196 protein-coding genes, 13 tRNA genes and 5 pseudogenes are annotated in these 230,686 nt (G+C 57.4%); 51 read left to right on the top strand and 163 right to left on the bottom strand.

Annotated elements, in window-relative coordinates:
* Nucleotides 1–38 precede the first annotated feature (38 nt).
* Together menA and lysS are read right to left on the bottom strand one after the other, a co-directional pair.
* Entirely contained in the window at nt 39–1,139 is a 1,101-nt protein-coding gene (gene menA, locus NBH13_RS03825) for a 1,4-dihydroxy-2-naphthoate octaprenyltransferase (RefSeq protein ID WP_250779030.1), read from the bottom strand.
* A 344-nt stretch (nt 1,140–1,483) separates the two neighbouring features.
* A complete protein-coding gene (lysS, locus tag NBH13_RS03820) occupies nt 1,484–3,160 on the bottom strand; it encodes a lysine--tRNA ligase (RefSeq protein ID WP_126015980.1) in 1,677 nt (558 codons plus the stop codon).
* Between the two features lie 95 nt (nt 3,161–3,255).
* Here lysS and NBH13_RS03815 point away from each other — a divergent pair.
* From NBH13_RS03815 to NBH13_RS03800, 4 genes are all read left to right on the top strand, one after another.
* A tRNA-Pro gene (locus tag NBH13_RS03815) sits at nt 3,256–3,329 on the top strand.
* 165 nt (nt 3,330–3,494) lie between these two features.
* On the top strand, nt 3,495–4,682 hold the full coding sequence (locus NBH13_RS03810; RefSeq protein WP_250779028.1) for an MFS transporter: 1,188 nt from the start codon (nt 3,495–3,497) through the stop codon (nt 4,680–4,682).
* 181 nt (nt 4,683–4,863) lie between these two features.
* Nucleotides 4,864–6,981 (top strand): DUF4037 domain-containing protein, encoded by a 2,118-nt coding sequence (locus NBH13_RS03805; protein WP_250779024.1) that lies wholly within the window; start codon nt 4,864–4,866, stop codon nt 6,979–6,981.
* Between the two features lie 70 nt (nt 6,982–7,051).
* Nucleotides 7,052–7,699: a DUF4125 family protein gene (locus tag NBH13_RS03800; protein ID WP_250779019.1), complete on the top strand. Its 648-nt coding sequence runs from the start codon at nt 7,052–7,054 to the stop codon at nt 7,697–7,699.
* 213 nt (nt 7,700–7,912) lie between these two features.
* On the opposite strand, the gene NBH13_RS03795 is transcribed toward NBH13_RS03800, so the two are convergent.
* Both NBH13_RS03795 and NBH13_RS03790 read right to left on the bottom strand, forming a co-directional pair.
* On the bottom strand, nt 7,913–8,488 hold the full coding sequence (locus NBH13_RS03795; protein ID WP_250779016.1) for a hypothetical protein: 576 nt from the start codon (nt 8,486–8,488) through the stop codon (nt 7,913–7,915).
* 2 nt (nt 8,489–8,490) lie between these two features.
* Complete coding sequence (locus tag NBH13_RS03790; RefSeq protein WP_250779014.1) at nt 8,491–10,413, bottom strand: PspC domain-containing protein; 1,923 nt, start codon at nt 10,411–10,413, stop codon at nt 8,491–8,493.
* Between the two features lie 113 nt (nt 10,414–10,526).
* On the opposite strand from NBH13_RS03790, the gene NBH13_RS03785 reads away from it, so the two are divergent.
* Both NBH13_RS03785 and NBH13_RS03780 read left to right on the top strand, forming a co-directional pair.
* A complete protein-coding gene (locus NBH13_RS03785) occupies nt 10,527–12,092 on the top strand; it encodes an ATP-binding protein (protein WP_250779012.1) in 1,566 nt (521 codons plus the stop codon).
* Nucleotides 12,089–12,775, top strand: coding sequence for a LuxR C-terminal-related transcriptional regulator (locus NBH13_RS03780; RefSeq protein ID WP_250779009.1), 687 nt, complete (start codon nt 12,089–12,091; stop codon nt 12,773–12,775). Before NBH13_RS03785 ends, NBH13_RS03780 begins: the two co-directional genes overlap by 4 nt.
* A gap of 214 nt (nt 12,776–12,989) precedes the next feature.
* On the opposite strand, the gene NBH13_RS03775 is transcribed toward NBH13_RS03780, so the two are convergent.
* The 6 genes from NBH13_RS03775 to serS form a co-directional block, all read right to left on the bottom strand.
* The gene (locus NBH13_RS03775) at nt 12,990–13,550 is read right to left on the bottom strand and encodes a cysteine hydrolase family protein (protein WP_099570936.1); all 561 of its coding nucleotides are present in this window, start codon (nt 13,548–13,550) and stop codon (nt 12,990–12,992) included.
* A gap of 36 nt (nt 13,551–13,586) precedes the next feature.
* Nucleotides 13,587–15,038: a purine-cytosine permease family protein gene (locus NBH13_RS03770; protein WP_099570937.1), complete on the bottom strand. Its 1,452-nt coding sequence runs from the start codon at nt 15,036–15,038 to the stop codon at nt 13,587–13,589.
* Nucleotides 15,039–15,153: 115 nt separating this feature from the next.
* On the bottom strand, nt 15,154–16,155 hold the full coding sequence (locus NBH13_RS03765; protein WP_250779006.1) for a PfkB family carbohydrate kinase: 1,002 nt from the start codon (nt 16,153–16,155) through the stop codon (nt 15,154–15,156).
* Between the two features lie 53 nt (nt 16,156–16,208).
* Nucleotides 16,209–17,261, bottom strand: a complete 1,053-nt coding sequence (locus NBH13_RS03760) for an ADP-ribosylglycohydrolase family protein (RefSeq protein WP_250779004.1) — start codon at nt 17,259–17,261, stop codon at nt 16,209–16,211.
* Between the two features lie 247 nt (nt 17,262–17,508).
* Nucleotides 17,509–17,593 (bottom strand) — tRNA-Ser (locus tag NBH13_RS03755).
* A gap of 67 nt (nt 17,594–17,660) precedes the next feature.
* Complete coding sequence (gene serS / locus NBH13_RS03750) at nt 17,661–18,947, bottom strand: serine--tRNA ligase (protein WP_099570940.1); 1,287 nt, start codon at nt 18,945–18,947, stop codon at nt 17,661–17,663.
* 129 nt (nt 18,948–19,076) lie between these two features.
* On the opposite strand from serS, the gene NBH13_RS03745 reads away from it, so the two are divergent.
* Entirely contained in the window at nt 19,077–20,189 is a 1,113-nt protein-coding gene (locus tag NBH13_RS03745; protein ID WP_180753350.1) for a diacylglycerol/lipid kinase family protein, read from the top strand.
* Nucleotides 20,190–20,246: 57 nt separating this feature from the next.
* Here NBH13_RS03745 and NBH13_RS03740 read toward each other — a convergent pair whose 3' ends face one another.
* Both NBH13_RS03740 and NBH13_RS03735 read right to left on the bottom strand, forming a co-directional pair.
* Nucleotides 20,247–21,113: a PRD domain-containing protein gene (locus NBH13_RS03740; protein ID WP_250779001.1), complete on the bottom strand. Its 867-nt coding sequence runs from the start codon at nt 21,111–21,113 to the stop codon at nt 20,247–20,249.
* A gap of 27 nt (nt 21,114–21,140) precedes the next feature.
* Nucleotides 21,141–23,231: a glucose PTS transporter subunit IIA gene (locus tag NBH13_RS03735; protein ID WP_099570943.1), complete on the bottom strand. Its 2,091-nt coding sequence runs from the start codon at nt 23,229–23,231 to the stop codon at nt 21,141–21,143.
* Nucleotides 23,232–23,552: 321 nt separating this feature from the next.
* Between NBH13_RS03735 and pgm the strand changes: the two genes are divergently transcribed.
* Complete coding sequence (pgm, locus tag NBH13_RS03730) at nt 23,553–25,229, top strand: phosphoglucomutase (alpha-D-glucose-1,6-bisphosphate-dependent) (protein ID WP_003835538.1); 1,677 nt, start codon at nt 23,553–23,555, stop codon at nt 25,227–25,229.
* A 307-nt stretch (nt 25,230–25,536) separates the two neighbouring features.
* Here pgm and NBH13_RS03725 read toward each other — a convergent pair whose 3' ends face one another.
* Nucleotides 25,537–25,749, bottom strand: coding sequence for a hypothetical protein (locus NBH13_RS03725; protein ID WP_250778999.1), 213 nt, complete (start codon nt 25,747–25,749; stop codon nt 25,537–25,539).
* Between NBH13_RS03725 and NBH13_RS03720 the strand changes: the two genes are divergently transcribed.
* Both NBH13_RS03720 and rpiA read left to right on the top strand, forming a co-directional pair.
* Complete coding sequence (locus tag NBH13_RS03720; RefSeq protein ID WP_250778997.1) at nt 25,748–27,028, top strand: ribonuclease H family protein; 1,281 nt, start codon at nt 25,748–25,750, stop codon at nt 27,026–27,028. The genes NBH13_RS03725 and NBH13_RS03720 overlap by 2 nt on opposite strands.
* A 174-nt stretch (nt 27,029–27,202) precedes the next feature.
* Nucleotides 27,203–27,901 (top strand): ribose-5-phosphate isomerase RpiA, encoded by a 699-nt coding sequence (gene rpiA / locus NBH13_RS03715; RefSeq protein WP_099570946.1) that lies wholly within the window; start codon nt 27,203–27,205, stop codon nt 27,899–27,901.
* A 217-nt stretch (nt 27,902–28,118) separates the two neighbouring features.
* On the opposite strand, the gene NBH13_RS03710 is transcribed toward rpiA, so the two are convergent.
* Together NBH13_RS03710 and NBH13_RS03705 are read right to left on the bottom strand one after the other, a co-directional pair.
* Nucleotides 28,119–28,208: a 30S ribosomal protein bS22 gene (locus tag NBH13_RS03710; protein ID WP_004268639.1), complete on the bottom strand. Its 90-nt coding sequence runs from the start codon at nt 28,206–28,208 to the stop codon at nt 28,119–28,121.
* Between the two features lie 202 nt (nt 28,209–28,410).
* Nucleotides 28,411–29,040, bottom strand: a complete 630-nt coding sequence (locus NBH13_RS03705; protein WP_250778995.1) for a hypothetical protein — start codon at nt 29,038–29,040, stop codon at nt 28,411–28,413.
* 128 nt (nt 29,041–29,168) lie between these two features.
* Between NBH13_RS03705 and radA the strand changes: the two genes are divergently transcribed.
* Nucleotides 29,169–30,587 (top strand): DNA repair protein RadA, encoded by a 1,419-nt coding sequence (radA, locus tag NBH13_RS03700; protein ID WP_250778993.1) that lies wholly within the window; start codon nt 29,169–29,171, stop codon nt 30,585–30,587.
* Nucleotides 30,588–30,785: 198 nt separating this feature from the next.
* Here the strand turns inward: radA and ribF are convergent, their stop codons facing one another.
* From ribF to nusA, 5 genes are all read right to left on the bottom strand, one after another.
* Nucleotides 30,786–32,012: a bifunctional riboflavin kinase/FMN adenylyltransferase gene (gene ribF / locus NBH13_RS03695; protein WP_099570948.1), complete on the bottom strand. Its 1,227-nt coding sequence runs from the start codon at nt 32,010–32,012 to the stop codon at nt 30,786–30,788.
* A gap of 48 nt (nt 32,013–32,060) precedes the next feature.
* Nucleotides 32,061–33,125 (bottom strand): tRNA pseudouridine(55) synthase TruB, encoded by a 1,065-nt coding sequence (truB, locus tag NBH13_RS03690; protein ID WP_099570949.1) that lies wholly within the window; start codon nt 33,123–33,125, stop codon nt 32,061–32,063.
* On the bottom strand, nt 33,109–33,612 hold the full coding sequence (rbfA, locus tag NBH13_RS03685) for a 30S ribosome-binding factor RbfA (protein WP_039197164.1): 504 nt from the start codon (nt 33,610–33,612) through the stop codon (nt 33,109–33,111). Before rbfA ends, truB begins: the two co-directional genes overlap by 17 nt.
* Nucleotides 33,613–33,747: 135 nt before the next feature.
* Complete coding sequence (gene infB / locus NBH13_RS03680; RefSeq protein ID WP_250778991.1) at nt 33,748–36,588, bottom strand: translation initiation factor IF-2; 2,841 nt, start codon at nt 36,586–36,588, stop codon at nt 33,748–33,750.
* A gap of 213 nt (nt 36,589–36,801) precedes the next feature.
* Nucleotides 36,802–37,854, bottom strand: coding sequence for a transcription termination factor NusA (gene nusA, locus NBH13_RS03675; protein WP_099570951.1), 1,053 nt, complete (start codon nt 37,852–37,854; stop codon nt 36,802–36,804).
* 152 nt (nt 37,855–38,006) lie between these two features.
* Here nusA and NBH13_RS03670 point away from each other — a divergent pair, with 152 nt between their 5' ends.
* Nucleotides 38,007–38,816 (top strand): hypothetical protein, encoded by an 810-nt coding sequence (locus NBH13_RS03670; protein ID WP_180753660.1) that lies wholly within the window; start codon nt 38,007–38,009, stop codon nt 38,814–38,816.
* 209 nt (nt 38,817–39,025) lie between these two features.
* Nucleotides 39,026–39,111 (top strand) — tRNA-Ser (locus NBH13_RS03665).
* 425 nt (nt 39,112–39,536) lie between these two features.
* Here the strand turns inward: NBH13_RS03665 and truA are convergent.
* The 34 genes from truA to NBH13_RS03495 form a co-directional block, all read right to left on the bottom strand.
* The gene (truA, locus tag NBH13_RS03660) at nt 39,537–40,457 is read right to left on the bottom strand and encodes a tRNA pseudouridine(38-40) synthase TruA (RefSeq protein WP_250778989.1); all 921 of its coding nucleotides are present in this window, start codon (nt 40,455–40,457) and stop codon (nt 39,537–39,539) included.
* A gap of 113 nt (nt 40,458–40,570) precedes the next feature.
* On the bottom strand, nt 40,571–41,053 hold the full coding sequence (gene rplQ / locus NBH13_RS03655) for a 50S ribosomal protein L17 (protein ID WP_250778987.1): 483 nt from the start codon (nt 41,051–41,053) through the stop codon (nt 40,571–40,573).
* A gap of 88 nt (nt 41,054–41,141) precedes the next feature.
* On the bottom strand, nt 41,142–42,140 hold the full coding sequence (locus NBH13_RS03650; protein ID WP_003835980.1) for a DNA-directed RNA polymerase subunit alpha: 999 nt from the start codon (nt 42,138–42,140) through the stop codon (nt 41,142–41,144).
* Between the two features lie 80 nt (nt 42,141–42,220).
* Nucleotides 42,221–42,619 carry a 30S ribosomal protein S11 gene (gene rpsK / locus NBH13_RS03645; protein ID WP_003808141.1) on the bottom strand — a complete coding sequence of 133 codons (399 nt, stop codon included), beginning with the start codon at nt 42,617–42,619 and terminating at the stop codon, nt 42,221–42,223.
* Between the two features lie 84 nt (nt 42,620–42,703).
* The gene (gene rpsM, locus NBH13_RS03640; protein ID WP_003808138.1) at nt 42,704–43,081 is read right to left on the bottom strand and encodes a 30S ribosomal protein S13; all 378 of its coding nucleotides are present in this window, start codon (nt 43,079–43,081) and stop codon (nt 42,704–42,706) included.
* Nucleotides 43,082–43,217: 136 nt separating this feature from the next.
* Nucleotides 43,218–43,331, bottom strand: a complete 114-nt coding sequence (gene rpmJ, locus NBH13_RS03635) for a 50S ribosomal protein L36 (protein WP_003808136.1) — start codon at nt 43,329–43,331, stop codon at nt 43,218–43,220.
* A gap of 22 nt (nt 43,332–43,353) precedes the next feature.
* Nucleotides 43,354–43,572, bottom strand: coding sequence for a translation initiation factor IF-1 (gene infA / locus NBH13_RS03630; RefSeq protein ID WP_003808114.1), 219 nt, complete (start codon nt 43,570–43,572; stop codon nt 43,354–43,356).
* Between the two features lie 196 nt (nt 43,573–43,768).
* A complete protein-coding gene (locus tag NBH13_RS03625) occupies nt 43,769–44,329 on the bottom strand; it encodes an adenylate kinase (RefSeq protein WP_099570956.1) in 561 nt (186 codons plus the stop codon).
* Between the two features lie 109 nt (nt 44,330–44,438).
* Nucleotides 44,439–45,776 (bottom strand): preprotein translocase subunit SecY, encoded by a 1,338-nt coding sequence (secY, locus tag NBH13_RS03620; protein ID WP_099570957.1) that lies wholly within the window; start codon nt 45,774–45,776, stop codon nt 44,439–44,441.
* A gap of 241 nt (nt 45,777–46,017) precedes the next feature.
* Entirely contained in the window at nt 46,018–46,464 is a 447-nt protein-coding gene (gene rplO / locus NBH13_RS03615; protein ID WP_003835984.1) for a 50S ribosomal protein L15, read from the bottom strand.
* Between the two features lie 2 nt (nt 46,465–46,466).
* Nucleotides 46,467–46,652: a 50S ribosomal protein L30 gene (gene rpmD, locus NBH13_RS03610; protein WP_180753352.1), complete on the bottom strand. Its 186-nt coding sequence runs from the start codon at nt 46,650–46,652 to the stop codon at nt 46,467–46,469.
* Nucleotides 46,649–47,374: a 30S ribosomal protein S5 gene (rpsE, locus tag NBH13_RS03605; protein WP_099570959.1), complete on the bottom strand. Its 726-nt coding sequence runs from the start codon at nt 47,372–47,374 to the stop codon at nt 46,649–46,651. Before rpsE ends, rpmD begins: the two co-directional genes overlap by 4 nt.
* The gene (rplR, locus tag NBH13_RS03600; protein ID WP_003835989.1) at nt 47,371–47,742 is read right to left on the bottom strand and encodes a 50S ribosomal protein L18; all 372 of its coding nucleotides are present in this window, start codon (nt 47,740–47,742) and stop codon (nt 47,371–47,373) included. The genes rpsE and rplR overlap by 4 nt, the downstream gene beginning before the upstream one ends.
* Nucleotides 47,742–48,281, bottom strand: coding sequence for a 50S ribosomal protein L6 (gene rplF, locus NBH13_RS03595; RefSeq protein WP_099570960.1), 540 nt, complete (start codon nt 48,279–48,281; stop codon nt 47,742–47,744). Before rplF ends, rplR begins: the two co-directional genes overlap by 1 nt.
* 17 nt (nt 48,282–48,298) lie before the next feature.
* Nucleotides 48,299–48,697 carry a 30S ribosomal protein S8 gene (rpsH, locus tag NBH13_RS03590; protein WP_003808048.1) on the bottom strand — a complete coding sequence of 133 codons (399 nt, stop codon included), beginning with the start codon at nt 48,695–48,697 and terminating at the stop codon, nt 48,299–48,301.
* Nucleotides 48,698–48,781: 84 nt separating this feature from the next.
* Nucleotides 48,782–48,967: a type Z 30S ribosomal protein S14 gene (locus NBH13_RS03585; protein WP_003808046.1), complete on the bottom strand. Its 186-nt coding sequence runs from the start codon at nt 48,965–48,967 to the stop codon at nt 48,782–48,784.
* A 1-nt stretch (nt 48,968) separates the two neighbouring features.
* Nucleotides 48,969–49,541 (bottom strand): 50S ribosomal protein L5, encoded by a 573-nt coding sequence (rplE, locus tag NBH13_RS03580; RefSeq protein ID WP_003808042.1) that lies wholly within the window; start codon nt 49,539–49,541, stop codon nt 48,969–48,971.
* On the bottom strand, nt 49,538–49,873 hold the full coding sequence (gene rplX / locus NBH13_RS03575; RefSeq protein ID WP_003808040.1) for a 50S ribosomal protein L24: 336 nt from the start codon (nt 49,871–49,873) through the stop codon (nt 49,538–49,540). The genes rplE and rplX overlap by 4 nt, the downstream gene beginning before the upstream one ends.
* A 1-nt stretch (nt 49,874) precedes the next feature.
* On the bottom strand, nt 49,875–50,243 hold the full coding sequence (rplN, locus tag NBH13_RS03570) for a 50S ribosomal protein L14 (protein ID WP_003808038.1): 369 nt from the start codon (nt 50,241–50,243) through the stop codon (nt 49,875–49,877).
* A 91-nt stretch (nt 50,244–50,334) separates the two neighbouring features.
* Complete coding sequence (gene rpsQ, locus NBH13_RS03565; RefSeq protein WP_003808036.1) at nt 50,335–50,595, bottom strand: 30S ribosomal protein S17; 261 nt, start codon at nt 50,593–50,595, stop codon at nt 50,335–50,337.
* The gene (gene rpmC, locus NBH13_RS03560; protein WP_003835994.1) at nt 50,595–50,852 is read right to left on the bottom strand and encodes a 50S ribosomal protein L29; all 258 of its coding nucleotides are present in this window, start codon (nt 50,850–50,852) and stop codon (nt 50,595–50,597) included. Before rpmC ends, rpsQ begins: the two co-directional genes overlap by 1 nt.
* On the bottom strand, nt 50,852–51,271 hold the full coding sequence (gene rplP, locus NBH13_RS03555; RefSeq protein ID WP_003835996.1) for a 50S ribosomal protein L16: 420 nt from the start codon (nt 51,269–51,271) through the stop codon (nt 50,852–50,854). Before rplP ends, rpmC begins: the two co-directional genes overlap by 1 nt.
* Nucleotides 51,272–51,279: 8 nt before the next feature.
* Nucleotides 51,280–52,083 carry a 30S ribosomal protein S3 gene (gene rpsC, locus NBH13_RS03550; protein WP_099570961.1) on the bottom strand — a complete coding sequence of 268 codons (804 nt, stop codon included), beginning with the start codon at nt 52,081–52,083 and terminating at the stop codon, nt 51,280–51,282.
* 2 nt (nt 52,084–52,085) lie between these two features.
* Nucleotides 52,086–52,445, bottom strand: a complete 360-nt coding sequence (rplV, locus tag NBH13_RS03545) for a 50S ribosomal protein L22 (RefSeq protein WP_003808026.1) — start codon at nt 52,443–52,445, stop codon at nt 52,086–52,088.
* Nucleotides 52,446–52,461: 16 nt separating this feature from the next.
* Nucleotides 52,462–52,740, bottom strand: coding sequence for a 30S ribosomal protein S19 (rpsS, locus tag NBH13_RS03540; protein WP_003808025.1), 279 nt, complete (start codon nt 52,738–52,740; stop codon nt 52,462–52,464).
* Between the two features lie 15 nt (nt 52,741–52,755).
* Nucleotides 52,756–53,586, bottom strand: coding sequence for a 50S ribosomal protein L2 (gene rplB, locus NBH13_RS03535; RefSeq protein ID WP_099570962.1), 831 nt, complete (start codon nt 53,584–53,586; stop codon nt 52,756–52,758).
* Between the two features lie 36 nt (nt 53,587–53,622).
* The gene (gene rplW, locus NBH13_RS03530; protein WP_003808021.1) at nt 53,623–53,919 is read right to left on the bottom strand and encodes a 50S ribosomal protein L23; all 297 of its coding nucleotides are present in this window, start codon (nt 53,917–53,919) and stop codon (nt 53,623–53,625) included.
* Nucleotides 53,920–53,924: 5 nt separating this feature from the next.
* On the bottom strand, nt 53,925–54,590 hold the full coding sequence (gene rplD / locus NBH13_RS03525; protein ID WP_099594829.1) for a 50S ribosomal protein L4: 666 nt from the start codon (nt 54,588–54,590) through the stop codon (nt 53,925–53,927).
* A 6-nt stretch (nt 54,591–54,596) separates the two neighbouring features.
* On the bottom strand, nt 54,597–55,238 hold the full coding sequence (rplC, locus tag NBH13_RS03520) for a 50S ribosomal protein L3 (RefSeq protein ID WP_003836003.1): 642 nt from the start codon (nt 55,236–55,238) through the stop codon (nt 54,597–54,599).
* 17 nt (nt 55,239–55,255) lie between these two features.
* Nucleotides 55,256–55,564: a 30S ribosomal protein S10 gene (gene rpsJ / locus NBH13_RS03515; RefSeq protein WP_003808013.1), complete on the bottom strand. Its 309-nt coding sequence runs from the start codon at nt 55,562–55,564 to the stop codon at nt 55,256–55,258.
* Nucleotides 55,565–56,029: 465 nt separating this feature from the next.
* Entirely contained in the window at nt 56,030–58,759 is a 2,730-nt protein-coding gene (gene adhE / locus NBH13_RS03510; protein ID WP_099570964.1) for a bifunctional acetaldehyde-CoA/alcohol dehydrogenase, read from the bottom strand.
* Between the two features lie 352 nt (nt 58,760–59,111).
* Nucleotides 59,112–60,083 carry a helix-turn-helix domain-containing protein gene (locus tag NBH13_RS03505; protein WP_250778985.1) on the bottom strand — a complete coding sequence of 324 codons (972 nt, stop codon included), beginning with the start codon at nt 60,081–60,083 and terminating at the stop codon, nt 59,112–59,114.
* A gap of 39 nt (nt 60,084–60,122) precedes the next feature.
* Nucleotides 60,123–61,163, bottom strand: coding sequence for an NAD(P)-dependent alcohol dehydrogenase (locus NBH13_RS03500; protein ID WP_250778983.1), 1,041 nt, complete (start codon nt 61,161–61,163; stop codon nt 60,123–60,125).
* Nucleotides 61,164–61,237: 74 nt separating this feature from the next.
* Nucleotides 61,238–62,506, bottom strand: a complete 1,269-nt coding sequence (locus NBH13_RS03495) for an MFS transporter (RefSeq protein ID WP_250778981.1) — start codon at nt 62,504–62,506, stop codon at nt 61,238–61,240.
* 217 nt (nt 62,507–62,723) lie between these two features.
* On the opposite strand from NBH13_RS03495, the gene NBH13_RS03490 reads away from it, so the two are divergent.
* Nucleotides 62,724–63,854, top strand: coding sequence for an ROK family transcriptional regulator (locus NBH13_RS03490; RefSeq protein WP_236824288.1), 1,131 nt, complete (start codon nt 62,724–62,726; stop codon nt 63,852–63,854).
* Between the two features lie 170 nt (nt 63,855–64,024).
* Here NBH13_RS03490 and NBH13_RS03485 read toward each other — a convergent pair whose 3' ends face one another.
* The gene (locus NBH13_RS03485) at nt 64,025–64,426 is read right to left on the bottom strand and encodes a VOC family protein (RefSeq protein WP_065435493.1); all 402 of its coding nucleotides are present in this window, start codon (nt 64,424–64,426) and stop codon (nt 64,025–64,027) included.
* A 314-nt stretch (nt 64,427–64,740) separates the two neighbouring features.
* Here NBH13_RS03485 and glgX point away from each other — a divergent pair, with 314 nt between their 5' ends.
* Nucleotides 64,741–67,188 (top strand): glycogen debranching protein GlgX, encoded by a 2,448-nt coding sequence (gene glgX / locus NBH13_RS03480; protein ID WP_099570969.1) that lies wholly within the window; start codon nt 64,741–64,743, stop codon nt 67,186–67,188.
* Between the two features lie 88 nt (nt 67,189–67,276).
* Here glgX and rpsI read toward each other — a convergent pair whose 3' ends face one another.
* From rpsI to dinB, 8 genes are all read right to left on the bottom strand, one after another.
* A complete protein-coding gene (rpsI, locus tag NBH13_RS03475; protein WP_099570970.1) occupies nt 67,277–67,768 on the bottom strand; it encodes a 30S ribosomal protein S9 in 492 nt (163 codons plus the stop codon).
* A gap of 20 nt (nt 67,769–67,788) precedes the next feature.
* Nucleotides 67,789–68,238: a 50S ribosomal protein L13 gene (gene rplM, locus NBH13_RS03470; protein WP_003836021.1), complete on the bottom strand. Its 450-nt coding sequence runs from the start codon at nt 68,236–68,238 to the stop codon at nt 67,789–67,791.
* A 329-nt stretch (nt 68,239–68,567) separates the two neighbouring features.
* Nucleotides 68,568–70,730: a 4-alpha-glucanotransferase gene (malQ, locus tag NBH13_RS03465; protein WP_250778979.1), complete on the bottom strand. Its 2,163-nt coding sequence runs from the start codon at nt 70,728–70,730 to the stop codon at nt 68,568–68,570.
* Between the two features lie 68 nt (nt 70,731–70,798).
* On the bottom strand, nt 70,799–71,470 hold the full coding sequence (locus tag NBH13_RS03460) for an AbrB family transcriptional regulator (RefSeq protein WP_144165118.1): 672 nt from the start codon (nt 71,468–71,470) through the stop codon (nt 70,799–70,801).
* A 32-nt stretch (nt 71,471–71,502) separates the two neighbouring features.
* Complete coding sequence (locus NBH13_RS03455; protein WP_099571169.1) at nt 71,503–72,141, bottom strand: YigZ family protein; 639 nt, start codon at nt 72,139–72,141, stop codon at nt 71,503–71,505.
* Nucleotides 72,142–72,207: 66 nt separating this feature from the next.
* Nucleotides 72,208–73,197, bottom strand: coding sequence for a D-2-hydroxyacid dehydrogenase family protein (locus NBH13_RS03450; protein ID WP_144170913.1), 990 nt, complete (start codon nt 73,195–73,197; stop codon nt 72,208–72,210).
* 81 nt (nt 73,198–73,278) lie between these two features.
* The gene (locus NBH13_RS03445) at nt 73,279–74,643 is read right to left on the bottom strand and encodes a CapA family protein (protein WP_250778977.1); all 1,365 of its coding nucleotides are present in this window, start codon (nt 74,641–74,643) and stop codon (nt 73,279–73,281) included.
* Nucleotides 74,644–74,710: 67 nt separating this feature from the next.
* Nucleotides 74,711–76,015 carry a DNA polymerase IV gene (gene dinB, locus NBH13_RS03440; protein ID WP_144165124.1) on the bottom strand — a complete coding sequence of 435 codons (1,305 nt, stop codon included), beginning with the start codon at nt 76,013–76,015 and terminating at the stop codon, nt 74,711–74,713.
* A gap of 232 nt (nt 76,016–76,247) precedes the next feature.
* Between dinB and NBH13_RS03435 the strand changes: the two genes are divergently transcribed.
* Nucleotides 76,248–76,335, top strand: a tRNA-Ser gene (locus NBH13_RS03435).
* Nucleotides 76,336–76,383: 48 nt separating this feature from the next.
* On the opposite strand, the gene dapC is transcribed toward NBH13_RS03435, so the two are convergent.
* The 11 genes from dapC to NBH13_RS03380 form a co-directional block, all read right to left on the bottom strand.
* Entirely contained in the window at nt 76,384–77,538 is a 1,155-nt protein-coding gene (dapC, locus tag NBH13_RS03430) for a succinyldiaminopimelate transaminase (RefSeq protein WP_250778975.1), read from the bottom strand.
* 79 nt (nt 77,539–77,617) lie between these two features.
* Nucleotides 77,618–77,938 carry a ferredoxin gene (gene fdxA / locus NBH13_RS03425; RefSeq protein WP_003836048.1) on the bottom strand — a complete coding sequence of 107 codons (321 nt, stop codon included), beginning with the start codon at nt 77,936–77,938 and terminating at the stop codon, nt 77,618–77,620.
* Between the two features lie 30 nt (nt 77,939–77,968).
* Nucleotides 77,969–79,465: an APC family permease gene (locus tag NBH13_RS03420; RefSeq protein WP_250779138.1), complete on the bottom strand. Its 1,497-nt coding sequence runs from the start codon at nt 79,463–79,465 to the stop codon at nt 77,969–77,971.
* A gap of 30 nt (nt 79,466–79,495) precedes the next feature.
* Nucleotides 79,496–80,695 (bottom strand): FAD-binding protein, encoded by a 1,200-nt coding sequence (locus NBH13_RS03415; RefSeq protein WP_144165128.1) that lies wholly within the window; start codon nt 80,693–80,695, stop codon nt 79,496–79,498.
* Between the two features lie 105 nt (nt 80,696–80,800).
* Nucleotides 80,801–80,971: a 50S ribosomal protein L33 gene (rpmG, locus tag NBH13_RS03410; RefSeq protein ID WP_003807891.1), complete on the bottom strand. Its 171-nt coding sequence runs from the start codon at nt 80,969–80,971 to the stop codon at nt 80,801–80,803.
* Nucleotides 80,972–81,023: 52 nt separating this feature from the next.
* A tRNA-Met gene (locus tag NBH13_RS03405) sits at nt 81,024–81,097 on the bottom strand.
* Nucleotides 81,098–81,102: 5 nt separating this feature from the next.
* Nucleotides 81,103–81,174, bottom strand: a tRNA-Thr gene (locus NBH13_RS03400).
* 1 nt (nt 81,175) lies between these two features.
* Nucleotides 81,176–81,257, bottom strand: a tRNA-Tyr gene (locus NBH13_RS03395).
* Nucleotides 81,258–81,736: 479 nt separating this feature from the next.
* Nucleotides 81,737–82,030 (bottom strand): co-chaperone GroES, encoded by a 294-nt coding sequence (gene groES / locus NBH13_RS03390; protein ID WP_099570978.1) that lies wholly within the window; start codon nt 82,028–82,030, stop codon nt 81,737–81,739.
* Nucleotides 82,031–82,283: 253 nt separating this feature from the next.
* On the bottom strand, nt 82,284–83,483 hold the full coding sequence (locus NBH13_RS03385; RefSeq protein WP_099570979.1) for a hypothetical protein: 1,200 nt from the start codon (nt 83,481–83,483) through the stop codon (nt 82,284–82,286).
* Between the two features lie 101 nt (nt 83,484–83,584).
* Nucleotides 83,585–84,208: a GNAT family N-acetyltransferase gene (locus NBH13_RS03380; RefSeq protein ID WP_099571171.1), complete on the bottom strand. Its 624-nt coding sequence runs from the start codon at nt 84,206–84,208 to the stop codon at nt 83,585–83,587.
* A 94-nt stretch (nt 84,209–84,302) separates the two neighbouring features.
* Here NBH13_RS03380 and NBH13_RS03375 point away from each other — a divergent pair, with 94 nt between their 5' ends.
* The 3 genes from NBH13_RS03375 (at nt 84,303) to NBH13_RS03365 (ending at nt 86,074) form a co-directional block, all read left to right on the top strand.
* Entirely contained in the window at nt 84,303–84,965 is a 663-nt protein-coding gene (locus NBH13_RS03375; RefSeq protein WP_180753662.1) for a 5-formyltetrahydrofolate cyclo-ligase, read from the top strand.
* A 97-nt stretch (nt 84,966–85,062) separates the two neighbouring features.
* Complete coding sequence (locus NBH13_RS03370) at nt 85,063–85,245, top strand: FmdB family zinc ribbon protein (RefSeq protein WP_099570980.1); 183 nt, start codon at nt 85,063–85,065, stop codon at nt 85,243–85,245.
* A 139-nt stretch (nt 85,246–85,384) separates the two neighbouring features.
* Nucleotides 85,385–86,074: an SAF domain-containing protein gene (locus NBH13_RS03365; RefSeq protein ID WP_099570981.1), complete on the top strand. Its 690-nt coding sequence runs from the start codon at nt 85,385–85,387 to the stop codon at nt 86,072–86,074.
* A 28-nt stretch (nt 86,075–86,102) separates the two neighbouring features.
* Here the strand turns inward: NBH13_RS03365 and NBH13_RS03360 are convergent, their stop codons facing one another.
* The 5 genes from NBH13_RS03360 to rplJ all read right to left on the bottom strand — a co-directional run bounded on the left by NBH13_RS03360 (nt 86,103) and on the right by rplJ (nt 92,710).
* A complete protein-coding gene (locus NBH13_RS03360; protein ID WP_180753364.1) occupies nt 86,103–86,306 on the bottom strand; it encodes a hypothetical protein in 204 nt (67 codons plus the stop codon).
* A 74-nt stretch (nt 86,307–86,380) separates the two neighbouring features.
* The gene (locus tag NBH13_RS03355) at nt 86,381–90,001 is read right to left on the bottom strand and encodes a helicase (RefSeq protein ID WP_099570982.1); all 3,621 of its coding nucleotides are present in this window, start codon (nt 89,999–90,001) and stop codon (nt 86,381–86,383) included.
* A gap of 8 nt (nt 90,002–90,009) precedes the next feature.
* Nucleotides 90,010–91,431, bottom strand: coding sequence for an FHA domain-containing protein (locus NBH13_RS03350; RefSeq protein ID WP_442861939.1), 1,422 nt, complete (start codon nt 91,429–91,431; stop codon nt 90,010–90,012).
* Nucleotides 91,432–91,694: 263 nt separating this feature from the next.
* Nucleotides 91,695–92,075 carry a 50S ribosomal protein L7/L12 gene (gene rplL, locus NBH13_RS03345; RefSeq protein WP_003836061.1) on the bottom strand — a complete coding sequence of 127 codons (381 nt, stop codon included), beginning with the start codon at nt 92,073–92,075 and terminating at the stop codon, nt 91,695–91,697.
* Nucleotides 92,076–92,188: 113 nt separating this feature from the next.
* Nucleotides 92,189–92,710: a 50S ribosomal protein L10 gene (gene rplJ, locus NBH13_RS03340; RefSeq protein ID WP_099570983.1), complete on the bottom strand. Its 522-nt coding sequence runs from the start codon at nt 92,708–92,710 to the stop codon at nt 92,189–92,191.
* A gap of 402 nt (nt 92,711–93,112) precedes the next feature.
* Here rplJ and NBH13_RS03335 point away from each other — a divergent pair, with 402 nt between their 5' ends.
* Nucleotides 93,113–94,501, top strand: coding sequence for an NCS2 family permease (locus NBH13_RS03335; RefSeq protein WP_099570984.1), 1,389 nt, complete (start codon nt 93,113–93,115; stop codon nt 94,499–94,501).
* A 131-nt stretch (nt 94,502–94,632) separates the two neighbouring features.
* Here the strand turns inward: NBH13_RS03335 and NBH13_RS03330 are convergent, their stop codons facing one another.
* The 29 genes and pseudogenes from NBH13_RS03330 to NBH13_RS03195 all read right to left on the bottom strand — a co-directional run bounded on the left by NBH13_RS03330 (nt 94,633) and on the right by NBH13_RS03195 (nt 137,533).
* Entirely contained in the window at nt 94,633–95,526 is an 894-nt protein-coding gene (locus NBH13_RS03330; RefSeq protein WP_250778973.1) for a metal ABC transporter solute-binding protein, Zn/Mn family, read from the bottom strand.
* Between the two features lie 330 nt (nt 95,527–95,856).
* A complete protein-coding gene (gene pstB, locus NBH13_RS03325) occupies nt 95,857–96,636 on the bottom strand; it encodes a phosphate ABC transporter ATP-binding protein PstB (RefSeq protein ID WP_003836065.1) in 780 nt (259 codons plus the stop codon).
* A 41-nt stretch (nt 96,637–96,677) separates the two neighbouring features.
* The gene (pstA, locus tag NBH13_RS03320) at nt 96,678–97,673 is read right to left on the bottom strand and encodes a phosphate ABC transporter permease PstA (RefSeq protein ID WP_186290995.1); all 996 of its coding nucleotides are present in this window, start codon (nt 97,671–97,673) and stop codon (nt 96,678–96,680) included.
* Nucleotides 97,673–98,626 (bottom strand): phosphate ABC transporter permease subunit PstC, encoded by a 954-nt coding sequence (pstC, locus tag NBH13_RS03315; RefSeq protein ID WP_144165138.1) that lies wholly within the window; start codon nt 98,624–98,626, stop codon nt 97,673–97,675. Before pstC ends, pstA begins: the two co-directional genes overlap by 1 nt.
* 200 nt (nt 98,627–98,826) lie before the next feature.
* A complete protein-coding gene (gene pstS, locus NBH13_RS03310) occupies nt 98,827–99,957 on the bottom strand; it encodes a phosphate ABC transporter substrate-binding protein PstS (protein WP_099570987.1) in 1,131 nt (376 codons plus the stop codon).
* Nucleotides 99,958–100,279: 322 nt separating this feature from the next.
* Complete coding sequence (locus tag NBH13_RS03305) at nt 100,280–100,984, bottom strand: response regulator transcription factor (RefSeq protein WP_099570988.1); 705 nt, start codon at nt 100,982–100,984, stop codon at nt 100,280–100,282.
* Between the two features lie 82 nt (nt 100,985–101,066).
* The gene (locus NBH13_RS03300) at nt 101,067–102,413 is read right to left on the bottom strand and encodes a sensor histidine kinase (RefSeq protein WP_099570989.1); all 1,347 of its coding nucleotides are present in this window, start codon (nt 102,411–102,413) and stop codon (nt 101,067–101,069) included.
* 182 nt (nt 102,414–102,595) lie between these two features.
* Nucleotides 102,596–103,303, bottom strand: a complete 708-nt coding sequence (gene mtnN / locus NBH13_RS03295; RefSeq protein WP_099570990.1) for a 5'-methylthioadenosine/S-adenosylhomocysteine nucleosidase — start codon at nt 103,301–103,303, stop codon at nt 102,596–102,598.
* A gap of 60 nt (nt 103,304–103,363) precedes the next feature.
* Nucleotides 103,364–104,548: a 3-deoxy-7-phosphoheptulonate synthase gene (locus NBH13_RS03290; protein WP_144170917.1), complete on the bottom strand. Its 1,185-nt coding sequence runs from the start codon at nt 104,546–104,548 to the stop codon at nt 103,364–103,366.
* Between the two features lie 145 nt (nt 104,549–104,693).
* Nucleotides 104,694–105,827, bottom strand: a complete 1,134-nt coding sequence (locus NBH13_RS03285; RefSeq protein WP_250778971.1) for a 3-deoxy-7-phosphoheptulonate synthase — start codon at nt 105,825–105,827, stop codon at nt 104,694–104,696.
* A 176-nt stretch (nt 105,828–106,003) separates the two neighbouring features.
* Nucleotides 106,004–107,344 (bottom strand): C1 family peptidase, encoded by a 1,341-nt coding sequence (locus tag NBH13_RS03280; RefSeq protein ID WP_144165144.1) that lies wholly within the window; start codon nt 107,342–107,344, stop codon nt 106,004–106,006.
* Complete coding sequence (locus NBH13_RS03275) at nt 107,337–108,812, bottom strand: cell division protein (protein WP_144165146.1); 1,476 nt, start codon at nt 108,810–108,812, stop codon at nt 107,337–107,339. The genes NBH13_RS03280 and NBH13_RS03275 overlap by 8 nt, the downstream gene beginning before the upstream one ends.
* Before the next feature lie 148 nt (nt 108,813–108,960).
* Nucleotides 108,961–109,650, bottom strand: coding sequence for a pyroglutamyl-peptidase I (locus NBH13_RS03270; protein WP_144165148.1), 690 nt, complete (start codon nt 109,648–109,650; stop codon nt 108,961–108,963).
* Between the two features lie 41 nt (nt 109,651–109,691).
* Nucleotides 109,692–110,519 (bottom strand): IspD/TarI family cytidylyltransferase, encoded by an 828-nt coding sequence (locus NBH13_RS03265; RefSeq protein WP_099570996.1) that lies wholly within the window; start codon nt 110,517–110,519, stop codon nt 109,692–109,694.
* A gap of 87 nt (nt 110,520–110,606) precedes the next feature.
* Entirely contained in the window at nt 110,607–111,623 is a 1,017-nt protein-coding gene (locus NBH13_RS03260; protein ID WP_144170919.1) for a purine nucleoside phosphorylase YfiH/LACC1 family protein, read from the bottom strand.
* Nucleotides 111,624–111,704: 81 nt separating this feature from the next.
* Entirely contained in the window at nt 111,705–113,243 is a 1,539-nt protein-coding gene (locus tag NBH13_RS03255; protein ID WP_250778962.1) for a peptidase U32 family protein, read from the bottom strand.
* Nucleotides 113,244–113,404: 161 nt separating this feature from the next.
* On the bottom strand, nt 113,405–114,268 hold the full coding sequence (locus NBH13_RS03250; protein ID WP_099570999.1) for an aldo/keto reductase: 864 nt from the start codon (nt 114,266–114,268) through the stop codon (nt 113,405–113,407).
* A gap of 107 nt (nt 114,269–114,375) precedes the next feature.
* The gene (locus tag NBH13_RS03245) at nt 114,376–116,589 is read right to left on the bottom strand and encodes a DUF2207 domain-containing protein (protein WP_250778961.1); all 2,214 of its coding nucleotides are present in this window, start codon (nt 116,587–116,589) and stop codon (nt 114,376–114,378) included.
* A 111-nt stretch (nt 116,590–116,700) separates the two neighbouring features.
* Nucleotides 116,701–117,261: a LemA family protein gene (locus NBH13_RS03240; protein ID WP_099571001.1), complete on the bottom strand. Its 561-nt coding sequence runs from the start codon at nt 117,259–117,261 to the stop codon at nt 116,701–116,703.
* A gap of 190 nt (nt 117,262–117,451) precedes the next feature.
* Nucleotides 117,452–120,139, bottom strand: a complete 2,688-nt coding sequence (locus NBH13_RS03235) for a polyribonucleotide nucleotidyltransferase (RefSeq protein ID WP_099571002.1) — start codon at nt 120,137–120,139, stop codon at nt 117,452–117,454.
* A 229-nt stretch (nt 120,140–120,368) separates the two neighbouring features.
* Nucleotides 120,369–120,638: a 30S ribosomal protein S15 gene (gene rpsO, locus NBH13_RS03230; protein WP_003807806.1), complete on the bottom strand. Its 270-nt coding sequence runs from the start codon at nt 120,636–120,638 to the stop codon at nt 120,369–120,371.
* Between the two features lie 132 nt (nt 120,639–120,770).
* Nucleotides 120,771–121,445: a hypothetical protein gene (locus NBH13_RS03225; protein ID WP_099571003.1), complete on the bottom strand. Its 675-nt coding sequence runs from the start codon at nt 121,443–121,445 to the stop codon at nt 120,771–120,773.
* A gap of 151 nt (nt 121,446–121,596) precedes the next feature.
* Nucleotides 121,597–121,670 (bottom strand) — tRNA-Gly (locus NBH13_RS03220).
* A gap of 88 nt (nt 121,671–121,758) precedes the next feature.
* A complete protein-coding gene (locus NBH13_RS03215; protein WP_250778959.1) occupies nt 121,759–123,576 on the bottom strand; it encodes an alpha-amylase family protein in 1,818 nt (605 codons plus the stop codon).
* Nucleotides 123,577–123,773: 197 nt separating this feature from the next.
* Entirely contained in the window at nt 123,774–124,232 is a 459-nt protein-coding gene (locus tag NBH13_RS03210; protein WP_250778957.1) for a holo-ACP synthase, read from the bottom strand.
* Between the two features lie 284 nt (nt 124,233–124,516).
* Nucleotides 124,517–126,529 (bottom strand): annotated as a pseudogene (locus NBH13_RS08760) (beta-ketoacyl synthase N-terminal-like domain-containing protein); the annotation flags it as partial.
* Nucleotides 126,530–126,601: 72 nt separating this feature from the next.
* Nucleotides 126,602–133,849, bottom strand: a pseudogene (locus NBH13_RS03205) (fatty acid synthase subunit beta domain-containing protein); the annotation flags it as partial.
* A gap of 97 nt (nt 133,850–133,946) precedes the next feature.
* Nucleotides 133,947–135,629: an acyl-CoA carboxylase subunit beta gene (locus NBH13_RS03200; protein WP_250778953.1), complete on the bottom strand. Its 1,683-nt coding sequence runs from the start codon at nt 135,627–135,629 to the stop codon at nt 133,947–133,949.
* A complete protein-coding gene (locus NBH13_RS03195) occupies nt 135,629–137,533 on the bottom strand; it encodes an ATP-binding protein (protein WP_250778951.1) in 1,905 nt (634 codons plus the stop codon). Before NBH13_RS03195 ends, NBH13_RS03200 begins: the two co-directional genes overlap by 1 nt.
* Before the next feature lie 241 nt (nt 137,534–137,774).
* Between NBH13_RS03195 and NBH13_RS03190 the strand changes: the two genes are divergently transcribed.
* Nucleotides 137,775–138,356: a biotin transporter BioY gene (locus NBH13_RS03190; protein WP_164519384.1), complete on the top strand. Its 582-nt coding sequence runs from the start codon at nt 137,775–137,777 to the stop codon at nt 138,354–138,356.
* Between the two features lie 24 nt (nt 138,357–138,380).
* On the opposite strand, the gene NBH13_RS03185 is transcribed toward NBH13_RS03190, so the two are convergent.
* Nucleotides 138,381–139,310 (bottom strand): biotin--[acetyl-CoA-carboxylase] ligase, encoded by a 930-nt coding sequence (locus NBH13_RS03185; protein WP_250778949.1) that lies wholly within the window; start codon nt 139,308–139,310, stop codon nt 138,381–138,383.
* Nucleotides 139,311–139,374: 64 nt separating this feature from the next.
* Nucleotides 139,375–141,474: a DUF6020 family protein gene (locus NBH13_RS03180; RefSeq protein WP_250778947.1), complete on the bottom strand. Its 2,100-nt coding sequence runs from the start codon at nt 141,472–141,474 to the stop codon at nt 139,375–139,377.
* Between the two features lie 85 nt (nt 141,475–141,559).
* On the opposite strand from NBH13_RS03180, the gene NBH13_RS03175 reads away from it, so the two are divergent.
* Nucleotides 141,560–142,339 carry a PucR family transcriptional regulator gene (locus NBH13_RS03175; protein ID WP_144164487.1) on the top strand — a complete coding sequence of 260 codons (780 nt, stop codon included), beginning with the start codon at nt 141,560–141,562 and terminating at the stop codon, nt 142,337–142,339.
* 196 nt (nt 142,340–142,535) lie between these two features.
* Here the strand turns inward: NBH13_RS03175 and rplA are convergent, their stop codons facing one another.
* From rplA to dapE, 12 genes are all read right to left on the bottom strand, one after another.
* Entirely contained in the window at nt 142,536–143,228 is a 693-nt protein-coding gene (gene rplA, locus NBH13_RS03170) for a 50S ribosomal protein L1 (protein WP_004220116.1), read from the bottom strand.
* A gap of 14 nt (nt 143,229–143,242) precedes the next feature.
* Nucleotides 143,243–143,674, bottom strand: coding sequence for a 50S ribosomal protein L11 (gene rplK, locus NBH13_RS03165; protein ID WP_022245020.1), 432 nt, complete (start codon nt 143,672–143,674; stop codon nt 143,243–143,245).
* Nucleotides 143,675–144,009: 335 nt separating this feature from the next.
* The gene (nusG, locus tag NBH13_RS03160) at nt 144,010–144,819 is read right to left on the bottom strand and encodes a transcription termination/antitermination protein NusG (protein WP_099594873.1); all 810 of its coding nucleotides are present in this window, start codon (nt 144,817–144,819) and stop codon (nt 144,010–144,012) included.
* A 24-nt stretch (nt 144,820–144,843) separates the two neighbouring features.
* Nucleotides 144,844–145,071, bottom strand: a complete 228-nt coding sequence (gene secE / locus NBH13_RS03155) for a preprotein translocase subunit SecE (RefSeq protein WP_144164485.1) — start codon at nt 145,069–145,071, stop codon at nt 144,844–144,846.
* Between the two features lie 33 nt (nt 145,072–145,104).
* A tRNA-Trp gene (locus NBH13_RS03150) sits at nt 145,105–145,180 on the bottom strand.
* Nucleotides 145,181–145,406: 226 nt separating this feature from the next.
* Complete coding sequence (locus NBH13_RS03145) at nt 145,407–146,630, bottom strand: pyridoxal phosphate-dependent aminotransferase (RefSeq protein WP_144164483.1); 1,224 nt, start codon at nt 146,628–146,630, stop codon at nt 145,407–145,409.
* Nucleotides 146,631–146,741: 111 nt separating this feature from the next.
* Nucleotides 146,742–147,875, bottom strand: coding sequence for a glutamate 5-kinase (gene proB, locus NBH13_RS03140; protein WP_250778945.1), 1,134 nt, complete (start codon nt 147,873–147,875; stop codon nt 146,742–146,744).
* 80 nt (nt 147,876–147,955) lie between these two features.
* On the bottom strand, nt 147,956–149,647 hold the full coding sequence (obgE, locus tag NBH13_RS03135; RefSeq protein ID WP_250778943.1) for a GTPase ObgE: 1,692 nt from the start codon (nt 149,645–149,647) through the stop codon (nt 147,956–147,958).
* Between the two features lie 196 nt (nt 149,648–149,843).
* A complete protein-coding gene (rpmA, locus tag NBH13_RS03130) occupies nt 149,844–150,095 on the bottom strand; it encodes a 50S ribosomal protein L27 (protein ID WP_099571017.1) in 252 nt (83 codons plus the stop codon).
* A gap of 39 nt (nt 150,096–150,134) precedes the next feature.
* Nucleotides 150,135–150,443 (bottom strand): 50S ribosomal protein L21, encoded by a 309-nt coding sequence (rplU, locus tag NBH13_RS03125; RefSeq protein ID WP_003836136.1) that lies wholly within the window; start codon nt 150,441–150,443, stop codon nt 150,135–150,137.
* 152 nt (nt 150,444–150,595) lie between these two features.
* Nucleotides 150,596–153,463: an Rne/Rng family ribonuclease gene (locus NBH13_RS03120; RefSeq protein WP_284702961.1), complete on the bottom strand. Its 2,868-nt coding sequence runs from the start codon at nt 153,461–153,463 to the stop codon at nt 150,596–150,598.
* 444 nt (nt 153,464–153,907) lie between these two features.
* Nucleotides 153,908–155,104 (bottom strand): succinyl-diaminopimelate desuccinylase, encoded by a 1,197-nt coding sequence (dapE, locus tag NBH13_RS03115; protein ID WP_502801757.1) that lies wholly within the window; start codon nt 155,102–155,104, stop codon nt 153,908–153,910.
* Between the two features lie 138 nt (nt 155,105–155,242).
* On the opposite strand from dapE, the gene NBH13_RS03110 reads away from it, so the two are divergent.
* Nucleotides 155,243–156,187, top strand: coding sequence for an AEC family transporter (locus tag NBH13_RS03110; RefSeq protein WP_065437693.1), 945 nt, complete (start codon nt 155,243–155,245; stop codon nt 156,185–156,187).
* Nucleotides 156,188–156,234: 47 nt separating this feature from the next.
* Here NBH13_RS03110 and NBH13_RS03105 read toward each other — a convergent pair whose 3' ends face one another.
* From NBH13_RS03105 to NBH13_RS03050, 12 genes are all read right to left on the bottom strand, one after another.
* Entirely contained in the window at nt 156,235–157,740 is a 1,506-nt protein-coding gene (locus tag NBH13_RS03105) for an ABC transporter permease family protein (RefSeq protein ID WP_250778939.1), read from the bottom strand.
* Nucleotides 157,737–158,429: an ABC transporter ATP-binding protein gene (locus NBH13_RS03100; protein WP_236824302.1), complete on the bottom strand. Its 693-nt coding sequence runs from the start codon at nt 158,427–158,429 to the stop codon at nt 157,737–157,739. The genes NBH13_RS03105 and NBH13_RS03100 overlap by 4 nt, the downstream gene beginning before the upstream one ends.
* 161 nt (nt 158,430–158,590) lie before the next feature.
* Complete coding sequence (gene rnhB / locus NBH13_RS03095; RefSeq protein WP_099571020.1) at nt 158,591–159,370, bottom strand: ribonuclease HII; 780 nt, start codon at nt 159,368–159,370, stop codon at nt 158,591–158,593.
* Nucleotides 159,370–160,020, bottom strand: coding sequence for a signal peptidase I (lepB, locus tag NBH13_RS03090; RefSeq protein ID WP_250778937.1), 651 nt, complete (start codon nt 160,018–160,020; stop codon nt 159,370–159,372). Before lepB ends, rnhB begins: the two co-directional genes overlap by 1 nt.
* 119 nt (nt 160,021–160,139) lie before the next feature.
* Complete coding sequence (gene rplS / locus NBH13_RS03085) at nt 160,140–160,505, bottom strand: 50S ribosomal protein L19 (protein ID WP_099571022.1); 366 nt, start codon at nt 160,503–160,505, stop codon at nt 160,140–160,142.
* 540 nt (nt 160,506–161,045) lie between these two features.
* Nucleotides 161,046–162,743: a glucose-6-phosphate isomerase gene (gene pgi, locus NBH13_RS03080; protein WP_003836153.1), complete on the bottom strand. Its 1,698-nt coding sequence runs from the start codon at nt 162,741–162,743 to the stop codon at nt 161,046–161,048.
* Nucleotides 162,744–163,104: 361 nt separating this feature from the next.
* Nucleotides 163,105–164,112, bottom strand: coding sequence for an AEC family transporter (locus NBH13_RS03075; RefSeq protein WP_250778935.1), 1,008 nt, complete (start codon nt 164,110–164,112; stop codon nt 163,105–163,107).
* Nucleotides 164,113–164,544: 432 nt separating this feature from the next.
* Nucleotides 164,545–164,625 (bottom strand) — tRNA-Leu (locus NBH13_RS03070).
* A gap of 67 nt (nt 164,626–164,692) precedes the next feature.
* Nucleotides 164,693–164,768 (bottom strand) — tRNA-Thr (locus NBH13_RS03065).
* Between the two features lie 105 nt (nt 164,769–164,873).
* Nucleotides 164,874–166,178, bottom strand: a complete 1,305-nt coding sequence (locus tag NBH13_RS03060) for an aminoacyltransferase (protein ID WP_250778933.1) — start codon at nt 166,176–166,178, stop codon at nt 164,874–164,876.
* A 152-nt stretch (nt 166,179–166,330) separates the two neighbouring features.
* Nucleotides 166,331–167,599 carry an aminoacyltransferase gene (locus NBH13_RS03055; RefSeq protein ID WP_250778931.1) on the bottom strand — a complete coding sequence of 423 codons (1,269 nt, stop codon included), beginning with the start codon at nt 167,597–167,599 and terminating at the stop codon, nt 166,331–166,333.
* 73 nt (nt 167,600–167,672) lie between these two features.
* Nucleotides 167,673–168,995, bottom strand: a complete 1,323-nt coding sequence (locus tag NBH13_RS03050; RefSeq protein WP_099571025.1) for a nicotinate phosphoribosyltransferase — start codon at nt 168,993–168,995, stop codon at nt 167,673–167,675.
* 260 nt (nt 168,996–169,255) lie between these two features.
* Between NBH13_RS03050 and rph the strand changes: the two genes are divergently transcribed.
* Nucleotides 169,256–170,020, top strand: coding sequence for a ribonuclease PH (gene rph / locus NBH13_RS03045; protein ID WP_099594884.1), 765 nt, complete (start codon nt 169,256–169,258; stop codon nt 170,018–170,020).
* A 133-nt stretch (nt 170,021–170,153) separates the two neighbouring features.
* Nucleotides 170,154–170,828 carry a non-canonical purine NTP pyrophosphatase gene (locus tag NBH13_RS03040; RefSeq protein WP_250778930.1) on the top strand — a complete coding sequence of 225 codons (675 nt, stop codon included), beginning with the start codon at nt 170,154–170,156 and terminating at the stop codon, nt 170,826–170,828.
* Nucleotides 170,829–171,027: 199 nt separating this feature from the next.
* Here NBH13_RS03040 and NBH13_RS03035 read toward each other — a convergent pair whose 3' ends face one another.
* On the bottom strand, nt 171,028–171,462 hold the full coding sequence (locus tag NBH13_RS03035; protein WP_099571028.1) for a MerR family transcriptional regulator: 435 nt from the start codon (nt 171,460–171,462) through the stop codon (nt 171,028–171,030).
* A 232-nt stretch (nt 171,463–171,694) separates the two neighbouring features.
* Here NBH13_RS03035 and NBH13_RS03030 point away from each other — a divergent pair, with 232 nt between their 5' ends.
* Entirely contained in the window at nt 171,695–172,705 is a 1,011-nt protein-coding gene (locus NBH13_RS03030) for an aldo/keto reductase (RefSeq protein ID WP_099571029.1), read from the top strand.
* A 215-nt stretch (nt 172,706–172,920) separates the two neighbouring features.
* Here NBH13_RS03030 and NBH13_RS03025 read toward each other — a convergent pair whose 3' ends face one another.
* Complete coding sequence (locus tag NBH13_RS03025) at nt 172,921–173,247, bottom strand: DUF3039 domain-containing protein (protein WP_180753358.1); 327 nt, start codon at nt 173,245–173,247, stop codon at nt 172,921–172,923.
* 117 nt (nt 173,248–173,364) lie between these two features.
* Between NBH13_RS03025 and coaD the strand changes: the two genes are divergently transcribed.
* From coaD to ilvN, 7 genes are all read left to right on the top strand, one after another.
* A complete protein-coding gene (gene coaD, locus NBH13_RS03020) occupies nt 173,365–173,859 on the top strand; it encodes a pantetheine-phosphate adenylyltransferase (protein ID WP_039196906.1) in 495 nt (164 codons plus the stop codon).
* On the top strand, nt 173,856–174,560 hold the full coding sequence (locus tag NBH13_RS03015) for an ATP synthase subunit B family protein (RefSeq protein ID WP_099571030.1): 705 nt from the start codon (nt 173,856–173,858) through the stop codon (nt 174,558–174,560). Before coaD ends, NBH13_RS03015 begins: the two co-directional genes overlap by 4 nt.
* A gap of 14 nt (nt 174,561–174,574) precedes the next feature.
* Nucleotides 174,575–175,201, top strand: coding sequence for a YceD family protein (locus NBH13_RS03010; RefSeq protein ID WP_099571031.1), 627 nt, complete (start codon nt 174,575–174,577; stop codon nt 175,199–175,201).
* A 173-nt stretch (nt 175,202–175,374) separates the two neighbouring features.
* Complete coding sequence (rpmF, locus tag NBH13_RS03005) at nt 175,375–175,569, top strand: 50S ribosomal protein L32 (RefSeq protein WP_004220165.1); 195 nt, start codon at nt 175,375–175,377, stop codon at nt 175,567–175,569.
* A 332-nt stretch (nt 175,570–175,901) separates the two neighbouring features.
* Nucleotides 175,902–176,717, top strand: a complete 816-nt coding sequence (rnc, locus tag NBH13_RS03000) for a ribonuclease III (RefSeq protein WP_099571032.1) — start codon at nt 175,902–175,904, stop codon at nt 176,715–176,717.
* A 256-nt stretch (nt 176,718–176,973) separates the two neighbouring features.
* On the top strand, nt 176,974–178,845 hold the full coding sequence (locus tag NBH13_RS02995) for an acetolactate synthase large subunit (protein ID WP_099571034.1): 1,872 nt from the start codon (nt 176,974–176,976) through the stop codon (nt 178,843–178,845).
* Between the two features lie 36 nt (nt 178,846–178,881).
* Entirely contained in the window at nt 178,882–179,430 is a 549-nt protein-coding gene (gene ilvN / locus NBH13_RS02990) for an acetolactate synthase small subunit (RefSeq protein ID WP_144090212.1), read from the top strand.
* 399 nt (nt 179,431–179,829) lie between these two features.
* Here the strand turns inward: ilvN and NBH13_RS02985 are convergent, their stop codons facing one another.
* The 4 genes and pseudogenes from NBH13_RS02985 to NBH13_RS02975 form a co-directional block, all read right to left on the bottom strand.
* Nucleotides 179,830–180,369, bottom strand: coding sequence for a hypothetical protein (locus tag NBH13_RS02985; RefSeq protein ID WP_099571036.1), 540 nt, complete (start codon nt 180,367–180,369; stop codon nt 179,830–179,832).
* Between the two features lie 193 nt (nt 180,370–180,562).
* Nucleotides 180,563–181,603 (bottom strand): annotated as a pseudogene (locus tag NBH13_RS08755) (ATP-binding cassette domain-containing protein); the annotation flags it as partial.
* An 81-nt stretch (nt 181,604–181,684) separates the two neighbouring features.
* A pseudogene (locus NBH13_RS08750) lies at nt 181,685–182,743 on the bottom strand (ABC-F family ATP-binding cassette domain-containing protein); the annotation flags it as partial.
* 121 nt (nt 182,744–182,864) lie between these two features.
* A complete protein-coding gene (locus tag NBH13_RS02975; RefSeq protein WP_250778926.1) occupies nt 182,865–183,590 on the bottom strand; it encodes a type 1 glutamine amidotransferase in 726 nt (241 codons plus the stop codon).
* A gap of 114 nt (nt 183,591–183,704) precedes the next feature.
* Here NBH13_RS02975 and cysS point away from each other — a divergent pair, with 114 nt between their 5' ends.
* Both cysS and ffh read left to right on the top strand, forming a co-directional pair.
* The gene (gene cysS / locus NBH13_RS02970; protein ID WP_250778924.1) at nt 183,705–185,348 is read left to right on the top strand and encodes a cysteine--tRNA ligase; all 1,644 of its coding nucleotides are present in this window, start codon (nt 183,705–183,707) and stop codon (nt 185,346–185,348) included.
* 171 nt (nt 185,349–185,519) lie between these two features.
* On the top strand, nt 185,520–187,166 hold the full coding sequence (ffh, locus tag NBH13_RS02965; RefSeq protein WP_250778922.1) for a signal recognition particle protein: 1,647 nt from the start codon (nt 185,520–185,522) through the stop codon (nt 187,164–187,166).
* A gap of 78 nt (nt 187,167–187,244) precedes the next feature.
* On the opposite strand, the gene NBH13_RS02960 is transcribed toward ffh, so the two are convergent.
* Entirely contained in the window at nt 187,245–188,324 is a 1,080-nt protein-coding gene (locus tag NBH13_RS02960) for an endonuclease/exonuclease/phosphatase family protein (protein WP_144090206.1), read from the bottom strand.
* Between the two features lie 428 nt (nt 188,325–188,752).
* Between NBH13_RS02960 and rpsP the strand changes: the two genes are divergently transcribed.
* From rpsP to trmD, 4 genes are all read left to right on the top strand, one after another.
* A complete protein-coding gene (rpsP, locus tag NBH13_RS02955) occupies nt 188,753–189,202 on the top strand; it encodes a 30S ribosomal protein S16 (protein ID WP_099594900.1) in 450 nt (149 codons plus the stop codon).
* A gap of 2 nt (nt 189,203–189,204) precedes the next feature.
* A complete protein-coding gene (locus NBH13_RS02950; protein WP_003811858.1) occupies nt 189,205–189,438 on the top strand; it encodes an RNA-binding protein in 234 nt (77 codons plus the stop codon).
* A gap of 21 nt (nt 189,439–189,459) precedes the next feature.
* On the top strand, nt 189,460–190,047 hold the full coding sequence (gene rimM / locus NBH13_RS02945) for a ribosome maturation factor RimM (protein WP_250779137.1): 588 nt from the start codon (nt 189,460–189,462) through the stop codon (nt 190,045–190,047).
* A gap of 90 nt (nt 190,048–190,137) precedes the next feature.
* Nucleotides 190,138–191,067: a tRNA (guanosine(37)-N1)-methyltransferase TrmD gene (trmD, locus tag NBH13_RS02940; RefSeq protein ID WP_144090205.1), complete on the top strand. Its 930-nt coding sequence runs from the start codon at nt 190,138–190,140 to the stop codon at nt 191,065–191,067.
* Between the two features lie 48 nt (nt 191,068–191,115).
* On the opposite strand, the gene rsmD is transcribed toward trmD, so the two are convergent.
* The 3 genes from rsmD to rpmB all read right to left on the bottom strand — a co-directional run bounded on the left by rsmD (nt 191,116) and on the right by rpmB (nt 194,974).
* Nucleotides 191,116–191,724: a 16S rRNA (guanine(966)-N(2))-methyltransferase RsmD gene (gene rsmD, locus NBH13_RS02935; RefSeq protein WP_294446473.1), complete on the bottom strand. Its 609-nt coding sequence runs from the start codon at nt 191,722–191,724 to the stop codon at nt 191,116–191,118.
* A 56-nt stretch (nt 191,725–191,780) separates the two neighbouring features.
* Entirely contained in the window at nt 191,781–194,519 is a 2,739-nt protein-coding gene (locus tag NBH13_RS02930; RefSeq protein WP_250778921.1) for an ATP-dependent DNA helicase RecG, read from the bottom strand.
* A gap of 260 nt (nt 194,520–194,779) precedes the next feature.
* Nucleotides 194,780–194,974 carry a 50S ribosomal protein L28 gene (rpmB, locus tag NBH13_RS02925; protein WP_003807649.1) on the bottom strand — a complete coding sequence of 65 codons (195 nt, stop codon included), beginning with the start codon at nt 194,972–194,974 and terminating at the stop codon, nt 194,780–194,782.
* A 326-nt stretch (nt 194,975–195,300) separates the two neighbouring features.
* Between rpmB and NBH13_RS02920 the strand changes: the two genes are divergently transcribed.
* The 5 genes from NBH13_RS02920 to NBH13_RS02900 all read left to right on the top strand — a co-directional run bounded on the left by NBH13_RS02920 (nt 195,301) and on the right by NBH13_RS02900 (nt 199,767).
* Nucleotides 195,301–196,647: an MFS transporter gene (locus tag NBH13_RS02920; RefSeq protein WP_250778919.1), complete on the top strand. Its 1,347-nt coding sequence runs from the start codon at nt 195,301–195,303 to the stop codon at nt 196,645–196,647.
* A 309-nt stretch (nt 196,648–196,956) separates the two neighbouring features.
* Entirely contained in the window at nt 196,957–197,301 is a 345-nt protein-coding gene (locus tag NBH13_RS02915) for a hypothetical protein (protein ID WP_234147033.1), read from the top strand.
* A gap of 131 nt (nt 197,302–197,432) precedes the next feature.
* Nucleotides 197,433–197,735 carry a hypothetical protein gene (locus NBH13_RS02910; RefSeq protein ID WP_250778917.1) on the top strand — a complete coding sequence of 101 codons (303 nt, stop codon included), beginning with the start codon at nt 197,433–197,435 and terminating at the stop codon, nt 197,733–197,735.
* A 346-nt stretch (nt 197,736–198,081) separates the two neighbouring features.
* On the top strand, nt 198,082–198,261 hold the full coding sequence (locus NBH13_RS02905; protein ID WP_250778916.1) for a helix-turn-helix domain-containing protein: 180 nt from the start codon (nt 198,082–198,084) through the stop codon (nt 198,259–198,261).
* A 429-nt stretch (nt 198,262–198,690) separates the two neighbouring features.
* The gene (locus NBH13_RS02900; protein WP_250778914.1) at nt 198,691–199,767 is read left to right on the top strand and encodes a hypothetical protein; all 1,077 of its coding nucleotides are present in this window, start codon (nt 198,691–198,693) and stop codon (nt 199,765–199,767) included.
* Nucleotides 199,768–199,987: 220 nt separating this feature from the next.
* Here NBH13_RS02900 and NBH13_RS02895 read toward each other — a convergent pair whose 3' ends face one another.
* Complete coding sequence (locus NBH13_RS02895) at nt 199,988–201,586, bottom strand: hypothetical protein (protein WP_250778912.1); 1,599 nt, start codon at nt 201,584–201,586, stop codon at nt 199,988–199,990.
* 111 nt (nt 201,587–201,697) lie between these two features.
* Entirely contained in the window at nt 201,698–203,419 is a 1,722-nt protein-coding gene (locus tag NBH13_RS02890; protein WP_250778910.1) for a tyrosine-type recombinase/integrase, read from the bottom strand.
* 87 nt (nt 203,420–203,506) lie between these two features.
* Between NBH13_RS02890 and NBH13_RS02885 the strand changes: the two are divergent.
* A pseudogene (locus tag NBH13_RS02885) lies at nt 203,507–203,668 on the top strand (MFS transporter); the annotation flags it as partial.
* Nucleotides 203,669–203,836: 168 nt separating this feature from the next.
* On the opposite strand, the gene NBH13_RS02880 reads toward NBH13_RS02885, so the two are convergent.
* Nucleotides 203,837–204,571: a FadR/GntR family transcriptional regulator gene (locus tag NBH13_RS02880; RefSeq protein ID WP_099571045.1), complete on the bottom strand. Its 735-nt coding sequence runs from the start codon at nt 204,569–204,571 to the stop codon at nt 203,837–203,839.
* 276 nt (nt 204,572–204,847) lie between these two features.
* Between NBH13_RS02880 and NBH13_RS02875 the strand changes: the two genes are divergently transcribed.
* The 3 genes from NBH13_RS02875 to gnd all read left to right on the top strand — a co-directional run bounded on the left by NBH13_RS02875 (nt 204,848) and on the right by gnd (nt 208,028).
* A complete protein-coding gene (locus tag NBH13_RS02875) occupies nt 204,848–205,399 on the top strand; it encodes a gluconokinase (RefSeq protein WP_099571046.1) in 552 nt (183 codons plus the stop codon).
* Between the two features lie 186 nt (nt 205,400–205,585).
* Nucleotides 205,586–206,914 (top strand): GntP family permease, encoded by a 1,329-nt coding sequence (locus NBH13_RS02870; protein WP_250778908.1) that lies wholly within the window; start codon nt 205,586–205,588, stop codon nt 206,912–206,914.
* A 220-nt stretch (nt 206,915–207,134) separates the two neighbouring features.
* On the top strand, nt 207,135–208,028 hold the full coding sequence (gnd, locus tag NBH13_RS02865; protein WP_250778906.1) for a phosphogluconate dehydrogenase (NAD(+)-dependent, decarboxylating): 894 nt from the start codon (nt 207,135–207,137) through the stop codon (nt 208,026–208,028).
* Nucleotides 208,029–208,388: 360 nt separating this feature from the next.
* Here the strand turns inward: gnd and NBH13_RS02860 are convergent, their stop codons facing one another.
* The 4 genes from NBH13_RS02860 to NBH13_RS02845 form a co-directional block, all read right to left on the bottom strand.
* A complete protein-coding gene (locus NBH13_RS02860) occupies nt 208,389–209,579 on the bottom strand; it encodes a pyridoxal phosphate-dependent aminotransferase (protein WP_250778904.1) in 1,191 nt (396 codons plus the stop codon).
* Between the two features lie 171 nt (nt 209,580–209,750).
* Nucleotides 209,751–210,458 (bottom strand): TetR/AcrR family transcriptional regulator, encoded by a 708-nt coding sequence (locus tag NBH13_RS02855; protein WP_144164450.1) that lies wholly within the window; start codon nt 210,456–210,458, stop codon nt 209,751–209,753.
* A gap of 185 nt (nt 210,459–210,643) precedes the next feature.
* Nucleotides 210,644–211,849 carry a DUF2974 domain-containing protein gene (locus NBH13_RS02850; RefSeq protein ID WP_250778903.1) on the bottom strand — a complete coding sequence of 402 codons (1,206 nt, stop codon included), beginning with the start codon at nt 211,847–211,849 and terminating at the stop codon, nt 210,644–210,646.
* Nucleotides 211,849–213,093 (bottom strand): Mbeg1-like protein, encoded by a 1,245-nt coding sequence (locus NBH13_RS02845; protein ID WP_250778901.1) that lies wholly within the window; start codon nt 213,091–213,093, stop codon nt 211,849–211,851. Before NBH13_RS02845 ends, NBH13_RS02850 begins: the two co-directional genes overlap by 1 nt.
* Before the next feature lie 224 nt (nt 213,094–213,317).
* On the opposite strand from NBH13_RS02845, the gene NBH13_RS02840 reads away from it, so the two are divergent.
* A complete protein-coding gene (locus tag NBH13_RS02840) occupies nt 213,318–214,103 on the top strand; it encodes a mechanosensitive ion channel family protein (RefSeq protein WP_099571053.1) in 786 nt (261 codons plus the stop codon).
* Between the two features lie 93 nt (nt 214,104–214,196).
* On the opposite strand, the gene NBH13_RS02835 is transcribed toward NBH13_RS02840, so the two are convergent.
* The 8 genes from NBH13_RS02835 to leuC form a co-directional block, all read right to left on the bottom strand.
* Nucleotides 214,197–215,318, bottom strand: a complete 1,122-nt coding sequence (locus tag NBH13_RS02835) for a CPBP family intramembrane glutamic endopeptidase (protein WP_250778899.1) — start codon at nt 215,316–215,318, stop codon at nt 214,197–214,199.
* Nucleotides 215,319–215,498: 180 nt separating this feature from the next.
* Entirely contained in the window at nt 215,499–216,635 is a 1,137-nt protein-coding gene (locus tag NBH13_RS02830) for a D-alanine--D-alanine ligase family protein (protein ID WP_099571055.1), read from the bottom strand.
* 476 nt (nt 216,636–217,111) lie between these two features.
* On the bottom strand, nt 217,112–218,110 hold the full coding sequence (locus tag NBH13_RS02825; RefSeq protein WP_099571056.1) for an NAD(P)H-dependent glycerol-3-phosphate dehydrogenase: 999 nt from the start codon (nt 218,108–218,110) through the stop codon (nt 217,112–217,114).
* Nucleotides 218,111–218,301: 191 nt separating this feature from the next.
* Nucleotides 218,302–219,183, bottom strand: a complete 882-nt coding sequence (locus NBH13_RS02820) for a lysophospholipid acyltransferase family protein (protein ID WP_250778898.1) — start codon at nt 219,181–219,183, stop codon at nt 218,302–218,304.
* A 726-nt stretch (nt 219,184–219,909) separates the two neighbouring features.
* Nucleotides 219,910–221,235: a UDP-N-acetylglucosamine 1-carboxyvinyltransferase gene (gene murA / locus NBH13_RS02815; protein ID WP_099571058.1), complete on the bottom strand. Its 1,326-nt coding sequence runs from the start codon at nt 221,233–221,235 to the stop codon at nt 219,910–219,912.
* Between the two features lie 314 nt (nt 221,236–221,549).
* Complete coding sequence (locus NBH13_RS02810) at nt 221,550–222,722, bottom strand: beta/alpha barrel domain-containing protein (protein ID WP_250778896.1); 1,173 nt, start codon at nt 222,720–222,722, stop codon at nt 221,550–221,552.
* A 285-nt stretch (nt 222,723–223,007) separates the two neighbouring features.
* Nucleotides 223,008–223,697, bottom strand: a complete 690-nt coding sequence (leuD, locus tag NBH13_RS02805; protein WP_144090179.1) for a 3-isopropylmalate dehydratase small subunit — start codon at nt 223,695–223,697, stop codon at nt 223,008–223,010.
* A 163-nt stretch (nt 223,698–223,860) separates the two neighbouring features.
* Complete coding sequence (leuC, locus tag NBH13_RS02800) at nt 223,861–225,264, bottom strand: 3-isopropylmalate dehydratase large subunit (protein WP_250778894.1); 1,404 nt, start codon at nt 225,262–225,264, stop codon at nt 223,861–223,863.
* 439 nt (nt 225,265–225,703) lie between these two features.
* On the opposite strand from leuC, the gene NBH13_RS02795 reads away from it, so the two are divergent.
* Nucleotides 225,704–226,444, top strand: a complete 741-nt coding sequence (locus NBH13_RS02795) for an IclR family transcriptional regulator (RefSeq protein WP_143253530.1) — start codon at nt 225,704–225,706, stop codon at nt 226,442–226,444.
* A 111-nt stretch (nt 226,445–226,555) separates the two neighbouring features.
* Here NBH13_RS02795 and NBH13_RS02790 read toward each other — a convergent pair whose 3' ends face one another.
* The 4 genes from NBH13_RS02790 to gltX form a co-directional block, all read right to left on the bottom strand.
* Nucleotides 226,556–228,064, bottom strand: coding sequence for a metallophosphoesterase family protein (locus tag NBH13_RS02790; RefSeq protein WP_250778892.1), 1,509 nt, complete (start codon nt 228,062–228,064; stop codon nt 226,556–226,558).
* A 91-nt stretch (nt 228,065–228,155) separates the two neighbouring features.
* Nucleotides 228,156–228,230 (bottom strand) — tRNA-Gln (locus NBH13_RS02785).
* Nucleotides 228,231–228,268: 38 nt separating this feature from the next.
* A tRNA-Glu gene (locus NBH13_RS02780) sits at nt 228,269–228,341 on the bottom strand.
* A 206-nt stretch (nt 228,342–228,547) separates the two neighbouring features.
* Nucleotides 228,548–230,068, bottom strand: a complete 1,521-nt coding sequence (gene gltX, locus NBH13_RS02775; RefSeq protein ID WP_099571065.1) for a glutamate--tRNA ligase — start codon at nt 230,066–230,068, stop codon at nt 228,548–228,550.
* 293 nt (nt 230,069–230,361) lie between these two features.
* On the opposite strand from gltX, the gene NBH13_RS02770 reads away from it, so the two are divergent.
* On the top strand, nt 230,362–230,526 hold the full coding sequence (locus NBH13_RS02770; RefSeq protein ID WP_250778890.1) for a hypothetical protein: 165 nt from the start codon (nt 230,362–230,364) through the stop codon (nt 230,524–230,526).
* Nucleotides 230,527–230,686: the final 160 nt, after the last annotated feature.

Here is a 230,686-nt window from a genome sequence, read left to right as displayed (position 1 = left end):
CCGGTGCTCAATGACGAAATCGTAAATGCAGGATGCAGCTACGCCATGAAACCGGCCTGACAGGCATTGAGCACGAACGCGCCGGCTGCGACCAACGAGGTCATCGAGCACAATGGCAACGCCCGATGCCACTGGTCATGCCGGACGGCCGCGACGGCACGAGTAGCAATCGCCACACACCCTGCGATGGATACGAACGCCGCAAGGCTCATCCAATCGGCGTTTCCCCACGACCAGTCACCGCATATGCCATATTCCGTGCATGAACGGTCGCGATCCACCTCCGCAGGCAGCTTTATGAGCAGATCCAGAAGTTTGGCATACACCGATAATGGCATGGCGAAAACCACCGTCAGACCAGCAGCCCATCCCAGCGCACGCATGCACCAGCATTTGCCCTTCCCACTGCCGATGCGCACCATCAGCGTGCGCTTGCCGTGCGCGGCGTCATCTTCGAGATCGCGCAGGTTATTCACCATCATGACGCTGACGGACAGCAGGCCGCAAATCACCGAACCGGCCACCCCCGTCACGGTGATCGACCCGCTTAGCGCATACTGCGTGCCGAGGGCTGGAACCAACCCGAAGAATACGAATGCCGCAAGTTCGCCCAGACCCCGATATCCGTAAGGATGCCGACCGTTGGTATATCCCCAGGCCGCCACCAGACAGGTTACGCCAAGCGCTATCAGCCACCAGCGACCAGTTATGACGACAGCGACCAGTCCGGCGGCACAGGCGGCTAAAGCAGCGACCGCGGCAGCCAGCAACACGTGACTGGAATCCACTCCGGAAGCGACCAACCGCCGAGGTCCCGCGGCGTCACTGCCTCGTCGGGCGTCCGTGCCGCGTACACCATCGGCATAATCGTTGAGATAATTCACAGCAATCTGCAGACCGACCGCCACCACGGCGCACAACATCGCAACGACCGCAAACCACGGCCGAGAAAACGCACAATACCCCAGTACATCACCAGCATCATGCTCTTCCAGCAATCTTCCCGGAAAAGCTGGGCACGACCGCAGGCCACCCAAAGCCTCCCACCGCCAACTGGCGGCAACGCCGACCAGAACCGGGGCAAGACCCAGCGGCAGCGTTTGAGGGCGAGCGCCACGAATCCAAGTCGATATTTGCATGGACACCATTCTATGTGCGGTCCAGTTTTCCTGACGTCCCCATTGTTGAGTGAGCCATATGGATTCGAATTTACCATCGTCATTCTTAATCGGCGGCTACTCGGACGGCGGAGGCCGCTCATCATGTTTTTGATTCGCACGCGGACCCGCCGCCAGCCAAAAACAGAAGGGGCTGACGGCCGAGTAGGTCGTCAGCCCTTTCAGTCCGTATCAAGTTTATTGCGAACTGTGCTTCGCCTTAATTCAGCGGCAATTTTATAAGGATGGCTCCGGCTGGAGAACAGTCCACTGGACTGTTCTCTTTTCAGCCCCGCGCGAAGCCGATTTTGAATTAAGGCTTCGCCTTAATTCAGCGGCTTCACCAGCGGGAAGGTGATGGTCTCGCGGATGGTGGCGCCGGTCAGGGCGATGAGCAGTCGATCGATGCCCATGCCCATGCCACCTGCCGGAGGCATGCCCACGCCGAGCGCCTCGAGGAAGTCCTCATCGATATCGCAGGCCTCTTCGTCGCCGGCGAGCGCATCCTTGGCCTGAGCCACGAAACGTTCACGCTGCACGACCGGATCGTTCAATTCGGAGTAGCCGGTGGCCAGTTCGAAGCCGCGTACGTACAGATCCCACTTTTCGACCACGCCTGGCTTGGAACGGTGGCCCTTGACCAGCGGGGAGGTTTCGACCGGGAAGTCGCGCACGAAGGTCGGCTCGAACAGCTTGTCTTCGTAGAAGTGCTCCCACAGGTGTTCGACGAGCTTGCCGTGGTTCTCCACATCGTCGCGTTCCACACCGAGCTTGTCGGCAATGGCACCGAGATGTTCCACGGAAGTGCCTGGATTGTCCGGGCCGCCATTCGGCACGATTTCCTCGCCAAGTGCTTCGGAGAGGGAATCATACATGCTGATGGTCTTCCATTCGCCGCCGAAATCGTATTCGGAACCGTCCAGCAGGGTCACCTTGTGGGTGCCGAACACGTCCATGGCAGTGTCTTGCACGAGCTGCTTGACGAGCGCACCGATAGTGTCGTAGTTGCCGTAAGCCTGATAGGCCTCGACCATGGTGAATTCCGGAGCATGAGTGGCGTCGACGCCTTCGTTACGGAAGTCGCGGTTGATTTCGAACACGCGGTCGATGCCGCCGACGAGGCAACGCTTGAGGAACAGTTCCGGCGCGATACGCAGGTACAGGTCAAGGTCGAACGCGTTCATGTGCGTGGTGAACGGACGTGCGGCGGCACCACCATGCACGGTCTGCAGCATCGGGGTCTCAACCTCGAGGAAGTCATGATCGGCGAAAGTCTTGCGCAGGGAAGCGACGGCCTTGGAGCGGTTGCGCACCATGTTGCGGATCTTCTCGTCGGCGATCATGCCGATGTACGGCTTGCGGGTACGAGTGTCTTCGTTCAGGTCCTTGTGCAGGGCCGGCAGCGGCTGCAGCGCCTTGGCGGCAATAGCCCATTCGGTGGCGAACACGGACAGTTCGCCGGTCTTGGAGGCAATCACACGACCCTTGATGAACAGGTGATCACCCAAGTCAACCAGCTGCTTGAACTGCTTGAGGGAATCAGCGCCAATCTCCTTCTTGGAAATCATGCCCTGGATCTTGGTGCCATCGCCAGCGGAAAGCTGCACGAAGCACAAGCCACCGGCGTTACGCAGGAAGAGCACGCGACCGGCGATGCCGACCACGTCTTCGGTTTCGTCTCCGGCTTCAAGCTTGCCGTCATACTTGGCGCGAACCTCTTCGATGGTTGCGGTGACGTCGAGGGTCACCGGGTACGGCTGAATGCCGTCCTTAAGCATCATGGCACGCTTGGCCACGCGCATCTGCACCTGTTCCGGGTGTGCCAGCGGGCCGAATTCCTTATTACCCGGATCAACGGCCTCATCCAGGGTAGCGCCGTCATTGATCTTGGCGTAGATAGCCGCATCCTGCTGCAGCAGCATTTCGGCACGTTCCACTGTGGTCATAGCGGGAACGGCAGCCTCTTCATTCTGATTTTCTTGCGATTCGATGGTCTCACTCATAAGCCCACAGTGTACCGAGAAGCCACTACACCACACGCGACACGCCGTATTTGCATTACCTAAGCAATCGTGTAATATTTCCAACTGTTGCAAAACGGGCTGTAGCGCAGCTTGGTAGCGCGCTTCGTTCGGGACGAAGAGGCCGCGGGTTCAAATCCCGCCAGCCCGACAACTTAAGGCGGAACTTCGGTTCCGCCTTTTTTATTTCCAGCGCATCAGCAGTGCAAAACAGCATATGCAAGACGCAACCACCTGAAAAATCAAAAAAGCACGTAATACACAAGCGCGTAAACAATCGCACACCAACACGCTTCACATTCATGGAGGAGAGACTGTGAAAAGAAGCATTCTGGCTTTGGCTTCCGGCGCCTTTATTCTTGGTGCCGCAGAATTCGTGATGATGGGCATTCTGCCCCAGACAGCCGCCGCCATGCAGGTCAGCATTCCTGCGGCAGGCCATTATATTTCCGCATATGCGATCGGCGTGTGCGTAGGCACGCTGATTCTGGTGTTCGGCCGTAAGATACCGCCGAAGAATCTCATTATTCTGTTCATGATCATCGCGCTGGTCGGCAATACGTTGAGCGCGGTTTCGTTCAATTCCCCCATGTTGTTGGCTGCTCGTTTCATTTCGGGCTTGCCGCATGGCGCGTTTTTCGGTACGGCCACGCTGATTGCCAAGACTTTGGCCGATAAGGGCAAGGAAGCGCAGTCCGTGTCGATGATGGTGACGGGTCAGACGGTTGCCAATATGTTGGGTGTGCCTGCGGGCACACTGCTTTCGGAAATGCTGTCGTGGCGTTTGGCGTTTGCGATTCTTGCCGCTTGGGCATTGATGACGATGGTGTTGGTGATTGCATGGGTGCCGTTCGTCGCGCCAATCAAGGACGCTGGCATTAAAGGGCAGTTCCGTTTCCTCACTCATGCTGGTCCGTGGTTTATTCTCATGGCGGTGTTCTGCGGCAATTCCGGTATTTTCTGCTGGTGGAGCTACATTTCGCCGTGGCTGCAGAAGGTTGGTGGATGGGATTCCTCGATGGTTCCCCTGTTAATGGTGCTTGCTGGTTTCGGCATGGTGCTTGGCGGTATTGCCGGCGGCCGTTTGACTGATTTGTGGAAGCCGGGTGCCACTGCCGGACTTTCGCAGGCCATCGCCACGGTTGGTTTGCTGTTGGTGTTTTTCGTTCCCGGCAATCTCGTTACGACTGCGGTGTTGACGTTCATGATTGGTTTCGCACTGTTCTTCAACTCGTCTCCACAGCAGCTGCTAATGGTGCAGGCCGGTGAGGGCGGCGGCGAGCTGATTGCAGGCGCGGCCGTGCAGATCGCGTTCAATTTTGGCAATGCGATCGGTTCGATCGTTGGTGGCGCCGCATTGACGGCAACCGCCATGAACTACCATTACACCGGTTTGGCCGGTGCTCCGATTGCTTTGATCGCGGTGATTATGCTAGTCACCTATTCACGTCGTTACGAAACGCATACGGGTGCTACGGAGCGCATGCGCGAAGTGCATGTCTAACATTCGACAGTCAGTTATTTCGATTATTTCTGTTATTTAACGGGATGTCTCATCAAAATAATTATGATGAGACACCCCGTTGTTCTTTTTACGTCGTATCGCATGTTCCCTATCTGTTTCGCCGTCTGCGATGCCGTCTGCAGTTCGGGAGATGATGAAGGTCACCGATGAAGGGATTGCGATGGCAGACAGTGATGTCAATCTGAATATGAATAATTGCGATGACGGTTGCGCAACATTTGATGTACAGCGATTTTTGCGTGGTCTTGATGCGATTTTCGATGCGCATAAGGCTCCTGAACAGGCTGAACCGTATCTGCAGAAGGCGCGAACCGAAGCCGAACACAGTCATGATGACGCCGGTTTGCTGACGGTGTTGAATGAAACGATGGGGTTTTACCGTTCGCAAGGTCGGCATACCGACAATCTGCCGATTATCCGCGAATCGTTAAGTATTGCAGATCATTTGCATCTTCAGGAAATCGACCCGCAGGCATGGGCTACGACGCTGATCAACGCGGCCACGGGCATGCGAGCCGCAGGCCGGTACGAGGAGGCCGAACAGCTGTACCGTCAGGCGCTTGACGCGGCCACGTCCACCTTCTCCCCCACCGACCGACGCCTGGCCGCGCTGCACAACAATATGTCCATGTTGTACAGCGAAACCGGTCGTCTCAATCAGGCGAAGCGCGAGCTGGAACAGGCGCTGGACCTGTTGGAACAATCTTCCCCCGATGCGAGCGCTGACATAGACGTCGCCTCCACGCACACCAATCTTGCGTTGCTGCTCCTGCAGATGGGCCGGTATTGGGCGAGCGACGCCATACAGCACGCCCAGAAAGCGTTGACAATCTACCGTACCGGGCATTTGGAACATAGTGCGCATTATGCTTCGGCGCTGGCCGGCTATGCGCAGGCCTGCTATATGGCCGGCCGCCTGCAGGATGCGGTTTCCGGTTATGAGCATGCGTTGAGCGTGATTGAAGAATGCTACGGACGCAACACCGACTACTATCACACGACTGCAGCCAATCTTGAAGCGGCAAAACAGGCGTTGCATAAGCACATGCCATCATCTCATAAAACGCAGGAATCGCAAGAATATCAAGAATCGCAAGAATCCTTGAAATCTCAGCATTCACCGAAATCAAGCGAATCTCAGCAATCAAGTGAACCGCACTATATGGCAGAATCCGGCGCATCTTCGATTCCTGCGATTTCTCACCATATTTCAGGACTTGCTTTGTCTCGCGCATTCTGGAATGATCTCGGCAAACCGTTGCTTGCCGGCGCATATTCGGCATATCAGGGGCGGATTGCCGCAGGTTTGGTCGGTTATGGTTCGGAATGTTTCGGTTTCGACGATGAGTTTTCTCGCGATCATGATTTTGCACCGCGTTTCTGCCTGTGGCTTACCGATGAGGATTATGATGCGATTGGCGAGCAATTGCAGGCTGATTACGATGCGTTGAGTCGCGATTTCACTGTTGACGAGCAAGACAAGCCGCATTTTGCAGGGCATGGTTCGGCTGATTCCAACGCTCTTGCCGCATCTCAATCGCCACTTACGCCGCGTGCGCAAGGCGAGTTCCGCCGCGATGGCGTGTTTCGTATCGGTGATTTCTTCGAGCGGATCACGCTGTTTCGCGAGGCTCCGGCACAGAACGACTATGCGTCTTGGCTGAGTTTGGACGATGCGACACTTGCCACTGCCACAAACGGTCAGGTGTTCGCTGATCCGTTGGGGGTGTTTTCCAAGACTCGGCAGGGGTTTAAGTTCATGCCGGAAGATGTTCGACTTTCCTTGATTTCTCGCCGTTTAGGCATGATGGCTCAGGCGGGGCAATACAATCTGCCGCGCATGCTGCAACGTGGCGATGGCGCTGCTGCGATGTTAAGCATTCATGAGTTCGTGAACGCCACGGCTTCGTTGGTGTTTCTGATCAATGAGCCGGTGAGCGTTGGGTATCTACCGTATTACAAATGGCAGTTTGCCGCCATGCGTAAGCTGAGCCGCCGTATGGCAACAAGGCTTGCCGGCGTGTGCGAGCAGTTGGAAGACATATTGCGATTGAGTTCCGCCGCATGTTTCGGCGGTGCCGGTTTCGGTGAGGGCGGCAAGGGTGCGAAGCCTGCGGCAGAGCATATTATCGCCACCGTTGAGCGCATCTGCAGTGATGTTGTGGATGAATTGCTGCGGGAGGGATTGACCGAATCTCACGAAACTTTTGTGGAATGGCAACGTCCGTATGTTGAGGACCATATCAAGTCCGATGCAAGTTGTCTGCACAGCTTGTGATTGCAATAACTTCATTGCAGGCATCGCACATCCAGATCAGCAATAAGACGAAATCAAGAATCGAAATCATATGAATAGCAACGTAATTTCAGATGTAATAGACGGTCACGATACAGCAAATCTTGTTGAACCCATTATCAAACTGGAGTGGAATCAGTTTCAGCAAACCAATAATGAGGGCGGCCGCGCGTCCTGCCAAGGCAATTGGCCGATGTTTCATCAGATGCGTGCCAGTCAGTTCATGACGTGGCCGGAGGAATTGCTGCGCAGCTACCGGTCGGACTTGCAGGAAGCTGACCGTGTTGGACGTAATTTGGTGACGGAAAAGTATGGCCGCATGATGCAATCCACATATCCACAGGAGTATTGTGCAAACATTGCGCCGTATATTCCCCGGATTTCCGCGGGTCGCAACGCCTTGCAGGAAGGCATCATAACAGTTCAGGTGGCATGGGCGCGTGATTTTCGTGAACGTTTTCCCCATCTTGGCGAGGCGATGCGTGTGCTGACCACTGTCGAAGATACGCCAGAGACCACGTCGTTCGAAACGTATCTGCGCGGCGAATTGGGAACCTATTCCGACCGCACTGTGGCATTGTACCGCGATTTTGTGGAGCGTTTGCGGCATGAACAGCGCAATCTCACCGAAGAGACGATTCGCAATACGGTTCGTTTGGCTGGATTTGAGGACTTGGCACAGGCTGAGGCCGCACAGTAAAACACAGTGAAAACACACCGTGAAAATTACCGAAAACTGCAGCAAACCCCATAAATCATAATAAAAATGACCACCATGGTACGACCAAAATCCAACGTCAAGATGGAAAAGCAAGTGTTGGATTTGGTCATGCCATGGTGGCCACGCATTTGTTTGCGATGTCAGCCTTGATTTCGTTGGTGCGGCTGACATCAGGAGTTATTCAGCTGATTCTCACGATCGTTCCGAAAGCGGCGACTTATCCGAATCAGTCGAAAAGGCCGTGGTATCCGAGCTATGGGGAGCGTCGAATGGATCGTCGCTGTCCACATCGTTTCCATTCTTGGATCGGTTTGAACGCACCGCGCTAACTATCGCCCAAATCACGGCGACGGCGATAAGCAGCACGCCGATGCCTCCGAGCAGGAACACGAAGGACTGTTTCGGATCGCTAGCCCACCACCAGAGATTCATTGGCACATGCATGCCGCAAAGCAACGTCACCACCCCCATGAAGCACGTGAACACGCCGAGCGCGATGGTCGAACCGCTTCTTCCGGAAGGTCTGATGATGTCGTCTCCAATCTGCCGATTCTTATGCCCGCCATTCGCACCGGCTGCCGAAGCGGTATAAGTCGGAACGCTTTGCGCTGGAACGGATTCCACGCGCGGCTTATCATCCCGCGTTGCACGCCCACTGTGCTGCGACTGGTCATACGTGGACCGCGCATCCACGGTATGCAACGTTTCGGTAGGCATATCTCCGGCATCCGTCATAACCGGCATTTCCTGGGTTTTGTCGTCACTCATGGTCACTCCTTTCCCGCTTTGCCCAATGTGTTGTCGGACGCATACTGCACCGCGACGCTGCCGCCGACCGTTGCCACGTCATTGATCTGCAGTCCGGCTGGCATGACCGGAGCCTTGTCATCACCGGTGAAGCACGGCCAATATTGATGATTGTCGTAGATTTCGCGGTAGGCCTTGTCTACATCCCCGTCTTTGAAAGGGGAATCGGTCCTAGTGGAATCGGTGCCGGTATCCGTGCCATCTTCCGTATCGGCCTCATCATCGAAATCCTCGATGCCGGATTCGTCTCCGTACGAGCCGCAACTCCAATCGTAAGTTCCCAGCGCACGCTTTTTCACTACCGATTTCGTGGAATCGTTGCTCAGAATCGAGAACTCGACCCCGCCGGAATCCAACGTGAGCCCGTCCGGACTGCCGACGAAATCGGTGATGGTATAGAAATTGCTGTCAGACCCGAACGTCCACCAGCAACCGTTCGGCAAGGTCACCACGACCTGCGCGCTTGAGGCCACCACATTCAACGTTCCGGTAGGGCAGGAAGTTGTGCCCTGTGTGCCATCCTGAAGATCCACTTTGTGCGGACCGTTGTTTTTCGCGTAATCGCTTAAGTCGATATGCAGCACGTCGGTGGCGTAATCATTGCCTTGCGCGACGATGCCCTGCTCGTATTTGCTCATTTCACTGGCGGTGGAGCCCATGGTGGTTATTCCCGACACATTGACCCTCTTGTAGGATAAGGGAATGCCCGTGTTAATCCGATAGCTGAGCAGCGAATAACCCGCCAAAGCCATCACCATGACCAACGACATGAATATGGATATCCATGTCAGAGGATGCAATCCTCCCGTTCTTCTGCCCGCGAATCCGAGCGCGATAATAACGATTCCCGTCACCAGACAGATGCCACCGACGAATGCCGCGCATGCCTGCAACGTGTATTCGGTGCCCCGCTGCCCGCCTTGAACGCCGTACGTCATAATGCACCATACGCATAGTGCGCATGCGATCATCGCAAGACCGGACATCACCAACACCAGCAGCGGACCGGCTGGCTTGCGACGTCCATATCTTGGCGACGTAGGCGCCTGCGCTACCGGGGCCGCCGGAGCGGTGAATGTTGGAGGAACATTGGCCGTGGCAAAAGCGGCCGGACCATTGACCTGCTGTTGGTAGGCATGATATGGAGGCTGTTGAGGCTGAAGGCGTTGGGGCTGATGCGATTGCGATTCCGGTGACGAAGCCGTGTTGGCCACCCCGTTATATGCGCCGCTCGTCTGCATCGGCTGAGTATAAGGATTCGATTGCGCTGGAGACGGCGATGCAGGAGGCACCGGCTGTCCGTACGAAGGACTTCCATATTGAGGCTGACCATATTGCGGTTGACCGTACGGAGCCTGACCATACGGGGGCTGCTGCCACTGATTTGGAGGAACATTCGGCGCATAAATCTGCCTATTGAGCAGAAGCCACAGCACCAACGCGGCCAATGCGAAAGCAAACCATCCTGCCCCCGGCAAACAGATGGCAACAAGGCAGCACAACAGCGCGCCAATGCAATTCCAATCCCACTTGCCGTTAATCAAATCCTCAGCAAGAATCTGATTGTCGCGCTCATCCGGCAGCACAAACCACGCCAGGCCATAGAACGCGGCACCCGCGCCGAAAAACAGTGTGGCAACCACCATAAGCGCACGAACCAACGTGGTATTCCAACCAAGACGACGTGCTATGCCATCGCACACGCCGCCAATCCAACGGTCATGTCCACGCTTGACCTGGCTGGAACGAATCCACGCGAAGAAACGGCCGCCGCGGGAAGGTTGCGGCGAACCGTACGCAGGCTGCCGATGATACGGTTGTCCAGCAGAAGGCTGCGGCCCTGCGTTGCCGCGATCGCCCAGCGGACCATTGTTTGCATTGCTCATGGTTCCATTACAGCAACTCGCGCATGCCACATGTATCGGGGAACACCCTGAATCTGCCCTGAACACTATATGAATGCCCTGAAACAGCGTCCCCCACAGGGCACAATAGAAGTATGAAATCCTTAGGAAAACCGTGGTACACGCAAAGCCAGTACGACCAGGCGAGCGCCGTATATATGCGCTACCGCTGCGACCAGGCCCTGCATGAGGGACGTCCCATGCCGACGCAACCGGCCAAACTGCCGTTGATGCGCCCTTCATACGGACGCATGGGAGCTGGCGTGTGCAAGGCGATCAGCATGCATTTGGGCATTGCCGTGCTATGGGTGCGCCTGTTTTTCCTCGCCACCACATGTCTGTTCGGTGCGGGACTGATCGCCTATATTTTCCTGTGGATGGCGCTGCCCGTGGGTGATCCAGTCCAGCAGGCGTACATTATCGCAGGCAAGCGTTCGCCATGGCAGGCACCACTTTCCAGAGGCAACATGCCGTACGGAACATATCCCGTTTCCCCGGAATATCAATCTTTTACAGCTACGCAAGATGGTCCGCACCCGCAACCACCATCTTTTGAAGATACGACTGATCGCAACGACGGAACGTATGACGATACGCAGTCTTCCAGCGAAAACCTTTCACAGACACTGAAGAAAGCACCGAAACCCGCTTTGCTTGCATTAGCTGGTCTGATACTGCTTTCCATCTGTTTCGTCATGTTCGCAGGCGGTGTTGAACGCACTCTGATTGTGCCCCTGCTGCTTGGTCTGGTCGGTATCGGCGTCTCTTGGTTGCGTTTCAACGCTGAAGAAGGTCAGTTATGGACGATGCTTGGCGGTATTGCGATTATTTTCGCCGCATACGCTTTGTATGTCAGTTCCTGCATGCATTTTGACGCGTTTTCCATGATTCGCATACTGTGCGCCGGTTTGGCACTGCTGATTGGCGCATTGCTTGCGATTGTGCCATGGATTATGGCACTGATTCGCGATTTGGGTACGGAACGCGCGTTGAAGGAACGCGAAGAGGAACGTGCCGACATGACCGCACATCTGCATGATGGAGTACTGCAAACGTTGGCGCTGATTCAGTTGCATGCCGATGATCAGCAGACGGTGTTTTCGCTCGCACGCTCGCAGGAACGCGAATTGCGTGAATGGCTGTATCAGGAACGCACCACGTCTGACCGTTCCGTGAACGCCGGTTTGAAAGAGATCGCCGCACATGTGGAAGACACGCATGGCAAGCCGATCGAAGTGGTGACGGTGGGCGACGCACGTCCAAGCGCGCAAACCGATGCGCTGCTTGATGCCACGCAACAGGCGCTTATCAATGCGGTGACGCATGGAGGCGAGCCGATTTCCGTCTACTGCGAGGCAAGCAGCAAATTGGTGGAAGTATTCGTACGCGACCATGGCAACGGATTTGACGTGAATGCGATTCCTGCAAATCGCCTTGGCATTCGTGAATCGATTATCGGACGAATCAAACGTCGTGGCGGTACAGTGGAGATCGTATCAAGACCGCAATGGGGCACGGAGGTGCGCATGCATATGCCAATCGCAGCCGCTCCCACAGGCACGACACCAAACGCGAGCGCAGATGCGAATGCAACCGCGCATGCAAACGTGAGCACGAATATGTCAACGAACGTGAATATGCCAACGGAGGAACAGCAATGAACGAGCAGGAACAGCAGATCCGAATCGCCATCGTCGACGATCATGAAATGTTCCGGGCGGGCGTGATCGCAACGCTGCAGCCACATTTCAACATCGTCGGGCAGGCCGCGGACGTTGAGGGTTCGGTGGCGATGATCGCCCAAACGAAACCGGACGTGGTGCTTCTTGATGTGCATGTTCCCGGCGGAGAGGGTGGCGGTGGTGCCGAAATCCTCATGAAATCGCGCGTCTACTCCCCCAATACCGTATTTCTGGCATTGTCGGTGTCCGATTCGCCTCAGGATGTTGGATCGGTGATTCGTGCCGGAGCGCAAGGCTATGTAACGAAGACGATTTCCGGCGATGATTTGATTTCTTCCATCAAGCAAGTACATGAGGGGTATGCCGTGTTTTCGCCGAAATTGGCGGGATTCGTGCTCTCCGCCTTCCAAAATGGCTCACCGGCAGGCATGGGCGGCTCGGCGAGCGGACCGATCCACGATGACGAGCTGGACCGCCTGTCGAACCGTGAGCAGGAAGTCATGCGTCTGATCGCACGCGGCTACACGTATAAGGAAGTGGCTGCAGAACTGTTCATTTCCATCAAAACCGTGGAAACGCACGTCAGTTCCGTACTACGCAAACTGCAGCTGTCCAATCGAACCGAACTCACCCGCTGGGCCGCCGACCGCCGCATCGTATAATAATCCGCCTTCCCTTTCATCCCATCTCACCCTATTCGACCCAACAAAAGCGCCAAAAAGCACCAACGGAAGTTCCAACGGAGCATTCCCCCGCTCACTGGAGAATCAGGACTTTCGAACGCTTTGAAAGTCCGTTTTGCTGCAATATGCATAAACGGGACTTACTGAAAAACTTCAGTAGGCCCCGTGGAAAATGGCTTGCTTGTAGTGTTTTTTACTTCAGAATAGTGTCAGTGTCGGTAACGGTGACCAGCGGCGTGAACAATGCCATGGTGCTCAATGCCATCTGATGGTTTTCTGGCGAACTGCCTGCACAAGCGTCAGCAGCAACGCGTACCGCTACACCATTGTCAGCCGCGGCGAGCACGGTGGTGAGCACGCAGCAATCGGTGGCGACACCACATACGGTAATCTTCTTAGCGCCTTTGATGGCTTCGCTCAGCACGCTTCCCCACTTGCCGAAGGTGTCGCAACTGACCACTGCATGGCCTTGCGCCAATTCCGCGGTATCCGCGGTGAGGTCGTACATCGGGTCGTCCGGAGCGACCAAAAACTGCGGCCAGTCCTTGAAATAGTCGATCCAAGCGTTTTGCGGCGGCTGCGGGGCGACATATCGCGTGTAGACCACGCGATCGCCAAACGCTTTGGCAAGTCGTGCGAACGCTTCATCAGTAGTGTGATAGGAGCTGTCCGGGCAAGCCCATGTAGACCATTCGCTTTCCGCGAAGACCCGCTGCCTATCGATGACCACCAGCCATTCATCTTCTGCGATCATGGCTTTTCCTTTCCTTGTATTATCGCAATAAGCAACTCAAACTTCCGAAACCGGCAAATCGGCTTCCTGCTTGGCGATATCACCGCGCTGGAAAATCAATGAGCCCGCAAGGCCAACGACCAATGCGACGATGACGCCGAGGTTGGCGGCGGCCCAACTACCGTCCTTGCCTCCGATGAGGAACAGCAGATAACCCTGCCAGTTCAGCCAGCTGGCAGCAGTGTTGACCACCAACCCCCAGCCGAGCACGGTACCAACGATGAGAATGGCAAAAGACTTGCCGTTCCACGCGCCGTAGCGACCCTTCGAATCGTACAGATCCGCAGTGCTGTAGTCCTTCTTGCGAATGATCACGTCAGCCACGAACATGCCGGCCCATACGGCCATCGGCACACCGAGGGTGGTCAGGAAGCCTTGGAACGGGCCGATGAACGTATCGGAGAAGAAGGTTACATAGACCACGCCAAGCACGGTCAGCGCCGCGGTGAACGCGGCCGCCACGGTACGCGGCAGCTTCACACCGAACGACAGCAGCGCAAGCCCGTTGGAATAATTGTCCATAATGGAGCCGGACATCAAACCGAGCACGGCCACAATGGTGTACGGAATCAAGTACCAGGTCGGCAGAATGGAAGCAATGGCGCCAATCGGATCATTTCCAACGTTTTCAGCCATATCGGCATTGGAAACAGCCAGCAGCAGACCGTAGAAAATCAGGAACACATTGGCGATGGACGCACCGAACGTGGTCCAGAACACAATGCCGCCATTAGAGGATTTGCGTGGCAGATAGCGCGAGTAATCGGCAGCGATGTTCACCCAGCCCAAGCCAAAGCCGGTCATCACGAAGAAGCAGCAGCCGAGCATGGCCGGCAATGATCCCGCAGGAACCGAGTTAATGGCGGAAAAGTCGATATGTCCCCAGCCGAGAATGAAGAAGCCGACGGTGATCACACCGGTCACGATGGTGATGACCTGCTGGCAGCGCATAATCAGGTCGTATCCGAAAATACCTGCGACCACCACAAGGCCTACCACCACAATGGTGGAGATGATCTTGGGCGCGGCGCCAGAGCCCCAACCGAGTTTTTCGATGGTGCTTGATAGCGCCAGCACAGCGGTGGTGGTCAGTGAAATCTCCCAGCCCAATGTTGCGATCCAGCTCAACGCCGCCGGCACTTTGGCACCTTCCACGCCGAACGTGGCGCGGGTGAGCACCATGGTGGGCGCGTTGCCGCGTTTGCCTGCGATGGAAATGATGCCGACCAGCAGGAACGAGACGACCACACCGATGATGGTCATGGCGGTGGCCTGCCAGAATGAAATGCCGAAGCCAAGCGCCCACGCACCGTACGACATGGCGAACATGGAGATGTTGGCGGCGAACCAAGGCCAGAACAGGCTGGCCGGCGTGCCCTTACGCTCCTCTTCGGATATGGTGTCGATGCCCTGCTCCTCGATGGAGAGGGTTCCTTTCTCATTGCTCATGTGAAACTAATCTCCTTGAATCTGCCGTGCGACACTGCGGGCAGGCTATATGCACGCCACATCAGCGCAATTGTGCACATGATATAACCACTTATAGTCATTTGTACTATAAGTCTTAGAACGATCCTCCCAGAAGCCGCTCAACCTCCTTTCGATCAGGGCAGGTAGCTGGCCCTCGCCGCGTCACAGCCAACGCCGAAGCGGCATTGGCGCAACGTACAGCATCCTTCAACGGCACGCCTTCGCACAGCAGGGCGCACAGCACACCTGTGTGACAATCACCGGCGCCATTGGTATCCACCGCCTTCATTGGAAAACCTGGAATTCGCAGCACTTCGCCACCGGGAATCGCCAACCACGCACCATCTGCACCCACGCGAACGATTACAGAAGATCGCAATCGATCGCACAGCCACGCAACCGTCTCTTCATTGACATTCGCGTTCTCAATCTCTTGCAAAATATCTTGCGAAACCTTGCAATCGCAAGAATTACCATTATCGAGCGCCGCCAAACGTCGTGCAATCAACATTGCCTCACGTTCATTGCACGACCATATCGGACGATATGCGAGCATCGCGCGAAAAACGTCATCATCAACCGTCGCGATCATCGGAGAAGGATCGAATACCGCAGTGAACTCACGATGTTCAGTCGTTCTTTTCGCAAAGGCAAGCAGTGCGTCCGCCGTGCGATGCACCAACGTATATCCACTCACATGCACGACATCCTGCTTTTCTGGATTCACGGAATCAAACGCATCGGCACTGCCATACGCTTCCGCACCTCTCGTCGAAATGAACGTCCGTTCAGCATTCGCATCGGTCAACGCCACGCAAAATCCCGAATCGCGAACGGCATCCCGCTTGCCAACATGCTGAATTCCTTGATTTTCCAACGTTTGCAGAATCTGCGAAGCCCATGGCCCCGTACCAATCACACCAGCATGAGATGCCTGAACACCCATACGGCGAACGGCATACAGCGTGTTGAAGCTGGCACCAACCTGCGTTTGCACATTGCCGGCGAACACATCTTCACCCGCACGCGGCACCGCGTCCACATTCATGGTCAGATCGACAATAACCTGCCCAAGAGAAATAACTTTTCCAGTCATTGCAATGCCTTTCGCACTTCCGCCATAGTTTCACCAACTACGGATCCTGCAGATCAAACGATATTTGCATCATTAAGCGCACTATCATCACGTAACGCGCTTAGCGACGTGACAGTGCCGACCAAATCAAGGTGACTATCTTCATCAAGTTGCGAAAGCACCCGATCAAGCATGGTTTCGTCGAAACCTTGCACACCATGCCACGCACCCAGCATCGCACCCGCAATAGCCGCAATGGTGTCAGTGTCGCCACCAACAGAAGCCGCGAAACACAAAGCATGCGTGGGATCGTCAAAAAAACGCGTCGCAATGGCGAAAGCGGCGGCCACGGACTCGTTCGACTCCACGCTGGTACCGCAATCCCGCTGCAGCACAGCAGCGAATTCGTCATCATTGAGCCTGCATCCATCAGTTTCGGCCCAATTCATGAAATACTGCACACGCGCAAGCACCGAAGCCTTTGCCGACCAATTGCCACGCTGCGAAAGCTTCTGCACGAATTCCACCGCGAGGTGCAAAAAGTCACGTTCTCCTTCAATAGCAAAGCTCACCGCCGCAGCCACCAAAGTGGTCGCTTCAATGCCCTGCACCGTGTTATGCGTCACCACACAGGATCGCCAGGCGGCGTCGGCGAGCGCTTGGCCGGGACGGAATGCGATGCCCACCGGCGTGGCACGCATTGCACCGCCGTTGGTGGTGCCGAATCGGCCGGTTTCTTCCAAACTTACGCCTTCGGTGAGTTTTTGCAGCGCTGCTTTGGTGGAAGGTCCCAGCAGGTCAAGCGATCCTTTGGTCTTCATCGCAGCTTCCCATTGCAGCAGATCGTGGGCATATCGGGTGTTATCAATGCAGCCGTTATCGTCGATAAGTCGCTGTGCGAGTACGAAAGCCTGTTCTGTATCGTCAGTGACGGCACCAGCTTTCATATTCGGTGCGATTGGCTGCTGCGGCACGGCATTCATAAGTTTCGTAATCGGACCGTCGTAATACTGGCGAATCTGCTCGGCCGACATGCTTTGCGTAGGCATTCCCAACGCATCGCCCAACGCAAGCCCAGCCATAGCTCCTGTCGCCCGGTCCTTCATTTGCATCCCATTCTTACGCATAGTCGCAGCAGCCTTTCTCATAACTCAGCCTGATCGTACACCGAACAACATCACAATCCCTCCCCAATCCTTCCAGTCACTGGAAGAAAGTGAACGTATAACGGCTCCCCAGCGGGAAAAACCTCCAGCAACTGGAAGAATTGAGACTTGGACGGTGCTGAGCCGAACTTGGGCGGAGTTTGTCCGGATTGCAGCAATAGAAAAAGGCTTACCGGGAGCTTAGGACGCTCTCAGTAAGCCTTGTAGGCGGGTAAGGCGAGATTCGAACTCGCGGAGGCTTGCACCTCAACGGTTTTCAAGACCGTCTCTTTAGACCGCTCAGACACCTACCCTTTGTGTGTCGACATCACTGCCAACACACAAGATGTCAATATATCACAGCGCAAGGAAGTTGTGGAATCAGGCTTCCCACTTGGTAGGCTCGATGACTTCCTTGCCACCCATGTAGGCACGCATGGCCTGCGGGATGACAATGGAGCCGTCTTTCTGCTGGTGGTTCTCGAGGATAGCAACCAGCCAACGGGTGGTGGCCAACGTACCGTTCAGCGTGGAAACGGCGCGGGTGCCTCCATCTTCCATACGTTCGCGAATGTTCAGGCGACGGGCCTGGTATTCGGTGCAGTTGGAGGTGGAAGTCAGCTCGCGGTAGCGGCCCTGGGTCGGAACCCAAGCTTCGCAATCGAACTTACGTGCTGCGGAAGAGCCCAGATCGCCGGCAGCGGTATCGATGATGCGGTACGGCACCTCAACCTTGCCGAGCATCTCCTGTTCCATGGCCAGCAGGTGCTCATGCTCCTTGTAGGAGTCCTCCTGCTTGGTGTAGACGAACATCTCCACCTTGTCGAACTGGTGCACGCGGATGATGCCGGAAGTATCCTTGCCAGCGGCGCCGGCTTCACGGCGGTAGCAGGAGCTCCAGCCGCAGTAGCGCAGCGGACCGTTGGACAGGTCGAGAATCTCGTTCTCGTGCATACCTGCGAGCGCCACTTCGGAGGTACCGACCAAGTACTGCTCGTCAGGTTCACGCAGACGGTAGATTTCGTCGGCGTGGGAGTTGAGGAAGCCGGTGCCGCGCATCACTTCCGGACGCACCAACGTCGGGGTGATGGCCAGCGTGAAGCCATGCTCCTCGGCCTGGTCCACAGCCATGGTGAGCATGGCTATCTGCATGCGGGCCACCTGGCCGCGCAGGAAGTAGAAGCGGGAACCGCCGACCTTCACGCCACGTTCCATATCAATGCCGGCAACGCCGCGACCGAGGGTCAGGTGGTCCTTCGGTTCGAAACCTTCAGCTGCGAAATCACGGATCTGGCCAACCTTCTTGACCACCACGTAATCGTCTTCGCCGCCTTCCGGAGCTTCCGGCTCAACCACGTTGGAGAGCTTCCACATGGCGGTGGTGTACTTTTCGGCTGCGGCGTCCGCTGCGGCCTTGTATTCGGAAACCTTCTGGGAGAGTTCCTTGGTTTCGGCAATCAACTTGGCCTTTTCGTCGGCCGGAGCCGCGGCGACCTTCTTGCCAATTTCCTTCTGCTGCGCACGTGCAGCCTCAAATTCCTTCAGAGAGGAACGACGAACCTCGTCAGAGCGCAGCACCTCGTCGACCAGTTCGACCGATTCGCCACGCTTGCGCTGGGATTCCTTAACAACGTCAGCATGTTCACGAATGAATTGGATATCAAGCATGATTCCTAGACTAGTGCCGAAAGCCGACACTCGCCGCAAGCCTCTCGTTTTTGCATACAACGTGCAGGAATCGTCGAATAAATCGTGCTTGATTCGCTTTTTTCGCGTCTTACGTGAACAATAGGTGACATGCCTATGCCAGTTATCATTGTGATTGTCGTTCTTGCGGTCGCAGCGGTGTGCACGTCCGTCTTTTTCGCGGTGCGCGAATATAAGCGCCGTAGGCTTGCCAAGCAGCTCGACAAGCGCGACGACGATCAGGTGCACTATGCGTTCGTGATCAATCCGTCAAAGCCCCAAGCGGAACAGCGCAAACAGCATATTCAGGAGTTCTGCGAAGCGAAGCATCTTACGCAGATCGAATATATCGAAACACAGCTTGATAAGGATGGTCGCGCCTGCGCGTTAGAAGCGTTGGAGCATGGCGCCGATGTAGTGGTCGCGGTTGGCGGCGACGGCACGGTGCGCACGGTGGCGAGCGCGCTTTCGGGAACCGGCCACGCGCTGGGCATCATCCCTATTGGCACCGGCAATCTGTTTGCCCGCAATATGGGCATTCCCGTGGATGATATCGATGCGGCGTTGACCGTTGCAACGTCTCACGGCTCGCGTTTGATAGATGTCGGCCGTTTGACGTTGCTCGATGATGAAACCGCCGATCATGGCCATGCGTTCCTTATTATCGCAGGTATCGGATTCGATGCGGTGATGATCGATGACACCGATCCTGAGTTGAAGAAGAACATCAGCTGGCTCGCCTATTTCGTGTCGGGCGTGAAGAATCTGTTCGCCCCGAAGTACAAGGGAGACGTGACCATCACCAGCACGGATGGCAGCACGCACACCACGCACGGACTGACGTTCCGCACGTTCATGGCTGGCAATTGCGGTCAGATTCCGGTGTTTTCACTCATGCCCGACGCCGTATACGATGATGGCATCCTCGATTATGAGATTATTGACACGTCCGGCGGTTTGATCGGTTGGGCGAATCTGTTTGGCGATGTGCTGCATCAGACGATTACCGGCAAGGCACAGCAGAGTCCGCTTTCCACGAATTCCACGGTTGACCAGATTCAGGGCGTCAGCGCGGAAATCAAGTTGGAGAAGCCTGTTTTGGCGCAGGTTGACGGTGATATGCTTCCCGAAACGCAGCATATTCGTTTCAGCGTGGAGCGTAAGTCGTTGTGCGTGCGCGTGCCGGAAGCGCCCGACAACAATACTGCCAATGTAAATCAGTAACTATTAATCGTAATTATCAATAATTATTCATTACGACGATTATGCATTTTATGCAGGTTATGCATTGATATTGTTATTCTCATGCGATTCCGCCGCATGAGAAGTCACTCGTGCGACATGCAAGGTAAGATAGGCGATTTCCGCTTGCGAAAGATTTGCATCCAATCGCATTTTGATGATGATCGCGAGTTTGTTTGCGCAATCCGATGCTTTTGGATATGAGGTTTTGATGGATTCCACGATTGGTTCAGGCTCGTCATCAAGCTGTTCATGTTGGTGGATGCGCACGAAAAGATAGCGCAGATGCGTGATGAAACGCGCCACATTGACGCTGTTCTGGTCAAGATTGATGCCGTAATAGCCTTCGATGACCGTCAGTATTTGCTGGATGACGCCGGTCATGGTGTATGTGGCGGAAAGATCTCCGGTGGAGAAGCCTGCATTGACCAGATGCAAGGCCAAAGCCACGGCTTCACAATCCGGCAGGGCGCCGCCCAGGTACGTGTTCATCGCATCGACCAGAGCTTTGCCTTTGGCGTATTCACTCGCGTAGAGCGAACGCACTTCGGCTTCCAATGGATATTCGATTGTTTGCTTGTTTTGCGATCGACGAATCGCACCGCAAATATGGTCGGATAATGCCAGAACCAATGCAGGCTGCCTGTCAGCCTGTTCCTTCAGACCTGTGCGGTTCATGGCGTCCGTAACGAGACGAATGATTTCGGGCGGGATCCCGGCCACCTGTTGGGCCATATGGTCGGGATCCTTGCCATCTGCGGGAACGAACCGACGGACGATCCTCGCGTCGTCAACATGCTGGCCGGGCTTGGCTTGGAAGCCTATGCCTCGACCAGTGAGAATCACCTCACTATTGCCGTCTTTTGCCAGTACGACATTATTGTTGAATACACGAAGAACGTCCACGCCGGTCCCTTCCGACTATGCGATTGGTCAGCGCTGAATGTCGATCACCGACTCACCGGCCTTGACGTCGACGCCGGTCTTTGGCGTGACGGACGCGAAGGCCACTGTGTTCAGCACCGTCATCAATGTGGTAGTGCTGTATCCAGCTTCCTTAACCTTATCAAAGTCAACGACAACGAGGGTGTCCCCCGCGTTTACGTGCTCGTTGGCCTTGACCTTCACATCGAAGCCTTCGCCGTTCATCTTCACCGTGTCGATGCCGACGTGCACGAGCACTTCCACGCCATCATCGGTTTTGATGCCAAATGCGTGACCGGTTTCGGCGACAGTCTGCAGCACGCCGGATACCGGCGCTACGACAGTGCTGTCTGCCGGCTGGATGCCGACGCCTTCGCCTAGTGCGCGGGATGCAAACACCGGATCGCCGGTTTCGTCCAGGGAGATCACATGGCCTGCGACCGGAGCGTTCACTTCGTCGGTGGCGGCAGCAGCAGCCGGGGCTTCGGTCTTGGTAGCGGCAGCAGTGGCAGTCGCAGTGGCAGCAGCCGGAGCGGCGCCCTTGGCTTCGACCGACGAGACAGCGTCCTTCTGATTGGCGGACTTGCGGGCCAGCACTTCAGCCTTCTGCTCCGGAGTGCGGTAGTCGAAGGTGATGATCAGCAGGAAGGAGGTGAGGAAGGACACGGCGATGGACACTGCATACACCCACATCTGGTTGAAGACCGGAATGGTCAGCAGCGAAGTGAATGCGAAGGCAGTGGTGGTCACGCCATGCACGGTCTGGCCGGCGGCGGTGACGGACGGGAAGAGCCAACCAAGGATGGCGATGACGACGCCACCGAGACCGCAGCCCACCAGCATGCGCTTGTAGATGAGCTTGTAACGCAGGTGAATGCCGTACAGGGACGGTTCGGAAACGCCACCGAGCAGGCCGGCCGCGAGCGCACCCAGAGCGGTCTGGCGCATGTCCTTGTCCTTGTCACGCACAGCAAGGAAGAGCACACCAGCCGTAGCGCCGAAGCAGGCGAAGTTCCACACGCCCATCGGGCCTTGGATGAAGTCGTAACCGAGAGTCTGGATGTTCATGAGCATCAGGGCGTTGAGCGGCCAGTGCAAACCGAGCGGTACGAGGAACGGGTACAGCATCGGAATGATGATGGCGAAGATGAACGGAGCATGGGTGTTCATCCAGGCCAAGCCGACGCCGAGACCGTTGCCGACCCACACGCCAATCGGACCGATGATGAAGGCGGTCAGTGCGCCAACGATGATCAGGCAGAAGAACGGCACAAAGACCAGCTGGACGCTTTCGGGGATGATCCTCTTCAGCCCGTGGTAGACGAGAGCAAGTACGGCAGCCATGAGCAGCGGCACGAACACGTTGCCGGAATAGTCGCTCAATGCCATCGGCAGACCGAATATGCTGGCCGTGCAAGACTTAGTGCCCAGCGCGGCATTCTCCACGCACGTGGTGGTCTTGGCGTCCATCAAGCCGGTGAACTGCGGGGTCATGAGGATGGCCATGATGGCACCACCCAGCCATGGGTCGACCTTAAGCTTCTTGGCCGCGTTGTAGGCGACCATGATCGGCAGGAAGTAGAACACACCCTTCCAGATGGCCTTCACGAACACCCAGCCTGCGGAGGCCTCGTCATTCGGAATAACGTTAAGCGAAATAAGCAGATTGACCAGCGCGATGATGATGGAAGCGCCGAGCAGCACGCCCAGAATCGGGCGGAAGGAATCGGCGAGATACTCGAAGAAGGAGTCCAGCCAGGCCACCTTGCCGCGAGCCTTGGAACGGGCTTCGGCCTTGACGTCGGCATTGCTCTTCTGACCATCGCTGGATGCGGAGGCACCACCGACACCGGCCATTTCAGGCAGATGCATGATGTTTTCGTACACGGTGGCAACGCCACCGCCGATGACGACCTGGAAACGGTCACCGCTCTGCGGCACCGCACCGAGCACGCCTTGCATGTGCTCGAGACCGTTCTGATCGACCTTGGATGCGTCAACCAATTCAAAGCGCAGTCGAGTGGCACAATGCGTCAGGCTGCGAACGTTTTCAGGACCACCGATTGCAGTGATGATCTGCGATGCAAGTGAGCCAGCCATCCTGTTTTCCTTTCTTTCCCTTACAACCGATTCGATCCAAGCAACACTGCTTCGGGCAACAAAAAAGACCTGAGATATGGCTATGGTTAAGCCACATCTCAGGTCTTGCGTCATTATGTTGACTAGCAACCCTGCTTCAGTCGAATAGCATAAAACTATACACCATCATCTGACATTGCGCAAATCAACCGAGAACACAATCCATCACTAGCGAAAATTCTTATATTTACATCCAAACATGCAATAAACAGATAACGTATTCATCGCACATAATGGGACAATTACGCACATTCGCAGCAAAAGCGTGGCAGAATAGTGGCTATGGTTGCAAACAATGCGGGAATGCCCGCCACCCCAGCAGATCTAATCAATGTCGACGAGGTCATCGGCAAGTACTATGACGTCGTCCCCGATCCCAACGTTCCCGAGCAGCGTGTCTCCTTCGGCACCTCCGGACATCGTGGCTCGTCCCTGAAAACCTCGTTTAACGAGGCCCACATCGTGGCCATCACCCAGGCCATCGCCGAATATCGCAAGAAGGCTGGCGTAACCGGCCCGCTGTATATCGGCCGCGACACCCACGCCCTGTCCGAGCCAGCTTGGAAGACCGCCATCGAAGTGCTCGTCGCCAACGGCGTGACCGTGCGCATTGACTCCCGAGACGACTTCACTCCGACCCCGGTTGTGTCTCAGGCCATCCTGACCCATAACCGCGCAGCGGACGGCACGCAGCGTTTCACCGGCGAAGGCCTGGCCGACGGCATCGTCGTGACCCCGTCGCACAACCCGCCGACCGATGGCGGCTTCAAGTACGATCCGGTCACCGGCGGCCCGGCTCCGGCTGACGTCACCAACGCCATCGCAGACCGCGCCAACGAGCTACTCGGCGATTTCAAGAACATCAAGCGCGTTCCGTTCGAACAGGCCGTCAAGTCCGATCTGGTCGAGCGCTTCGACTTCCGTGAGCACTACGTCGCAGATCTGGAGAACGTCATCGACTTCGACGTGATCCGTTCCTCCGGCGTGCGTCTGGGCATCGACCCGCTCGGCGGCGCTTCCGTCAACTACTGGCCGCTGATGAACGAGAAGTTCAACCTGACCATCGACGTGGTGCGCCCGCAGGTCGACCCGACCTGGAGCTTCATGACCATCGACCACGACGGCAAGATCCGCATGGATCCGAGCTCCCCGTACGCCATGAAGGGTCTGGTCGATTCCCTCAACAACGGCGCTTGGGACAAGTACGACCTGGTCGGCGGCACTGATCCGGATGCCGACCGCCACGGCATCGTATGCCCGAACTGGGGCGTCATGAACCCGAACCACTACATCGCCGTGTGCGTGGAGTATCTGTTCGGCGGCAATCGCCCGGGTTGGCCGGAAGGCGCCGGCATCGGCAAGACGCTGGTCTCCTCCTCCCTGATCGACCGCGTGGCCGCTTCCATCGACGCCAAGCTCGTTGAGGTTCCGGTCGGCTTCAAGTGGTTCGTCGACCCGCTGTTCAAGGGCGAAGTCGCCTTCGGCGGCGAAGAGAGCTCCGGCATGAGCTTCCTGCGCAAGGACGGCCGCGTGTGGACCACCGACAAGGACGGTCTGATCCCGGATCTGCTGGCTGCGGAAATCACCGCCAAGACCGGCAAGAACCCGGCACAGCTGCATCAGGAGCAGGTGGAACGCTTCGGCGAAAGCTGGTACAAGCGCATCGATACCCCGACCACGTTGGAGCAGAAGCAGAAGTTTGCCAAGCTTTCTGGCGACGACGTTGCTGCCACCACGCTGGCCGGCGAAGACATCACCGCCAAACTCACCGAAGCTCCGGGCAACAACGCCAAGATCGGCGGCCTGAAGGTCACTACCAAGAACAACTGGTTCGCGGCACGCCCATCCGGCACCGAAAACATCTACAAGGTGTACGCCGAGTCCTTCGAATCCCCGGAGGCCCTCGACAAGGTGCTCGCCGAAGCCACCGAAGTCGTGGACAAAGCCTTGGCCGAGTGATAATCGGCGAATCGGCATAATCCAGCCGTTCGCCAATCATTCGTAAAATCCATCGGGAAGCCCGCCTTCTTTTCGAGAAGAAGGTGGGCTTCTCGCATATCCAGCCAAATACAAATCAACCAAATACGAATCGCAATATGGCATGAAACGTCAAATTCTGGCATGAAGCGCACGCGACCGTCTTCCTACTGCCCCGCTTCGCATTCCGCTTGACTGATGACGACGCAACGCTCAGCCCAGAGACCCCGCCAATCTGCATGGGAAATCTGCATGGGAGGTGAACGATGCGCATCGCCATTGTCGAAGACTATGACGCCGAACGCCAACCGATGGCCGTCATGTGCACGGAATATTTCAAACGAAGCCATACGAACAGCATCACGGCACGACGTCGTTCGATTATGACGGCACACCGTTCCGCACTTCCGTCATGCTGTGTTTGGATGACTGATTGTTCGCCCGTCAGACGCGATTCGTTCCGTATGATAGGCGTCTTGCGGCTTTCGTAGGGTAGAGACATGACGATTACGGTTTCTACAGACGGTTCCGCTTTGGGTAATCCGAATGGTCCGATGGGTTGGGGTTGGGCCGATCACGAACTCGCGACGGGCGGCAAGCCGGGACACCACCATGAAGGTGATTGCGACGCCGGTGGAGCAACGAACGGCACCAACCAGATCGGCGAACTGTGCGCGGTGTTGGAGGCGTTGCGCGCGCATCCCGGTTCCGAACCGTTGGTGATCGAAACCGATTCGCAGTATGCGATCAACTGTTCCACCACGTGGGTACATGGCTGGAAGAAGAACGGCTGGAAGAACTCGCAGAAGAAGCCGGTGAAGAACGCGGATTTGATTCGCGCAATCGACGCCGAGATTTCCAAACGTCCTGGATCGGTGAAATTCGTATGGGTCAAGGGCCATGCCGGCAATGCGGGCAACGAGAAGGTGGATGAGCTTGCGCGCACTTATGCCGGCGATTGCCGTTCGAAGGTTCGCGAAGGATATCTTCCTTTGGAGGGCTGGCAATCGCTGCTGGCTTCCGAATACTCGCAAGGCACCGATGTTCCCGACGATGCCCAGATGCTGCTCGACGGCAAAATCACTTCGGACGAATACCATATCGGACGTGGACAGGGCGAATCCGCCGGCGGTTCTCCGACCGACGTTCTGATGGATGTGTCCGATCCGGAACCGCGGCCGCGTTCCATAGCGGACATGCTGGTGGAGTCCGAAGGCTACCCCGCACCCGACGAGGCGACGTTGCCGTTGCCCCCAAACGGAATGACGGCAGAATCCGACAAAATGCTGGAACCGACCACCGTGCTTGCCACGACCGCATCCGACTCCACGCCATCCGATACCGCGACGTTCGACTCCACGCCATCCGATACCACTGCACCGCACAAATCATATGCGGAAATGCTGATCAAAACGGATTATTTCCCGCGTGAAGACGCAGAAAATGCATCCGACGGAACGGCGCAGCCAACGCAATCCGAGCAATCGGCGACGCAGTCTGATGAAATCGTCGACTCCCTGAAATCACCAGAAACACAGGAATCGCAAGCAGGCGCACCACAATCGGCGACGCAACCGCAACAATCCCAGCAACCACGCCGGAAAAGCCCTTCGGGACTGTCGGTGTCGGGCACCATTCGTTTCACTCCCCCGCCAAATTCCAGTCCGACGTTCGACGGCGGACTCCGCCGTATTTGCGGCTACATCGCGGTGGAAGGGTATGTGCAGGGCGATGGCACACTGGTATTGGAGGACGCGCCGTTCGCAGTCAAACACAATTAGTGGAATCGCACACCGAAACCCATATCCCCATCCAAAAAAGCGCGTGAAACACCTCGTGAAAACATTTGCCAGCAATTGATTGCACATCATCGGCCAAGACATGTCGACAAACGTACAAAAATCAACACATCCGATAATATGGAGACGGTCTTAACCCCATATCGAAGGAGGATCATGGACAAGGCACAGCAGGACGCATTGAAGAAAGCAGCCGGCATCGAAGCTGCCAAGCTGATTCAGAACGGCATGATCGCAGGTCTGGGCACCGGCTCGACCGTGCGTTTCCTGGTCGACGAGCTCGGTCGCCGCGTGCAGGAGGAAGGCCTGGAGTTCACCGGCGTGACCACTTCTCGCCGCACCCAGGAGCAGGCCGAAGGCTACGGCATCAAGATCGTCGACATCGATGACGTTGATCACATCGACGTGACCATTGACGGCGCCGACGAGGTCGACAAGAACTTCAACGGCATCAAGGGCGGCGGCGCTGCCCTGCTGTGGGAGAAGATCGTGGCCACCAACTCCAACAAGATCGTGTGGATCGTGGACGAATCCAAGGTCGTCGACACCATTGGCAAGTTCCCACTGCCGGTCGAGGTGATTCCGTTCGGCGCAGGCCAGGTCGTCAAGAAGTTCGAAGCACGCGGCTACAAGCCGGTGCTGCGCCTCGACGCCGAAGGTCATCCGGTACGTACCGACGAAAACAACTATGTGGTCGACCTGCACCTCGAGTGCATCGAACACCCGGAAGCTCTGGCCGAAGACCTCATCAACACCGTCGGCGTGGTGGAGCACGGCCTGTTCCTGCACATGGTGGATCAGGTCATCGTAGGCGATCCGAACGGCCCGCGCGTGCTCACCAACTCCAACAAGTGAGATTAGAGCAGTAGAGGAAGTTCCGCGAACCCTTATGAGGCTGTGCGTTCACATCGAACGCACAGCCTCATTTGCATTTATTGACTTTGATGTTGCATTTTGCCTGTGACTTCGTTTTCGTGATTTTCGTTTATTTCCTTGAGATATGCAAAAATCCCGCATATCAGAAAAGATATGCGGGATTTTGTTTAAGCGACGCTTCAACCGCGCCTGAAGACTACTTGCGCTGGTGGCGAGTCTTACGAAGCAGTTTGCGGTGCTTCTTCTTGCTCATGCGCTTGCGGCGCTTCTTGATGACCGAGCCCATCTCAGCCTCCGTTCTTAAACTCAAAGGGTAAAAGTTTGCAACTTGCCCAATACTACACTGCTTCGGGGACGAACGCGCACAACCGCATTCACATGGTGGAAGCACGCACCTTCTTATTGGAAAATCAGATCAACCACAACCCTCATAGGACACGACAGAATCATGCGTGCATCATGCGAGTCTAGTATCCGACCACCAAATGTCACAGCGGAAACTGCTGGTAGAAGCGCTGCACCGAATCCTTGGCACCAGTGGCTTGGAACACTACGGTATCGTTACGCCAGACGGCAATGGCCTTGGTCTCATCGTTCGGATCGGTTTTGGCACTGTAGGCGCCGGTAGCCTCACCGGAAACCTTCACATTGCCGCTGCCCAGCTCCTTGCCGGTCATGGCGCCGGTCAGATTGTCGTACTGGCTTTGCGCATCCTCGTCTTGGGACCACTGTGCCACTTCAAGAGTGACTTCCTGACCGTCCGTGCCAGTTGAATACGTCAACGTGTACTCCTCAACCGGAGACGCGCCACTCCAGGAAGTGCTGGCATCGGCCTTGGTACGTGCGAAATTCAGTACGGAATCAGGCATGGCCTTCAGCAGTTCGCTGGCACCATCCGGCAAAGCCACCGCGTCGATGGACGGCGTAGTCGGCTCAGAGGCATCCTGCGACGCTCCCTGAGAGGTAGTGGCGCCTTGGGATCCCGCCTCGTCACCCCTGTTCAACGCCCAGCCGGGCCAAATAAAAGCGGATACCAAAGCGAGTACAACCACCAAAGCGGCGGCAACGACAGCCACAATCAGCTTGCCATGGGAAGAGGAAGTTTGCGTATTAGACATGGCTGTTATTCTTTCACATCCGTAAGACGCTCAAAGCCGGGATACGCAATCACGCAGCACTCCCGCATCAACACCCCCCTTAACATCGCGGCGAACGCTTGTCTCAAAATATCCGTATTGTCGGCGGTATGGCAAAGACGTCCTCACAATTTGTATGCTCCGAATGCGGTTGGAACGGCCCGAAATGGCTGGGCCGCTGCCCCGAATGCGGCCAATGGGGCACCATCGAGGAATTTCATGAGGCCCGTCCCGCCGCTTCGAAACGCACCGCAGCCCCCGGGCGCACATCGCGCACGCAATCACATGCGGTGCCTGCTTCCGCCGCGAAGCCCATCACGGAAATCGGCACGGAAAACATTTCCAGAATCAGCACGGGTTTCACGGAATTCAACCGCATACTCGGCGGCGGCATTGTACCCGGCTCCGTAACGCTCATCGCAGGTGAACCGGGCATCGGCAAATCGACGCTGCTGCTGGAAACCGCCGGCAACGTGGCCCGTCTTTGCGCGGCACAACCGGAACGCAACACGGTGCTGTATATTTCCGGTGAGGAATCGCAAGCGCAGGTGCGCATGCGGGCCTCACGAATAGGCGCAGTCGAGCCGAATCTGCTACTGGCCGCCACCACCGACCTGTCGACCGTGCTTGGACTGATCGAGCAAAACAAGCCTGCGCTGGCCATCGTCGATTCCGCACAGACCATCGTCTCGCAGGAAGTCGACGGCATTTCTGGAGGGTCGACGCAGGTGCGCGAAGTGGCGAGCGCGCTGATCGACACCGCCAAAACGCTTGATATTCCGGTATTATTAGTCGGTCATGTCACCAAAGACGGCTCAATTGCCGGCCCACGCACGTTGGAACATCTCGTCGATGTGGTCTGCCAGTTCGAAGGGGATGCCGAAACCGCGCTTCGCATGCTGCGCGCGGTGAAGAATCGTTTCGGACCCACCGATGAGGTCGGCTGTTTCGATATGAGCGGCGAAGGCATCGAAGAGGTGACGGACCCGTCGGGGCTTTTTCTGTCGTCTTCCAATTCCGCCAATCCCACTCCGGTGGAGGGCACGTGCGTGACATTCACATTGGATGGGCATCGCAGTCTTCCCATCGAAGTGCAGTCGCTCGTCACCAAATCCGTGCTGCCGACGCCGAGACGTGCCGCGAATGGCGTGGACGCGAACCGCATCGCCATGCTGGTGGCGGTGCTGTACCGGCATGGCAACGTCAATCTTCTGGCAAACGACCTGTATATTTCCACGATCGCCGGCGGTCAGGCGCGCGAGCCGGGCTGCGATCTGGCGATTGTGGGCGCGTTGGCGAGCGCCGCGAAATCGAAGGCGATCAGTCGCACCACATGTGCGGTCGGTGAGATCTCGCTGACCGGGCAGGTGCGTCCGGTGCCGCGATTGGAATACCGGTTGCGAGAGGCGGCCCGTCTTGGCTTCACCACCGCTGTAGTGCCAACATTACGTAGGGAAATCGCGATTCCCGGATTGTCGATCGTTCAGGTCGACACATTGCAGGATGCGCTTGACGCCATGTTGCGATAACACACCCTACATACCGTTTTCGCATGTATGCACGCGAAGCATATACATTATGTTATTTTTTTAACCTATACTAGTGGGGCTCTTACGTAGATTCTTACGTAAGAGCCCCACTATTTTTTTGAATGCTGATACGTTTTTATCGAAAATATCAGCATTCATTAATCACTGTCATTATCGTAATTATTATTGCGATTAGAATCAGGCAGTAATTCGCTTGGTTTCCTCGACATTGCGCTTCAGCTCGTCGACCAGATCCTGCGCAGAATCGAACTTGATCTGCGGACGCAGGAAGCCAGCGAATTCCACACGCACCTGATGATCGTACAAATCAAGCCAATCGTCGGTGATGGCGTAGGCCTCGACCACACGCTCATTCATGCCGGTCGCCTCGTTGAAGGTCGGCTTGGTGCCAATGGAAATCGCAGCGGGCCAACGATATGGCGAATGATCGGCAAGGCGGGCGTCAACGGAAGACGAGTCAAACTGTTGCGAAATACCATCGGACGCCGCTTCCGCATGGTCGCTCTCCGTAGTCTTCGCTCCCAAATCAACGAGCCAACCCGCATACACGCCGTCAACCGGCAGATAACCGGCAACATTGTCACTCAAATTCGCCGTCGGGAATCCAATGGTGCGTCCACGCTCCTCGCCGTGCACCACAATGCCTTCCACGGCGTGCGGATGCCCCAGAATCGCATCGGCGTCCTTGATGCGTCCCCGGCCAAGCAGGTAACGCACATTCGTGGAACTCCACACACGCACGAGCTTGGCTTGGTTCTTCTTGCTCCATGCGCGGCGTTCCGCCTTGGAAGCGCCTTCCAGCGGGTCTGCCGGCTCGCCATGGCCGGTCGGCGTAACCGGTTGGGCATTGGCTGGCACGCGGGTCTCTCCGGGACCTCGATCATCAACCACTTCAAGCTGGAACACACCAGTAGCGAGCGCGAGATCCTCAATGGCTTTCACGTCTCCGGCGCGATTCGCACCCATGGCCGCGTCGGAACCGAGCACCAAGGCGCGCATACCCAGCTTGCCGACCATCTGACCGAGGAAGAATCGGTATGATTTCGCCGCGAATGCCAGTGTGTAGTGCACGATGAGCGTGTAATCCACTCCCAGCTTGTTGATGGTGCGAAGACGCTCCTGCATGCTGGTGAGCGCTTGCGTGTCAGCCATACCGGTCGGCGGCTCCTGACCACCGTTCTTCGCCGCATAACCGTGTACCAAAGCGGGGCGTGGATCGAACAGCACCACCACGGAGAAGGACTGTTCCTTCTTGGCGACTTCCACCACGCGGCGAATCACCGCCTGATGGCCCTGATGCATGCCATCGAACGAACCGATGGTCACCACGGATTTCTTATCGTTGCTCAGTGTAGGCCAATCCACCATGCCACTGGCATCAGGCGTGAGCGTGATTGTCTTCATCATGTCCTTCTTGTGTATGGATTCGTGTCTGTTGTCTGATTGGATGGTTCAGTTGAATACCGCGACAGGTTTGGCCTCACCACGTTTCGCACGTTCAAGGATGGCGACCAAATCGTTGGTTTCCTCAACGTACGCCGCCGTGGTCGTATGTATGTCATGTGCGATTCTGCGTCCGAAACGCAAGTCGGCCGCCTCCTGCTCGCTGACGGCCAGCATACTCATGGAAGCCGCGGCACTGGCCACGGGATCTAGCGCATGATCGAGCGCATGATCGGCATCGTCAAGTACCGCACGATTGCGCGTCACTTCCGTGCCTTCACGATTGGTGAATGTTTTGGATTCAGCGTGGGCGCTCATGACGTTGGGCATATCCACCGAGAATCTGCCGACGCGCGTGCGCCGCAACATCGTCAGATGGCCTCCCAGCCCGAGTTCCTCACCTAAATCGCGTGCGAGCGCGCGAATGTAGGTACCTGCGGAACAGGTCACGGTCACGTCGAGTTCCATAACGGGCTGCATGTCTTCATGCAGTGCGGTGTCGGCAATCCATCCATCGCCTGCCGTCTCGTCCACGATTGCGCCAGCAAGTTCCGCGCCGGCATGATCGCTATGCGTGTAGCCGTAACGCGCCTGCCGCACGTTGAACTCTTCGATGGTCACAGGGCGTGCCTTAAGCTCCACGTCCTTGCCTTCGCGCGCCAGATCGTAGGCGCGATGGCCGTTGATCTTAATGGCGGAGTAGACGTTCGGCACCTGTTCGATACGCCCTGTGAACCGTTCTGCGATCAGCTGTTCCACGGCCTGACGCGAGGGAAAGCTCGCTGTCCGCTCCCCCGGCAGCAGCTCGCCTTCGGCATCGTCCGTGGTGGTGCGTTGCCCAAGGCGAATGGTGGCCTCATACGTTTTGTTATGGTCGACAATGTAGTTGAGCAGTCGCGTGGCATTGCCGAATCCGACCACTAGCACGCCGGTGGCCATCGGATCGAGCGTGCCCGCATGCCCGACTCGCTTCATATGCAGGGCGCCGCGTACGGCCGCGACCACGTCATGGCTGGTGACGCCCTGCGGCTTGTCGATGACCAGCAGACCGGAATGTTCAGGCTTCTTCGTCATCGTCCCAATCTTCGACTTCGACGTCGTCATCGTCGAAATCATCGTCATCATCCTCTTCCGGATGCTTGTACGGATCGGCCTCGCCCGCATACTGCGCGGTTTCGCGGGTCTTGGCGAGCTCTTCGTCACGCTTGCGCGCGATGGCGAGAATATCTTCGATCTCATGTGCTTCGCCCGGCACCTCGTCAAACACGAATTCGAGCTGCGGAGTCAGGCGCAGGCCGGCCTTAGTACCCACGAGGGAACGCAGACGGCCTTTGGCCTGGTTCAACGCCTGCTGTGCGCGGCGACGTTCACCCTGCTCGTGTCCTTCACGGCCAAGCTGGGTCCAGTAGACCTTGGCGATCTGCAGATCATTGGTCACACGCACTTCGGTGATGGTCACGTTTGCGAGACGCTTGTCGTGCAGCTGCGCCTCCATGGAGGATGCGATCACACGTTGGATCAACGCCGCGATACGTGCGGCGCGAGGATTGGTTCCTGCCATTATCGTCCTTCAATCAGATGAATGTATCAGCTTAGTTTTTGAAATAAGTTCTTGTTGTATCGCGGAACGCCCGCAGCCGTATGTCAGCTGTGGGCGTTCCTTTCCTGTTATCGATCGTTGGTTCGAATCAATCGACTACTTACGTTCGATTTCCTGCATTTCAAAGGTCTCAATAATATCGCCAAGCTCGATATCGTTGAACGAACCGAGGTTGATACCCGCTTCGTAACCTTCCTTGACGGAAGTGACGTCGTCCTTGAAACGACGCAGCGAGGAGATCTCAAGATCGTTGACGGTTGCGATGCCGTTGCGCAGAATACGGCACTTCGTACCGCGCTTGACTTCGCCGTCCTGCACCATGACACCCGCGATGTTGCCGAACTTGGAGGAACGGAAGATTTCGCGGATCTCGGAGTGGGAGGTGACGACCTCTTCGAATTCCGGCTTGAGCATGCCCTTGAGGGATGCCTCGATGTCTTCGATGGCCTTGTAGATGATCGAGTAGTACTTGATTTCCACGCCTTCACGTTCGGCCAGATCCGCCACCTGACGGTTCGGGCGAACGTTGAAGCCGATGATGACGGCCTTGTCGACGGTAGCCAGGTTGACGTCGTTCTGGGTGATGGCGCCGACGCCGCGGTGGATCACCTGGATGCCGACCTCGTCGGACACTTCGATCTTCATCAAGGAATCTTCCAGCGCTTCGACAGAACCGGAGGAATCGCCCTTGATGACGATGTTGAGCATGTCGACTTCGGACTTGGCGAACTGCTCCTTGAGGCTTTCCAGAGACACGACCTTGCGACGCTTGGCCAGCTGGGCGGCACGTTCGGTGGCCTGACGCTTCTCGGCGATCTGGCGTGCGGTACGGTCGTCGGAGGCCACCAGGAACAGGTCGCCTGCGGTCGGCACGGAGGTCAAGCCAAGCACCTGCACCGGAGTGGACGGCGCGGCTTCCTTCATATGGTTGCCGTTCTCGTCAAGCATGGCGCGGACACGTCCGTAGGAGGTGCCAGCGACGATGGAGTCGCCGATGTGCAGCGTACCGGACTGAACAAGCACGGTCGCCACGGCACCACGGCCCTTGTCGAGTCGAGCTTCCACGGTGGCACCGCGAGCGTCCATATCCGGGTTGGCACGCAGATCAAGCTCAGCATCGGCGGTAAGAAGCACGGCTTCGAGCAGCTTGTCGACATTGGTGCCCTGCTTGGCGGAAATGTCGACGAACATGGTGTTGCCACCGTATTCTTCCGGCACGAGACCGTATTCGGTGAGCTGGCCGCGGACCTTGTCGGGGTTCGCTCCCGGCTTATCGATCTTATTGACGGCTACCACGATCGGCACGTTGGCTGCCTGCGCGTGGTTGATGGCTTCCACGGTCTGCGGCATCACGCCGTCATCCGCCGCGACCACAAGAATCGCGACGTCGGTGAGCTCGGCGCCACGGGCACGCATGGCGGTGAAGGCTTCGTGGCCTGGGGTATCAAGGAACGTGATCTTACGCGGTTCGCCCTCAAGATCGACGGTCACCTGGTATGCACCGATACGCTGGGTGATGCCACCGGCCTCACGTGCGATGACGTTGGTACGGCGGATGGTGTCGAGCAGTCGGGTCTTACCATGATCGACGTGGCCCATCACGGTAACGACCGGCGGACGCGGCTTCAGATCCTCATCCTCCTGCAGTTCTTCCTCATCCAAGTCGATGTCGAACTGCTGCAGCAGCTCCTTGTCTTCCTCTTCGGCAGACACGATCTTGATATCCCAGCCGATTTCCTCGCCGAGGATCTGGAAGGTGGACTCGTCCAAGGATTGGGTTGCCGTGGCCATCTCACCAAGATGGAAGAGCACGGTGACCAAAGCAGCCGGATTGACGTTGATCTTTTCGGCCAAATCGGCGAGGGATGCGCCCTGACGCAGACGAACGGTCTGGCCGTTGCCAGTAGGAATGCGCACGCCGCCGATGACCGGGGCCTTCATCTCCTGGAATTCCTGACGCTTTGCCAGACGATTCTTACGGGCCTTCGAGGACTTGCCGCCCTGACGTCCGAATGCGCCCGCAGCACCGCCGCGACCGCGACCGCCGCCGCGTGCTGGACCGTTGCTCGGAGCGCTATTACCGCCCTGGAAACCGCCGCCGTTGGCATTGGAACCGCCACCGAAACGGTTACCACCGCCTGCAGGGCGCTGACCGCCACCCTGCCCCGGACGATGCTGGCCCCACTGGCCCGGCTTCGCACCGGCGCCCTGACCCGGACGACCGCGGAAACCACCACGCTGGCCGCCACCCTGCCCCGGGCGGCCGCCACGACGGCCTTCGCCATTGTTGTTGGCGTTCGGACGGTTCATCGGATGCGGACGCGGAATGTCACCCGGTGTTGGGGTGTGCATGCCCTGCTTGCGGCTGAACGGATTGTTGCCCGGACGCGGACCCGGAGTGTGCGGCTTCGCACCATTGGCGGCATTGTTGCCATTGCCGCCCTGCGAAGCATTGGTATTGTTGCGCTGTGCGCGAGGTCCCGGAACCGGAGCTGGCTTGCCGCCCTGACGGCGTTCGCCCTGCGGACGCGGGGCGTTGCCGTTGGCGCGATTGCCATGCTGGCGGGAATCACCCGGACGAGGCATACGCTGCCCGGGCTTCGAAGCTTCGGACTTGGATGCGGTAGGACGTGCCGGCTTTGGAGCGGAAGGCTTTGCCGCGGATGCCGCGGGAGCAGCCGGGGTGGCGCGAGGCGCAGGAGTGGGCGAAGCTGCGGGGGCAGCCGGCTTCTTGGCCGGAGCCGCAGGCTTCTTGGATTCGGATGCGTTGCCCTTCGCGTTGGAAGCGAAAGCATTCCTCAGCTTACGGGCAACCGGAGGTTCAACGGTGGACGATGCAGACTTCACAAATTCGCCCATCGCCTCAAGTTTGTTCAAAACAGTCTTGCTGTCAACGCCAAGTTCCTTGGCAAGTTCATATACGCGTGCTTTCGGCACTCAATTTCTCCTATCTTGGGCCGCGCGCATACGAGCGCGACCGCTACTGATTCACGGCGAGCTTGTTCCTTCTCATCGTGCAACCATGTTCGTGATACCTCGTCTTTTCCCTGGGCATGACGGCATGAACCCCCACGCTTTGGATTATCGAGTCCAGCATACTCAAGCCCGTGGATTGAATCCCCACGGGCTTGCCGTTGCTGAAAGTGTTGGTTATTCGGCGGTTTCCTCGCTGGTCGAAGCCTGCGCTTCGGCCATCTTCTTGGCGTGTGCCTCGGCGGATTCGATGCCGATCTTCCATCCGGTCAGTTTGGCGGCCAAACGTGCGTTCTGGCCTTCCTTGCCGATGGCAAGAGACAGCTGATCATCATGGATGAAGGCGATTGCGGTCTGGTTCTTCTCGCTGATCACCTGCACACCGGTGGCGACCGCCGGAGACAGCGCCGCAGCGACGAACTTCGCCGGATCGGCAGACCAGTCGACGATATCAATCTTTTCCGGTCCGAGATTCTCCATCACCGCACGCACGCGAGCGCCGCCGGGGCCGATCAGGGCACCCTTCGGATTGACGCCTTCGGTATTAGCTCGTACCGCGATCTTGGTGCGGGCGCCGGCCTCACGAGCAATAGCCATAATCGACACGGCGCCGGAAACCAGTTCCGGAACCTCACGCTCGAACAGGCGGCGAACCAGCTCCGGATGGGAGCGGGACACTACGATTTCCGGCCCCTTGAGACCACGTGCAACATTCACCACATATACGCGAATGCGCTCACCGTGGCGGTAACGTTCTCCCGGCACCTGCTCACGGCGGGGCAGCAACGCTTCGACATCGCCAACGGCCACGTGCACATTGGAGGTATCCTTCACATCCTGCTGCACGATACCGGTGATCAGCTTGCCTTTCTGCCCTGAGAACGCGCCGAACACCTTGTCGTCCTCGGCCTTGCGGAACAGCTGGCCGATGACCTGACGCGCGGTGGCTGCGGCCAAGCGGCCAAAGTCACGCGGAGTGTCATCATATTCCTCGCCCAGAGTCGGCGCAGGGTAAGGATTATCCTCGGTCGGTTCGACCGGAATCTCATCCTGAGCCCAAACAGTAAAGCTTCCGGCACGCGGATCAAGCTCCACACGAGCATGCTTCGCCGCGTGCGGCGTTTTCAGATATGCCAGTCGCAACGCTTCCGAGAGTGCGGCATCCAGCGTCTCGGGATCGATTCCCTGCCCAGCTGCGAGCTGGTGCATTCCTGCCAGGTCCAGTTCCATACTTCCAAGACCTCCTATATGAAGTTATTCCGAGCGCTCGGCCCAATGGTCACAGTCGACTATTAGTCTAATATTTCATGCAGACACGTTCCCCTCTTTTCCCCTCGGTCTCGTCGACCTCAAGACGCGTCTGCGTCTTGGCATGCATAGGCTTGCTTGTAGCGTCTCTGACCGCCTGCTCCGCACCCCGAATCTCTGGCCGCGCCGAAGCGGAACAGCAGCCAAGTCCTTGCGAGAAGGCATATGCCGACGCGACTGCCAACGCCGATATCATGGCAGACAAGTCACGCCATATCGTCATGCGCTATCTCGCCGCACAGGAGGCGATTTCAGATTGGGCGAACACCGCTGCCTACTGCCCTGCACGGTTCGCCGACGGCACGTTGCGTAGCGCGCAGGCCCGTCACACTGCCCGTTTGATGGCGGCGCGACTTGCGATCAACATCGCACAGCCCACGCTGTCGCGTTGTGACGGCATCGATTCGTTTGATATTGACGCGGATTCGCTTTCCGCCATGTCCGTTGCGGAAGATCAGGCAGGATTTGCGATGGGGGTTTTCGCGGCACGTTCCGTCGGACATGCGACGCTCGATATCAGCGATCGTCATAAAACAACTTCGCAGCGACTGATTTCTTTCTCCGGAGCCAAAGACGATCGTGCGAAAACATATGATGTCACGCAACTGCTCGCCAATCCCAACACCATGGTGGATTCCGCAACTGGATTGTTCGCACCGACCGACGCCGTCATTGAAATGAATTGTGCGCGCAGCGAAATCGCGGCCGTCGCATCAAGCTCGAATTCGACAGGTGACTCAGCACAATCCCGCATGACCGCAGAAAACTCTTCGGATGATTCAAGGCAACAGTCTCTGGGCGTACTTACCAGCATGATCGCCGACCGTGTGGATCTGGCTCTCACATGGGGCTATCCATCATTCGACGAGGCACTGTTCGAATAGCGCACATCAACACACATCAACACATGCGCCAATCCACGCAACAGTTCACGCGATACCCACGCAACCACGAGCCTGACAACGTGACGCATCATCCATGCAGCCAAGACACGCCGAACAATCGCGGACATCGCAAAAATCTCATAGCCGGATTTGACAATCGCCAAAGCTGTGGCAAAATAATGAAGTTGCTTGTTTTCAAGCGGCGCAGTGGATAAGTGTCCGAGCGGTCTAAGGAGCACGCCTCGAAAGCGTGTGAGGGCAACCCCCTCCGCGAGTTCGAATCTCGCCTTATCCGCAAGCAGAAAAACCGGAGCAATGGCGCTTCGGTTTTTTTATTGCTTACGGCCCTGTGGCACGTAGGAGCACATAGGAGCCAAGGTTATTGCTTCAGGCGATTTGCAACTTTTATGCCTTCATTCATCGTCGCACACTTCTTCTACCCCTGAAAATGCATGCCCGTCTTAAGGCCGCTCAAGCCTCGATAGAAGACGTACTGGCGTTCGATTACCCTAAAATGCAACGAATTATTACGATTGCGTCTCGGTCACGGACTCGTGAGAACGACGTAACGTCGTCATGGCATTTCGCATGATTCGCGTGTTCTTTTCGAACTATATCTCGTTTTCCGTTTTTCTTGCGATTGCTTGATGCAGTTTTGCGATGCGATATCTGGTGCGATCGTATAGTGCGATCTTCTGTGCTGCTATACAGTATGTGCTCTTACAAAGTGCGCTTCGCACGAATCGCTTCGGCACGAATCGCCAGCTGGTCGTCTTCCGGATATTCGATATGTTCGAGCGTCAATCCTTGCGGAGCGATCGGGCCGGTGCTGCCTTCGCGCAGCGACGTCACCATTTTTCCGGCGAACCAATCCAAGGAACGTTTGCCAATACCGACCTGTACGCACCCGTTAACCAACGAACGCACCATATTGCGTGCGAATGCGTCGGCGACGATGGTGAAGCACAGCAGTCCGGATTCGACCGCAGGCGTGCGATATCGCTCTCCCATCGTATTTCCGTCGTCGATAAGCGGATGCTGCGGTATGCGCCTCCAATACGCGGTTTTGACCTCGCGTATGGTGGTTCCTCCCGGATTGGGAGTTGCGAACGAGCCGAAATCATGCAGACCGATCGTCATTTCAGCAGCCTTGTTCATGGCTTCGATGTCGAGATCATCGTCGATATGAAGCACGCAATTTCTGGTACGTGGATCGATTTCGCTTGATCGGTCGGCAATGCGATATACGTAGGTGCGTTCCAGCGCGGAGAAACGTGCGTCGAATCCTTTAGAAGCCTCTTTGATGGAACGAATGGCAATATCGTTCGGCAGCATGCGTTGCAGTCGTCGCGTCAACGCCATCGCCGGTTCGACCTGCATATGCCCGACGCAACGTGCAAGTGTCTCTTCATTGATATCGAGATGGCAAACTTGGTGCGACGCGTGCACGCCGGTATCGGTACGACCTGCGACGGTCAGGCGCAACGGCTCGTTGTCGTCGCCTTCCGGCACCCGCAGAATGGTATGCAGCACCCGTTCGATCTCACCTTGCACGGTGCGCATGTCAGGCTGTTTCGCCCATCCGTAAAAATCGGTGCCGTCATATGCCAAGTCGATACGTAATCTCACGGCAATGAGCATAACAAAAGGCGCATAACAACACATGGCAACACATAACAACACATAACAAAAAGGCTGGAAACCTTTCGATTCCCAGCCTTCTGTATCAGCTAGTCAAGCCTGCTTGATGCCAATCACTCGGCGTTCTCTGCGGTGGCTTCCGGAGCCTCAACCGGTGCCTCTTCGACAACCGGAGCTTCTTCAGCGGCAACCTTGGTTGCAGCTTCGGCTTCCTTGACCACAGCCTGCTTCGGGCTCACCGGCTCGGAGACGAGCTCGATGACGGCTGCCGGAGCGGCATCGCCGCGACGCGGAGCGATCTTAACGATGCGGGTGTAGCCACCCTCACGCTGCTCCATCTGCTCGGCGATCTCGGTGAACAGCTTGTGCACGACGGACTTGTTGCGGATGACACGCATCACGCGACGGCGGCTGTGCAGATCACCACGCTTGGCGAGCGTGATCAGGCGCTCAGCCAGCGGACGAAGGCGCTTGGCCTTCGGCAGGGTGGTGGTGATGCGGCCGCGCTGGAACAGGCTGGTAGCCATGTTCGCGAGCATAAGACGCTCATGAGCCGGGCTGGAGGCCAGACGCGGACCCTTCTTTGGTGTAGGCATTGTTTCTCCTTGAAAGCCCCGTCGGATTCAGGTGGGCAGTCGCCCGAACATCCGAATCCGACGAAGCGGTTAGGTCAAAAGCGGCGAATCACTCGTCTTCCGGCGAGAAGAAAGTGCCACCTTCGAGGTTGTTGGTATCGAAGTTGCCCAGCGGGGAAGCCTTGAGAGCCAGACCCAAGGACTGGAGCTTTTCCTTGACTTCGTCGATGGACTTCATACCGAAATTGCGGATGTCGAGCAGATCCTGCTCAGTGTGGGCGACCAGCTCGCCGATCGTGTGGATGCCTTCACGCTTCAGGCAGTTGTAGCTGCGCTGGGTGAGGTTGAGATCCTCGATCGGAACGGCCATCTCCGGGTTGGTTTCCTCTGCCACCGGGGCAGGTCCAACCTCGACGCCCTCAGCTTGGGTATTGAGCTCGCGGCAGAGGCCGAAGAGCTCCACCAAGGTGGAGCCTGCGGATGCGACTGCATCGCGCGGGGAGATTGCCGGCTTGGTCTCCACGTCCAGGATGAGCTTGTCGAAGTCAGTGCGCTGTTCAACGCGGGTGGCTTCCACACGATAGCTCACCTTGAGCACCGGGGAGTAAATCGAGTCGACCGGAATACGACCGATCTCGGCGTTATCCTGCTTGTTCATCTGGGCAGGCACATAACCACGACCACGCTCGACGGTGAACTCGATTTCGAGTTCCCCATCTTCCGCGAGGGTTGCGATATGCATATCCGGGTTGGCGATGGTGACGCCGGCCGGAGGGGTGATGTCACCCGCGGTGGCCTCGCCCTTGCCGCTCTTGCGCAGATACATGACAACCGGCTCATCGTATTCGCTGGTGAGCACGATGCCCTTGATGTTCAGCAGGATCTCGGTAACGTCCTCTTCAACACCCGGCAGAGTGGTGAACTCGTGCGGGACGCCGGAGATACGCACCGAAGTCACAGCCGCTCCAGGGATGGAGCTCAGGAGGGTGCGGCGCAGCGAGTTGCCAAGCGTGTAACCGAAACCAGGCTCGAGAGGCTCGATGGTGAAGCGGGAACGCTGAGGGTTGAGAGATTCCTCGGTAAGTGTCGGACGCTGTGCGATAAGCACTGTGGTTATCCTTTCAGCTTCAGGCCGGTGGTGCACTCACCGGCCATAAGCGGCGTTGGATTGATGATTTTTTCTAGTGCTCAGACGCGACGGCGCTTCGGAGGACGAACGCCGTTGTGTGCCTGCGGGGTGACGTCGGTAATGGAACCGACTTCGAGTCCGGCGGACTGCAGGGAACGGATAGCGGTTTCACGACCGGAACCCGGACCCTTCACGAACACGTCGACCTTCTTCAGACCGTGCTCCATAGCCTTGCGGGCTGCGGATTCAGCGGCCATGCCAGCGGCGTACGGCGTAGACTTACGGGAGCCCTTGAAGCCGACATCGCCACCGGACGCCCAGGACACAACTGCGCCGGACGGGTCGGTGATCGAAATGATGGTGTTGTTGAAAGTGGACTTGATGTGCGCCTGCCCAACCGGGACCGACTTACGGTCGCGGCGACGCGGCTTGCGCGCGGCTTGCTTTTGAGCTGCCATTGACCCTCGTTTCCTAATAACGAATTTGCTTTTTTGTTCAGGCGATGAAACTTACGTCTCGTGGTCTGAACTGACAGCCACCGATTACTTGGTGGCCTTCTTCTTTCCGGCGACCGTACGCTTCGGTCCCTTGCGGGTGCGCGCATTGGTCTTGGTGCGCTGACCGCGCACAGGAAGTCCCTTACGGTGACGCTGGCCTTGGTAGCAGTTGATCTGAATCTTACGACGGATATCCGCATCGATTTCACGACGCAGATCACCCTCGATCTTGTAGTTACCCTCGAGGTAGTCACGCAGCGTGATCAGCTGCTCATCCGTCAGATCCTTGACGCGAATATCCGGGTTGATACCGGTCGCGGCAAGCGTTTCCTTGGCACGAGTGCGACCCACACCAAAGATGTAGGTGAGGGCGATCTCGATGCGCTTCTCATTGGGGATGTCGACTCCGGCAAGACGTGCCATTGCGATTCCTTCTGTTTTCCGCAGGTCTTGCACCGAGTCGTCCGGTTTCCCGGCCCGGGCCTGCGTACCCGGGGTTCATATCGCTTGCGCGATCTGTGACTCAGCGCCTGTACTTATTGTGCCGCTGGATCTACTCTCAGCCCTGACGCTGCTTGTGGCGCGGGTTGACGCAGATCACCATGACGCGGCCGTGACGACGGATCACGCGGCAATTCTCGCAGATCCTCTTCACACTAGGGCTGACCTTCATGGTTTTCCTTTGCTTATGTACCTTACTTGTAACGGTACGTAATACGGCCGCGGTTCAGATCGTAGGGGCTCATTTCAAGCACAACACGATCCTGCGGCAGAATGCGGATGTAGTTCTTCCTCATCTTGCCCGAGATGGTTGCGAGCACGATATGCTTGTTCTCGAGTTCAACGCGGAACATCGCGTTCGGCAGTGCTTCCACTACCTGTCCTTCGACTTCAATCACACCGTCTTTAGCCATGAGCCTCGTTCCGTTCTTTGGCGATTACTATGAGTGCCCGAAGACACACCAACTTGCAAGAATACACGAAAACGGGAATTACGGCACGTTCGGCGTGTCGCAATTCCCGTTTTTGATCGACTTATGGTATTTTATTGGGCTTTCTTATCTATGCATATGATTCGAATCAGCCCAATCCTCAGCTATTTTAGCTATTTCAGCCGAGTTCAGCCACGATGGTGGACTGGATCTCTTCGACGGAACCGACGCCGTTGAAGGTCTTCAGCAGGCCACGCTCTTCGTAGGTTGCCAGCAGCGGAGCGGTTTCCTTGGCATACACGTCGAGGCGCTTGGCGATTGCTTCCGGAGTGTCGTCGGAGCGTCCTTCGATCTCGGCGCGCTTCTTCATGCGCTCCATAAGCACGTCATGCTCGGCGTCGAGAGCCACCACGGCGTCCAGCGGAGTGTTCAGATCGGCAAGGATGGCGTCCAGCGCTTCGACCTGGGAGGCGTTGCGCGGGTAGCCATCGAGAATCCAGCCGTTCTTGGCATCGTCCATGGCCAAGCGATCCTTGACGATCTTGTTGGTCAGCTCGTCAGGAACCAGTTCGCCCTTATCGATGTATTTCAGCGCCTCAACGCCAAGCTCAGTCTTGTTCTTGATGTTGTAGCGGAAGATATCGCCGGTGGAGATTGCCGGAATACCGTAGTGTTCGCTCAGCAGAGCAGCCTGAGTGCCCTTGCCGACGCCCTGAGGTCCCATGATCAGCAGTCGCATATTGTTCTCCGTTTCATTTGGCCTCTTTCGAGGCTTTCTGATTCTCGATTGTTTATATAAAAAATCGTGATACCGCCTCATGCCGAAACGGTATCACGATTTCAAGGCTTTACTTGCCTTCCTTGTGGTCAGTGCTCTCGAACAGGAATCCAGCGTACTGGAACTGTTCGGTCTGAGCCTTGGCCTGACGCAGGGTGTCGAGGCCGACGCCTGCGATGATCAGGATGGTGGTGCCGCCGAACGGCAACTTGGTGTTGAGGTCAAGCGCCATGATGAGCACGGTCGGAATAAGCGCCACGAATAGCAGGTACACGGCGCCGACGGTGTTGAGCCTGTTCATCACGTAGCTCAGATAACGGCTGGTGGCGCTGCCTGCGCGGATGCCCGGAATGAAGCCGCCATACTGCTTCATGTTGTCTGCGGTCTCGTCCGGGTTGAAGGTGATTTCCGTGTAGAAGAAGCAGAAGAACACGATCATCAGCGCGTACAGTGCGATGTACCACACGGAAGTGGTGTTGGCCAGGTTGGAGTTGATCCACTTGACCCAGGACTGGCTGGAATTTCCGAACTGTGCGATCAGGGTCGGAATGGCCAGAATGGAGGACGCGAAGATCGGCGGGATAACGCCGCTCATATTGATCTTCAGCGGCAGATAGGTGGAGGATCCGCCGTACATCTTGCGGCCAATCATACGACGGGTGTACTGCACCGGAATACGGCGCTGGGAAAGCTCGACATAGATGACGAGAATCATGATGACCAACAGCACGCCGACGACCGCGGCAAACTTCCCCCAATTGCCATCGGTGCCTTTGGTACCCCAACCGATCTCCCACAACTGCGGCAGGAAGCCGGAGCAGATGGACATGAAGATAAGGATGGACATACCCTGGCCAAGACCCTTATCGGTGATCAATTCGGCCATCCACATGATCAGGCCCGTACCACCGGTCATGATCAGCACCATGACCACGAGGTTCCAGACGGAACCGTCAGGCACGACCTGGGAGCACTGGTAGTTGAACAGGGCGCCGGAGCGGGCGGTCACCAGAATGGTGGTGGACTGCAGCACAGCGAGGCCAATGGTCAGGTAACGAGTGTACTGGGTCAGCTTGGCTTCGCCAGACTGGCCTTCCTTATGCAGCGCCTCAAAGCGAGGAATGACCACGCGGAGCAGCTGGATGACGATGGATGCCGTGATGTACGGCATGACACCCAGTGCGAAGATCGACAGCTGCAGCATTGCGCCGCCGGAGAAGAGGTTCACCAGACTAATGAAGTTCTCGGAGGTGCTGTTCATCGAGCCGACGCACTCCTGGACCACCTTGTAGTCGACACCTGGGGTCGGAATGAACGAGCCAATACGATAAATGATGATGATGCCAAGAGTGAAGAGGATCTTGTTCCTCAACTCCTTGGTTTTCAAGGCCTGGATTAACGTCCTCACCTGGGATTCCTTCCATCGACGTGCGCGCCTGCGCACCCATGCAAAAAACAGACTCTACCGGTCGAGTCTAGCGTACGGCGTCTACCTACACGTGGAGTGTTCCATCCTTTGCTGGTTTTTTATTAGATTTCTGGGCATTGTTTTTCGTTCCCCGTACTGGATCGAAAAACGAAATGAGGCTTCCCCCGCCCCAGCGGGAGAAGCCTCACTCACGAGCTTAAGTCAGCTACATTCCGTGGAATCAGTCCTCGGAGATGGAGCCGCCGGCAGCCTCAATCTTGGACTTGGCGGAAGCGGAAGCCTTGACACCCTTAATGGTGTAGGCAGCCGAAACCTCGCCGTCGCCCAGGACCTTGACCGGGTAGCCGTCACGCACGGCACCCTTGGCAACCAGATCAGCAACGGTAATCTCGCCACCCTGCGGGAACAGTTCCGCAAGAGCTGCGACGTTGACGACCTGATACTCCTTCTTGAACGGGCTCTTGAAGCCACGCAGCTTCGGAAGGCGCATGTACAGCGGCAGCTGGCCACCTTCGAAGCCCGGGCGAACCTGATAGCGCTTCTTGGTGCCCTTGTCGCCACGGCCCGAGGTCTTACCCTTGGAGCCTTCACCACGACCGACGCGAATGCGATCCTTCTTGGCGCCCGGAGCCGGCTTCAGGTCATGCATCTGCAGAATATCTGCCATAATCAGTCAGCCTCCTCAACGGTGACCAGGTGACGGAGAACCATCAGCTGGCCACGAAGGGCCGGGGTGTCCTCACGAGTCACGGTCTTGCCAATCTTGTTCAGGCCCAGAGTCTGAGCCGCAGCACGCTGCTTCGGAGTGGAGTTCACCAGACCGTGGTGCAGCTTGATGTTCAGGTTAGTCATCACTCACCGTCCTTCTGAGCGGCCTTGGCCTGTGCTTCTTCACGGGCCTTGCGAGCCTCGGCGATGCCTTCGGCGCGAGCACGCAGCAGGGAGTCAGGAGCCACCTCTTCGAGGGACATGCCACGACGAGCTGCGATCTCTTCCGGCTCTTCGAGCTTCTTGAGAGCGTCGACAGTTGCGCGCACCACGTTGACGGCGGTGGCGGAGCCCATCGACTTGGTCAGGACGTCGGTGATGCCAGCGCATTCCATGACGGCGCGGACTGCACCGCCGGCGATAACGCCGGTACCCGGAGCAGCCGGGCGCAGGAGCACGGTACCTGCTGCATCATGACCGATCACCGGGTGGGTGACGGTGCCCTTGATGCGCGGAACGGTGAACATGTGCTTCTTGGCATCCAGCTGGCCCTTGGCGATTGCAGCCGGGACCTCACGGGACTTGCCGTAGCCGACACCCACGGTGCCGTTGCCGTCGCCAACCACCACGAGGGCGGCGAAGCTGAACGTACGACCACCCTTGTGGGTCTTGGACACACGGTTGATGGTCACCACGCGATCGAGCAACTCGTTCTCGTGAGATTCCTCACGACGATTGCGACGCTCGCCACGACGACCCTCGCCACGCTGGCCACGACGGGACTTGCGATCCTCGTTGGTAGCCTCAGCAGCAGCCTGAGTGTTCTGAGTTTCTTCAGCCACTTGGGTTTCCTTTTCGTTGTCGCTCACAGTGCCAGACCTCCCTCGCGGGCGCCTTCAGCGACAGCTGCGACGCGGCCATGATACTTGTTGCCGCCACGATCGAACACAACCGCGGTGATGCCTGCGTCCTGAGCCTTCTTGGCAATCAGTTCGCCGACCTTCTTGGCGGCTTCGGTCTTGGTGCCCTCGAAACCAGCGAAATCGCTCATCAGAGTGGATTCGCTCACCAAGGTGATGCCCTTGGTGTCGTCAATGATCTGGGCAACCATGTGACGGTTGGAACGGGTAACCACCAGACGCGGGAGCTCCGGGGTACCGCTGATGCGCTTGCGCAGACGAGCGTGACGGCGCTGGAGCGCGACCTTCTTGCCCTTACCGAAAATCTGGACGCTCATTACTTACCAGCCTTTCCAGCCTTGCGCAGGATGCGTTCATCCGAGTACTTGATGCCCTTGCCCTTGTAGGGTTCCGGAGCGCGAAGCTTGCGGATGTTTGCGGCGCACTGGCCGACAGCCTGCTTGTCGATACCCTTGACGATCACCTGGTTCGGGTTCGGCAGTTCGAACTCGATGCCTTCCGGCGGCTCAACGGTGATGGTGTGGGAATAACCGAGGGAGAACTCGATACCCTTACCCTTCGCCTGAGCACGGTAACCGGTGCCGACGATATCCAAGGTCTTGGCATAGCCTTCGTGCACGCCCTTGACCATGCTCGCCACGATGGAACGAGCCAGGCCGTGCTTTGCACGGGTCGGACGCAGATCGTCAGCCGGGACGAGGATGATCTCGTTGCCTTCGACCTGAGCGGTGATGCCTTCCGGAATCTCGTAGGAGTCAGTGCCCTTAACGCCCTTGGCGGTGAAGGACTGACCGTCGATCTTAACTTCCACGCCAGCAGGAATGGTGACGGGGAGCTTACCAATATGCGATGCCATGTTTCAGCTCTCCTTTCTCACCAAACGAAAGCGACGATTTCGCCGCCGATGCCTCGGTCGAGGCATTCCTTCTGGGTCAGCAGTCCCGAGCTAGTCGAGATGATTGCGATGCCAAGACCACCGAGCGGCATCGGCAGAGCATCGGACTTTGCGTAACGACGCAGGCCCGGCTTGGAGATGCGCTTGATGCCCTGGATGGAACGCTCGCCGTTCGGACCATACTTGAGGGTGACCTCGAGAGTCTGGCCGACCTTGGCTTCCTTAGCGGTGAAGTCCTTGATGTAGCCTTCGCGCTTCAGAATCTCGGCGATGTTCGCCTTGAACTTGGAGTACGGCATATCCACGGTTTCGTGCTTTGCCGCGCTCGCATTACGCAGACGCGTAAGCATGTCTGCGATCGGATCTGTCATTGTCATTTGGGCTTATTGCCCTTTCTCGCCGTGGTTTCCGCCGCCCGCACGCTTTTCAGCGATTGGGCCGCGGACCTTCAGCGTCGTTATTTACCAACTGGACTTCGTAACGCCGGGCAGCTCGCCGCGGTGGGCCTTCTCACGAAGGCAGATGCGGCAAAGGCCGAACTTGCGGTAGACGGAGTGAGGACGACCGCAGACCTGGCAACGCGTATAAGCGCGCACCTTGAACTTCGGCTTAGCGGCCGCCTTGTTCTTAAGAGCGGTTTTTGCCATATCAGTTCTCCTTGAAGGGGAAGCCGAGGTGCTTCAGGAGCACGCGAGCTTCCTTGTCGTCCTTGGTGCTGGTCACCACGGTGATGTCCATACCGCGCTGGTGATCGATCGAATCCGGATCGATCTCGTGGAACATGGACTGCTCGGTGAGACCAAAGTTGTAGTTGCCTTGGCCGTCGAACTGGTCACCGTTGATGCCACGGAAATCGCGGATACGCGGCAGAGCCATGGTCAGAAGGCGATCCAGGAACTCCCACATACGCTCGCCACGCAGGGTGACGTAAGCGCCGATGGCCTGGCCTTCGCGCAGGTGGAACTGTGCGACGGACTTCTTAGCCTTGGTGATCTTCGGCTTCTGGCCGGTGATCAGGGTGAGGTCCTTGACGGCGCCTTCGATGAGCTTGGAGTCGCGAGCAGCGGCGCCAACGCCCATGGAGACGACGACCTTCTGAACGCGAGCGACCTGCATCGGGTTGGAGTAGTGGAATTCCTTCTCCAGCTCCGGCACAATCTGCTCGTTGTACTTCTGCTTCAAGCGCGGAGTTGCCGGCGCTTCGACAGTGGTATCGGTCATGCCAGCTCCTTTCCGGACTTCTTGGCAACACGCACACGCACGGTCTTCACCTTGCCGTCGCGAGCCTCTTCCTTTTCGACGATGCGCACGCGGGTCGGCTGCTTGGTCTCCGGATCGATGACCATCACGTTGGAGCGATGAATCGGAGCCTCGACAGCCACGATGCCGGCCTGCTGGCCCTGCTGCGTGGCGCGAACGTGCTTCTTGACGATCTGCACGCCTTCAACGATCAGACGATCGTCCTTGAGCACCTGCTTGACGGTGCCTTCCTTGCCGCGATCCTTGCCGCGGATGACCTTGACCAGGTCGCCGCTCTTAATCTTGGCTGCCATGTCAGATCACCTCCGGGGCGAGGGACACGATCTTCATGAAGCGCTTGTCGCGCAGTTCACGACCGACCGGTCCGAAGATACGAGTGCCCTTCGGTTCACGGCCAGAGCCGAGAATGACGGCGGCGTTCTCGTCGAACTTAATGTAGGAGCCGTCCACACGACGGTGCTCCTTGACGGTGCGGACGACGACAGCCTTGACGACGTCGCCCTTCTTGACCGACCCGCCAGGGATGGCGTCCTTGACGGAGGCGACGATCACGTCGCCGATGCCGGCATAGCGTCGCTTCGATCCGCCGAGCACTCGGATGGCGAGGAGTTCCTTCGCACCCGTGTTGTCGGCGACATGAAGCCGCGTTTCCTGCTGAATCATTGATTCTCCTTAGCCGAGCTGGTTCTCCCCAAGCACCCCGCCTGCCTGCTTGAAGCAGGCGGGGTGACTCACGGAGCCTTGCCGAACTTATTTACTTAGCGCGCTCGATGATGCTATCGAGACGCCAACGCTTGGTCTTGCTCAGGGGCCGAGTCTCCATAATACTCACGAGGTCGCCAATGTGAGCCTCGTTGTGTTCATCATGGACCTTGACCGTACGAGTGGAACGCACGACCTTGCCGTACAGCGGGTGGGTCGAACGCTGCTCGAGCTCGACGGAAATCGTCTTGTCCATCTTATCGGACACGACGTAACCGCGACGAACCTTGCGGAAGTTACGCTCTTCAGCCATTACTTCTCCTCAGCTTTCGTTTCGGTCGCCTCGGGGGCCTGGCTGATGCCGAGCTCACGCTCGCGCAGGACGGTGTACATCCTGGCGATGTCGTGCTTGACCGCCTTGAGGCGGGCGGTGTTTTCGAGCTGACCGGTCGCGGACTGGAAGCGCAGGTTGAACAGCTCTTCCTTGGACTTCTTGAGGAAGCCCTCGATCTCCTCGTTGGTCTTCTCGTTCAGATTCTTCATGGTGTAGTCTGCAGTTCCGACTGCCATCAGATGTCACCGCCTTCACGAGCAATAACACGGCACTTCATAGGGAGCTTGTCGATTGCGCGGCGCAGAGCCTCGCGAGCGACATCCTCGGACACGCCACCGATCTCGAACATGACGCGACCCGGGTGGACGTTAGCGATCCAGAATTCCGGAGTACCCTTACCGGAACCCATTCGGGTGCCGAGCGGCTTCTTGGTCAGCGGACGATCCGGGAAGATCGTGATCCACACGCGGCCACCACGCTTGATGTAGCGGGTCATGGCGATACGAGCGGCCTCGATCTGGCGGTTGGTCACATAAGCTGGAGCCAGAGCCTGGATACCGAAATCGCCGAATGCGATCTCGTTTCCGCCCTTGGACATGCCACGGCGGACCGGACGGTGCTGCTTACGATACTTGGTTCTCTTTGGGATAAGCATTTCTCAGCTCACTCCTTCGTTTCCGTTGCGGCAGGTGCCTCAGCTGCGGCCGGAGCCTCTGCTGCTGCGTTCTGCTGCGGGGCAGCGTTACGCTGGCCACGACGCGGACGGCGATCGCCGCGACGGCCCTGACGGTTGTTGCCCTGCTGTGCCTGCTGCTCTTCGAACTCACGCTCGGTCATATCGCCCTTGTAGATCCAGACCTTCACGCCGATGCGGCCGTAAGTGGTCTTGGCCTCGAAGAAGCCGTAATCAATGAGGGCGCGCAGGGTCTGCAGCGGAACGCGACCCTCGCGATAGAACTCGGAACGGCTCATTTCGGCACCGCCAAGGCGACCGGAGAGCTTGATACGAATACCCTTAGCGCCTGCACGCATGGCATCCTGCTGGGCCTTACGCATCGCGCGACGGAAGGTCACGCGGTTGGTGAGCTGCTCAGCGATGCCCTGTGCGACGAGCTGGGCGTCCAGTGCTGCGTTCTTCACTTCGAAGATGTTGAGCTGGACCTGCTTGCCAGTGAGCTTCTCAAGCTTGGCGCGAACGCGCTCAGCTTCAGCACCACGGCGGCCGATGACGATGCCCGGGCGAGCAGTGTGGATGTCCACACGCACGCGGTCGCGGGTACGCTCGATGACGATACGGGACACGCCCGCGCGCTCGAGATCCTTGCTCATGGCCTTGCGGATGACGTCATCTTCGAGAACGAAGTCGCGGTAGCGTTCGCCGACCTTGTTGGAATCGGAGAACCACTTGGAACGATGGTTCTCAGTGATTCCCAGGCGGTAGCCAAACGGATTGATCTTCTGACCCATCTTTAGCGGTTTCCTTCCTTGTTAGCGACGACGACCGTGATATGGCTGGTGCGCTTGTTGATACGAGCGGCACGGCCCTGTGCACGAGCGCGGAAACGCTTGAGCGTCACGCCTTCGTCCACATAGGTCTCCTTCACGACCAGGTCGTTCTCGCGGAACGGCTCACCGGCCTTGTCGGCCTTCACGCGAGCGTTCGCGATGGCGCTCTCCAGGACCTTACGCACCGGAAGGGATGCGTCCTGCGGAGCGAACTTCAGAATGGTGATGGCTTCGGTCGCCTTCTTGCCTCGGATGAGGTCGACCATACGGCGAGCCTTGCGCGGCGTCACGCGGACGTGACGAGCGATTGCTTTAGCTTCCATGTGTCCTTACTCTCCTTTAGCGGCGTGCCTTCTTGTCGTCCTTCACATGACCCTTGAAGGTCTTGGTCGGGGCGAACTCACCGAGCTTGTGGCCAACCATGGATTCGGTGACGAACACCGGAACATGCTTGCGGCCATCGTGAACGGCGAAGGTGTGTCCGATGAAATCAGGGGTGATCATCGAACGACGGGACCACGTCTTGATGACGTTGTGCGTACCCTTCTCGTTCTGCTCGTCGACTTTCTTCTGCAGGTGGGCGTCGACGAAGGGGCCCTTCTTGATGCTACGAGTCATCTACTCGACACTCCCTTACTTACGGTTCTTACCATTCGGGCGACGACGAACAATCATCTTGTTCGAAGCCTTCTTCGGACGGCGGGTACGAACCTCGCCCTTGCCCCACGGAGAAACCGGCGGCTTGCCACCGCGGGTACGACCGCCGTGCGGGTGATCGACAGGGTTCATGGATTCACCACGGGTGATCGGGCGCTTGCCCATCCAACGTGCACGACCTGCCTTACCGAGCTGGATGTTGGCGTGATCGGAATTGCCGACCTCACCGATGGTTGCGCGGCAGCGAGCGTCCACGTTGCGGATTTCGCCGGACGGCATACGCAGCTGGGCGTAAGCGCCATCCTTGGCAACGAGCTGCACGGAAGCACCTGCGGAACGGGCGATCTTGGCGCCGCCCAGCGGGCGAAGCTCAATCGCGTGCACAACGGTACCAGTTGGGATGTTGCGCAGCGGCAAGTTGTTTCCCGGCTTGATATCAGCCTTGGCGCCGGTCTCGATGACGTCACCCTGCTTGATGCCTTCCGGAGCGATGATGTAGCGCTTCTCACCATCTGCGTAGTGCAGCAGTGCGATGCGAGCGGAACGGTTCGGGTCGTACTCGATGTGAGCGACCGTTGCCGGCACGCCGTCCTTGTCCCAACGCTTGAAGTCGATGAGACGGTACTGGCGCTTGTGACCGCCGCCACGATGGCGGGAGGTCATACGGCCGTAAGAGTTACGACCGCCAGTCTTGCTGAGTTTGCGAACCAGCGACTTCTCAGGCGTGGAACGCGTGAGCTCGGAGAAGTCCGAGACGGACGCGTTACGGCGGCCTGCAGTCGTCGGCTTATAAACGCGGATAGCCATAATCTAGTTCTTCCTTTAACTTTTCTCGGCTAGCCTTCAGTTACCGAAGATGTCGATCGTCTGGCCCTCGGCGACGGTCACGATGGCGCGCTTCTGATTGACACGCTGGCCGAAACCGTTGCGGGTGCGCTGACGCTTGCCAGCGCGGTTGAGGGTGTTGACGTTCGTCACCTTGACATTGAAGATCTCTTCGATTGCCTGCTTGATCTGAACCTTGTTCGCGTTCGGAGCCACCACGAAGGTGTACTGACCGCGATCGGACAGAGCGTAGCTCTTCTCAGAAACGACAGGCTTGAGGATGATGTCGTGTGCGGGCTTGTGAATAGCGACCATGAAAATCAGGCCTCCTTTGCAGCCGGCTCAGCCTTCGCAGCGAGGAAAGCATCGAAGCCTTCCTTGGAGAAGACCACGTACTGAGCGGTGACCACGTCGTACGTGTTGAGCTGATCGGCGAAGATCGGGTGAACGGTCGGGATGTTACGAACGGAAAGCCATTCGTTCACATTCTCGCGAGAGAGCACCACGGTGGTGAACTTGTTCTCGGTCACCGGGGTAAGAGCGGCAACAGCGGCCTTGGTGGACGGGGCTTCGGAAACACCGAAGTCCACGACTGCCAAGCGACCTGCGTTGGCGCGATCGGAAAGCACGTACTTGAGAGCAGCGGCCTTCATCTTCTTCGGGGTGCGCTGGGAGTAGTCGCGCGGCTGCGGACCGAACACGGTGCCACCGTGGTACCACTGCGGTGCACGGATGGAGCCCTGACGAGCACGACCGGTGCCCTTCTGCTTCCACGGCTTACGGCCACCGCCGGAAACCATGCCACGGGTCTTGGTGGCGTGGGTGCCCTGACGAGCAGCGGCGCGCTGGGCCACCACAACCTGGTGGATCAGCGGGATACGGGACTGGACTTCTTCGGCGGAGAAGCCGAAGATCTCAGCCGGAGCCTCGACGGTTCCGGTTGCATTGCCCTGGTTATCGGTAACGTTCAGAGTAACGTTTGCCATGATTTATCAGGCTCCCTTCACTGCCGAACGGACGAGAACGATGCTGCCCTTCGGGCCCGGGATGGCGCCCTTGATGGCGAGCACGCCGTTCTCAACATCCGACGAAACGATGGTGAGGTTCAGCGTGGTGTTGGTTACATGACCCATGCGGCCAGCCATACGCTTGCCCTTGAGGATACGGCTCGGGGTGGCGCATGCGCCAACAGAGCCAGGACGGCGCTCGTTCTTGTGAGAACCGTGGGTACGACGATAGGACTTGAAGCCCCAGCGCTTGATGGTGCCTGCGAAGCCCTTGCCCTTGGTGGTACCGGTCACGTCGACCAGGGTGCCCTCCGGGAACAGCTCAGCGGTCAGCTCCTGACCCGGCTCGAACTCTTCGGCGTTATCGGTGCGGACCTCAGCGAGGTGACGACGCGGGGTGACGCCAGCCTTGGCGAAGTGGCCGGCGAGCGGCTTAGTCACCTTGGTCGGGTCAACCTGGCCGTAGCCAAGCTGAACAGCCTTGTAGCCGTCGGACTCTTCGGACTTGACAGCGGTCACCACGTTAGTGGAGACGTCAACGAGGGTCACAGGAACGAAGAAACCGTTCTCGTCCCAGACCTGAGACATGCCGAGCTTCTTGCCCAGCAGTGCAGTGCGATTAGACATAATGGTTCCCTCCTCCCTTACAGCTTGATCTCGATGTTCACATCTGCGGGCAGATCAATGTGCATAAGGGAATCCACGGCCTTCGGGGTCGGGTCCACAATGTCGATGAGACGCTTATGAGTGCGCATCTCGAAATGCTCGCGAGAATCCTTGTACTTGTGAGGAGAACGGATAACGACAAACACGTTCTTCTCGGTCGGGAGCGGAACCGGGCCAACCACAGTTGCGCCCGCGTTCGTCACCGTTTCGACGATCTTCTTCGCCGATTGGTCGATGACCTCATGGTCATAGGACTTAAGCCTGATGCGGATTTTCTGTCCCGCCATTGCCTTCCGCCCTTTCTAGCGATTCGTTAGTTACTGTTTACCAGCCTGCTTCTCAAAGGGCACCGGCGCAGAAGACCTCCCGGAACCGTGGAAGTTCCGTGGCCATACCACATCAGTGCGCAGCCATGCAGTTTTCACTCTCGTGATCACTGTGCCACGCTCGCTTTTTTAATTCCAATTTGCGAGCCCTAAAATCAGGCAACTTCTTTATTTAAGCATCAGGGGTAGTCTTAAGAAATCCTCGCGTGTCGCGGTCAGAAGTCCTGTTGCAGACCCCGAATCGAAGTGCCGAACGTAACTGATCGCCATTCCGGTATCATTCGAAAATGCTTTTCCATATACATAGAGAAACGAGGAACCCGGTTGAACGAATCCAACCAAATTCCTCGTTATCAATGGTGTCTATCGATGTAGCGCAAGCACCTTATGTATAGGTCAATATTGGTGACCTATACATGAAACGACTCACGCGCGCTCGGAAGCTTCTTCCGTGGCAGCCTCGCCCTGGCGCTGGACGCGCAGCTTGTGTCCTTCGGCCTGGCTGACGCCGTAGTATGCGGCGATGGCGATATCCTTCATATCCTCGATCTGCGGGATACGCGGATTTGCCGGAGCGCACTGATCCTCGTAGGCACGCATGCCAATCTGGTCAAGGATGGACCAGAAGTAGTCCTCGTCCACACCGCACTCCTGGAAGCTCTTGTTCATGCCGAGCTTGTTGTCGCGGTAGTCCTCGACGGCCTTGGCCAGGTTCTCAACGCCCTCTTCCGGAGTCTTGCCCGGGTTCACACCAAGGTTCTTGGCGATTTCCTGGTAGCGTTCCGGAGCGATGTACTTATTGTACTTCGGCCAACTGGTCGGTTCCTCCGGGATGGAGCCGTTGTAGCGGATGACGTACGGCAGCAGGATGGAGTTGGTACGACCGTGGGCGACGTGGCACAGAGCACCGATGGTGTGGGCCATGCCGTGGCACATGCCGAGGAACGCGGAGCCGAATGCCATGCCGGCCATAGTGGCGGCGTTGTGCATCTTCTCCTGGGCCTTGATCTTGTCTTCACCCGGCTCGCCGTTGACGGACTCGGCGAGGTTGTCCCAGATCAGCTTGGCTGCGTGCAGCGCCATGCCATCGGTGAAATCGTTGGCATAGACGGAGACGTAAGCTTCGAAGGAGTGGGTCAGGGCGTCGAAGCCGGCATCGGATGCGAGCTTGCGCGGCTGGGTGCGTGCCAGCACCGGATCGACGATGGCGACGGACGGAGTCAGCGCGTAATCGGTGATCGGGTACTTGTAGCCGGTCTTGTGATCGGTGATCACAGCAAACGGCGTGACTTCGGAACCGGTGCCGGAGGAAGTCGGGATGCACACGAGCTTGGCCTTCTTGCCCAGCGGCGGGATCTTGAAGGCGCGCTTGCGGATGTCGAAGAACTTCTCACGCACATCGGAGAAGGAGATTTCCGGGTGCTCATACAGCAGCCACATGATCTTGGAGGCGTCCATCGGGGAACCACCGCCGACGGCGATGATGGTGTCCGGTTCGAACTCCTCACGCATCATGGTGGCGCCGCGCTCGACGGTTTCGACGCTCGGCTCCGGCTCGACGTAGTCGATGATGCGGAAGGTCACGCGGTTGGAACGTGCACGCAGCTGGTCGATGATCTTGTCGACCACGCCAAGCTGCTCCATGACCTTATCGCACACGATGACGGCCTTTTCGATGCCGTACATGTCGCGCAGGTACTTGATGGCGTTCGGCTCGAAGTAGGTCTTGGCCGGAATCTTGAACCACTGCATGTTGTTGTTCCTCCGAGCGATGCGCTTGATGTTGAGAAGGTTGACTGCCTGGACGTTGCCGGACACGGAGTTGCCGCCGTAGGAGCCGCAACCGAGGGTCAGCGACGGTGCGATGGCGTTGTAGATATCACCCACGCCGCCGAGGGAGCTCGGAGAGTTCCAGATGATGCGGCATGCGTGCATGCGCTGGCCGTATTCGCGGACCAGAGCCTGATCGTTGGTGTGGATGGCTGCGGTGTGGCCTGCGCCATGCTTGAGCATAGCCTCGCACATTTCGAAGGCCTGTTCCTTGTTGTCGGACTTCAGCACGGCCTGGACCGGAGCGAGCTTCTCCATGGTCAGCGGCTCGTTCTCGCCGACTTCCTTGCACTCGGCGGCAAGAATGGTGGCGTCTTCCGGAATCTCAAAGCCTGCGGCCTTGGCGATGTACTGCGGGGACTTGCCCGGCACCACGGAGTTGAGCTTCGGGGTCTGACCGGAGTATGCGGTGCAGCCGAACATGTACTGCTCGAGCTTGGCCTTCTCTTCGTCGTTCACGAAGTAGGCCTTGCGGCGCTTAAGTTCCTTGATCAGCGGGGCGTAGACTTCCTTGTCGGCGATGATGGCCTGCTCGGTGGCGCAGATCATGCCGTAATCGAAGTGCTTGGAGAGCACCAGATCATTGGCGGCGCGCACGATGTCGACGTTCTTGTCGACATATGCCGGAGCGTTGCCAGCGCCGACGCCGAGGGCTGGCTTGCCGGAGGAGTATGCGGCCTTGACCATGCCCGGGCCACCGGTGGCGAGGATGGTGGCGATGCCGTCATGCTTCATCAGGGCGCCGGTGGCTTCGATGGACGGGTGCTCGATCCACTGGATACAGTTCTCAGGAGCGCCTGCCTCGATGGCTGCGTCGCGCACGATCTTGGCGGCTTCGACGGAGCACTTCTGTGCGCCCGGGTGGAAGCCGAAGATGATCGGGCAGCGGGTCTTCAGTGCGATCAGCGACTTGAAGATGGCGGTGGAGGTTGGGTTGGTGACCGGGGTCACGCCGGCGACGACGCCGACCGGTTCGGCGATCTCGTCGATGCCCATGACGTCGTCTTCACGAATGATGCCGACGGTCTTCTGGCCGGCCAAATAGTTGGTGACGTGCTCGCAGGCGAAGATGTTCTTGGTGGCCTTGTCTTCCACCAGACCACGGCCGGTTTCCTCAACGGCCATCTTGGCGAGCACCAGATGCTTGTTCAGTGCTGCGACGGAAGCCTTGGCGACGATACGGTCAACCTGCTTCTGATCGAGCTTTTCGAAATCGTCAAGAGCCTTCAGGCCCTTCTTGACCAGAGCGTCGACCTCAGCCTCGGCTGCGGCGAGCTTCTCTTCCGGAGTCGGCTTGGTCGGCTCTTCCTTCTTTGCGTCTGCCACTTGAAGTCCTCCTCGATTCTTTGGGGGTTGCAAAGTAGTTTCCCGTTATTCCATCCACCTCGAAGCGGATGGACGCATTGCTGGTCTTTTGTGACCCAGGACACACTTTAGTGAGTATGCAATATGATGTTCCACTGTGTCGTGTCGCAAAAGAAATGTTATCTTCTGTTCTTTTAATGTTTAGATCGCGTTCTTTTATGAAATCAAAAAGCCTTAAAAACATCATTTTGAGCGTTTTTGTTGCTTTTTATCATGAATCACACACACTTTCTCAAGTCTCACCTCCATATCTTTTATAAAAGTATTTTCTATAAGATATCAATCATATCAAACTTTTACAAAGTCGATTTACTTATCTTGTTCGTCCAATGTATTTTTTCCGCCAGCCAGTAGGAGTTTCGCCTGTTTCTTCAAAGAAGCGACGATTGAAATTCGAAGCGTTACCATATCCGCAAGCGCGACGAATCGAAGCGACGCTTTGATTCGTGGTCGTCAGCAATCTGCATGCATGCCCAATACGCAATCGTCGAACAAAATCCGAAAACCCTATTCCTGCAGCCCTTTTGAACAGACGAGAGAAAGCCGAAACGCTCATTCCGGCCTGGCGGGCGGCCAAATCCAGGCTAATTTCACCGCTCAGATGCGATGAAATGTACTCAATGGCATCGTTGACCACACGTTCCGCACCGCTGCATACAGCCGGATCGTATCCGGACGCAACCACTGTATAGGATTCATCTGCGGGGGCATGCGCGAACACATCCAACACACGAATCAGATCGCTAACACGGCAAGCAAGACTATGTTCCTCCATGCTTTCCAGAATTGAACCGGCCTGACGAGCGGATTCACCGCTCAGCACCAACGCCTGCTCCGCACGCCTCAACACCATTGCAAAACCAGACGTTTCCGGAAATCCAGACATCAGCAGACGCATGGTTTCCGGACGCACATGGCACACCACATCACGCTGACGAAGCCGCTCCCCCGGAGCGATGTCGGACACCCAATTATGCGGAAGATTCGAACCAATCAATGCAACCTGCCCGGCCTCATACGGAACAACGGCATTGCCCGCCATCATCAATCCGGTACCTTCCCGAATCAGATGAATTTCAATATGAGGATGATGATGCCATTTCGCCAACGAGCTTGGGTAGCCATGCTTCGCCCAACGCACCGAAGCCTGCGCGTCCGGCACAATGATCTCCAATACGCCGGAATCGTTCGAACTTCCACCTTTCGGCACGAATCCACCAAAAGAGGCCTGAGCCAAAGCCGCCTTCCCATGCCGATTATCATTGGCTTGTGCAACAGCACCCATGACACAGAACCCTTTCGTCGTTCCGTAACGTGCGTAACGTCAGTCGTTATTCACGGTAATCTGCAGCTTGATGTCTCCAGGACGCCCCTCAGCCATGCGATCGAACGCCGCCTTGGCATCCTCCATCGCATAGGTGTCGGTGATGAATGGCTTCAGATTCAGTTTACCGTTAGCCACGAGGTCAATTGCCTTCTGATACACATTGGCATAACGGAAGATATTTTCGACGCGCACCTCGGTAGCCTGCAGCTCCGTAATGTCGATAGCCACCGGATTGACCGGAATGCCAACGATAACGGCAGCGCCACCAGGAGCGATCAGCTTCCAGAACGTCTCATACGATTTCGGCGAGCCCGAGCATTCGAAAGCCACATCAGCGCCCCAACCGCCCGTTTCCTCTCGGACGCGCTCCACCAGATCCTCCTTGGTGAGATCCACCGGAATAATACCTGGAATCTGGGCCGCAATCGCCAGTTTGATTGCCGACACATCGGAAATCAGCACCTTAGAAGCGCCACCCGCCAACGCACACGACGCAGTCAGCATGCCAACCGTGCCCGATCCAGTGACCACGCAGACATCGCCCGGCTTGATACGAGCCTTGGTGGCGGACCACATGCCCACAGCCAACGGTTCAAGCAGCGCACCCTCACCGAAGCTCACATTGTCGGGCAGCTTGTAGGTGAACGCCGCAGGATGGTTCACCATTTCACACAGGCATCCATCAATCGGCGGAGTGGCAAAGAAACGCACCGCAGGATCGACGTTATACATGCCCAGTTTGCTGGCACGCGAACTCATATCCGGAATACCGGGCTCCATGGCCACACGATCGCCCACCTTGAAGCCTTCGACGCCAGGACCGACCTCAACCACCGTGCCGGAAGCCTCATGACCGAGAATCATCGGCTGCTTCACCACATATTTACCCACGCGACCATGCGTGTAATAGTGCAGATCGGAACCGCACACACCAACAGTATGCGGCGCGATCTTCAGCTCGCCCAGACCAAGTGCGGGGGCGTCAGGTACCTCACGCACATTGATGACGCCCCGCTCTTCGAGAACGACTGCCTTCATGATTATTCTCCTTTGTGGATAATGGTTTTTTTGAGAAAAATGATGATGCTTGAGCAATTGATATTCAATTGCGATTAGTTACGTCCGATCGTGACAATGCGATGGCCGCGATCGTCAAATCCGGGTTGATGAGGATGAATGCCGAACGTGGCCAACGATCCGATCGCATAACAGATCGCATACGTCCAGCACACGCCGCCGAATCCGACAGTGGAAATCAGCACCGTCGCAATCAGCGGACCGAAAAACGTAGTCAGGCCGGAAGCGAGATTATGCGCGGAAATCGCAGCACCCTTATGTTCCGGTGCCAACGCGGGAAACACGGCTCCCATAGGAACGAAAGCGGAAATTCCCAATCCAAGAACAACCGCATCAGCGCACATAAGCACCATATTCGCCCCGAAAAACTGCGGAATGTAATACATGCCCAGCGTGCCGATCACACAGAACCAGCAGCCAAACCAGCGCATTTGCCTCATCCAACCATACGAATCGCCCATACGACCCCAGAACACATTGCCAAAAATGGTGACCACAAACTGGAATCCCCAAATCTGACTCCATTGCGAAACCTCAAACCAAGCTCCGCCACCATTGTTGGTAGTAGCTAAGTAGAGCGGCATGATGACGGGAAAGCCATACAACGTCAGATTGCAGATCACACGCACCACCGCAGCCAATGCAATTTGGCGATTATGCACCAGAATGGTGGCTCCTCGACTAAGCTCGCGCAGCTTGTCGGCATTGCTCATGGAAGAGGTGTCAGCACCCTTGCTTTTCGGCACCAGCAGCAGGCAAATCAGCAGTCCAGCTATAGAGAACGGCAACGAAAGCCACAGCGAGTAGTACTCCCCCACCAGCGGAATGGTGAAACTCGGCAAATATGCGCCGAATACGCCAATGCCGAACGAGTAGGCGGCCCAAAACCACCCCATAGCCGACGCGAGCTTGGCGGGATCGATGGTTTGCGCCATCAACACCACGAACGAGTAAATGAACAGCGGGTAGCCAACACCTCGCAACGCATACACGCCTAGCATCAGCGGATAGACGCCGCTCGGCAGCGCCACACCGACGAACAGCAGATGCAAAACGACCCAGGCGCTTGCGCCGATCAACATGATGCGTTTGGCACCGAACATTTCAGCCAGCACACCGGACGCCCAGCCGGCAAGCGCAGCCATCAGCCCGTACATGGTGAACATCAGTGACGATTGTGAAGAACTGAATCCCTGGTCCACGATGTATTTGGACAAAAAAGTCAATTCAAAGCCATCGCCAGTCATGAACACCGCTATGGCGACCAAGCCGGCCAATAGCGTGCGCGGCAGACCTATCTTCATAACATGTCTCTTTTCTTGGTAGAACGTCGTTGTCACCGTCTCAACTTTTTTGTTGATAAACATATTTTCGACGCAGAAAAGTGGCAGAAAATCCTTTATGCACAGCTATTTTTGATACTTTTTTGCAATACCTGATATCTCAGACCAACACGAGACATAAGGAAAGGACTTTTATGAAGTAGTCTTGAAAAAGAAGTTGCGCAGGAAGGATCAACCAGTGAAAGCCCAATCCGCCCTATCAGTCAAAGAAGCCAATCTCAAGGCCATGACCGCGTTCATCTATACCCAAGGTTCAGCCACCAAGCAGATGTTCGAACACGAATTAGGGCTCAGCCTGCCAACCATCACGCAGAATCTGCGCGCCATGGAGGCCGACGGGCTCATCGTCAAAGGCGAGATGCAGCAATCCACCGGTGGACGCAAAGCGCAAATCTACGAATTCGCGGCACACTCCAGTGTGGCTATCGGCGTGCGAATCCAAACCACACGAATCACGGCCATCGCCATTGATCTGAACGGCAAATCCGTGGCCACCAGACAGCGCACACTCCCCTATCGCAACAACGACGCCTACTACCAGCGCATGAACGGCATCATCAACGGTTTCGCGCAGGAACTGGCGAAACAAGGCAGCACGGTGCTAGGCGTGGCCTTCTGCATGCAAGGCATCGTATCGGTAGACGGGCAGTCGATCACCTTCGGCAAAATCATGAACAACACCGGCCTGAAACTCAGCGAACTCAGCCACGGCCTCAACTATCCGTCGCTGATGATTCACGATTTCGACGCTTCTGCCATGGCGGAACTTTGGTTCGACCACAATCTGAAGGATGCCGTCTGCATCTACCTCGAACGACGCCCAGGAGGCGCGGTCATCGTGGACGGATCGCTCTACCAAGGGCCAAACCAATGCAATGGCTCAATCGAACATATGACGCTGATTCCAGGCGGAAACCCTTGCTATTGCGGGCAATTGGGATGCATGGACACCTACTGCTCGCCGGAAACGCTGATGGAGGACGGCGAAAGCCTGCCCGGCTTCTTCTCGGTGTTGGAACAAGGCGAGCAGGAGCACCGCAAACGATTCTCGCAATGGCTGGATTATGTGGCGCTGGCGGTAACGAATATTCGCTCGGTATTGGCCGGCGACGTGATTATCAGCGGTGAGGCAGCACAATATCTCGACGATGACGATATGGCCGGACTACGCGAACGCGTGGTAGAACATACGCCATTCGGCACCACGGATTTCACCCTGCGCAAGGGGATGGCGCTCGACCATCAAGACATTATCGGCGCGGCATTGCGCTTTGTGGAGCCTTACGTACGCGAATTATGCGATATGTGACCGCTTTTGCGCACATATTAATCGCATTAATCGCATCGATTGCATAACAAAAGAAGCGTGTTGCCGAACCCGTATATAAGGTTCAGCGCACGCTTCTTTGTTTTCTTCCGCCTGCTTCGCTTGCTGTATTTGTTTTCAGCGATTATTTGACGGTACTCATCTAATGATAGTTATTTGACAATCTGGCAGAATTCGATGGTTTCGCCGTTCGGTCCGTACACATTGAAGTAACGAATGCCGTGCTCCCAGAAGCTGTCGATATGCTGGATTTCGTTATCTTTGAAATTCAGTCCGAGTTTCTTCGCGTTGTCGAATGCGGCTTCGATGTCGGGAGTGTCGAATGCCCAATGATTAATGGCACCAGTAGTCAGCGGAGCCGGATCACCCTCCCATGTTTCGATGGTCAGATGGCCGTAACGCAGGAATGCGCAACGGTTTTCGCCGTTATGGAACAGTCCGGCCAATTCGAAACCAAGCTTCTTCGTATAGAATTCGATGGTTTCGTCGAGATCCTTCGCCGGCATGCCGGAATGCTGCAGATCGGTAGTGAATTCAGACATTGCTTTCGTCATAAAATTACCTCCTGATAACGATGAATACGATTGTTTTCCCTTTTGTGATTAGGATATGCGCTATGCGGCGATGTCAGCGGCGCATTTACCGTCATATTGTGACACTTTTTTGCTAATTCCAGGCTGTTCAGGACGAATAAACAACGTCAGGCACCGATTTTGACGACAGCCTTGGAAGCGGTGGCGATTTTTGCCGTCGAGGAAGTCCTGCACCTGCTCGAGTTCAAGCTCACGGCTGGATCAGACCGGCACGAGCGTCGACAGCCTCGACATAGCAAGCCAACAGATAATTTCAAAGTGTTTAGAATGAGGTTATGAAGAACCCACCTTTGCACCGCTACGCAACCCGACCAGGTCTCTACTTCACCGATGACGGTGGCGCCGACGCCATCGTCCGCTCCGAAACCGCCGATCAGGTATGGTTCTGCGTTCTTGAACCCCTCGATCAACCAAGTGCCTTTTATGCCGATGCAGTCCGTCTGTTCAACGAGCCGGGACTCACCTTCATCGACCAGGCGATGAAGCAACGCGTCTGCACCAGACGCATTCCCTCGCTCAACCTGCGTGAAACGCTGTTTCGCATGGACGGCCCCAATTATGGCTTGTGGTACGTGCATATCCCCCACGCATGGGATGGCATGCAATACGGCTACCGCGTCAACGGCCCTTGGGACCCTGACCGCGGCGTGAGCTTCAACCCCTACAAGCTGCTGCTCGACCCCTATGCCAAAGGCATCGAAGGATCAATAGACCTCAACCCCGGAGCATTCTCCTACAAATGCGAAATCGCGAACGGCAAAGTCAAAGGATCACCATTCGGACCGATGAGCACCATCGATTCCGTAGGCCATGTTCCCGTTTCCGTAGCCATAGACGACCGCGCTGCCAACAAGCATGATGGCGAACCGTCGCATCCGCATGTGCCATGGAGCAAAACCGTGATTTACGAGCTGCATGTCAAAGGCTTCACCGCCAATGCGCCATGGCTGCCCAAAGAACTTCGCGGCACCTATGCAGGATTGGCGCATCCGGCGACGCTTTCCTACCTGCAGGATCTAGGAGTCACCTCCATCGAACTGCTGCCGATCCAAGCCAAACAGTCCGAACTCTTCCTGCAGGAACGTGGACGCGTAAACTATTGGGGTTATTCGACGCTTGGCTATTTCGCACCGGAAGCCTCATATGCCACCAAACGCTCGCAGGAGGCCGGCGCCGCCGCCGTACGCCAGGAAGTCATTGACATGGTGCGCGCATTGCACGAGGCCGGTTTCGAAGTGATTATGGACGTGGTCTACAACCACACCTGCGAATCCGGACCGGAAGGACCGACCGTATGTTGGCGTGGACTTGACAATCTGTCGTACTATCGACGCACCAAAGACAAGATGAGTCGCCTGTACGATACCACCGGCTGCGGCAATACGCTTGATTTCACCAACACGCACGTCACCACGTTCGCCGTGGATTCGTTGCGCTATTGGGCCAAACGCATTGGCATCGACGGATTCCGATTCGATCTCGCGGCGACGCTTGCACGTCTCGACGGTGAATTCACCCGCTACCATCCATTCCTGTACGCTTTGCGCTCCGACATGCTGCTCGGCAATCTCAAAATGATCATGGAACCATGGGATTGCGGCCCGAACGGCTGGCGTACCGGCGAATTCGGCATTCCTTTCGCGGAATGGAACGACCGTTTCCGCGATTGCACACGCAAATTCTGGCTGACCGACGTGAATCGCGCGCGCGGCGGCGAACACGGCGAAATGACCATGCAAGACATGGCCACACGGCTATGTGGATCCTCCGACCTGTTCGCCACCGACCCCGGCCGCGGTTCGACCGCCTCCGTGAACTATGTGGCCTGCCACGACGGCTTCACCACCGCCGACCTGACCATGTACAAGAGCAAACACAACGAGGCCAACGGCGAAAACAACCACGACGGAACAAACGACAACCATTCCGTCAATTTCGGCCACGAGGGCCCCAGCAGCAACCCAATCATCGTACGGCAGCGCCAGCGCGCCATCATGAACCTGCTGGGCACGCTCCTACTGTCGTTGGGCACGCCAATGCTGCTCGCCGGCGACGAATTCGGCAATTCGCAAAACGGCAACAACAACGCCTACACGCAAGACAACGACACTACATGGCTTGATTGGGATTGGCTGTACAGCACCGAGCAAACGCCGGAATTGAAGCAATTCAATCTAATGTCACGCTTGATCACATTGCGGAAATCCCTCGATTTGTACAATCATGAGGATTTCTTCACTCGCCTGAGCGAAATCGGTTTACTGAAGAAATCCGATCGCGTGCATTGGTATCTTCCGGACGGGCAGATGCCGAACGATTCGGATTGGACGAATCCTTCCGTACGCTCGTTCGCCATGCAGCTGCTCTCCCCCGACGAGCCGACCCTGCTAATTCTGATCAATGGATCTGACGAAGTTACGCGTTTCCATCTTCCGAAAGGCATTGAATGGGAGATGGTCTGGTCCTCGGCTGAGATTGTTGGAGAATATCCCGGTTTGGGAACGTCCATCGAACGGGTGTCGGAATTCGACGAGGAGTCGGAAAACAAGCCGGCAGGCAGATTGCGCAATCATCTGCACCGCATCAATATGATGTACTGGCAGACGCAAGACGATGAAGCAAATCTGCAATCCGCCGACGATGGATTGTCGGAAGACGATCCGACATTGTGGACGCTTCCGGCGTTGAGTATCAGTGCGATGAAGCAGATGCCGACCGCTTGATTCCATCAAGAGCTGCTTGAATCGCTCAAATACCAAGAAACCCCTCGGAAAACGAATTTCCGAGGGGTTTCGTATAAGCCGTAAAGCTTTAGCGCTTCGAGAACTGCGGAGCGCGACGTGCCTTGTGCAGACCGGCCTTCTTGCGTTCCACGACGCGAGCGTCGCGGGTCAGGAAGCCAGCCTTCTTCAGGGCTGCGCGGTTCGCATCACGATCAATGGCGTTCAAAGCGCGGGCAACGCCCAGGCGGATTGCGCCAGCCTGGCCGGTGGTGCCGCCACCGTCAACGAGGACGATAGCGTCGAACTTGCCTTCGAGCTTGAGAAGCACGATCGGGGAGTTGACCTCACGCTGCAGCAGCTTAGCCGGGAAGTACTCTTCCAGAGTGCGACCGTTGATGGTCCACTTGCCAGTGCCCGGAACCAGACGAACACGAGCGACGGCTTCCTTGCGACGACCGGTGCCGTAGCCCGGAGCGATAGCGGAAGTACCGGTGCCAGCGCCAGCGTTGGTTTCGGTGGTGTACGAGGTGAGCTCCTCTTCGGTCTCGAGAACCGCGGAGTCGTTGGTGTTTTCAGCCATGTTTCTTATCTCCCTTCGGTTCACTTAGCCTGCTGCGAGACCTGAGCGATCTCGAAAACCTGCGGCTTCTGGCCAGCGTACGGATGCTCGGTGCCACAGATGATGTGGAGGCGATCCAGCTGGACCTTGGCCAGACGATTCTTCGGCAGCATGCCCTTGATAGCGGACTTGATGATGCGCTCAGGGTTAGTCTTGAGCAGCTTGCCGTAGCTATCGCGACGCAGGCCACCCGGACGACCGGAGTGCATGTACAGTTCCTTGCCCAACTTGTTGCCGGTCAGAGCGATCTTATCGGCGTTGAGAATGATCACGTGGTTGCCGGAATCGGCGTGCGGAGCGTAGGTCGGCTTGTTCTTGCCACGCAGCAGGATGGCTGCCTGGGAAGCGAGACGGCCGAGCACCACGTCGGTGGCGTCGATAACGTACCAGTCGTGAGTCAGATCAGCTGGCTTCGGAGTGAAAGTTTTCACGATGTACCTTTTCTATATATTGTGTTCCGGACCTTCCATCAACATCAATGCGTTGGTTAAGCGCGGAATGATGCCGTTTTCAGGTCTCATTATCCGTGGGCTCCCTGAAAGTCCTCGATGGCGAGTGGGAAAAGCGCTTTGAAGGACCCCGTAGGGAAACACAACAATCTACTAGTATATCGCCAGCCTTGACATTTGCGACACATCGCATAGCAAAATCAGCGCAAAATACCCCTTTTTGCACAGCAGCGAAAAACCGGCGATACACAAACGGACGTTCCGTTTCATATCGCCGGTTTTATATATCTAAAAGCTGCTGCCAAATGCGATCAGCCGCGCATAATCGCCGCGATCTCCTGCAGTCGAGCATTGCCGAACAACTCTTCCAGCGGCACGACATTGCCATCTCCGTCAGCCAGGGGAATACGCCAATTCGGATACTCGTTGCTGGTTCCCGGCTGGTTCTGCGTGCGCTTTTCACCGACCGCATCGACGATGGATGCTGCCATCAGCTTGCATGGCGATCCCTTAAGACCGCGGTACAGGGCGTCGACGATTTCGTTTTCGTTGGCAAGCTCGTCTTCCAGCACGTCAGCGTCAAGATAGCCTTCCTTGACAAGCATGTTCAGCATGGCGTTATGCTCGGCTTCCGCGGACTTCTTGAATTCCTCGACCGGACCGGACAACAATCCCAACTGCTCGCGCAGCTTGACATGCCCATACTCCAAGTAGCCTGCCGCCGGAGGCAAATCGTGCGTGTTGACGGAAGCCAGCGCATACGGACGCCAATCCTTCGGCGCACGGAACACGCCGTCGAACTGTTCGAACCATTCCACTGCGCAACCGAGAATGCCGTGCGCGGACAGCGACTTGGACACATAAGCCGGAACCACGCCAAGATCCTCGCCCACGACCACGCCACCGGCGCGAGACGCTTCCAGCGCGAGAATGCCGAGCATGATGTCCGAATCGTAATGCACGTAGGTACCGTCCATGGCCTTCTTGCCTTCCGGAATCCACCACAAGCGGAACAAGCCGAGAATATGGTCGATACGCACCGCGCCCGCATTGGAGAACATGCCATGCACCATGTCTCGGTACACCTTGTAACCGGTCTGATCAAGGGCGATCGGGTTCAGCGGCGGCTGACTCCAATCCTGACCCTGCTGGTTGAACATGTCTGGCGGGGCGCCGACCGTGGCACCCTTGGCGAAACGTTCAGGATTCCACCACACGTCGGAACCGGCCGGGTGCACGCCCACCGCCATGTCGGCAATGATGCCGATCTTCATGCCTGCGTCACGAGCCGCCTGCTGGGCCGCATGCAGCTGCTCGGTGGCGACCCATTCGAGCCAACGGTAGAATTCGAGCGTGTCAGGATACTGCGCGCGAAGCTGCGCGACCTCTTCGGAATCACGATTGTATTTACGCACCCAATCGTCGTCACTGCCATTGGAGGCGCCCCACTTGTCGTAGCACAGGCACCACGTGGCATAGGATTCGATCTCATCGCCCACTTCGGCGAGATACCGGTCGAACTCAGCTTGACGCTGTACAGAAAGACCTGCTTTGTAGATGATCCACAACGCCTGCATCTTGGTGCGCCACATCGTTTCACGGTCCAAAACCTGCGCATCGCCGTTGAGGGGCTCGACCTGCTCGTGCAGCGCGTCGACCTTCGCCTTGTCTTCCGGCGAAAGCGCGGCATATTCCGGCATGGATTCCGGACGAATATAGCTGAAGTTGATGAAACGGCGCGAAATCGGCAGATACGGAGACGGCTCGATCGGCGGCACCGGCTCGGCGGCATGCAGCGGGTTGATCAGCATGAAGTCGGCACCGGTCTTCTTCTTGGATTCGACGAGCAGGGCCTTCAGATCCTCATAATCGCCGATTCCCCAAGAACCGCTGGAACGGATGGAATAGAGCTGGCTCATCCAGCCCCACAGGGAGCCTTCCTTCATCTCGTCGAGCAGTTCGATCTTCTCCGGAGCACTGATAACGGTTGCAGACTCCGTCTTGCCGCCCACGGTGACCTCAAGGGTGTGATATCCCTCGGGAAGGTCTTCCGGAAGCACCAGGTACGATGTGCACACAAATCCGCCATCGACCTCGACCGCGGCACCGTTGCCGCCCTCATGCTCGATTTTGCCGGCATACGTCTCGCCATCTTCCAACGTGATGGAAGCTTCGGGAACGTCAAGCGCGCCGCCATGAACCTCTATCTTGCTTTTCTTACCGACAATGTGCAACACGGTCGGAGGAATGATTCGGATGTTACGTTCACGCTGAATGGCGGCGATGGACTGTTCAATTGCATCATCGTTGGAAGCGTCGATTCCAAGCGCCTTGAGCACCGCCACAAGAACATCGTCTTCGATTTCGTGGTAATCACGGCTCATACCGACATAACTGGTAGCGACACCCACCAACTTTGCCAGACGAATGAGCGGACGGGCTAGACGCGTTGCATTTTCGGTCTGTTCTGTCATAAGCAACAGTCTATGCCCCAATCACACACACCACGCGCAAGAATCTCACAACATGACAACGTATGCAACTAATTTTCCGAAAGACGCTTTTCAGCAGCCCTTTTCACTTCTCCCGACGCATCCTGCGCAAGTTTTTCCAGCATCTGATCGGATGCATTCGGGTTCAACGCAACGGCCCTGCGCACCATGGAAGCGAGCACCGCCGGAGCATTCGGCTCGATCTCGGTTCCCAAGGATCCCAAAAAATCAAGGGTTCGCGAATCCATATCCGGATCCTGCGCGCCTTCGAGCCTCATCTTCCAAGATGTCCGCTTGTTGCGCAACGCGACATCGCGCACTTCGAGGGACTCATCCTTGGTGAGACGCCCCACTAGCCAATTCTTATCATTGGCATTGCCGGCAACGGCTTTGCGCACCTCAGTGGATTCGTCGGTGGACAGTTTAACGAGAATATTCGGAAACGGCATGGTTTCCGCAAGGAAAACACGATCTTCCAACGGCGTATGTGCATTGCCTGCGACAGCCTCCAGCAGTGCCGTGGCGCGCGAGAACGCAGCCTGTTCGGAACGGTCAGGCAATGGCCGGCGCGCGAATTCACTCAGTTCAGCGGCATCCGTGGAATGCCGCAAACGCTCGTAGGTCGCGGTCAGAGGCTCGAAATCCAAAGGAATCTTCTGGTCTTGCGATTGTGCGGATTCGTTCTCGGCATTGCCGTCTTGCTTGATTTCAGCATCGGTCATAGTTTCCACCTTACGCCATTGCCTTCCGGGATTCACATTTTCACCGGACGATTGGAAGTTCCCGTTTTTTGCGGAGTCACGGTTGCATTGAACGTTTCAACCACACGCGATTCGAATTGCTGCGATTGCTCCTGCGGCACGACAACCGCCAATACGATGCGATCGGTATACTGCGCGTCCGCCTGCTCACCCTGCACCGAGGCGAGAAGATTCTGAAAACTGCCCAATTGTGAGTAGTCGAGCGTTACCTGATATTCGCTACACGGCACGATTTTCGCTTTGGTCGCCGCTTTGACGGCAATGGACGCGCCCGTGGAATATGCACGGATCAGGCCACCGGAACCCAATAGGATCCCACCGAAATACCGGGTGACGGCAACCGCGCAATCCGTCATCTCGTTGGCGCGCAGCACGTCGAGAATCGGCTTGCCGGCCGTACCCGACGGCTCGCCGTCATCGCTCATACGTTCGGCCAAACGACCGTCGGAACCGCCGCACACCGCAGCATAGGCAACATGACGGGCTTTCGGATGCTGATCGCGAATCATCTGCACAAACGCGATCGCCTCATCCAAGGAATCGATATGACAGGCGTCGCCAATGAATTCCGATTTCTTCTCGACGAACGCATCATGTGCGGGCTGATCGGCGGAATCGAGTATGGTCTGCATGTCTTTCAACCTACCTAATCACGCCGACCGTCCGTACGTTTTTCTTATACCGCTTCGTACGATCGCTCACACGACGACGTTGAAATCCTCGCCCTTAAAGTAAGCAGCGACCGATTGGACCACCTGTTCGGTGATGCCCACATATGCGCCGTCGGTACGCCAGGCGGTGTGTGGGGTGAGAATGATGCCTGGAATCGAGCACAGCGGATCGTCGACAGCGAGCGGCTCATGGTCAAACACGTCAAGTGCCGCAGGAATGTCGCCGCGCTGGAGTCTGGAGAGCAACGCGCCCGGCTCGATGATTTCCGCGCGAGCCGTGTTGATGAACATGGTTTCCGGTTTCAAGGCTTCAAGGTTTTGTGCGGTGACGATGCCTTTTGTGGAGTCCAACAACGGCAGGTGGATGGACACCACGTCAGATCCGGCAATCAGTTCGTTCATGTCGTCAACCGGAGTGACGTTCAGATCGGTGAACACCCGCTCGGGAACGTGGGAGTTCCATGCGGACACGTTCATACCGAACGCTCCGGCGATACGCGCCACGGTTTGGCCGATACCTCCAAGGCCGATGATGCCAAGCTTCTTACCGTACAGTTCGTAGCCGTCGGCACCACCCCAGTTGCCTTCTTTGACTTGCCTGTCGAGCTTGCCGACCTGCCTGGCGAGTTCCATGAGCAGTGCGATGGTGTGTTCGGCTACGGCATGGTCGCCGTAGTGCACCACGTTGCATACGCGGATGCCACGTTCCTTTGCTTTGTCTAGATTGATGTAGCTGGCCACGCCGGTGCCGCCGAAAGCGTAGCATTTGGCGTTCAGACGGTCGAGGATTGAGTCGGTGCAGTGGAATCCGACCACCATGATGGCGTCGGCTTCGGCGCAACGCGCGACGATGGTGTCTTCATCGAGCGTGAAATCCCTGTACATGCGTACGCGGGCAATGTCTTTGAACAGCTCGAAGTGCTTTTCGAACGGTTCGATCATCGATTCGATGATGACAGGCATAACCACCAGCGGCAGATCGGTGCGTTCCGGCTGGGTTTCGTAGATTTCATCCATGTCTTTCACCTCACACTGTACGTTCAAGCGGTTCTTCCACGTTTTCAACCAACGGTACGAGGCATATTGTGCCACGGAAAACTATTCACCAGATGAACTTGCCCGCTCTGCGGTTATATTCCATTCCTTGACCACGTTTTGGTCGGCGCCCATGGAGTAGAGCACGTCCCAGATGCGTTGGCGCACATTCGCGTCTTGCGTTTCATCCCAACAGGTGCCGTCCGGATGGTCGCTTGCCAGCGAACACCATTGGTATTTGCCTTGCGTCTCATTGGCGCTGGGCACCCAGTCGATACGGTTGACGCGCCACGAGCCCGCCACACCTTTTTTGCCTGCGAATTGAATACGCGCGGTCACACCCTGGTTGTTTACGATGGTGTCTGCCGTATTGGCCGATTCGGTTACGGCATTGCCCAAACCGTAGATGATCCAAGTGCCGTTATAGTTCTCGATCGGCTGCGCGCAATGGCAACCGGCACCATAGATCACATCAAATGCACCCGTATCAGCTAGCTCGTGCGCTTCCTCCTGCTGCCAGGAATCGGCGTAATCCAAGTATTCCTGCACGGAATGCATGGCCATGGCCACCACGTCGGCGCCTTGTTCCCGAGCGGCCTTCGCCTTGGCCACGGCCTTGTCGATATCGGCCTGATGGTTCGGATCTCCGGATTCGCGAAGGCGATCCACACGCCAGTCGTAGTCAGGCGTCTGCGCGTTCAACGACACGGTTCCCGCAATCAGACCAAGCTTGCCGCCACCGGTAGGCGAATCGATGACCAACGGCTTATACGAATCCTCTTCGGTTTTATAGGAGCCGGTCTGGGCGATGCCATCCTGATCAAGTGTGTCCCACAAGCGCGCGATGCCGTCAGCACCTTGGTCCCAGGAATGATTCGACGCATGCGTGCAGGCGCGATACCCCACGTTTTTCGCGGCGTCGGCCACTTCCGGAGGAATATTGAAAATCGGATAGGCGGAATATGGACCGCCACGTTGTGCGATAGGTGTTTCGAACTCACATACGGCGATGTCGGAAGCTTCGATATACTTGCGCATCGGCTCGAACAGACCGGTGAAATCGAATGCGGTGCCGTCGGCGGCCGCGGTGTTGGCGCTGGCATACTGGTTCCACAATCCCTCATGGAACAGCAGATCTCCGTTGACAAGCATGGCGATGCAGTCGGTGTCGGGGCAATCCGGAGAATTGCCATGATGCTCCGCAGGCTCAGTCGCTTGCTTCTTTTCAACCGTTTTCGGCTGGCTTACCGCCGTCTCCGGCTTCACGGCAGCATCGTTCTGCTTCGGTTGAAGACTATGTACCAACAGCCAAGTTCCCGCCACAAGCACGACGGCAAGCACCGCCAATGCCGCAAACACAAGTTTGCGACGGCCGGCCGCAAGCACTTCCGGATTGGTCGCGTGTACCGCCTCTTTCCTGTATTTCATGGCACCCCTGCCTTCCTCTGGACCTTCTCAACTCATCACTTCAAGAATAACGGATATGCCCTTGCTTCTACACCCCGAAGCTGGCGATATTGTTACCGTATTTTCGACGCACCGCATCAAGCGCCGCCTCCGCGCCACGCAAACGCGCCGAATGCGTCTGCGCCTGGGCGCTGCCGCCGGAGATTTCAGCACGCTGTTCGACTTCGTTTTCTTCGAGTAGATCATCCAGCGAAGGCTGAATCACAGCTTCTTCAGCAAGTACAAGCCCACTGGCGCTCATTCCCGCCAAACGCACGGGGCGCGTAAGGGAAATGGCATGCGCAGACTCCGGAGCCATGCCCATCATGGAGAGCAGCAGATTGGCACATTGCGGGTAGAGCACGCTTGCCGCATCCGTAGGACAGCCCAGTGTGTGCCCTTTTGTTGCGTAGCTCAAATCCGGAAACCGAAGTTTGACCATGACTTTACGAGCGAGGAAACCCCTCCTGCGCAAAGACGTGGCCACGTCATCGCAACACCAGCGGAGCATGGAGCACACCTGCCGCATGTCTTGCGTATCCGCATCGAAGGTACGTTCCGCACCAATCGATTTTTCCTGCGTGTATGGCACGACGGGCCTATCGTCCAGGCCTCGGGCCGCCTGATACAGGCCGTGTGCGGAAAGAGCAGATCCGGTGGCCTGTTCCAGAGATTCGAGACTCATGCATGCAAGGTCGGCGACCGAGTTGACGCCCCACGCGTTCAGACGCTTTTCCAGAGAAGGTCCGATGCCGGGAATGCCACGCAATGGCATCATCTGCACGAATTGTGCATGCCGCGCCACGGGAATCATCAACATGCCGTTGGGCTTGGCATTGGTGGATGCCATTTTGGCGACCAGCTTGTTCGCCGCGATGCCGACGGAACAGGTGATGTTGTAGCGCAAGGCCACCTGTTCACGTATCCACGCCCCAATGGCACTGGGACTGCCCCACTGCAGCAACGCTCCGGAAACGTCCATATAGCATTCGTCGACCGATACCTGTTCGATGCGGTCGGTAATCCGGCTGAACACTTCCTTGAAAATGCGATGCGACATCGCGCGATAGTAGCGCATGTCGACCGGAAGGAAAATTCCGTTCGGGCATAGCTTTTGAGCCCTGGAACTTGCCATGGCCGAGTTGATGCCGTATTGCCGCGCCTCATAGCTGGCCGCAGACACCACCGAACGATTGCCCACGCCGATGATCACCGGCTTGCCGCGATATTCCGGATGCCTGGCCACCTCCAAAGATGCGTAGAAGGCGTCCATGTCGATATGCAGCACCGTGCATCCAGCCTCGTCATGACCCCAGTCACGTTTGGCTGCTGCGATTCTCGGTGCGGTACTCATGATTCCATGATAGCTGTTTTCATGTTCTGTTGAAACAAATGTTCGAATATCGCAGTTTATCTTATGAAACCGGCGTGTCGACAGTTGCGATTCCATACGGCACACATGCATACATCACGGATTTTTCCTTGATGCTCCAACGTTCTTCCATCTTTTTTTCGAGATATGGTGTTTCGCTCACAGATAGATGGTATAGTTACATGCTGTTGCGCCGTGAAAACGGTAAAACAGTGGAGTCATGCCTGAGTGGCCGATAGGGGCACCCTGCTAAGGTGTTAGTCGTTTTTAGCGGCTCGAGGGTTCGAATCCCTCTGACTCCGCAGGTAAGGGCTTCCAGCGATCACTGGAAGCCCTTTTGCGTATTGGCTTTAGCGCGCCAAGCGTTCAGCGGCGGAAGCGATCGCCCCGTCGCTGGCGGTGGCGGAGAAGCGCAGATATTCCGGCGCACCGTAGAACTCGCCGGGGCTGGCGATGATGCCGATTTTGGCAAGCTGTTCCATATCGGTCCAGCAATCGCCCGACTTGGCTCTCACCCACACATACAACGCACCTTCCGGCATGTCGGTACAGTATCCGTAAGCACGCAACGCGCCCACCAACACGCCGAGACGTTCCCGATAGCGCGCATGCTGAACTTTGACGGATTCCAGATCACGCAATCCGGCAGCCATCGCAGCCTGCACCGGACCGGGAATAATCTGACCAATCTGCTTGCGATATGCACTCATCGACGCAATCAAAGACTCATCTCCGGCAATGAACGCGGTACGATACCCAGCCATATTGCTCTGCTTACTCAACGAATAAAGCACCAGCACGCCCTCTGCGGAGCCCAAACACACATCGTCACGCAGCGCGCACGGCGTCGACGCAAGAGAATCAGCATCACCTTCAGCACCATTCACGGCGTCCCTCCACTGCATCAGCGCATAGCATTCGTCGGAAAGCACCACCGCGCCGATCTCACGCGCAGCTGCGACAATGCCAGCCATCTGCTCAGCCGAATACACCTCGCCCGTCGGATTGCAAGGGGAATTCACCCACACCGCTTTGACTCCAGGCACATTGCGCCACGACGCGACATCAGCCACATCGTCGACCTTAAGCACCTGCGCCCCAGCCAACTGCGTGCCGATCTCATACGTCGGATACGAAACCTTCGGCTGCACCACAACATCATTCTCGCCGAAATGCAACAGCGACGCCATCAACGCAACGCCCTCTTTGGAACCAACGGTAGGCACCACATCAGCATGAATCGCCTGCAAATCAACATTGCGGGTCGCCGAAAACCATTCAGCAATCGCAGCACGCAGATCGGCAGTACCTGCAGTAACCGGATATCCATACGCATTCGGATCATTCGCCGCCACTGCGAGCGCCTTGCGCACCGAATCGGGCACGGGATCGACGGGAGACCCCACGGACAGGTCGATCATGCCTCCGAACGCGGCTTTTGCCGTGCGCTTGTATGCTGCGATACGCGACCAATCGTATGGCGAAGAAAACTCATGAAAGCCCATCGTGAAAACTCCTTAATAACCCTCTATAAACAAAATATGCGGCCTCTTCCAACGGGAAAAGGCCGCGTTCAAATGCCAATCACTGATTTTGCGGCGGCAGAGCAGCTACCTGCTCCGGATCCTTGCCGATCGGGCCGGCTGCGGAAGCGCCGCCCATATCGCCGACTTCAGCGAAGAAGCTGACTGCGGCATCCTTGTACCAGGCCCACTCGTCTGGCAGATCATCTTCATAGAAGATGGCTTCGGTCGGACACACCGGTTCGCATGCGCCGCAATCCACGCATTCGTTCGGATTGATATACAGGGAACGGGAGCCCTCGTAGATGCAATCGACCGGGCATTCGTCCACGCAGGCCTTGTCTTTGACATCGACGCACGGCTGAGCGACAACGTATGGCATGGTTACCTCCTTAACACTTACCGCTCAAGATTACTCTTGATTGCCAACTTCCAGCTCTCCCGTGCCGAGTCGGGCGTGGCGGTAGCCGTAGCCGAAGTAGATGCAGAAGCCGACCGCAAGCCAGACCACGAATCGAATCCAGGTGAGCACGCTCAGGTTGAGCATGAGCCAGATGTTGGCGAGCGCGATGAGGATAGGGACCCATGGATTGCCGGGGATTTTGAAGACTCGCTTCAGATCGGGGCGCTTCTTGCGCATGATCGGAATAGAGATGGAAACAAGGGTGAATGCCGACAGTGTGCCGATGTTCACCATGTCGGCAAGGATGCTGACGTTGCAGCTGGCTGCGATGAATGCCATGAGCACGCCGACGGCAATCTGCAGACGTACTGGAGTGCCGTGCTTGCCTGTGTGACTGAGCGGGCGCGGCAGCAGGCCGTCTCGGCTCATGGCGAACACCACGCGGGTCAGGCCGAGCAGCAGCACCATGACCACGGTGGCCAGACCGATCACAATGCCAAAACTGATGATTTTGGCGGCCCAGTCAGCGCCGACCATTTCGAATGCTGTGGCGAGCGACGGGTCTTTCTGCTTGGCGAGGTCTTTGTAGGAGACCATGCCGGTGGTGACGATGGCGACGAGGGTGTAGAGCACGATGATCAGTCCCATGCCCACGCCGATGCCCAGCGGAACGTTCTTCTTCGGGTTGATGGTTTCCTCGGAGGTGGTGGCGACCACATCGAAGCCGAGGAACGCGAAGAACACGAGGGCCGCGCCGGAAATGATGCCGGTGATGCCGTAGATGCTGGGGGTCATGCCGGTGACCCACTGCCATAATGGCTGTTCCATGGTTGCGGTCAAGCCTGATCCGGTGGTGGCTGCCGGTTCGCTCGGTGGGATGAATGGGGTGAAGTTTTCGGCTTTGACGTAGAAGAAGCCGACGATCACGACGAATAGCACGATGGCGATTTTCAGTATAGTGAGCGCGCCGTCTACGCGTGCGCCGATTTTCGTGCCGCATACCAAGAGTGTCGTGAAGAAGGCCACGACGATGATTGGCGCGAAATCGAAATTAAATGATCCGAAGGTGACGTTGGTATTGATGTTCCATCCGACAAGTCGGAAGAAATCGTTGAGATAAACGCCCCAATATTTGGATACGACGGAGCCTGCCATCAGCATTTCAAGGATCAGATCCCAGCCGATCACCCATGCGACGATCTCACCGACGGTGGTGTATGTGAAGGTGTAGGCAGATCCCGCAACCGGAATCATGGACGCGAATTCGGCGTAGCACATTACGGCCGCACCGCATACCACGCCGGCGATGAGGAAGCTGATGATCACGGCTGGGCCCGCATGGAAGGCTGCCGCCTGGGCGCCGATGGAGAAGATGCCCGCGCCGACGGCCACTGCCACGCCCATAATGGCCAGATCCCACCAGGTCAGGTCTCGTTTCAGGGAGCGCCCCGACTCCCCCGTTTCCGCCAATGTCTGTTCGACGGATTTCTTACGTAATACGTTCATCATGTTTCCCTTCTCCCTTCGTTCTTACGTTTACTTGAGGCTCATGCCGATGACGACCGGTTCCGGAACGAGACGGATGCCGTACGTCTGTTCGACACCATCCTGCACGGTTTTGGCAAGTTTCACGATGTCGGCTGCCGAAGCTCCTCCTCGGTTGGTCAATGCCAGCGTATGCATGGTGGACAGCCCCGCAGTAGCGTTTTCGCTGGTTTTGTAGCCTTTATGGAAGCCTGCATGATCGATAAGCCATGCTGCGGATGTTTTGACTCCTGGTGTGCCATCCGGCAGGGTCGCACTGAATCGAGGCGCGTCTTCGGGAAGTCTGGCCGCCTGCTCTTCGCTCAGAATTGGATTCATGAAGAAGCTGCCGCAGCTATGGCGATTGTAGTCGGGTTCGTCATTGCCTGCCTGTGTGCGTTGCGCATTATGGGCAATGGCGACCAGTTCGCTTTTTTTGGTGCCGCGCATGGCCTCGGTCAGGTAACGGTGGGAATCCTCAAGCATGCCCTTGGAGGCACGTACTTTCAATACCGCGTGACGAATATCCGTTGTCGACATGCGTTCGCCCACTTCCACGCCCAATGCCTTGGCAAGCTGCCCGTATCCTACCACGCCGGTTGCGCTGTGATGCAGCGCGAAGGTTACGGACAGCACCACGTAGCGCGGTGTCGGGAAGAAGTCGGCCGCAGGCGTTGCCGGAGCGCTGTACATGCTGGCTTTGAGCGCACTCATACGGTACCCGAAATGCAGTTCCTGATTGGTGAGCTCTTTGATCTGCTTGTCTTTGCGGTCCCAGACTTCCACGCTTTCGACGCTGGATGCGACCTCCTGGCCGTATGCGCCGATATTCTGCACCACCGACGCGCCGACGGTGCCTGGAATTCCGGAAAGTCCTTCCACGCCTTCCAAGCCAAGTCCGACGCAGTAGTCAACGAAATCATCCCAATTGCAGCCGGCTTCGGCGTTGACATGCACGATTTTTTCGTCGTTTTCGGCAGGCGCTGCCTCATCAAGCACACTTACGGCGCGTCGCGCATCACGCACCACGACGCCATTGAACGGCGTGTCGGCCACGAGCATGTTGGATCCGCCTCCGATCACGCACAACGGCAAGCCTTTGACGTCGGCATCCTCGACGGCTTCGATAACGCCGACACGCGAGGTCGGTTCGATAAAGGATGCAATTGGTCCGCCTACGGCGATAGTGGTGAGATCTGCGAAATTGGTCATGGTGATTAGCTTAGCGTGCGGGGAAGGCAGTTGGAAAAGTGCTAAGAGAGTTTCGGAAAAACAAAAAACCCGACCAATTGGTCGGGTTGAAAGCTTTGAACTCGTTCAGCGGGTCTCGCGATGCACGGTCTGCTTGCCGCAGCGGGAGCAGAACTTCTTCAGCTCAAGACGATCCGGCGTGTTACGGCGGTTCTTCGTCGTGATGTAGTTACGCTCCTTGCACTCGGTGCATGCCAGCGTGATGCCCGGACGAATGTCGGCGCTCTTGCTTGCCATCTAAGTTCACCTCTTGTGGTTCGTTGCTATGCCGACGTTCCGTCGACCTTTGTAGCGAGAAAGAGACTCGAACTCTTGACCTTACGATTATGAGTCGTACGCTCTAGCCAGCTGAGCTATCCCGCCATGAGAGCCTCGAGTGAGAATCGGACTCACGACCTCTTCCTTACCAAGGAAGTGCTCTACCACTGAGCTATCGAGGCGTGGCGGATAGTGGATTCGAACCACTGAAGCACGAGGCGACTGATTTACAGTCAGTTCCCTTTGACCGCTTGGGAAATCCGCCGTGCTGCCTGTTTGGTTGAACCCGAACCGGCAACCCGTTTAGTATGCCACAGACCATGCGATTAACGCAAATACGGCGTGTCGCGGAAACCAGAAATGCTCGCAATCGTTGGAATTCCAACGTTTCATAGCTATCAGCCGCATATGTGCGCAAATCAGGACAAACCCTCACGAAAAAACTTTCCGGAAGGAAAAATCATGAGTTTTTCTTCCGGCCCTCCTCCCTGGACCGACTAAACAGCGATGTCGGGAACAGCGCACGCAGCGTCAAACGCAACCTTCGAGGCATGCGATGCGCAGAATCATCGTCGATATCGCAATCGCCATTGCGCAGACAATCGCACACCTTGCACACCTGGACGGCCGACACGCATCCCATTGCAGAAACTTCGAGTGCTTGAAGGTAAAAAGACCCCGTCACCGCAACGATTGTTCACCAATCGTCCGCTGACGGGGTCTTCAAACAGCTACGCGCTACGCTCAGCCGAGAATGGCCAGAATATCGCGGGAGGAAACGATCAGGTAATCCTCACCCTGATAGTGCACCTCGGTGCCGCCATACTTGGAGTACAGCACCTTATCGCCGACCTTGACGTCGACCGGAATGCGCTCGCCGGCATCGTTACGACGGCCCGGGCCAACAGCCAGGACTTCACCCTGCTGCGGCTTCTCCTTGGCATTGTCCGGAATGAACAGACCGGATGCGGTCTGGGTTTCGGCTTCCGCCTGCTTGACGATGATCTTGTCTTCCAACGGTGTGAGTGAGATCGACACTGTGGACCTCCTCTTTCTAAGAGAAATCGTTACTTACCGCGCCGGGACCCGCTTGCAAGAGGCTGACGATCACTTACGGCGTCGTCCTTTCGCGCTGAAACATATCCTAGCGCGATTATTAGCACTCTGCCAACTCGAGTGCTAACGCCGAGAGCTAAATCTACGAAAAGAGCCTGAAACCATACGGTTTCAGGCTGATGTTCTTTACGCTTGTTTGCACGTTTCGTGCGTTTCGCGCGTTCGCTTCCCTCCGTCACGCCCCACGACGGGCCATGATGGACGCCAAACCCACGCCCAAGGAATCGGAGGTGACGCTGGGAGCCTCAACGTCGGCGCTGACCTCGGAGTCGTGGAATCCCACGGCATCCACGTCCTGCAGATGAACGCCGGCCTCCACGCGGGCGGCCGCCTCGTCGGCATCCATGCTGCTCATCGCGTCGGAAGGCACAATCAACGGCTCGACATTGTCGGAAACCGCACTCTCAGCCGGAGGCACAGCCTTGGCCACCTGACGGGTGGATTTGATCTCCATGCTTTCCGGAGCGGCTGGCGCGATATCATTGCCATTACGCGGCGCGCCCAGCGAAAACGAAATCAGATCCTGCGACGCACCGGCCACGGCGGACGAATCCGTATCGTATGCATCCGCGCCCTCGGCTTTGGCGATTTCATCACGCTCATCGTGGATGGACAGACCGTTCTTCTTATCCGACACGACCTGCGCATCCACAACGTTCGGTTCCGCAGCGGATTTCGCTTCGGATTCCTCCTTGCGCTTGCTTACGGCGGCATCACGGTCGGCCTTGCCACGATCGATCGCCTGACGAATCTCACCTTCCGGCATGACATCGGTCGGCACTTGAGATTCGGCAATCCTACGAATTTCAGCAAGCTCCTGCGCCTGCAAACGAGCACGTTCCGCCTGCTCCTCCTGGGCACGCTTGCGCTCCGCCATAGCCCGCTTCCTCATCTTGGAACGATACTTGGCGACCTTGTGCTCCCACGCTGCGGCCTGCTTGGCGGCCCTCACCCCCAAAGCGAGCACTCCGGCAAGCAACGCGGCGGGAATCAAAGCGAACGACGGACTGAAATGCAACACAAACGCGCACACCAACACGGCGATTGTGATCACCAGCATCGAGACAACAATAATCCGCCTTCTGCGGATCGCGGCACGACGAAGGGCACGGACATGCGCAATCCTTTCGTCGGTCAGCTTGCCCTCATGCGTCTCGTTGGACTGCATTATTGCCCCTTTCGCCTTTGCGGCGGTCTCATCGGAGAATCGCGTTCCACTGTCGGCATCCACCAGATGCAGCGACGGCGAAAAGCGGTCCTCTCGGTGCTCGATTACCCGCTTCATGCCTTTGACCGTCCGTTTGGGCAGCCAGAAAGCCATGAGAATAATCACAATCGCAAGCACCACAACCGTGCTTAACGATTCATAACCCATAACTCACAAGAATAGGAGACATTCCGACATTCTCCGGGGCACACGCCCCCGCGTGTCTCGAACATGTTCGTCGAAAGTGCGTGTCGAACCTCTCCAACGACTCACTCGCCCATCAACCGTGCGGTGAAACCGTTTGGTGCGCACTCCGGCAGCAGCGCATACGATTCATGATCACGCCATTGCCCGTTGACGAACATGTACGATTTGCGCACACCCTCATAACATGCTCCCACCTTGAGCGCGACCTTGCGGGAACGCTCGTTTTCGGGAAGCAGGTCGATTTCCATACGATGCAATTGCGGTCCGGAGGGGTCGAACATCGCCCAATCAGCCAACAACGCGACGGCCATAGGAGCATATCCACGACCTGCGCAACGCTCGTCGATCCAGTAGCCGACCACGCCAGTACGCATGGCGCCATAGCAGATCGCTCCCAACGAAATCTGGCCGACGATACGCCCATGATGCTCGATGGCGAACACCACTCCGGTACCGTTTCGCTCGTTGCGCCGCATCGCGCGCACCCACTCATTGAACGACATCGACGCGCCATGCAACGGGTCTCCGGATTCCCACGGCTTCAGCCAGTCGTCATTACGCCAACGGACGTCGTTCCATTCATCGCAGTCGTCGAAGGTCAGCGGCCGCAGAATTATGGGAACGTGAAGCCCATGCGATTGGATGAAACGCGGAACATCGATGGTATTGGATTCCGAACGCATCATGCCGCGCAAAGATTGCAAAATCGTCACGCCTTCATTCTGCCATGCGCATAACATTTTCGTTTTCGCGCAACCATCCCGTGGTAGAACATGCGATATGACCCCGAATATGCAAACCGATGTCGCAGGCGACGGCACGCGTGACGAAGCCTTAGCACAACGCGAGCTGAAAAGGCAATGGCGCAAGACCGCAATCGCAAGAAGAAAACGGACGAACCCTGAGGAACGGCTGGAAGCCGGCAGAAAACTGGCCGAACAGGCACGGCAGGCGAATCTCATCCATTCATTCACCACGGTGGCCGCATTCGCATCCATGGGCAGCGAAATGTCGATGACACCGATGCTGCAGACGCTTTTCGATTCGAACTGCCGCATACTCGTTCCACGGCTTGGAAAAGGCACGGATATTGGTTGGAGCGAGCTTGACAGCATCCACGATCTGCACGATCAGACCAACAGCGACGGCTCCATCAACACGCATCGTCCGCAGGAACCCAGCAACAGCGCATGTGGGCCCGAAGCGTTGAAAGACGCTGGACTGATCATCGTTCCCGCTTTTGCCGTCGATCATGAGGGATTCCGTTTGGGGCGCGGCGGAGGATGGTACGACCGGGCGCTTGAATACCGTGCAATCGGAGCGCGCGTGGTGGCGGTCTGCTGGCCTTGGGAGCCGACCGACGAGCCAGTGCCGCATGAGGCGCACGACATTCCCGTCAACGGAGTACTTACGCCGAATGGATTCACGGAGGTTCGCCAATAAACCATTCGTGAATAAGACGTTCATGCGGCCGTCTCAGGGAGCGTACTAGGATATGTCCCGTTAAGAAATTTGAGAATCTGGTTGAAGCGAGGATACTTTGCCTACTTATCATTACCGTTGCAAGAACTGCAACTACGATTTCACCGAGCAGCAGTCGTTCACCGACGATCCGATCACCATCTGCCCCGAATGTGGCGAGGAACAGGTCCATAAGGTGTATTCCGCGCCGCCAATCGAATTCAAGGGATCTGGTTTCTACCGCACCGATAAATCCAAGTGAGCTCAATCACATAATTCAAACAAGCTCAACCCCTTGGAAAACAAGGCGACATGCCGAAGCCTGTGGATAACTCACATCCTCCGACCACAACCCTTGATCCGGCTTGCGCAACAACTATTCGTAAGGTCATCATGCATGCATGGTGACCTTTTTCCATGATTTGTTGCAACGTCTGCAGGGCACGGATGGCAGGCGAACGACCGACGGCACGCGGACTGCGCCCTATCGGCGACGAAGGAACGCGCGATTGCACCGGCTGCTCGCCGCGGTCTGTGCCGGACTTGCCATGTTCGCAGCCCTGCAGTGCGTGCGATTGACGATTTCCACGCAACCGGTTGTCATCGCCGCGCAGACCATTGCGAAAGGCAGCGTGATTACCGCGGATTCGCTCGCATTGCGCGATCTTCCGTATGACGAGGCCTTACGTAACGTTTTCCAGGATTGCGACGATGCCGTCGGGCTAATCGCCCAAGTGGACGTTGCGGAAGGCGGCATCGTCACGTCGACCATGGCGCGTGCCTCTCCCGTTGTTCCCGAAGGATACACGGCGATCGAAGTGCGATTGGCGAGTTCCGCCGACAATCTGTCGCTTGGCGATATCGTGACGCTTTCCAGCGCCACGATATTCGGCGAGGCGACACCGGAAACATCACCGGATACGGATGCCGTGACATTGCGCGAACTATGCTCGGGCGCGATCCTGACCGCAAAACCCTCGCGCGATGCGGACGGCAACACCCTTGCGGTGTTTGCCATGCCTCCTCATGAAGCGGCGACCGTTCTGCAGGCCCAAGAATACAGCGCGATTATCGCCATCGTCAGTTCGTGATGACAGCGAGGCGAATCCCAGGCGAATGTCAGTGTCCCCGCTCGGAGAACACGCCCCAATGCGGCGGCAATTCGCCCAGAATACGCTTGTCGTCGTCCGCATTGCGCTGACGTTCGGTGAGCACATCGGACGGTTCGAGCTTAACGCCGTCCGCATCGAACAGCTCCGTGCCCTGGCGGACCACACGCTTGTGCTTGCGTGCCGTTCGGCGAGTGGCGCAATAGCCGGACACCACGCGAACGGCAGACTGGTCGGTTTCCTGGGAAGACTCCTGCGGAGAATGCTCGTCGACGCTCATCTGGACGATCATCTGACCTCCTGATACAGGTCGCTCAAGCGTGCCACGATGCGGTCCACTTCCTTGTCTGGATTCACGAACGCGCCGACGCTCCACACGGTCATAACGGACCAGCCAAGCGATTCGATGTTCTGCAAAAGCACGCGGTGACGTTCCCTGGTGGACTGCAATCCCATGAATTGCGCGTCGTCGGTGAGCACCGCCAACGCGAACGGCTTGTCGTTCAGACCGACCACTAGCGGCAGCTTGGATCCATTGTCGAAACCATAATCGACGGCCACATTCAGTCCACGGGCTCGAATGCGATCGGCAAGATCGTTGAGAAGCACGTTCGAGCCGGTCATCTTGACGGCGGGACGCACCACGCTGTCATCAAGCTGCTCCGCCCAACGAAGCACGGTCTTCAGCATCTTCGGACCGGCCTGGTGCAGACGTTCGTCGTCCATGTCGGACGACGAGAACGCGGACACGATGTCAAGATGGCGGTCCGGCACGGCCAATGCGTCCAACAACATGCCTCGCCCGCCTTCGGATTCCAACGCTCCGAACTGCTGCAGCAGTCGCCCATGGGAGGTTTTCGCATAGCACATCGCAAGAATCGCGTCAGTGGCATGCGCACCGGCCACGTCGGAAATGTCCACGATGCGCACATGGCGAAGGAACATGCCCATGGCCTTGTTCTTGTTGGCGATGGCCTTGAGCTCTGCCCCCAGTCGGGTGCGGAACGTATGCGTAAGCGTCACCACTGTAAGCATGTATGATGCGGGCACAATGGTAAAACCGGCGGCACGCTTGGTGATCAGCCTGATCACCTCGTCGATCTCCTGCTGGCTGCTTTCCACCAACCCCGAAGTGATGACCGGCACACCGTTGGCGTCAGCCACGAAATGGTAGGCGATCTCGCCTTGTGCGCCTTCTTTTGCCACGTCGAAAGGTACGGAACCGTAGCCTTCCGATTCCAGGAACGCATTGAGTTTCGGAGCGCGTCGAACAGGACGATTGGCGATTTTCACGCTCGGCAGCAGCGCAATAAGACGCTTCAGACCATCGGATGTGACCGTTTCACGATGTGCGATCACCACCACCTGCTTGGCACGGCTAATGATGCTCAGCAATTCGATGGACTGGATATGCGAGGCCGCATCGATGATGACGACGTCAGCCAACGGCGCCGGATCGGTAATCGCCGCTAGCGTGGCGGGCGTCGCAACAAGAATCGGTTTCGCCGCTGCGAGAATCTGCGGATGCTCCTTGTGCAGGCGATTCAACGAAACATTACGGGAGCCGGCAAGCATGGTATGCAGCAGATTGGCTTCCTGCGTACGCGAGAACAGCATGTCGCATAGGCGACGCATGGATTCCTGCGCCACCATCGGCCCGACCGAACGCACGTGCTCCACGTCGACTTGGGCAAAGCGTTCCGCAGCGCTCTGCAATGCCGAACCATCTTGGTTGGAGATGATGGCGGAGGATTTCACAATATCCTCGAACGCCGTGGTCCACCATGCCAACTGCAGTTCTCCTGCAACGGCATCGTTGGGAATACCACGATTGTTCAGATCCTCAACCAGCTCGTCAAGACCGACCGAGTGGAAGTCACGTTCCAAGCGAGCGCGCTCCGGCAGATTGTCGAGCGCCTGCTTGTCGTCATACAGGGCCTTCAAACGCTCTTCGACCTGGTTGAAATCAACGGTTTCGAGATTGCCTCCCTGCGGGGTTGTGGCAAGCACCGCATTCAACGCGGTCATGTCACGATTGAGATTCTCTTGCGTTTCGATGATATCGTCCAGCTTGGCGGGCAGTACTGGCCAACCGCCATGAGGCACGAACATATGCCACTGATCGGCCTGCTTGGATACCACAAGCAACGCCTCGTGCAGGTTCTCCACCTGTGCGCCGACGCGCAGCATGCCCTTGGCTTCCTTGATGTGGCGGCGACGCTCCCAGAATCCCATGGAACTGCCTTCGGCCTTGCGTTCGGCCTTCGGCTTGGTCGCCTCGATCATGGATGCGATGTCACGTTCGAAGATTTCCGGCTGAAATACGTCAAGCACTCGTCGCAGGTTCTTCAGCACCATGACCTGACGGCCCCACTCCTGCGCGGTCGTTGGAATCGGGAATCCGCAGGTCTGCACCGTGCTGGCCACCTGCTCACGGGTGGCGGGCAGCACCTTGCGCAACAGTTCGACCACACGCTGGTATGCGCTCACCGCTTCCTCTTCGGAATACAGCGAAGCCTTGTACCATGCGGTATCGTTCTCCGTGATGGTGTATTCTCCAAGTTCACCCGCACGCTGCAGTTTCGCAGCCCAATCCTCGATCTTGTCTGCAATGGAATGCGCGGTCTGCTTGCTCAAACGCACGTGCGTGGTCGGATGGGTGGGTAGCGCCGCGATCTGCGCGAGATTCTGAATCGTCTGGTAGGCGGATACGCCCCACTCCGGGCTCACGCCGTGAAGATCACCCAGATAACGGGTCAAACGGGAGCGCACACCAACCAATTCATCGGCAATCTGATCAAAACGGGACGAAGCAACACCCGATTGGAAGCCGACCGCGGCAATCAACTGACGATCAATCGCCGCATTGGCACCATCATCGGCGATATCCAACAACTGTCCGCTCATCTCATTCGCGGCAACGGACTGCACAAATCGACGTTTCTGATCGGTCACGCACGGCACATAAAGCACGGAACGTCCGTTCATCACGCAACGGGACGCGATCGCGGCAGCCTGCTCGGCGGTATTGTTGGCAATCGGGCTATCCACAAACAGCGAATGGCCCGCGGACGCAAGCTGCGAAGCGTATCGGACGGTATTGTCGATATCGCCGACCTCATACTCGCCATGCGGATCGGCATCGAACGGACTGTATTCCGGAATCTCAGCCCCCTCCAATGCTTCCGCGGCGGCCCTGTCTCCAGCCAAAGCGTCCAAAGCGGTATTGCCGGTCGGGCCTTGAGCCAACTGATCGATGATCTTCTGGCTTTCCACCAGCATCTGCGACGCCGGATCCATAAAGCACCCGAGAATAATGTGCCGTTCAATCTCGAAATCGGGGAACGCGTTGGCCGCACGATCCGTAATGGCCGCGAACACCGCGGACGTCTCTGGCGTGCCGCTCTCATAGTTCGAACCGTCAAACAGCTTGGCCTCATCCAATACGACGTTGTTCTCACGCAGCACGGCCGCGAAAGCCGCGTTCAGACGCACACGCCCTGTGAATGCGATCACCGTGCCGTTTTCGATATTGCGGCCCTCTTTGCGCACTTCGACCGGGTACATGAGCACCGGCATCTGATTGCCCTTCCAGATGGCCACGCCGACTACCAAAGACAATTCACCCACGCCGCTGACGCGGCTTTTCGCCTCACGGTCGTCAAGCACACGTTCCACGCGACGACCAGCGGCGCGCAACATGCCGTTGTCACGGAACAAGGAATTGAGCTGAACATGCCCGCTGGCGAACAGCTGTGCGATGCCGGACGGGTGCGCGTGCGTCATATCAAGCTGGGCGCTCAGCTGCGTCACATCCTCAAGCGGCGACGGCGATAGGCCAAGACGGTACTTCTCACGCCACCCACGAATACGATCCAGCTCAGTGACGTTCTCATTGCTTTCGCTCATGTGTTGGCTCACTTCCCTACCGCTTTACGGTATTCCGCATACCCCGGATTATGTGACAGGGCCGCGTCGATGTCTGTATTACCCAATGCGCCCAGCCATGCATACAGATCGTCATACAGCGACGGGTTCATGGCAAGGAATGGCAGCAGTTCCGGATGACGCGCCATCTCGAACTGCACGGTGAAATCGTCGGTGCGCTTGGCATCGTCCGAAGTCATCCCGTCAACTTCGATGGTCTGCTCCTGCTTGGCGAGCTCGCCCTTGGAAACACGGTCGAACACTGATCCGGGTTCGAAAGTGGGCTTGAACACGCTGGTTTCGTCCGGCGACGGTTCATCCGCAACCTGCGATTGTGCAGCATGTGGTCTGAAACGCTCATCATCGGCCTGCTGCGGCGCTGTTTCCTCCTGGCTTGGAGTTTCGTTTGTCTGTTGCGCAACCGTGGCAGCCTGTTCCACTATTTCGTCGTTGGACTGCTCGTGCGATGTCTCCGTCTGTTGTTCCGGCATATGTTCCGGCATATTGTTTTCTTCAGCCGGCAACGCCACGATAATCGGCTTGCTTGGACGCGCGCTGAACAGCTTGCTCACGGGAATCGTGTCATGCTCGGTTTCGTTGCCTGTTGCGGTTCGAGTCGGCAATGCGGTTTCCTGCACGAATTCCGGCTGATTCGCTTCATTTTCGTTTTCCGCAGCGTTCTTCTTGGCGGCCTCTTCCGCGGCATGCTGTTCCGCCACGGCATCCGCGAACAGGTCGCGCGGAGTATTGTCTGCGACCACGTTATGCTGCACCAGCGAAACGGATGGCAGATCTCCATAATCTGGCTCGTTGGAACGTACGGGAGCAAAAGACTGATGCTCGGCACGTTGCATGAAATTGACGCGATTGGCAACATTACGCGCGTTGAACAATGCGGTCGGCTCGCCGGCACGCAGGTTGAGAATATCATCGACTGACATATCCGCCGCATCAGGCTCCTGCGGCACCTCGTCGGACACCGCGTAGGAGAACAGGTTGGAGACCGGAGCGGACGCATTGTTTTCGGTTTCGGGAACGGCGTGCTCGCTGCCGTGCTCGAAGGTGACGCGCACGTCGCCGAACTGCAGCGTCATCGGCGCGAACGGCAGTCTGAAATCTTCATCCGCCGGCAGACGCATCAATTGACCATTATCGGCCACCACGAACGAACCATTGGTCGACTTGAGATCGCGCACGGAAGCATTGCCCTGCGCATCGACTGAAAAAATGGCATGCCGTTTCGACATGGATTTGTTTGCATCCATAATGTCGAGGCGCGCGAATCCATCATCCACCAGAGGGCGTAACGGCTTGCGGCCGATTTCCACGCTTTCGCCGCTGCCCAGCTTCTTGAGTTCGGTTCCATCAACCTTGACGGTCCACTGCTGCGCCGTTCGTTGATCTTCGCTCACCGTTGTCGGCCTTCCTTTCACACACAACACTCTTTGCCATTGTGTCATGCCTTGCCACGTATTTCGGGATTATGACGCGATTAATTGACAACTTTCGCCTATTTCCCCCATTGTATGGCACGATATGGAAGCGTTCACGCTCAAATCGGGTTTTATTGGATTGTCAGCGAAAGAAAATCCCGTGAATATGCGGAAACCCCGCCGCCTTGTGGCGAACGGGGTTTCTACTCAAAATCGTGATATGCGGCTTCAAGCCGCGCGAATCACTTGAGCTCGACGGTAGCGCCGGCTTCTTCGAGCTGGGACTTAGCCTTCTCAGCGTCTTCCTTCTTGGCCTTCTCCAGGACAGCCTTCGGAGCGCCGTCGACCAGAGCCTTGGCCTCAGCCAGACCCAGGGAGGTGATAGCGCGGACGGCCTTGATGACCTGGATCTTCTTGTCGCCAACGGCGGAGAGGATGACGTCGAACTCGTCCTTCTCTTCCTCAGCCGGAGCAGCAGCGCCCGGAGCGGCAACGGCGACAGCAGCCGGAGCGGCAGCCTCGACGTCGAACTTCTCTTCGAAAGCCTTGACGAACTCGGAGAGCTCAACCAGGGTCATCTCACCGAAAGCTTCGAGCAGCTCATCGTTGGTGTACTTAGCCATAATGGCTTCCTTTCATTCTTGGCGACGGTTTGATTGAAGAGGTGACCGCCACCTAAAACAATTATTTTTTTCTTTTATGGTCACTATCATCCACGCGGCTAACCGCAATGAAATCAGGCGGCCTTTTCCTGCTTCTCGCGGAGCGCATCGATCGTACGCACAGCCTTGGTCGGCAGAGCGTTGAACAGGTACGCGGCCTTGGACATCGTAGCCTTGATGTCGCCGGCGAACTCGGCGAGCAGCTGCGGGCGAGACTTGAGGTCTGCCAGCTTCTTGGCGCCTTCAGCATCGTAGACGGTGCCATCAGCAAAGCCGCCCTTGATGATCAGTGCCTTATTGGTCTTGGCGAAGTCACGCAGGGTCTTCGCAGCTTCGATGAAGTCACCCTTCACGAAGGTTACAGCGGTCGGGCCGGCGAGGATCTCATCGAGACCTTCGATGCCAGCTTCCTTGGCTGCGATGCGGACCAGCGTGTTCTTAGCCACAGTGTAGGAAGTATCGCGGCCTAGCTTTTCGCGCAGTTCAGAGATCTGCGGAACGGTAAGCCCGCGGTACTCGGTCAGGTAGATAGCGTCAGCTTCACGGAACTTATCCGTAAGCTGGGCGACCACCGCTTCCTTTTCGGGCCTCTTCATGGCGTTCCTTCCTTAGTCAACCATTGACTGTGAAGCAGGAACGTTTCGCCGGGCAATAAAAAAGCCCTGCACGCAGGCAGAGCAACATTCGACCGCTAAGCGGAAAGCCCTTGGTGGGCGTATGTTCTTCAACCTGCGTTGGCTTGGCGAACCAAACTTCGTGAGCGCTTATGCGCCCCAACCAACGGTCTGTGGTTTACAGACGAATAACCTACGGCCATGCTTGGACTTACGATCATTCGGGCGTGTCGCACTTCACGAATCCTCATGACTTACTCAGGTGTTACGGTTAGGCCTTGTTTGGAATCCCACGATTCCATGAGGCGAGTCGCAATTCTCGCCGGAACGCGCCGCGCACCAGCCGGAACGTTCCTACCAACCCAAGAGATAGAGATAGAGAAAATGGAAAAATTCTTCCATCTGAAGGAGAACGGCACCACCGTGTCCACTGAGGTCATGGCCGGTCTGACCACGTTCTTCGCAATGTCATATATCATCATCGTCAACCCGCAGATCCTGTCGCAGACCGGTATGCCGTGGGGTGGCGTGTTCCTCGCAACCATCATCGCAGCCATTGCGGGCACGCTCGTCATGGGCCTGTTCGCCAACGTTCCGTACGCTCAGGCCGCCGGCATGGGCCTCAACGCGTTCTTCACCTACACCGTTTGCTTCGGTCTCGGCTTCACCTGGCAGCAGACCCTGTGCATGGTGTTCCTGTGCGGCCTGATCAACATTCTGATCACCGTCACCAAGATTCGTAAGATCATCATCCAGGCCATTCCGGAAGTGCTGCAGAACGCCATCGGCGGCGGCATCGGCCTGTTCGTGGCCTATGTCGGCTTCCTGAACGTCGGCTTCTTCACCTTCACCACCAAGGCCGACGCCAAGAACGGCGACACCGTGCAGGCGACCCCGGGCCTTGCTGTCATGAACAATCCGACCATCTGGCTGTTCATCATCGGCTTGTTCCTCGCCATCATTCTCACCGTGCTCAAGGTGCGCGGCGGCATGCTGATCGCCATCGCGGTCACCGCCATCGTCGGCATTCCGATGGGTCAGACCACCATGGCCAACTCCATCTCCATCGGCGACACCTTCGCCCAGCTGCCGCAGACTTTTGGTGCGATCTTCAGCGCCGAGGGCTTCCCCGCTCTGTTCTCCGACGTGTCGAAGCTGCCGATCATTCTGCTGACGATCTTCGCATTCTCCATGTCTGACACCTTCGACACCATCGGCACGTTCATCGGCACCGGCCGCCGCACCGGCATCTTCTCCGCGGAAGACGAGGAAGCCCTCGAAAATGGTTCCGGCTTCTCCTCCAAGATGGACAAGGCGCTGTTCGCCGATTCGATCGCAACTTCCATCGGCGCCATCTGCGGCACCTCCAATACCACCACGTATGTGGAATCCTCCGCAGGTATCGCAGCCGGCGGCCGCACCGGCCTGACCTCCGTGATCGTGGCCATCTGCTTCGCCCTGTCGGCCTTCCTCTCCCCGGTCATCTCCGCCATTCCATCCGCCGCAACCGCAGGCGTGCTCGTGGTGGTGGGTTGCATGATGGCATCCTCGCTGAAGGAAATCGACTGGAGCGATATCTCCGAGGCCGTCCCGGCGTTCTTCGCCTCCGTGTTCATGGCGTTCAGCTACTCCATCTCCTACGGCATCGCCGGCGGCTTCATCACCTACTGCCTGATCAAGACCTGCAAGGGCAAGGCCAAGGAAGTGCATCCGGTGATCTGGATCGTGTCGCTGCTGTTCATTCTGGACTTCGTCATCACCGCGATCCTGTAGTTTCGAACGCCAGCTCAAATCGGTATTTAAACAACTGATTTGAAAATACGATAGGGGCGATTCCGCTTTCACTGCGGAGTCGCCCCTATTGTTGTATCGCTTGTTTTCGTACTGCTTTTTAGTGAACCGGCTTATGCGATGGCTTTCGAGAAGGCGTCAACCAGACCTTCCATCCAGGCCGTCAAGGAATCGTATTGTTCCGGCATTTGCTCGGTCAGATTAACCATTGGCACGTTTGCGGATTTCGCGGCATTCGTGATTTTGCCCGTCAACTCGCTTTCCTCCTGAGTATTGACGACCAAAAGCTTGATTTCACCCGCCTTCAGCGCATCGGTGAACTGTTTGATATCCGTTGGTGTCGGCTCGCTTTCGTTCGCGGTGGCTTGCGCGTACCCACTTGGCGTTGCGTCGGCCAGACCCATGTCTTCCGCCAGATAGCTTGCCACGGATTCCGTTGCCGCGTACGCCAATCCATCCGATTTCTGTTTCACTTCGGCGATTTTGCCTTCGACGTTACCTTCCTCCGTCATCCATTGATCGTTCAGCTTGTCGAAATCGCTCTTTTTTGCGGAATCGGCCTTCGCATAGGCGTCGGTGATTGCTTGCGCCATGGCTTTGCGCACGTCGGCGGAGAACCATATATGCGGATTGTCTCCATCCTTCACACCACCGACTTCAGCGGCATTGACGACAGTGGCTTTGGCGGATTGCGCCGCTTTGACCGCCCACGCGTCGTATCCGGCTCCATTGACGATGATGACTTGCGCTTTCTGCAGTTTGGCAATATCCGACGTTGTCGGCTCATAATCATGCGCATCCACATTAGTGGAATTGATGATGCTGGTTACGTTGACGTTGTCTCCGCCCAGGGTTTTCGCCACGGTACCCCACTGATTCACGGAAGCGACCACTTCGATGGTTCCGTTTTTTTCGGATGTTAATTGGCCTCTTCCGCACGCAGCAACCGACGCAAGCATTCCTACAGAAGCAAGTGCGGCAATCGCAATTCTCGCAATACGGTGCATGATAGATCCTCCCTAACGTGATACAACGCCATCATAACCTAAATTGAGAATCATTATCAATAGGGCGTGTCGTGATCAAGCATCACATACAAAAACTCCCGCTCAGGGAACGGCCGCCACGAACGGAATCGAAATGGTTAGCGAAGTAACCGCTTTCGACCGCACATTCGTACGACAATTCCCCGCAAGCGGGAGTAAGAGATGATCTGCCGATCAGCCGCGTGCAATTAAGGAGCTTCGCAAAGCGAAGCACAATCCGCTGGCTCGCTAAAGCTCGCTTGCGTCGGTCCACTGGACCGACGCTACGCTTTGGCAGATCGGCTTTGCCGATCAGCCAAAGCGTCCCGATACGTAACGCTCGGCTTCTTCGTTCTGGGGGTTATTGAACATGGTGGTCGTGTCGGTGAAATACTCGAGGTGACCCGGCTGGCCGACGGCTTTCAGGTTGAAGAAGGCGGTGTAATCGGCAATACGAGCAGCCTGCTGCATGTTGTGCGTCACGATCACGATGGTGTAGTCGTTCTTCAGCTCGTTGATCAGATCCTCGACAGCCAGCGTCGAAATCGGGTCAAGAGCGGAGCACGGCTCGTCCATCAGCAGCACCTGCGGGTGCACGGCCACGGCGCGGGCGATGCACAGACGCTGCTGCTGGCCACCGGAAAGGCCGATGCCCGGATTATCAAGACGATCCTTGACCTCGTTCCACAGGTTGGCGCCACGCAGAGCCCACTCGACCAGATCGTCCGCATCGGACTTCGAAATCTTACGGTTGTTGAGCTTCACGCCGGCGAGCACGTTCTCGCGGATGGACATGGTCGGGAACGGGTTCGCGCGCTGGAACACCATGCCGACATCGCGGCGCACGGCAACCGGGTCGATGTCCTTGTCGTACAGGTTCTTGCCTTCCAGCAGCACCTCGCCTTCGCAGTGGGCGCCCGGAATGATCTCGTGCATACGGTCGAGCGTGCGCAGCACCGTGGACTTGCCACAGCCGGAAGGTCCGATGAAAGCGGTGACCTTGTTGGCTTCGATGTTGATGTTCACATCTTCAACGGCCAGGAAGTCGCCGTAGTAGATGTTCAGATGATTGACATCAATACGTTGTCCCATTTTGGTTCCTTATATGTTGTTTCTGTATGTAAGACTACCGCTCATCGTTCCGACTTGACTGCGAAGATCTTCGCCACGAGTCGACCGATAAGGTTGAGGATAAGCACGATGAGGATCAGCACGAGAGCCGCAGCCCATGCGCGTTCCATCGGGATGGTGGTCACGCAAGAAGCGTCGGCCGAAGCCGGGCAGTTCGCGTTGAGCTTGGAGTACTCCTGGTAGACGTACACCGGAAGGGTGGTCATCTGGCCGGAGAAGAGGTTGACATTCGTGGAAGCGATATAGCCTGCGGTCATCAGCAACGGAGCGGTCTCACCAATCACACGGGCGACGGCGAGAATCGCACCCGAAACAATGCCCGGCAAAGCGGTACGCAACACGATCTTCGTAATCGTGCGCTGCTTGGTAACACCCAAAGCGTACGACGCTTCACGCAAATCGTGAGGTACGATCTTCAGCATTTCCTCGGAAGACTTGACCACGGTCGGCAGCATCAGCAACGACAATGCCACGGAACCTTCGAAACCGTTGATGGTGCCAGGTCCAATCAGAATCACGAACATCGAGAACGCGAACAAACCGGCGACGATGGACGGAATACCGCTCATCACGTCGACCAGCAGTGTGATGACGCGAGCCAACTTGCCACGGTTGGAATATTCAACCAGGTACACGGCGCACATCAGACCGATCGGAATGGAAATGACCATAGCACCGAACGTGATTTCCAACGTACCGATGATGGCGTGCTGAATACCGCCGTAACCACCGGACGGTGTCGGATTGCCGCCGACCACGCCGGTCATGTTATAGCTCAGGAAGTTGAGATTCAGCCTCTTGACACCGTTGATTATGGTGGTGATCAGCACCGAGAACAGCGGAATCAGCGCCACAATGAACGCAAGCGCGATCAGCACGCGCATCGCGAGATCCTTACGCTTACGTGCAGCGGTAAAGGAACGGGTCGGCTTGAACTTGTCGAAATCGATGACGGGGGCACCGTCCATCGGAGAAGCGTTGTCATTCACTGCGGTCATCACACACTCGCTTTCTCGGTAAGCTTACGGGCGATGAAATTCACCACGAAAGTAATGAGGAACAGCACCAGGCCGGTGCCGATCAGCACGGACACGCCGAGATTGTTGGCTTCCGGATACTGCGCGGCGATGTTGGCTGCGATCGTCTGGTTCTGCGAGGCCTGCAGCAGCTTGATGGAGTAGTTGAGGCCCGGAGACAGGATCATGAGCACGGCCATAGTTTCGCCAAGAGCACGGCCCAAGCCCAACATCGAAGCGGACACCACACCAGACTTGCCGAACGGCAGCACCGCGAGCTTGACCATTTCCCAACGAGTGGCACCCAATGCGAGCGCGGCCTCTTCCTGAAGGCGCGGGGTCTGCAGGAAGATATCGCGAGACATGGAGGTGATGATCGGCAGAATCATGACTGCGAGCACCACGGCCACGGTGGCGACGGTACGGGAAGGATTGGCGGCAGGACCTGCGAACAGCGGAATCCAGCCAAGATACTTGGCCACCCAATTCCAGAACGGGTAGATGGCGGGCACCAGCACCAAGCCGCCCCACAGACCGTAGATAACGGACGGGATTGCGGCAAGCAGATCGACCACATAGCTCAAGGCGGTGGCGAGCTTCTTCGGCGCGTAGTGCGAGATGAACAGTGCGATGCCGACCGACACGAAGAAGGAAATCAACAGTGCCAGCGCGGAGATCAGCACGGTGCCGAACAGCAACGGTCCGACGTAGCTCCAGAAGCTGGAGGCCTTGCCGCCGGTGAAGTTGCTGATGGTTTCGCTATTGGCCTGCTGATCGCCGCCGATCAACGGCCATGCGCGGAACAGCAGGAACAGCGCGACGGCGGCGAGCACCACGAGGATCAGGATGCCGCAGGCGTAGGCCACGCCCTTGAACACCTTGTCCGCGTTTTTGCCGCTTACCGGCTGCTGTGCCGTTTTGCTTTGCGAACTCACGGGTTCTCCTTAACTTGCGATTGCTTGAACAGGTCTACGATGACGTTCGATGACTGGCGATGATGACGTTCGATGGTTACGATTTCCGTTTCATCTACAGGTACCGTTTCAGGCCGCACCCGCTTTCATGTTGCGGCTGCGGCCTGAAACAGACGGTCAGTTGCCGTTCACCGAGAGCTTATCGCTTACTGTATCAAAGCTCACTTGGTTTCGATGGCGTCGATGGACTTGAGGACCTTCTGGCGCATGGTGTCGGACAGCGGGGCGGAGCCTGCTGCGGAAGCAGCGGTCTTCTGGCCTTCGTCGCTGACCACGTAGGTGAGCCAGGACTTGACGAACTTGGCGGTGTTGGCATCCTTGTATGCCGGGCAGGCGATGTCGTAGGAGACAAGCACGATCGGGTAGGCGCCGGCCTCGGTGGTGTTGTGGTCGAGCTTGACGACTACACGGTTGTCACCGGTGGCGGATTCGTCGAGCGGGGAGGCGTCCACGACCTTGGCGGCGGCTTCAGCGGAGAACGGCACGTAATCGTTGCCGACCTTCACTGCAACGGTGCCGAGCTCGCCAGCCTGGGAAGCGTCGGCGTAGCCGATGGTGCCGTCAGCCTGCTGCACGGTGGAGATCACGCCGGAGGTGCCCTTGGCGCCCTGACCAACCTCGTTCGGCCAGTTCTCGCCGGGCTCATAGCTCCAAGCGTCGCCAGCGGCATCCTTGACGTAGCTCAGGAAGTTCTTGGTGGTGCCGGACTTGTCGGAGCGGTGCACCACGGTGATGTCGAGATCAGGCAGGTCAACCTTCGGGTTCTGCTGCTTGATGGCGTCATCGTTCCACTTGGTGATCTTGCCGTCGAAGATCTTGGCGATGGTGTCGGCGTCCATGTTCAGGGTCTTGCCCTTGCCGGAGATGCCGTTGAGGTTGAAGACCACTGCGATCGGGGAGATGTAGACCGGGATGTCGAAGGCGTTGCCGGAAGCGCACACGCTCTTGGACTGCTCGACCTCGTCATCGGACAGGGAGGCATCGGAGCCGGCCCATGCGGTGGCGCCGGTCAGGAAGGTGGAAACGCCAGCGCCGGAACCAGACGGGTTGTAAGCGACCTTGGCATCCGGGTTGGTGCCCTGGAAGCCGGCGATCCAAGCTTCCACAGCAGCCTGCTGGGAGGAAGCTCCAGCGCCGGAGAAGTTGCCGGACACGGTCTCGGTGGTCTTGGTGTTGGTACTGGCTGAAGAATCAGTGGTGGAAGCAGTGTTGTCGCCGCAAGCCGCGACGGAAGCCAGCATCACAATGCCGGACACAGCTGCAATGGAGCGTACGAGAATGGAATTACGCATTATTCTTTTTCCCTCTGTCAACCTTCTGATGGCGCATGTTTCTGATATTTCATGTTCTGTTGTCGCCATCGTTCTTCATGACAATGTCAAGCCTATTGGTGGTTTGGGGCCTGCATAACCAAAATCGGTGAACGGAAGATGAACACTCTACGACACTTCGGACGTTTTCGTCATTTCCATTCACCGATCTTCGGCGACTACCGTGATACCACGGTCTTACATTCAGTTATTAATCGATAATCAATACTTCGGCAATTTGCGATGATTACTGGAATCGCAGCATTTTATAATATATATTTTCAGCCATCGCGATATTTTCGCTTTATTCCGCAGGAACGTCGATTTTGTAGCCCAAACCACGCACGGTGGTCAGATATTTCGGATGCGCCGGATCCTCCTCGATTTTGGAGCGGACACGCTTGACGTGCACATCCAACGTCTTGGTATCGCCAACGTAATCGGACCCCCAAATGCGGTCGATCAGCTGGTGGCGGGTCATCACACGTCCCTTGTTCTGCATGAGATATTCGAGAAGCTCGAATTCCTTCAGCGGGAAGAACACGTTCTCTCCGCGCACCATCACCTCATGCTGGCCGATCTTCATGGAAATGTCGCCGCAGATCAACGGAATATCGCCATCGGAGGTTTCCGTCGCGTCGGCCACCATCTGGTTACGTCTCAGCACCGCACGCACCCGCGCCAGCAGCTCGCGGAATGAGTACGGCTTGGTGATGTAGTCGTCCGCACCGATTTCCAAACCGACCACCTTGTCGATTTCCGCGCTTTTCGCGGTGAGCATGATGATCGGCACACGGCTTTGTTCACGAATTCTGCGGCATAGCGCGGTGCCGTCGAGCCCGGGCAGCATCAGATCGAGCAGCACCAGATCGATGCCGCCTTTGGTGAAAAGTTCCAGTCCTTCCTCACCGGTGGCCGCGGCGGACACGTCGTACCCTTCGCGGGTGAGCTGGTAAACCAGCGGCTCTCGATACGATTCCTCGTCCTCGACGATCAGAATGCGCGTCATCAATGCTTCTCCTCTGTGTGCTCTTGTTGATTGGAACGTTGACTGATTTGGTTATTTTCTTGAATTATTCGTTTTTCTTGAATTATTCGATTGGAAGCTGCTCTGATTCACTAATTTCCGCGGTTTCAGATTTCGCAGATTTCTCGTCTTGCTCCGATTGTGCCTGGGGCAAGGTGATGGTGAAGGTCGAACCTTCACCCTCACGCGACCACACGGCGATAGTGCCTCCGCAATCCTGCACGCAATGTTTGGTGATGGCCAAACCCAATCCTGTACCCCCTGTTTCGCGGGAGCGCGCGGGATCGACACGGTAGAATCGCTCGAAAATACGGTCCAGCGAGGATTCCGGAATGCCGATGCCCTGATCGACGACACGAATTGCGACCTTGCCATCGCCACTGCCGACACCGACCGCGACGGTAGTGTGGTCCGGAGAATAGTTGACGGCGTTCTCCACCAGATTCTTCACCGCGGTTTTGATGGTTTCATGGTCGGCGTTGATGAACACATCATCCTCATCGACAGCGTTTACGGCACCCTCGACGTGCACCAGCTTCTGCTTGCCATTCAACGAAAGCACCAGATTGATATGCTTCGATTCGGCCTTCACTTGGTTTTCGACGATCGCCTCGCGTACCAACGCAAGCACGGAAAGCCGTTCCGCATTCAGCACCGCAGCCGCGCTTTGCGCCTTCTGCAAGTCGATCAAGCGATGCACCAATTCCGTCAATCGTTCGGATTCCTTGGACACACGACCAGCGAAATACTTCACCATATCGGGATCATCTGCAGCATCGCCAATCGTTTCGGCAAGCAGGGAAATCGCACCTGCCGGGGTTTTCAATTCATGCGAAACGTTCGTCACGAAATCACGACGCATGATTTCGAAACGACGCTGCTCGCTCATGTCGGAAATGAAAATCGCAAACAGATCATCGGAAATCTGACCGACGCGCACATGCAGATACAGCGTGTCGGAAGGACGGAACTTGCCTGCCTCAATGCCCTTGCCGTCGGTGTTCTTCGCGGCCGCACGGGCGGCGCGATCCAACGGAATCGACAATTCACGCTCACGCACCACGCTGTCGGTCGACACCAATCGCAGAATATCGCGGATTTCGGCAAGCGTCACCGCACGGTCTTCAACAATGCCGAAACATTGCGCGCCCGGGGACACATATTTGACCGATGCCAGCGAATCGACGACGATCAACGCCTCCGGCATGACGGCAATAAGCTGACGTTCCGTGGACTGCACAGGCACGCGCGGACCGAACAGCGACATGTTTTTCTGCGCGCCGAACAGGCTTGGATCGTTCGGATCGATCTCATCCTCCCTGAGCTGCACGCCCCGGGCACGCCCCAGCAGAAAGGCGACCACAGCGACGGCGACAACCACAATCGCCATCGCCACGTGCTCCAGCGTCATACGTTAACCTTCCGATAATCCGTCATTCTTCTTCAACAGTAGCGGTTCCGAAAAGCGATTTCCGTACGTGATTCCCTTACGCCATCGGAAGTTTCCCTGCAGTTCACTTTCATGAGATTCGCCATATCGAAATATGAGACGGCCCGTCCAGCAGTCGACGCGCTGGACGGGCCGTGTTGCGACTACATGCGCTTGACGATGTTCACTGCGATTTTCGCCGCAGTGTCGGCATATTCTGAAATGTCGAATTCCTTGAATTCCACGTAATCCGTGTCGGCATTGTCGCTCAACGCGCGAATGACCAGCACGGGCAGGTCATTGCGTGCCGCGACATGCGCCACTGCAGCGCCTTCCATTTCAACCGCGTCCGCACCGGTTTCGCGAATCACCAGCTCCACTTTCTTCGGATCATCCACGAAATAGTTGCCGGTGGCGATGATGCCGGTAATGTGATGCACATTCAGATCGGTCAGCACTTTATCGGCGACTTCAATCAGACGGCCGTCGGAGTGGAATTCCTCCACCGGCTGATCCGCAGTGCCTGGCTTCCATTGGCCGACGAGACGCATGTCAGTGTCGAGGTAGCGCAGCGTACCACCAAGCACCACGTCGTTGATGTGCAAATGCGTGTTGAGATTGCCTGCAATGCCGGAGAAGATCACGGCGTCAGGCTGGTCTGCGTCGATGAGATGCTGCGTAGTGGCGGCGATATTGACGGTGCCCATGCCGCCAACCGTTGCCGCAACGTTGACGCGCGTGCCCTTGTTGGTTTCGATGGCGCCGCGCGTCACACTGACGCCGGCTTCCTCCGTTACGGTGATGTCGCTCAATGCGGATGCGATATTGGCAACTTCCTCGTCCATGGCGCCGATGATGGCGATTGTGCTCATACGTCCGTTCCTTTCGATTGCTTCACGCTTTTCGCTCGATTTCGCTTATTTTTGCTTCGCTCACTTCCAGCGGCGCTTGCCCACGGCTTGCGCAAGTTCGCGCAGCAGCTGTTCCGTGGTCTGCCAGCTCAAGCATTTGTCGGTGATGGATTGACCGTAAGTCAGTTCGGCAAGCGGCGCCGGTTTTTGGCTGCCACCTTCGATGAAGCTTTCCATCATGATGCCGGCGATGCCTTCTTCACCGTCGGCGATGCGACTTGCGATATTGCGCACCACTTCGGCCTGACGATGCTCGTCTTTGCCGGAATTGCCATGCGAACAGTCCACGATCAGGCCGTGCGCGGCCGCGGATTCAGCTGGCATTTCCTCACGGATCAGCTTCATGGCGTTCGCCACGGATTCGGAGTCATAGTTCGGGCCGCTGCTCGAACCACGCAACACCACATGGCAGTCGGGGTTGCCGAGCGTTTTGACCACGGCCGCGCGACCCATGTGATCGACACCGAAGAACGTGTGCTGTTGAGCCGAAGCAAAACATGAATCGGTCGGCGCTTTGATGGAACCATCGGTGGCGTTCTTGAAGCCAATCGGCATCGACATGCCCGAAGCGAGCTGACGGTGCACTTGGCTTTCGGTGTTGCGAGCGCCGATCGCACCCCAGCTGACCGCATCGGAAATGTACTGCGGGCTGGTTGGTTCCAGGAATTCCGTGGCCGTAGCCAAACCGGCGTCCAATACGCCAAGCAGTGTACGGCGGGCCAACAGCAAGCCTTTCTTGATATTGCAGCTGCCGTCGATGTCGGGATCGTTAATCAGGCCCTTCCAACCGACTGTGGTACGCGGCTTTTCGAAATACACGCGCATCACAATCAGCAATTCGCCGCCCAACTCGTCTTTCAACGCGGCCAAACGACGGGCGTAGTCGAGCGCTGCCGCAGGATCATGCACGGAACATGGGCCTACAATCACCAGCAATCGATCATCCTGACCATATAGGCAGGCGCGAATCTCATCTCGAGAATAGGCGACGATTTCCTGAGCCTGATCGCTGAGCGGCAGATCGCCCAACACTTGCGCCGGTGTGGGAAGCACCTCAAATTCAAGCACTCGGCGGTTTACAATGCGGCTGATGCCAACCTGATCTTCCCATCGTGGCACATCCGTAACCACCAGCGGATTCTTACCTTCATCCATGGCCTGACGGATGGCACGAAGCTCTTCAGGCGTGTTCAGCTGCTGCTGCATCTCACTGCTCTCCTTGGAAATCACTATCTTTCCAAATCACTATCTTTCCCAAGAATAGCAATCACAATGCAAAAACCGTGCGATCACGCAGATTACGCGGTTTTTGCACGGTTTTCTATTTACGATTATTTACGCTTATTCGCGATTATTCGGCAAGCTTGCGGCGGCTTTCGACCGCTTCGGCAAGCGTTCGCAGCAACTGTTCGGTACGTTCCCACGGCACGCAGGCGTCGGTGATGGATTTGCCGTACTCGAGCTGGTCGAGCGGAGCGGGCTTCTGATTGCCGGCTTTCAGGAAGCTTTCCATCATGATGCCGCTGATGCCCTGTTCGCCTGCTGCGATGCGGGAGGCGATGTTTTCGATCACTTCAGCTTCGCGCACTTCGTCCTTGCCGCAGTTGCCGTGCGCCGCGTCGATGACAAGACCGTGTTCGCTCGGGCCGGACGCCTTGGAAACCTTCAGATCGGCCAACGCCTTCGCCACGGATTCGGTATCGTAGTTCGGGCCGTGCGAGGAGCCGCGCAACACCAGGTGGCAATCGGGATTGCCCTTGGTTTCGGCGGAAATCACACGTCCGTCAAGATTGATGGACAGGAAATGATGCTCGAAGGCGGCCGCGAAGCAGGAGTCGGCTGCCGGCTTGATCGAACCGTCGGTGGCGTTCTTGAAGCCGATTGGCATCGACATGCCCGACGCGAGCTCGCGATGCACTTGGCTTTCGGTGTTGCGAGCGCCGATCGCACCCCAGCTGATCAGGTCGCAGATGTACTGCGGGGTGATCGGGTCCAGCCATTCCGTGGCTGCCGGGAGTCCAAGGCTCAGCACATCGGCCAGCACCTTGCGTGCAAGCCACATGCCCTTGCGAATGTTGAACTGGCCGTCGAGATCAGGATCGTTGATCAGTCCCTTCCACCCGATGGTGGTGCGCGGCTTTTCGAAATACACGCGCATCACGATGGCCAGCTGGTCTTCCAGCTCTTTTTTGACGGCCGCGAGCTTTGCGGCGTATTCGTGCGCGGCTTTCGGATCATGAATCGAGCAGGGACCGACGATGACGAGCAGACGATCGTCTTTGCCGTTCAGCACATCGCGAATTTCCTGACGGGACTTCAACACCAGATCGCTCATCTCGTCGGTAAGCGGGATTTCCTTTAGAAAATATCGAGGAGCAGGAATCGGGTCCAACTGTCGAATATTGACATCCACGGTCTCCGGAAACACAGCGTTATCCAACAATTGTGCATCCCTCGAACTATCTGGACCGCGAAGACCTGACATCTCTTCTGCTCCTCCTTATGCCTGCATACCTGTTTCATGCATACTGTGCATGGATGATAATCACCGAAGTTACCTTAACGGATAAAGGTGGAATAACACGAATGCCGACTGCATGCTGGACTTTTTGCGAAGTCCCATGCAGTCGGCATTCGTCAATCGGCTTGTCGGTTTACGTATCAGTCAGCCAAAGCGCCCATCGGGTCCCATGCGGGGAGCATGGTGGCCGGCTCGTCAAGAGCGGCCTGATATTCGGCAGGGAGCAGCGCCTTCGGCACAGCGACCTCGTACACGTATTCGGTAAACCAGTCGTCGCTCATGGTGAAGTAACCCTTGTCTGCGATCTTGTCTCCCCAGGAGTTCTCCACGCGCCAACGACGGGTGGTTGTGCCGTCTTCGGCCACGTCCACACCGACGAACGCCATGGCATGGTTCATTGCGGAATCGGCGAAACGCACGCGATCTTCCTTGTTCAGATCGAAGTCGACGCCATACACCTTGCCGTATTCAAACAGATCAGTAGCCCAAGCGCCGTTTTCACGATCCATCATCGGGTGGCAGTCGGCACCGAACCATACTGGAATACCCTGCTCTTCGAGAATCTGACGCACGCAATCCTTCATGAACTGGTTCGGCACGTTCAGGTATTCGGTCGGGTCTCCCCCGGCCACATTACCCAAGTGCTCGATACCGATCTTCTTGCCCTTCGCATGCTCCTGACGAGGATCGTCGACCAGGCACACGTAGCTTTCCAAATCGGCGGAACCGACGTACTTCTGCCAGAATTCCACAGGCGTGATCTCACCATCGCGGTGGAACTCGCCGTCCTTGTCGGTCCACTCCCAGTCGAAGCTCTTCGGCGGCTCGCCCAAGTGAATCGTCAGAATGCGGTGGCCGGCGGCGGTCGCTTCGGCGATCACCGAGTCAATCGAAGCCGGATCGGCATACATGTGCGCGACGGCGGTATGCAGCAGGCGACGCAATTGCACGTTCATTTCGCCGGTGTTCTTGGAGGATTCGGTTTCCGGGAACAGATCCTTCGGAACGGCACCGTACTTCTTGTACACGTTCATGGCCATGGTCCACTGACCGCCGTCGCCCATCACGTCGGCGAGCAGATGCTGAATCAGACGGGAGTCGGACGGTTCGCCGGCCTTCACAAGTTCGGCCACGTCCTGCAGGAAGTAGTTGACGCGCTCAAGCTTGTCGTAGTACATGGCATAGTTCTGGGAGAACTCGAACTCCTTCAGACCCATGTTCTTCTTGGCCACGAAGCGGGCCACGTTCAGCGAGCTGAATAGCCAGCAACGGCCGGAACGATCCTGATGGGTGGCGGTGCCATTGTCGACAATGGTGGAGAATCTGCGCTGCATGAGGCGGGCGCGGTCATAGTTGCGCGCCACCTTGTTGATACCCGCCGCGGTGACCGCGTTCATGGCCATACGGTTGTGGTCGCTGGCTTCGAAATCCTCAACCAGCGTTGCCAATGCATCAGCGCTCAACGGCGTGATGTCAGTCATTGTTCTGCTCCTCCTGTGCTTCCTCGCCCTGGTCAGACTGCTCGTCTTCGGACGGTTCTTCAAAGTCGTCATTATTCTGCTGTTCGTCGGAGACAACGTCTTCGTCGAAGGTCACTTCCGGTTCGTTCTCAACGGGCTCGCCCTCGTCGTACGATTCTTCCGGAGTTTCAGCTTCAGCTGCGGAATCATGCTGTTCGCCGTCGATGGAATTGACCACGGACAGGCCGTTCGCACCGAAACCGGAGAACGCGTTGGCAAACATGGCACGCAGTTCGCTGACACGCTGCGTGATCTGCGCTTCGCGGGTCTGCAGGTCGGCGATGCGCTTCTGCACGCCTTCCAATTCGCTCTTGGCTGCCTCACGACGCTCGTTGATCTGCTCGTCGGCCTCTTCGGTGGCCTGCTTGAGAATGCTGGCAGCCTGCTTGTCGGCGGCGTCTCGCTTGTCGGAAGCGTATGCCTCGGCCTCATCGCGCGTATGCTGGGCTTCGGAAATCAGCTCGTCGGACTGCTTCTTGGCGGTTTCACGGCGTTCGTTCAGGTCGGCGAGCAGCTCGTTGACCTTCTTCGTAGCCTCATCCTGCTGGGCGGAAATATCGGCGCGGATCTGCTCCACCTCGGCATTGACCTGGCTGATGGTCTTGGTGCGATGCACTTCGGCCTCGTCGGTGATCTCCTGCGCCTTGGCTTTGGCGGTATCCGTGATTTCCGAGGCACGTCGCTGCGCGTCCGTCATCATCTTGGACACCTGTTCACGCACGTCGGCCAGCTTCTTGTTGGCTTCGGCCAACGCGGATTCGATCTGGTCGTTGGTCTCGCTTTTCATGCGGTTGATCTCGTCATTAGCGTTCTTGCGCTGCGCCGCGATCTGCTCGGTGGCTTCGGCGCGCAGATCGGAGAGCTCACGCTCCTGCGTGGCGCGCTCCGATGCGAGACGCTTGTCGTGCTCCTCACGGGAGTTCGTCAATTCCAGATCGACGGTCTGGCGTTGCGCCACCACGGCCTTCTGCGCTTCGCCACGCAGCTGGTCCGCTTCGCGCTGGGCGTTGGACTTCAACGTGTCGGCATCGTTGTTAGCCTTCGACAGCACCGCTTCGGCCTTGGCGTTAGCCTCGTCGAGAATACGCTTGGCGTCGAGCTTGGCATTGTTCAGCAGGGTTTCGGCTTGCAGCTGCACCGTGGCACGTGCCGCGGAAGCGTCTTTTTTGGCACGGTCAAGCAGCTCGGCGCTGGTCTGTTCCGCGCTGGCGAGCATCTGCTGCGCATTGGCACCCAGAGATGCGAACGAATTCGGGTTGGCTTTCTTGTTTTTCTCTTCCTGCAGCTGTGCCTGCAGTTCAAGGATGGTCTGATCGTCGGTCTTGACCTGCTCACGCAGACGGTTCACCGTCTCCTGAGCCGAAGCGAACGCCTCATCGACCCTTTCCTTGTCATACCCCCTCAACACGATTGGGAACTGCTCAACCATGGTATTCCTTTCACGAATTCCCTTCCATCGCGCATCTTGCCCGCGCCTGTCCGTCTTGAACTTTAGCGCAGGAAAAACGTTCGGCACACGGCAGTTGCATAATTCTCACAGAGAGCACAGAAATCGTTCGAGGAAACGCCGACGCCATTCAGCCGAGCAGGATCTCACTTGAGGACGGCTGCAGAAAATAACGCACCGATTCGCGGATCACATCGTTGCCTGCGGTGATTTGCTGCGCAATCGACAGTCCATGTTGCGGATGCGGCTGCTCGTTGACGATCGGCAGGCTTACGAAACCCGACAGAATGCGCTTTTCCTGCGCTGCCGACCAGTCAAGCAGATGGTAGAACAGCGAATTGCAGACGAACGTGCCCGCATCCGAGCTCAATGCGGCGGGAATCTCATGTTTGGCGAAATCGCGCAGAATCGAACGCAACGGCAAACGCGTCCAATATGCAGCCGGGCCTTCCGGATTGATCGGACGGCGAGGCGGAATCACATTGTCGGCGTCAGGCTTGGCCGCGTCCATCAGATTCGTGGCGCATCGTTCCAACAGCACGCCACGGGCAGAACGCTTCAAACCGGTGGCGATAACAATGTCAGGATTCGCCTGTTCGATGGCGTTCAACAGCATGGGCCAGGCGTTGGCGAAACTGACCGGAAGTGTCACCGTCATCACGCTAATGGAAACATCCTGCAGAAGATCGTCGGACAACGCCACGGATTGAGATGGATCATTCCAATATTCGGCGAGCGCCGCAGGAACAAGTACGGCCGGATTCACGTCGATGCCGTCGTACGGGGTGAAACCTGAGATGACGATGTTGATCTGCTGCATGTGTTCCAGTGTACGTGGTCGAAAGGTAGGTTCGTTTACGATCAGTGCTTATGCATTTGCGAGAACGCTTCGGCGAACACCGCGTGCATGCGTGCTTTCGCTTCTTGTTTGGCGTGTTCCGGGTCGAGGCTGCGCGCGATGTTCTCGGCGATCGGCATGTCGGCCTGTGTGGTGATTTTGAGATTCGTTTCGGATCCGGCGACAATGGCGACCGGCTCGTTTGGCAGATAGTCCACCACCACGCGGGTGTCGTCGGTCGGGTGGAAGTCCGGATCGGCGGTGGCAAGCTCGTAAGCCTTGGTAATGGTGCCGAAACGGAAGGCCTGCGGAGTTTGCGCGCGGAATGCGTTCGTACGATCGGGCACGGAGCGCACCACCTTACGCTCTCCAAGATCTTCGGTCAGCAGAATCGTGTCGGTGGACGCGTATGCCACGGTCGCCGCGTTGAACTGATCGAGACTGTCGATGCAGCCGTCGATGGATTGCTGTTCGACGAACGGTCGCACGGAATCGTGGATGAGGATCTTCGCACCATCGGGAATGCCCGCCTGCTTGAGCAGGTCAAGCGCGGCGCGGGTGCTGTCCACACGCTCGGAGCCACCCGGAATCACCGCACGTACCTTGGTATAGCCGGCTTCGTCGATCAGCATGTTCACCATGTTGCCGACACGCTCGTTGACCACGACGATGATGTCGCTCACGCGATCGTTGCACTCGAACGCCTCAATGCTCCAGCAGACGATCGGTTTATCTTCCACCGAGACCAACTGTTTGGGATTGTTCTCATCGAATCGCGTGCCGAAACCGGCCGCCAACACCACGGCCACAACCGGCATCTTCTGTTCCTGCATCTGCTCTCTCTCACTCATACATCCCACCGTAAACCCCCGAATCGGTTTGCAACGCGCTTTGCCTCACGTTCTGCACGCAATCCGCAACAGCGCGTCGCTCTCCCACTATTCGCGTACGATCAGCGCAAGCATACGGCCTTCGTGCGCTTTGCCTGCGATGGTGGCACGGCGATGCGAGAACCAGAGCGGATTTTCCAGCGTGCACAGGCTACGACGGATTTTCTTAAAACGTTCCGCGAGCTGCGGTTCACCTTCGCCATCGGATTGGCAGATTTCCGCCAATTCCTCATCTTCGGAAAGATACTGGGTGGCCGCGTTGACGCGGGGGCGAGAAGACATGACATTGTCGGCTGGAATTCCGGCCTTGGCAAGCTCCTGTAGCGCAGCGGCCGCAATATCGATGCCCGGCTGGCCGAAACGGCTCAGTGTGAAGGTTCCCGGGAACTGCGCGTCGAATTCGTCGGCAATGTCTCCGCCAACCTCGTAGCAGTCGCCGCAGATGCACGGACCGAGCGTGGCGACAATACGTTCCGGCTTGGCTCCCTTGGCCACCATCTTCTCGATGGTGGCGCCGATCACACCGTTCTGCAGGCCACGACGACCGCAATGCGCGGCACCGATCACACCGGCTTCCGCATCGGCCATGAGCACCGGCAGGCAGTCGGCCGCGAACATGCCGAGCGCCACGTTCTTCTGCGCGGTCACCTGGCCGTCGGCCTCGACCACTGCCGGCTCATCCGCGGTTTCGGTCATCTGCTGGGCGTTTTCACCCTTGCTGCCGGACACGTCGAAGCCGAACGGACGGTTCATTACGAACGATTCGTCCACATCGACGGCAATGCCGGAATGCACCTGGCTGACCAAGCTCAGTTTCGCATTGATGGCATTGGAGAGCGCCACGCGATTGGCGAGCACATGGTTCGGATCATCGCCGCTTTTACCACCGAGATTGCAGTGCGCATAGTCGCCTTCGCTGGTACCGCCAAGTCGCGTGGTGTACACGACTTTGACGCCCGGCGCAAGCATGATCGGAATGGTCACCGGAATCGGATTGCCGTCCACGTCGGTCGGGTCGATCGCATTGCTGTCAAGAATCGCGTCATCATACTGCTTGTCGGTCATTTTTCTGTTTTCCTTGATTGTTCTACGATTATTTCAACTAATTTCTGATGATTTTCTGCGTCTACACGATATTTTTCGCAATTATTCCGCTTTGAGCGTCGGCTTTTTGGTGCGCGATCGGATGGCAGCGTTCACCGGCACTTCCTGCGGACATGGCATGGAGAACACATGCGCCGGATTGTTGATGGCTTCAACCCAGTGACCTTCCGCGTCGCGGAATCCGCCGGCCGGAATGGTATAAGCGAGCGGCGCCGCACCCGGAAGCACGAATTCAACCTCCTGGCCGGCTTCGATCTTGTTACGGCTCATAATGGTCACGCGACCGCCGTCTTCCGAACTCCACGAAAGCACTTCGCCGACCACCAGCCATGCGCGGAAATACGCGGAACGATCGGTGCTTTGCTGCACTTTGTGTTCCGGATAATAGAAGCCGGTGGAATAGTCGCGGTGTGCCACCTTGTCTGGCTCGTCCAGCAGCCAGTCAGGCAAAGACACATGCTCCGCGGGGCGCACTCCGGCGTGATACCAGCCTTTCGGCAGAATTTCGGCAGCCGTGTTCGACTTACGCCTTGTACTGCGGGCGTGATAGCTCAGATCATCGGGTTCGCCAGCAGACGTAATAGGAACGGCTGCAATATCCGGCTTCCCTGCGAACGCGCCATCCGCATGTTCCATAATCGAATCCGTGATTTCCGGCTTGCCGTAATCCGGATCGGACGGACGAATCACACGATCGTGGAACGGCTTCAGCACAGTGCCATCCTCGTCTTCAAAACCGCGCTGCACCATATAAGCGTCAACGGCGGTCTTGTAAGCGTTCGTCATCGCCGCAATATAGTAGGCACTCTTGGAACGACCTTCGATTTTCAGACTGGTAGCGCCCGAATCAAGCAGATCGTCGATATGCGCAAGCATGTTCATATCCTGCGAATTGAACAGATACGCGCCTTCCTTGGTCTGTTCTATCGGAAAATACTGGCCGGGTCGCTTTTCTTCGACGATGGAATACTTCCAGCGGCACGGTTGCGCACATTCACCATGATTGCCGTCACGTCCGGTCAGATAGTTGGAGAACAGACAACGACCGGAGAACGCCATGCACATCGCGCCATGCACGAAGCATTCGATGTCAAGATCGTCGGGAATGCGTGCGCGAATGTCTCGCACGGCCTGCAGATCCATTTCGCGGGCGAGCACCACACGGCGTGCGCCCAGCTGGTAGAAGGCGTTCGCCGCCTGATAGTTGGTGACCCCGGCCTGTGTACTCACATGCAGTTCCAGATTCGGCGCCACTTCACGAGCCATAAGCATCACGCCAATGTCGGAAACGATCAGCGCATCCACGCCGGTGTCTTTGAGCTGGCCAATGTATTCGCGCATCGCTTCGACTTCATTGTTGCGTGGAAGCACATTGCAGGTCACGTACACGCGAGCGCCACGCTCATGCGCGTAACGGGAACCTTCCTCGAAATCCTCCAAGCTCAGGTTCTTCGGCGCCGAACGCATGCCAAACGCCTTGCCCCCGCAATAAACGGCGTCCGCACCGTAATCGACGGCGGTTTTCAGTCCTCGCAGATTGCCTGCTGGAGCCAATACTTCAGGCTTGTTTCTTCTTTGCACGCTTGTTCCTCTTGCTCGATTTTGTCGCTCTATATTCTCAACTATTCACGGGACACTTCTGCCGCATCCGGGAAATACATGCATGGAAAAACACATGCGGAAAACAAAGGCGTCCATCGATAAGACGGACGCCTTTATGCAAATCGTTGCGAATATGGCACTCAGCCGAGTTTGGCAAGTTCCTCTTCGGTGAGTTCAAGCTCGTCGGCCTTGAGGGAATCAAGAATGGTTTCCGGTCGGTGAGCGCCGGGAATCACGAACATATGGTCGCCCTTGGCCAGCTCCCAAGCGAGCACCACACGCTGATAGCTCACGCCACGGGCTTCAGCCACCTCGCGGAACGGATCGAACAGGTGCTCGTCATACGGGTGACGATAACCGCCCAACGGACTCCAGCACACGAATGCCAGACCCTGCTCGGCGCAATAGTCAAGCGTGTCCTGGGTGTCCAGATGAATCGGAGAATACTGGTTCTGCACGGCCACAAGCTTGTCGCCGAGAATCTCCTGCGCGATCTTCAACTGTTCGATGCTCACGTTGGAAACGCCCGCCCACTGGGCCACACCCTGATCGAGCAACGCCTTGATGCCTTCGCAGGACTCGTTGTACGGCACTTCCGGATCATGACGGTGCAGGTAAAGCAGATCGATGCTGTCAACGCCAAGCGCCATCGCGGACTGCTTGCCGTATTCGATCAGATGCTCCGGCTTGCCGTCTCGTGGCCAAACCGGCTTGTCACCCTCCCAAGCGCGGCGCAAGCCCACCTTGGTGGCCACGGTGACTTCCTCACGCGGGCCCTTCCACGAGTCAAGCGCCTCACGCACCAGCTTTTCGCCGGTCTGTTCCTCTTCGCCCGGCGTGTAGTACGCCCAAGCGGTGTCGATGTGACGGCATCCGGCATCCAACGAGGCGTGCAATGTTTCGATACCGACATCGTGACCACGATTGTTTTCAATGGTCAATGGCATTTCGCCATGGCCGATGGCCGTGGTGTGGAACGGTCCAAGATTACGGAACAAAGCCATCCCGATCTCCTTCAACAACGTACAGAGTGTCTTTCCGAATGCAACCTTACCAGCCGACTCGCCTCAGCAGACAGCAAACCCACCAAACATGCGCGTAATGCCGCAGGTCAGCGACCGCCGAAGCTACCGCCACCGGAACCGCCGGACGAACCGCCGAAACCGCCACCGGAGAAACTGCCGCCGGAACCATTGAAACTTCCGGACGGAGACGCCGCCGAAATCGTCGATTGAATATCCGCGAAACCTGATTCCAACTGCGCGCCAATATCACCAAAATTGGCGCTGAATTGCGAGAAATCCATCGAATTCGTCTCAACCGAAGCAGGACCGGCGTAACGATAGTTGAAATACCATGAACGGTAACTCCAGTAGAGTAACGAATCGGAAGCGTTGGCATCAAGCCAATTCGGATCAGCCAATTGCGGATACGCCTTCAACATCTGCTTCATCGCCTTTTCGGAAATGCCGAACGCGGTGGCATACACCATGTACCGGCCCCACAACGTCATATCGGCCACACCGCGATCCTTGAATTCACTGAAATCCTCCATATAATGCTTCAATCCGAGCACCTGGCCAGCAAGATACTGCCCATTATCGGTAAGCCCTTTCAATTTGAGGTAGCTCAACGCAAACACGGATGCGAACATCATCGGCACGGAAATTACCGCGAGCAACGCAAGATTGCCGATGGCTCCGAAATACAGCATGGACAGGAATGCCAGCATCACAGCGCAAATGCCCGCGGCAAACGCTCCCCCACCGCATATCGACGTGGCACCCAGCATGGCGAATTCATTGTCGCACGTATTCGTGAACTTCTCCTGAAGCTTGTAACCGTTCTCCCAATCGGAGAAATTCTCGTTCATCTGATCCAAATCGAACACCGGAGAGCCGATGCGTTCGGACGCCGTCACCAGCAAGTCGAGCGCAGCCTGCTCGCTCGGGCACAACCGCAACGATTGCACGTTGTCAAACACCACGGGAAGTATCACCACCGTGCTGGTTTTGCCCACATCGCGGGTTCGAGCGGGATCGTTGGCGATCAGCCGTGCAATATCGGCATTGTTCGCTTGGCTCATATCAATGCCCTGATACATGGCGGCCACACCCGGGTAGATGGCGATCGCTCCACGCGAAGCGAGCGAGAGCACGGAAGCCGACATTTTTCTGCTCGACAATGTCTTCGAATGCTTGTCGGCGACCATATGCAGCAACTCCGCAGCACTGGCAGGACTCATTTCCGGCTCGTCACGCCAATACTCGATGTCACCGTGGTATTGCGAACGATTGAAACTGCGCAATGCGAGCGCAACGGCGATCACACACAACACCAGGCCGATCACAGAGATGGCGATCCACGTGATCAAGCGGATACGCGCTTTTTTGCGCTGCTGATCACGCCACTGCCGCTCCTGTCGGGCCTCGCTTTTCATAATGCCGTTTTTGATGGTGGTATCACGAGTGCGTGCCACACCGCTGGTCGCATCGACATCGAACATGGCGACCACGTCAACATAGTCGCCGGCACGAACGTCGTGCACGGTGAACTGCAGCGACCCTTTATCACCACGTTCAGTGGTTGACGTGCGTTCGGTGTGCAGCCAAGCCCATGAATTATCTGCTGTGATGTCGTTCGGGAACGTGATGGTGCCGGTGACTTTGCCGATGGGAATCTGATTGTTCGCGCCGAACGGCTCCCATTGGAACGTGGCCACGTCTTGATAGGCGGTGGTCACGCCCTGCATGGTCATGGTGATGTCGAATTTCATGCTGCTTGCCGACGTGGTGACGGGAATGTTCCATCCGATTTCGATCTTCTTGGAACGATCGTCGGTATTGCCGGCAACAAGACCGTCTTTTGCTGGATCGAACGGTTGCGGATTGCTGTCACCTTGCGAAACATCGGCGATATACCACTGCTTCGCATGTTCTTGATTCCATTCGCCGGTGCTGTAGCTGCTTGGGATTGCGATATCGCCCTGCTGATAGGTTTCCCCCGTTGTCACATTGCGCACACTGATATCGGTGATATTGGTCAGATCGCTTTCCTTCAGCATGTACTGCTGGTACAGCTGCTTCCACGGATGATCGCCGTCGTCATCGCTGCGGTCAGCGAGTTTCATGTCGATATGCTGGGTGACCTTCAAATCGCCATTGCTTTGCACCTGCACATCGTAGTCGAGCGTTTTGTAGCTTAAGTCGGCGCTGCCATCATCCAGCGCTATTGCCAGCAACATGATCGCCACAACGCCGATGGTGGCGGCAATCGCGATAAAAACGCTGCGCACTCCTCGTGATGCGTATTGTTTGGCCGCCATGATCCCTCTTTCTCATTTCTTCTTCTCTCAGATGTCCGTACAACAGACGGCCGTACAAGTCGAACTGAACAGTAAAACCCCATCGTTATCGGACGGGGCTTTACGTGCATGTCAGAACTTGACTTGCGGAACCTGACGATCCGCTTCGTCCACCTGGAAGTAGGGGGCCTGTTCGAAATGGAACAGTCCTGCGATGATGTTGGTTGGCACGACTTCAATCCGGGTATTGTACTTCTGCACGACATCGTTGTAGAACTGGCGTGCGTAAGCGATTTTCTCTTCCAACGATTTCAGCTGACTCTGCAGATCCATGAAATTCGTATTTGCTTGCAGCTGCGGATAGTTTTCAGATACAACCTGCAGATTCATGAGCGCGCGGCTCAGCTGGTTTTCCGCGGCGATGCGCTGCGCCACGTCACCGCTTTGCGCGGCCTGCACCACGCCGGCACGGGCCTGCGTGACCTGCGTGAACACTTGGGATTCGTGGGCCGCATAACCTTTGACCGTTTCCACCAGATTCGGAATAAGATCGGCACGCTGTTTGAGCTGCACATCGATCTGCGCCCAGCCGTTCTTCACACGATTGCGCAGTGTGACCAGCCCGTTGTAGGCGCTAACGGCCCAAAGCACGATGAGAACAACGACGACGGCAATGATGATGCCAACGACCATGATGACTCCTTCGTTAATGACTCTTCAAACCATTCTTGCATGCACCTAGGCATGTTATGACAAAACCCCTGCCCCCGTATCTCATTTTCATACATTCTGCACGAAACGAAAAGTACCCCGCACCTTTCGGCACAGGGCACTTCAGTCAATCAGTTATGCAGTTATGCTGCGAGGGATCCTCTTGAGGACGTCAGTCTTCGAACGGATCGAAGTCGCGGCGGACGCGGCGGCGAGGACGCTCAGAACGCTCTTCGCGATCGGCACGGTACTCGTCGTAGTTCTCATCGGCTGCGTAACGCGGATTGCGGTCGTCGCGGCGGCTGCTGCGGCGACGGTCGGAACGACGGTCATCACGATCATAATCACGGTCATCGCGGTCGGAACGACGGCGACGCGGACGATCATCATAATCACGATCGTCACGATCGGAACGACGGTCATCACGATCATAATCACGGTCATCGCGGTCGGAACGACGACGGCGCGGACGATCATCGTAGTCGCGGTCATCGTCACGATCGGAACGACGACGACGCGGACGATCATCATAATCACGATCGTCACGATCGGAACGACGGTCATCACGACGGTCATCACGACGGTCATCGCGACGGCCACGGCTGCCGCGACGGTCATCGCGATCGGAACGCTCACGACGCGGAGCGGAAGATTCCTGATCTTCGTAGCCCGGAATGGCCAGGGAGATCTTGCCACGATCGTCAACGCCCTGCACGACCACCTCAACGGTGTCGCCTTCCTTGAGCACGTCTTCGACGGCGTCGATACGCTCGCCGTTGGCCAGATTACGGATCTGGGAGATGTGCAGCAGGCCGTCGGTGCCCGGGGTCAGGTTCACGAAGGCACCGAAGGAGGTGGTCTTCACAACCTTACCGTTGTAGGTTTCGCCGGCTTCAGGAACGTGCGGGTTGGCAATCTGGTCGATGATCTGCTTGGCCTTTTCAGCGCCGTCGCCACCCTCGGAGGAGATGAACACGGTACCGTCATCTTCAATGGCGATTTCCGCACCGGTCTCTTCCTGGATCTGGTTGATCATCTTGCCCTTCGGGCCGATGACCTCGCCGATCTTGTCGACCGGAACGGTGGTGGTGATGATGCGCGGAGCATACGGGCTCATCTCGGCCGGGCCGTCGATGCACTCGTTGATGACTTCGAGAATGGTGGTGCGGGCTTCCTTGGCCTGCTGCAGAGCGGAGGCAAGAATGTCTGCCGGAATGCCGTCGAGCTTGGTGTCAAGCTGCAGGGCGGTGATGAATTCGGAAGTGCCTGCGACCTTGAAGTCCATATCGCCGAATGCGTCTTCGGCACCGAGAATATCGGTCAGGGTCTTGAAGATGTGCTGGCCGTCAACATCACCGGACACGAGGCCCATGGCGATGCCGGCAACCGGAGCCTTCAGCGGCACGCCTGCAGCGAGCAACGACAGGGTGGAGGCGCACACGGAACCCATGGAGGTGGAACCGTTGGAACCAATGGCTTCGGAGACCTGACGGATGGCGTACGGGAACTCTTCACGGCTTGGCATCACAGGCACGAGAGCCTTCTCGGCCAGAGCACCGTGACCGATTTCACGACGCTTCGGGGAGCCGACACGGCCGGTCTCACCGGTGGAGTACGGCGGCATCTCATAGTTGTGCATGTAACGCTTGGACTGCGGACCGGACAGTGCGTCGATCTGCTGTTCCATCTTGAGCATGTTCAGGGTGGTGACGCCCAGAATCTGGGTTTCGCCACGCTGGAACAGTGCGGAACCGTGCACGCGCGGAACGATGTCCACTTCAGCGGACAGGGTGCGGATGTCGCGCAGACCACGGCCGTCGATGCGGTAATCCTGGGTCAGGATGCGGCGACGCACGATCTGGCGCTGCAGCTCCTTGAACGCATTGCCGATCTCCTTTTCCTTTTCGGCATCGTCCATGTCGGTGAATTCACCGGCGAGAGTGGCTTTGACGCCTTCCTTGATCTCATGAATGCGATCCTGACGCGGCAGCTTCTCGGCAATGGAGAGAGCCTCGTCGAGATCAGCGTGGGCGATTTCGTCGATGCGGTTGTACAGATCTTCGGTGTACTCCGGGAAGAGCTGGAATTCCTTGGTTTCCTTCGCAGCGATGTTCTTGAGTTCGGCCTGAGCCTCGCAGATCACCTTGATGAACGGCTTGGCGGCTTCAAGGCCACCGGCAACGACTTCCTCGTCCGGCTTGGTCTGGCCTTCGTCGTAGATGAGGTGCCAGGCGTTCTTACCTGCGCCAGCTTCGATCATAGCGATGGCAACATCGCCGTTCTCCACCACGCGGCCGGCAACCACGATTTCGAACACGGCGCGCTCACGCTCGCTCCAACGCGGGAAAGCGACCCACTGACCGTCGATCAGAGCCAGACGAACGCCGGAAACCGGACCCTCGAACGGCAGACCGGAAATCATGGTGGAAGCGGAAGCAGCGTTCAGAGCGATAACATCGTAAGCATCGTCCGGGTTGACGGCGAGCACGGTTTCCACAACCTGCACTTCGTTGCGCAGCGTGTGTGGGAACAGCGGGCGCAGCGGTCGGTCGATGATACGGCAAGCAAGAATAGCTTCGGAGCTCGGGCGGCCTTCACGGCGGAAGAACGATCCCGGAATCTTGCCGGCGGCGTACATCTTCTCTTCCACGTCCACGGTAAGCGGGAAGAAGTCGTAGTTCTCCTTCGGGCTGGAACCGGCGGTGGTGGTCGACAGAATCATCGAATCATCGTCAAGATAGGCGGCGACGGCACCATCCGCCTGCTGGGCGAGACGACCAGTCTCGAAGCGCAACGTGCGCTTACCGAATGAACCATTATCGATTACGGCTTCAACAGCCTTGATTTCGGGACCCTCCATAGGGTTCCTCCTTTTTTTCTTTTCTTTTACCAACTATCGGCAGTCCTCTTCAGCGGACTCCAACCGATTTCTGCATGCGTGACGCGACGTTACCTTCGTCGCTTCCTCATCTTTAGATTCTAGACCTCATGCGCCCTAAACCTTGGGCTTTCAAACTGTCTTTCCTCAACGCGGCTGTCATGCAAAAACGCCCGAACGCCAAGGAAGGCATTCGGGCGGAAGAATTTAACTATCGGCGCAGACCCAGACGCTCGATCAGGGAGCGGTAACGGTTGATGTCAACGCGCTTGAGGTAATCAAGCATACGACGACGATCGCCGACCATCAGCAGCAGACCACGACGGGAGTGGTGATCATGCTTGTGCTCCTTGAGGTGCTCGGTCAGATCAGCGATACGCTTGGTCAGCAGAGCAACCTGGACCTCCGGGGAGCCGGTGTCACCCTCGTGGGTAGCGTAAGTCTTGATGATTTCCTGCTTTTCCTCAGCCGTAAGTGCCACGGCATCCTCCTTATGTTGCTGCGCGGTGCTGCCGGTCCAATACCGACGCGCTCTCTATCCGCGGGCGAAATACGCCAAAGGGAAATCATACACGAGGGGCAGACCAAATCAGACCATGCCGCAAGCGACGCTTCAGACTACGTTCAGCAGCCCGCCGAACAGCACCACCGCGAGCGAAATGCTCTCAATTACGAAAAACAGCAAAAACGACGCCCAACTGCGCGTAAGCACATTGAATTTCGATTCCTTTTTGATGCAGACCAGCAGTCCAACCCACAGCACCGCGTAGACGGCGACACCGCATCCGGCCGCGATAATGCCAAGATTCGCGGCGTTGGCAAGCCCCGAGGAATCGCCATACATCACATAAGTGGCGTTCCAGAAGTTGAAGCTCAGCAGGCACATGCCGGCAACGAACTGCTCGGCGGCGAGTCCCACCACAAAAACCGTACCCCACAGCCATTTCTTCACATCGGCGACCATCAATCCCAAGCCGGTCATCGCCATGATGGTGACGGTCCACGAAATCAACGCAACACCCTTGGGATCAAGGAAACCGAGGTTGTCGACAATCCAAGCCGCATCCTTGACCGCGAGAAAACGTCCCCACCAGTAGGGCACGATCAGAGCCACCAGCACCAGCGCGATGAACAGCGCCCAGTGTGCCGGATGCGATTTACGACGCTCGATGTCGGCCAAGGAAAGATCAGACGCTTCAATGGACGCCGTCGGATGCTTGGAAACGTCGACCTGTTCGATCACGCCGTCGACGACTTCCGTCACCTTGTTGCCTTGCGTTTGTGCCATACCCGCTCCGTTGTATTGCGATTACCGCCTGCTGCGACCGTCACGCCGCTGTCACGACACGTCCAGCATACCCAGTCGTCGAAGCAATCGCACGGCAGGTATGCAAAAGGCGTGCCATTAAGCACGCCTTTCTTCTTCTCTAACGATTGTGTGGAGCGGATGACGGGAATCGAACCCGCGTAATCAGTTTGGAAGACTGAGGCTCTACCATTGAGCTACATCCGCGCACCGTCTATGCCGACCGAAGTCAACACGAAACGACTCGAGCTATTATACACATTCCCTCAACAATCGCAAGTCGAAATCGCAATAATTATTTTTCGACCACGCAAACCTGGTACGGTTCCAACGCGACCTCAGCGGGAAGCACGATGTCGCCATCCGAATCAAGACGTGCGATCTGACGCGCGGACGAGAAATTGAACAATCCGAGAACAGTGCGTCCTTCAACATGGCGCACCACCGCAAGAACCGCATCATTATGCGCGTCCCAAGTGGTGACCCACGCTTCGGGCGCGAAAGCGGGATCGTCGCGCATCTCACGAACGCTCTTCAATCCGTCCCACATCTGCTTCTGCAGGGTGCCAGTCTGCTTGCGCTTGGCCGCATTCTCCCAATTGAAGGGGCTGCGATGCAGATTACGCGAATCCTCGACGCGGTCAGGATCTTCCTTGTATTCCCAGCCGTTGAGCTGCACGATTTCGTCGCCGCAGCTCAACATGGGGAAGCCACGCAGGAACGACATGGCGGAATGCATCATCAAATCGCGTTTCATCGAAATGTCGAGCAACGGCTTGTCATGCGTGATCAGAGCGCGTTCCACACCGCACAGACTGGCCGTGGTGCCGCAGCTGCGCGCATCCTTCGACGCCTCGTCGTAGTTGTACAGCTCGCCCATGGCCCAGCTGCCAGGCACCGAGCCCTCGTAGAAGTGGTACAGGAATTCCTTGTGCTTGAGCGGGTCGATGCCGAGGCTCTCCTCCATCGGCTCGTCCAAGCCCCAGCCGATGTCGTCATGACAGCGCAGGTAGTTGACGAACCAGCAGTTTTCCGGCAGCGCGTTGAGCTTGTCGAGCTGGTCTTTGAGTAGGCGCACGTCCCCACTGGCAAGCGCACTCCACAGATTCACCATGATCGACACGTTGTAGAGCATGTGGCATTCCGGCTTTTCCGGTGTACCGAAGTAGGCGGCGAGCTCCTTGGGGGCCATCACCACTTCGCCCTTCAGCACTACTGCCGGGCAGACGCATTCGAGCACGATGCGCAACATGCGTACGATGGTGTGCACCTGCGGCAGGTTACGGCAGTTGGTGCCGAGTTCCTTCCAGATGTAAGGCACCGCGTCGATGCGGAACACTTCGACGCCAAGGTTGGCGAGGCCGAGCACGCTGGAGAGCACCGACACGAGCACGTTCGGGTTGCGGTAGTTCAGATCCCACTGGAACGGGTAGAACGAGGTGAGCACCCACTTGTGCATCTGTTCGTTCCAGGTGAAGTTGCCGGGGGCAGTGGCCGGGAAGACTTCCGGCACCACGGCGTCGTACTGGTCGGGAACAGTGCGGTCGTCGTAGCAGTAGTAGTAATCCTGATATTTCGGATCGCCCGCTTGAGCCGCCTTAGCCCAACGATGGCTGGATGCGGTGTGGTTCATCACGAAGTCGAGGCACAGGCTGATGCCGGCCGCACGCAGTTTTTTGGTGAGCGCCGCGAGGTCTTCATTCGTACCGAGCGACGGATCGACGGTGTCGAAATCTTCCACCGCATAACCGCCGTCGTTCTGCGGATGCGGCATTTTCAGCAGTGGCATAAGGTGCAGATACGTGAGCTTCTGCTCTTTCAGGTACGGCACCTTGCCTGCGAGTTTCTTTAGATCTCCGGCGAATAGGTCGGTATACATGGTCATGCCGAACATGTTGCCGCGCTTGTACCATTCCGGATCGGCGAGACGCTTGGTGTCGAGGCGTTTCAGATCGGCGGGGCGTGCCGCATGCGACGCCTTCATCAACTCGGTGAGGTTTTGGAAGGCTTCTTCGGCCTGTTCCCCATACAGATCCGTCAATAGTTCGCGCAGTTCTTCGCTGTTCTTCGCGATGCGCTCGTCAAACGCTTGGTCGGACTTGGAACGTGCCATTCCTCTACTCCTCTTCTCAGGGAACCTCGTTGTTATGAGTATTGGGTTTCACTGCTTTCATTGCTGCGATGCTGGCACAAGTGTAACGTGAATCAACGGTTTTATCAAACCGGTTCGAGGCGTTTTGACGACCAATGTCAATCGATTGACGAAATTACTGGTTATTGTGCGATTGCCCGCGATTGCGCAATCGCCATTCACGCTTCTATTGTCACCACCGCGGATGCAACAGCTCCGTCATGGCTGATGGAAATATGCATTTCGCACGATTGGCCATCCCCGTCAACCGGCAACCCCAACGATTGCCGCAACTTGCATCGCACCTCGGGTGAGAGCATGACGTGGGGCACGCCGTGGGAATCGTCAAGTATTTCGATGCGCGACCAAGGAAAATCGTCAAGCGTGTACGGATATGCAATGTCGCCATCTCCTTTCGCCCTACACGAAATCGCCTCGCACCACGCCTTGAGGAAGGCCTCCTTGCCCGCCCAGCGGGCCGCAAGATGCACCGCCTCGCCATCCCGCTTGACCCGCGCCCGTTGAGCGGTCTGCCATAGCTCGCGCGCGGAGAACAGGTTTCGCATGCGCGACCCAGGTTCGCCCAGTTGCTCGGCGAACGCAGGCACATCCACGACGTCATGCCCCAAACCCAGCATTTTCCAGCCTTTCGAAAGTTTTCAGGAAGAAACGAACCATGTCGACTTCCGCAAAACAGGCGGGCAACACTTCGTTTTCATGCAAGGATACCATCATACTTAAGCGCTTCATCCTCTGTCGTCCGCACTGTGCAGACATGGAACGGGAGTTGTGCAGACGGGCAGCAAGGTGATTCAAGAATATGAAAATCCCGTATCTGCCGCGAAATGCTGAGATTGCGACAGATACGGGATTGATGATCGTGCGCTGAGCGCCAGAAATTTCAGGCGCTCAGACGCGGGGATCAGGCTTCGAAGTAGCCGGAGGCGCTCAGACGCGCGTTAGGATCGAGCAGCATGGCCTTCTCCACTTCGTGCGCGTTGTAGCCGCGGCCATCTTCATGGAAGCGACGGTTGTCGATCGGCTCGTAGAGCGCGGCGCGTCCCATCATGCCTTCCTCAAGGCGACGCTGACCAGCGGCCAGACGCTCGTTGGCGCGATCACGCCATGCATTCAGCGCCTCGACGCCCGCGGTGTTGGCCACCGCAGCTTCAAATGCGCCCGGATTGACGATCGCAGCGAAGCCGGATACGTGACCGAAACCGAGCGACGTGGCCAGGCCTGCCTTAACGGAGCCGACCTTCAGCGGCTCGCGCAGCCAGACCATGTGGTCGTCGCGCATGAGCTTCGGATCAACGCAGTCAAGGGCGGCATTGGCCGGGATCACACCGGACTTGAACAGCTGGGTCAGACCGTTGACCTGGAAGATGCAGGCACCGCCCTTGGCATGGCCGGTAAGCGTCTTCTGCGAGATCACGAACAGCGGGTTGCCGTCAGCACGGCCAATGGCGTGGGCCAACGTGTTGTGCAGTTCGGATTCGTTCGGATCGTTGGCGTTGGTAGACGTATCGTGCTTGGAAACCACGGCGATGTCGTCCGGAGTGACGCCGAGACGGGCCAGATCGCGCACCAGCTTGGAATCCTTGCCGCCCATGCCCGCTGCAAGCGCGCCCAAGCCCGGAGCCGGGATGGAAGTGTGCGCGCCGTCGGCGTAGGAGTGCACGAATCCGATCACGCCGGCAACCGGCAGGCCGAGCTTCAACGCGATATCGCCACGGGTCAGCAGAATGGTGCCGCCACCCTGGGATTCCACGAATCCGCCGCGACGACGGTCGTTCGCACGGGAGAAGAATCGCGCGTCGATGCCCTTGGCGTACATCTCCTCGGAGTTGGCGGTGGCGTTCATATTACCGAAGCCGATCACGGATTCGACGCCGATGTCGTCGATTGCGCCGGTGACCACGAAGTCGGCCTTGCCGAGCGCGATCTTGTCGGCGCCTTCCTCAAGGGAGACGGCGGCGGTGGCGCAGGCGGAAACCGGCTGGATCATGTTGCCGTAACCGCCGATGTAAGACTGCATCACGTGCGCCGCGACGACGTTCGGCAGGGCTTCCTGCAGGATGTCGGTCGGGATCTCGTGGTTGAGGAAGCGATCCAGGTAGAGCTTGCGCATAGAGGCCATGCCGCCGAAACCGGTACCCTGCGTGGAGGCGACCATCGACGGATGCACCGCTTCGAGGATTTCGGTCGGCGTGAAGCCTGCGGACAGGTAGGCATCAACCGTGGTGACGATGTTCCACAGGGCGATCTTGTCGACGTCGCCGACCATGGAAGCCGGAATGCCCCACTTGACCGGGTCGAAGCCCTTCGGGAACTGGCCGCCGACCGTGCGGGTCATTGCCGCGCGACGAGGCACGCGAATCATGGAGCCAGCATGGCGGGTGACGTTCCATTCACCGGATTCGGCATCGGCCGCGAAGCTGGTGTGGGCTTCGTCGAGCTTGACGTACTCTTCGGCGATCTCACGAGTCGGAACCGAGAAGGTCACATCGTGGTCAAGGAACACCTCGGCCTCTTCCTCGTCGGTGCCGTCCTTGTAGTCGTTGCCCATGCCTTCATCGAACGGACGCACACCGGAGCGGGCCACAACCTCGTCATGGTAGCGTTCCGCTATATCCTCCTCAGGCACGAGGTTGCCGTCAACGTCGTACCAGCCCGGCTTGGGACTGTCGTTCCACGCCAGCAAGCCCATGTTCCACGCCAGTTCGAGCACCGCGCCGGCAGACAGATCCACTTGGCCGTCGGAATGGATGCCGAGTTCGGCTTCGAAGCGGGTGCGGCCGGAGCCCCATGGGCCAAGTTCACCCACGGACACGATGACGATTTCGTCTTCCGGACGTGCGCTGACGTTCTGCCAATCGGCAAGATCGACCTTGGCCTGACGCGGAGCACGCGGGCTTGGCAGCGCCTTGATGAGCGTCTTGACCGCAGTATCGGATTCGTTGCCTGCGATTGCGTTCTTGGCATTCGCCGCTTCCGCCTGAGCCGCGTCTTCCATGGCTTCCGCACGCAGTGCCTTGATATCGATCGGCTCGTTACCGAGTCCGCCGGTCAGATCCACGTCGAGCGGAGCCTTGGCCGCTTCGATACGGGATTCGCGGGTGGAGAGGTTCAGCAGTTCAACCGCGATTTCGGCGGTGGAGTAAGTCTTCAGACCGTGACGTTCCACCACTTCGACCAGCGGATCATTGCCGCCCATCAGGCCGGTGCCACGCACCCAACCGATCTTCGGATGGGCGAAGGTCACACGGCTCGACCACACCTTTTCAGCACGAGCACGGTTCACAATCGCATCAAATGCGCTCTTCACCTCGCCGTAAGCACCATCTCCGCCGAAAATACCGCGGTTCGGAGAGCCCGGCAACACCACATGCAACTTATGCTGCACATCAGTGTCGGCACCGATCTTCGCAAGTCCGGCAATCGCACGCTCAACACCCCACAGCATGAGGCGAGCCTGAGATTCGAACAGCTCGCCGGAATCAGCGAGGCTGCCATGCACCGGCGGAGCCGCGAACGGGAAGAACAGGCTCGGCTCGTAAGCAGGCTTGAGAATCGTGGTGGTCGCACCGGAAGTCTTCTTCTGCACATTGCCAACCCAAGCGACCAACGCGTCCACGTCACGGTAACTCGAGAGGTTCGCAGGAACCAGCCACAGCTTGGCATCGCCCGCCGCATGCTCACGGTAGGTCTGCTTAGCCCACGCCTTCACGCTCGGCTTGAAGCTGTGCGAGGTGGCAACCACGGTGGCACCACCGGCAAGCAGGCCGTTGACCACCTGCGCTGCGATGGAATTCGGGGCAACACCCGTCACCACGGCGATATCTCCAGCGAAACGGCTGGTTTCCGCCGATTCAGAAGCGTTCTGAATGGCTTCGTCGGCAACACGCTTGAAAGCGGCCTTCAGATCCGCACTATCGCTCTTGTCCGCATACCAGGTGGCTTCGTCGGCAATGGTCTCACCAAGACCGATGAAGCTGCCGTTCAACGCGGATTCGTCGTTGTTATAGTAGGCGCGTGCCAGATCCTCACGTGCGGAAGCCCAACGATCGTCGAACAGAATGGCCTTGCGCTCGTCGAAACGAGGTTCGACCTGCTTCGGCCAGTCGGCGCCAAGTTCAGCTTCGACCGCGGCCACAACAGCGGCATTCTCGTCGGTTGCGTCTTCGGCAACCGGAGCGGCAACGCCCAGCTGGTTCAGCACGAACTTCGCGGTGGAGGCGAGCACGCCATCGGCGCCGGTCACCTTGGCCGCGAATGCGTCCAAAGCAGCGGAATCGACAACTGCGCCACCGGCGGCACCACCAGCGCTCGGCATGGCAACGGTGATGCCCTTATCGGCGGCAACCTTCTGCACGGCCGCATCGATCAGCGCATTGGCTGCGGCCGCATTGGAAGCCGCGTCAGTGCTCAGGGAGGCAAGATCTCCACCGCGGGAGCTTGCGCCTTCACGGGTTTCGAGCACGAGAGCAGCCACCACATGGCTGGCCCAGCCTTCGCCAAGCTGCCAAGTGTCGGTCACACGCTTAGTGATTTGGCCGAGCTTCACACCGGCGGCGCCGAACATGCCACGCACACGGTCGCGCACAATGTCAGACAGCACCGGACCGAACGCCTTGTAGTTCGGAGCGACCTTGTTGACCAGAGCGCTCAGTGCCTTGACCGTCGCCTCGGCAGCGCCATCCACGGAAGCCACACCCAGTTCGGAACTGATGTCCATAAGCAGCTGATTACGGCGAGAAGACACACCATTGGTCAGCGTATCGGTGGTATCGCTTTCACCGATCTGATCGGGGCGAACCTTAGCCGAGTAAGCCAGCAATGTGGCAATCGCATCGGATGCCTTGAATGGAATATCCGCGACAGCAGCGCCAGACGGAGCACCGGCGGGAGCTGCAGCAACCGGAACTTCCGCAACAGCAGCAGAAGCAGCTGCAGGAGCCGAGGCAACAGCCGGAGCAGCAGCCGCAGAAGAGGCAGAAGTCGCAACTGCAGAATCGTCAGCATCTTCTTCCGGAACCAGCGAATCGGAATCGGTCATGTATACGCGGCCTTCATCGCGACCAACGTTGTACACCGTCACATCGCGACCGGCAAACTGCGGCAGACGCAACGTCTTGGACCCCAGATTGGCGAGCGTCGGAGCATTGCCAAGACCAACCTCCACATACTCTTCCACACCAAGACCGCCCTGCTCGGCGGAACCGAACAGCAGAGCCTGCGTCTCGATCCAACGCACCGGAGAAGCGAACTGCCAAGACAGCAGTTCCGTAAGCAGCAAACGACCAAGCTTCTGATCATCAGCAGCATAGGAATCCCAAATCTGCGGATCATCCAAAGCGGCCTGAATGCGCTCGGACGGCACGACTTCGAGAATCTTGGCCGCGAATTCCTTCGTCATTTCGAACGGCGCCGCAACCAGGTTCGGAATATAGCGTCCGACCAGACGGCCACGGTAATCGATGGTCTGAGGCAGGAGTGCGTCGAGCTTGTCGCGGAATTCCGGCACACCCTTGCGCAGCAGCGTGGAATGGAACGGCACATCGATGCCCGGCACCAGCATGAACGCGGGCTTGCCGCCATATTCGGCCACACGGCGGGCGGAATCGGCCTTCAGCGCCTTTAGACCGGCGATGGTGCCTGCCACGGCATACTGCTGGCCCGCCAGGTTGTAGTTCACGATTTGCAGGAACTCGCCGGAAGCCTTCGACACGGATTCGACGTACTCGCGCACGCCGTCATCGCCCACACCGAACTGGTTCGGACGCAACGCACCCATACGGTAGTTGGAACGGCCCTTCTCATCGCGCGGAATGAGGTGATGCATGGTGGAGCCGCGGTGGAACACGAGTTCGATCACGGTTTCCAGCGGAATCACGTTGGCGAAGGAGCTCAGCGCGTTGTATTCGCCCAGCGAGTGGCCTGCGAAATAAGCGGGCCAAATGTCGGCGCCGGCTTCGCGCAGACGTGCGGTCTGGGCGAATGCCACGGTGGCGAGCGCCACCTGCGTGAACTGGGTCAGGTTGAGCAGGCCTTCCGGATGGCGGTAGGTCACGCCGTTGGCGGTCAGTTCCTTCGGATTGTCGCGTACGACGGCAAGGATCGAGAATCCAAGCTTCTCGCGGGTCACCTTGTCGGCGCGCTTCCACACGTCTCGTGCGGCCGGGGACTTGGCACGCTCGTCGAGCACCATACCCTGCTGCTGAATGCCCTGACCCGGGTATACGAACGCGGACTTCGGCGCACGCACGATGGCGGTGCCACGAGACACGATGTTGCCGTCGATACGGCTGGTCACTTCGAGCACCATGCCGGAGTGTGCCACGCGGCCGACTCGTTCGACGGAGATTTCCACTTCATCGTCAAGCTGCACCATGCCGTACATGTTGTAGGTCCAGCCTGCGATTTCGTAGTGCGCACCCTTGCCGTCAAGCGCCTGCACCGCGTATTGCGCGGTTGCGGAGAGCCACATGCCGTGCACGAGCGGTGCCGTAAGACCGGAAACAGCAGCGCCACGATGCGAAGTATGGATCGGGTTGAAATCGCCGGAAGTACGTGCGAAGGCGGTCATCTCGTGTGGAGCGGTCACCTTGACGCGGCGCAGCAGTCGGCGCGGAGTGCTTTCGATTTCCGCGTCGATTCCGCCATAGTCCGGCGCTTCCGGCGGCAATGCGTCGGAGTATGCGCGACCACGGATGGCGAAACGTTCGGTTTCGTTGGCAAGCACGGTACCGTCTTGCGTGCTGTGGGTGACGTGGATGGTCACCACACGGCCGGATGCCGATTCGAAGTAGTTTTCGGCCCAGCTGGTCAGCGAAATCTGTTCGCCGATATGCTTGAGCAGTTCGTCTTCGCTGACTTCCAGTTCGATGAGGTGGTCGAGATGCACTGCGTTGAGCAGGCCTTCGATTACGGGGAAGCCGTTGACGTACACGGATCCGAGGGCCGCGTAAATGGCGGGCCATGCCGGTCCGACGAGTGCGTCCGGTGCGATGCGGGACGGCACCAGATCGCTTGGCAGTGCACCGCCGGTAGCTGCCTCATGGTCGAAGCCGAGGTTGGCCGACAGCGTGTAGCTGGCATGCGCCTGACCGAACGGATAGGAGGCTTTGTCTGCCATCTGTTCAATAACGGGCATGGCGGTGAGCTTGTCGCCAGTAATGGCAGTGTTACCAATGCCGGCAGTGTCTGCGAGCATACGATACACGTGTTCCGGCAGGCGGTCGCGATCGACCACCGGGAAAAGTCCGGACTCGTTGCCGTCCACGTTCAGCGGAATGACGATGTCGCGTACGGCATGCTTGGATGCGCCACCATCCGGATCGTTGTCCCAGTAGGTATCGAGATGAATGTCGAGATCGTACTTTTCGACGCTTCCTTCGCTGGAAATCTTGCGGATTTCGTAGCTGTCGTCGCCATTGCTGGTGCCGTATGCCGGGTTTGCCATGAGATGGCCCACCCACGAGATGTTCGGGGATTTGCGAATGAATTCTTCTGCGGAAGATGCCGCTCCGAGCTGTGCGAACGCAGTTTTGTCCGCGCTTGGCGATTCTGCGGAAACGCGCTTGACCATGGCCGCTTCGAAGCGTCCAAGAATGTCGGCTACAGGTTCGTCAACGGTGGTGATGCCCGCAACGGAGATCGGACCAGGAATAATGCGCACGGAATCGGCGGAGTAACGGGAGTCTTCGGACTGCCACAGCTGATCCTGACCCCACCAACGCAGCAGGTCGTTGTCGATGACGGGCACGAACGGCATTGGCTTCGGGTATTCACGCACGAGCACCGGGAACCAGGCTTCATCCATCGGGGTGACGGTCAGTTCGTCGGCTTGCGGATAGGCTTCGGCAAGCTTGGCGATGGCCGCATGCGGATCGGCTTCCACATCGGCGCGGGATGCGAACAGCGATACGAATTCGCCGCTTTCCTGCGTGGTGACGCGGGCTTCAATACGCTGCAGCAAGTGCAGGAAGCGATCGGCGTAGGTTTCGTCGACCCACGGGAAGGCGAGATCGGCGAAACGCTGCGCCCATGCGAGATATGTCATGGCCTTCAGGTCGCCGAAATACGGCTTTGCGGTGGCGTTCAACGCTTCGATGATTTCCTCGCGGCGGCTTTCCAGCTCTTCCGGATGCTTCATCACGCGCACCAGCAGGCGTCCGCAACGTGCGGAAGAGTTTTCCAGCTCGTAGATGTCGGCATGCAGATGGCTCAGGCCGGAAGTGACGCCGCCCTTGGCTTGGCCGCTCGGCACCCACTGCTCGCCCAACGGAGCGAACGGATCGCCGTCGGCTCCCTTGGCGGGAATACCCGGAGTGTTGACAAGCATCTGCTTGACTTCAGGGCTGGTGTGCGCTTCCTTGGCGGTCATCACGGCAGTGCCAACGAGCACGCCATCCACTGGCATGAGCGGACGGCCGTACTCTGCGGACCATTCGCCGGTGATGTAGTCGGCGCCGCGTTCCGGCGTGCCGATACCGCCGCCGACCACGAGCACCAGATTGGTCTGTTCACGCACTTCGGCATAGGTGCTCAGCAGCAGATCGTCCAATGATTCCCACGAATGGTGGCCACCTGCGGAGCCGCCTTCAACTTCGATGAGCACCTTGACCGGAGCGACGGCTTTGGCGATGCGCACCACCTGGCGAATCTGGTCGACGGTGCCCGGCTTGAAGCTCACATACGGGAATCCGTCGGCGTTGAGATTGTGAATGAGTTCCACGGCCTCGTCAAGTTCCGGAATGCCCGCAGACACGACCACGCCGTCGATCGGGGTGCCGCTGGCACGCTTCTTCGGCACGATGCGCTGGGATCCGAACTGCAGGTTCCACAGGTAGCGGTCCATGAACATTGCGTTGAACTCAACGGTACGGCCTTCTTCAAGCTCTTCTTCCAGCTTGGCGACATGACGGTCGAACACGCTGGCGGTCACCTGGCCGCCGCCTGCGAGTTCCGCCCAGTAGCCGGCGTTGGCGGCCGCTGCCACGATTTCCGGTTCCACGGTGGTCGGGGTCATGCCGGCGAGCAGTACCGGAGCCTTGCCGGTCAGTTCGGTGAATGCGGTACGCACCTTGTCTCCGGCGGAAGTGTGGATGATGCTTGGTGCGAAGCGGGTCCAGTTCTGGGTGCGCTCAGGCAGGGTTTCCAACGTGGAGAGCGTGCCACGATCGGCCACGGTGGAGGCTTCCACCACGCCGACACCAGTGCCTTGGGCAACGGTGGAGAACAGCTTGCCGACGGTGGTTCCCGGACCGAAATCCAGCACCCACAGGGCGCTTGGATCGGTGGATTTCATGAGCGCGCGCACGCGGGCGGCCCAATCCACATGGTTGAGCAGCACTTCGGCAGCAAGCTCGTGAGCGTGGTCGACGTTGATTCCGCAGGATTCCGCCCATGAAACAGCCTGTGAAACAGCCTCGGCCATAAGCGGGCTGTGGAACGGCAGGGTTACGTCAAGGTATTCGAGCACCGGTTCGAACACGCGACCGCCACGCACCTTCTCTTCGCGCAGCTTGGCCTGGTGCTTGTGTTCCTTGGCCACTTCCACGCCGAACGCGGCCAGGTCCTCCGGGTAGCCGGAGAGCACATAATGCGTGGCGGAATTGGTGACGGCCACTGCGATCGGGCCGCGAGCGCCGGAAACACGCTCGATCAGCGCATCCACCTGCGCGCGGGTGATGTCTTTGACCGACAGCATCGGCGTGGCTTCGCCGTGACGTGCGGCAAGACCAAGCTGACGTGCCTGACGGGTGCCGGCAACACCGATCAGCGTGGCAATCGCAAGAATTTCATCGATTTGTGCGGAAGCCGCCTCAACGGAACCTGCTTCGACGATCGCCTGCACCATGTGCACGGCGAGCACGCCCTGGGAGTGGCCGAGCACGGCAACCGGCTTGGCAACGGCGGGATTGTAGCCGAGAGAAGTAGCGTCAAGCAGCGCACCCAACTGGGCGAGCGCAATGCCAGGGACGCTGGCGGAAGCCGCTGCGGCAGCGCCGAGTCGTGCCGGATTCGGTTCGAATCCGAACAGGTCGACCGGGCGGCCGGTGGTGGCGAGCAGGTCGGCTGCCACCGGGTACAGCAGTGCCTGGGCTGCGTCGACATGGGCGTGCAGCGCTTCGCTGAGCATTGGATTGGCGCTTTGGTCGGCAAGCGCCACCGGCCATGGGGTGGATTGTCCGGCGAAGGCAAGCGCGTGCGGCTCACCGTTCAGTCGATCAAGAAAAAAAGTATTCATGATGTTCCTTACTTGTTTTAAAAATCTTGCGATGTGTTCTTGCGATTGATTCTTGCGTTTACGTTTGCTTACGATTCATCCGCGCACTTTGCACCTGTCACAATGGCTGGTTGCCATGGTGTTTGGTGGTTTTACGCACGCGCTTCTTGCTGGAGAGCAGTTTGAGCGATTCGATGATGGTTTCTCGCGTTTGCTCGGGGTCGATCATGGCGTCGATTTCACCCATTTCCAGCGAAAGATTCGCGTTGACGGTGGTGCGTTCGTAATCGGCCACGTATTTGGCCCGGAGCGCTTCGACGTCTTTGCCTGAGTCTTTGGCTTTCTGCAGGTCTTTGCGGTGGATGATGTTCACCGCTCCGGCCGCGCCGAGCACTGCGATTTGGCTGGATGGCCAAGCGTAGTTGAGGTCGGCTCCAATGGCTTTGGATCCCATTACGATGTAGGCACCGCCGAAGGCTTTTCGCAGGATCACGGTGACCAGCGGCACTTGCGCGTTGGCGTAGGCGTAGATCACTTTCGCACCGCGGCGGATGATGCCCGCATGTTCCTGTTCGGCTCCCGGCTTGTATCCGGGGGTGTCCACCAAGGTGACGACCGGCAGGTTGAACGCATCGCACAAACGCACGAATCGTGCCACTTTTTCGGAGGAATCCACGTCGAGGATGCCCGCGTTGACGTTCGGCTGGTTGGCCACAATGCCGACCGGATGCCCGTTCACGCAGGCGAATCCCACCACTGCGGAGCATGCGAACAGCTCGTGCACCTGCACGAATTCGCCGTAGTCCACGATGCAGCGGATCACGTCGAGCACGTCGTATGGCTGGCGATCGTTGTCGGGCACGATGGTGGCGAGTCGTTTGGACACGTCACGGTCGGCGCGGGTTGCGGCGTACGCGTAGGTGGGCGGCTGCAGGTCGGAGTTGGATGGCAGGTAGGCGAGCACGGTTCGCGCGTAGTCGATCGCGTCGGCTTCGTCTTCGCCCAAATAGTGTGCCACTCCGGAGGTGGCGTTGTGCACATAGCCGCCACCGAGATCGTCCATGCTGATCACTTCGCCGGTGGCCGCTTTGACTACGTCAGGACCGGTGACGAACATGTTGGAGTTCTCGCGGGTCATGATGATCAGGTCGGTCAGCGCCGGGCAGTACACGGCTCCGCCCGCGCAGGGGCCGAGAATCAGCGAAAGCTGCGGTACGAAACCGCTGGCGTCACAGGTTTTACGGAACAGATGCCCGTATTGCGTCAGTGCGGCTACGCCTTCCTGAATGCGGGCGCCGCCCGAATCGATGAGCGCGATGATTGGCACCTTCAGGTCGAGCGCCTTGTCCATCAATCGGCAGATCTTGCGGCCTTCCGCAACGCCTAGCGTGCCGCCGCGCACGGAGAAGTCCTGCGCATAGACGGCGACTTTGCGCCCGAACACTTCGCCGAAACCGGTGATGACCGCCGCTCCCGCACGACCACCGTTGATGTCGCCGCCGCAGAATCGTCCGATCTCTTCAAAAGAACCGGTGTCGAGCAGCAGATCGAGACGTTCGCGCGCCGTCAGCTTGCCTTTGACGTGCTGGCGATTGCGTGCATGATCTTCCGCTTCGTGCGCAAGTTGCGCCGCTCGCAGTACGGATGCGCGGATTGGCTGGGACGCGCCCGGCATGTCGGCCGCGGAGACGGTTGCGGCCGCAGAAACGGCTTCGGCTGCGTTTTTGCCGAGTCGCTCCTGCTGTTCCATCACGATTTTCACGGCTTCTTTAACGGCCGGGCTTGCGATGATATCAGTCATCACTTACCCCCTTCCACAGTGTCGCCAACAGCGGTTCCGTCAGTTTGCTTCCCGTTACCGCTCGCACCACTCGCTCCGGTCACATCGATGGTCATCAATGTTTCGCCGGCTTCCACGCCCGCCGCAGGCCCCACGAAAATCTTGGTGACGACGCCCTTGACCGGCGCGTACACGTAGTTTTCCATCTTCATGGATTCGAGTACGACGAGCAGGTCGCCCTTGGCCACCTGCTGGCCTTCGGCCACGTTGACGCGCGTCACGACGGCCTGCATCGGGCTTGCGATCACACCGGATTGGCCGTCGTCGCTTTGCTGTTTTTTCTGCGCATGATGCAGTCCCTGACCGCGCAGAGGCTGGATGGCACGTTTCGCGTCACGCGCTTTGGCACCGCCCGTCAGGTTGGCGACGATGTCGTTCGGCACGGTCAGCGACACTCGGCGATTGTTGACTTCGATAACGAAGGTTTCGCTGGATTCCTTCTTGTCGACGTCAAGAGAGCCCGTCGCGCCAGACACGGATGCCGGCTGCCCGCCTTGGGACGATGCGGCTGCTTTGTTGAGGTACTTGCGTTCCAGCCATTTGGTGCTGGCATCGTATGCGACACCGTGTTCGGCGGTGAATTCGTCGTCATTGAAGATCTGTTCGAACAGGCTTGCCGGAGTCGGCACGCCTTCCACTTTCAGTTCGCTCAATGCTCGGCGCACACGTGCCACGGCCGCTGCGCGGTCGGAAGCGGTGACCACGAGTTTGCCCATCATCGAATCGAATTTCGGCGAGATGGTGTCGCCTTCGACCACGCCGGAATCCACACGGATGCCCGGCCCGGACGGCCAACGCAGAGAAGTCAGCGTGCCGGAGCTTGGCGCAAGGTTCTTTGCCGGATCTTCGCAGGTCAGACGCAATTCGAAACTGTGTCCACGAAGCGGATGATTCACGGTCAATTCCCCGCCGTTGGCGATGGTCAGCTGCTCGCGCACCAAGTCGAGTCCGCAAACCTCCTCGCTGACGGTATGCTCAACCTGCAGGCGAGGATTGACTTCCAGGAAGTACACTTTGCCTTGTTCGGTCACCATGAATTCGCAGGTGCCAAGGCCTTCGTAATCGACCGCTTCGAACAGTCGGCGGGAGTAGGCTTCCAGCTGGTCGGTCACCTCGGAGGGAAGGAACGGTGCCGGAGCCTCTTCAACAAGCTTCTGATTGCGGCGCTGCACGGAGCAGTCGCGCGTGGAATACACGGTGAAGTTGCCGTGCGAATCACGACCGCACTGCGTTTCGACGTGACGTCCCTTGTCGATGAATCGTTCCACGAAATATTCGTTCAAATCACCGCCCTGCAGAGCGTCATGATTCATGTAGAAGCCGCGCAGCTCATCATCATTACGTACCAGCGTGATGCCTCGACCACCGCCGCCATCGGTACGCTTGAGCATCAGCGGATAACCGTGCGTGTGTGCGAAATCAAGCAGCAATCGCATGTCGGAAATTGACTGGGAAATGCCGGGAACCGGCGGAACTTTTGCAAAAGTCGCCACACGACGTGCGGTGATCTTATCTCCCAAATCCACGAGGGCTTTCGGATTGGGACCAACCCAAGCCGCGCCCGCGTCGATCACTTTCTGTGCGAATGTAGCGACTTCGGAAAGGAATCCGTAGCCGGGATGCACTGCGTCGGCACCGCTGCGCTGCAGAATGTCGATCAGCAGATCCTCGTTGAGATACGTGTCTTTGTATGTATCTCCGGAAAGCAGATATGCGTCGTCAGCCATCTGCACATATTGCGCATGGCGATCCTGTTCCGCGTACACCGCAACCGTGGGAATCCCCATCTCGCGTGCGGTGCGCACTACGCGAAGCGCGATTTCGCCGCGATTCGCCACCAAAAGTTTGTTGACATTTTTAGGCATAACGTCAAGTTTGGCCAAACGAACGAAAAATCGCGAACTCGTTTCCCACAAAAGACACGCAAACTTTTTGTAAGGCTCCACAAACGTTACCGAAACTCAGCAAGCCTACGATTGGGGGCATAAGTTGACAAATCCTGCATTTTCGTCACTTTTGCGATCGCCGTCATTTCGGCTGCCAATAATCGTCGATTCATCAACAGTAATGCAATCAAATTCAAGGAGAATTATCGTGCGTAACGCAATGCTGACGCTCAAGACCACACTGAAAACCGCTACCAGCGGCACTCTTGGATCCGTGCTCAAGCCCGCACTGTTCGCCGTGCTCATGTGGGCGGCTTCCGCGGCCGGCGCCGTGCCGATTCCGGGCACGCCCGTGCCAATCACCCTGCAGACGTTTGTGGTGATGCTGGCCGCGCTGATGCTGCCGTGGAAGCAGGCCGGCACCGCGATGCTCATGTATCTGGCGGCAGGCGCGGTCGGTCTGCCGGTGTTCGCAGGCGGCGCTTCCACCATGGCATTGGTCGGCCCGAGCGCTGGCTTCCTGATCGGCTTCCTGCCGGCGGCCGTCGTCACCTCGCTGCTCAAGGGCGAGGCCCGCACCGATTCGCTGAAGCACGGTGCACTGACCGCCGCACGTTATCTGTTCGCCTGCGTCGCCGGCTGCATTGTACTTGACTATCTGCTTGGTTTCATCGTGCAGTCCGCCATTACCGGCGTTGCGCTGCCGATCGTTGCGGTAGCTTCCATGGGATTCATTGCCGGCGACGCGGTCAAGGCCGTCATCGCTTCCGCCGTGGTAGCGGGTCTTGCCAAGCTGAAGTGAGTAGAACGCGTTACGAACGTTTTCTCACTTGCCGAACACGCCCACATCGGCCGTACTGACCTGATGCAACACGCCTTCCTGATCCTCAATGGTCAGGGAGGCGTCGTCGTTTAAGGCGACGGCCTTGCCCCGCAGGGTGGTTCCGTCCACGAAATGCGCTTCGCAAGACTTGCCAAGCGTCCAGCAGATCGGAATCATGGCCTCTCTGGCACGCACAGCCTCACGATGGGAATCCTCCTCAAAATCAGCCAACCGCGAGCGCAAGCCTCGCACCCAACGCGCGGCGATCGCATCGCGCATAACGGCAACATCCGGCAGATCGTGCGCAATCAACTGCAACGACGTGGCCTTGTCTATCGGCAACCGCTCCTGTGCGACGGCAAGATTCAAGCCGACGCCGATCACAATGACGACGCGATCCTCGCAACCCGCAATCGGCACCATTTCGGCGAGCACGCCACCGAGTTTCTGTCCATCCACGAAAATATCGTTCGGCCATTTCAATGCAATATCCCCGATATTCTCGTCAAAGCCGCCGCCGCAATCGCGTACCGCACCAACAATCGCCTCACGCATCTCGTAGCCGGCGATCATCTGCAGCCAACCATTGACGGACGAATCGCGCATAATCGAAACGGGCACGCTTACCACCAGCGACACGATGAACGACTCGCCGGGCACGCTCGTCCACGTATGGTCGAGCCGCCCGCGCCCGGCCGTCTGCTTATTCGCCGCAATGACCACGATTTCATGCCCGCTCCTCGCAGACTTCCCTGCATTCACGCCATTCGCGCTACTCGCACCATTCACGCCGTGCGCACCGAACAGCAATCCCTCGTGCACCAAATCCGCGGCATACGTATTCGTGGATCCCACGGTGTCGAGCAACAGCACCTGATCCGCCACAGCACAAGTACGCGGCATAACCACTGCCGAATCCAAAATCGTCATCATTACTCCTTATCTACTGTGGCATGTTCGACGCAACGCAACAGCCAACGCAACAACCATGCAGCTGCTATTCGTCCTGCCGCACTTGGCTGGCCTCATGTTCGCTGACCACGTTCGCCTTGACCGCCTGCCGCGCATTACGCGACTCGCGCCAGAATTGCAGACATACGAAACCGAACACGAACGCGACCGGTAGCATATGCCGTTCGAAATTGTTGGCCGGAGCGGTGATCATCACTCCCATGAGCAGCAGCAAAGGCAAATGCCACGACAGCGAGCGCCACCGTCGCAGCACCACTTCGGCGGCGCCGACCAGCAGCATCAGCGTTACGTACAGGTTGCCGTGCGTCACCCAGCCGATCACGGGAATATTGCCCCATCCTTTGGCGAAACCGGCCACCGCATCGCGCCAATCATGGTTATACAGGTGGATCCACGCATTGCCGCTCTGCACGTAATCGTTGTTCACGTAGTAGTCCATCGACACGTACGGCATGTCGGTCACGTCGAAATAGCCGAAACACTCCGCGAAAAACGCGTCGAGCGCAATCACGGGATTCGCGACGACGATTTCAAGCCATGCCTCGTTGAAGTTCTTCATGTCGTCTTCGGTGACGGTACGCCACTTGTAGCAGACTTTTTTCGATTGGATGCCGGAGGATTTCACCGGGTCGGCGTCCTGCTGGGAGTATGCTTCGGCCATTTGGTCGAGGTTGAAGATGGGGTCGAGCTTTTTCGCCGCGTCCGCCGGAATGCCTTTTGGATTGTATTTGGCGACGCGCGCGATCTGCTGCAGTTGGATACCCCGGCTTTCGATCGGGTCACCGCCGATGATGGCACCCGTGTTGGTGAGGAATATGATGCCGCCATGAATGAGGATGATCGGCAGCAGCAATGTCACAAGATAGGTTTTCCAACGCTTTCGATCATTGATGAGCGCCAGGATCAGAGCGAAGAGAATGATGTACCACGCGTATTTCGCACTGACGAGCATCACGCAGCTTGAGATGGTGAACGCCATGATCGAGCGTTTGCGCAGACGAGTCGGTTTGCCGTTGATGGTAGGCAGCGCTTTGATGTGCGTCATATGCAGTTCGTACCACACGCCGAACCACCATACGAATGCGAAAGCGAACAACGGCGATTTCGTCAGGGAAATCGTGGCGAACACCGCAAGAGGGCACACCATGAAGAACAGAAGTATCACGAATCGGGTTTTCGCACCGGCACGCAGTCTGGAAGGACGTGCCACAACGCCCGCTTCGGGATGCGTGTAATCGCGCATATTCCAGCAATCGTGGCGTTCCGGATGCGAGAAGTCGAATGTGCCGACGCCAAGCCTGCGCCACGGCAGGTTGAAGAATCGGTTGGCGGTCGCCGAACAGCAGAATGCGGCGAATAGCCATTGCAATGCGGCGAGCACCACAATGCCCGCATCGTTGGAGTCGGTGAAATAGCGGGAAACCGACGCCACCGCGCCGTAGAACACGGTGAGCACAACGTTATGCTGGTCGGTCAGGTACGTGGGATTATCCGGCCACATGTAATGCGCGGTCGGGTAGATATCCATGGGCACGAACGAGAAGAAGCCTATATACGGCTGCTTCAGACCCGTCCACTGGTTCAACGCCCAGCTGAATTCTCGGATTTGCGAACGTATGTCGGCGCCGAATGCGGCCAATAGCGTGGTAGGCACCCACAGCCAGCCGGTCACGAACACCAGCATGAGTTTCCACCAGCAGTCGGTGCAACGCGTAAGTTTGCGCCCAAACCATACGATCATCGCATGAAGGGCACGCCCTGGGCGACTGTGCGCGACGTCATGCAGGTGTCGCAACATAATGCCAAGCACAGTGGTGGGCGTTCCTGCGATCTCGTCGCATAGTCTTTCATGCCGACGTACGAAATATCGCGGAAGCACGCGACGGCCGCGTCCGAATCTGACCAGCGCGACGACAATCGAAAACCATACTGCGAAAGCGACCGCCAAATACAGCACGTTCAGCCAGCCGAAGTCGGAAAGTCCGCCACCGAACCAATACAACGGCCCGATGGCGCAACACCACGCCACCCACAGGCATGCCAGCACGGCCAGCGTCCAGCTGAGGAATGTGCCGACCTTTTCGCCACGCTTTCCGGTTTTTTTGACTTCGCTCATAAGCGGCATAATAGCGGCACTCCCCGAATGAGCCTCACCTTGTTGTCACCGCCTGTTCAGCGATTCGTTGGATAGACGGCTACACTTGACACTTATGAACTCCGATCAGGCAGACATTCTCGACCTTCTGGCAGGGCACACCGACGATTCAACTATCGAACGGCTCGCTTTCGAATGCCTGATGACGAATCTTACGGATGATCGCGTCGCCTCGTTGATGAACGTGCTCGGATGGCGCGGAAATTTCGATTGCTTTGCGATTGGCGGCACACCGAAGGTAAGTCCCGCCTCGGCTTCGCTTGTCGCGCGCAATGCGGTGCGTGATTTGGGTGGGGAGCATGCGATCGTCGGCACGTACGGCAGTTTTCTGCTGGTGCTGGTCTGTCAGATGGGGGCCGCCACCGCCGAGGTGACGTGCACGTCTGTCATTTCCGCGTTCAGCGAGGATGAGCCGGTGTATTTGAGTCCGGTACGTTCCGGTGTAGTCGGCGCCTCGCATGTGTTGCGTGAAACCTTGTTCTCGTTGCAGGCCGCTCCCGCTTTGGCTTCGCCGTCCCGCCCGTTGCGTGCCGACGAATTGCTGCCTGAGAGGGCGCTTTTGGGCGATGACTACGCTCGTGAGGAGCTGTATCAGAACGTGTATCGGGTGCTTCATGGCGATAATCCCGACGATCCGACTTTTGTGACGGTTTCCACGTTTTTGAGGAACGGCAGTTCTTTGGAGAACACCGCGAAGGATTTGAACGTGCATCCGAATACGGTGCGCTATCGTTTGAAGCGTGCCGCGGAAACGACTGGTTGGGATGCGACCGATCCGCGCGACGCATACGTGTTGACGACCGCGCTTGCAATCGGCCGTATGCGCGATCGTTGAAATTACTTTTCTGTTTTTAATATCTGTCTGATATCTAGTTTCATTGAAATTCCTTGATATTCAGCGATTGCAGAATCATTATTTATTAAATGAGATGGATAATCACAAGATATATACGAAAAGACCCGCATCTCGCGTTGAGGCAGGATGCGGGTCTTTTGCAAGCTATATAGAAGCTATTTGCAAGCTATATTGCTCAGGCGATGACCGTCGGATCAACCGGGACGCCCGGGTTCATCGTGGAGGTGATGGTCGCCTTGGTGACGTAGCGGCCCTTCACGGTGGACGGCTTCAGACGCTTGATTTCGTCGGCAACAGCCTTGAAGTTCTCGTCGAGAGCCTGCTCGGTGAAGGAGAGCTTGCCGATGAGGAAGCTCAGGTTGCCGTTCTTGTCGACGCGGAAGTCGACCTTGCCGCCCTTGATGTCCTTGATGGCCTTGGTGACATCCATGGTCACGGTGCCGGTCTTCGGGTTCGGCATGAGGCCACGCGGACCGAGCACGCGGCCGAGGCGGCCGACCTTGCCCATCATGTCCGGGGTAGCCACCACGGAATCGAAGTCAAGGAAGCCGTCGGCGACCTTCTGCACGAGATCATCGTCACCGACGATGTCGGCGCCAGCCTCGAGAGCCTCGGTGGCCTTCGGGCCACGGGCGAACACGAGGACCTTGGCGGTCTTACCGGTGCCGTTCGGCAGGTTGACGGAACCGCGGACCAGCTGGTCGGCCTTGCGCGGATCGACGTTCAGGCGCAGCACGGCCTCAACGGTCTGATCGAACTTGTACTCCGGCATGCTCTTGACGAGAGCGATGGCTTCGTTGGCGGTGTAAAGATTGTTGCGATCGATCTTCTCAGAAGCTTCGCGGTACTTCTTGGAACGCTTTACCATTTGTCCCTCTCCTCTCAGTCGGTAACCGTGATACCCATCGAGCGGGCGGTGCCCTCGATGATCTTCATGCCGGCTTCGACGTCGCGTGCGGACAGATCAGCCATCTTGATTTCGGCGATCTCACGGACCTGGGCCTTGGTGACGGAGCCGACCTTGTGGGTCAGCGGGTTTTCGGTACCCTTCTGGATGCCCGCAGCCTTCTTCAGCAGAGCTGCCGCCGGCGGGGTCTTCAGAATGAAGGTGAAGGAACGATCTTCGAAAACGGTGATCTCAACAGGGATGACCTGGCCCATCTTGTCCTGCGTGGCAGCGTTGTACTGCTTGCAGAAGTCCATGATGTTCACGCCATGGGAACCCAGTGCCGGGCCCAGCGGCGGGGCCGGGTTGGCCTTGCCAGCCTGAATCTGGAGCTTGAGAAGCGCCGAGACTTTCTTCTTAGGAGCCATTGTATGGTTCTTCTTTCTGTAGAAGCGGTGGTAGCGGCACCGGAGTAGGTCTCCCGCGTCCGGTTCCTTCCGCAACGTATATTGCTGTGCTGTGCTAGCGGATTCCGTACCCTCATTCAGGCACGCCAAACCCTCCAGACACAAGCCTTCCTATTATGCCCACTTCCCCCAGACAAAAAAAGACCCCGCACATTGCGGGGTCTTTCAAAATCCTTATTACTTACTGAAATTCAATAATGCGTGCGCCTTCACGGCAAGCTGCTCACTCCGCCTACAGACTGTCCACTGGATTGTCTGCTTAACGGCTCAGCGCAGCTAACGCTCCATTATTAAATTCAGGCTAGTTTCTCTACCTGGTTGAAGCCCAACTCCACCGGCGTGTCACGACCGAAGATGGACACGAGCACGGTGAGCTTCTGGGTGGTGGGCTCAACGTCGGAAACGACAGCTGCCATGGTGGTGAACGGACCGTCGGTAACGGTGACCTGATCGCCAACTGCGTAGGAGACTTCGAGGACGCGCTTCTTGTTGGCGGCTGGCTTGTCGCCAGCCTTCTTGAGCGCTTCGGAAGCGATCATCGGAGCCATCATGGAAACGACTTCCTTGCGGCTCAGCGGCGCCGGTTCCTTGGTTGGGCCGACGAAGCCGGTAACGCCTTCGGTCTCGCGAACGATACGACGGGCGTTCTCATCCGGAAGCATGCGAATCAGCACGTAGCCGGGAACACGCACGCGGGTGATGACCTTCTTGCCCTTTTCAGTGTGCTTTTCGACCTCTTCCATCGGCACTTCGATCTGGAAGATCTTGTCTTCCATGCCGAAGCTCGCCACACGGGATTCGACGTTGGTCTTCACGCGCTTCTCATAGCCGGAATAGGTGTGCAGCACATACCATTTGCCCTCGAGGGTGCGCAGGCTGTTGGAGAAGTCTTCGACGGCCTTGGCGCCGGCATCCTGCTCGTCGTCTTCCTCGCCCTCTTCGGACTCGTCGGAAGCGACTTCAGCAGTCGGCTCTGCCTCAACGGTCTCATCGGCAGTTTCCTGAACGCTTTCACCTTCGGCCGGTAGCGCCTCAACGGCGGCCACGGCCTCGAGATCAGCTTCGGGAGCCTCATCGAGGTTGTCGGAAAACACTTCGTCAGTCATGCAGTTTCACCTTCAAGTTGTTGATCAGCCGAAGATCCACAGGGTCAGCTTGCCCAGACCGAAGTCCATGCCGGTGACCAGTGCCATCAGGAGCAGCACGAAGATGAACACGGCGAGTGCCCAGAAGAACAGCTCTTTGCTGGTCGGGGTCACGACCTTGCGGAGTTCGTCGATAATCTGTTTGATGAACAAGCCAATTCGCATGAAGATGTTCGGCTTAATGGCCTTTTCGCTATTCTCTGCCTTCGCCATAATAATCCTCCGCTGAGCTTGTTGCAAGAAGCTTGGCAGGGAAGGCGGGACTCGAACCCACAACCTACGGTTTTGGAGACCGTTGCGCTACCAATTGCGCCACTTCCCTAGGTGTACTCTGCCGTTTCTACTTGCTGGCGAGGATTTTATGCGAAAAACCACGCAAGAAGTAAGCGGCAAAACCGCCAAGTCGAAATAATAGCGGGTATTTGCGACTTAGTCCAACCGGTTTTTGAAGAAACCTTTCAAAACCGCTATTTTCCAACGAAAAAAAGATTCGCACCCGGCATGTCACCGTGGTGCGAATCGTACGAAAAGTTTCAGTCAGGTCAGTATCAGGCTTCGACCCACTGCTTCATGCGTTTCATGCCCTCGACCAAATCGTCGTCGGCAAGCGCATACGAGAATCGCAGGTAGCCGGGAGCACCGAACGCTTCACCTGGCACGGCTGCCACATGGCCTTCGTCAAGCAATGCCGCAGCCAGCTCGGACGTGCTCGCATAGGAGGCCTTGCTTGCACCGAGTGGCTTGTTCAGCAGGGCGCTCACATCGGCGAACGCATAGAATGCACCGGTCGGAGTCGGGCAGTTCACACCCTCGATATCGTTCAGCGCGGCGACGATGGTCTGACGGCGCTTGTCGAAAGCCTCGCGCATCTCGTACACGGCATCGAGCGAGCCGGATACGGCCGCGATTGCGGCGCGCTGGGAGATATTGTTCACGTTGGACGTCATATGCCCCTGCAGCTTGGACGCGGCCTTGGCCACGTCGAGGGGAGCGATCATCCAGCCGACACGCCAGCCGGGCATGGCATACGTTTTGGCCACGCCGTTGAGCACCAGCAGCTGACCACGCACTTCGGGCACTGCAGCGCCGACATACGTGGTTTTTGCGCCATCGTAGTTGAGATGCTCATAGATTTCGTCGGAAATCACCCACACATGATGTTCCACAGCCCATTCACCGATCGCTTTGACGGTTTCCGGCTTCCACACGGCACCCGTCGGATTGTTCGGCGTGTTCACGATGATGGCTTTCGTACGTTCGGTACGCGCTTGTTCGAGATCTTCAAGACTTGGTTCGAAATTGCGGTCGGCGCCGGCGAACACTTCGACAGGCACGCCTCCGGCCAGTTTCACCGCTTCCGGATAGCTCGTCCAATACGGCGTCGGAATGATGACTTCGTCGCCTTCGTCGAGCAGGATTTGGAATGCCGAATACACGGCCTGCTTGCCGCCGTTGGTTACGATAACCTGGTTCGGATCGACTTCGTAACCGGAATCGCGCAACGTTTTTTCTGCGATTGCCTTACGCAGTTCCGGCAAACCTGCCGTTGGAGTGTAACGATAGTTTTTCGGATCCTGCACCGCTTCGGCCGCAGCCGCGACGATCGGAGCCGGAGTCGGGAAATTCGGCTCGCCCGCGCCAAATCCAATGACGTCGATTCCTTCGGCTTTCATCGCTTTCGCTTTGGAATCAACGGCCAGAGTAGCGCTCGGAGCCACGTGGTTAATACGTTCGGAAAGAGTCTGCCAGTCAGCCATAGTCATGCTTGCCATGCTAACTCTCCCACCCGAAAAACAACAGCCTTCGGCACATTTTGATCGATTGTTCTGCTTCCTTTTTCTTTCCTGCATCTGGTGTCCGGCAGGGACTGGCAGATAAATTTTTTAGACTAAGACAAGATTGTCGCGGTGAACTAGGGGGTGGGCGTATTCTTCGCCGAGAAAACGCTTGAGCTGGGCGGTATTACGGCCGAGCATTTGCGGGATCTCTTCGGAGTCGAATCCTACGAGGCCTTTTGCGAGATGCGCTCCCGCTTCATTGTCGATCCATACCGCGTCTCCGGCGGCGAAATTGCCCTTCACTTCGAGCACTCCGGCTGCGAGCAGACTGGCCGCTCCCCCACGTACCGCGTTGGATGCGCCCGCGTCGGCCACCAGAGTACCTTGCGGGTGGGCCGCGAAGCCAATCCATAGGCGGCGCGAAGAGCCACGGTCGTTGATTGGTGCGAATGCGGTGCCGACCGGGTCTCCCATCATGGCCGGGCCTGCGTTCGACGCGCAGGTGAGCACTGCGGGAATGCCGGAAACTGCCGCCACGCGGGCTGCTTCCATTTTGGTGACCATGCCGCCGGTGCCCACATTTGATCCTGTGCCGCCGACCTGCACGTTGGCGAGCGCGTCTTCCACGTTCGGTACGTAGCTGATGCGTTTCGATCCGGGTTCGCTTGGGGGTGCCGTGTAGAGTGCGTCCACGTCGGTGAGGAGTACGAGGGCGTCGGCGACAACGATGTTGGCGATCAATGCGGAGAGGCGGTCGTTGTCTCCGAATCGGATTTCGTTGGATGCGAGCGAGTCGTTTTCGTTGATGATTGGCACCGCGCCCAGGTCGAGCAGTCTTTCGAGAGTGCGTCGTACGTTGCGGTATTGTTGTGGCGCGATGGTGTCGGATACGGTGATGAGGATCTGCCCGACGCGCAGTCCGTAGCGCGCGAAGGCGTTTTCGTATTGTGCCATGAGCAGGCCTTGGCCTACGGCCGCGCATGCCTGCTGGTCAGCCACATCGGTTGGTCGCGCTTCAAAGCCAAGGGGGCCGAATCCGGCTGCAATGGCGCCGGAGGAGACGAGCACCACGCGCCCGCCCATGAGTCGTACGCGTGCGATGGCCGCCACGAGCGCGTTGAGCCGTTCCGGATCGAGGTGGCCGCTTGGCTTGGTCAGCGAGCTGGATCCCACTTTCACCACGATGGTTTGCGCTTCGGCGATGGCTCGGCGCACTTGGGCTTGCGATGGCGTGTTCATGGTTCCTCCAGGCGTTCGAATGGCCGAAAAGAAAACCCGCTGATATGCCGATCGGCACATCAGCGGGCGTATTGCTGCTTCTATTGTTCCACGTTTTCGGATTCGGTGGTTTCGCCGCGTCCGAAGAGGCTGGTTTCGTCGTGTCGGTCGTCATCCACGGAAGGATCGGCCCAGTGTCCGGCCTTGCGCTCGGCCATCATGGCTTCGCGCACGGCCTGGCGTGCGTCCATCATTTCGTGGTATTGGCGGCGGCGTTCCGCGTTGGTGCGGCGCTGAGAACGGCCGTCCTGTTCCTGCAGTCGCAGGTCGACTCCTCGTGCGCCAAGCTGGGCGCCGTCGAGCATTTCCGCACCTGCCGCAATGGTCGGATCCCAATCAAATTCCACGGCTCGCGCACCCTTGCCGATGCGTACTTCGTCACCCGGCTTGGCGCCCTTGTTGCGCAGTTCGTCTTCAACGCCGAGCTTGGCGAGGCGGTCTGCCAGGTAGCCGACCGCTTCGTCGTTGTCGAAGTTGGTTTGCATGACCCAACGTTCCGGCTTGGTGCCAAGCACTTCATACCAGACGTCGCCGTTGCCGGCTTCCTTGCGTTCCACGGTGAAGTCAAGCGCGGTGCCGCCTTCGTCGTTGCGACGGCGACGATTGCGAGGCTCTTCAAGCGGCTTGATGACCACACGCGCCTCTTCTTCGGCCTGTTCGCGTTTGGCGACTTCCTTGCGCATGTCGGAGACCATGGCTGCCAACGCCCAGTTGAGTTCTTTCAAACCTTCATGGGATGCAGTGGAGATGACATACACGTTGAGGCCGAGTTTTTCGAATTCCGGTTTGACGAATTCAGCCAATTCCTTGGCTTCCGGCATATCGACCTTGTTGAGGATGATGATGCGGGGGCGTTCGGGGATTGGGATCGCGCCCAATGGCAGTTCCAGCTTGTCTGCATATTCGGCCAGTTCGTGTTCGAGCGCCTTGTAGTCGCTCATCGGATCACGGTCGGGTTCCAGCGTGGCACAGTCGATTACGTGGGCGATGATTTCGGTGCGTTCGATGTGGCGCAGGAATTCAAGGCCGAGGCCTTTGCCTTGCGAGGCTCCCGGAATCAAGCCTGGCACGTCGGCGATGGTGTAACGCATGTCTCCCGCCATGACCACGCCAAGATTCGGCACGAGTGTGGTGAACGGGTAGTCGGCGATTTTCGGCTTGGCGGAGCTCATGGCGGCGATCAGACTGGATTTGCCTGCGGACGGGAAGCCCACCAAAGCCACGTCGGCGATGGATTTGAGTTCGAGGATGACATCTCGTTCCTCACCCGGCTCACCCAAGAGCGCGAAGCCTGGAGCACGACGTGTGCGGTTGGCCAGTGCGGCGTTGCCAAGGCCGCCGTTGCCGCCGGCCGCCACTACGAACTTGTCTCCGGCGTGGCGCAGATCGGCGAGCTGTTCGCCCGGATGCTTGGGCTTGCCTTGCGGCCCTTTGGCTTCGAAAATCACGGTGCCCACGGGAACTGGCAGAATCAGATCGGCACCTTTGGAACCGTCTTTGGTATCTCCCAAGCCCATGGTGCCGCTTCCAGCCTCACGGTGGGGCATGAAACGGTAATCGAGCAGGCTGTTGGCGTTCTGGTCGGCCATGAAGATCACGGAACCACCGTCACCGCCGTCGCCGCCGTTCGGGCCTGCCAACGGCTTGTATTTTTCTCTACGGATGCCGGCGGAACCGTTGCCGCCGTCGCCGCCCTTCACATGGACGGTCACGCGATCGACGAAATCACTCATGTATCTACCTTAATCGTTTGTTCGAAACGGTCCGATTTATTGTCCGTTCGCAAGTCTGCATGCATGTTCTGCATGCAACGTTACGTGACGTTTGGGACGGACTGGAGGAAAACAATCCTCAGCGATCATCAAAATAAAGAAAAGCCGCGTCCACAACGGGCGCGGCTTTATCTTATAAGCGTTGATTGCGCGTATCTCAGGCGGCGATCACGTCGACGACCTTGCGGTCACGACGAACGCCGAACTGCACGCTGCCGTCCTTGAGGGCGAACAGGGTGTGGTCCTTGCCCATGCCGACGTTCTCGCCCGGGTGGAACTTAGTGCCACGCTGACGAACGATGATGTTGCCGGCCACGACAGCTTCGCCGCCGAACTTCTTCACACCGAGGTATTGCGCGTTTGAATCGCGACCGTTGCGCGAGCTGGACGCGCCCTTCTTATGTGCCATGTCTGTTCCTTTCGGTCCTTGACTCTAACCCTGCGTCAATCAGGCGATAGCCGTGATCTTGACAGCGGTCAGCTGCTGGCGATGGCCCTTGCGACGAGCAACGCCGGTCTTGTTCTTATACTTCATGATGCTGATCTTCGGACCCTTGGCCTCATCGTTGACAACCTCAGCCTTGACGCTGACGTTGGCGAGATCCTTGGCACCGAGGACAACCTTGGAGCCGTCCACAACGAGAGCAACCGGGAATTCCACGGTTTCGCCCTTCTTAGCCTCGAGACGGTTGACGTAGATGACGTCACCGACCTCAACCTTTTCCTGATGGCCGCCGGCCTTCACAATCGCGTACATATCCGTTCCTTTATTAACTTGGAAAGCTTACTGCCCGGCACGTTCGAGCCTCGCGGCCAGACACCAGCAATCTAATCTACACATACCCGCGTACAACCGCAAGTCTGTTCCCGGCGTGTCAGGTTGACAGACCGGAATAATCATTTATTCTTCTATATCTCCTCGCCCAGTTCCGCATTGTTGGCTGCTACAGCCGCCGCCGCGATCTGCGCGAGTTTGGCCTTCACGTCCGGCGAGGAGCCTTTCGGCACCTGCACGTCCGTGCCGTGACCATGCTTGTTGGTTTTGACGAACGGGTCACCGCCCTTCAGGGCGTACGGATCGTCATAATCCGCGGACACGGTTGGCTCGTCGTGAAGAATGAATCCGCGACCCTTGCAGGTCGGGCATTCCTCGGAGAAGGCCTCCACCAAGCCCTGTCCGATGCGCTTTCGCGTCATCTGCACCAGGCCAAGCGAGGTGACTTCGGCCACCTGATGCTTGGTACGGTCGCGGGCCAGGCATTCCACCAGTCTGCGCAACACCAGATCACGGTTGGCCGGCATGACCATGTCGACGAAGTCGATCATCACCATACCGCCGATGTCACGCAGGCGCAGCTGACGTGCGATCTCTTCGGAAGCTTCGAGGTTGCAACGGGTCACCGTCTCCTCAAGGCTCTTGCCGCGGCCGATGAAACGGCCGGTGTTCACATCGATGGTGGTCATGGCTTCGGTGCGGTCGATCACGATCGAGCCGCCCGACGGCAGGTAGACCTGACGTTCCATGCCCTTGCGCAGCTGGGAGTCGATCTGCCACTTGTCGAACACGTCTTTGCCTTCATGTTCGGCCGGATCCCACTTTTCAAGCTTGTCTTTCAAGTCGGGAGCCATGGTGTCGAGGTATTCCTCGATACGGCCGTACACGCGCTCACCTTCAACAATCATCTTGGAGAAGTCATCGTTGAAGATGTCTCGCACCACGCGGATCGCCACGTCCGGTTCGCCTTGCAGCAGCTTCGGACGCTTGCCATGCAGGAATTCGTCACGCTTGGCGGTGATGCGTTCCCACTGGCGCACCAAGCTTTCGAGATCCTTGGTGATCGCCTCTTCGGAAGCGCCTTCTGCAGCGGTACGAATGATCACGCCCATGTCTTTCGGAGCGACCTTCGACACGATGTTCTTGAGGCGGGAACGCTCGCGCTCGCTAAGCTTGCGGCTCACGCCCGTCATGCCACCGGACGGCACGAGCACCAGGAAACGGCCCGCGAGAGTCACCTGCGAGGTCAGTCGTGCGCCCTTGTGCCCAATCGGATCCTTGGTGACCTGCACAAGCACAGGGTCTCCCGACTTGAACGCGAGTTCGATGCGGCGAGGCTGGCCTTCCAAACGTGCGGAATCCCAGTTCACCTCGCCCGCATACAGCACGCCGTTACGAGCCTGACCGATGTCGACGAACGCGGCCTCCATGCTCGGCAACACGTTCTGCACGCGGCCAAGATAGATGTTGCCCACGGTGGCGACTTCCTGAATGTCGGACACGTAATGTTCGACAAGCACATTGTCTTCGATCACGGAGATCTGCGTGTGGCGTTCGCGCTCGCGCACCACCATCAGACGGTCCACATGCTCGCGGCGAGCCAGGAAATCCTGTTCCATGAGCTGGCTTTGGCGGCTACGTTCGCGGCGATTGTCACGGCGACGCTGCTTCTTGGCCTCAAGTCGGGTCGAACCCTCGACATCGGTAATCTCGTCGATGTACTGCTGCTTACGGGAACGGCGTACGAGCGGCTCCTCCTGCTCCTCGGTCTTCGCGCCGCCACGGCGACGGCGACGGCGACGGGTCACCGTGCCCTCTTCCTCATCATCCTCCTCACGGCGACGACGAGACTCACCTTCGACGTTCTCCTGCTGCTGTTCGTCAGCTTCCTCACGATTGCCACGACCACGACGGCGACGACGGGTGCGCGTCGGCTGCTCGTCATCATCATCGTCACCACGATTGCCACGTGTTTCGTCGTCGATAGGCGCGTACGTGATATCGTCGAGGATCAAATCCTCTTCAATCTGCTCGACCTCGGCCGCAGCCCGACGTTCCTGCGCGTTCAAACGACGGGAACGACGGGACTTGCGAGATCCGCCTTCCTCATCGTTTTCCGCATCATCATTACGATTGTCACGATCGTTGCGTTCACTGCGATTGCCTTCGGAACGCTCTTCGTCGGCAACGTCACGATTACGACGGCGACGGCGACGGGTCGGACGGTCCTCATCCTGCGCATCGTCATGATCCCGCATATTGCGATCATTGCGAGATTCACGGGAATCGTCACGATCGTCATCGGACCCGTCACGAGAATCCGCAGCAGACGGCAAAACCGGCTCCTGGAACAGCAGCGACATCATCGGACGCGGATTATGACGGACCTCATGGCCTTCCGGCAACATATCGACCGCATCAAGCGCACGTTCTTCATACGATTCCTCATCGCGGGAATCATCGACGGCACTGCGACGGCGACGACGAGGCATCTCGCCATACTCATCCGCATCTTCAACGGAACGACGGCGACGACGAGGACGATCCTCATCACGCTCATCCTCGACCTGCACCGCGCGGCGGCGACGAGTATGTGTCGACTGCTCATCGGCAATCTCACGAACATCATCGTCGAACTGGGCCGAACGACGACGGCGACGAGACGGGCGAGACACGCCATCGGAATCGCCATCATCACTGGAAACAGCGTCGTCGCCAACACCATGCACAGGCTGCGCAACCGGTAACTTCGGCTCTTCGAACAGCGGGGTCGCGGCATGCTCCTCGACCTTCAATTCCAAAGACGCGCCGGCAGCTCCAACCCCACGCACCACACGACGACCGCCACGACGGCGACGCGGCGCAGAATCGGACTGGGACGATTCGAATTTCACAACATTCACGGCATGCTCAGGCGATGCCGCGGCTTCGACCTGATCGAAGCCCTCATTGATATCAGGCACAATGACTCCTCGACGGCACGCTGCAATCGCGCCGTCCATGCTTAGGCCTCATACGGTTCTCACACCACGCTCTCACCGTGGCCGCGCATCATGGCGCCCGTAGGAAGCAACTTCCGTCAAAAGTCTTCATCATGCGACGGCGGACACCGGCGCTCGCGGGCACACATGAATTTCACGCGAGGGGATCAACGCCATCGGATGCATTGGTGATTTGCAGAACCACCGTCTATAAGTATGGCACAAAAAATAACGGAACATGACATGACGGGAAATTTTCCGACTCCCACGTTCCCCGCCCGCAAATCCCAGGCCCCGTCTGCACAAGTCGCAATCAGGCCTTATTCCCGACTTGTGCAGACACGGGACGAGACTTGCGCAGACAGCAAATGCAGAAATCTGATTATCTCTGATTATCTCTGATTATTTCAATCCAAAGCAAGCAAAATCAGCAAGTCAAGCAGACAGCCGTCAGTCACGAAACGGCTACTTTAGCCAGTCTTCAAGCAGATTGGTCATCAACAGCAAATCCGATTCCGGCAGCTGCTCGTCGTGCTTGTGTGCCAGCAACGGACTGCCCGCGCCTAGATTCACTGCGGGAATGCCCAGCATCGAGAATCGCGCCACATCCGTCCAGCCAAGCTTGGCCAGAGGCTCACGCCCAGTGCGCTCGCGCACCAATTCCACCAGCGACTGCGCGAGCGGCGACGTCAGCCCCGGGCGCGCGGAAGGCGACTCGTCCTTCATTTCAATGCCGAAGCCTTCGAACACGCCGCCCGTGGCAACATGCTCGCCGTTGCCCAATTCCGCACCGGCATCCGCGCCAATCATCAGCGCCTTCGCCTCAGCCAGTGATTTGTCCGGTGCGAAACGGTAGTTGACGTGCACGCGGCATTCGTCGGGGATCACATTCGTGCCTTTGCCGCCTGAAATCAGCGTGGCATTTAGCCCCTCCTGGTACGCGAGGCCATCCACTTCGATCGCACGATTCTCATACGCGTTCAGCCGGTTCAGAATCTCAGCGGCCGCATGAATGGCGTTCTTGCCCATCCATGCTCGCGCCGAATGTGCCGCAATGCCATGCGTGATCACGTCGAAACGCATCGTGCCATTGCAGCCACCTTCAATACCGCAATCGGTCGGCTCGCCAATAATCGCAAAATCGCCGGAAATCCAATCAGGATGCGCCTCGACCACCTTGCGTAGGCCGTTCTTTTCGGCAGCAACTTCTTCATGATCGTAGAACACGTATGTCAGATCGTATTTCGCATCCGTCAACGTGGCCGCCAAATACAGCATCACTGCGTCGGAGCCCTTCATATCGGTGGCACCGCGCCCCCATACCACGCGCTCCTGCTCATGGCCGGCGGCAACATCCTCGCGAATCAACGGATCGCCCGGTTCCAGCCATCGCGGCGGGAAGTTGTCGATCACCGGCACTGTGTCAAGATGCCCGGCGAGAATCACGCGGCATTCACGTCCGAAATGCGTGGACGCAACCAGCGTATCGCCATGCCTGCGTACCGTAAGATGCGCCTGCTTGTTCAGAAACGCTTCGACGGCATCGGTCAACGGCCCTTCGTCGTCGCTCACGGAATAGGATCCCATGATCTGTTCCATCAGCCCGTTCAGCTGCTCCTGCCTGGTGGCGGAAGCGGAAAATCCAATCTCAAGTTCGTTCATACCGCCCATTATCCAGCACCACCGGAACCGACATCGCCGTTCAACAACGCTTTTGAGACGGGTCGGATGTTATCCATATGCATGGTGCAACACTGGATAGCGGCCAAACCAACGGCCGAGAGCGAAAGGAAGATTGTCATGCTGGGTCTGTTAAGCGCATTGGAAGGCTTCTGCGTCATTGGCATCGTCATCGGCACCGGTTACGTGGCCGCGCGCATGCGCATAGGCGGACCTACCGCGCAGATGGTACTCAACAGGTTCAGCTTTTTCGTATCGAGCCCGTGCCTGATGTTCGCCATCCTGTCCAAGGAGAGAATCTTCGAGATATTCCACTCCTCCATTGTCGTGGCGTTCTTCTCGGCCGTGCTGGTCGGATTGGTGTTTCTGATCCTCAATAGGCTGTTCTTCCATCTGAAGGCGGCGGATGCCACCATCGGCGCGTTGAATTCGCTGTATCTGAACTCCAACAACATCGGTCTGCCGATCGCCACATACATTCTGGGCAATCCCGCTTTGGTCGCGCCGATTCTGGTCATGCAACAGGCGGTGTTCACACCGATCGGCCTGACCGTGCTCGATGTGACCACCAAAGGCAAGGTCTCCACGAGGGAGATTCTGAAGCAGCCGCTGCATCAGCCGCTGCTTATCGGTTCGCTGCTGGGCATCGCCGTATCCGCGATTTCCGCAAAAGCCGGTCATTTCGTGGTGCCGGACTGTATTTACGATCCGATCGACATGATCGGCGATTCCGCAGTGCCAATGATTCTGATGGCATTCGGCATGTCGTTGCACGGCACGAAGCCGCTGCAGGACAAGTCGAACATTCCCGCGGTGTTCACGGTAGCGGCGTTGAAGAACATCGTGATGCCAATCATCGCGTTCCTGCTGTCGTATTTCGTGATGGGCTTCCGCGGCGCCACATTGTACGCGTGCGTGGTGCTCGCCGCCCTACCGACCGGGCAGAACGTCTATAACTACGCGGCGCGGTACAACGTGGGTCTCTCGTTCGCACGCGACGGCATTCTCTTCTCGACACTGACCTCACCGATCTTCATCGCAATCATCGCGGTGCTGCTCGGCTGACCTCGCCAGTCCTTGCCGCGGTATCCACGACCGCCGCGGCGAGGCCATCAATCGTCCGTACGGTAGCCGGCATGACCGAGCCCGTGCGCCGCATGATTCGCGGCACACCCTCCGAGCACCATCAACGCATAACACAAGCCGATTCCCGCGGCCAACGTAAGCAACGAAGCCGGATTGAGCAACGACGTTGCCAGAATCGGAAACAGCAACAACACCGAGCACCCCAACGAAACGGCCATCACCGTGTTGAGCGGGGTGATCACTTCCATCATGCGTGCCTTGTCGAGCGTCGCCTCATCCGTGCCTTCCAACGCAAGCATGCGGTACTCGTCGGCCTGGTCGTAGACGTTGCCCGTCTGCATCACGCCGGAACTGACGGCGGCGAGCACCGCGGCAAAGGCGAGCGTCAGGAAACCACCCATCGCCATATCGCGCATGTACAGCATAGATGGGTCGAACGGGTCGTGGTTGCCTCCGATTCCGGTGGCGAGCAATCCGCACACCGACGTCATCCCCGCGATGAACACAGCGAGCGCCACACCGGACACGTTGCGCCAAGCACGCTTGGGATTGTCGAGGATACGGCGCATGGCAATCATAGTGGCCGCGTCCTTCGGGTGTTTCGCACGCGATCTGGCGCGCATCGCCACCACCCAGGTACCGACGACGTTCACCATGGCGAAGCCGAGGAAGAAGACGCCGAAGATGATGGCGTAGACCACCATCTGACCCAAGTGCGCGAATGCGGAGATGCTGTTGAGCAGCAGGTAGCCTACGGCCAACACGGCAAGAAAAATCAGTGCGCGCCATGCGGACGGCATGGGTTGTCCGGTACGTTGCATCACGCCAAGCGGGGTGATGGACACGCGGCGTAGGGCGACCAGCGCGGAGACCAAGGCAAGCAGCGTGACTCCGACGGTCACAGCCGCCAGGGCAGGCAGTCCCACCCACAACTGTTCGAAGGTGAAATGCTGGTTTTGGAAGTCGAGCAGCATGATCGCCGGTATCAGCGCGAAGTAGCCGGCCATGCCAACCAGCGCGCCAAGCAGAGCCTGGCCACCCGCATCGAGCGCGGTGAGTTTCGTGACCTGCGCGGTGGTGGCGCCCGCAAGTCGCAGTGCGGCGAGACGTGCGTCCCTGCGGGAGGCCGCGAGACGGGCCGCCGAGCCGGCGAGCGCCACGAACGGCACGATGAGTAGCAGACTGGCGAATGCGGCGAGCATCACATAGCCGTCGGAATAGGTGTTCATGACGGCTGTGGCCTGGTCGGCCGTCCAATGGCCGTCGCCGACCGTGGCGACGAGCTTGTCGACGTGCGCCAGGGCTTTGGACCATGTTTCGTATGTACCGGGCGCGCACCTGTTGGAATCGATCATGCAACCGAACGTGTGGTCGGCGGAGGCCCGCCAGATGAAGCCATGCAGGCCTCCGAGCACGGTTAGGAAGACTGCGGTGGCGGATGCGAAGGCAACGACGGCCAGCGCAGAGGTGCGGCCGGATGTGCCGCGGGTGCCGGAGCGGTGGAACAATCGCCATAATCGGAACATGTTCATCGTGCGTCTCCGGCGGTAGGTTGGGATTGCTGCGGCGAGCTCAGCCTGCCGTCACGCATGGTAACGGTGGCATCGCAGAATGCGGCCACATTCGAATCGTGCGTCACCACGACCACGGCCGCGCCGGTCTGTCGTGCGGTCCGCATGAGAATGCTCATGATTTCGTGGCCGGTGGTCTGGTCGAGCGCGCCGGTCGGTTCATCGGCGAAGATGACTGCCGGCTGCGCGGCGAGCGCACGTGCGATGGCGATGCGCTGCATCTGGCCGCCGCTCATTTCGCCGGGACGTTGTTGCGCGAGCTGGCGCAATCCCAATCGTTCCAGCCATAGCATGGCCGTGTCGGTGGCCTGCTGGTAGCTTGCGCCGCCCAGCATCATCGGCAACGCAATGTTTTCGATGGCCGGCAGTTCCGGCAGCAGCTGTCCGGATTGGAAGACGAAACCGAAGGCGCTGCGGCGCAGTTTGGTACGGTCAGCGTCGCTCAACCGCGCCAGGTTGGCACCGCGAAACATCACATTGCCGGCTGTCGGGGTGATGATGCCGGCGAGTGCGTGCAGTAACGTCGATTTGCCGGAACCGGACGGTCCCATGACCGCGATGCTTTCGCCTGCCTGGATGCCGAAATCCACGTGATTGAGCGCCAGCATGTGTGTGGCATTTGGTGTCGCCTGTTGGGTCGAATAATCCATGACCAGATCGGTCGCCTGAAGTATGTGTTCCATGTTTCCTACGGTACGGAAACGGATTGGTGCCGGCCATCAGACGGCGGGATGAACTTACAGGTTTCCTTCCGGCATGCATCATCCGCAAGGATTAGCGTAATCGCGGACTGCGGATGAGATGCCGTATGTCAGACGAGGTGCCAGGAAAGGCGGTGCAGGTCGCTGGGTCCATGTTCGGCGATGGCTTCGCGGTGGGCCGCCGATCCGTAGCCTTTGTTGTTGGCCCATTCGTAAGGCGCATATTGCGGCTGCGCGGCGAGTTTGACCATGAGTCGGTCTCGTGTGACTTTGGCGATGACGGCCGCCGTCGCCACGGTCGCGCAATGCCGGTCGCCTTTGACTTTGCAGGTCACGTCCGCCGGAATTGGCACGTCGGGCGCGTCGAAGGTGTTGAGTGCTTTGGTGATGTAGTCGTTCGGACCGTCAAGAATCGCGCCGATTTTCAGATTGTTCAACGCTTCCGATGATTCAGAAGATCCTGCAATTCCAGCAGATCCACTCCCGCCAATGCCAAGCTTGCGTTCCGCTTCGGCGAGCGCCCGCAGTGCCGCCACGCCGAGTGCGTACGAAATACCCCATTCGTCGATTTCCGTATTGGAGGCTGCTCCGACCGCCCATGCGGCGCACCATTGTTCGAGTTCGTCGAAGATGGCTTCGCGCTTGTGTTCGGTCAGCATTTTGGAGTCGGCCACGCCTTTCGGCACTTCCAGAGGCGAAGATTCCTGCGAGTCTCCTTGCGAAGCTCCAGCCGACCCATCCAAGTCACGCGCCCAAATCGCAGCCGCACCAACCATTACCGGCCCTGCGAGAGATCCACGCCCTACCTCGTCAAAGCCGACGATCACATCGTAGCCCTGTTCGGCAATAGCGCGTTCCAAATCCAATGTGGGAATTACGGAAACCGCCATCAGACCGCCGAGCCTCCTTCCGGAACGTCGGCGAACACTTCATGGTGCGAATCGAGCCCGCTGATACGGTTCAATGGCCAATATCTCGCGAGTCCAACACCCACTACGTCGGAAATAGGCACGAGTCCATGTGAGGAATCGTTCTGATGGTAGCGAGAATCGGCGGAATTGGCGCGATTGTCGCCCATAACGAACACGTGTCCTTCGGTCACGGTCACGCTGAACGCGAATGAGCTGGGGTCCACGCCTGGGCGAATGTATGAGCTTTCGTCAATCGCCACGCCATTGACGGTGATCGGCTTGCCCGGTCCTTCGCAAGCTACGGTGTCTCCTGGCAGTCCGATGAGTCGTTTGATGAGGTAGTCGCCGCCGAATTTGCTGTTGTCTTCCTGCTGCAGCCAGTGGTCGGGGTCTTTGAACACCACCACGTCGCCGCGTTTCAGGTCGAAGACTTTCGGGGTGAGTTTCGAGGTGATCACTCGGTCGCCTGGTTCGATGGTGTTCATCATGGATTCGGAAGGAATCACGTAGAATCCGATCAGGAAAACACGTATCAGCAGCACGACGATAATAGGAATTCCGCACCAAACCAGGGTGTCGCGCAAGCCAAAGCTTTCGCCGCCATTGTTTTTTTCTTCGGCATGCTTCATACATGATTCCTTTATCGTCCGGTTTGCACACTGACCCTTATCATAGCGGCCAAGAATAGCAAAAGGCCCTCCTGCCGTAAGGCTGAGGGCCAATTTCACGCTTTATTTGCGTTTGAAACTCACTTCTCGGAGTTGTCGCGGCGCTCGGCGATACGAGCGGCCTTACCGCGCAGGTTGCGCAGGTAGTACAGCTTGGCACGACGCACGCGGCCCTTGCGGACCAGCTTGATGGAGTCGATGACCGGGGAGTGCAGCGGGAAGCGGCGCTCCACACCGGTGCCGAAGCTGATCTTGCGCACAACGAAGGTTTCACGAACGCCGCCGCCCTGACGAGCGATCACAACGCCGGTGAAGGCCTGAATACGGGAGTTGTTGCCTTCCTGGATCTTCACGTTGACTTCAACGGTGTCACCCGGACGGAATGCCGGGATTTCCTCGGCCGGCTTCATGTGCTTGGCGTCAAATGCCTCAATAGCGTTAACCATTGTGTTTCCTCGAGTCGCCGCCGCATATCAGCGCACAGGTAAGGGCTTCACGATTTTCGCAAAATCGTTCTGCCTGGTATGTTCTTCGCAGGTCTGCCTGCGAAGGATTGCCAATCCGCCGAAAATCGCGGCAACTTGCGTTCGCAAAGTTTGCGTTCGTGCAATATTCCACTCAATCTTGCGATCGTTTTCGGCTGGACCCGAAGGGATTCAGGATTATGCGGCGTCCTGAGTCCCGGCATAGCAATACTCAAAAATACCTCATCCACCAGACCTCATGCCGTCCAAAACTCGCCGCAAAAGTTCTTGATGATTGATTATTTAAAGAATGGCTATTTTCTGCGGAAAACGCTACTTCCATGTACGATATGCAGAACTTCATGGTGCTGATTTCGCACGAAATGCAAAACTTGGATATTTGAAAATGATGATTCAGGGGTAATGAAAAGGGCTCTGCACCGAAATGCAGAGCCCTTTGGAAGTTATTGCGCTACGGCGCTATGCACGTCGCTGAACGCAGCGTTCCGGTTTCCCTAGAAATCAGAACTTGCGATTTGCGCGGTAGAACTGGATCAGGGACTGGGTAGAGGCGTCCTGAGCAGCCAGAGCCTCGTCATCCTGGGAGATGGCCGGAGTGATCTGCTTGGCGAGCTGCTTGCCCAGCTCAACGCCCCACTGATCGTAGGAATCCAGACCCCACACGGTGCCTTCAACGAAGGTGATGTGCTCGTACAGGGCGATGAGCTCGCCGAGTGCGAACGGGGTCAGTGCCACACCGAAGATGGAGGTGGTCGGGCGGTTGCCGGTGAACACGCGGGCCGGAACGATCTCTTCCGGAGTGCCTTCTGCGCGCACTTCGTCAGCGGTCTTGCCGAAGGCCAGAGCCTTGGTCTGTGCGAAGTAGTTGCCGAGGAACAGCTCGTGCACGTCCTGATCGCCATCCTTGGTCGGGTTCGGGGTGTTCACGAACGCGATGAAGTCGGCCGGGATCAGCTGGGTGCCCTGGTGGATCAGCTGGTAGAAGGCGTGCTGGCCGTTGGTGCCCGGCTCGCCCCAGAAGATTTCGCCGGTTTCGGAGGTGACCGGGGTGCCGTCCCAACGCACGGACTTGCCGTTGGATTCCATGGTCAGCTGCTGCAGGTAGGCCGGGAAGCGGTGCAGGTACTGGTCGTACGGCAGCACGGCGTGGGAGGCGACCTTGAAGAAGTTGCGGTACCACACGTTCAGCATGCCGAGCAGCACGACCACGTTCTTCTCGAACGGGGTGTTGGCGAAGTATTCGTCGATCTCGTGGAAGCCGTGCAGGAACTCTTCGAAGCGTTCCGGTCCGAACACCACAGCGAGGGAGGTGCCGACGGCGGCGTCCACGGAGTAGCGGCCGCCAACCCAATTCCAGAAGCCGAAGGCGTTGGCCGGGTCGATGCCGAACTCGGCGACCTTCTCCAGGTTGGTGGAGACGGCGACGAAGTGCTTCTTGATGGCTTCGGCGTTCTTCTCGTCGGAGCCGTCGACTGCGCCGGCAGCCTTGAGGGCGTCGAGCAGCCAGGTGCGGGCTTCACGAGCGTTGGTCAGGGTTTCCAAGGTGGTGAAGGTCTTGGAAACAACGATGAACAGAGTGGTCTCCGGGTCGAGGCCCTTGGTCTTTTCAGCCAAATCGTTCGGGTCGATGTTGGAAATGTAGCGTGCGGAGATGCCTGCGTCAGCGTACGGCTTCAGCGCTTCGTACACCATGACGGGACCCAGGTCGGAACCGCCGATGCCGATGTTGACCACGGTTTCGATCTTCTTGCCGGAAACGCCGGTCCATTCGCCGGAGCGAACCTTGTCTGCGAAGGCGTAGATGCGGCCGAGCACTTCGCGCACGTCCTTGACGGTGTCCTGTCCGTCAACGATGTACTTGCCTTCGTCTTCGGCCGGGCGGCGCAGTGCGGTGTGCAGCACGGCACGGTCTTCGGTGTTGTTGATGTGCACGCCGGTGTACATGGCCTTGGTGCGCTCGTCGAGCTTGACGGCCTTGGCGAGGTCCGCGAACAGCTGCAGGGTTTCCGGCTTGATCAGGTTCTTGGATAGGTCGAAGTGCAGGTCGCCCGCATCGAAGCTCAGCTTCTCGACGCGCTCGGCGTCATCGGCGAACCACTGCTTGAGGCTGATGCCTTCGGACTGCAGCTCATCGTAGTGCTTCTGCAGTGCGGCCCACTCCGGGGTCTTGGTGGCGTCAACAGGAGGATTGATGGCCATGGTATTAGGTCCTTTCATCATCACTATGAAGCGGAACAAGCTACGGATCTTCGTAGATTTCCGTACGTCGCATTCCGTATCTCTTCACCTCACAAGATACTCACAAAATAAGACAGAACAACACAAAAATGTTTCCCGAGTTAACACATTCGCTAGGATTCGCAATATAGCGCGGTTCCGACCACTTCCATCTTCGCCAAGCATACTTTTGACGCTTACTGAAATCGTATGCACAGTTCCGCCGTAAGCCTTCGTCACACTTCTACGCAATCGACCGTACGCCGGCACCAAATCCCCACCGCAGAACCCGACCAGACCAAAGCGCTCAGCATGGGCCCCGGTAAAAATCTTCTTGCCGCTCTCATGCGAGCGCGACGAACAAGAAGTGAGCGCCGGTCATCATCAGCAAACTGATAATCGCAGTAATCGACAGCGTAAAACCAGCAAGCTTCGCATTGCCAAGCACCTTGTCGGTAAACAGCGTGGAAAACACGGCAATCGGCGCCAGACAGCACATGGCGGCCGTCTCACGAATCTCAGCACTGAACGGAAGCAGCAGCCAAGCCGCAGCGGCAAACGCAATACCGAACGGCAGTCGCCAACCAATCACCTTGAGAAGCTTCAACACATCCTGCCTGCCAGACGGCAAATCCATAAGCATGCCCACCATCAGCATCGCGCAGAACGAATTCGCGTTCGAAAGCGGCTGCACAAGCGTGGCGATAATGTCAGGAATCTTCACGTTAACGAGCGTGAGAATAATCATCACCAAGTACGTATCGAACGGAACCGAGCCGAAGAACCCCTTGAACACATTGCGGGCCAAAGCCTTGCGGGCAAGACACTTGGCATCCTTGTCTCTCAGCTTCACATGCGGGAGCGTGGGCGCATTGCCCTGATACTGCTCGATAAGCGGCGTGCCAGGCTTGATATGCAACAGCGTTTGCGTCATCACATTCGTGCCGGCGGCAACCATCACGCAATTGCCAATGTCGAACATGGCGGCGGGCACGATCGCGCCTGTGCCAAGAAAAGCCTGCACTACGGGGAAACAGAAGCAGCCAACGTTGAAGCCGGAGCCATTCAACATCATGAACGCGCGATCCTGCACCGGACGATGGCGGGACGTCAGGAAAACCACGACCGGCGGAATGAACGCAACGATCAGGCCGAACAGCGAAATCAGCAACAGGCTGGAATCATGCGGATTCGTAGCAAACGAATAGACGATCGCACCCGGCAGCACCAAATTGAAAATAGCGGTCTGCATAATGCGATAATCGCGATCCTTGAACAGACCGGCACGCTTGAACAAATATCCGGCGAGGATAATCAGCAGCAACGCAACAGGCTGAATCAGCGCAGACACAACACTCCCCCTAATCCTTAAGCTTCTCTTCCTCTTCCTACCCACAGTCATCTTAGGAGCATCCCCCGCCACCAAGCCGACTCCCTGCCGCGCCCTAATTTCCCACCCACTGGAAGAATCCACCCGCCCAAAGCCACCCCAGCGGGAAAAAACATCCACTCACTGGAGGAATCATCCCGCCAACAAGCCCCTCAGCGCACCGAATCCCCCAGTGAGTGGAACAATCCTCCCGCTTGCGCGCCTCTCAACGTCCTGATTCCCCATTCACTGGAACAATCCACCCGCTCGCAGGCTCCCCAACGCCCCAAATCCCCCAGTCACTGGAAGAATCGGGACGCAAACGTGCGAAATGTTCTCAAAATGTTCTCAAAAAGGCTTATTGAATGGTCTGCGATGGCCAAGAACAGGCAGGCTGCCGCCATTTTCTGAAAGTGCGCGAGATGGGACTTGAACCCACACGTCAAAGACACAGGAACCTAAATCCTGCGCGTCTACCAATTCCGCCACTCGCGCAAGTAGCCATACCGGAGCGAAATGCTCCTGATATGCAAAACCCTAGATGCTTTCACATCTAGGGCACTGGAGCCACTTGACAGAATCGAACTGTCGACCTGCTCATTACGAGTGAGCCGCTCTACCGACTGAGCTAAAGTGGCAATGCCCGGTAAGCACACGCCATCCGCGCACAGGACACAAAGCGTATCAGAAAAACTCACCCCGCGCAAATCCGCGTCGCGCCAAGCAGCCCCAGCACCCCCGAGCTAGCGGCGAAGGAGTTTGTGGGCCAAATCGTTCACGCCGTAGCGCAGCTTGCTCACAGGAAGCGTGAATTCGCCCGGCAACTCCTCCACATAGCCGTTGAAGCCCTGCTTAAACTCCAACACGCCACGTCCATCGTCTTCCGGATCGTCGAATACACCCGAAATGCCATAGAAGTTGTACCGCGTCACTCCGCGTTCCAAACAACGCGACATCATCTCATGCTGCAAGGCGGTGGGCGCGTAGAACTTGGCGTAACGATCGTCAGATCCGCTGGAGAAATACACCAGCTCGCGCTCATGCCACATGAACAGACCTACGGCGACCGGTACCACTTCGCCATCACGAGCGATGCGCTCGTTCGCATCCTCAATGCGGCGTTGTGCGGACTTCACATTCTTCTGAGCCGTATCGAGCTTCTTGCGCACATCATCCGGGTACTTCGTATGCTCAAGCGAACGCTCCAAGCGTTCCACGTCTTTCGAGAACTTCGCCAGCTTTTCTTCCCAGGACTGCAAATAGCGGTCAAGATGCACTTCCGCCACCATGAATTCGGCCTTGTCTCCAAACGCATCATATACGCGTTCGAAATAATCAAGGCTACGGTTGGCGAAATGCTGGCGTTCGCTACTCAGCTCGCAAATATCGTGGAACACATTCAACTCGCTGCGATTCAGGCGTCGAACCTCCACGCCGCTGTTCCGCGCGATCTTGACGTTACGACGCGTGTTCTTCGCATACGAAGCGAGCAGTCCGCCGGCGTCCGAGAACTCACTCAGGTCCTTGACGTAATTCCAACGGTTCATCAGGGCATCGTACCCACGGGTGAAGCCAGCATGCTTCCAACCCAGCCGCTCGTACTCCCGCACCATCGCATCATTGGGTTCGGTCACAGCCTTGCCTTGCGAATCACGAACGCAATACACTTGGTTGGGCCAGCACGTCAGACTGATGGCGTGAACCCGTTCGGCAACCTCGCGCAAACCGTCGGTCAACGCGGTCATCCGCTCGCTGTCATTCCCATTGCACAACGGGCCAAGCCACAACGAACCTTCCATGCCGAAACGCCCTTGTGAAAAGGCCACCAACGCTCCCGCCACCGGAGCATCGTGCGAATCCACCAATCCAACGTATTGCGTCTGCATGCCTTCAGATTGCGCCAAAACCGCCATTTCGGAAGTCTGCTGGAATCCGCCGTACTCGCTCGCAGCAGAAAGCGCATCAAATTCATCGGCGCTCAGCTCACGCACATTCCATTCAGACGATTCTCGCTCTTGTTCCTCACTCACATCCATTTCTCGCACCATGATCCGCGCTGCCTTTCATTATTCAAACCGGCTAAAAGCCCCATTTCCCAAGGGAGATAACCTAGTCTGACCTGCAGCCGCCGTCAACCACGTTCACATAACCCTCGCGCGCTTATAAGTCCGCGCCCAGAGACCTCCATGCGAATGACGAGCTAGCGGCGAAGGAGTTTGCGTACGACAGTCTTGAACTTGAACGCCAACGGGCGCACGGGAAGCACGAACGAACCCATAAGTTCCTCAACATACCCGTTGAAGCCTTGCTTGAATTCGAGCACGCCACGGCCTTCGCTGTTCGGATCATCGAATACGCCGTCGATGCCGTAGAAGTTGTAGCGGGTCACGCCACGCTCCACGCACAGGTGCAGCATGGCGTCATGTTGCACAAGCGCGGAAGCGTAGAACGGCTTGTACTTCTCCACGCTGCCAGAGAACAGATACACCGTTTCACGCGCATGTTCCACGAACAGGGAGGCCGCCGCCGGAAGCACGTCACCATCTTTGGCATACTCGGCCGCTTCAGCCAAACGCTTTTCCGCCGCCGCAAGGTTGCGGGACTCCTCCCCTAGCTGACGTCCCGTTTTGGTGGTCGGATGCTCATCGTATTTGGACTGCAGCGTATCGACCTTCTTCTGCAAGACATCACGCTTGGATTCCATGTCGGCAATGTATTCGCCGATGTGAATCTGCGCCACCATGAAGTGAGCTTTGCTGCCATAGGCTTGTTTGAACTTGCGGAAGTACGCTTCACCGCGATATTCGAAATTGCGACGTTCGGCGGTGGCCTGCTCGATGTCGGCAAACACCTGCAGCTCGTCTTCACCCAGTTCGCGCACATGCACGCCCATGGATGCGGCACGTTTCACGCTCCACTGCGTGCGCTTGTCATACGACTTGAGCAGTGACTTTTCGTCGGTAATGCCAGTCAGGTCTTTCAAGTAGCGCCAGCGCGGCACCGCAGTGTAGCCGATCGTGAAGCCGTCATGCATGAAGCCGAGGTTTTTCAACGTTTCCACGGCATCCTCAGCAGGAGCACCACCTTGGTCAGCTGGCAGTTCACCGCCGCGCGAATCATGCAGGCAGTATGGCATTTCCGGCACGATTTCCATCTGTGCGGAACCTTTCGCCTTCGCATGCTGCTTCAGCTGGGTCATGAAGTATTCGGTCAATTCGCGATCACGATAGTCGCACAATGGTCCGTCATGCACCACACTGAATGTGGAAAGGCGGCTGCGATGCGTTTCGAACAGCGATCCCGCAACGATTTTGCCGTTTTCTTGAACGCCAAGATATTCCACTTCGATTCCTTGGGCGGCACGCAGACGGCCTGCAGCGGAGGTTTGCTGGAAGTTGCCGTCCGGGTGGTGTGCGGAAAAATCGTCAAACGCCTCCGGACTCAACGTAACCAGAGAAAATGCTCGCATGTAATCCTACCCCTTCATGCTGGTTGATTACGAGATTGATTGCCGTACGCAACCAGCATGATGGTAGCACGAGTCAAAGGACTGTGATTTCGGTGGGGATCACCGGATCGCCCTTCATGAGGCTTTGCGCGCCGATTGGCAGTTCGGCCAGTGCCTGAGCACGATAATTATGCGCGTTGACGATGGCTTCGTGCCCCTGATAGTCGGAGTTGATTTCGCCGTCGGTCACATAGTCGACCAGCAGATCCTTCCAGCCTTCTTCCGGCTGATAGGAGGCAAGCTGCTTTTCGGATCCGGAAATCACATGTTCGCAGTCGGCCAGCGAATATTCGTACGAGCGGAAGGCGAGCTTGCGTCCCGGAACCGTGGCCTTGTCTTTCGACTTCTTGGCCACCGGCTGCATGTCGCCAGCGGAATTTTCGCGTTCGGTCAGCTTGTACACCATCGCGCAGGTCGGAGCGCCCGATCCGGTGACGAGCATAGTGCCCACGCCATACGAATCGACCGGCGCAGTCTGCAGCGATGCGAGCGCATACTCGTCCAAATCGTTGGTGACGGTGATCTTCGTATTGGTGGCTCCCAGCGCGTCCAGCTGGTTACGCACACGCTGCGCCAGCGACGCCAAGTCGCCGGAATCGATGCGCACGCCGCCCAATTCTGGGCCGGCCACTTCAACCGCCGTCTTCACAGCCTCTTCAATGTTGTACGTGTCGACCAGCAGCGTGGTGTTCTTGCCAAGCGCGGCGATCTGCGATTCGAACGCGCTCCGCTCGTCATCGTGCACTAGCGTGAAGCAGTGCGCGGCCGTGCCAATGGCCTTCAAGCCATACATTTGCGCGGCCAGCAGATTGGCCGTACCTTTGAAACCGCCCACTACGGCGGCGCGGGCTGCGGCAACGGCGGCCCACTCGTTCGTTCGGCGACCGCCCATATCCATGCACGGGCGGTCCTTCGCGGCGCTGACCATGCGGGACGCCGCCGACGCAACCGCAGAATCGTAATTCAGAATGCTCAGCAGCAGCGTTTCCAGCAGTGTGCACTCGCCGAACGTGCCTTCGACTTGCAGAATCGGTGAATTCGGGAAGAACATCTCACCTTCGCGATAGCCCTTGATTGAACCGGAGAAATGAAAATTCTCAAGCCATTTGATGGTTTCAGGGCCCACCACCTTGCGATCTGCAAGGAATTTCAGATCATTATCGTCAAGATGAAAGTTTTCAAGCGCGTCAAGAATGCGTCCTTGCCCGGCGGCTACTCCGTAGTGGCGGCCAATCGGCAGGTGACGGGTGAAAATTTCGAATACGCACTTGCGATTGGCGGTGCCGTCCCTCAGACACGCGTCAAGCATGGTGTATTCGTACATGTCGGTCATGAGCGCAGGTGAATAATCCAGCATTTCCAAAGCCTTTCTGACTTTTGGTGAAACTGACCATGAGCGTAGGCCTCGCTGTGGCCAAGCACAGGTTTTCACTCCATCATACGTGCTTGAATGCCTGTATTACGTGAGATAAACGCGGAAAACGACGCAAAATGATCGCAAGACAATTACGAACGATTCACGCACCTCAAGATGGGTTTTCGGCTGGTGATACTGTTTTTTCGGAAAATACAAGCGATTGTTGATCGTGTAATCAATCGAAAGCAGAGAAATCAGCGATGGTAGCGATTAAAGACATGTTGGACGGGCAGACGATAATTCGCGCGGACGGACGTAAGGTGGATGAGCTGCGTCCGGTGCGTATCACCCGTCATTTCACGGACGTTCCGGAGGGGTCCGTGCTTGTGGAATGCGGCAATACACGCGTGATGTGCACGGCTACGTTCACCGCAGGCGTGCCTCGTTGGCGCAAGGACTCCGGCCTGGGCTGGGTCACCGCAGAATATGCGATGCTGCCGCGAGCCACCGCAGACCGCACTGATCGCGAATCTGTGCGCGGCAAGATCGGCGGACGCACGCACGAGATCAGCCGACTGATCGGACGCTGCCTGCGTGGCGTGGTCGACATGAAGGCGCTCGGCGAAAACCAGGTGCAGATCGACTGCGACGTGCTGCAGGCTGACGGCGGCACCCGAACCGCATCGATCACCGGCGCATATGTGGCGCTCGTGGACGCCATGCATTGGGCCGAGAAGCACAAGCACATCAAGTCTGCCGACCGCGTGATCAAAGACAGCGTTTCCGCCGTGTCCGTGGGCGTAATCGACGGCAAGCCGATGCTTGATCTGCCGTATATCGAAGACAGCAAGGCTATGACCGACATGAACGTGGCCATGACCGGCTCCGGCGAATTCATTGAGATTCAGGGCACCGCGGAGCATCGCCCGTTCAACCGCACCGAGCTTAACGTGCTGCTTGATCTGGCGGAAAAGGGCAACAAGGAACTGCAGGCCGCGCAGCAGGCCGCGCTCGCACAGGACTGAAACGGCCGCAAGCCGAACGCAATCCGACTGTAGGCTGGCCTCCGCAGGCCGACCGTCGGCCAGGCACGTCAGACGCATGTCAGACGCATGTCAGGCAAGCTGACATCGACGAAGCAACGAAAGGAATCGGAACGTGAGAATCATCGTCGCAACCCATAACGAAGGCAAACTCGCTGAAATCAATCGCATTCTGGAAGATTGCCTAGGTGCGGACGCGGCTCAGGTGGAGCTGGTTTCCGCCGGTTCGCTGAATCTGCCGGATCCGGTGGAAGACGGCGTGACCTTCCAAGAGAACGCGCTGATCAAGGCCCGTGACGTGGCCGCGCGCACAGGCTGCCCGGCGATTGCCGACGATTCCGGCCTGATTGTGGACGTGATGGGCAATGCTCCCGGCATTCTTTCCGCACGTTGGGCAGGCAGGCATGGCGACGACAAAGCCAATAATGCGCTGCTGCTCGCGCAGATGGCCGACATTCCGGACGCCAAGCGTACTGCGCGTTTCCGTTGCGCGGCCGCGCTGGTGATGCCGGAAACCGAAGCTGGCGCCGGTGCAAACGGCCGTTATGCGATTGGCAGCGAGACTGTGAAAACCGGCGAAATGCCGGGTGTGCTGCTGCATGAGCCTCATGGCGAGCATGGTTTCGGATATGACCCGCTATTCGTGCCCGACGATCAGCCCGCCCGCGCCATCGAAGCCGGCGAGAAACTCACGTCCGCACAGATGGAACCGGCCGAAAAGAACGCCATTTCCCACCGCGGCAAGGCCTTGCGTGCTCTGCTGCCGTCCGTAGCCACCTTGCTGAAGTAAGAGAAGCAAGACCGCCGCAACTCGAACAAGCCGCTGCAAGACAAGACGCAACAATTGCTATCAGGTGCGGAACCGTAGTTTACGGTTCCGCACCTTTTGTTTGCTGATTCTCACCGGACGTCACCGAACCTCACCGTTTTGGCCTTCGCCAACCGGACGCCGCCGGACGGCACCGATCTTCACCAACCGTCGCCAATCCTCACCGATCGTCGGCTCGAAAATCCTTGCCATCGTAATTCGCCCAATCCGGGTGCGGCCCGCCGGTTTCGATACTGCGCTGAATATCGCGATACAAGTGCAGTTTGCGCAACACATGCATATACGCTTCTTCCAGCGCGGCCCGCTGCTCCAAAATCGCCTGATGCCGCGATTCCAACAATTCCAACATGTCCGCGATATGTGCGCGCTCGTCTTTTTCGTATGCGAAGAAGCGCCTGAGCTCATCGATGCTCATGCCCGCATGCTTGAAACAGGCGATCGCCTTGAGCCGCCCAATATGCGCGTCGGTGTACACGCGCCGCCCAGCATCGTCGCGTTCCACATTGCACAGCAGCCCCTGATCCTCGTAATAGCGCAAGGTTGACGTCTGCACATGGAATCGTTGTGCAACCTCACGAATCGTATATGTTGCCATCTTCCCGTCTCATTTCTACGTTTTCTGCGATTGTGCGATTTCTTGCGATTGCCATATCGGCAGTTTCCTGCGATTTCCTGCGAACGACAATCATCGAAAAACACACTATCGACGATATTTGCATTCAAGTTTACTTGAAGTGCGACGATAGTATCGTCGACAAACTCACGATATGCGCCAACTCAAGCAGCACGGCGCACAGCGAAATGCGCAGAGTCTTCAAGGAGGAACAATGCTCGAACCGACCACCGTCTACACGCCGTCACCCACCCGATACGACTCCATGACGTACAACCATGTAGGCGCAAGCGGTCTGAAACTCCCAGCGGTTTCACTCGGTTTTTGGCATAATTTCGGCGATATTACGCCATACGCCACCATGCGTGACATTGTGTTCACCGCATTCGACAACGGCATCACGCATTTCGACCTCGCCAACAATTACGGTCCCGAACCGGGCAGCGCCGAGAAGAACTGCGGCCGTCTGCTGCACGAATATTTCCATCATCATCGCGACGAACTGATCATCAGCACCAAAGCCGGCTACGAAATGTGGCTCGGCCCCTATGGCGATCTCGGCAGCCGCAAATATCTGCTCGCCTCTCTCGATCAGAGCCTCGAACGTCTCGGCCTCGACTACGTCGACATTTTCTACCATCACCACATGGATTCCTCCACACCGCTCGAAGAAACCATGGGCGCACTGGCAACCGCCGTGCAAAGCGGCAAAGCGCTATATGTTGGCTTGAGCAACTACGACGGTCCGACGCTCGAAAAAGCCACCGCGATCCTTGACGAACTGCATGTGCCGTTCATCATCAACCAGAACCGTTACAACATTTTTGACCGCACTGTGGAACGCAACGGACTGAAGGAAACCGCCAAAAAGCTCGGCAAAGGCCTCATCACGTTCTCACCGCTCGAACAGGGCCTGCTCACGAACCGTTACCTCAACGGCGTGCCCGCAGACAGCCGCATCGCACATGACGGCCGATTCTTGCAGGAAAGCGCGTTGACGCCGGAACGTCTGCAGCAAATCCGCGATCTGAACGACCTTGCCGCCGAACGTGGTCAGACGCTTGCCGAAATGGCGCTCGCATGGCTGCTGCACGACGGTTACGTGACCTCCGTGCTTGTCGGCGCGTCCCGCCCGCAGCAGTTGCTCGACAATATCGGCGCGTTGAAGAACACCACGTTCAGCGATGAGGAACTGCGTCGCATCGACGAAATCTCGCTGCGCTAAGCGCGGATATTTCAAAAAAGCAAGCCGACAATAAAATACAACAGCAATAAAAATCTGCCGAGACAATCTGAATTATCGAAAATAATTTCGACACAGAGACCATCTCGGCAGATTTTTTATATGTAATCACGTTCGGCAATCTTCGGAAATTTCAGTGAAATTCCAACATCACCATACGACGAGAAATACGATGAGAAATACGATGAGAAAAACGATCAGAAGTCGGAGTTCATCATTTCGTCGTAGATGCGCTTGCAATCCGGGCATACCGGGAACTGCGAAGGATCACGCTTCGGCACCCACACCTTGCCGCACAACGCCACCACCGGTCGGCCGGTGCGACGGGACTCGGCAATGCGATCGCGCGACACATAATGTGCGAAACGATCCGCATCACCATTGCCGCCATCATCCAGCTTCGTCTCCTCTTCGGGACGTTCCAGCACCGCAGTGCCGGTACCAGCATCCGGATTGGAAAGCGGCGAGACCGGATCAGCCTCGTCAATGAAGCCGTCGCGATCCCCGAACATCGAAAATGCCATAATCAACTCCTCAAATACGCCGCAACCGCGGCACCACTGCCTCCATCATAGCCATGAAAACCCACATATTCGCCGACACTTCGCGTAATTTCACGCAACCGCGGTACGCTTGAGGCTATGACAATTGCAGTTTGCCCCGGGTCGTACGACCCAGTAACCGCCGGACATTTGGACGTCATCGAACGTTGCGCGCGTTTTTTCGATGAAGTGCATGTCGTGGTGGCGGTGAACGCGGCGAAAACACCGATGTTTTCCGAAGAGACCCGCGTTGAGATCATCCGTAAGGCGCTTGAAAAGCGGAATTGCCGCAATATCAAGGTTTCTTCAACAACCGGACTGATTACCGACTATTGCAAAAAGGTCGGCGCGACGGTTATTGTGAAGGGTCTTCGCCAGAATGGCGATTATGAGGCCGAGTTGGGTATGGCGTTGGTCAATCGCAAGCTTGCCGATGTGGAAACGCTGTTTTTGCCGGCGGCACCTGATTTGGAACATATTTCCAGTTCGATAGTGAAAGATGTGGCTCGCCACGGCGGCGATGTGACTGGCATGGTGCCCGATTGCGTGATTCCGCTGCTCGGCGAAGCGCTCAACAATGAAAAGAGGGCATGATGGGTGAAGAGACCACGGGCTACGATCCGCTTGCGGACGGCGTCGACGATGACACGACGTCGCAGCGACCGGTGATCGCCATGTCTGATTTGCCAGATTTGCGCACCACGTTCGACCCGGACGCGCCTTTGACGGATTCCGGCAATCTGAGCCGTGACGAGTTCACCACCGTGTATGACATCATCGACAAGCTCGAATCGGCGTTGGATGAGGCAAAACCGATACTGTTCTCCCCCGGCACCGTGCGCGTGGACCGTGACGAGTTCACCGAACAGCTCGACCAGTTGAAGAGAATGATGCCGGTGCAGCTGGAACGCGCCTCGGCATTGATGCGCGAATCGGAACGACGCTTGGAAAGCGCTCAGACGCAAGCCAACGTCATCGTGTCATCCGCGCAATCGCGTGCGGCCGACACTATACGTGAGGCCAACGAACAGGCGCAGTTCCTCGCCGGTCAGGAAAATGTGACCGAGATCGCACGGCAGAAGGCACGTGCTATTCTCGACCAGGCGCAAGCCAGGGCCGACCATCTCACGCAGGGAGCCGACAAGTACTGCACCACGGTGATGGAAACGCTGCAACAGCAGCTCGGCAAGCTTGGCAACGACGTGCAGGCGGGATTGAACGTACTGTATGATCGCCAGCGCGAAGCGAGCACGCATGTGCCGCATCTTGACGCAAACGACTATCCGGAAAGCTGAATGGAAGGCTGAACATGGCACGTATCGAAGATTCCCCGTGGGCGATTTCCGTGGCGCAGGTCGCTTCACGAGCCGGGCAAAGCAAGGAGATCGACGCGACTTTCCCCGCGCCGAGCGGCATCGGCGATGAGATCGTCGGCGTTGAAGAGGGTGCTGACGTTACTGTTGTCGGATCGTTTGATTCGATTGTTGACGGCTTGATTTTCAACGCCCGCATCAGCGCCCCCGTGCATGCGGAATGCACCCGTTGCCTGAAACCGATCAAGCGCGATTGGACGGTGAACGTCACCTCGTTCTTCCCCTATGAAGACAAGTCCGCAAACGTTGCATCCGGTAAGGGCGGCAAAAACGGCAAGGGCGGCGCCAAGGAAGAGGAAGTCGACATTATTGCCGGCGAAGACGAGTCGGAGGATTCGTATCCGCTGCTTGAAGGCGGCTCCTGGGCCGACATCGAGGCTTTACTGCGTGACACGTTGGTTGAGGAACTGCCGCTGCAGCCGTTGTGCAAACCGGATTGCTTGGGATTGTGCTCGCAGTGCGGCGCCGATTTGAACGAGGAACCGGACCATCATCATGATGTGACCGATATTCGTTTCGCCGCTTTGGAGGGGTTGAAGGCCCAGCTGAAAGGCAACGAATAAAGGCTCGGCCTAGTGCAACTAGGCGTCAGGCGGGATACGAGCAGGGTACAGGCAAGGCTGATTTTACTTGGTTTTTGCATGGGTTTCTGATCGAGTTTTGCAGTTTGTACGGAGCACAAGTTAAGATACTGAACGCTTAAGCTCAATCGTTCGAACGAAACAGAGGAAACACAATGGCACTGCCTAAGTACAAGACCTCGCGCGCGAATACTCATTCTCGCCGCGCAAACTGGAAGGCCAAGGCCGCCCAGACCGTTACCTGCCCGAACTGTGGCGCTCCGGCGCTGCCGCACATGGCCTGCCCGAGCTGCGGCGCCTACCGCGGCCGCGTGTACCGCGAGGCTGTCCGCTCCATCCACACCAAGTGAGTGGCTGCCGAGTAACGGCATAAAGCATGAGAACCCTGCCATCGACGGGTGGCAGGGTTTTTGCATATCTCAGGCCGGATTCAGGCTGAGAGCACGGCCATACCCGTCTCATTCCCATTCTTTTCCACTTGTCCCTTTCCGCTTGTCCCTTTCCTATTTCCTGCCCTGCTTCCGCCCTATTCCGCCTAGACGTGGGCAGAGAGTAAACTGAACGAGATCGTTGTTTGCATAGCAATCGGCCAGATTCGCTGGCATTTTGCCACGTACGCAACGTCCCGAAACCGTGCGGCGAGCTTCGCCGCCCCATACCCACTACGAAACCGAGGACGAATATGACCAAGAACAACATCGACGCATCAGCCGTTTCCGAAGGCGAGGTGACCGCCAACGCGCTGCTTGAGGCGCTTGGCACCACGCTCGAACCCGACCTGCTGGTCGAAGCGCTCACCCACCGCTCCTTCTCGCATGAGAATCCTGGCGCGAAAAACTACGAACGTTTGGAATTCCTCGGTGATGCCGTGCTTGAGCTCGTTTCCACGGAAACCCTCTACAAGGCGCACCCCGACATGAACGAGGGTCAGCTTGCGAAAATGCGAGCGAAAGCCGTTTCCGAGGAATCCCTAAGCAAAATCGCCCGCGAAAAGCTACATGCGGGCCCGTACATTCTGCTCGGTCATGGCGAAAGCGATCAGGGCGGCGCCGATAAAAGCTCGATTTTGTGCGATATCGTCGAATCGTTGATCGGTGCAACGTTCATTCAGCACGGCATTGACGAGGCACGTCGCGTTGTGCATCATCTTGTTGACGAAACGCTTGCGGAAGTCGCCACGGAAGGCCCTGCCCTCGATTGGAAAACCTCGCTTACCGTCAAAGCGCATGGAATGGGCTTCGGCGAGCCGCGCTACCAGATGTCGGTTTCCGGTCCGGAATATGCGCAAGTGTTCACCGCGAACGTCATGCTGGGCGAAAGCGACGAAATCATCAGCACCGGCACAGGCACCAGCAAACGCAAGGCGCAACTCGCCGCAGCTGAAGAAGGTTGGAAGGCGCTGGATAATCGCAAGTCTGAAGCACAAAACGTCCGTAAGCATCGCAAACATCATCACAAGCACGGCAACAACGGCAACGACAGCAACGACAATAAGTAGTCGCAAGCGGACAAAACAGCTACGAATCCACCCTCTCATACCACCGTGGAACGCAAAGCGCCAGAATATGGCACGAATCCGGCATATTCTCCTGTCAGCCGATAGCATAGACTGATTATTAGCGAAGGATTGCGATTCGCAAGTCGCCACAAGCGATTGCGCCGCTTTCCGATGATGGGGTTCGGCTGATTGCGTGCACCGAAACGCGGAAGCATACCCCTGTAAGAGAGTTCCACGAACGAACATGAGAGGGAACATGGTGTTACCTACGCCTCTGCAGGCATTCAGCGGCATGCCCAAAGCAGCCGCAACCACTGAAAAGCAGACCATTGTTGACGGCGAGAAGATGACCGGCGCCGAAGCGCTGGTACGTTCGCTGGAAGATCTGGGCGTCAAGGATGTTTTCGGCGTTCCAGGCGGTGCGATTCTGCCGGTTTACGATGCGATCAATGATGAGACCGGTTTCCGTTTTGTGCTGATGCGCCACGAACAGGCCGCAGGCCACGCGGCTGAAGGCTATGCCGTATCGACCGGCCAGGTCGGCGTGTGCATCGTCACGTCCGGCCCGGGCGCCACGAACATGATCACCCCGATCGCTGACGCGAACATGGATTCCGTGCCGATGGTGGTCATCACCGGCCAGGTCGGCGTGAACGCCATTGGTACCGACGCTTTCCAGGAAGCCGATATCGTCGGCGCAACCTACCCGGTGGTCAAGCATTCCTATCTGGTCACGCGTGCGCAGGATATTCCACGCGTGCTGGCTGAAGCGCACTATGTGGCACGTTCCGGCCGCCCCGGCCCGGTGGTGGTTGACGTCACCAAGACCGCGCAGACCGGCGATATGTACTATTCGTGGCCGCAGCGCATGATTCTGCCCGGCTACAACCCCACTACGAAAGCGCACGGCCGTGTGCTTTCCGACGCTGCGAAGCTGTTCGAGCAGTCGTACCGTCCAGTGCTGTATGTGGGCGGCGGTGCGGCACGTTCCGATGCCGGCAAGTTCGTGCAGGAACTGGCGGAAGTCACGAACGCTCCGATTGTCACTACGCTGCCCGCACGCGGTGTTGTGCCTGATTCCGATCCGCAGGTGCTCGGCATGCTTGGCATGCATGGCACGATTGCCGCTACCGGCGCCGTGCAGCGTTGCGATCTGCTTGTTGCGATCGGCGCTCGTTTCGACGATCGTGTGACCGGCAAGCTTGACGCTTTCGCTCCGGGTGCACGTGTGATTCACATTGATATCGATCCGGCGGAAATCGGCAAGAACCGTCAGCCGGACGTGCCGATTGTTGGCGATGTGGCAACCGTGCTGAAGGATCTCATTCCAGAAATCAAGCGCGAACAGGCTGTGCATGGCAAGCCTGACACTTCGCATTGGTGGGAAATCATCAATGATTGGCGTGAAAAGTACCCAATCAAGTGGGACGAGCCGACCGATGGTTCACTCGCCCCGCAGTGGGTCATCAAGCAGCTTTCCGACCTGGCTGATCCTGACACGATTTGGGTTACCGGTGTGGGCCAGCATCAGATGTGGGCCACGCAGCTCATCGATTTCGAGAAACCGCATTCTTGGCTGAGCTCCGGCGGCCTTGGCACCATGGGCTACGGACTGCCGGCCGCCATCGGCGCTCGTGTCGGTTCCGAACGTTTCCATGAGGGCGAAAAGCCGGTGTGGCTGATCGACGGCGACGGTTCCTTCCAGATGACGTCTGAAGAGCTGGCAGCCGCATTCCACGACCGCACGCCGGTCAAGATCGCGCTGCTGAACAATTCCGTATATGGCATGGTTCGCCAGTGGCAGACCCTGTTCTACGGCGAGCATTATTCCGCCACCAATCTGATGGATGGCGAGAATGCGCCGGAAATCGTGGATGTTCCTGATTTCGTGAAGCTTGCCGAAGCATATGGTTGCGTCGGCATGCGTGCGTTCACGGAAGAAGAAGCCGTCGAAGCGATCAAGAAAGCCAACGAAATCAACGATCGTCCGGTGCTTATCGACTTCCGCGTATGGAAGGACGCCATGGTGTGGCCGATGGTCGCAGCTGGCGATTCCAACGACAATGTCACGTATATGCCCGGAATCAAGCCGCTGCAGCGTCCGAATGCTGTTGCCGACAACGAGTAAACGAGTATCGGGTAAGTAGTAAGGAAGGGTCTACCAATGTATCCTGCATCTCAGCCGGGTTCCAAGCGCCATACGCTTTCTGTGCTCGTAGAGAATCGTCCGGGCGTGCTGGCGCGTATCGCTGGCCTGTTTGCCCGTCGTGCGTTCAACATCAACTCGCTGTCCGTCTCCCCCACCGAGCGCCCTGACATCTCGCGTGTCACGGTGACCGCCGATGTGGATGAAGTGCCGCTCGAGCAGATCATCAAGCAGCTTAACAAGCTGCTGCACGTGTTGAAAATCGTGGATTTGGATCCGGACACCACTGTGGAGCGCGAACTGGTGCTTATCAAGGTGGCTGCCGACGAATCCAACCGTTCCGACGTGCTTGAGATCGTTCGTCTGTTCCGCGTGCGCGTGGTCGATGTGAATCCGGAGTCGTTGACCATCGAGGCCACCGGTGCCGAAGGCAAGATCGATGCACTGCTGGGGCTTTTGGAGCATTACGGCGTTATCGAGCTGGTTCGTTCCGGTGCGGTCGCCGTGACGCGCGGCCCGAAGGCGCTGAGCGAAAAGGTGATCGGTTCCGAAATCACCGGCCGCTGATCCAATCAGCCTAATCACAAACCTACAGGGCTTCCCGTTTCAACGCGGGAAAGCCTTTTTTGTTGTTAAATCTGCGATATTTAGAAAATATCTGATTATTGGAGGCATGCCGGATGCAGTAGCATCTTTTGCGCAAAACAACAGTCTCATAGACGTTCGTCAGGCACAAGAAGATATCAAACAAGGTTCATCGAGCGCTTAATAATGTGTTGGCAGAGGAAAGTTATCACCTTCGCCAAGGATTAGTTTTCGGCCCCGGCAACATCGAAACCGACCTCAATATTACCTACTACCCCATCTACCTAATCGGCCAGTTTTGCAACAACTAGCCCAGTAGCATTCATCGTGATGTCACAAACTATGATGATGGCAGCACGACAGGGAGCGTTATGACTGAAATTATTCATGATGGTGCTCCTTTACTTCATATACGGAAACAACAAGATCCGTATTGCCGATATTGATAATGGACAATGAGGTGGCATCTGGGAAATTCCTCGCCGGAAGAGAGATCGTTTCTATTCCGTTAGGTGTACAGCCCTCCCTAGTGGTTAGGGTGTGTGGCTGTCCATCTTTGTAGAGAACAAACGAATAAGGAGCTTGTTCCTTCTGCTTACACATGGAGATGACATAATACATATTGCTGTCATCAACTGTTTTTGCAAACGAAATAGCATCATCGCCATGCACGGATTTCGCACCCAACTTGTTTACTAGAACCAGTTCTTCCGAATCATTAAGGTCATCGACGGCAACGCGGTCAAGAGCGTCCACAGTAAATGCTTTATATGCCTGTTTTGCGGCATCATCATTCTCGCTGCTGCTCTGTACGGAGCCATCACCAGAACTTTCATGTGCAGCTTTCGTGCAACCAACGCATGACCACAACAACAAGGTGGACAACAAGCAACAGGCGCTTCTTCGCATCACTTGATTCATAAGGCACCTCCATTGGTCTCTCCGACAAGAACAGCTAAGGTCTCCTGCAATAACAAGAATATGACATTGGCACATGGAATGCCACGCATCGCTGTCGCACGAATGGCCAGCATTCACCGGAAACGCTGGAGGAGCTACGCCGCCGCCACAACATGCACACCCTGTCCGGTAATTGGCGCGGGCGATACGAATGCTACTCGAGCTGTTCGGAAAGCTCCATCCATTCGAGTTCGAGTTCTTCGGACTCGTCGGTGACGGCTTGAAGCTGTTCGTTGAGCTTGCCTAAGCCCTCGTAGTCACTGGGGTCGTGCGCAGCCATTTGCTGTTCAAGATCGGCTTTCTGCTCTTCGAGTTTGGCGAGTTTACGCTCGATTGCCGATACGCGCTTGGAGGCTTCATGGAAGGCCTTGCCGGAAAGCTTCGGCGTAGAAGGCGCAGAAGATGCTTCAGCAGTTGCAGACCCACTTGCGGAGTTACCTGCGGTGCCTTCGGTTGTGGAACCGGCAACACCAGCCCCAGCGGAACCGCTCTTCTTGCCTTTGCCGGCACCTGCCTTTTCGCCCGCAAACGGATCCTTGCCGTTCTTGATTGCCTCAGTCATGTCCAGATAATCCTGCACGCCACCGGGCAGGTGACGCACTTTGCCGCCGATCAACGCGAACTGTTGGTCGGTCACGCGTTCCAGCAGGTAACGGTCGTGTGAAACCACGATCAGCGTGCCCGGCCACGTATCGAGCAGATCTTCCATAACTGCAAGCATGTCGGTGTCGAGATCGTTGCCGGGCTCATCCATGATGAGCACATTCGGCTCGTCCAGCAAAATCAGCAGCAGCTGCATACGGCGCTTCTGACCACCTGATAGGTCTTTGATCGGCGTCATCAGCTGCGCCGACTCGAATCCGAGACGCTCCATCATCTGCCCCGGCGTCGTTTCCTTACCGTCAACGATATAGCTCGGCTTATAACGGCTCAGCACTTCCTTGATCTTGTATTTACCGAGCTTCTCCAACTCGTCGAGACGCTGTGAAAGCACCGCGAATTTCACGGTTTTGCCGATATTCACATGACCTACAGTAGGGGTGATCGTGCCGTCAAGAATCTTCAATAACGTCGATTTTCCGGCACCGTTCGCGCCGACAATGCCAAAACGATCGCCAGGCCCGATCAGCCATGTCACGTCGTCAAGAATCTTACGACCGGTAACAGTAATTTTTTGTGCTGCAGAAGTAATTTCTCCTGCAGAATCATTATTGTTTTCTTGCGATCCCTGAATTTCCTGCGATTTTTGTGCAGCTGCAGCTACTTGCGCCGCTGCAACACCGGCATCCACCAATCGCGGATCAGTCAGATCATCGACGGCAACTTCCACGGAACCATGCACTTGCGGCTCGGCATACATGGCCGGCACCACATCGACGCGTGATGCCGACGCTTCCATTTCGGCAACATCAGGATCGATATCGGCTTCGCCTTGCACATGTTCGAAAATCTGCGTCACGTCGATCAGGTCAACCACCTGCTTGCCCAAGCGGGATGTGGCCATTTGCTTCAATTCCAGCGTATTGCGCACCGGAGGCACGTCGGCGATGAGCTCACGCGCGGCCTTCACATGGAATTTCTGCTTGGTGGAACGGGCGCGGGCGCCGCGGGTAAGCCATGCAAGTTCCTTACGAGCCAGATTGCGACGCTTCGTTTCGCGCACGTCGGCTTGGCGATCACGCTCCACACGCTGCAGCATGTATGCGGAATAGCCGCCTTCGAACGGCTCGATTTCGCCATCGTGCACCTCCCACATGGATTCGCACACTTCGTCGAGGAACCAACGGTCGTGGGTGACGAGCAGCAGTGCGCCGGATCCGGCCGACCAGCGGTTTTTCAAATGTTCCGCCAACCAGTGAATGGTCACCACGTCCAAATGGTTCGTGGGCTCGTCGAGCGCGAGAATATCCCAATCCTTGAGCAGCAGGCGTGCCAAATCGGCGCGGCGACGCTGACCGCCGGAAAGCGAACCGATTTTCGCTTCCAAGCTGATGCCGCCAAGCAATGCTTCGACGATTTCGCGCGACTTGGTTTCCGCAGCCCATTCGTAGTCTTCACGGCCTTCGAGCGCAGCTTCGCGCACGGTGGCATTGTCGTCGAGCGGATCACGCTGGTCGAGCATGCCGAACGTGAGCCCGCCGCGAATGGTCACGCGGCCGGAATCCGGCTCCTGCGTGCCTTTGAACAAATGCAACAACGTGGACTTGCCGTCGCCGTTCTTACCGACGATGCCGATGCGGTCGCCTTCAAAAACACCCTGCGTTACATCGTTGAAAATATTCTTGGTCGCAAAAGCAAGCGAAACGTGTTCAAGTCCCAAATCATAAGTCGGCATAAGTCACCAATGTAGCGGGAACATCTCCCAAACTTACAGTCAATGCCGCAACTTGCGAATCGCCGCCAGTGCTACGCAGCGATCGGAACCGCACGCAACTCGGCAATCAGCCTTGCTGCGCCTAAGCCAAACCCTGCCCATACGAATTGCAACGGGCGGCAAAACCTGAAAACACCTGATCCGCGAGCGGCTGCAATTGCGGATTATATTCGGCAAACGCCTCCCGCAACTGCGATTTCGACCCACCGGCAGCCTTCAAATCCTTGACCATGCTTGATTCGTCAAGCCACTCCTCCAACAAGGTAGGGGTAACCTCCAAGTGGAACTGCATGCCCAGAGCGGAACCAAAACGGAACGCCTGCACCTTAGTCTTCTCGGATCGCGCCAATGGTTGCGCGCCCTCCGGCAGCGTCACCACATCGTTATGCCAGTGCAGCACGTCCACGGTTTTGTTCCACATGGAAAAATAATCATGCTTGTCAATGCGTTTGATCGGCGCAAAACCGATTTCCGGCGCCTCTCCCGACTTGAGCTTTGCGCCCAGCGCGGTGGCGATGATCTGATGCCCCAGGCACACGCCCAACACCGGCTTGCCAACGCTGACCGCAGCCCGCGCAAGCTTGGCCTCGGCCTTCAATCCCGGATACTTGTCGTAGTCGAGCGCACCCATCGGACCGCCCATGATCACCACGCCGGAAACCTCGCCAAAATCAGGCAAATCCGGTTTCTTCTGATTGGCCACATTGATGATTTGATACTGCAGTCCCAAATCATCCAGACTGTCTAAAATGCGTCCCGGTTTCTCCCACGGAACGTGTTGCAAAATCAGCACCTGTGATTGCGTCATACGTTCTATTGTTGCATTACCTACGTAAACAATGTTCACAAATCCAACAAAAACCGTTTTGACGTTCATTTTTATCTCGCATGCATGTCCGATTCTGGCAATACTCTCGTGGTTATGACGAACACGCAAGAACCGCAGAATATCAACATTTCTAGCGTCGCAACCGCAGTTGACGCAGTGGCGAGCGCCGCTGCCGATCTGAAGCTGTACGACACCGCATCGCACGCCGTGTCGAATTTCAAGCCGATCAAGCCCGGTCAGGTCGGCATGTACGTGTGTGGCGCCACCGTGCAAAGCTCGCCGCATATCGGCCATATTCGTGCGGCTGTCGCGTTTGACGTGGTGCGCCGCTGGTTCGAGCGTTTGGGCTACAAGGTCACGTTCGTGCGCAATGTCACCGATATCGACGACAAGATTCTCGATAAGGCTTCGGCCGCCGGCCAGCAGTGGTGGGAACGTGCGTACATCTACGAGCGCGAGTTCACCGAGGCTTACAACACGTTGGGTGTTGAGCCGCCTACGTATGAGCCGCGTGCGACCGGCCACATGATCGACATGATCGATCTGATCAAGCAGATCATCGACAATGGCCACGGCTACGTGGTGACTGACGAGAACGGCAATCCTACCGGCAACGTGTATTTCGACGTTGCCAGCTGGCCGCACTATGGCGAGTTGACGCATCAGAAGCAGACCGCTGTGGCTGATGCTGCTTCCGAGGTGGCCGATGCCATGGGTCCGTCTGTCGACAATGCGGGCAACGACAAGTACAATCCGGTGGATCCTGCGGACATGTCGGAAGACAAGCATGATCCACGTGATTTCGCATTGTGGAAGGCTCCGAAGGATTCCGATCCGCTTGACGCGCGTTGGAACACTCCGTTCGGCACGGGTCGCCCGGGTTGGCATATTGAATGCTCGGCGATGAGCCACCGTTATTTGAAGGATATGTTCGACATTCATGGCGGCGGACTGGATTTGCGTTTCCCGCACCATGAGAACGAAATGGCGCAGACTCGCGCTGCCGGCTACGATTCGGCAGCTCGCTGGATGCATTCCGCGTGGGTTACAGCCAAGGGTGAGAAGATGTCGAAGTCGCTGGGCAACGGCTTGTCCGTTCCTGCGGTTTTGACTCAAAATTCCGCTTGGGTGGTGCGTTATGCGCTTGGTTCCGTACAGTATCGTTCCATGCTGGAATGGTCGGATCAAACGTTGGCCGAAGCGCAGTCCGCGTACGATCGTGTGTCGAATTTCATCGAACGTGCCGGTGCCGCTGTTGGCGAGCAGCCGTCTCGTGAGGAGATCGTTTCGATTTCCGCCGATGATCTGCCGGCTGATTTCGTTGCCGCGCTGAATGACGATATTAATGTTTCCGGCGCTTCCGCTGCGATTTTCACTGCGATTCGTTTCGGTAACACGTTGCTTTCGAAGCTTGCCGATCGTGTTGATTCGGATATTGCGAAAGGTGAAGTGCGTACTGTTTTGGTGAATGTGCGTGCGATGCTCGATACGCTTGGTCTGGATCCGTTGGCGGAACCGTGGGTAAGCGAGGGTGCGGCCGGCGGCACTGCCGGAGCTGGTGCCGATTCCGCTGAGCACACCGCGCTTGACCGCTTGGTTTCCGAACAGTTGGAAGAACGTGCCGAAGCCCGCAAGGCCAAGGATTTCGCCCGCGCCGACGCCATCCGTGACGCCTTGGGCGCCGCCGGAATCACCATCGAAGACACCCCCCAGGGTCCTACCTGGACCCTCAAATAATCCGCTGCATCATCAATGGGCGATAATCCCGTCTTCTTCTATTGGAAGAGACGGGATTTTCATTTCTCATGCAAATAACATCAAGCATCTCACCGAATATCAACTGAACATCATCAACACCATTAATTAGAATGCGAAATTTCCCGCGGGACGGCTAGACTGAGGAACATTATGGCAGCATTTAGTTCTTTGACAGATAGGCTCTCGACTGCGTTCAAGCATTTGAAGAGCAAAGGCAAGCTTTCCGAGGCTGATATCGACGGTACGATCCGCGAAATCCGCCGTGCGCTGCTCGACGCCGATGTGGCGCTCGACGTGGTGCGTTCCTTCACCGGCCGAATCCGCGAGCGTGCGCTCGGCACCGAGGTTTCCCAGGCACTGAATCCGGCCCAGCAGGTCGTGAAGATCGTCAACGAAGAGTTGACGGCCGTGCTTGGCGCTGGCGTTGACCGCCCGCTGAATTTTGCCAAGAATCCGCCGACCATCATCATGCTCGCCGGTCTTCAGGGTGCTGGTAAAACCACCCTCGCAGGCAAACTCGGCTACTGGTTGAAGGATTCCGGCCATACTCCGCTGTTGGTCGCAGCCGATTTGCAGCGTCCGAACGCAGTGACGCAGCTGCAGGTGGTTGGCGAGCGTGCAGGCGTACCCGTGTACGCTCCGGAAAAGGGTGTGCAGTCCGACGGTGGCGAAGCCGTCGCTTCCCCGGGTCTGACTACCGGCGATCCGGTGAAGGTGGCGCGTGACGCTGTTGCGTTGGCCAAGCAGAAGCTGTACGACACGGTCATCATCGATACCGCAGGCCGTCTCGGCGTTGACGAAGAGCTGATGAAGCAGGCTCGCGATATTCGCGATGCCGTGCAGCCGAACGAAATCCTGTTCGTAATCGACGCGATGATCGGTCAGGATGCCGTACAGACGGCGAAGGCGTTCGATGAGGGCGTGGACTTCACCGGCGTGGTGCTTTCGAAGCTTGATGGCGATGCCCGTGGCGGTGCCGCGCTTTCGGTCGCCTCCGTTACCGGCAAGCCGATTCTGTTCGCTTCCACTGGCGAAGGTCTGAAGGATTTCGAGGTTTTCCACCCGGATCGTATGGCTTCCCGTATTCTCGATATGGGCGATATTCTTACCCTGATCGAGCAGGCGCAGAAGCAGTTCGATGAGGAAGAGGCTCGTAAGGCCGCTGTCAAGATTTCCGATGGTTCCTTTGGTTTGGATGATTTCCTCGATCAGCTGCAGCAGGTGCGCAAGCTTGGTCCGATGAAGAATCTGCTTGGCATGATTCCGGGTATGGCTGCGCATCGTAAGGAACTTGAACAGTTCGATGAGAAGGAAATCGATCGTACTGAGGCCATTATTCGTTCGATGACTCCTGCGGAACGTCGTGACCCTTCGATTATTGACGGTTCTCGTCGCGCTCGTATTGCTTACGGTTCCGGCGTGACCGTTTCGCAGGTGAACGCGCTGTTGCAGCGTTTCGAGCAGGCTGCAAAGATGATGAAGCGTATGAGCAACAAAGTTGGCGCTGGCATGCCTGGCTTTGGCGGTCCTGCCATGGGCGGCGGCAAAGGCAAGGGCAAAGGCAAAAAGGGCAAGAAGAAGAGCAAGTCCGGAAATCCGATGAAGCGCGAGGCTGAAGAGAAGGCATTGCGCGACAAGCTTGCCGGTAAGAACTCCGACGGTAAGTCTTCCGGTGGTTCCGCTTTTGCCAAGAAGCCGCAGAATCCTGCGCTTCCTGCCGGATTGCAAGACATGATGGGCGATGCCGGTGAGCTGCCGCCGAACTTTGGTGGCGGACTGTCCGGCTTGCTGCACTAAAGCAAGCGGCACAAAAAACAGCAACGTAAAAAGGGGATGTGGTTCAATACGAATCACATCCCCTTTTGCGTACTCCAATCAGTTGTTTTCAACTGAATCGACTACCGCAAAATCGCCATTAACTGACTTCAAAGTCAGCGTGGCAACAAGCGCAAGATGATCGCTGCCTTCAACGCAGAACGAACGCACATCAGACGCGTCCAATCCCTTGGTGAAAAGCACATGATCGAGAATGATGCGCGGCCACGGCAGCCATGACGGGAACGTGGCATGACGGCCCTTCGCCTCGCACAAGGCAGCATCCTTGAATCCCGCCTCCAGCAGCTTGCGGAAGCTTGGATGATCGGTACCGGAATTCAAATCACCCAACACAACGGTGATATCGTCCCGCTTCTGCGTGGTCGCCAATTCCCCCAAGCCGATGATGCCCGCCGACCATTCCTTGCATCCACGCATCGGCGACTTCGGATGTGCGGAAACAAACGTGATGCCACGCATCGAATCGATCGGGAAGCACACACCCGGCACATCGGCCGCGGGAATCACCGCAGTGACCGGAGACATGTCGCTTGGTTCAATGCGAATCCACACACCATTGAATCCGCCATTATCCGTTTCCTTGTTCTCCCCCAACTGACGGTACGGAAGCAAATCAGACAATCCCGCAGCATCCAATTGCGCAACCAGATCGTCCGTCAATTCCTGCAATGCAAGTACCGCAATATCGTGCTTTTTGACCGCACTGACGATTGCCGCGGCGTTAGCGCGACCAAATCGGCAGTTCAACGTCATCACACGGAAACGGCCATGCCTCGCAGATTCCACAACAGCTTCATTGCCTGTTTCACGAGATGTTTCACGATTGTTCGCAAGTTTTTCGGCAACTCTCTGTGCAGTATTGGGAGAATTGAGATTTTCCATCCAATATGCGATTTTGCGCAGCAGCGACGCAAGACAGACCACCGCGGCGACTCCTCCGAGAGCCGGCTCATGCAACGCGAAACCGGCGACGGTAATCACAAGCGTCGGAATCCACAGCAACGGAATCAACGCAATCAGGTACGGCAACGGCAGATGACCATCCCAACCAGCCGGCATCTCACCAAGCGCAATCCACACAACGCAAATAATCAACGCAATCCAAAGCGCGATAATCATTCAGGCAACTCCCCCTATGCAAACCGTTCACTCCGAACGGACATACGCAAACTCGGAACCTCCAAGTGTAGCCAGCCTGCCTGATTCCGACGATTCCGTCATGTAGACCCACGCAAACATCTCACGAATGCCAGCAAATGTCCGATTCTGCCGATTCGGTCATTCAAAGCATCATATTCGCCGCATAATTGACCGTTTCCACAGAATCAGACAAACGACTTCCCGGTTTTGCATGGATTCGGAAAGTCGCGTAGAGCGGAAAACATTCTAAGACCCATCCGTCCGTACCCCACGGTTATAATCGTCAAGTTATTCGCGCGCGCGAGGCCCTCTAACTATCGCGTGACGTGAGGAACACGTGGGTTTCGGATTCCGTGCCCCACACAGAAAACGAAACGCACACCCCTAGTTATACAAGGAGAGCCATTTTGGCAACCAAGATTCGTCTGAAGCGCATGGGTAAGAAGTTCTACGCGTTCTACCGCGTGGTGATCATGGATTCCCGTACCAAGCGTGATGGCCGTGCCATCGAAGAGATCGGTACCTACAACCCGAACACCCAGCCTTCGACCATCGTCATCGATTCCGAGCGCGCTCAGTACTGGCTCGGCGTCGGCGCCCAGCCGACCGAACAGGTGCTGCACCTGCTGAAGATCACCGGCGACTGGCAGAAGTTCAAGGGCCTTGAAGGTGCTGAAGGCACTCTGAAGACCGTTGAGGCTGGCCCGGATGCCGCCGCTCGCGTTGAGGCCGTTGAGGCTCAGGCTCAGAAGCTGAAGGCTGCAAAGTCCGAAGCTGATGCCAAGGCCAAGGCTGAAGCCGAAGCCGCCGCTACCGAGGAAGCTCCGGCCGAAGAGCCGGCTGCGGAAGCTGAGTGATCATGCTCGCCCAGGCTGTGGAACATCTGATTAAGAACATCGTCGATTTCCCCGACGATGTTTCGGTGAAGTCCCATGAGAATGCGCGCGGCGAACTCATTCGCGTGCGCGTCAACCCGGAAGACATCGGTCGCGTCATCGGACGCAGCGGACGCACGGCAAATGCGATTCGCACCGTGGTACAGGCACTGGCCGACCACAAGGTGCGCGTCGACATCATGGACGTGCGCAGGTGAGATCCTAGCGTGGTGCGTGATATGCATTCTGACGACCCTCAACAGCCCGAGCTGCTGAGGGTCTGTCGTATCGGGCGTGCGCAGGGACTCAAAGGCGAAGTCACCGTGCAGATCTATACGGACGAACCGGAATACCGGTTCGCTCCCGGTGCTGTGTTGTATACGAAAGACGGCGAAGAAAAGTACGTGGTAGAACACTCCCGTACCTTCAAAAACCGTTGGATCATCAAGTTCGAAGGCATTGACAACCGCGACCAGTCCGAAGCGGCCAACGGCATTGTGCTGTATGGCGAGGCGGACGATCCGGAAGACATGCTTGAAGCCGACGAATGGTATCCGAAAGACCTTATTGGCCTTGAGGCGCGACTGGCTGAAAACAATATGCTTGGCCTTGAACCGGGCATGGTGGTAGGCAAAGTCGTTGACGTGATAGAAGTGGCCCAATGGCTGCTGAAGATTCGTCTCGCCAATCCGGTGAAGGATGCCGACGGCGTTGTGGTTGAGAACAGCGCGCTCGTGCCGTTTGTGGACGAGCTCGTGCCAGACATCGACCTTGAAGAGGGCTATCTGACCCTCGATCCGCCCGGAGGCCTTATTCCGGGACTGTGATCGCAATTACTTATCAGGTGGGCATTGGATTTCCATGCCCACCTTTTGTTTTCTGCTATTTGGCAGACATACCGGTATTCTGGAACCATTATGAAGATTGATATCGTGTCCGTTTTCCCGGAATATTTCGAAGTGCTGAACCTCAGTCTGCTCGGCAAAGCGCAGGCGAAAGGTCTTGTGGAAGTGACCGCCCATAATTTGCGCGACTGGACGCACGACGTGCATCATTCCGTCGATGACACTCCAGTTGGCGGTGGCGCAGGCATGGTGATGAAGCCGGAAGTGTGGAGCGAGTGCCTCGACGAGCTGCTGCAGCTTGAGCCGGCGGTAGTTGAGAATACGGAAAATATTGAGGATTCTGCAGTTTCTTGCGATACTTACGATACGTGCGATTCTGGCAATTCTGCAACTGTTGCAGTTCCCGCAAAATCCGACGATTCCGAAAAAACGAATATTGCACAATCTTCCGCAGGTCCTGTGTTGATTTTTCCGAATCCTTCCGCCCCACTGTTCACACAGCAGGATGCGACGGAATTGAGTCATGCCGATCATCTGCTGTTCGGCTGCGGCCGTTACGAGGGGTATGACGCGCGTATTCCGCAGTATTACCGTGCGCAAGGCATTGATGTGCGCGAGTATTCGATTGGCGATTATGTGTTGAACGGCGGCGAAGTCGCGGTTTCGGTCATGTTGGAGGCAATTACGCGACTGCTGCCCGGTTTTATGGGCAATGCAGAATCGATTGTTGAGGAATCGTATACGGGCGAGAACGCGCTGTTGGAGCATCGCCAGTACACGAAGCCTGCCGAATGGCGTGGCATCAAGGTTCCGGACGTGTTGCTTTCCGGCAATCATGCGAAAGTGGATCGTTTCCGCCGTGATGAGGCGCTCCAGAAAACCGACGAGTTGCGTCCGGATCTGATCGAAGCGCTGGATTGCACCAAACTCGACAAAGCCGATCGCAAGACGCTGATGGCGCTCGGTTGGGAGGTTTCCGCCGCTCACCCGCGCAAACGCTAGCTTTCAAACGTTTGTTTTACGCGGAATGATCGCAAGTTTTTCTTGCGATCAGTGCTGACCTTTATCGGAGATTGGCTCGCTGGGTTCAATGTAGTAGACGGCAGTTTCGCCATAGTCGCGCCGATCGGTGATTTCCCAGTTTGCGGGGGCCGCGGGAGCTTCGGAACGGGTGGATCGTTCAAGCATGATCACCGTGTTGCTGGAAGTCAGTTCACGGCTGGCAAGATCGGCGAGCAGCTGGTTGCAATCATTCGTTTCGAAGGCGTACGGCGGGTCGATGAACACCATGTCGAACGGTTCAACGGCCGAAGCCGAAGACGCGTATTTTTCCGCGCGGGCCTTCACCACGCGGGCGCTCATGCCATGTTCCCACGAACGGTTATGCTTCAACGCGGTCAGCGTCTGCGCGATCAATGCGGCCGCCGGAGCGGAGGATTCCACCGCCACCAGCTCTCGCGCGCCACGGCTCAATGCTTCGATGCCCAAAGCGCCGGTTCCTGCAAACAAATCGAGCACGCGGGCATCGTCCAACACTCCCCACGAATCAAGGTGCGAGAAAATCGCCTCTTTGGTGCGATCTGTAGTCGGTCGGGTACCCGACTTCGGCGTGGTCAATGCCACACCTTTGAATCGTCCTGAAATTACGCGCATACGCACTACTCTAGCGTGGCGGGCTTAATTTAGGTGTGTCCGGCTCTTTTAGGCGTGCCAAACTAATTGCTGGTCAGGAACATTTCGTTGCCACGCGTGAAATCCAATACCGCTCCAGCCAACTGCACAAATCCAAGCAAATCGGGATCGGCCGCAACAAGCTGCGTGGCCTCGGCCCGTGCCTGTTCGATGATCTTCACATCCTTGACCACGCGCAGCAGCTTCAATCCCGTTTTCCCGCCGGATTGCGCATCTCCGAGCACGTCGCCGGCTCCACGGAATTCCAAATCGGCCTGTGCGATTTCGGCACCATCCAACGTGCCCTGAATCACGTCAAGACGGCGGGCGGCATCACTGTCCGCAGGCGCACGCGAAATCAGAAAAGCCCCCGAATCAGTACCACCACGGCCAACGCGCCCTCGCAACTGGTGCAATTGCGAAAGTCCGTACCGATCTGCGTCGAAAATCACGATGCAACTGGCTTTCGCCACGTCCACGCCGACCTCGATTACCGTGGTCGCTACCAGAATCGGCGTTATGCCGGCTTCAAAATCGGCCATAACCTGCGATTTTGTGGTGTCATCGTCGCGCCCGGTCAATGTTGCGAATCGAATGCCTTCGAATTGCGGCAACGATTGCAGACGCTCCACGATTTCTGCGACGGAATGCAACGGGGGGCGTCGCGCACGCTGGTCGTCGTCTTCGCCAAGATCGTATGCCTCGTCAAAGGCGGGAACCGGCGAGCCTGCGGTTTTCGAATCCGAAGCAGCCGACGCCGCCAACGCGTCGTCCGCATTTTCGGAATCATCGTCGATGCGCGGGCAGACCACGTAGGCGCGTTCCCCCGCGTCAATGCGTTTACGGATCAGGGCGAACATTTCGCTCATCAGCGACGCATTGCTTTCCGGCACCACGAATGTGCGAATTGGCCTGCGGCCGCCAGGAAGTTCAGTCAGCGCGGAAATATCAAGATCACCGAACCAGGTCATGGCTGCGGTGCGCGGAATCGGCGTGGCCGTCATGACCAGCAGATGCGGCGCAGTAGTCCCCTTGGAATTCAACGATTCGCGTTGCTCCACACCGAAGCGATGCTGTTCGTCGATTACCGCCAGTGTGAGGTTCGGTGCCTGGAAATTCTTGGAAAATGCGGCGTGCGTCGCCACGACGATGCAGGGCATGCCCGATGCTGCTGCGGCAAGTACGCGACGGCGTTCGGCCAGTCGCATGCTTCCCGTAAGAAGAAATACGGGAATCTCCCCATCTTTTGTGCCGAATATATCGTTTCCTTTGCTTGGAATACCCTTTTTTTGCGCATTTGAAATATGCGATTGCTCACTTCGCAATGTAATCAAATCGTCGTTATTCGAGTTATCCACATTGGAAATTTGGGCTATCTCAAACAGATCGGCGGGTTGTACACCTTTATCCACAGCATTATTGTTGATAGTTTTTTGTGCGGATTCCCCGGTTTGTTGGATTGCTGACACTTGAGTTGGCGCCGTATTTTCCCGGATTTCGGAAGCCGTTTTATCGTCTGCATCCGTCAGTTTCGCCACCATTTTGGAAATGCTCGCATAATGCTGCTCGGCAAGAACCTGCGTTGGCGCTACAAGCACGGCCTGCCCGCCCGATCCCACAGCCTGCATCATGGCTGCGACCGCGACCACGGTTTTGCCGGATCCAACCTCGCCCTGCAGCAATCGTTGCATGGGGTAGTCGCGCGTCATATCGGCGGAAATATCGGCAATAACCTGCCTTTGACCGCTCGTCAGAGCAAACGGCAGTGAGGCAATGAAGTCGTCTTTCAACCGCGTTGCGGAACATGCGGTCGCCTTGTTTTTGCGTGATGCGTCGCGTGTTTTGACGAGTGCGGTCTGGCAGATCAGCGCTTCCTCGTATCGCAACGTTTGCAGGGCGTTGTCGAAATTCTTGCGATCGACCGGATCATGAATCGCCATGAATGCTTCAGCGCGATGCATAAGCCCATATTCCTCGCGAAAATCTTCCGGAATAATGTCGGGAATAGCGACGGACAACGCTTGAATCTGCACTTCACGATTTACTTGGGGAGCGTCAAACTCCCCTTCTTGCGCGATATTATCTGAGGAATTACTTGCCGTTGGCGCCGCCAAATATTCGCTTCCACGCAACGCATCCATGTATTTCAATACCGATTCGTGAATATGTTCGCTGGAAATCCTGGAATTCGCATGATATACCGGTCGCGGACGGCAGACTCGTTTCAATGCTTCATCAACAGTTTGCGCATCGTATTTCAGATTACCAAGCGGTGGATTTGCAGGATCGCCGAAACCGTCATTCCATTCCCCGCTTTCTGCCTGCGATTGCACGGGATTGATGGTAAGCAGATCGGGATGCGTGAATTGCAAACGATTGTCATACACGCTTGGCTCGCCTGCGACGACCAGCAGCGCTCCCGTGTGCAATTTGCGCTGCACCCAATCGACATACGATTTGCGATATGAGAAGAAAACCAGTGACGCCAACGATTTTGGGGTGTTGCGACGGGCTGCGAAATCGTCGTCGGTGACTGTTGCGATCAGGCGGAAGCCACGACGAGCCATGGGGAAAACACGCGTTTCGAGCACGTGCGCTGCGAATGCCATTTTTTCCCCGATTTTCGCCTCGTGCAGTGCGTGCGCTGGAATGGGATCGGTCACGCGGAACGGATAGTAGGTCAGGGCGTCGCCTACGGACACCACGCCAAGCGATTTCAGCGCGCCAACTCTGCGGCGGTTGCTTTCGATTGATGAAATCGGCGTTTCCAGTGTGGTGCTCATAATGCACCATTCTCCCCAGTTATGCCGACAGATGCGGCTTCAGCGGGCAAATTCCCCACTCACTGGAACAATCCGGACGCCCAGAGCCCTGCCAACGTCCCAAAACCTCCACCCACTGGAAGAATCACCCCGCAAACAAGCCACCCAACGACCCAAAACCTCCACCCATTGGAACAATCCGGACACTCACGACCTGGGCGCATAAAGCAAAACCCCGGCGACCAGCGGTCTACCGGGGTTTCAAGCTGTTATTTCGCGATTCACGCTTCAACGCGCTGAACCTTGCCAGCCTTGATGCACTTGACGCAAACGCGAACGCGAACGTTCTCGCCGTCGATGGTGGTGCGAACCGGCTGCAGGTTCGGGCGGAAGGTGCGCTTATTGCGAATATGTGAGTGCGAAACGGTGAAACCGGTCTGCGGTCCCTTGCCGCACACTGCGCAACGAGCTGCCATAATGGACTCCCTATAAATTACTATTGACTTGCAAGTCTGCGCGTTCGACACCATGCAACTGAATGCATGGCAGAACACACAACTTCTCAACTATACAACCAGCCCCAGCCAATCGCAAACCAGATTGCAGACCTGTGGATAGAAATCGCCTTGGATTCCCCGGAATCATGGCGCTTGTTCAAAAAACTGAACAACAACCACACATCAGTCACAATGTTCATACATTGTTCATGCGTAACGGCAGAGCGCTCCCCTTACGCCCATTTAAGATGAACTGTAGTGTATACAATAGTGAATTGACGGTTTATTCGAAAGAGTCAACAATCATGTCTGAACGCGCAACCGCGCCCATAACTGCGCCCGCCGCAACTTCCGCGCCCACAACGTCTGCAACATCTGCAACATCTGCAGAAAATCTGCCAGAACCCAACGAAAAACTCACCACACGCGAAAAAAAGTGGATCGTCTACGATGTCGGCAATTCCGCATTCGTAATGCTATCGACCGCCGTCGTGCCAATCTACGCGAACTCGCTGCTGCAGTCCGCCGGCCAATCGAATATCGTGTCGACATGGGGGTACGCGCAGACCATCGCATCGCTGATCATCGCGGTGATGATGCCTGTGCTCGGATCCATGGCCGACGTGCAGGGCATGAAGGTAAAGTTCTTCACCGGATTCTTCCTCACGGGCGTGGTCGCCTGCTGTGCGATGGCGCTGCCGCTCAGCTGGCTCGTTTTCTTGGTGGTGTGCATTCTCGCCACGGTCGGACTGAACGGTTCGCTCACGTTCTACGATTCCATGCTGGTCGATATCACGTCGAATGAGCGTATGGACCGCGTGTCCTCGCATGGTTTCGCATGGGGCTATATTGGCTCCACGATTCCGTTCATTGCCTGCATCGCGCTGATTTTCGGCGGTCCGTCGTTGTTCGGATGGTCCACGGTGGCATGCACGCGCGCTTCGTTCGTAATCACCGCATTGTGGTGGGTTGCGTTCACCATTCCGCTGCTCACCAGCTATAAGCAGGTGCATTACCGCGCTACCGCGAACCAGGCCGGCAAGGCGATTCGCGGCACATTCCACGAACTTCGCACCACGTTCCGCGCGATCCGTCGCAACAAGCCGCTGTGGATGTTCATGATCGCGTTCTTCTTCTATATCGACGCGGTGAACACGGTGATTTCCATGAGCACCTCATACGGTACGCAGTTGGGCATCGACTCCACGCATCTGGTAATGGCACTGCTGGTCACGCAGTTCGTGGCATTCCCGAGCGCGATCGCGTACGGTAAGTTGGCTGGGCGTTTTGGCGCAAAAACCATGATCGCCACCGCCGTGATCGCTTATATCTGCATTGTGCTGTTTGCCGCGTTCTTCTTGCGTTCCGCTACGGAATTCTGGATTCTTGCGATTCTTGTCGGCTTGTTCCAAGGTGGCATTCAGGCGTTGTCTCGCTCGTATTATGGCAAGATCATTCCAAAGAATCGTGCCAATGAATATTACGGTTTCTACGATATCTTCGGCAAAAGTGCATCTATCCTCGGTTCGTTCATGGTCGCGACCGTGACGAGCATCACCGGCAACCCCTCGCTAGGCGTTCTCTCTATTGGCGTTCTGCTGGTTTTGGCATTGGTCTTCCTTGTTCTCCAGAAGGACCCGATGAAGGCTTGAATCTTACACAAAACGAGTGTGTAACGACGGTTTGTGTAAGGTTTTGTGTAACGATCGGCGTTTTTGTGTAAGTCTGTGTAACCTTGCCATATGCGGTGTTGTAGAAGCCTCACAAACGGCGGAATCTCAATGTTTCCCGCATCTTCCGCCATTCCGGGACCATAAAAGTGTGACTTTCGTCATATTTCTTGTTTTCTTGCCGATTTTCATCGATTTTGCCGTGAAGCGCGCTGATATCTAGTTGCCAACGTTGCGAGGATTGCAGGCCACCGAAGGCGGCCGCCTCGGACGGAAGGTTGGTAAGAAACGATGAAGATCAGGATGAATGCCGAGCAGGTCAGTGGCCTTTTCGAGTTCGCGATGCTGCAGGATCTCGACCCGGCGGCGCTGGAGCCACAGAAGGTCTCCCGCGATTCCGACGAGCTGAAGCTCGTGGACGGCAAGCCGGTTTTCAGGGTGAGGGTGGCGGCCCTCGACCGCGAGAGCGGGCGCGAGATGGACGCCGTGAGCCTGAAGGTCAAGAACAAGCCGCAGGCCAAGATCGGACGCACCTTCGACCTGAAACTGGCCGGTCAGGTGACGGTCACGCCCTACGTGACCAGCGCCGATCGTCTGGGATGGAGCATCGTGGCCGACGCCTTGGCGGAGAAGTGACATGGCGTGGGCGGTTCTGGCTGTTTTGATCATCGGGCAGGCGCTCTGCCCCATCGCCCTGATGTGGATGCTGGCCGCCATCGACGGCGGCTGGCCTCCCTTCGGGCCTCGTTACACGGTGGTGAAACTGGATGGACAGGCAGATAGGAAGGCTGAACGCGCGGATCCCACTGGAGGAGCTGACGGCGTTCAGGACGTGGTGCGCGTCGCACGACATGACGGTGAGCCGCGTGCTGACGGGACTTATCCACACGTTCAACGTTCGTCAGCGGAAGATGGACGAAGCGGAAACGGAGAAGCTGCGCCAGAACATCGAGAAGGCGGCGCATCTGAAGGCCGAAGCGTTCAAGGAGCAGGGATGTCAGATGGTGCGGGATTCCGCGTCGAGCTTGAGCGGCGGGCTGCCGCTGCCGGTTTTAGACGATGAGCGCTGATGATTTGAGGCGATGGCGGGCGGTCTTCACTGCGTGGGGACTCCCGCCTTCTTCGTTGGAGGGACTGGTGATAGATGGAGATGAGAACGATGACGATGGCTGCTGCGGCCCGGTGGGCGGGTGTGAGTCCGCGCATGCTGAGCCTGTTCTTGACCGGGCGCGTGGTCGATTCGCTGAGTGAGATAGACGTCGATGTGGAAGGGCTGGCTCCTGAGTTGGTCGATTCGATGCCGGGCCAAAACACCGGCATGATGGGGAGGAGTAGCCGCACCGCAGGTGCCAGACGCGGGGGTCTGGGGGTGCCGGCTGTGCAGCGCCCCCAGTGGGTCGATGAGGAGGCGAAGCGATGAGTTACGAAACTGCCGAGTGGTGGACTGTTGAGCAGGCCACCGAGGTGAGCGGGCTTTCCAAGTGGTGCGTCCGCAAGCTTTGCCGTGAAGGCGTTTTCCGCACGAGACAGCCGGGACGGTGGTGGCAGATCGATTCGTCGAGCTTCGTGGCGTGGCTGTTGGAGAGCTACCGATGACGGAGCGTGGAAGTGCTGTAGCGGCCGGTGGCCCGGCGCGAGAGCAGACGCGGGAGGCCGTGCCTGACGAGGCTGGGTGCGATAGGCGCACTGGACGCCGCGAGGTCCGGCCGCCGACGGAGGAAGGCGGACGGCAGCCGAGCCGGTGTCTGCGTGCCTGCGTGACTGCCGAAGCCGAGGCGCGAGCCGAGGCGGTGCCTGCGAGGCGGTGCCGAAGGTCTAGCTGGCAAGCGGGGCACTTCCATGCGACCCCGCGCAGCGGGACGAAGTTGGGGCTTAGTATTACCCCAACTTCGGTAACTTGTAACAATGGTCGATAAACGTTGAAATCTCGCGATTTACTTCAGTAACTTTTGTTACAGGAGTCGGGAATCTGTAACTTGGCTTCGGTAACTTCGGTAGCAACTTCAGTGACAAGGAGGGCGAAGGATGGGCGTGAAATCCGGGCGGGACTGGATTCTGACCGTTTCGGCGGAGAAGCACTCGCTTGAGGAAGTGCAGGCTGCATTAGCCAGGTATCGGTGGGTCGGACAGTTGGAGGAAGGCAAGGAGCACGGCTTCCGCCATTACCAGATCGCGATTCTGAACGACAATCCGATCAGGTTCGAGACGCTGCGGAAGAAATTCGGCGATGCGCACATCGAACCCCGACAAGGGTCGCGTAGGGATCTTTACGCGTACTGCACGAAGCGCGATACGCGAGTCAATGGACCATGGAACGGTGGAGACTGGGCGGATCCCGATACGGTGCTGAAACGCGGGACCGAACAAGGAAAGCGCAGCGACCTTGCCGCCGTCCGCGACGCCGTTGAGGCGGGACAAGGTTTCAAGCAGATTCTGCTTGATTCCGAACTGAGCGGCTCAAGCGCCCACGCGATGCAGTGGCTTCGCGAGGCCGTGGAAGCCCGAAGGGCGGTCGAGGCATCGGGCAGGATAGCCGAGAAAACGGTGATATATGGTTGCGAGTCGGCGTTGAGCTCGAAGCTGCGCAACGACGTTTACGACCTCTTCGAGCCGGACGAGATTTACGAGGTCGATTCCGTCAGTCGGTTCGACCAGTACGACGGCGAACGGGTGATGGTCTTCCCCGAATTCGATTGGCGGGCATGGCCGGTCGATTTCATCACGCGGCTTTGCGACCGGTATCCGGTGAGGCTCCCTGCGCGATACCAGAACCACCAGCTAATGGCGGACACGGTGGTGTTCCTGAGCCATGAGCCGGCCACGTCGCTCTATCAGGGATTCCTCGGCGAAGGCAGGGTAAAGCTGTTTAGTCTGATTGACCAGATCGTTGAGCTGTTCCGGGACGAGACGTATTTCGACCTTTCCCCGAAACGAATGTTGCGGGAGAAACCCGAAGTTTTCGAGCCGCTTTTCGCGGGACAGCGACCATGGACCATTCGCATGGAAGGCAACAGGCGCGTTCTCGTCCTTGACTCGGCTCCGTTGCCTCAGCTTGAGGGGGAGCCGGACGAGGACGAAGCGGATGGCGCGGATTGCCTGTAGCCGTTTTTTAGCCCGATTTGCGCTTGAGATGATGGGGCGTATCGAGATCGGTTTTCACTGGCATCGACCGGACAGGGTATCGCAGGTTCCCGTGAACCTGCATGCGGTTTCGAGGCATTGGGACTATAGGCAAAACGCGACCGTATACGACAAGGGTGGGCACGCCTTGCGACGCACCCACCCTTTTTCCAGTGGCAGATTCGGAAACCGACCAGCCGGTTTAGCGGCGGGCCTTGCCCGCCACGAGGAGACCGGTGGCCAGCACGACCAGCAGAGCCAGTATGCCGGCGACACCAATCACGGACGCGCCGGTCTTGGCCAGATCGGACTGCTCGTCGTTCTTGGACTCGGACTTCTTGTCATCCGCAGCCGGCTTGTCATTAGCAGGCTTGTTGTTGTTGGACGGCTTGTTGTTGGACGGCTTGTTGTTGCCGCCATTGTCCGGCTTGCTCGGTTCGACCGGCTTCGAGGGAACGGTCTCGGCCTTCTTTAACCCGGCCTGGGCGTCCGCCAGCGCCTTCACGGCGGCGTCCACATCGGCCTGCGAGGCGTCCTGCTTGGCTGCGACGGCCTTCGCGTCGGCCAGCGCCTTGGCGAACGGAGTCCACGAGTCGGCGGTGTAGTCCTTCTCGGCCAGCTTGCCCGCGGCATCGACCGCGGCGGTCAGCTTGGACTTGTCAACCGGGGCCGGGGCGTCGCCAACGGTCACCGGGGTCCACGCCTGCACCGTACCGTTCTCGTCCTGCACGCTGATCTTGTGCTCGCCGGCGGGCAGGCCGGCCGGAATCACCGCGTCGAAGTAGTACTTGCCGGTGGACGCTTCCTTCTGCACCTGCACGAACGGGGAGCCGTTCGGACCGGTCAGCGCCTGCGGCTCGGAGTAGATGTACGCGTACCAGAACAGGCTGTTCGCGTCGGCCTTCGCCTTCGCCTCGGCCTTCAGGTTGTCGACATACACGCGGGCCGTCTGTCCGGGCTCCGCGTGGCCGTTTGCGACATCCAGCTTCGCGTCGGTCTTGGAGGGCAGTGCCTCCGCAGGCTTCGCCACCGGCTCAGCCTTCGTCGTGAAATCGGAAATCGGCTTCGCCGTCCGTCCAAAGTTGATGGCGGAGCCGTCCTTCAGGACGATCCTCATGCCCGCATACAGGGAGCGGACATCCACGGGCTGGTCGTACGCGTTCGAGCAAGCGAGGCTTGCCCCCGTGGGATCGGCAAGCTTGCACACATCTTGAGTCTTAATCATGAGTTTCCACCAGCTGTCGGTGTAATCGTCAACGTGGGGATAACCGGCAGTATTACCGTACGTCGTGTTTGACTGCAGGCCAATCACAGGCATCTGCACGGTGCCCGAGGCGGCATGGTTCCACATGTCAGTGTCATATGATGAGAACATCTGTCCAGTCGCGTAGGACTGGACGTCTTCGTCCAGTTTAACCGGCCGCGTTTTCGTGCCGAATATGCTCTGATACGAACCGGAGGTCAGATCACCATCGGAGGTGCCTCCCGAGCAACTTAACGAGCTGTGACTTGGAACTCCTCCGAATTGCGGATCTTTAATGGGTTTGATGCTCGTGACCCGCATGACCTCGACCGCGAAGCACACGCTCTGCACCTTCGGCAGAATGCTCGGATCGATCTGGTAGTCGAACGACACGTTCGCCGTATGTGCTCCGACGTCGGATACGGCCGGCGTGCCGACCTTGGTACTCCCAAGATCGCCGCCGTAGTAGTTCTCATCCGCGTTCGCGGTGGCCACACCGCCGAACAGTGTGCACGCGGCCACGGCCAACGCGGCCATGGCCTTACCGAAACGTCTCATGGCATTCCCTTCTTCCTAGAGACTCTTCATCGCAAGAGACGAAGCGGGTCTCTTGCTCCTCGAAAACGCTACCCCCCCCCCCGCGGACTTAGCGCCCCGACTCTCGTCTTGCTAGTAGTCGAAGCCCGTTTCGGGGATGGCGTCGGCCATCATGTGGCCGTAGCGTTGGAGCGTGAAGGCGGCGTCCTTGTGGCCGAGTTCCCGCGCGACGATGGGCAACGGCACCCCTGCTTGGATTCTGCTCGAGGCCGCGTAGTGTCTGAGCGAGTGATGGGTCCAGCCTTTTCGGGTCTTGCTGTTGACGCGGTTGATGGGCCATTCGCCGTGGATCTGCGCCACGTAGTCGTAGATCAGGGCGGAGTGCTTCATGTAGTTGGATGGATGCTGGTAGCCGCCTGTGCCCTCGGGGATCGATGCGTCATACGGCCAGTTGGGGTCTATGGCGAACTCGCTTTTGGAGGGGATGCCCCTGCTGACCGAGGGGAACAGCAATAGGTTCATGAACGCGTCGATCTCCTCCTGCATGGAAGGCTTGCCGGCACGGGGCATGGTGGTCCAGAGTTCGTCTAGGTGACGCCAGCAGAGCCAGCCGAGTGGTGTGAAGCCCGCTTGCCAGAGGGTGCGGGCCTCCTCGTCCGTGGCGGTCCAGAGACTGGTTTGGGGGTCCGCGAAGCGGGGTATGACCCCGGCGATCTGGGCGCGGTGCGTCCCGAGTCCGAAACCGTTCCAGTTGGGTAGGAAGGCGGGCATGTGGACGATTCTATCGTGGTCGTACTTCGGGGTGGTCAGGCGCATCTGTCCCGCCCCGCCTCGTGTGATCTGCTCGCACACGTGGGTTTCCCCACGCCAGGCGGATTCCTCGCGTGGCTGGCCGAGCTGGTAGCGCAGGGCGACCTGCTCTCTGGTGAGAATGTGTCTGACTCGTAGGGCGAGGACCTCGCCGATGCGCAGTCCGCCGCCGGCACCTAAAGCGGTGATGAGTCCCACGCGGCGGCAGATCATGGCCTTGCGGTTCATGAAGGCCAGTCGGGTGGCGTGGCGATTGGCGTCATCCTTGATTTCCTCCGGTTTTTGATAATCCGGGTAGATGGTCTCGAACGGGACTCCGTTCCTGAAGCAGGTGTCGTCCGGCTGGGTGAGGCCAAGGCCCGGGGCGAAGGACATGCGGCGCGCGGACCGTTTGTGGGTGGCGGATTCGGGATTCCAGACGGTCACGGTCGGGTCGTCCAGCGGATTCTGCTGGAGCGTGCCGTAGGCGGTGATGATGAACGAGGCGACGAGTTTGGAGGACGGGATGTCGCCTCTGGCGACGTGGTCCCTGCGTTTTTCGTTGCGGCTGGATCTGATGACGATGCAGTCGGCGTAATGGTCGGCCGGACGATGGGTCCAGTTTTCGGCCTGTTCGAAGACGCCCTTGATGATGCGCTTGACGAGTATTGGGAACTCGACGCCGCTGACTTGGATGGCGCGGATGGATCTTTGCCCGATGGCGGTGATGGACTGTTCGCCGATTTCCGGCTTGATGAAGCGCTGGTAGACGTAGACGTAGTTGGCGGCCGTCTGCTCGGCGATCTGGGGCTTCTTGGCGTCCATCCACGAATGGAAGCACTCATCGAAAGTCGGGGGGCGCACGCCGGACTCCGAATCCGGAACGTAGTCGCCCAGTATCTCGGCGGCCTTGGCCTTGGCGCTGTCGAGGCTGTCTCCGCCACTGGTCTGCCGACGCTTGCCGGTAACCGGGTCGGTCCATATCACGCGCCATCTCGGGAATTTCTCGGTGGGCGGCAACGCGTTCGCTCTGCCGTTCAGGATTTTGATGCTTTTCCGTGCCATACCAACCGCCATCTGTGTAACATGAATGTGTAACACAGCCAGAATAACACAGCAGAAGCCTTGTATTTCAACGATTCTAGCTATTCTTATGATAGTTTAATCAAAACCGCTTCGATTATCGGCACCTTCCTTGTTGCGACCACCACTTCGCTGACCGGCAACGCCTCTGTAGGTGTGCTTTCAATCGCAATCCTGCTGATCGTTGCCCTCATCTTCCTCCTGGTGCAAAAAGACCCCACCCGCAAGTAGTTTCGCCGTTTAACTTCTGTCTGTTTTTCGGCAACCAGCTGCCTTCATGTCGTATTTCCGATGTCGCCTCACGTCCGAAAAGTCATGCATGGCAAGAGTCGATCGCATAGTAATCGCAATTGCAATCTTCTTCAGGGTCTACGGGGAAAAGCAATGCTGATTCGAAAATCAGAAAAAGTTGAGGGCACGTGCCACTTCGTCGACGATGTCAAGCATGGCGCTGCGCGCACGTTCAGGCTCTCCCTTGGCGATTGCGTCGGCTACGGCATCATGTGCGTCGAGCGCGTCAGGCTTCGGCTTCATCGGGTATTTGCCGAGTTCCACGCGTCCGCGCAGCACGGTGGCGATGGTGTCGGAAAGCGCGGCGAACAGCTCATTGCCGCTTTCATGCAGGATCAACGTATGGAATTCCACGTCGAGATCATGGAATTGCGCAAGTCCGGCTTCGCCTTCCTTGTTGGATTCGGCGATCTGCCGCATTTTCGCCGCATACACGGGGAATTTCGCCTTGACGTCGATGGGGGCAAGACGTGCGGCGGAAGCCGCTGCAGCCGGTTCGACCGCTAGCCGCAGTTCGGTGAGGGATGACAGCTGCTGCTCGCGTTGCGTGGAGTGGAGACGCCATTCGATCACCTGATGGTTGAGCGCCTGCCATTCGCCGAATGGGCGTGCGACAAGTCCGATGCGACGTTTGACAAGTACCGCGTTCATGGATTCAAGTGTTTTCGCGACTTCTCGCGCCACGGTTCTGGAAATACCGAAACGACTTTGCAGGTCTTCCAACGTAAGGCTTTCGCCAGCCTTCCACACGCCGTCGAGCATTTCGATGGCAAGCGTTCGGCTCACCGAATCCTGCATCAGTTCACCGCCGGCATTTTCTGCGATTACCGTGTCTTCAGCCATCGACCGTTCCTCCCTCGCTCACTCCATAACATGCCTGCTTTGTTTCACGGTATGTTTCACATATTCTGCGACATGCACGGCAATCACAAATCGCAGATGATCGTATATCTACGATTGCGTGATTTACCGCTATTTTGCACTATCTCCAGCATAGCAAGTCACACGATTTTTCCAATTCGTAGTACTTTTTATTTGACTGATACTACTTTTATGGTTTATAGTAGTCTTATTCCTGGTGCGAAGCGGCACAGGATCGTCAACAGCAAGGAGAGCAACATGAGCATTCACGTAGTGGTGATGGGCGTTGCAGGATGTGGCAAATCCACCGTCGCAGAAGCTATCCACGAACGACTCGGATACGTGTACGCGGAAGGCGACGACTTCCACCCGCAAGCGAATATCGACAAAATGTCAGCCGGCATTCCACTCACCGATGAGGACCGCTGGCCATGGCTGAACGTCATCAACTCCTGGATGGTGGCACGCGAGGCGCTCGACGAAAACACCGTGGTGTCCAGCTCCGCGTTGAAGCGCAGCTACCGCGAGGTGCTCGCCAAAGACGTGCCCACATTCTTCATTCATCTCAACGGCAGCCACGAGCTCATTCAGCAGAGGCTCAGCGAACGCAAGGGACATTTCATGCCACCCGCGCTACTGCCAAGCCAGTTCGCCATTCTTGAGCCGCTCGCCTCCGAAGAGAACGGCGTGGAAATCTCCATCGAAGGCAGCGTCGACGAAATGGTCGACCGTGCCATCGAAGCGCTGAACGCCTATGCGGCAACCGTGGCCGCAACCGCGGCAGCCCAAACCGCAACCCAGGCCTCCTAATCCGCCATCCACCGGTCCAAATGTGTCCGATTTTCCAGAATCGGACAACTACACACCCAAAACCGGTACATGTTTGTTCGATTCTGCAGAAACGGACAAACAGAACCCAAAAACAGCAGCACAACTGTCCGATTCTGCAGAATCGGACAAATCCGGCACACCAAACCCATGAATCGAGGAGGATTCATGAACCTCATTGCAGCGGCGATCATCGGCATCGCCATCATCGTTCTCCTTATCGCGGTATGCAAAGTGCATCCGTTCCTTTCCCTGCTTGCCGGCTCATTCGCGATGGCCGTGTGCGCGGGCGTGGAATACGACAAGGCGTTCGACAGTTTCACGTCCGGCGTCGGTTCCACCATCGCCAACGTCGGCCTGCTTATCGCATTCGGCTCGATCATCGGCACGATCCTGTTCAAGTCGGGCGGCGCCGACACCATCGTCGACACCATCATGTCCAAGACGCCGTTGCAGCGTCTGCCGTGGGCCATGGCACTGATCGCGTTCATCGTCGGCATTCCGATGTTCTTCGAAGTCGGCGTGGTCATTCTCATTCCGGTGGTGCTCTTCGCCGCCCGCCGCGCCAAAGCTCCGGTCGTACTGCTGGGCATTCCAGCCCTCGCAGGCCTGTCCACCCTGCACGCATTCGTGCCGCCGCACCCCGGCCCGCTGACCGCCATCGGCGCACTGAACGCAAACCTTGGCATCACCCTGGCGCTCGGCCTGGTCGTCGCCATTCCGACCGTGATCATCTCCGGCCCGCTGTTCGGCAAGCTCGCCGCCAAGTGGGTGCCGATCGCGGCCCCAGAAAACACTGCTGAGGCAGAAGCTCCGAAATCCGCGGAAAACCGCCCATCCTTCGCTTCCGCAATCGCCGTCATCCTGCTGCCGGTCGTACTCATGCTCGCCTCTTCCATAGTGGATCTGACCGGTCAGAGCGAAACCGCGTGGGGGCGTGCACTCGCTTTCATCGGCACTCCGTTGACCGCGCTGCTCATCACCACGATTTTCGCGATGGTCGTGCTCGGTTACATGCAGAAATTCACTCGTGACGCGGTCAACGGCATGGTCGGCCAATCCTTCAGCTCGGTCGCCGGCATTATTCTGATCGTCGCCGCCGGCGGCGGCTTCAAGCAGACGCTCGTCGATTCCGGCATTGGCGACGTGATCGCCAATTCGATCACCGAATCCGCCATGAATCCGCTGATCGCAGGCTGGCTGGTCGCCGTGCTCATCCGTCTCGCCACCGGCTCCGCAACCGTGGCCACCGTCACCGCATCCGGCATCATGGTGCCGCTCGCCACCGGCATGAGCCCAACGCATCTGGCTCTGCTGGTGCTCGCCATCGGCGCAGGATCCGTGTTCTTCTCGCACCTGAATGATGCAGGATTCTGGCTGGTCAAGGAATACTTCGGTATGTCGGTCGGTCAGACATTGAAGACCTGGTCGCTGATGGAAACGATTCTGTCGGTCACCGGCTTGGGTTGCGTCATGCTGCTTTCGCTGGTGCTTTGACGCACGACATTTCGCACACAAATTGCGATTGCGATTCGCGTGCATCATATCTGAAAAACATATCTGAAATACAAAAAACTTGCCGTCCATTCGTTTTTAAGCATCTTCTTTTCTGCGTTGCGGAAGATGCAGAAAATAGATGGGCGGCACCAATCCCAATTCGAATCCAATTTAAATCCCAATTTAATTCCACATCAAAAACCGTAGAAAGAAGAACATCATGCAGCTGGCAATGATCGGCTTGGGCCGAATGGGCGGAAATATGGCAAAGCGCATCGCTGCGGCCGGACACGAAGTAGTCGGATACGACCGCTCCCCCGAATCGGACCGCACTGTGGCAAGCCTTGAGGAAATGGTGGCCGCGCTCGCCGCGCCGCGCATCGTATGGGTAATGGTGCCCGCAGGCGAGGCGACCGACAGCACTATCAATGAACTGGCGGAACTGTTGGAACCTGGCGACATGATTATCGATGGTGGCAATTCCCGCTACACCGATGACGCTCGCCACGCGGCTGAACTTGAACCGAAGGGCATTCACTTCATGGATTGCGGTGTTTCCGGCGGCATATGGGGCATCGACCGTGGGTATGCGCTTATGGTGGGCGGCAGCGAAGAGGATTTCGAACGCGCCCGACCGATTTTCGAAGCGCTCAAGCCTGAGGGCGATTCCGGACTGGCGCTCACAGGCCCGGTCGGCGGCGGCCATTTCGCCAAAATGGTGCACAACGGCATTGAATACGGCATGATGCAGGCGTTCGGCGAAGGCTTCGCCACTATGGTGAAGTCCGACCTCATCAAGGATCCCGCTGCCGTGATGACTTCATGGCGAGACGGTTCCGTGGTACAGTCCTGGCTGCTGGATCTGCTGGCGATCGCATTCAAGTCCGATCCGACGCTGGAATCCATGCCGCCGGTGGCCAACGAGTCCGGCGAGGCGAAGTGGATGATCGAGGCGGCGCTCGAACTGGGCGTGCCGACCCCCGCCACCGCGGCCGCACTTTACGCGCGGCAGACTTCCCGCGGCGGTGCGGATGACATTCTGCGCGTTGTTTCCACCATGCGCGCCCAGTTCGGCGGCCACGTCACCAAGATCGACGAAATCGCCACCCACTGAGAGTGCTTTGAATGTCCGATTCTGCAGAAACGGACAAACAGAATCCAAAAACAGCAGCCCAACTGTCCGATTCACCAGAATCGGACATCCAAACACCCAAAACCAGCCCATGAGTGTCCGATTCTGCAGAAACGGACACTCCACACAGCTTAAGAACGCCTATTTCGCTCATACATGGCAGACGCTCTCGGCGAAACAGCACTTCGAGGGTACGATTTGGCAGGTTTTAGCCAACCGAACTGCCATATATAAGCGAGATAGCTCCGAACAGGGGCGTGTATCTGCCATATATAAGGCAGATACACGCCCCTTAGCATATTTGCGTCCGGATTGCTCCAGTCAGAGGTTCCGGTCAGGAACTCAGCGGCCGTAGACTTCGTGCACAAACTTTTCGAGCGCGGCGATGGAACGCTCCACCTTCTCCGTGTCGATGCAGTACGCCATGCGGAAGTAGCCGGGCACGCCAAAGCTGTCGGACGGAACGAGAATCAGGTCGTAGTCCTTGGCTTTCATGCAGAACGCGTTCGCATCCTCCTCAAGCGCCTTCGGGAAAATGTAGAACGTACCGCCCGGTCGTACTACGTCGAATCCGAGGCGTACCAGCGCGTCGTACAAGAGGTTCATGTTCTTTTCGTACACGGAAAGGTCGCTGGTCTCATCCACCACCTTGGCCACGGCCAGCTGCACGCTGGATCCTGGGCAGTTGTGTCCGGTTCCGCGGCTGACTTGGCCGCACATGGGCACGATCAGTTCGGCGTCGGTGGCACGCGGGTTCACCGCCACATAGCCGATGCGCTCGCCCGGCAGCGACAGCGACTTGGAGTACGAGTAGCACGAAAGCGTGTTGTCGTAGAACTTGCTCGGATACGGCTGCACACCCCCGTCGAATACGATTTCGCGGTACGGTTCGTCGGAGATCAGGAAGATGTCATGCCCGTATTCAATCTGCTTGGCCCGCAGTATTTCAGCCAGTCGAGTCAGCGTTTCGGCGGAATAGACGGCTCCGGAAGGATTGTTCGGCGTATTGATGAGCACCGCTGCGGTTTCCGGGTTCAACGCCTGTTCGAATGCGTCGAAATTGATCTGGAAGTTTTCGGTGTCGGCCGGCACTACGGTCAGGTGCGCGCCGGTTCCGTTGACGTACGGCTGGTATTCCGGAAAGTATGGGGCAAACGTGATAACTTCGTCGCCCGGTTTGGTCACCACGCGCAGCGCGTGGGCCAGTGCTCCGGCCGCACCCGTGGTCGGGAAGATGTAGTCGGCCGTATAGTCCATGTCGAAGCGGCGGTTGAGGCTTTCCGCAATGGCCGTGCGCACTGAGGTAATACCCAGCGACGGCGAGTATCCGTGCAGTGCGACCGGTTCCGCATCCTTATACAGGGCGATCATTTCGTCGGTGAAGCTTTGCGGGCAGGGCACGCTTGGATTGCCCAGCGAATAGTCGAACACATTCTCGTAGCCGATTTCGGCGCCACGCGCGGTCGCGTACTCACTCAGCTCGCGGATCACGGACTTTCCGCCAAGCATGGCCTTGTAGGCTTCGTTGATCATGAACAACCTCCCTGTCGTACTGTCGTACTTCTGACGCATATATCATGCACGCCCGCGCCCGGCTCAATTCAGTCAGTCAATCGCGAATTCACCTCATGGCGGCGAACGTGCAACACTTTCGTTTCTACCACTGCTTTGTCACAATCGCGGGCAGGGTGTCATGTAACGGTATTATTCGACAGTCCTTTTAGCTTCCTCGACTTCCCCGGCTTCCCTCAGTCGATTGCGCTGCGCGGCCTCCATGCCGGGCACGAAACCGTTGCTGAAGATTCTGCGCCAATATTCAAGCATGTCCGCTTTTGACATCGACATGAACATGCCCGCCGCAAGCACGGCGACGTCCTCGTTGAATACGGTGTCGAGTGGCAGTTTCTCATGCAACTTCGGCCAGCGCTGCAACACCGCCAACATACCTCCGACAGTGAAGTCGAGCATAAGATCGGTTTTCAGATCGAGATGGTCCGCATCCAGTCCAAGCACGGAAATCATGGTCAAACGCCCGAATTCTTTCAGCGACGAAACGAGTTCCGGTGAGCTGTGCGGACCGGCAAGCAATGCCAATCGGTCGAGACGCTGGCGCTGTTCGGGGTCACGCATCAGCGCGGTGACGTGCTTGCGCCATTCGGTGTCAGGATCGAAATCTCGCCCTGGCACACCCGGCATTGGCGTGTTTTCGACGGCGTGCAGAATGGCGGAATCGGCCAGTTCCGGTAATCCGGAGAAATGGTAGTAGAAGGAATTGCGATTCACGTCCGCCGTGCGCACGATGTCGGTGACAGTGATTTTGTTGTACTCGCGTTCCGAAAGCAGCTCCCAGAAAGCGTTTTCAAGACGATCTTTCGCTGGCAGGATTTCCGAATCCCTACGTGGTCGTGGCATCAGTACCCCCTGATAATTAGTCACGTTGCCTCATAACCACGTTTTATTGTACAAGTTGTCTAGACCATTTTTCACCGAATGTCGCATACGAATTTACAAATACAACGCAGCCGGCAGTACCATACTTACGTCGCGCACGTCACGCACGTCGCATACGCACGCCACCCACGGCACCCGCCCGCGCCCTACTTGCGTTGCACCTTCGGGTTGCGCGCGAGCGCCGCCTGCAACAGAATCACCAGCGCCTGATTGATGTTGCGTCGATCCTCACCGCTCAAGCCAACATATGTGCCGAGCATTTCGGGAATCACCTTTGGCCCGGCCGCCACAATCGCGGAAATACTGCCCGCTCCGGAAGCCTCGAGCACGGAGAACAGCGCGTCGACCGCATGCTCTCGCTGTTCTTTGGAAAGTCCCGCAAGCCAGCCGTTCAGTGACTTGTTGAACACCACGGAACTATCGGCCACGTCTTCGGCCTTGGCGAATTCACCCCCGTGCATCTGCCACGAGAAGGCGAAATGCTGCATGATGCCATCCACGTCGGATTTCACCACCACACAACGTTCGGGGGTTTCCAGCACCATGCCCACCACCGAGGAGTCCGGCACGATTTTCACAATGCGATCGCTCACGCTCGCATATTCGAAGCTTTTCACCACTTCCTCGGGGAAACCCGGCCCGTCGAGCGAGTAGATGCGTTCAATTCGACCCTTGATCTCGTCTTCGGCGTTCATGGCCGCATATACGGCCAGATTACCGCCTTTGGAGTGACCAGTCAGCAGTATCGGCCCATCCCACAGCGAGGCGACTTTTTTCAGGTATTCAGCTGCGGAAACCTGTGCTGGAACCGGGTATTGGAAGGCCATGTTGAAGTCTTCCTTCCATCCGACCAGCGAATCATCGGTGCCTCGAAACGCCACAACCAGCGTTCCCGACGGCAGCCGGAAAGTCACCGCCGCGAACTGCGTTTGTGCGTCGCCATCGAACTGCTCGCAGTACGCACTCATCTCAACGTCGGAAAACCGCGGATTCGCCGCCACAGCATGGTAGAAGTCGTGCGTCACCTGCGGATCGACCAATCCTACGTTCTCCACGTCATGGTCGGCTACAGGCTTGTCGTGGTTCAGCTCGTCATCGGCACGCGCAATCGTCACACCTCCAAACGGGGGCTTGCGCAGCATACGCAACGATGCGATCGGACGTCGAATATCGAATTGCTTCGCACGCGCCTGCAACGTACCATATTTCGCTACCAAATCGTCCAATAGCAGCACGCATTCCGGTACTTCGTCGTACGAAAGCTGCGCCAACACCAATGCGTCGGCCTCGCGGAACGGCAATGTCTCGAAACTGCGCGTTTCCGTGCGCGCATAGTCAATAATGTTGCCCATCACGCATCCCCCTCCTTGTCGTTGCGCAGTTCACCGTCGTTGCGCAGTTCACCGACAGCGACTTTCGCTGCGCTGGCCGGAATCGCCTTGAGCACATCTTTGATGAGCTCGCGCGTTTCAACGTCGGTGCCCCTGGCGGCCGCCACGATTTTCGGCAGCGAATCCGTCCAATTCGCCACCAAATCAGCGATATTACCGTACCCTGCTGCTGCGAAGATGTCGTATATCTGGTTGATGGCCCGCTCGCGCTGTTCCTGGTTTACGCGGTCGAACCATCCGTCGATGGTTTTGCCGATGAGTTGCGCACCGCCTGTCAACTCGCCTGCCCGCTCGAATTCGCCGGATTGCGTCACCTGCCAGCTCGATCCCATATGCTGCAGAATGCTTATGGCGTCGGCTTTGACGAAGGTTGGTTTGATTTGCGATTGCAACAGCATGCCGATGATGGAGGATTCCGGCACGGTTTTGTCGATTCGTGCCGCGATTGCCTGATATGCGCGGCTATGCACCATGACTTGAGACATTCCAGGCCCATCATGCGAGAAAATGCGGGAGATTCTGCAGTTGCGTCCCGACACGCTTCCGCCGAGCGCCGGCAGCAGTCCGAGCCGTTGCGCACGCTCGTTGGTCGCTTCAATATCGCTTTGCGTGATTTGCATGGCCGCATATACCGCCATGTTGCCGCCTTTGGAATGCCCGCCGAGCATAATGCCGGGCGATTCCTTCGCCGAAAGGAAACGTTCCGTCCTATCCAAAATCGAGTCCGCATATCGATATGCCGATTCTTGCGACGGCACTGGGCAGCGCACCGCCATATTGAAATCCTCTTTCCAACCGACGAGCGTGCCATCAGTGCCACGGAATGCAACATATAAGCCGAAATCAGCACCCAAATCGAAAGTCATCGCAGCGAATTGCTGCTGCTCGCCCTCATCCAAACGTTCGGCATACTCCCCCACCCGCAACCCGCGGAATCGCGGCGATTCGCAAACCGCACGCAGTATCGAAAGCCGATAATCGTTCATTTCAGAGGAATTCGAAACAAACATCTCATCGTAGCTTTCGGCGCGCAGCAATTCACGGATCGGCACGGTCGCCACCGACTTGGCCTCGCCGAATGCCGGAACCAAACCCAGCAATCGCATGTAGGAAAGCTCGGAAAGCACCAGGGAATCGACATTGCTGAACGCCAATTCGCCGAACCCGCGAAACTCGCGGCGCACATAATCCACAACATTGCCCATGCCTCAACTCTAGCCCGTCCGCAGTTCCGACCACATGTCACCACGCGCATTCCCCCAAATGTTCGCACGCGCTCCCCGCACGCCCACGCTCAAACCGACTCAGCCACACACTGTAGGATATGTGCGAACGCAAGTTGCGAACACACATCGCAGGTGCAGTGAACGCAAGTCGCGCACCAGTAATACTTGCGAATCGAACTTATGAAGGGACGCTCCAGAACACCATGGAACCGATTGAAATCGCTGTGGATTGGCTGAAAGCCAATTCCGGAAAAATCATTCTGCTCATTGTCGTCGCACTGCTTGCGGCCGTTATCGACAAGGCGCTTACCCGAATCGTGAGCAAAGTGCTGGACCGTTCGCAAGTGCCGAACGCTTCGATTTTCATCAATATTCTGCGTGCGGTGGTGTGGACGTTGGCTGTGGGCACTGTGCTGCAGCCTGTGTTCGGCATTAATCCGACCACGATTTTCACCGCGCTCGGCATCGGCGGTCTTGCGGTGTCGCTCGGTATGAAAGATACGATCGCGAACATCATCGGCGGTTTCGGTCTGATGCTTGGCCGTGTGATCCAGCCGGGCGATCTGGTAAACGTTGCGGGCACCGATGGCGTGGTCGAAGACATCAACTGGCGTCAGACCGTGGTGCGCGAGCGCAACGGCAATATCAAAATCATTCCGAATTCGATTCTGAACACCGCGTCGCTGGAAAAACTCAATCCGTCCAATGAGATGATGGTTCGTGTGCCGTTCACCGCCAAGGCCGGCACTGACATCGACGAGATGACCCGTCAGGTGGTGGAGGCCGTGCAGCGCGACACCGCCGATTTGGCTGATCCGCGCTTCCCTCCGAAAGTGAGGCTGACCGGCTACTCCCCTTACGGCATCAATGCTGAAGTGTGCGCGTTTGCCAAGCCGGGATTGTTACTTTCCGACATGATCAACGTCGTGGCACGTTCCATCGCCAATGCTGATTTTCTTGAGAATCGCGCCATTAACGAGGAATCGTGATCTCCTCGCGAACAGAGAAAATCGCGATTGGCCCATACATAAAAAGTGCCGCATGCAGTATTCCACATGCGGCACTTTTTTATGCTGAAATTATTACATCATTAGATTGATTGCCGTAATAATAACCGTCACTACAATGTAAGTAATTACACCGACGTTCATTATTGCCGTGCCCGTGCGAACGCCGCGAGGCAATTCTTCGGGCGCGGTATAGAATTCAAAATTCTTACGTTCACGAATAAGCAGCACGACACCCGCAATGATCAGACCGTAATACAGCAGCATATAGATGCCGAATATCATCATTCCCGTCGCATTCTGATCTACCCACTGCATCATGGCCGTTCCGTCGCCGTTTTCCGCACTTGTCAGCACGTTCATCAGGCTGTCGATGTCAATGTTCTTCACCACCCACGGCGCGACCACACCGCCCATGAAGTTGACGAACATGTGCATGACCACCGAATAACGCAGTTTGCTGGTACGCACGTACACGTAGCCGAACACAAGCCCCAATGCGAATGCGTAGAAGAATTGGAACAGGTTCATGTGCACCAAGCCAAAGAACAGCGAGGAGAACACAATCGCGGTTTTTTCGCCGTATTTGCGCGTGCGGCTGATGAGTTCCTTGCGGAAGATCCATTCTTCGAACAACGGTCCGAGAATCACAAGGAACACCACGTTCCACACGTCGAATTGCATGGCCAGGTCACTTACCGAATTGCTGGCGTTGCCTCCGGAGAGCAGCGACGACAGCATATTGCCGATAAGGCTGCCCGCATACATGAGCGGGAAGCACATGACCAGCAGTTTGAAGAATTGGCTCGGTTTCATGTCGAACTTGCGTGTTGCAATGACCGACGATTTGCCCATGATCAGTACCGCGAGCGGCATGGCCACGAGATACAAAGGGACATCCGATGCCACATACGCCGCCCAATTCGGCAGATTCGTGGTGTGCAGTACCTGATAGAGCACGCTGGAAAGCACCGTTGCAAGCGCATACCAGATCACCACCATCAGGCACATGCTTCCGCCGATGCGGGAGAACACGCTTTTCACGCGCCTGAGCCAAAGTTCATAAGGATTGGCTTGCGGCTGCGGATACTGCGGTTGTTGCGGATATTGCTGATATTGGGATGGTTGTTGCGGATTCTGCCGCGGCTGCGGTTGTTGCGGCCGCTGCGGATATTGGGGGTACTGCGGAAACGTCATATCTGCCTTTGCGACGACGTGCACGGAAGTGCATATATGAAAATGCTGATACTCAGCACCTTAGTACAGGAATGCTGAATATCAGCTTACAATCTCACGACCGTCGCCATAAGCGTCCGCAACGAAAAGGATCACATGGCAAGCACTACGATCGGACGCGGAGCCGCCACACACTCGAAATCAGCGCAGCACGCCTTCGATCAGCATGGTGATCAGGTCGGTGTAGTTCACGCCGGTCGCCTCCCATGCCTTGGGATACATGGAAATCGGGGTGAAGCCCGGCATGGTGTTGATTTCGTTGACCATCACTTCGCCGTCGGCCGTCACGAAGGTATCGACGCGGCTCAGGCCGGTGCCGTCGACCGCGATGAACGCTTTTTTGGCGGTTTCGCGCACACGGTTCAGGGTTTCTTCCGGCAGACTTGCGGGCACTTCCACATGGCTTGCGTCGGAGTTCATGTATTTGCTGTCGAAATCATAGAACTGGTCGTCGCCCTCGGCACGCTTGTCAAGCACGATTTCGCCCGGCCAGCTGGCCTGCGGAGCCTCGCCGGCCTTCGGGCAGAGCACGGCGCATTCGATTTCGCGTGCGTCGATTCCCTGTTCCACGAGCACACGCCAATCATGGTGGGACGCTTCGAACACGGCGGCGGCAAGCTCGGCCGCATCGCCCTCATGTTCGACCTTGGTCACACCGAAGCTGGAACCGGCGCGGGACGGCTTCACGAACAGCGGGTACTGCAATCCGGCCTGTTGCACCGCGGCAAGCATCTCGTCCGCGTCTGCGGCGAATTCGGAAGCGGCATCATAATCGCGCGCATCCAACGTGATGCCGGGAGCCACGGAAATACCGGCCGCAGCCAGCAAAACCTTCGTATAATGCTTGTCCATGCACGCGGCGGAAGCGAGCACACCGCAGCCAACGTACGGCACGTTCATCATTTCGAACAGGCCCTGAATCGTGCCATCCTCACCGTACGGACCATGCAATACCGGAAGCACGGCGTCCACGTGGCCAAGCGAAGTCAACGTGCCGTCATCTTCACGAGCGAAGAAACCATCCTGACCGAGTGCCACATCCAGCACCACATCTTTGGAGGAATCCGTCTTCTCCACCGTCGGCATACCTTCGCTCATGTTCCACTTGCGCGGATCCTCGCCGTCTACGATCCACTCGCCGTTCTTGGTAATTCCCACCTCAATGGCTTCGAACTTGTCAGTATCCAACGCGCGCAACACGCCCGCCGCAGAGATGCAGGAAATCGAATGCTCGTCGGCTTTGCCGCCATACATCACCACAATGCGCTGTTTTGCCATCTTTGTCTTATGCTCCATAAATTGGTCCGTTGAACGCACACGCGCCCAATACCGTCTGTCAATACTGTTTGTTCTCGCAATATCGCGCCGGTTTGCACTACTGTTCGCCTGCGATATCGCACGTTCGCAATATCGCAGTTCAGTATACAAACCGCACCCCACAGCCACACGCGACGAACCATGATTACACACGCCCGTCGCTCATGTCCTATTTTCATGAATCATAGAATACGGAATCAAACGTTGGAATGATGCGATTGCAGCCTGAAAAACCGAGCTTAAGCGCTTTGTCTAATTACGATTAGACTAATTACGATTAGACTATTTTTATACAGATTTACTATTATTGCCGAATATATGGCGATTGACGATTAACAAATTCCGATTGACGTTTTACGCAATCGCATGTCTCGAAAAAATAAAAAGACCGCACCTGAAAGTGCGGTCTTATTTGCAATTGCGATATTGCGGAAAGATTATTCTTCGCTGATGCCTTCGCCGAAAAGTTCGGACAGCATTTGCGCGCAGGAGATGCCATCGGAAAGCACGTGGCTCATGGCGGTGGCGAGCGGCGTGGGCACGCCATACTGCTTGCCGAGCGCCACTACCGCATCGGTGGTCGGCACGCCTTCGGCCACGCCGTTGCTCACCTTGGTGGCTTCCTCAACGCTCAGGCCCTTGCCCAGGTTGGAGCCGAACGTGTAGTTGCGGCTCAACGGGGATCCGCAGGTGGCGATCAGATCGCCCACGCCCGCCAAACCGGCGAACGTCTTCGGATCGGCGCCTGCCGCCTCTCCCAGGGCGGTCAGTTCGGCCAGACCGCGGGTTTCGATCATGGCGGCGGTGTTTTCGCCGTAGCCGGCGCCGCGGGCCATGCCCACAGCCAGCGCGACCACGTTCTTCAGCGATCCGCACATTTCCAAGCCGATTACGTCGCGGGTTACGAACGCACGGAAATAGTCGGTGGTGCAGGCGGCTGCGATCTTGCGTGCATTGTCGAGATTTTCGCAGGCAACCACGGTTGCGGCCGGCTCGCGGTCGGCGATCTGCTTGCTCAGGTTCGGTCCGGAAATGGCGGCGAAGCGGTCGGCCGGCAGGTCGAGCGTTTCCATAACGACTTCGTCCATGCGCTTGCCGGTAGTGCGTTCAATGCCTTTCATCAGGGATGCCACAAGCGCGGTTTCGGGAATGAGCTCTTTGAATTCGGCGAGCGCGACGCGTGCGAACTGCGCCGCGATGGCCACGATGATAATGTCGGCGTTGGCTACGGCTTCGGCACGGTCGCCGGTGGCAGTCATGTTGCTTGGCAGCACTTTCACGCTGGGCAGGCGAACACCGTTGTGATGGTGGTCGCGAATGCCTTCCACGATCTCCGGTTCGATGGCCCACATGGTCACATTGTTGCCTGCATCGGCAAGCACCTGACCGAAAGCGGTTCCCCAAGCTCCTGCGCCCAGTACCGTCACGTTCGTCATATTTGCTCCTTGCATTGCTCCAGGCACCATTCATAGTCCGGAGTCTTGGCTCAAAAATTGCTTTCCTTATGCTACCGCCGGCTACGCACACCGCGATGCATACCGCAATACGCGCAACACGTACGCGCAATCGGCCGGCAGTATTTCGATTACTTCATTTCAGCAATCGAGTGTTCGGTCTTTTTTTCGATTCAGTCCTTCACTCGGCTCATCGTGCGATAATCCCAATATCCGTCGGGGGCTTGTTCGCCGCGGATTTCGGCCATGACTTCGGTCATGCGTACGCGGATGCGTCGAGTGAGTTCGTTGGCGAGATCTTCCGGCACTTCCTCACCCCAGGAATCGCAATCGGCGAGCAGATCCGCATAATCAAGCGCCTCGTCGTAGCACATGACCACGTTTTTACGCGGCCACGGCCACCAATGGTTGATGCTTGCCGCACCCCACGTTACCGCGCAATACAGCGGAATCTGATAGCCGAGTCGGCGTGAGGCCTCAAGTGCGATCACACCCACGCCGTTTTTCATGCTCATCGGCCATTTCTGCGGGTCGCGCGTTACCGTGCCTTCCGGCCATACGGTTAGGGGTCGGCCGGAGGTGAGGATTTCCACGGAGGTCTCCTCGATGGCTTTCGCCTTGCCAGCACGTCGTTGCACGGGCTGCATGCCTACCAGCTGGAACCATTTGCCAATCAGCGGCCACGAGGCCATTTCGGCTTTGGCCATATAACGCGGGCGGCGGCCTTGGTGGAATATGGAGATCATGGGCACGAACACGTCGAACATGGTGACGTGCGTGGCCGCGGTGATGAATGGACCGGTTTCCGGCACATGTTCGATGCCCCACGCCTTGAGTTTGGTGCGATTACGGAATACGATGTCGCATCCGGCGAGCAGTCGGTGGGTCGCTTTCGGATTCTGCGCTTCGATTTCCGCAGTGTTGGCTTTGCGTGGCCCGCATGGAAAATCATGGGTTGGATCAACGAGATGGTGATGCTGTGCGAGCTTTGCGACCTGTTCGTCGCTTAACGGTTTGACCGCGGAACGCGGCGAGGGTTTTCCTTTGGATGCCATGCGTTCCATTCTGCCACCACCCATTCCGCTTGGTTGGGGCGATTGCGCTCATGCACGACGCACACACGAAATACAAAAAACGCGGAATATACGAAGCGAATATATGAAAAGGCGGAACCAGGGGCCGATTCACCTTCCACCCGTTCCGCCGTTTTCCGTCTTTGTGAGCCTGGGCAACGCCGCTTCATTTGCGTCACCACTCTTCAGCTCAGCCCCCAACTGCCTATGTCTGTAGGCTTACGCCACTTCAGTGGCCGCGGATTCCTCCACAGCGTCACTGAGATCGTTGATACACCCCTGCAGTTGCGCCCTCTCTCATAAGCAGAATACCCCCTTTTGCCGCAAAAAATGCTTTATTTACAAGTAATTCACCCCCACCCGAGACACGGGGACAAACATGCAATACACACAATAACGATGAGGACTTCTGGCTGTTCACATCGTTGCAAACGCCATTCAATATCGACAATCATAGTGCTATTCCGAAAGAATCTCTGCCGAAATAGTCATTATTTTCAAAAACAATGACACTATTGCATCACTATTACGTGCCATAACCCATAAATTAAGCTCAACAATTTGCACACTGAATTACTATGCTTTTTGAAAGCGAGCAACGGCAATACACACGTAACGGCAATATGTAAGCAAAAGGCCGGTGTCCACTGTTGCGAACACCGGCCTTACCAAGCCAATCAAGCTATATCAGCTAAATCAGGCAACAAATCAGTCGAAATCTGCGCCGAGAGCTTCGAGCTTGCCACGGAAATCAGCGTAACCGCGGTCAATCAGCGAAATGCCCTGCACGTTGGACGGACCCTTCGCCGTCAATGCGGCGATCAGATGGCTGAAGCCACCGCGCAGATCCGGCACGTCAATATCGCGGCCGGTCAACGGGGTCGGTCCGAAAATGACCGCGGAATGCTTGTAATTGCGCTGCTGGAAACGGCACGGCAACGATCCAAGGCATTCGCGATACAGCTGAATCGTGGCACCCATCTGCACCAGTGGCTTCGTGAAACCGAAACGATTCTCATACACCGTTTCGTGTACGATCGACAGGCCCTTCGCCTGCGTCAACGCCACCACCAGCGGCTGCTGCCAGTCGGTCATGAAGCCCGGATGCACATCAGTTTCGATTGCGACCGGCTTCAAATCGCCGCCCGGATGCCAGAAACGAATGCCGTTATCGGTGATGTCGAACTCACCACCGATCTTGCGGAACACGTTCAGGAACGTCATCATTTCAGGCTGCGTGGCACCCTTGACAAAAATGTCGCCATGCGTGGCCAATGCCGCAGAAGCCCAAGAAGCGGCCTCGATGCGGTCGGTCAGCGAGGTGTGCGTGTAACCTTTCAACTCCTTCACACCTTCGATACGGAACGTACGATCCACATCCACGGAAATAATCGCACCCATCTTCTGCAGCACGCACACCAAATCCATGATCTCAGGTTCGGTGGCAGCGCCGGAAAGTTCCGTCTTGCCTTCCGCAAGCACTGCGGCAAGCAGCGTCTGCTCGGTAGCGCCTACCGACGGGTACGGCAGATGAATCTTCGCGCCATGCAAGCCGTTCGGAGCGGTGATATGAATGCCGTCCTTATGTTCCTTATCGACGTTAGCGCCCAACTTGCGCAACGTTTCCAGATGGAAATCAATCGGACGACCGCCGATATTGCATCCGCCGAGAGCCGGAATGAACGCTTCACCCAAACGGTGCAGCAGCGGACCGGAGAACAGGATCGGAATGCGCGACGAGCCGGACAGCGTATCCACGTCGGCCACGTCAGCAAGCTGTACATTCGTGGCGTCGATCGTGACCACGCCATGATCGCCGTCCACCGTAACGTCCACGCCATGCAGGCGCAGCAGATCGGAGACCACATGCACGTCGCGAATCTCCGGAACATTCTTCAACACGGACGTGCCCGGGGCGAGCAGCGCCGCCACCATGGCCTTGCTCACGAAGTTCTTCGCGCCACGCACCTTGATGGTGCCGTTCAGCGGCTTGCCACCTTCGACGTGCAGAATGTCGTTGTTATTGTCAGACACGCTCAACCTCTTTCGCTTCCCTTACACGGTTCAAGCTTGAAACACACTAACCTTCAGTTTGCCATAAGGCATGTAGTGGGCTCGTGAAATGCCGCGTTCAGCGCAGTGTCTCCCAATTTCGTTCGACTTTCGTCCAAAACTTCCAGTCACTGGAACATTCCACCCACAAACAGCCATCTCAGCGGGAAGATTTCCCCAGTCGCTGGAACAATCACCCCGCCAAACCGCACCTCAGCGTCCAAAAACCTCCAGTCACTGGGAAGAATGGACGCCAAATCACAAATCAGCCACAGATGGAGCCGTAATCACAACGATCACAACGAAGCTTTAATGTCTTGAGCCAGATGAGCGTTCCACATGGCACCCGTGGCACTCATCACCGCGTTCGCACCAGCCTCACGGTACGCCTTGTAATCTTCCGGACGAATCACACCGCCCACGCCGACGATCGCAAAATCAAGCCCCAACTTCTCACGAATCGCACTCAAACGGCCGACCATATCGAGACCGGCGCCACGAATCGCATTGCCGCACACGCCCGAACGGTCACGACCCGCACCAGGCAACGCCTGATTGCCGTTCGCATCCACCAGTTTCGCGGAAATCGTGTTGATCGTGGAAAAGCCCTGCACCGCACCATGACCGGCGGTTTCCCGCACCATGATCTCCAGATCGGCATCGTTCGGAATGTATGCGAGCTTCACAATCAGCGGACGATCGCCGATTTCGTTCTTCACTGCTTCCGTAATCTCGCCAACCAAATGCGGATCGTGGCACAGCAGACGATTATGCCCCTCATTCGGGCAACTGGTGTTCATTTCCATCAGGCCAGCGCCAGTTTCGGCAACCAAATGCGCGGTGGTGACGTGATCGGCAATGTATGCCTCGCGATCCATGCCTTCCACGCGGGAACCTTGGAAGCTCGGCACCAGCAGCTGACCATCGCCGGCCGCCGCGATCGCCTTTTGCATATCCGGCTGCCACTCGTCCGGATCACGGGAGGGAACGCCGAAACTGTTGGAAATCGAAATCGGAAGCTCATAGCGGGTGTCGGCAAGCACACCCTCGTCAAGTTCGGCACTGCCGGGAACCAGTGAACCGTCAGCATTCCTCGGATGCACGGCAAGCACGTTCGGGAACGCATTGCAGCCCCATGCGCGGGAGCGAACCGTCTTATACACGGCCAAATCGAAACCCATACGGAAGGCAGCCGTAGTGAAACGCTCGTTCAGCAGTGGACCTGCCGGAATGCCGAACGGCAGATTCACGCGAAAACCAAGGAATTCCTGAGCTTGAGCCTGAACAACATGGGCAGTCTGATCTTCACTGGAAGAATTGGACGCAGCCGCAGCAACAGGAGCGACCGAATCTGCAGAATCAGACGAATCAGCCTTCAGCGCTTCGGCAAACGCGCCAAACGGCCCTTGCAAATAATTGTCTTCATACGTGCGATTGACATCATAAAACGGCGCGAAACCCTGACTCATATTTCTCTCCGAAAGCTACGAAAGCGCAAACCAATAAGCCCACCATAGCGCGTCTTATATGCAAAACCCGCGCAAATCTCACATAATCGGCAATCCCGACGTCCCAATTCCTCCAGTCACTGGAAGAATCCTCCCGCTACGGACCGTCTCAAAGTCCCAAAACCTCCACCCACTGGAGGAATCCTCCCGCAAACAGCCTGCGCAACAATGCAAGCGGGGTGATCCTTCCACCCACTGGAGGAATCACCCCGCACAAACAGCCCGCGCAGCTAGCCAGACGCCAACTCAGATAATGCCGCGATCGGCAAGCGGACCCTGCCAATCCGGGTATTCGCCTTCGCGTGCGGAAGCGATCGTCTGCTCCGGTTCGCGCTTGACCGGCAGCGTCTTCGGCTTGAACGGGAACTTTTCGGCACGCATCTTCTCGTATGCCACGATATCGTCTTCATACTGCAACGTCAGATCGATATCGTCGTAGCCGTTCATCAAGCGCCAGCGGGTGTAGTCGTTCACCTCGAACGGCAGCGTCACGTCGCCGCACGTCACCGTGCGATCTTCCAGACTCACGGTCATTTCACGGCCCGGCTCCTCGTCGAGCAGCTTCCACAGCAGCTCAACGGATTCCTGCGGCATAATCGCAGCCAGCACGCCGTTCTTTGCGGTGTTGCCGTAGAAAATGTCGGCGAAACGAGACGAAATCACCACGCGGAAACCGTAATCGTGCAGCGCCCACACGGCATGTTCACGCGAAGAGCCGATGCCGAAATCCGGCCCGGCCACGAGAATCTTGCCCTGTTTGTATTCCGGCTGGTTGAGAACGAATTCCGGATCGCGACGCCATGCGTAGAACAGCGCGTCGTCAAAACCGGACTTCTGCACGCGCTTCAAAAACACGGCGGGAATAATCTGGTCGGTATCGACGTTGGAGCGGCGAAGCGGCACGGCCACGCCGGTAAGAGTAGTCAGTTTTTCCATTTCAACATTTCTTTCGATTTACGATTCACAGGATGCCAGAAAATCAAGTTTTTCAAGGATTCCGGATTTATCAAGGATTCGAAACTTCTTCAGATCAATAATTCTCAAGATTCGACATCACTTACGATTTTCCGGAATCCGAAAAACAGGGATTTCCTAGGATTCACAGGTCGGCCGGAGACGAGATGGTACCGCGGATGGCGGTTGCTGCGGCGACTGCCGGCGATGCCAAGTGCGTGCGCGACCCCTTGCCCTGACGGCCTTCGAAGTTGCGGTTCGACGTGGAAATGGAACGTTCGCGAGCCACCATCTTGTCGGGGTTCATGCCCAGGCACATGGAGCAGCCGGCGTTACGCCATTCGGCACCGAAGTCCTTGAATATCTTGTCGAGTCCTTCCTTTTCCGCCTGCAAACGCACGCGAGAGGAGGCCGGCACCACGAGCACGCGGTGAATGTTTTCGGCCTTGTGATGCCCCTTCATAATGGAGGCGGCCACGCGCAGATCTTCAAGGCGTCCGTTGGTGCAGGAGCCGATGAACACGGTATCCACGGCAATGTCTTTGATGCGCATGCCCGGCGTCAAGCCCATGTAGGCGATGGCACGCTCGGCCGCAGTACGCTCGGTTTCGTCATTGAACGAGGCCGGATCCGGCACCACGCCAGAGATTTTGATGCCCTGGCCCGGATTGGTGCCCCAAGTCACGTACGGTTCGAGGTCTTCAGCCTTGATGGTCACTTCCTTGTCGAACACGGCGTCGTCGTCGGTTTTCAGCGTCTTCCAGTATTCGACGGCCTTGTCCCACATTTCGCCTTCCGGTGCGTGCGGGCGTCCTTTCAGGTATTCGAACGTCACTTCGTCCGGTGCGATCATGCCGGCGCGGGCGCCTGCTTCAATTGACATGTTGCAGATGGTCATGCGTGCGTCCATCGACAGTTTTTTGATGGCTTCGCCGCGATATTCGATAACGTGCCCTTGGCCGCCGCCGGTGCCGATCTTTGCGATGATCGCAAGGATAATGTCTTTTGCGGTGACACCCTTCGGCAGTTCACCTTCGATATTCACGGCCATGGTCTTGAACGGCTTCAGGCTCAGGGTCTGCGTTGCCATAACATGTTCGACTTCGGAGGTGCCGATGCCGATGGCCATGGCGCCGAACGCGCCGTGCGTGGAGGTGTGCGAGTCGCCGCACACGATCGTCATGCCCGGCTGAGTCAGGCCCAGCATTGGTGCGAACGCGTGCACCACGCCCTGATCGGCGTCTCCCAGCGGGCACAGACGTACGCCGAAATCCTTGCAGTTCTTTTCGAGCGTGCTCAGCTGCAGTGCGGAGATCTCATCCGGATTCGGGCGGTCGATGTTGGCAGTCGGAGTGTTGTGATCTTCCGTTGCGATCAGCTGGTCAAGGTGACGCGGCTTGCGTCCGGCCAGTCGCAAGCCTTCGAACGCCTGCGGACTGGTGACTTCGTGCATGAGCATCAGATCAATGTACAGCAAGTCGGGAGCCCCATCGCTGCCCTTGCGTACCAAATGATCGGCCCAGACCTTCTCGGCCAATGTCGTTCCCATTGCGGGACCTCCTCGAGTTTCCTCACTTTTTCCTCGCGGGTATTGCCAACCCGCATTATTCGTGCTACAAGCCTATGGTGTTTGAGTCTGGTTCGAATGTGTCTATGCCGGTATATGAGATACTTGCACGCAACGCACGTATCATGTATGCGTTGAGTTCATGTCAATTCACGCTCAAAACACGCGAAATGCGACATACTTCCCCGCACTTCCCCGCACGCGCCAACATAATCGTTGATAATTCAACATTTTCCCAACTTTTCCATTACCGAGTAAGAATTAAAAAATTTCTGCTTTACCGCAGTCCGACATTGCGTACATTTTGCATTTCAATATGTGAGATGGCATAATCCCTCTTATGACTTCTTCGAATACAAGCACCGCCATGCCTGAATCGCAGTCGAATGAGACTGAGCTTCAAGCTGAAAACCACCGCACGATGTCTTCTCAAAGCAACGAGATTCATTCCGGTGTGGGTGTGCTTGACAAGACCGTCAAGATCCTTGACGCGCTCGAATCCGGCCCGGCAACGCTCGGGCAGCTGGTTTCCTCGACGGGCTTGGCCCGACCGACCGCGCATCGACTGGCGATTGCGTTGGAACGTCACCGTTTTGTGTTGCGTGATCAGCATGGTCGTTTCGTTCTTGGATCGCGTTTTGCGGAATTGGCCGCAGCTGCCGGCGAGGATCGTTTGCTGACCGCAGCCGCGCCGATTTTGCAGACGTTGCTGGATCGTACCGGCGAATCCGCGCAGATTTACCGCCGTCAGGGCGATATGCGCGTATGCATTGCCGCTGTGGAGCGCGCGTCCGGTTTGCGCGATTCCATTCCGGTTGGTGCGATGCTGTCGATGGAGGCCGGTTCCGCAGCCCAGATTCTGCTGGCTTGGGAGGATTCCGAACGTCTGCATCAGGGGTTGCGTCACGCCAAGTTCACCGCGGCCAAACTTACCGCCGTACGCAAGCGCGGTTGGGCCGAATCCGTGAACGAACGCGATGAGGGCGTATGCTCGATTTCCGCGCCGATTCGCAATGCTTCCGGTCAGGTGATTGCCGCAATTTCGATTTCCGGCCCGGACGGTCGTATGGGATCCAATCCCGGACGCCGTTACGCCCCGCTGGTCATGGCTGCCGGCAAATATTTGACTGACGCCCTGATTAAGGCTTCTTCCGGCCGCTGACAGGCAGTTACGGTCTTATGACCGTACGGCTTCGCAAGCTTTTCGACCGTGCTTTGCAACGCATGCAAGGCACGGTTTTCATTTGCGGTTTTCATTTGCCGCGATTGCCGTTTACTTGCGCAGCCAAGACAGCAGTTTGCTCCACCAGGTTGACCTATGCAGCAGGTCCACACCTTCGGATTCGGGCTTCGACTCGCTGGTCATACCGTATGCGTACGCCTTGCCCGCGCTCGGCTTGCCTACCAATTCGCCGTATTCCAGTAGCTGTGTGCGCGGCTCGTACGGATGTCGAATGTCGAACTCGATCAGACGTGCGGCCCTCTTCTGCGGCACCGGACCGTACGATCCGAAACCGCTGGTGGGCGACGCGATCATCATCAGCCCGTCAATCGTCTTCGGCAAAACCTTCACCGTCCGCGCATCATCGGAATTTTGCGGAACAGGTACCGTTCCAACGAACGCATTGCGGTGATCATGCCCCGCGGAAATCGCGAAATACCCGTATTGTTCCAAAATCGCAAATTCGCCGCTGTCTGCATCGGGACAGCTGATGCCCTCCCCCAAATAACTGCCGGGAAGCGTTTTCTCCTCGTCCAAAACGTAGTGTTTTCCGGCGAAATTGCGGTAGCCTTCGATCGCGCGCGCCGCATTCGCCGCAGCCGGCTTCAACAGTTGGTAATACTGTTGCACCGGAAAATGTTGAAATACCATGCACGGCACTGCCTGTTCCTGCGTTTGCGCGGTTTCGTGCGATCCTACCTGTTCCTGAGATTGCGCGGCCATCATTTCCGGCACTTTGGCAAGGAATCGCAACGCCTCCGCGGACGGGCTTCCGTACCCGCCGGAACGTGCATAATCGCCTGAATCCAGCAATACCAGACCAAGCACGGACGTCGTACGATCCACGTCGGAAACCGGCAACGCGAATGTTCCCGACTCGCAGGCAAACACGCGTTGGCTCGGCAAATATTGCTCCGCCTGAAGTCGCGCAGAATCCGTACCTTTCGCGGAATCCACGATTTCCGCAGAATCTGCGCTTCCAGCGTTGCTCTCGTCTCCCGTAGGATCAGGATTCAGGCATCCGGGAAATTCCCTGCAAATGCTTTCGATTTCCGCATTGCCCAACCCGCACTGAAAATCATGATTGCCGAAGGTCACCGCCCACGGAATGCTACGGTCGACGAGCGGATGCACGAGCTGTTCGATGGTGGCGCGCACGGATGTGCGGGTGCGTTCTAATGCGGCTTCGAAACGTTCGGACGCCTCGGAGGACTTGGATGAGGAGGTCTCGCGCGCAGTTTCGGCAGACGCGCTCCACCGGCGTTTACGTGTGGTTTGCGCGTATGCGGGATCGTATCCTGCGATCTGATTGCCGGTGAAGATAACAATGTCCGGCCGTGTGGCGTCCAGCGACGCTTCGATGAGTTTGACGGTGTCTTTGCTGACTTTCGGCCCGTCTTGAATGTCGGTAAGCTGCAAAACCCGGAATTTGCCGGATTGGTGGAATTGCAGTCGTCCCAGTCGCGCGGATACGGAAAGCGGGCGATTGTCGCCTTCTTCCGCCGGTTGGATGCGCGGTCGCGTGGCCGCGGCTTTTGCTGCGTTCTGCAATTCAGTCATGTTTCCTAGGGTAGTGCAATTTTCGTGAACTATGCTGTACTGGCAGACATACTTGTGAAAAACAAAAAACCCTCGCATCTGCGAGGGTCATTGGCTGGGATGCCTGGACTCGAACCAAGAATGGCTGAACCAGAATCAGCTGTGTTGCCAATTACACCACATCCCAATTTGGCAGGCGTGGCAACTTCGAAAAGTTGTCCGTCGTACCCCCGACCGGATTTGAACCGGTGTTGGCGCCGTGAGAGGGCGTAGTCCTAGACCGCTAGACGACGGGGGCTTGAGTTATTGCTGTGATTCTCAGCTAAGCCGTGAACCGCAACGAGTGATAAATATACGCGAATCCGCATGAGTACGCAAGTCACGGCGTGTCGCGCCATTTTCCACCATTTTTGAACATCATCCCAAGAACAACAAAACCCGCTGGAACAAAACATTCCAGCGGGTCAATAGTCATGCAATCATGCAAACGCACGAATCAGCACATCACAGGTGCTCGCGCAAACCCTGCAGGCGAGCGACGGTGATCTCCTTGCCGACGATCTCCATGGATTCGAACAGCGGCGGAGACACACGACGGCCGCTCATGGCTACGCGCACAGGGCCGAATGCCAGACGCGGCTTGTAACCGCCATCCTCAATCAGCGCCTTGTTCAGCGTCTCATGCAGGAAGTCGGTCTTCCAATCAGCCTCATCGACAGCGGAAAGCGCGGCGATGGCAGCGTCGAGCACCGCCGGAGCGGAATCCTTCAACTGCTTCTTGGCATCGTCGTCAGGCTCGATATAGCCCTCGGTGGAGAGCAGCGAGCCGACCATGCCCGCAACCTCGCCCAGCAGGCGCACGCGCGGCTGCACGAGTTCCACGGAAGCGGACAGCACTTCGCGCTCACGGTCGGTCAGCGCATCCCAGGAATCAGCGGAAACCACGCCGTCACGGTTCAGATACGGCACGGCACGGTTCAGAAAGTCCTGCGGTTCGAGCATGCGAATGTGTTCGGCGTTGATGGAAATGGCCTTGTCGATGTCGAAACGGGCCGGATTGGCCTTGACGTCACGCACGTCGAACTTTTCGATCATCTCTTCCATGGAGAACACGTCGCGGTCGGCGGCGATGGACCAGCCCAGCAGTGCCAGATAGTTCAACAGGCCCTCGCGAATGAAACCGTTGTCGCGGTGCAGAAACAGGTTGGATTCCGGATCGCGCTTGGAAAGCTTCTTGTTGCCCTGGCCCATCACGTACGGCATGTGGCCGAACAGCGGCATTTCCTTAGCCACACCCAACTCGATCAGGTAACGGTAGAGCACGATCTGACGCGGGGTCGAGCTCAACAGATCCTCGCCGCGCAGCACCACGTTGATGTTCATCATGGCGTCGTCGACCGGATTGGTCAGCGTGTACAGCGGATCGCCGTTCGGGCGCACGATCACGTAATCCGGCACGGAACCAGCCTTGAATTCAATGCGGCCACGGATCAGATCGTCGAACGCGATATCCTCGTCGGGCATGCGGATACGCAGGGCGGGCTTACGTCCTTCCGCACGGAAAGCGGCCTTCTGCTCTTCGGTGAGATTGCGGTCGTAACCGTCGTAGCCGAATGCCTTCGGACGGCCTGCAGCCACGTTGCGGGCTTCGATTTCTTCCGGAGTGGAGAAGGATTCGTACGCATAGCCGGCTTCGAGCAACTTGGCTGCGACGTCCTTGTAGATGTCGCCGCGCTCGGACTGGCGGTACGGACCGTCGGGACCGCCCACGTTGATGCCCTCATCCCAGTCGATACCCAGCCAATTCAGGGCTTCGATGATCTGGTTGTAGCTTTCCTCGGAGTCACGCTGGGCGTCCGTATCTTCAATACGGAACACGAACGTGCCCTTGGTGTGGCGGGCCTCAGCCCAGTTGAACAGTGCGGTACGGACCATGCCGACGTGCGGAATGCCGGTCGGAGACGGGCAGAAGCGCACGCGAACATTCTCAGGAAGTTCTGGTTTGGTGTTTTCAGCTTCAGTCATAGGTTCCATTGTGCCCCGCAAACCGGACGTGCCACCCATCCCCACACACCGACTCGCCGACAATGCCGGCAACAATCAGTTTCTTAAATTGTTAATTATATGTATTTTATATCTTATTGCTGATAAGATATAAAATACATATAATTAATAGGCCGGGGGCCACCATGAAATACACGCCGACAAAAGTAAGCAGAACACTACGGAAGCTTGGCGAACACGCACAAATCCAACGCAAACTCCTTCGCCTCACCTTGGAGGATGTAGCCATTCGCGCGGGCGTCAACATCAATACGGTGCGTAGCATCGAAAATGGCAAACCAGTGCGCACCGACTCGCTTTTCGCAGTCATGAACATCCTGCAACTTATCGACCCAATGGTCGAAGCCACCAATCCCTACAACACCATGCTGGGCATGAGCCGCGCCATCGACGAGCTCCCCCAACGCGTCAGAAGATAACCCAAGTCAGAAAATAAAAATCCCGGCACTGCAGTCATGAACCGCACCCCGATTGTTGGACTGAAGAAATTCAGATTCGATGATCGGAGGTGCGGTTCTTTCGTATGCGTGAGGATCGAAGGAGACGTTACGACGACGGGTTCCGCCGCGAGGCGCTGGA

Source organism: Bifidobacterium intestinale (genome assembly GCF_023656765.1).
GTDB lineage: Bacteria > Actinomycetota > Actinomycetes > Actinomycetales > Bifidobacteriaceae > Bifidobacterium > Bifidobacterium hominis.
This window is presented reverse-complemented; position numbering and strand designations above follow the sequence as displayed.

Coding starts and splice junctions, on each gene's coding strand:
- menA (WP_250779030.1), bottom strand. CDS start 1,139: ATGCAAATATCGACTTGGATTCGTGGCGCTCGCCCTCAAACGCTGCCG.
- lysS (WP_126015980.1), bottom strand. CDS start 3,160: ATGAGTGAGACCATCGAATCGCAAGAAAATCAGAATGAAGAGGCTGCC.
- NBH13_RS03805 (WP_250779024.1), top strand. CDS start 4,864: ATGGCAGACAGTGATGTCAATCTGAATATGAATAATTGCGATGACGGT.
- NBH13_RS03800 (WP_250779019.1), top strand. CDS start 7,052: ATGAATAGCAACGTAATTTCAGATGTAATAGACGGTCACGATACAGCA.
- NBH13_RS03795 (WP_250779016.1), bottom strand. CDS start 8,488: ATGAGTGACGACAAAACCCAGGAAATGCCGGTTATGACGGATGCCGGA.
- NBH13_RS03790 (WP_250779014.1), bottom strand. CDS start 10,413: ATGAGCAATGCAAACAATGGTCCGCTGGGCGATCGCGGCAACGCAGGG.
- NBH13_RS03785 (WP_250779012.1), top strand. CDS start 10,527: ATGAAATCCTTAGGAAAACCGTGGTACACGCAAAGCCAGTACGACCAG.
- NBH13_RS03780 (WP_250779009.1), top strand. CDS start 12,089: ATGAACGAGCAGGAACAGCAGATCCGAATCGCCATCGTCGACGATCAT.
- NBH13_RS03775 (WP_099570936.1), bottom strand. CDS start 13,550: ATGATCGCAGAAGATGAATGGCTGGTGGTCATCGATAGGCAGCGGGTC.
- NBH13_RS03770 (WP_099570937.1), bottom strand. CDS start 15,038: ATGAGCAATGAGAAAGGAACCCTCTCCATCGAGGAGCAGGGCATCGAC.
- NBH13_RS03765 (WP_250779006.1), bottom strand. CDS start 16,155: ATGACTGGAAAAGTTATTTCTCTTGGGCAGGTTATTGTCGATCTGACC.
- NBH13_RS03760 (WP_250779004.1), bottom strand. CDS start 17,261: ATGCGTAAGAATGGGATGCAAATGAAGGACCGGGCGACAGGAGCTATG.
- serS (WP_099570940.1), bottom strand. CDS start 18,947: ATGCTTGATATCCAATTCATTCGTGAACATGCTGACGTTGTTAAGGAA.
- NBH13_RS03745 (WP_180753350.1), top strand. CDS start 19,077: ATGCCTATGCCAGTTATCATTGTGATTGTCGTTCTTGCGGTCGCAGCG.
- NBH13_RS03735 (WP_099570943.1), bottom strand. CDS start 23,231: ATGGCTGGCTCACTTGCATCGCAGATCATCACTGCAATCGGTGGTCCT.
- pgm (WP_003835538.1), top strand. CDS start 23,553: ATGGTTGCAAACAATGCGGGAATGCCCGCCACCCCAGCAGATCTAATC.
- NBH13_RS03720 (WP_250778997.1), top strand. CDS start 25,748: ATGACGATTACGGTTTCTACAGACGGTTCCGCTTTGGGTAATCCGAAT.
- NBH13_RS03725 (WP_250778999.1), bottom strand. CDS start 25,749: ATGTCTCTACCCTACGAAAGCCGCAAGACGCCTATCATACGGAACGAA.
- rpiA (WP_099570946.1), top strand. CDS start 27,203: ATGGACAAGGCACAGCAGGACGCATTGAAGAAAGCAGCCGGCATCGAA.
- NBH13_RS03710 (WP_004268639.1), bottom strand. CDS start 28,208: ATGGGCTCGGTCATCAAGAAGCGCCGCAAGCGCATGAGCAAGAAGAAG.
- NBH13_RS03705 (WP_250778995.1), bottom strand. CDS start 29,040: ATGTCTAATACGCAAACTTCCTCTTCCCATGGCAAGCTGATTGTGGCT.
- radA (WP_250778993.1), top strand. CDS start 29,169: ATGGCAAAGACGTCCTCACAATTTGTATGCTCCGAATGCGGTTGGAAC.
- ribF (WP_099570948.1), bottom strand. CDS start 32,012: ATGAAGACAATCACGCTCACGCCTGATGCCAGTGGCATGGTGGATTGG.
- truB (WP_099570949.1), bottom strand. CDS start 33,125: ATGACGAAGAAGCCTGAACATTCCGGTCTGCTGGTCATCGACAAGCCG.
- rbfA (WP_039197164.1), bottom strand. CDS start 33,612: ATGGCAGGAACCAATCCTCGCGCCGCACGTATCGCGGCGTTGATCCAA.
- nusA (WP_099570951.1), bottom strand. CDS start 37,854: ATGGAACTGGACCTGGCAGGAATGCACCAGCTCGCAGCTGGGCAGGGA.
- truA (WP_250778989.1), bottom strand. CDS start 40,457: ATGCTCATTGCCGTGAGATTACGTATCGACTTGGCATATGACGGCACC.
- rplQ (WP_250778987.1), bottom strand. CDS start 41,053: ATGCCTACACCAAAGAAGGGTCCGCGTCTGGCCTCCAGCCCGGCTCAT.
- rpsK (WP_003808141.1), bottom strand. CDS start 42,619: ATGGCAGCTCAAAAGCAAGCCGCGCGCAAGCCGCGTCGCCGCGACCGT.
- rpsM (WP_003808138.1), bottom strand. CDS start 43,081: ATGGCACGTCTTGCCGGAGTCGACATCCCCAATGAGAAGCGCATCGAG.
- rpmJ (WP_003808136.1), bottom strand. CDS start 43,331: ATGAAGGTCAGCCCTAGTGTGAAGAGGATCTGCGAGAATTGCCGCGTG.
- infA (WP_003808114.1), bottom strand. CDS start 43,572: ATGGCTAAAGACGGTGTGATTGAAGTCGAAGGACAGGTAGTGGAAGCA.
- NBH13_RS03625 (WP_099570956.1), bottom strand. CDS start 44,329: ATGCGACTGCTGATCATGGGACCTCAGGGCGTCGGCAAGGGCACTCAG.
- rplO (WP_003835984.1), bottom strand. CDS start 46,464: ATGGCAGATATTCTGCAGATGCATGACCTGAAGCCGGCTCCGGGCGCC.
- rplR (WP_003835989.1), bottom strand. CDS start 47,742: ATGAGCGTCCAGATTTTCGGTAAGGGCAAGAAGGTCGCGCTCCAGCGC.
- rplF (WP_099570960.1), bottom strand. CDS start 48,281: ATGGCATCGCATATTGGTAAGCTCCCCGTCACCATTCCTGCTGGCGTG.
- rpsH (WP_003808048.1), bottom strand. CDS start 48,697: ATGACAATGACAGATCCGATCGCAGACATGCTTACGCGTCTGCGTAAT.
- NBH13_RS03585 (WP_003808046.1), bottom strand. CDS start 48,967: ATGGCAAAAACCGCTCTTAAGAACAAGGCGGCCGCTAAGCCGAAGTTC.
- rplE (WP_003808042.1), bottom strand. CDS start 49,541: ATGACCGATACCACTGTCGAAGCGCCGGCAACTCCGCGCTTGAAGCAG.
- rplX (WP_003808040.1), bottom strand. CDS start 49,873: ATGGCAGCCAAGATTAAGAGCGGCGACCTGGTCAAGGTCATCCGCGGC.
- rplN (WP_003808038.1), bottom strand. CDS start 50,243: ATGATTCAGCAGGAAACGCGGCTTCATGTCGCCGACAACACGGGTGCG.
- rpsQ (WP_003808036.1), bottom strand. CDS start 50,595: ATGGCTGAAGAGCGTAACTTCCGCAAGGTTCGTCGCGGTTACGTCGTG.
- rpmC (WP_003835994.1), bottom strand. CDS start 50,852: ATGGCAGTCGGAACTGCAGACTACACCATGAAGAATCTGAACGAGAAG.
- rplP (WP_003835996.1), bottom strand. CDS start 51,271: ATGCTTATCCCAAAGAGAACCAAGTATCGTAAGCAGCACCGTCCGGTC.
- rpsC (WP_099570961.1), bottom strand. CDS start 52,083: ATGGGTCAGAAGATCAATCCGTTTGGCTACCGCCTGGGAATCACTGAG.
- rplV (WP_003808026.1), bottom strand. CDS start 52,445: ATGGAAGCTAAAGCAATCGCTCGTCACGTCCGCGTGACGCCGCGCAAG.
- rpsS (WP_003808025.1), bottom strand. CDS start 52,740: ATGACTCGTAGCATCAAGAAGGGCCCCTTCGTCGACGCCCACCTGCAG.
- rplB (WP_099570962.1), bottom strand. CDS start 53,586: ATGGCTATCCGCGTTTATAAGCCGACGACTGCAGGCCGCCGTAACGCG.
- rplW (WP_003808021.1), bottom strand. CDS start 53,919: ATGGTCGCTATTCACAAGCCCGCACACGACATCATCCTCAAGCCTGTC.
- rplD (WP_099594829.1), bottom strand. CDS start 54,590: ATGGCAAACGTTACTCTGAACGTTACCGATAACCAGGGCAATGCAACC.
- rplC (WP_003836003.1), bottom strand. CDS start 55,238: ATGTCTAATCGCACTGCACTGCTGGGCAAGAAGCTCGGCATGTCTCAG.
- rpsJ (WP_003808013.1), bottom strand. CDS start 55,564: ATGGCGGGACAGAAAATCCGCATCAGGCTTAAGTCCTATGACCATGAG.
- NBH13_RS03505 (WP_250778985.1), bottom strand. CDS start 60,083: ATGGGTGCTGTTGCACAAGCCAATGATAATCGGCATGGGAAGGCGGCT.
- NBH13_RS03500 (WP_250778983.1), bottom strand. CDS start 61,163: ATGAAGGCAGTCGTTCTCGAAGAGCGGGGCGTCATCAATGTGCGTGAG.
- NBH13_RS03495 (WP_250778981.1), bottom strand. CDS start 62,506: ATGAAGATAGGTCTGCCGCGCACGCTATTGGCCGGCTTGGTCGCCATA.
- NBH13_RS03485 (WP_065435493.1), bottom strand. CDS start 64,426: ATGACGAAAGCAATGTCTGAATTCACTACCGATCTGCAGCATTCCGGC.
- glgX (WP_099570969.1), top strand. CDS start 64,741: ATGAAGAACCCACCTTTGCACCGCTACGCAACCCGACCAGGTCTCTAC.
- rpsI (WP_099570970.1), bottom strand. CDS start 67,768: ATGGCTGAAAACACCAACGACTCCGCGGTTCTCGAGACCGAAGAGGAG.
- malQ (WP_250778979.1), bottom strand. CDS start 70,730: ATGACAGAACAGACCGAAAATGCAACGCGTCTAGCCCGTCCGCTCATT.
- NBH13_RS03460 (WP_144165118.1), bottom strand. CDS start 71,470: ATGACCGATGCTGAAATCAAGCAAGACGGCAATGCCGAGAACGAATCC.
- NBH13_RS03455 (WP_099571169.1), bottom strand. CDS start 72,141: ATGCAGACCATACTCGATTCCGCCGATCAGCCCGCACATGATGCGTTC.
- NBH13_RS03450 (WP_144170913.1), bottom strand. CDS start 73,197: ATGGATGAAATCTACGAAACCCAGCCGGAACGCACCGATCTGCCGCTG.
- NBH13_RS03445 (WP_250778977.1), bottom strand. CDS start 74,643: ATGAAATACAGGAAAGAGGCGGTACACGCGACCAATCCGGAAGTGCTT.
- dinB (WP_144165124.1), bottom strand. CDS start 76,015: ATGAGTACCGCACCGAGAATCGCAGCAGCCAAACGTGACTGGGGTCAT.
- dapC (WP_250778975.1), bottom strand. CDS start 77,538: ATGGGCTTTCATGAGTTTTCTTCGCCATACGATTGGTCGCGTATCGCA.
- fdxA (WP_003836048.1), bottom strand. CDS start 77,938: ATGCCATACGTTGTCGCTCAGCCGTGCGTCGATGTCAAAGACAAGGCC.
- NBH13_RS03420 (WP_250779138.1), bottom strand. CDS start 79,465: ATGAACGTATTACGTAAGAAATCCGTCGAACAGACATTGGCGGAAACG.
- NBH13_RS03415 (WP_144165128.1), bottom strand. CDS start 80,695: ATGACCAATTTCGCAGATCTCACCACTATCGCCGTAGGCGGACCAATT.
- rpmG (WP_003807891.1), bottom strand. CDS start 80,971: ATGGCAAGCAAGAGCGCCGACATTCGTCCGGGCATCACGCTGGCATGC.
- NBH13_RS03385 (WP_099570979.1), bottom strand. CDS start 83,483: ATGGGTTATGAATCGTTAAGCACGGTTGTGGTGCTTGCGATTGTGATT.
- NBH13_RS03380 (WP_099571171.1), bottom strand. CDS start 84,208: ATGATGCGTTCGGAATCCAATACCATCGATGTTCCGCGTTTCATCCAA.
- NBH13_RS03375 (WP_180753662.1), top strand. CDS start 84,303: ATGACCCCGAATATGCAAACCGATGTCGCAGGCGACGGCACGCGTGAC.
- NBH13_RS03365 (WP_099570981.1), top strand. CDS start 85,385: ATGGTGACCTTTTTCCATGATTTGTTGCAACGTCTGCAGGGCACGGAT.
- NBH13_RS03355 (WP_099570982.1), bottom strand. CDS start 90,001: ATGAGCGAAAGCAATGAGAACGTCACTGAGCTGGATCGTATTCGTGGG.
- rplL (WP_003836061.1), bottom strand. CDS start 92,075: ATGGCTAAGTACACCAACGATGAGCTGCTCGAAGCTTTCGGTGAGATG.
- rplJ (WP_099570983.1), bottom strand. CDS start 92,710: ATGAAGAGGCCCGAAAAGGAAGCGGTGGTCGCCCAGCTTACGGATAAG.
- NBH13_RS03335 (WP_099570984.1), top strand. CDS start 93,113: ATGGAAAAATTCTTCCATCTGAAGGAGAACGGCACCACCGTGTCCACT.
- NBH13_RS03330 (WP_250778973.1), bottom strand. CDS start 95,526: ATGCACCGTATTGCGAGAATTGCGATTGCCGCACTTGCTTCTGTAGGA.
- pstB (WP_003836065.1), bottom strand. CDS start 96,636: ATGGGACAACGTATTGATGTCAATCATCTGAACATCTACTACGGCGAC.
- pstA (WP_186290995.1), bottom strand. CDS start 97,673: ATGACCGCAGTGAATGACAACGCTTCTCCGATGGACGGTGCCCCCGTC.
- pstS (WP_099570987.1), bottom strand. CDS start 99,957: ATGCGTAATTCCATTCTCGTACGCTCCATTGCAGCTGTGTCCGGCATT.
- NBH13_RS03305 (WP_099570988.1), bottom strand. CDS start 100,984: ATGACGCGCATTCTGATCGTCGAGGACGAGGAATCGTATCGAGAGCCG.
- NBH13_RS03300 (WP_099570989.1), bottom strand. CDS start 102,413: ATGACGCTGGAGCACGTGGCGATGGCGATTGTGGTTGTCGCCGTCGCT.
- mtnN (WP_099570990.1), bottom strand. CDS start 103,303: ATGAGCACAATCGCCATCATCGGCGCCATGGACGAGGAAGTTGCCAAT.
- NBH13_RS03290 (WP_144170917.1), bottom strand. CDS start 104,548: ATGCAGCAGCAGCTGAACACGCCTGAAGAGCTTCGTGCCATCCGTCAG.
- NBH13_RS03285 (WP_250778971.1), bottom strand. CDS start 105,827: ATGTCAGGTCTTCGCGGTCCAGATAGTTCGAGGGATGCACAATTGTTG.
- NBH13_RS03280 (WP_144165144.1), bottom strand. CDS start 107,344: ATGACTGACATCACGCCGTTGAGCGCTGATGCATTGGCAACGCTGGTT.
- NBH13_RS03275 (WP_144165146.1), bottom strand. CDS start 108,812: ATGGTTGAGCAGTTCCCAATCGTGTTGAGGGGGTATGACAAGGAAAGG.
- NBH13_RS03270 (WP_144165148.1), bottom strand. CDS start 109,650: ATGCAGCAGATCAACATCGTCATCTCAGGTTTCACCCCGTACGACGGC.
- NBH13_RS03265 (WP_099570996.1), bottom strand. CDS start 110,519: ATGAGTGAGAGAGAGCAGATGCAGGAACAGAAGATGCCGGTTGTGGCC.
- NBH13_RS03260 (WP_144170919.1), bottom strand. CDS start 111,623: ATGACCGACAAGCAGTATGATGACGCGATTCTTGACAGCAATGCGATC.
- NBH13_RS03250 (WP_099570999.1), bottom strand. CDS start 114,268: ATGGCTTTGTTCCGTAATCTTGGACCGTTCCACACCACGGCCATCGGC.
- NBH13_RS03245 (WP_250778961.1), bottom strand. CDS start 116,589: ATGGCGGCCAAACAATACGCATCACGAGGAGTGCGCAGCGTTTTTATC.
- NBH13_RS03240 (WP_099571001.1), bottom strand. CDS start 117,261: ATGGTCGTTGGCATCATCATTGCCGTCGTCGTTGTTCTCATCGTGCTT.
- NBH13_RS03235 (WP_099571002.1), bottom strand. CDS start 120,139: ATGGAGGGTCCCGAAATCAAGGCTGTTGAAGCCGTAATCGATAATGGT.
- NBH13_RS03225 (WP_099571003.1), bottom strand. CDS start 121,445: ATGGCACAAACGCAAGGCAACAAGGTGACGGAAGTCGTCGACGGCGTG.
- NBH13_RS03215 (WP_250778959.1), bottom strand. CDS start 123,576: ATGGCACGTTCCAAGTCCGACCAAGCGTTTGACGAGCGCATCGCGAAG.
- NBH13_RS03210 (WP_250778957.1), bottom strand. CDS start 124,232: ATGCTGGGTTTGGGGCATGACGTCGTGGATGTGCCTGCGTTCGCCGAG.
- NBH13_RS03200 (WP_250778953.1), bottom strand. CDS start 135,629: ATGACTGATATCATCGCAAGCCCGGCCGTTAAAGAAGCCGTGAAAATC.
- NBH13_RS03195 (WP_250778951.1), bottom strand. CDS start 137,533: ATGCCTAAAAATGTCAACAAACTTTTGGTGGCGAATCGCGGCGAAATC.
- NBH13_RS03190 (WP_164519384.1), top strand. CDS start 137,775: ATGCTGACGCTCAAGACCACACTGAAAACCGCTACCAGCGGCACTCTT.
- NBH13_RS03185 (WP_250778949.1), bottom strand. CDS start 139,310: ATGATGACGATTTTGGATTCGGCAGTGGTTATGCCGCGTACTTGTGCT.
- NBH13_RS03180 (WP_250778947.1), bottom strand. CDS start 141,474: ATGCCGCTTATGAGCGAAGTCAAAAAAACCGGAAAGCGTGGCGAAAAG.
- NBH13_RS03175 (WP_144164487.1), top strand. CDS start 141,560: ATGAACTCCGATCAGGCAGACATTCTCGACCTTCTGGCAGGGCACACC.
- rplA (WP_004220116.1), bottom strand. CDS start 143,228: ATGGTAAAGCGTTCCAAGAAGTACCGCGAAGCTTCTGAGAAGATCGAT.
- rplK (WP_022245020.1), bottom strand. CDS start 143,674: ATGGCTCCTAAGAAGAAAGTCTCGGCGCTTCTCAAGCTCCAGATTCAG.
- nusG (WP_099594873.1), bottom strand. CDS start 144,819: ATGACTGACGAAGTGTTTTCCGACAACCTCGATGAGGCTCCCGAAGCT.
- secE (WP_144164485.1), bottom strand. CDS start 145,071: ATGGCGAAGGCAGAGAATAGCGAAAAGGCCATTAAGCCGAACATCTTC.
- NBH13_RS03145 (WP_144164483.1), bottom strand. CDS start 146,630: ATGGCAAGCATGACTATGGCTGACTGGCAGACTCTTTCCGAACGTATT.
- proB (WP_250778945.1), bottom strand. CDS start 147,875: ATGAACACGCCATCGCAAGCCCAAGTGCGCCGAGCCATCGCCGAAGCG.
- obgE (WP_250778943.1), bottom strand. CDS start 149,647: ATGAGTGATTTCGTCGATCGCGTGACCGTCCATGTGAAGGGCGGCGAC.
- rpmA (WP_099571017.1), bottom strand. CDS start 150,095: ATGGCACATAAGAAGGGCGCGTCCAGCTCGCGCAACGGTCGCGATTCA.
- rplU (WP_003836136.1), bottom strand. CDS start 150,443: ATGTACGCGATTGTGAAGGCCGGCGGCCATCAGGAAAAGGTTGAGGTC.
- NBH13_RS03120 (WP_284702961.1), bottom strand. CDS start 153,463: ATGGACGGCGCGATTGCAGCGTGCCGTCGAGGAGTCATTGTGCCTGAT.
- dapE (WP_502801757.1), bottom strand. CDS start 155,104: ATGAACGAACTTGAGATTGGATTTTCCGCTTCCGCCACCAGGCAGGAG.
- NBH13_RS03110 (WP_065437693.1), top strand. CDS start 155,243: ATGCTGGGTCTGTTAAGCGCATTGGAAGGCTTCTGCGTCATTGGCATC.
- NBH13_RS03105 (WP_250778939.1), bottom strand. CDS start 157,740: ATGAACATGTTCCGATTATGGCGATTGTTCCACCGCTCCGGCACCCGC.
- NBH13_RS03100 (WP_236824302.1), bottom strand. CDS start 158,429: ATGGATTATTCGACCCAACAGGCGACACCAAATGCCACACACATGCTG.
- rnhB (WP_099571020.1), bottom strand. CDS start 159,370: ATGGCGGTTTCCGTAATTCCCACATTGGATTTGGAACGCGCTATTGCC.
- lepB (WP_250778937.1), bottom strand. CDS start 160,020: ATGAAGCATGCCGAAGAAAAAAACAATGGCGGCGAAAGCTTTGGCTTG.
- rplS (WP_099571022.1), bottom strand. CDS start 160,505: ATGGTTAACGCTATTGAGGCATTTGACGCCAAGCACATGAAGCCGGCC.
- pgi (WP_003836153.1), bottom strand. CDS start 162,743: ATGGCCATCAATCCTCCTGTTGACGCCACCAAGACCCCGGAGTGGGCC.
- NBH13_RS03060 (WP_250778933.1), bottom strand. CDS start 166,178: ATGGTGCGAGAAATGGATGTGAGTGAGGAACAAGAGCGAGAATCGTCT.
- NBH13_RS03055 (WP_250778931.1), bottom strand. CDS start 167,599: ATGCGAGCATTTTCTCTGGTTACGTTGAGTCCGGAGGCGTTTGACGAT.
- NBH13_RS03050 (WP_099571025.1), bottom strand. CDS start 168,995: ATGCTGGATTATTCACCTGCGCTCATGACCGACATGTACGAATACACC.
- rph (WP_099594884.1), top strand. CDS start 169,256: ATGGTAGCGATTAAAGACATGTTGGACGGGCAGACGATAATTCGCGCG.
- NBH13_RS03035 (WP_099571028.1), bottom strand. CDS start 171,462: ATGGCAACATATACGATTCGTGAGGTTGCACAACGATTCCATGTGCAG.
- NBH13_RS03030 (WP_099571029.1), top strand. CDS start 171,695: ATGCTCGAACCGACCACCGTCTACACGCCGTCACCCACCCGATACGAC.
- NBH13_RS03025 (WP_180753358.1), bottom strand. CDS start 173,247: ATGGCATTTTCGATGTTCGGGGATCGCGACGGCTTCATTGACGAGGCT.
- coaD (WP_039196906.1), top strand. CDS start 173,365: ATGACAATTGCAGTTTGCCCCGGGTCGTACGACCCAGTAACCGCCGGA.
- NBH13_RS03015 (WP_099571030.1), top strand. CDS start 173,856: ATGATGGGTGAAGAGACCACGGGCTACGATCCGCTTGCGGACGGCGTC.
- NBH13_RS03010 (WP_099571031.1), top strand. CDS start 174,575: ATGGCACGTATCGAAGATTCCCCGTGGGCGATTTCCGTGGCGCAGGTC.
- rpmF (WP_004220165.1), top strand. CDS start 175,375: ATGGCACTGCCTAAGTACAAGACCTCGCGCGCGAATACTCATTCTCGC.
- rnc (WP_099571032.1), top strand. CDS start 175,902: ATGACCAAGAACAACATCGACGCATCAGCCGTTTCCGAAGGCGAGGTG.
- NBH13_RS02995 (WP_099571034.1), top strand. CDS start 176,974: ATGGTGTTACCTACGCCTCTGCAGGCATTCAGCGGCATGCCCAAAGCA.
- ilvN (WP_144090212.1), top strand. CDS start 178,882: ATGTATCCTGCATCTCAGCCGGGTTCCAAGCGCCATACGCTTTCTGTG.
- NBH13_RS02985 (WP_099571036.1), bottom strand. CDS start 180,369: ATGAATCAAGTGATGCGAAGAAGCGCCTGTTGCTTGTTGTCCACCTTG.
- NBH13_RS02975 (WP_250778926.1), bottom strand. CDS start 183,590: ATGACGCAATCACAGGTGCTGATTTTGCAACACGTTCCGTGGGAGAAA.
- cysS (WP_250778924.1), top strand. CDS start 183,705: ATGACGAACACGCAAGAACCGCAGAATATCAACATTTCTAGCGTCGCA.
- ffh (WP_250778922.1), top strand. CDS start 185,520: ATGGCAGCATTTAGTTCTTTGACAGATAGGCTCTCGACTGCGTTCAAG.
- NBH13_RS02960 (WP_144090206.1), bottom strand. CDS start 188,324: ATGATTATCGCGCTTTGGATTGCGTTGATTATTTGCGTTGTGTGGATT.
- NBH13_RS02950 (WP_003811858.1), top strand. CDS start 189,205: ATGCTCGCCCAGGCTGTGGAACATCTGATTAAGAACATCGTCGATTTC.
- rimM (WP_250779137.1), top strand. CDS start 189,460: ATGCATTCTGACGACCCTCAACAGCCCGAGCTGCTGAGGGTCTGTCGT.
- trmD (WP_144090205.1), top strand. CDS start 190,138: ATGAAGATTGATATCGTGTCCGTTTTCCCGGAATATTTCGAAGTGCTG.
- NBH13_RS02930 (WP_250778921.1), bottom strand. CDS start 194,519: ATGAGCACCACACTGGAAACGCCGATTTCATCAATCGAAAGCAACCGC.
- rpmB (WP_003807649.1), bottom strand. CDS start 194,974: ATGGCAGCTCGTTGCGCAGTGTGCGGCAAGGGACCGCAGACCGGTTTC.
- NBH13_RS02920 (WP_250778919.1), top strand. CDS start 195,301: ATGTCTGAACGCGCAACCGCGCCCATAACTGCGCCCGCCGCAACTTCC.
- NBH13_RS02915 (WP_234147033.1), top strand. CDS start 196,957: ATGAAGATCAGGATGAATGCCGAGCAGGTCAGTGGCCTTTTCGAGTTC.
- NBH13_RS02910 (WP_250778917.1), top strand. CDS start 197,433: ATGGACAGGCAGATAGGAAGGCTGAACGCGCGGATCCCACTGGAGGAG.
- NBH13_RS02905 (WP_250778916.1), top strand. CDS start 198,082: ATGAGTTACGAAACTGCCGAGTGGTGGACTGTTGAGCAGGCCACCGAG.
- NBH13_RS02900 (WP_250778914.1), top strand. CDS start 198,691: ATGGGCGTGAAATCCGGGCGGGACTGGATTCTGACCGTTTCGGCGGAG.
- NBH13_RS02895 (WP_250778912.1), bottom strand. CDS start 201,586: ATGAGACGTTTCGGTAAGGCCATGGCCGCGTTGGCCGTGGCCGCGTGC.
- NBH13_RS02890 (WP_250778910.1), bottom strand. CDS start 203,419: ATGGCACGGAAAAGCATCAAAATCCTGAACGGCAGAGCGAACGCGTTG.
- NBH13_RS02880 (WP_099571045.1), bottom strand. CDS start 204,571: ATGGCTGAAGACACGGTAATCGCAGAAAATGCCGGCGGTGAACTGATG.
- NBH13_RS02875 (WP_099571046.1), top strand. CDS start 204,848: ATGAGCATTCACGTAGTGGTGATGGGCGTTGCAGGATGTGGCAAATCC.
- NBH13_RS02870 (WP_250778908.1), top strand. CDS start 205,586: ATGAACCTCATTGCAGCGGCGATCATCGGCATCGCCATCATCGTTCTC.
- gnd (WP_250778906.1), top strand. CDS start 207,135: ATGCAGCTGGCAATGATCGGCTTGGGCCGAATGGGCGGAAATATGGCA.
- NBH13_RS02860 (WP_250778904.1), bottom strand. CDS start 209,579: ATGATCAACGAAGCCTACAAGGCCATGCTTGGCGGAAAGTCCGTGATC.
- NBH13_RS02855 (WP_144164450.1), bottom strand. CDS start 210,458: ATGCCACGACCACGTAGGGATTCGGAAATCCTGCCAGCGAAAGATCGT.
- NBH13_RS02850 (WP_250778903.1), bottom strand. CDS start 211,849: ATGGGCAACATTATTGACTATGCGCGCACGGAAACGCGCAGTTTCGAG.
- NBH13_RS02845 (WP_250778901.1), bottom strand. CDS start 213,093: ATGGGCAATGTTGTGGATTATGTGCGCCGCGAGTTTCGCGGGTTCGGC.
- NBH13_RS02840 (WP_099571053.1), top strand. CDS start 213,318: ATGGAACCGATTGAAATCGCTGTGGATTGGCTGAAAGCCAATTCCGGA.
- NBH13_RS02835 (WP_250778899.1), bottom strand. CDS start 215,318: ATGACGTTTCCGCAGTACCCCCAATATCCGCAGCGGCCGCAACAACCG.
- NBH13_RS02830 (WP_099571055.1), bottom strand. CDS start 216,635: ATGGCAAAACAGCGCATTGTGGTGATGTATGGCGGCAAAGCCGACGAG.
- NBH13_RS02825 (WP_099571056.1), bottom strand. CDS start 218,110: ATGACGAACGTGACGGTACTGGGCGCAGGAGCTTGGGGAACCGCTTTC.
- NBH13_RS02820 (WP_250778898.1), bottom strand. CDS start 219,183: ATGGCATCCAAAGGAAAACCCTCGCCGCGTTCCGCGGTCAAACCGTTA.
- NBH13_RS02810 (WP_250778896.1), bottom strand. CDS start 222,722: ATGAGTCAGGGTTTCGCGCCGTTTTATGATGTCAATCGCACGTATGAA.
- leuD (WP_144090179.1), bottom strand. CDS start 223,697: ATGGAAAAACTGACTACTCTTACCGGCGTGGCCGTGCCGCTTCGCCGC.
- leuC (WP_250778894.1), bottom strand. CDS start 225,264: ATGGGAACGACATTGGCCGAGAAGGTCTGGGCCGATCATTTGGTACGC.
- NBH13_RS02795 (WP_143253530.1), top strand. CDS start 225,704: ATGTCTTCTCAAAGCAACGAGATTCATTCCGGTGTGGGTGTGCTTGAC.
- NBH13_RS02790 (WP_250778892.1), bottom strand. CDS start 228,064: ATGACTGAATTGCAGAACGCAGCAAAAGCCGCGGCCACGCGACCGCGC.
- gltX (WP_099571065.1), bottom strand. CDS start 230,068: ATGACTGAAGCTGAAAACACCAAACCAGAACTTCCTGAGAATGTTCGC.